This window comes from Prosthecochloris sp. (genome assembly GCA_015482705.2).
Taxonomy (GTDB): domain Bacteria; phylum Bacteroidota; class Chlorobiia; order Chlorobiales; family Chlorobiaceae; genus Prosthecochloris.
Genome location: JADMLA020000040.1, coordinates 1 through 230,686, shown reverse-complemented (window position 1 = coordinate 230,686; position 230,686 = coordinate 1). Strand labels below are relative to the sequence as shown.

The 230,686-nt window shown below is 48.1% G+C and carries 219 protein-coding genes, 2 tRNA genes, 1 CRISPR repeat array and 1 riboswitch (1 of these 223 cut by a window edge); of the genes, 66 read left to right on the top strand and 155 right to left on the bottom strand.

Annotated elements, in window-relative coordinates:
• The 9 genes from QZ209_RS11105 to QZ209_RS11065 all read right to left on the bottom strand — a co-directional run.
• Nucleotides 1-28: the 5' portion of a protein-disulfide reductase DsbD domain-containing protein gene (locus QZ209_RS11105; RefSeq protein ID WP_294347885.1), read on the bottom strand. Its footprint begins 2,099 nt before the window's first position; 28 of the gene's 2,127 nt are visible here — the first part of the coding sequence; the start codon lies at nucleotides 26-28; its stop codon lies off the left edge, out of view.
• Between the two features lie 57 nt (nucleotides 29-85).
• A complete protein-coding gene (ccsA, locus tag QZ209_RS11100) occupies nucleotides 86-874 on the bottom strand; it encodes a cytochrome c biogenesis protein CcsA (protein WP_294347883.1) in 789 nt (262 codons plus the stop codon).
• 56 nt (nucleotides 875-930) lie between these two features.
• Entirely contained in the window at nucleotides 931-2,166 is a 1,236-nt protein-coding gene (locus QZ209_RS11095; protein WP_294347881.1) for a cytochrome c biogenesis protein ResB, read from the bottom strand.
• Between the two features lie 27 nt (nucleotides 2,167-2,193).
• Nucleotides 2,194-2,511 (bottom strand): helix-turn-helix domain-containing protein, encoded by a 318-nt coding sequence (locus QZ209_RS11090; protein WP_294347879.1) that lies wholly within the window; start codon nucleotides 2,509-2,511, stop codon nucleotides 2,194-2,196.
• Nucleotides 2,512-2,932: 421 nt separating this feature from the next.
• Nucleotides 2,933-3,670: a TIGR00730 family Rossman fold protein gene (locus QZ209_RS11085; protein ID WP_294347877.1), complete on the bottom strand. Its 738-nt coding sequence runs from the start codon at nucleotides 3,668-3,670 to the stop codon at nucleotides 2,933-2,935.
• A 5-nt stretch (nucleotides 3,671-3,675) separates the two neighbouring features.
• Entirely contained in the window at nucleotides 3,676-4,239 is a 564-nt protein-coding gene (locus tag QZ209_RS11080; RefSeq protein ID WP_294347875.1) for an aminodeoxychorismate/anthranilate synthase component II, read from the bottom strand.
• 47 nt (nucleotides 4,240-4,286) lie between these two features.
• On the bottom strand, nucleotides 4,287-5,540 hold the full coding sequence (locus QZ209_RS11075) for a GlmU family protein (RefSeq protein ID WP_294347874.1): 1,254 nt from the start codon (nucleotides 5,538-5,540) through the stop codon (nucleotides 4,287-4,289).
• A 30-nt stretch (nucleotides 5,541-5,570) separates the two neighbouring features.
• Nucleotides 5,571-6,479, bottom strand: a complete 909-nt coding sequence (locus QZ209_RS11070) for a YegS/Rv2252/BmrU family lipid kinase (protein WP_294347872.1) — start codon at nucleotides 6,477-6,479, stop codon at nucleotides 5,571-5,573.
• Between the two features lie 19 nt (nucleotides 6,480-6,498).
• Nucleotides 6,499-6,981, bottom strand: coding sequence for a low molecular weight protein-tyrosine-phosphatase (locus QZ209_RS11065; protein ID WP_294347871.1), 483 nt, complete (start codon nucleotides 6,979-6,981; stop codon nucleotides 6,499-6,501).
• 265 nt (nucleotides 6,982-7,246) lie between these two features.
• Between QZ209_RS11065 and QZ209_RS11060 the strand changes: the two genes are divergently transcribed.
• The 5 genes from QZ209_RS11060 to QZ209_RS11040 all read left to right on the top strand — a co-directional run bounded on the left by QZ209_RS11060 (nucleotide 7,247) and on the right by QZ209_RS11040 (nucleotide 13,789).
• Nucleotides 7,247-8,476 (top strand): transcriptional regulator, encoded by a 1,230-nt coding sequence (locus tag QZ209_RS11060; protein ID WP_294347868.1) that lies wholly within the window; start codon nucleotides 7,247-7,249, stop codon nucleotides 8,474-8,476.
• A 146-nt stretch (nucleotides 8,477-8,622) separates the two neighbouring features.
• Nucleotides 8,623-9,912 carry a hypothetical protein gene (locus QZ209_RS11055; protein ID WP_294347866.1) on the top strand — a complete coding sequence of 430 codons (1,290 nt, stop codon included), beginning with the start codon at nucleotides 8,623-8,625 and terminating at the stop codon, nucleotides 9,910-9,912.
• A gap of 114 nt (nucleotides 9,913-10,026) precedes the next feature.
• Nucleotides 10,027-11,250, top strand: coding sequence for a transcriptional regulator (locus tag QZ209_RS11050; RefSeq protein ID WP_294347864.1), 1,224 nt, complete (start codon nucleotides 10,027-10,029; stop codon nucleotides 11,248-11,250).
• 69 nt (nucleotides 11,251-11,319) lie between these two features.
• Nucleotides 11,320-12,519, top strand: coding sequence for a transcriptional regulator (locus QZ209_RS11045; protein WP_294347862.1), 1,200 nt, complete (start codon nucleotides 11,320-11,322; stop codon nucleotides 12,517-12,519).
• Nucleotides 12,520-12,562: 43 nt separating this feature from the next.
• Nucleotides 12,563-13,789 (top strand): LuxR C-terminal-related transcriptional regulator, encoded by a 1,227-nt coding sequence (locus tag QZ209_RS11040; RefSeq protein WP_294347860.1) that lies wholly within the window; start codon nucleotides 12,563-12,565, stop codon nucleotides 13,787-13,789.
• A gap of 13 nt (nucleotides 13,790-13,802) precedes the next feature.
• Here the strand turns inward: QZ209_RS11040 and QZ209_RS11035 are convergent, their stop codons facing one another.
• The 3 genes from QZ209_RS11035 to recG form a co-directional block, all read right to left on the bottom strand.
• Nucleotides 13,803-15,176, bottom strand: coding sequence for an NAD-dependent succinate-semialdehyde dehydrogenase (locus QZ209_RS11035; RefSeq protein WP_294347858.1), 1,374 nt, complete (start codon nucleotides 15,174-15,176; stop codon nucleotides 13,803-13,805).
• A gap of 197 nt (nucleotides 15,177-15,373) precedes the next feature.
• The gene (rsgA, locus tag QZ209_RS11030; RefSeq protein ID WP_294347856.1) at nucleotides 15,374-16,327 is read right to left on the bottom strand and encodes a ribosome small subunit-dependent GTPase A; all 954 of its coding nucleotides are present in this window, start codon (nucleotides 16,325-16,327) and stop codon (nucleotides 15,374-15,376) included.
• Between the two features lie 26 nt (nucleotides 16,328-16,353).
• A complete protein-coding gene (gene recG / locus QZ209_RS11025) occupies nucleotides 16,354-18,435 on the bottom strand; it encodes an ATP-dependent DNA helicase RecG (RefSeq protein WP_294347855.1) in 2,082 nt (693 codons plus the stop codon).
• Between the two features lie 306 nt (nucleotides 18,436-18,741).
• Here recG and rpmE point away from each other — a divergent pair, with 306 nt between their 5' ends.
• Complete coding sequence (gene rpmE / locus QZ209_RS11020; RefSeq protein ID WP_294347854.1) at nucleotides 18,742-18,969, top strand: 50S ribosomal protein L31; 228 nt, start codon at nucleotides 18,742-18,744, stop codon at nucleotides 18,967-18,969.
• A gap of 44 nt (nucleotides 18,970-19,013) precedes the next feature.
• A complete protein-coding gene (gene frr, locus QZ209_RS11015) occupies nucleotides 19,014-19,574 on the top strand; it encodes a ribosome recycling factor (RefSeq protein WP_294347853.1) in 561 nt (186 codons plus the stop codon).
• Here the strand turns inward: frr and bchY are convergent.
• The gene (bchY, locus tag QZ209_RS11010; protein ID WP_294347852.1) at nucleotides 19,561-20,811 is read right to left on the bottom strand and encodes a chlorophyllide a reductase subunit Y; all 1,251 of its coding nucleotides are present in this window, start codon (nucleotides 20,809-20,811) and stop codon (nucleotides 19,561-19,563) included. The two genes, frr and bchY, sit on opposite strands and share 14 nt — an antisense overlap.
• A 2-nt stretch (nucleotides 20,812-20,813) precedes the next feature.
• A complete protein-coding gene (locus tag QZ209_RS11005; protein ID WP_294347850.1) occupies nucleotides 20,814-21,311 on the bottom strand; it encodes an HU family DNA-binding protein in 498 nt (165 codons plus the stop codon).
• A 545-nt stretch (nucleotides 21,312-21,856) separates the two neighbouring features.
• Here QZ209_RS11005 and xseA point away from each other — a divergent pair.
• Nucleotides 21,857-23,107, top strand: coding sequence for an exodeoxyribonuclease VII large subunit (gene xseA / locus QZ209_RS11000; RefSeq protein WP_294347848.1), 1,251 nt, complete (start codon nucleotides 21,857-21,859; stop codon nucleotides 23,105-23,107).
• Here the strand turns inward: xseA and kdsB are convergent.
• The 6 genes from kdsB to QZ209_RS10970 form a co-directional block, all read right to left on the bottom strand.
• Entirely contained in the window at nucleotides 23,043-23,786 is a 744-nt protein-coding gene (gene kdsB, locus QZ209_RS10995; RefSeq protein ID WP_294347846.1) for a 3-deoxy-manno-octulosonate cytidylyltransferase, read from the bottom strand. The genes xseA and kdsB overlap by 65 nt on opposite strands.
• 62 nt (nucleotides 23,787-23,848) lie before the next feature.
• Nucleotides 23,849-24,301: a D-aminoacyl-tRNA deacylase gene (gene dtd / locus QZ209_RS10990; RefSeq protein WP_294347844.1), complete on the bottom strand. Its 453-nt coding sequence runs from the start codon at nucleotides 24,299-24,301 to the stop codon at nucleotides 23,849-23,851.
• Between the two features lie 25 nt (nucleotides 24,302-24,326).
• Complete coding sequence (locus tag QZ209_RS10985) at nucleotides 24,327-24,620, bottom strand: DUF167 domain-containing protein (RefSeq protein ID WP_294347842.1); 294 nt, start codon at nucleotides 24,618-24,620, stop codon at nucleotides 24,327-24,329.
• A gap of 11 nt (nucleotides 24,621-24,631) precedes the next feature.
• Nucleotides 24,632-24,919 carry an Asp-tRNA(Asn)/Glu-tRNA(Gln) amidotransferase subunit GatC gene (gene gatC / locus QZ209_RS10980; protein WP_294347840.1) on the bottom strand — a complete coding sequence of 96 codons (288 nt, stop codon included), beginning with the start codon at nucleotides 24,917-24,919 and terminating at the stop codon, nucleotides 24,632-24,634.
• A 120-nt stretch (nucleotides 24,920-25,039) separates the two neighbouring features.
• Entirely contained in the window at nucleotides 25,040-26,374 is a 1,335-nt protein-coding gene (locus QZ209_RS10975; RefSeq protein WP_294347838.1) for a citrate synthase, read from the bottom strand.
• 135 nt (nucleotides 26,375-26,509) lie between these two features.
• Entirely contained in the window at nucleotides 26,510-28,021 is a 1,512-nt protein-coding gene (locus QZ209_RS10970; protein WP_294347837.1) for an alanine/glycine:cation symporter family protein, read from the bottom strand.
• 304 nt (nucleotides 28,022-28,325) lie between these two features.
• On the opposite strand from QZ209_RS10970, the gene QZ209_RS10965 reads away from it, so the two are divergent.
• Nucleotides 28,326-28,400 (top strand) — tRNA-Asp (locus tag QZ209_RS10965).
• 74 nt (nucleotides 28,401-28,474) lie between these two features.
• On the opposite strand, the gene QZ209_RS10960 is transcribed toward QZ209_RS10965, so the two are convergent.
• The 5 genes from QZ209_RS10960 to QZ209_RS10940 form a co-directional block, all read right to left on the bottom strand.
• A complete protein-coding gene (locus QZ209_RS10960; protein ID WP_294347835.1) occupies nucleotides 28,475-30,283 on the bottom strand; it encodes an alpha-amylase family glycosyl hydrolase in 1,809 nt (602 codons plus the stop codon).
• Nucleotides 30,284-30,329: 46 nt separating this feature from the next.
• Complete coding sequence (locus QZ209_RS10955; RefSeq protein WP_294347834.1) at nucleotides 30,330-31,073, bottom strand: NYN domain-containing protein; 744 nt, start codon at nucleotides 31,071-31,073, stop codon at nucleotides 30,330-30,332.
• A gap of 420 nt (nucleotides 31,074-31,493) precedes the next feature.
• Nucleotides 31,494-33,677 (bottom strand): heavy metal translocating P-type ATPase, encoded by a 2,184-nt coding sequence (locus QZ209_RS10950; protein ID WP_294347832.1) that lies wholly within the window; start codon nucleotides 33,675-33,677, stop codon nucleotides 31,494-31,496.
• Between the two features lie 2 nt (nucleotides 33,678-33,679).
• Complete coding sequence (locus QZ209_RS10945; RefSeq protein ID WP_294347831.1) at nucleotides 33,680-33,889, bottom strand: heavy-metal-associated domain-containing protein; 210 nt, start codon at nucleotides 33,887-33,889, stop codon at nucleotides 33,680-33,682.
• Nucleotides 33,890-33,946: 57 nt separating this feature from the next.
• A complete protein-coding gene (locus QZ209_RS10940) occupies nucleotides 33,947-34,822 on the bottom strand; it encodes a DUF1848 domain-containing protein (RefSeq protein ID WP_294347829.1) in 876 nt (291 codons plus the stop codon).
• Nucleotides 34,823-34,987: 165 nt separating this feature from the next.
• On the opposite strand from QZ209_RS10940, the gene QZ209_RS10935 reads away from it, so the two are divergent.
• The 7 genes from QZ209_RS10935 to menE all read left to right on the top strand — a co-directional run bounded on the left by QZ209_RS10935 (nucleotide 34,988) and on the right by menE (nucleotide 43,211).
• A complete protein-coding gene (locus QZ209_RS10935) occupies nucleotides 34,988-35,590 on the top strand; it encodes a tetratricopeptide repeat protein (RefSeq protein ID WP_294348043.1) in 603 nt (200 codons plus the stop codon).
• Nucleotides 35,591-35,623: 33 nt separating this feature from the next.
• Nucleotides 35,624-37,039, top strand: coding sequence for an isochorismate synthase (locus tag QZ209_RS10930; protein ID WP_294347828.1), 1,416 nt, complete (start codon nucleotides 35,624-35,626; stop codon nucleotides 37,037-37,039).
• 6 nt (nucleotides 37,040-37,045) lie between these two features.
• Entirely contained in the window at nucleotides 37,046-38,791 is a 1,746-nt protein-coding gene (gene menD / locus QZ209_RS10925) for a 2-succinyl-5-enolpyruvyl-6-hydroxy-3-cyclohexene-1-carboxylic-acid synthase (protein WP_294347827.1), read from the top strand.
• Nucleotides 38,792-38,820: 29 nt separating this feature from the next.
• Nucleotides 38,821-39,600, top strand: coding sequence for a 2-succinyl-6-hydroxy-2,4-cyclohexadiene-1-carboxylate synthase (gene menH, locus QZ209_RS10920; RefSeq protein ID WP_294347825.1), 780 nt, complete (start codon nucleotides 38,821-38,823; stop codon nucleotides 39,598-39,600).
• Between the two features lie 232 nt (nucleotides 39,601-39,832).
• Nucleotides 39,833-40,654, top strand: coding sequence for a 1,4-dihydroxy-2-naphthoyl-CoA synthase (gene menB / locus QZ209_RS10915; RefSeq protein ID WP_294347823.1), 822 nt, complete (start codon nucleotides 39,833-39,835; stop codon nucleotides 40,652-40,654).
• Nucleotides 40,651-41,748 (top strand): o-succinylbenzoate synthase, encoded by a 1,098-nt coding sequence (gene menC / locus QZ209_RS10910; RefSeq protein ID WP_294347822.1) that lies wholly within the window; start codon nucleotides 40,651-40,653, stop codon nucleotides 41,746-41,748. The genes menB and menC overlap by 4 nt, the downstream gene beginning before the upstream one ends.
• Nucleotides 41,736-43,211, top strand: a complete 1,476-nt coding sequence (gene menE / locus QZ209_RS10905) for an o-succinylbenzoate--CoA ligase (protein WP_294347820.1) — start codon at nucleotides 41,736-41,738, stop codon at nucleotides 43,209-43,211. The genes menC and menE overlap by 13 nt, the downstream gene beginning before the upstream one ends.
• A 79-nt stretch (nucleotides 43,212-43,290) precedes the next feature.
• On the opposite strand, the gene QZ209_RS10900 is transcribed toward menE, so the two are convergent.
• From QZ209_RS10900 to QZ209_RS10865, 8 genes are all read right to left on the bottom strand, one after another.
• A complete protein-coding gene (locus QZ209_RS10900) occupies nucleotides 43,291-43,731 on the bottom strand; it encodes a hypothetical protein (protein WP_294347818.1) in 441 nt (146 codons plus the stop codon).
• Nucleotides 43,732-44,015: 284 nt separating this feature from the next.
• Nucleotides 44,016-44,333: a quaternary ammonium compound efflux SMR transporter SugE gene (gene sugE, locus QZ209_RS10895; RefSeq protein ID WP_294347817.1), complete on the bottom strand. Its 318-nt coding sequence runs from the start codon at nucleotides 44,331-44,333 to the stop codon at nucleotides 44,016-44,018.
• A 201-nt stretch (nucleotides 44,334-44,534) separates the two neighbouring features.
• A complete protein-coding gene (locus QZ209_RS10890; protein WP_294347814.1) occupies nucleotides 44,535-45,614 on the bottom strand; it encodes an alkene reductase in 1,080 nt (359 codons plus the stop codon).
• Nucleotides 45,615-45,751: 137 nt separating this feature from the next.
• Nucleotides 45,752-46,255, bottom strand: coding sequence for a DUF4199 family protein (locus QZ209_RS10885; RefSeq protein ID WP_294347812.1), 504 nt, complete (start codon nucleotides 46,253-46,255; stop codon nucleotides 45,752-45,754).
• 1 nt (nucleotide 46,256) lies between these two features.
• Entirely contained in the window at nucleotides 46,257-47,003 is a 747-nt protein-coding gene (gene dapB / locus QZ209_RS10880) for a 4-hydroxy-tetrahydrodipicolinate reductase (RefSeq protein WP_294347810.1), read from the bottom strand.
• Between the two features lie 133 nt (nucleotides 47,004-47,136).
• Nucleotides 47,137-47,730 carry a DUF5683 domain-containing protein gene (locus QZ209_RS10875; protein WP_294347808.1) on the bottom strand — a complete coding sequence of 198 codons (594 nt, stop codon included), beginning with the start codon at nucleotides 47,728-47,730 and terminating at the stop codon, nucleotides 47,137-47,139.
• Nucleotides 47,723-48,604 carry a ParB/RepB/Spo0J family partition protein gene (locus tag QZ209_RS10870; RefSeq protein ID WP_294347807.1) on the bottom strand — a complete coding sequence of 294 codons (882 nt, stop codon included), beginning with the start codon at nucleotides 48,602-48,604 and terminating at the stop codon, nucleotides 47,723-47,725. The genes QZ209_RS10875 and QZ209_RS10870 overlap by 8 nt, the downstream gene beginning before the upstream one ends.
• A gap of 147 nt (nucleotides 48,605-48,751) precedes the next feature.
• Nucleotides 48,752-49,546 carry an AAA family ATPase gene (locus tag QZ209_RS10865; RefSeq protein ID WP_294347805.1) on the bottom strand — a complete coding sequence of 265 codons (795 nt, stop codon included), beginning with the start codon at nucleotides 49,544-49,546 and terminating at the stop codon, nucleotides 48,752-48,754.
• A 97-nt stretch (nucleotides 49,547-49,643) separates the two neighbouring features.
• On the opposite strand from QZ209_RS10865, the gene QZ209_RS10860 reads away from it, so the two are divergent.
• From QZ209_RS10860 to metH, 6 genes are all read left to right on the top strand, one after another.
• On the top strand, nucleotides 49,644-50,270 hold the full coding sequence (locus tag QZ209_RS10860; protein ID WP_294347804.1) for a DNA-3-methyladenine glycosylase: 627 nt from the start codon (nucleotides 49,644-49,646) through the stop codon (nucleotides 50,268-50,270).
• Nucleotides 50,271-50,314: 44 nt separating this feature from the next.
• Nucleotides 50,315-51,697, top strand: coding sequence for a magnesium transporter (gene mgtE / locus QZ209_RS10855; protein ID WP_294347802.1), 1,383 nt, complete (start codon nucleotides 50,315-50,317; stop codon nucleotides 51,695-51,697).
• Between the two features lie 290 nt (nucleotides 51,698-51,987).
• Nucleotides 51,988-53,661: an electron-transfer flavoprotein:ubiquinone oxidoreductase gene (locus QZ209_RS10850; RefSeq protein ID WP_294347800.1), complete on the top strand. Its 1,674-nt coding sequence runs from the start codon at nucleotides 51,988-51,990 to the stop codon at nucleotides 53,659-53,661.
• Between the two features lie 4 nt (nucleotides 53,662-53,665).
• Nucleotides 53,666-54,793, top strand: a complete 1,128-nt coding sequence (mnmA, locus tag QZ209_RS10845; protein ID WP_294347797.1) for a tRNA 2-thiouridine(34) synthase MnmA — start codon at nucleotides 53,666-53,668, stop codon at nucleotides 54,791-54,793.
• Between the two features lie 43 nt (nucleotides 54,794-54,836).
• Nucleotides 54,837-55,502 (top strand): alpha/beta fold hydrolase, encoded by a 666-nt coding sequence (locus QZ209_RS10840; RefSeq protein WP_294347794.1) that lies wholly within the window; start codon nucleotides 54,837-54,839, stop codon nucleotides 55,500-55,502.
• Between the two features lie 242 nt (nucleotides 55,503-55,744).
• On the top strand, nucleotides 55,745-59,437 hold the full coding sequence (metH, locus tag QZ209_RS10835; RefSeq protein WP_294347791.1) for a methionine synthase: 3,693 nt from the start codon (nucleotides 55,745-55,747) through the stop codon (nucleotides 59,435-59,437).
• Between the two features lie 135 nt (nucleotides 59,438-59,572).
• On the opposite strand, the gene metE is transcribed toward metH, so the two are convergent.
• The 4 genes from metE to QZ209_RS10815 form a co-directional block, all read right to left on the bottom strand.
• Nucleotides 59,573-61,855 (bottom strand): 5-methyltetrahydropteroyltriglutamate--homocysteine S-methyltransferase, encoded by a 2,283-nt coding sequence (gene metE / locus QZ209_RS10830; protein WP_294347790.1) that lies wholly within the window; start codon nucleotides 61,853-61,855, stop codon nucleotides 59,573-59,575.
• Between the two features lie 138 nt (nucleotides 61,856-61,993).
• Nucleotides 61,994-62,167: riboswitch (cobalamin riboswitch) on the bottom strand.
• A gap of 82 nt (nucleotides 62,168-62,249) precedes the next feature.
• Nucleotides 62,250-63,944, bottom strand: a complete 1,695-nt coding sequence (locus tag QZ209_RS10825) for a L,D-transpeptidase family protein (RefSeq protein WP_294347788.1) — start codon at nucleotides 63,942-63,944, stop codon at nucleotides 62,250-62,252.
• 176 nt (nucleotides 63,945-64,120) lie between these two features.
• Entirely contained in the window at nucleotides 64,121-64,825 is a 705-nt protein-coding gene (locus tag QZ209_RS10820; protein WP_294347786.1) for a murein L,D-transpeptidase catalytic domain family protein, read from the bottom strand.
• A 318-nt stretch (nucleotides 64,826-65,143) separates the two neighbouring features.
• Nucleotides 65,144-65,860 (bottom strand): SIMPL domain-containing protein, encoded by a 717-nt coding sequence (locus QZ209_RS10815; protein WP_294347784.1) that lies wholly within the window; start codon nucleotides 65,858-65,860, stop codon nucleotides 65,144-65,146.
• Between the two features lie 115 nt (nucleotides 65,861-65,975).
• Here QZ209_RS10815 and QZ209_RS10810 point away from each other — a divergent pair, with 115 nt between their 5' ends.
• A complete protein-coding gene (locus QZ209_RS10810) occupies nucleotides 65,976-66,872 on the top strand; it encodes a DUF4412 domain-containing protein (protein WP_294347781.1) in 897 nt (298 codons plus the stop codon).
• Nucleotides 66,873-66,976: 104 nt separating this feature from the next.
• Here the strand turns inward: QZ209_RS10810 and QZ209_RS10805 are convergent, their stop codons facing one another.
• Nucleotides 66,977-67,654, bottom strand: a complete 678-nt coding sequence (locus QZ209_RS10805; protein ID WP_294347779.1) for a hypothetical protein — start codon at nucleotides 67,652-67,654, stop codon at nucleotides 66,977-66,979.
• 179 nt (nucleotides 67,655-67,833) lie between these two features.
• Between QZ209_RS10805 and QZ209_RS10800 the strand changes: the two genes are divergently transcribed.
• Nucleotides 67,834-68,322 (top strand): rhodanese-like domain-containing protein, encoded by a 489-nt coding sequence (locus QZ209_RS10800; protein WP_294347777.1) that lies wholly within the window; start codon nucleotides 67,834-67,836, stop codon nucleotides 68,320-68,322.
• 77 nt (nucleotides 68,323-68,399) lie between these two features.
• Here the strand turns inward: QZ209_RS10800 and QZ209_RS10795 are convergent, their stop codons facing one another.
• Nucleotides 68,400-69,077 carry a YukJ family protein gene (locus QZ209_RS10795; protein ID WP_294347775.1) on the bottom strand — a complete coding sequence of 226 codons (678 nt, stop codon included), beginning with the start codon at nucleotides 69,075-69,077 and terminating at the stop codon, nucleotides 68,400-68,402.
• 301 nt (nucleotides 69,078-69,378) lie between these two features.
• On the opposite strand from QZ209_RS10795, the gene tkt reads away from it, so the two are divergent.
• Together tkt and pgl are read left to right on the top strand one after the other, a co-directional pair.
• A complete protein-coding gene (gene tkt / locus QZ209_RS10790) occupies nucleotides 69,379-71,385 on the top strand; it encodes a transketolase (RefSeq protein ID WP_294347772.1) in 2,007 nt (668 codons plus the stop codon).
• 22 nt (nucleotides 71,386-71,407) lie between these two features.
• A complete protein-coding gene (gene pgl / locus QZ209_RS10785) occupies nucleotides 71,408-72,202 on the top strand; it encodes a 6-phosphogluconolactonase (protein WP_294347771.1) in 795 nt (264 codons plus the stop codon).
• A 34-nt stretch (nucleotides 72,203-72,236) separates the two neighbouring features.
• Here the strand turns inward: pgl and QZ209_RS10780 are convergent, their stop codons facing one another.
• Both QZ209_RS10780 and QZ209_RS10775 read right to left on the bottom strand, forming a co-directional pair.
• Nucleotides 72,237-73,430 carry an FAD-dependent oxidoreductase gene (locus QZ209_RS10780; protein WP_294347769.1) on the bottom strand — a complete coding sequence of 398 codons (1,194 nt, stop codon included), beginning with the start codon at nucleotides 73,428-73,430 and terminating at the stop codon, nucleotides 72,237-72,239.
• A gap of 43 nt (nucleotides 73,431-73,473) precedes the next feature.
• Nucleotides 73,474-74,031, bottom strand: a complete 558-nt coding sequence (locus QZ209_RS10775) for a gamma carbonic anhydrase family protein (protein ID WP_294347767.1) — start codon at nucleotides 74,029-74,031, stop codon at nucleotides 73,474-73,476.
• On the opposite strand from QZ209_RS10775, the gene QZ209_RS10770 reads away from it, so the two are divergent.
• Nucleotides 74,030-74,182 carry a hypothetical protein gene (locus QZ209_RS10770; RefSeq protein ID WP_294347765.1) on the top strand — a complete coding sequence of 51 codons (153 nt, stop codon included), beginning with the start codon at nucleotides 74,030-74,032 and terminating at the stop codon, nucleotides 74,180-74,182. The genes QZ209_RS10775 and QZ209_RS10770 overlap by 2 nt on opposite strands.
• A gap of 11 nt (nucleotides 74,183-74,193) precedes the next feature.
• Here QZ209_RS10770 and QZ209_RS10765 read toward each other — a convergent pair whose 3' ends face one another.
• Nucleotides 74,194-74,973 carry a PhzF family phenazine biosynthesis protein gene (locus QZ209_RS10765; RefSeq protein ID WP_366515768.1) on the bottom strand — a complete coding sequence of 260 codons (780 nt, stop codon included), beginning with the start codon at nucleotides 74,971-74,973 and terminating at the stop codon, nucleotides 74,194-74,196.
• A 74-nt stretch (nucleotides 74,974-75,047) separates the two neighbouring features.
• Complete coding sequence (locus QZ209_RS10760; protein ID WP_294347762.1) at nucleotides 75,048-75,818, bottom strand: glucose 1-dehydrogenase; 771 nt, start codon at nucleotides 75,816-75,818, stop codon at nucleotides 75,048-75,050.
• A 323-nt stretch (nucleotides 75,819-76,141) separates the two neighbouring features.
• Here QZ209_RS10760 and lptB point away from each other — a divergent pair, with 323 nt between their 5' ends.
• The 6 genes from lptB (at nucleotide 76,142) to QZ209_RS10730 (ending at nucleotide 83,942) form a co-directional block, all read left to right on the top strand.
• Nucleotides 76,142-76,876, top strand: a complete 735-nt coding sequence (lptB, locus tag QZ209_RS10755) for an LPS export ABC transporter ATP-binding protein (RefSeq protein WP_294348042.1) — start codon at nucleotides 76,142-76,144, stop codon at nucleotides 76,874-76,876.
• A 24-nt stretch (nucleotides 76,877-76,900) separates the two neighbouring features.
• Nucleotides 76,901-79,549 carry an SMC family ATPase gene (locus tag QZ209_RS10750; protein WP_294347760.1) on the top strand — a complete coding sequence of 883 codons (2,649 nt, stop codon included), beginning with the start codon at nucleotides 76,901-76,903 and terminating at the stop codon, nucleotides 79,547-79,549.
• A gap of 129 nt (nucleotides 79,550-79,678) precedes the next feature.
• Nucleotides 79,679-81,190, top strand: coding sequence for a B12-binding domain-containing radical SAM protein (locus QZ209_RS10745; protein ID WP_294347758.1), 1,512 nt, complete (start codon nucleotides 79,679-79,681; stop codon nucleotides 81,188-81,190).
• Nucleotides 81,191-81,207: 17 nt separating this feature from the next.
• On the top strand, nucleotides 81,208-82,620 hold the full coding sequence (locus QZ209_RS10740) for an HD domain-containing protein (RefSeq protein ID WP_294347756.1): 1,413 nt from the start codon (nucleotides 81,208-81,210) through the stop codon (nucleotides 82,618-82,620).
• Nucleotides 82,621-82,761: 141 nt separating this feature from the next.
• Entirely contained in the window at nucleotides 82,762-83,127 is a 366-nt protein-coding gene (locus QZ209_RS10735) for a YtxH domain-containing protein (protein ID WP_294347754.1), read from the top strand.
• Between the two features lie 20 nt (nucleotides 83,128-83,147).
• Nucleotides 83,148-83,942, top strand: a complete 795-nt coding sequence (locus tag QZ209_RS10730) for an alpha/beta hydrolase (RefSeq protein ID WP_294347752.1) — start codon at nucleotides 83,148-83,150, stop codon at nucleotides 83,940-83,942.
• 7 nt (nucleotides 83,943-83,949) lie between these two features.
• Here QZ209_RS10730 and aroA read toward each other — a convergent pair whose 3' ends face one another.
• The 4 genes from aroA to QZ209_RS10710 form a co-directional block, all read right to left on the bottom strand.
• Complete coding sequence (gene aroA, locus QZ209_RS10725) at nucleotides 83,950-85,254, bottom strand: 3-phosphoshikimate 1-carboxyvinyltransferase (protein ID WP_294347750.1); 1,305 nt, start codon at nucleotides 85,252-85,254, stop codon at nucleotides 83,950-83,952.
• 73 nt (nucleotides 85,255-85,327) lie between these two features.
• Nucleotides 85,328-85,525 (bottom strand): 30S ribosomal protein S21, encoded by a 198-nt coding sequence (rpsU, locus tag QZ209_RS10720; protein WP_110022677.1) that lies wholly within the window; start codon nucleotides 85,523-85,525, stop codon nucleotides 85,328-85,330.
• A gap of 26 nt (nucleotides 85,526-85,551) precedes the next feature.
• Nucleotides 85,552-86,151, bottom strand: a complete 600-nt coding sequence (locus QZ209_RS10715; protein ID WP_294347749.1) for a hypothetical protein — start codon at nucleotides 86,149-86,151, stop codon at nucleotides 85,552-85,554.
• Nucleotides 86,152-86,552: 401 nt separating this feature from the next.
• Nucleotides 86,553-87,926, bottom strand: a complete 1,374-nt coding sequence (locus QZ209_RS10710) for a pyridoxal-phosphate dependent enzyme (protein WP_294347747.1) — start codon at nucleotides 87,924-87,926, stop codon at nucleotides 86,553-86,555.
• A 290-nt stretch (nucleotides 87,927-88,216) separates the two neighbouring features.
• On the opposite strand from QZ209_RS10710, the gene alr reads away from it, so the two are divergent.
• Genes alr through QZ209_RS10695 form a run of 3 tightly spaced genes read left to right on the top strand, consistent with a single transcriptional unit; the run spans nucleotide 88,217 to nucleotide 90,735 of the window.
• Entirely contained in the window at nucleotides 88,217-89,371 is a 1,155-nt protein-coding gene (gene alr / locus QZ209_RS10705; RefSeq protein WP_294347745.1) for an alanine racemase, read from the top strand.
• Entirely contained in the window at nucleotides 89,368-89,859 is a 492-nt protein-coding gene (locus QZ209_RS10700) for a helix-hairpin-helix domain-containing protein (protein WP_294347743.1), read from the top strand. The genes alr and QZ209_RS10700 overlap by 4 nt, the downstream gene beginning before the upstream one ends.
• Before the next feature lie 33 nt (nucleotides 89,860-89,892).
• On the top strand, nucleotides 89,893-90,735 hold the full coding sequence (locus tag QZ209_RS10695) for a hypothetical protein (RefSeq protein ID WP_294347741.1): 843 nt from the start codon (nucleotides 89,893-89,895) through the stop codon (nucleotides 90,733-90,735).
• Here the strand turns inward: QZ209_RS10695 and QZ209_RS10690 are convergent.
• The 4 genes from QZ209_RS10690 to QZ209_RS10675 all read right to left on the bottom strand — a co-directional run bounded on the left by QZ209_RS10690 (nucleotide 90,730) and on the right by QZ209_RS10675 (nucleotide 95,051).
• The gene (locus QZ209_RS10690) at nucleotides 90,730-91,749 is read right to left on the bottom strand and encodes an aspartate-semialdehyde dehydrogenase (RefSeq protein ID WP_294347739.1); all 1,020 of its coding nucleotides are present in this window, start codon (nucleotides 91,747-91,749) and stop codon (nucleotides 90,730-90,732) included. The genes QZ209_RS10695 and QZ209_RS10690 overlap by 6 nt on opposite strands.
• Nucleotides 91,750-91,920: 171 nt before the next feature.
• Nucleotides 91,921-92,961 carry a tRNA dihydrouridine synthase DusB gene (gene dusB / locus QZ209_RS10685; protein ID WP_294347737.1) on the bottom strand — a complete coding sequence of 347 codons (1,041 nt, stop codon included), beginning with the start codon at nucleotides 92,959-92,961 and terminating at the stop codon, nucleotides 91,921-91,923.
• An 8-nt stretch (nucleotides 92,962-92,969) separates the two neighbouring features.
• Nucleotides 92,970-94,022, bottom strand: a complete 1,053-nt coding sequence (recA, locus tag QZ209_RS10680; protein ID WP_294347736.1) for a recombinase RecA — start codon at nucleotides 94,020-94,022, stop codon at nucleotides 92,970-92,972.
• Between the two features lie 30 nt (nucleotides 94,023-94,052).
• Complete coding sequence (locus QZ209_RS10675) at nucleotides 94,053-95,051, bottom strand: NAD-dependent epimerase/dehydratase family protein (RefSeq protein WP_294347735.1); 999 nt, start codon at nucleotides 95,049-95,051, stop codon at nucleotides 94,053-94,055.
• A 190-nt stretch (nucleotides 95,052-95,241) separates the two neighbouring features.
• Between QZ209_RS10675 and QZ209_RS10670 the strand changes: the two genes are divergently transcribed.
• Nucleotides 95,242-96,510, top strand: a complete 1,269-nt coding sequence (locus QZ209_RS10670; RefSeq protein WP_294347732.1) for a pitrilysin family protein — start codon at nucleotides 95,242-95,244, stop codon at nucleotides 96,508-96,510.
• Nucleotides 96,511-96,657: 147 nt separating this feature from the next.
• Nucleotides 96,658-97,941, top strand: a complete 1,284-nt coding sequence (gene tig / locus QZ209_RS10665; RefSeq protein ID WP_294347729.1) for a trigger factor — start codon at nucleotides 96,658-96,660, stop codon at nucleotides 97,939-97,941.
• A gap of 90 nt (nucleotides 97,942-98,031) precedes the next feature.
• Here tig and nadC read toward each other — a convergent pair whose 3' ends face one another.
• On the bottom strand, nucleotides 98,032-98,910 hold the full coding sequence (gene nadC / locus QZ209_RS10660) for a carboxylating nicotinate-nucleotide diphosphorylase (protein WP_294348036.1): 879 nt from the start codon (nucleotides 98,908-98,910) through the stop codon (nucleotides 98,032-98,034).
• Nucleotides 98,911-99,062: 152 nt separating this feature from the next.
• Here nadC and folB point away from each other — a divergent pair, with 152 nt between their 5' ends.
• Together folB and folK are read left to right on the top strand one after the other, a co-directional pair.
• Entirely contained in the window at nucleotides 99,063-99,443 is a 381-nt protein-coding gene (gene folB, locus QZ209_RS10655; protein WP_294347727.1) for a dihydroneopterin aldolase, read from the top strand.
• Between the two features lie 8 nt (nucleotides 99,444-99,451).
• On the top strand, nucleotides 99,452-99,988 hold the full coding sequence (folK, locus tag QZ209_RS10650; RefSeq protein WP_294347725.1) for a 2-amino-4-hydroxy-6-hydroxymethyldihydropteridine diphosphokinase: 537 nt from the start codon (nucleotides 99,452-99,454) through the stop codon (nucleotides 99,986-99,988).
• Nucleotides 99,989-100,061: 73 nt separating this feature from the next.
• On the opposite strand, the gene QZ209_RS10645 is transcribed toward folK, so the two are convergent.
• From QZ209_RS10645 to QZ209_RS10625, 5 genes are all read right to left on the bottom strand, one after another.
• On the bottom strand, nucleotides 100,062-101,216 hold the full coding sequence (locus QZ209_RS10645) for an ArsA family ATPase (protein WP_294347723.1): 1,155 nt from the start codon (nucleotides 101,214-101,216) through the stop codon (nucleotides 100,062-100,064).
• A gap of 27 nt (nucleotides 101,217-101,243) precedes the next feature.
• Complete coding sequence (locus QZ209_RS10640; protein ID WP_294347722.1) at nucleotides 101,244-102,905, bottom strand: hypothetical protein; 1,662 nt, start codon at nucleotides 102,903-102,905, stop codon at nucleotides 101,244-101,246.
• Between the two features lie 388 nt (nucleotides 102,906-103,293).
• Nucleotides 103,294-103,536 carry a bacteriochlorophyll c-binding family protein gene (locus QZ209_RS10635; protein WP_294347720.1) on the bottom strand — a complete coding sequence of 81 codons (243 nt, stop codon included), beginning with the start codon at nucleotides 103,534-103,536 and terminating at the stop codon, nucleotides 103,294-103,296.
• 118 nt (nucleotides 103,537-103,654) lie between these two features.
• A complete protein-coding gene (locus QZ209_RS10630; protein WP_294347718.1) occupies nucleotides 103,655-104,074 on the bottom strand; it encodes a chlorosome protein C in 420 nt (139 codons plus the stop codon).
• Nucleotides 104,075-104,193: 119 nt separating this feature from the next.
• The gene (locus QZ209_RS10625; protein ID WP_294347717.1) at nucleotides 104,194-105,411 is read right to left on the bottom strand and encodes a TRC40/GET3/ArsA family transport-energizing ATPase; all 1,218 of its coding nucleotides are present in this window, start codon (nucleotides 105,409-105,411) and stop codon (nucleotides 104,194-104,196) included.
• Nucleotides 105,412-105,617: 206 nt separating this feature from the next.
• Here QZ209_RS10625 and QZ209_RS10620 point away from each other — a divergent pair, with 206 nt between their 5' ends.
• From QZ209_RS10620 to holA, 3 genes are all read left to right on the top strand, one after another.
• The gene (locus tag QZ209_RS10620; protein WP_366515766.1) at nucleotides 105,618-106,415 is read left to right on the top strand and encodes a dihydroorotate dehydrogenase electron transfer subunit; all 798 of its coding nucleotides are present in this window, start codon (nucleotides 105,618-105,620) and stop codon (nucleotides 106,413-106,415) included.
• A gap of 196 nt (nucleotides 106,416-106,611) precedes the next feature.
• Nucleotides 106,612-107,085, top strand: a complete 474-nt coding sequence (locus QZ209_RS10615) for a single-stranded DNA-binding protein (RefSeq protein ID WP_294347715.1) — start codon at nucleotides 106,612-106,614, stop codon at nucleotides 107,083-107,085.
• 167 nt (nucleotides 107,086-107,252) lie between these two features.
• Nucleotides 107,253-108,299, top strand: coding sequence for a DNA polymerase III subunit delta (gene holA / locus QZ209_RS10610; protein WP_294347713.1), 1,047 nt, complete (start codon nucleotides 107,253-107,255; stop codon nucleotides 108,297-108,299).
• Nucleotides 108,300-108,572: 273 nt separating this feature from the next.
• Here holA and QZ209_RS10605 read toward each other — a convergent pair whose 3' ends face one another.
• Nucleotides 108,573-109,568, bottom strand: coding sequence for an NAD(P)-dependent oxidoreductase (locus QZ209_RS10605; protein WP_294347712.1), 996 nt, complete (start codon nucleotides 109,566-109,568; stop codon nucleotides 108,573-108,575).
• A gap of 266 nt (nucleotides 109,569-109,834) precedes the next feature.
• Between QZ209_RS10605 and QZ209_RS10600 the strand changes: the two genes are divergently transcribed.
• From QZ209_RS10600 to bchE, 6 genes are all read left to right on the top strand, one after another.
• On the top strand, nucleotides 109,835-111,037 hold the full coding sequence (locus tag QZ209_RS10600; RefSeq protein WP_294347710.1) for a pyridoxal phosphate-dependent aminotransferase family protein: 1,203 nt from the start codon (nucleotides 109,835-109,837) through the stop codon (nucleotides 111,035-111,037).
• 451 nt (nucleotides 111,038-111,488) lie between these two features.
• Nucleotides 111,489-114,074 (top strand): TonB-dependent receptor, encoded by a 2,586-nt coding sequence (locus QZ209_RS10595; RefSeq protein WP_294347708.1) that lies wholly within the window; start codon nucleotides 111,489-111,491, stop codon nucleotides 114,072-114,074.
• 238 nt (nucleotides 114,075-114,312) lie between these two features.
• Nucleotides 114,313-118,122, top strand: coding sequence for a magnesium chelatase subunit H (bchH, locus tag QZ209_RS10590; protein ID WP_294347706.1), 3,810 nt, complete (start codon nucleotides 114,313-114,315; stop codon nucleotides 118,120-118,122).
• A gap of 765 nt (nucleotides 118,123-118,887) precedes the next feature.
• Complete coding sequence (locus tag QZ209_RS10585; RefSeq protein WP_294347704.1) at nucleotides 118,888-122,721, top strand: magnesium chelatase subunit H; 3,834 nt, start codon at nucleotides 118,888-118,890, stop codon at nucleotides 122,719-122,721.
• 54 nt (nucleotides 122,722-122,775) lie between these two features.
• Nucleotides 122,776-123,477: a magnesium protoporphyrin IX methyltransferase gene (bchM, locus tag QZ209_RS10580; RefSeq protein ID WP_294347703.1), complete on the top strand. Its 702-nt coding sequence runs from the start codon at nucleotides 122,776-122,778 to the stop codon at nucleotides 123,475-123,477.
• A gap of 190 nt (nucleotides 123,478-123,667) precedes the next feature.
• A complete protein-coding gene (gene bchE, locus QZ209_RS10575; RefSeq protein ID WP_294347701.1) occupies nucleotides 123,668-125,308 on the top strand; it encodes a magnesium-protoporphyrin IX monomethyl ester anaerobic oxidative cyclase in 1,641 nt (546 codons plus the stop codon).
• Between the two features lie 174 nt (nucleotides 125,309-125,482).
• Here the strand turns inward: bchE and QZ209_RS10570 are convergent, their stop codons facing one another.
• From QZ209_RS10570 to QZ209_RS10560, 3 genes are all read right to left on the bottom strand, one after another.
• Nucleotides 125,483-125,899 (bottom strand): Hsp20/alpha crystallin family protein, encoded by a 417-nt coding sequence (locus tag QZ209_RS10570; protein WP_294347700.1) that lies wholly within the window; start codon nucleotides 125,897-125,899, stop codon nucleotides 125,483-125,485.
• Nucleotides 125,900-126,029: 130 nt separating this feature from the next.
• Complete coding sequence (locus tag QZ209_RS10565) at nucleotides 126,030-126,953, bottom strand: DUF4438 domain-containing protein (RefSeq protein ID WP_294347697.1); 924 nt, start codon at nucleotides 126,951-126,953, stop codon at nucleotides 126,030-126,032.
• 193 nt (nucleotides 126,954-127,146) lie between these two features.
• Nucleotides 127,147-128,406, bottom strand: coding sequence for a DUF4010 domain-containing protein (locus QZ209_RS10560; protein ID WP_294347696.1), 1,260 nt, complete (start codon nucleotides 128,404-128,406; stop codon nucleotides 127,147-127,149).
• A 340-nt stretch (nucleotides 128,407-128,746) separates the two neighbouring features.
• Here QZ209_RS10560 and QZ209_RS10555 point away from each other — a divergent pair, with 340 nt between their 5' ends.
• A complete protein-coding gene (locus QZ209_RS10555; RefSeq protein WP_294347694.1) occupies nucleotides 128,747-130,081 on the top strand; it encodes a M23 family metallopeptidase in 1,335 nt (444 codons plus the stop codon).
• Between the two features lie 319 nt (nucleotides 130,082-130,400).
• Nucleotides 130,401-131,528: a PQQ-dependent sugar dehydrogenase gene (locus QZ209_RS10550; RefSeq protein WP_294347692.1), complete on the top strand. Its 1,128-nt coding sequence runs from the start codon at nucleotides 130,401-130,403 to the stop codon at nucleotides 131,526-131,528.
• Between the two features lie 64 nt (nucleotides 131,529-131,592).
• Here the strand turns inward: QZ209_RS10550 and arfB are convergent, their stop codons facing one another.
• Nucleotides 131,593-132,006 (bottom strand): alternative ribosome rescue aminoacyl-tRNA hydrolase ArfB, encoded by a 414-nt coding sequence (gene arfB / locus QZ209_RS10545; RefSeq protein ID WP_294347691.1) that lies wholly within the window; start codon nucleotides 132,004-132,006, stop codon nucleotides 131,593-131,595.
• Between the two features lie 27 nt (nucleotides 132,007-132,033).
• Nucleotides 132,034-132,639, bottom strand: a complete 606-nt coding sequence (locus QZ209_RS10540; protein ID WP_294347690.1) for an HAD family hydrolase — start codon at nucleotides 132,637-132,639, stop codon at nucleotides 132,034-132,036.
• Nucleotides 132,640-132,730: 91 nt separating this feature from the next.
• Here QZ209_RS10540 and QZ209_RS10535 point away from each other — a divergent pair, with 91 nt between their 5' ends.
• Nucleotides 132,731-133,174, top strand: a complete 444-nt coding sequence (locus QZ209_RS10535; RefSeq protein ID WP_294347689.1) for a YidB family protein — start codon at nucleotides 132,731-132,733, stop codon at nucleotides 133,172-133,174.
• 17 nt (nucleotides 133,175-133,191) lie between these two features.
• On the opposite strand, the gene QZ209_RS10530 is transcribed toward QZ209_RS10535, so the two are convergent.
• From QZ209_RS10530 to miaB, 9 genes are all read right to left on the bottom strand, one after another.
• Complete coding sequence (locus tag QZ209_RS10530; RefSeq protein ID WP_294347687.1) at nucleotides 133,192-134,142, bottom strand: WD40 repeat domain-containing protein; 951 nt, start codon at nucleotides 134,140-134,142, stop codon at nucleotides 133,192-133,194.
• Nucleotides 134,143-134,328: 186 nt separating this feature from the next.
• Nucleotides 134,329-134,583: a type II toxin-antitoxin system prevent-host-death family antitoxin gene (locus tag QZ209_RS10525; protein WP_294347684.1), complete on the bottom strand. Its 255-nt coding sequence runs from the start codon at nucleotides 134,581-134,583 to the stop codon at nucleotides 134,329-134,331.
• A gap of 61 nt (nucleotides 134,584-134,644) precedes the next feature.
• The gene (locus QZ209_RS10520) at nucleotides 134,645-135,817 is read right to left on the bottom strand and encodes a glycosyltransferase family 2 protein (protein ID WP_366515765.1); all 1,173 of its coding nucleotides are present in this window, start codon (nucleotides 135,815-135,817) and stop codon (nucleotides 134,645-134,647) included.
• 660 nt (nucleotides 135,818-136,477) lie between these two features.
• Nucleotides 136,478-137,362, bottom strand: coding sequence for an ATP phosphoribosyltransferase (gene hisG / locus QZ209_RS10515; RefSeq protein WP_294348030.1), 885 nt, complete (start codon nucleotides 137,360-137,362; stop codon nucleotides 136,478-136,480).
• Between the two features lie 35 nt (nucleotides 137,363-137,397).
• The gene (locus QZ209_RS10510; RefSeq protein WP_294347682.1) at nucleotides 137,398-138,129 is read right to left on the bottom strand and encodes a UDP-2,3-diacylglucosamine diphosphatase; all 732 of its coding nucleotides are present in this window, start codon (nucleotides 138,127-138,129) and stop codon (nucleotides 137,398-137,400) included.
• 25 nt (nucleotides 138,130-138,154) lie between these two features.
• Entirely contained in the window at nucleotides 138,155-138,868 is a 714-nt protein-coding gene (locus QZ209_RS10505) for a phosphatidate cytidylyltransferase (protein ID WP_294347680.1), read from the bottom strand.
• 43 nt (nucleotides 138,869-138,911) lie between these two features.
• Nucleotides 138,912-139,916 carry a UbiA family prenyltransferase gene (locus tag QZ209_RS10500; protein WP_294347678.1) on the bottom strand — a complete coding sequence of 335 codons (1,005 nt, stop codon included), beginning with the start codon at nucleotides 139,914-139,916 and terminating at the stop codon, nucleotides 138,912-138,914.
• Between the two features lie 196 nt (nucleotides 139,917-140,112).
• On the bottom strand, nucleotides 140,113-141,120 hold the full coding sequence (locus QZ209_RS10495; protein WP_294347677.1) for a UbiA family prenyltransferase: 1,008 nt from the start codon (nucleotides 141,118-141,120) through the stop codon (nucleotides 140,113-140,115).
• Nucleotides 141,121-141,216: 96 nt separating this feature from the next.
• Nucleotides 141,217-142,536 (bottom strand): tRNA (N6-isopentenyl adenosine(37)-C2)-methylthiotransferase MiaB, encoded by a 1,320-nt coding sequence (miaB, locus tag QZ209_RS10490; protein ID WP_294347675.1) that lies wholly within the window; start codon nucleotides 142,534-142,536, stop codon nucleotides 141,217-141,219.
• 138 nt (nucleotides 142,537-142,674) lie between these two features.
• On the opposite strand from miaB, the gene QZ209_RS10485 reads away from it, so the two are divergent.
• The 3 genes from QZ209_RS10485 (at nucleotide 142,675) to QZ209_RS10475 (ending at nucleotide 147,593) form a co-directional block, all read left to right on the top strand.
• Nucleotides 142,675-145,767 carry an efflux RND transporter permease subunit gene (locus QZ209_RS10485; protein ID WP_294347673.1) on the top strand — a complete coding sequence of 1,031 codons (3,093 nt, stop codon included), beginning with the start codon at nucleotides 142,675-142,677 and terminating at the stop codon, nucleotides 145,765-145,767.
• A gap of 8 nt (nucleotides 145,768-145,775) precedes the next feature.
• Nucleotides 145,776-147,194, top strand: a complete 1,419-nt coding sequence (locus QZ209_RS10480) for a TolC family protein (RefSeq protein ID WP_294347672.1) — start codon at nucleotides 145,776-145,778, stop codon at nucleotides 147,192-147,194.
• 213 nt (nucleotides 147,195-147,407) lie between these two features.
• Nucleotides 147,408-147,593: a hypothetical protein gene (locus QZ209_RS10475; RefSeq protein ID WP_294347671.1), complete on the top strand. Its 186-nt coding sequence runs from the start codon at nucleotides 147,408-147,410 to the stop codon at nucleotides 147,591-147,593.
• A gap of 88 nt (nucleotides 147,594-147,681) precedes the next feature.
• Here the strand turns inward: QZ209_RS10475 and QZ209_RS10470 are convergent, their stop codons facing one another.
• The 6 genes from QZ209_RS10470 to QZ209_RS10445 all read right to left on the bottom strand — a co-directional run bounded on the left by QZ209_RS10470 (nucleotide 147,682) and on the right by QZ209_RS10445 (nucleotide 154,603).
• Nucleotides 147,682-148,293, bottom strand: a complete 612-nt coding sequence (locus QZ209_RS10470) for an iron-sulfur cluster assembly scaffold protein (protein ID WP_294347669.1) — start codon at nucleotides 148,291-148,293, stop codon at nucleotides 147,682-147,684.
• The gene (locus QZ209_RS10465; protein ID WP_294347668.1) at nucleotides 148,277-149,482 is read right to left on the bottom strand and encodes a cysteine desulfurase family protein; all 1,206 of its coding nucleotides are present in this window, start codon (nucleotides 149,480-149,482) and stop codon (nucleotides 148,277-148,279) included. The genes QZ209_RS10470 and QZ209_RS10465 overlap by 17 nt, the downstream gene beginning before the upstream one ends.
• A 39-nt stretch (nucleotides 149,483-149,521) precedes the next feature.
• Nucleotides 149,522-150,448: a cysteine synthase A gene (cysK, locus tag QZ209_RS10460; RefSeq protein ID WP_294347666.1), complete on the bottom strand. Its 927-nt coding sequence runs from the start codon at nucleotides 150,446-150,448 to the stop codon at nucleotides 149,522-149,524.
• A gap of 77 nt (nucleotides 150,449-150,525) precedes the next feature.
• Complete coding sequence (locus QZ209_RS10455; protein WP_294347665.1) at nucleotides 150,526-151,230, bottom strand: SDR family NAD(P)-dependent oxidoreductase; 705 nt, start codon at nucleotides 151,228-151,230, stop codon at nucleotides 150,526-150,528.
• Nucleotides 151,231-151,404: 174 nt separating this feature from the next.
• Nucleotides 151,405-152,322 (bottom strand): helix-turn-helix domain-containing protein, encoded by a 918-nt coding sequence (locus QZ209_RS10450; protein WP_294347663.1) that lies wholly within the window; start codon nucleotides 152,320-152,322, stop codon nucleotides 151,405-151,407.
• Between the two features lie 196 nt (nucleotides 152,323-152,518).
• A complete protein-coding gene (locus QZ209_RS10445; protein WP_294347662.1) occupies nucleotides 152,519-154,603 on the bottom strand; it encodes a tetratricopeptide repeat protein in 2,085 nt (694 codons plus the stop codon).
• Nucleotides 154,604-154,919: 316 nt separating this feature from the next.
• On the opposite strand from QZ209_RS10445, the gene QZ209_RS10440 reads away from it, so the two are divergent.
• Nucleotides 154,920-156,245, top strand: coding sequence for a hemolysin family protein (locus QZ209_RS10440; RefSeq protein ID WP_294347661.1), 1,326 nt, complete (start codon nucleotides 154,920-154,922; stop codon nucleotides 156,243-156,245).
• A 137-nt stretch (nucleotides 156,246-156,382) separates the two neighbouring features.
• Nucleotides 156,383-156,808: a nucleoside-diphosphate kinase gene (locus QZ209_RS10435; RefSeq protein WP_294347660.1), complete on the top strand. Its 426-nt coding sequence runs from the start codon at nucleotides 156,383-156,385 to the stop codon at nucleotides 156,806-156,808.
• A gap of 172 nt (nucleotides 156,809-156,980) precedes the next feature.
• Here QZ209_RS10435 and QZ209_RS10430 read toward each other — a convergent pair whose 3' ends face one another.
• The 10 genes from QZ209_RS10430 to QZ209_RS10385 form a co-directional block, all read right to left on the bottom strand.
• Nucleotides 156,981-157,916, bottom strand: a complete 936-nt coding sequence (locus tag QZ209_RS10430; protein WP_294347658.1) for a serine hydrolase — start codon at nucleotides 157,914-157,916, stop codon at nucleotides 156,981-156,983.
• A gap of 109 nt (nucleotides 157,917-158,025) precedes the next feature.
• Entirely contained in the window at nucleotides 158,026-159,132 is a 1,107-nt protein-coding gene (locus QZ209_RS10425; protein WP_294347656.1) for an AI-2E family transporter, read from the bottom strand.
• 38 nt (nucleotides 159,133-159,170) lie between these two features.
• Nucleotides 159,171-159,917, bottom strand: a complete 747-nt coding sequence (locus QZ209_RS10420) for a 16S rRNA (uracil(1498)-N(3))-methyltransferase (RefSeq protein WP_294348028.1) — start codon at nucleotides 159,915-159,917, stop codon at nucleotides 159,171-159,173.
• Between the two features lie 16 nt (nucleotides 159,918-159,933).
• On the bottom strand, nucleotides 159,934-160,620 hold the full coding sequence (locus QZ209_RS10415) for a ComF family protein (RefSeq protein ID WP_294347654.1): 687 nt from the start codon (nucleotides 160,618-160,620) through the stop codon (nucleotides 159,934-159,936).
• Between the two features lie 10 nt (nucleotides 160,621-160,630).
• Complete coding sequence (locus tag QZ209_RS10410) at nucleotides 160,631-161,623, bottom strand: ROK family protein (RefSeq protein ID WP_294347652.1); 993 nt, start codon at nucleotides 161,621-161,623, stop codon at nucleotides 160,631-160,633.
• Nucleotides 161,624-161,661: 38 nt separating this feature from the next.
• Nucleotides 161,662-162,459 carry an acyl-ACP--UDP-N-acetylglucosamine O-acyltransferase gene (lpxA, locus tag QZ209_RS10405; RefSeq protein ID WP_294347650.1) on the bottom strand — a complete coding sequence of 266 codons (798 nt, stop codon included), beginning with the start codon at nucleotides 162,457-162,459 and terminating at the stop codon, nucleotides 161,662-161,664.
• Nucleotides 162,460-162,470: 11 nt separating this feature from the next.
• On the bottom strand, nucleotides 162,471-165,113 hold the full coding sequence (locus QZ209_RS10400) for a DUF2723 domain-containing protein (protein WP_294347648.1): 2,643 nt from the start codon (nucleotides 165,111-165,113) through the stop codon (nucleotides 162,471-162,473).
• Nucleotides 165,114-165,175: 62 nt separating this feature from the next.
• Nucleotides 165,176-166,318, bottom strand: coding sequence for a radical SAM family heme chaperone HemW (hemW, locus tag QZ209_RS10395; protein WP_294347647.1), 1,143 nt, complete (start codon nucleotides 166,316-166,318; stop codon nucleotides 165,176-165,178).
• 77 nt (nucleotides 166,319-166,395) lie between these two features.
• Nucleotides 166,396-166,986 (bottom strand): HAD family hydrolase, encoded by a 591-nt coding sequence (locus QZ209_RS10390; RefSeq protein WP_294347645.1) that lies wholly within the window; start codon nucleotides 166,984-166,986, stop codon nucleotides 166,396-166,398.
• A gap of 9 nt (nucleotides 166,987-166,995) precedes the next feature.
• On the bottom strand, nucleotides 166,996-168,474 hold the full coding sequence (locus QZ209_RS10385) for a starch synthase (RefSeq protein WP_294347644.1): 1,479 nt from the start codon (nucleotides 168,472-168,474) through the stop codon (nucleotides 166,996-166,998).
• 120 nt (nucleotides 168,475-168,594) lie between these two features.
• Here QZ209_RS10385 and QZ209_RS10380 point away from each other — a divergent pair, with 120 nt between their 5' ends.
• From QZ209_RS10380 to QZ209_RS10370, 3 genes are all read left to right on the top strand, one after another.
• Entirely contained in the window at nucleotides 168,595-170,295 is a 1,701-nt protein-coding gene (locus QZ209_RS10380; protein ID WP_294347643.1) for an Ig-like domain-containing protein, read from the top strand.
• A gap of 141 nt (nucleotides 170,296-170,436) precedes the next feature.
• On the top strand, nucleotides 170,437-171,009 hold the full coding sequence (bchJ, locus tag QZ209_RS10375) for a bacteriochlorophyll 4-vinyl reductase (RefSeq protein ID WP_294347642.1): 573 nt from the start codon (nucleotides 170,437-170,439) through the stop codon (nucleotides 171,007-171,009).
• A gap of 410 nt (nucleotides 171,010-171,419) precedes the next feature.
• A complete protein-coding gene (locus tag QZ209_RS10370) occupies nucleotides 171,420-172,583 on the top strand; it encodes a Fic family protein (RefSeq protein WP_294347641.1) in 1,164 nt (387 codons plus the stop codon).
• A gap of 132 nt (nucleotides 172,584-172,715) precedes the next feature.
• Here QZ209_RS10370 and QZ209_RS10365 read toward each other — a convergent pair whose 3' ends face one another.
• The 13 genes from QZ209_RS10365 to bchN form a co-directional block, all read right to left on the bottom strand.
• Nucleotides 172,716-173,981, bottom strand: a complete 1,266-nt coding sequence (locus QZ209_RS10365; RefSeq protein ID WP_294347640.1) for a hypothetical protein — start codon at nucleotides 173,979-173,981, stop codon at nucleotides 172,716-172,718.
• Nucleotides 173,982-174,169: 188 nt separating this feature from the next.
• On the bottom strand, nucleotides 174,170-174,427 hold the full coding sequence (locus QZ209_RS10360; protein ID WP_294347639.1) for a hypothetical protein: 258 nt from the start codon (nucleotides 174,425-174,427) through the stop codon (nucleotides 174,170-174,172).
• A gap of 322 nt (nucleotides 174,428-174,749) precedes the next feature.
• Nucleotides 174,750-175,412 carry a hypothetical protein gene (locus tag QZ209_RS10355; RefSeq protein WP_294347638.1) on the bottom strand — a complete coding sequence of 221 codons (663 nt, stop codon included), beginning with the start codon at nucleotides 175,410-175,412 and terminating at the stop codon, nucleotides 174,750-174,752.
• A gap of 47 nt (nucleotides 175,413-175,459) precedes the next feature.
• Entirely contained in the window at nucleotides 175,460-175,945 is a 486-nt protein-coding gene (locus QZ209_RS10350) for a GNAT family N-acetyltransferase (RefSeq protein ID WP_294347637.1), read from the bottom strand.
• 6 nt (nucleotides 175,946-175,951) lie between these two features.
• On the bottom strand, nucleotides 175,952-176,254 hold the full coding sequence (locus QZ209_RS10345; protein WP_294347636.1) for a helix-hairpin-helix domain-containing protein: 303 nt from the start codon (nucleotides 176,252-176,254) through the stop codon (nucleotides 175,952-175,954).
• A gap of 9 nt (nucleotides 176,255-176,263) precedes the next feature.
• The gene (locus QZ209_RS10340) at nucleotides 176,264-176,599 is read right to left on the bottom strand and encodes a type II toxin-antitoxin system RelE/ParE family toxin (protein WP_294347635.1); all 336 of its coding nucleotides are present in this window, start codon (nucleotides 176,597-176,599) and stop codon (nucleotides 176,264-176,266) included.
• Entirely contained in the window at nucleotides 176,599-176,880 is a 282-nt protein-coding gene (locus QZ209_RS10335) for a type II toxin-antitoxin system Phd/YefM family antitoxin (RefSeq protein ID WP_294347634.1), read from the bottom strand. Before QZ209_RS10335 ends, QZ209_RS10340 begins: the two co-directional genes overlap by 1 nt.
• A 69-nt stretch (nucleotides 176,881-176,949) precedes the next feature.
• A complete protein-coding gene (locus QZ209_RS10330; protein WP_294347633.1) occupies nucleotides 176,950-177,651 on the bottom strand; it encodes a haloacid dehalogenase type II in 702 nt (233 codons plus the stop codon).
• Nucleotides 177,652-177,668: 17 nt separating this feature from the next.
• Entirely contained in the window at nucleotides 177,669-178,091 is a 423-nt protein-coding gene (locus tag QZ209_RS10325; protein WP_294347632.1) for a GNAT family N-acetyltransferase, read from the bottom strand.
• 5 nt (nucleotides 178,092-178,096) lie between these two features.
• Complete coding sequence (locus QZ209_RS10320; protein ID WP_294347630.1) at nucleotides 178,097-178,834, bottom strand: class I SAM-dependent methyltransferase; 738 nt, start codon at nucleotides 178,832-178,834, stop codon at nucleotides 178,097-178,099.
• Between the two features lie 216 nt (nucleotides 178,835-179,050).
• Nucleotides 179,051-179,878, bottom strand: coding sequence for a ferredoxin:protochlorophyllide reductase (ATP-dependent) iron-sulfur ATP-binding protein (gene bchL, locus QZ209_RS10315; protein ID WP_294347628.1), 828 nt, complete (start codon nucleotides 179,876-179,878; stop codon nucleotides 179,051-179,053).
• Nucleotides 179,879-179,918: 40 nt separating this feature from the next.
• Complete coding sequence (locus QZ209_RS10310) at nucleotides 179,919-181,511, bottom strand: ferredoxin:protochlorophyllide reductase (ATP-dependent) subunit B (RefSeq protein ID WP_294347626.1); 1,593 nt, start codon at nucleotides 181,509-181,511, stop codon at nucleotides 179,919-179,921.
• 77 nt (nucleotides 181,512-181,588) lie between these two features.
• Nucleotides 181,589-182,854, bottom strand: a complete 1,266-nt coding sequence (gene bchN, locus QZ209_RS10305) for a ferredoxin:protochlorophyllide reductase (ATP-dependent) subunit N (RefSeq protein WP_294347625.1) — start codon at nucleotides 182,852-182,854, stop codon at nucleotides 181,589-181,591.
• Nucleotides 182,855-183,329: 475 nt separating this feature from the next.
• Between bchN and QZ209_RS10300 the strand changes: the two genes are divergently transcribed.
• Together QZ209_RS10300 and QZ209_RS10295 are read left to right on the top strand one after the other, a co-directional pair.
• Complete coding sequence (locus QZ209_RS10300) at nucleotides 183,330-183,896, top strand: hypothetical protein (RefSeq protein ID WP_294347623.1); 567 nt, start codon at nucleotides 183,330-183,332, stop codon at nucleotides 183,894-183,896.
• A gap of 21 nt (nucleotides 183,897-183,917) precedes the next feature.
• Nucleotides 183,918-184,043: a hypothetical protein gene (locus tag QZ209_RS10295; RefSeq protein WP_294347621.1), complete on the top strand. Its 126-nt coding sequence runs from the start codon at nucleotides 183,918-183,920 to the stop codon at nucleotides 184,041-184,043.
• A gap of 95 nt (nucleotides 184,044-184,138) precedes the next feature.
• Here the strand turns inward: QZ209_RS10295 and QZ209_RS10290 are convergent, their stop codons facing one another.
• From QZ209_RS10290 to yihA, 3 genes are read right to left on the bottom strand one after another with little or no spacing between them, the layout of a single operon-like run.
• Nucleotides 184,139-184,462, bottom strand: coding sequence for an MTH1187 family thiamine-binding protein (locus QZ209_RS10290; RefSeq protein WP_294347620.1), 324 nt, complete (start codon nucleotides 184,460-184,462; stop codon nucleotides 184,139-184,141).
• 32 nt (nucleotides 184,463-184,494) lie between these two features.
• Nucleotides 184,495-185,784: an adenylosuccinate synthase gene (locus QZ209_RS10285; protein ID WP_294348027.1), complete on the bottom strand. Its 1,290-nt coding sequence runs from the start codon at nucleotides 185,782-185,784 to the stop codon at nucleotides 184,495-184,497.
• 30 nt (nucleotides 185,785-185,814) lie between these two features.
• On the bottom strand, nucleotides 185,815-186,393 hold the full coding sequence (gene yihA / locus QZ209_RS10280; protein ID WP_294347618.1) for a ribosome biogenesis GTP-binding protein YihA/YsxC: 579 nt from the start codon (nucleotides 186,391-186,393) through the stop codon (nucleotides 185,815-185,817).
• A gap of 159 nt (nucleotides 186,394-186,552) precedes the next feature.
• Between yihA and cysS the strand changes: the two genes are divergently transcribed.
• Nucleotides 186,553-188,007 (top strand): cysteine--tRNA ligase, encoded by a 1,455-nt coding sequence (gene cysS / locus QZ209_RS10275; RefSeq protein WP_294347616.1) that lies wholly within the window; start codon nucleotides 186,553-186,555, stop codon nucleotides 188,005-188,007.
• Nucleotides 188,008-188,148: 141 nt separating this feature from the next.
• On the opposite strand, the gene QZ209_RS10270 is transcribed toward cysS, so the two are convergent.
• Complete coding sequence (locus QZ209_RS10270; protein ID WP_294347614.1) at nucleotides 188,149-189,264, bottom strand: mannose-1-phosphate guanylyltransferase; 1,116 nt, start codon at nucleotides 189,262-189,264, stop codon at nucleotides 188,149-188,151.
• A gap of 145 nt (nucleotides 189,265-189,409) precedes the next feature.
• On the opposite strand from QZ209_RS10270, the gene rsmG reads away from it, so the two are divergent.
• Nucleotides 189,410-190,072, top strand: coding sequence for a 16S rRNA (guanine(527)-N(7))-methyltransferase RsmG (gene rsmG, locus QZ209_RS10265; protein ID WP_294347612.1), 663 nt, complete (start codon nucleotides 189,410-189,412; stop codon nucleotides 190,070-190,072).
• 118 nt (nucleotides 190,073-190,190) lie between these two features.
• Here rsmG and rplQ read toward each other — a convergent pair whose 3' ends face one another.
• The 43 genes from rplQ to obgE all read right to left on the bottom strand — a co-directional run bounded on the left by rplQ (nucleotide 190,191) and on the right by obgE (nucleotide 219,549).
• Nucleotides 190,191-190,694: a 50S ribosomal protein L17 gene (rplQ, locus tag QZ209_RS10260; protein ID WP_294347610.1), complete on the bottom strand. Its 504-nt coding sequence runs from the start codon at nucleotides 190,692-190,694 to the stop codon at nucleotides 190,191-190,193.
• A 44-nt stretch (nucleotides 190,695-190,738) separates the two neighbouring features.
• The gene (locus tag QZ209_RS10255) at nucleotides 190,739-191,725 is read right to left on the bottom strand and encodes a DNA-directed RNA polymerase subunit alpha (RefSeq protein ID WP_294347607.1); all 987 of its coding nucleotides are present in this window, start codon (nucleotides 191,723-191,725) and stop codon (nucleotides 190,739-190,741) included.
• 29 nt (nucleotides 191,726-191,754) lie between these two features.
• Nucleotides 191,755-192,366 carry a 30S ribosomal protein S4 gene (gene rpsD / locus QZ209_RS10250; protein WP_294347605.1) on the bottom strand — a complete coding sequence of 204 codons (612 nt, stop codon included), beginning with the start codon at nucleotides 192,364-192,366 and terminating at the stop codon, nucleotides 191,755-191,757.
• Nucleotides 192,367-192,409: 43 nt separating this feature from the next.
• Nucleotides 192,410-192,793: a 30S ribosomal protein S11 gene (gene rpsK, locus QZ209_RS10245; protein ID WP_110022511.1), complete on the bottom strand. Its 384-nt coding sequence runs from the start codon at nucleotides 192,791-192,793 to the stop codon at nucleotides 192,410-192,412.
• A gap of 50 nt (nucleotides 192,794-192,843) precedes the next feature.
• Nucleotides 192,844-193,221 carry a 30S ribosomal protein S13 gene (gene rpsM / locus QZ209_RS10240; RefSeq protein WP_110022512.1) on the bottom strand — a complete coding sequence of 126 codons (378 nt, stop codon included), beginning with the start codon at nucleotides 193,219-193,221 and terminating at the stop codon, nucleotides 192,844-192,846.
• A 39-nt stretch (nucleotides 193,222-193,260) separates the two neighbouring features.
• The gene (gene rpmJ / locus QZ209_RS10235) at nucleotides 193,261-193,377 is read right to left on the bottom strand and encodes a 50S ribosomal protein L36 (protein ID WP_294347589.1); all 117 of its coding nucleotides are present in this window, start codon (nucleotides 193,375-193,377) and stop codon (nucleotides 193,261-193,263) included.
• Between the two features lie 117 nt (nucleotides 193,378-193,494).
• On the bottom strand, nucleotides 193,495-193,713 hold the full coding sequence (gene infA, locus QZ209_RS10230; protein ID WP_068867962.1) for a translation initiation factor IF-1: 219 nt from the start codon (nucleotides 193,711-193,713) through the stop codon (nucleotides 193,495-193,497).
• 42 nt (nucleotides 193,714-193,755) lie between these two features.
• Nucleotides 193,756-194,532: a type I methionyl aminopeptidase gene (gene map, locus QZ209_RS10225; protein ID WP_294347581.1), complete on the bottom strand. Its 777-nt coding sequence runs from the start codon at nucleotides 194,530-194,532 to the stop codon at nucleotides 193,756-193,758.
• A gap of 31 nt (nucleotides 194,533-194,563) precedes the next feature.
• Nucleotides 194,564-195,889: a preprotein translocase subunit SecY gene (secY, locus tag QZ209_RS10220; protein WP_294347580.1), complete on the bottom strand. Its 1,326-nt coding sequence runs from the start codon at nucleotides 195,887-195,889 to the stop codon at nucleotides 194,564-194,566.
• A gap of 18 nt (nucleotides 195,890-195,907) precedes the next feature.
• Entirely contained in the window at nucleotides 195,908-196,459 is a 552-nt protein-coding gene (gene rplO, locus QZ209_RS10215) for a 50S ribosomal protein L15 (protein ID WP_294347579.1), read from the bottom strand.
• 37 nt (nucleotides 196,460-196,496) lie between these two features.
• Nucleotides 196,497-196,682 (bottom strand): 50S ribosomal protein L30, encoded by a 186-nt coding sequence (rpmD, locus tag QZ209_RS10210; protein WP_294347577.1) that lies wholly within the window; start codon nucleotides 196,680-196,682, stop codon nucleotides 196,497-196,499.
• A gap of 16 nt (nucleotides 196,683-196,698) precedes the next feature.
• Nucleotides 196,699-197,217: a 30S ribosomal protein S5 gene (gene rpsE, locus QZ209_RS10205; protein ID WP_110022518.1), complete on the bottom strand. Its 519-nt coding sequence runs from the start codon at nucleotides 197,215-197,217 to the stop codon at nucleotides 196,699-196,701.
• Nucleotides 197,218-197,238: 21 nt separating this feature from the next.
• Nucleotides 197,239-197,598, bottom strand: coding sequence for a 50S ribosomal protein L18 (gene rplR, locus QZ209_RS10200; protein ID WP_294347573.1), 360 nt, complete (start codon nucleotides 197,596-197,598; stop codon nucleotides 197,239-197,241).
• 52 nt (nucleotides 197,599-197,650) lie between these two features.
• A complete protein-coding gene (gene rplF / locus QZ209_RS10195) occupies nucleotides 197,651-198,190 on the bottom strand; it encodes a 50S ribosomal protein L6 (RefSeq protein ID WP_294347571.1) in 540 nt (179 codons plus the stop codon).
• Between the two features lie 28 nt (nucleotides 198,191-198,218).
• Nucleotides 198,219-198,614, bottom strand: coding sequence for a 30S ribosomal protein S8 (gene rpsH / locus QZ209_RS10190; protein WP_294347570.1), 396 nt, complete (start codon nucleotides 198,612-198,614; stop codon nucleotides 198,219-198,221).
• A 62-nt stretch (nucleotides 198,615-198,676) separates the two neighbouring features.
• Entirely contained in the window at nucleotides 198,677-198,946 is a 270-nt protein-coding gene (gene rpsN, locus QZ209_RS10185) for a 30S ribosomal protein S14 (protein WP_294347568.1), read from the bottom strand.
• Between the two features lie 16 nt (nucleotides 198,947-198,962).
• Nucleotides 198,963-199,553 carry a 50S ribosomal protein L5 gene (gene rplE, locus QZ209_RS10180; RefSeq protein ID WP_294347566.1) on the bottom strand — a complete coding sequence of 197 codons (591 nt, stop codon included), beginning with the start codon at nucleotides 199,551-199,553 and terminating at the stop codon, nucleotides 198,963-198,965.
• 60 nt (nucleotides 199,554-199,613) lie between these two features.
• The gene (rplX, locus tag QZ209_RS10175; protein WP_110022524.1) at nucleotides 199,614-199,856 is read right to left on the bottom strand and encodes a 50S ribosomal protein L24; all 243 of its coding nucleotides are present in this window, start codon (nucleotides 199,854-199,856) and stop codon (nucleotides 199,614-199,616) included.
• A gap of 33 nt (nucleotides 199,857-199,889) precedes the next feature.
• A tRNA-Gly gene (locus QZ209_RS10170) sits at nucleotides 199,890-199,962 on the bottom strand.
• Nucleotides 199,963-199,979: 17 nt separating this feature from the next.
• Nucleotides 199,980-200,348 (bottom strand): 50S ribosomal protein L14, encoded by a 369-nt coding sequence (rplN, locus tag QZ209_RS10165; protein ID WP_110022525.1) that lies wholly within the window; start codon nucleotides 200,346-200,348, stop codon nucleotides 199,980-199,982.
• A gap of 40 nt (nucleotides 200,349-200,388) precedes the next feature.
• Nucleotides 200,389-200,658, bottom strand: coding sequence for a 30S ribosomal protein S17 (gene rpsQ, locus QZ209_RS10160; RefSeq protein ID WP_294347562.1), 270 nt, complete (start codon nucleotides 200,656-200,658; stop codon nucleotides 200,389-200,391).
• Between the two features lie 54 nt (nucleotides 200,659-200,712).
• Nucleotides 200,713-200,919, bottom strand: coding sequence for a 50S ribosomal protein L29 (rpmC, locus tag QZ209_RS10155; RefSeq protein ID WP_294347560.1), 207 nt, complete (start codon nucleotides 200,917-200,919; stop codon nucleotides 200,713-200,715).
• Nucleotides 200,920-200,946: 27 nt separating this feature from the next.
• Nucleotides 200,947-201,366, bottom strand: coding sequence for a 50S ribosomal protein L16 (gene rplP, locus QZ209_RS10150; protein WP_294347559.1), 420 nt, complete (start codon nucleotides 201,364-201,366; stop codon nucleotides 200,947-200,949).
• A 91-nt stretch (nucleotides 201,367-201,457) separates the two neighbouring features.
• Nucleotides 201,458-202,219 carry a 30S ribosomal protein S3 gene (gene rpsC / locus QZ209_RS10145; RefSeq protein WP_294347556.1) on the bottom strand — a complete coding sequence of 254 codons (762 nt, stop codon included), beginning with the start codon at nucleotides 202,217-202,219 and terminating at the stop codon, nucleotides 201,458-201,460.
• A gap of 24 nt (nucleotides 202,220-202,243) precedes the next feature.
• On the bottom strand, nucleotides 202,244-202,594 hold the full coding sequence (gene rplV / locus QZ209_RS10140; protein ID WP_265371884.1) for a 50S ribosomal protein L22: 351 nt from the start codon (nucleotides 202,592-202,594) through the stop codon (nucleotides 202,244-202,246).
• A 29-nt stretch (nucleotides 202,595-202,623) separates the two neighbouring features.
• Entirely contained in the window at nucleotides 202,624-202,920 is a 297-nt protein-coding gene (rpsS, locus tag QZ209_RS10135; protein WP_110022531.1) for a 30S ribosomal protein S19, read from the bottom strand.
• 32 nt (nucleotides 202,921-202,952) lie between these two features.
• Complete coding sequence (gene rplB, locus QZ209_RS10130) at nucleotides 202,953-203,792, bottom strand: 50S ribosomal protein L2 (protein WP_294347550.1); 840 nt, start codon at nucleotides 203,790-203,792, stop codon at nucleotides 202,953-202,955.
• A gap of 20 nt (nucleotides 203,793-203,812) precedes the next feature.
• Complete coding sequence (gene rplW / locus QZ209_RS10125) at nucleotides 203,813-204,136, bottom strand: 50S ribosomal protein L23 (RefSeq protein WP_294347549.1); 324 nt, start codon at nucleotides 204,134-204,136, stop codon at nucleotides 203,813-203,815.
• Nucleotides 204,137-204,166: 30 nt separating this feature from the next.
• Entirely contained in the window at nucleotides 204,167-204,793 is a 627-nt protein-coding gene (gene rplD, locus QZ209_RS10120) for a 50S ribosomal protein L4 (protein WP_294347547.1), read from the bottom strand.
• 20 nt (nucleotides 204,794-204,813) lie between these two features.
• Entirely contained in the window at nucleotides 204,814-205,443 is a 630-nt protein-coding gene (gene rplC, locus QZ209_RS10115; RefSeq protein WP_294347545.1) for a 50S ribosomal protein L3, read from the bottom strand.
• Nucleotides 205,444-205,467: 24 nt separating this feature from the next.
• Entirely contained in the window at nucleotides 205,468-205,779 is a 312-nt protein-coding gene (rpsJ, locus tag QZ209_RS10110; RefSeq protein ID WP_110022536.1) for a 30S ribosomal protein S10, read from the bottom strand.
• 82 nt (nucleotides 205,780-205,861) lie between these two features.
• Complete coding sequence (gene tuf, locus QZ209_RS10105) at nucleotides 205,862-207,043, bottom strand: elongation factor Tu (RefSeq protein ID WP_294347542.1); 1,182 nt, start codon at nucleotides 207,041-207,043, stop codon at nucleotides 205,862-205,864.
• Between the two features lie 77 nt (nucleotides 207,044-207,120).
• Complete coding sequence (gene fusA / locus QZ209_RS10100; RefSeq protein WP_294347540.1) at nucleotides 207,121-209,232, bottom strand: elongation factor G; 2,112 nt, start codon at nucleotides 209,230-209,232, stop codon at nucleotides 207,121-207,123.
• A 39-nt stretch (nucleotides 209,233-209,271) separates the two neighbouring features.
• Complete coding sequence (rpsG, locus tag QZ209_RS10095; RefSeq protein ID WP_294347538.1) at nucleotides 209,272-209,739, bottom strand: 30S ribosomal protein S7; 468 nt, start codon at nucleotides 209,737-209,739, stop codon at nucleotides 209,272-209,274.
• A 29-nt stretch (nucleotides 209,740-209,768) separates the two neighbouring features.
• Nucleotides 209,769-210,155 carry a 30S ribosomal protein S12 gene (rpsL, locus tag QZ209_RS10090; RefSeq protein WP_110022540.1) on the bottom strand — a complete coding sequence of 129 codons (387 nt, stop codon included), beginning with the start codon at nucleotides 210,153-210,155 and terminating at the stop codon, nucleotides 209,769-209,771.
• A gap of 168 nt (nucleotides 210,156-210,323) precedes the next feature.
• Nucleotides 210,324-211,523: a hypothetical protein gene (locus tag QZ209_RS10085; protein WP_294347535.1), complete on the bottom strand. Its 1,200-nt coding sequence runs from the start codon at nucleotides 211,521-211,523 to the stop codon at nucleotides 210,324-210,326.
• Between the two features lie 45 nt (nucleotides 211,524-211,568).
• Nucleotides 211,569-213,929: a hypothetical protein gene (locus QZ209_RS10080; RefSeq protein WP_294347533.1), complete on the bottom strand. Its 2,361-nt coding sequence runs from the start codon at nucleotides 213,927-213,929 to the stop codon at nucleotides 211,569-211,571.
• 40 nt (nucleotides 213,930-213,969) lie between these two features.
• Nucleotides 213,970-215,451, bottom strand: coding sequence for a polysaccharide biosynthesis C-terminal domain-containing protein (locus QZ209_RS10075; protein ID WP_294347531.1), 1,482 nt, complete (start codon nucleotides 215,449-215,451; stop codon nucleotides 213,970-213,972).
• A 151-nt stretch (nucleotides 215,452-215,602) separates the two neighbouring features.
• Nucleotides 215,603-216,448: a glycosyltransferase family 2 protein gene (locus QZ209_RS10070; protein ID WP_294347529.1), complete on the bottom strand. Its 846-nt coding sequence runs from the start codon at nucleotides 216,446-216,448 to the stop codon at nucleotides 215,603-215,605.
• A gap of 2 nt (nucleotides 216,449-216,450) precedes the next feature.
• Nucleotides 216,451-217,590 carry a glycosyltransferase gene (locus QZ209_RS10065; RefSeq protein WP_294347528.1) on the bottom strand — a complete coding sequence of 380 codons (1,140 nt, stop codon included), beginning with the start codon at nucleotides 217,588-217,590 and terminating at the stop codon, nucleotides 216,451-216,453.
• A gap of 85 nt (nucleotides 217,591-217,675) precedes the next feature.
• Nucleotides 217,676-217,942: an HPr family phosphocarrier protein gene (locus QZ209_RS10060; RefSeq protein ID WP_294348025.1), complete on the bottom strand. Its 267-nt coding sequence runs from the start codon at nucleotides 217,940-217,942 to the stop codon at nucleotides 217,676-217,678.
• Nucleotides 217,943-218,043: 101 nt separating this feature from the next.
• Entirely contained in the window at nucleotides 218,044-218,529 is a 486-nt protein-coding gene (locus QZ209_RS10055; protein ID WP_294347526.1) for an N-acetyltransferase, read from the bottom strand.
• Nucleotides 218,530-218,535: 6 nt separating this feature from the next.
• Entirely contained in the window at nucleotides 218,536-219,549 is a 1,014-nt protein-coding gene (gene obgE, locus QZ209_RS10050; protein ID WP_294347524.1) for a GTPase ObgE, read from the bottom strand.
• 188 nt (nucleotides 219,550-219,737) lie between these two features.
• Here obgE and xseB point away from each other — a divergent pair, with 188 nt between their 5' ends.
• Nucleotides 219,738-219,986, top strand: coding sequence for an exodeoxyribonuclease VII small subunit (gene xseB, locus QZ209_RS10045; RefSeq protein WP_294348023.1), 249 nt, complete (start codon nucleotides 219,738-219,740; stop codon nucleotides 219,984-219,986).
• A 12-nt stretch (nucleotides 219,987-219,998) separates the two neighbouring features.
• Here the strand turns inward: xseB and gatB are convergent, their stop codons facing one another.
• The 3 genes from gatB to QZ209_RS10030 all read right to left on the bottom strand — a co-directional run bounded on the left by gatB (nucleotide 219,999) and on the right by QZ209_RS10030 (nucleotide 223,482).
• Nucleotides 219,999-221,426: an Asp-tRNA(Asn)/Glu-tRNA(Gln) amidotransferase subunit GatB gene (gene gatB, locus QZ209_RS10040; RefSeq protein WP_294347522.1), complete on the bottom strand. Its 1,428-nt coding sequence runs from the start codon at nucleotides 221,424-221,426 to the stop codon at nucleotides 219,999-220,001.
• Nucleotides 221,427-221,541: 115 nt separating this feature from the next.
• Nucleotides 221,542-222,072 carry a lipid-binding SYLF domain-containing protein gene (locus QZ209_RS10035; RefSeq protein ID WP_294347520.1) on the bottom strand — a complete coding sequence of 177 codons (531 nt, stop codon included), beginning with the start codon at nucleotides 222,070-222,072 and terminating at the stop codon, nucleotides 221,542-221,544.
• 90 nt (nucleotides 222,073-222,162) lie between these two features.
• Entirely contained in the window at nucleotides 222,163-223,482 is a 1,320-nt protein-coding gene (locus QZ209_RS10030) for a Clp protease N-terminal domain-containing protein (RefSeq protein ID WP_294347518.1), read from the bottom strand.
• 62 nt (nucleotides 223,483-223,544) lie between these two features.
• Between QZ209_RS10030 and QZ209_RS10025 the strand changes: the two genes are divergently transcribed.
• Nucleotides 223,545-225,179 carry a glutamate synthase-related protein gene (locus QZ209_RS10025; protein WP_294347516.1) on the top strand — a complete coding sequence of 545 codons (1,635 nt, stop codon included), beginning with the start codon at nucleotides 223,545-223,547 and terminating at the stop codon, nucleotides 225,177-225,179.
• A gap of 3 nt (nucleotides 225,180-225,182) precedes the next feature.
• Here QZ209_RS10025 and QZ209_RS10020 read toward each other — a convergent pair whose 3' ends face one another.
• The 4 genes from QZ209_RS10020 to QZ209_RS10005 all read right to left on the bottom strand — a co-directional run bounded on the left by QZ209_RS10020 (nucleotide 225,183) and on the right by QZ209_RS10005 (nucleotide 229,685).
• Nucleotides 225,183-225,473 (bottom strand): hypothetical protein, encoded by a 291-nt coding sequence (locus tag QZ209_RS10020; protein ID WP_294347514.1) that lies wholly within the window; start codon nucleotides 225,471-225,473, stop codon nucleotides 225,183-225,185.
• Between the two features lie 99 nt (nucleotides 225,474-225,572).
• Complete coding sequence (locus QZ209_RS10015; protein WP_294347512.1) at nucleotides 225,573-226,592, bottom strand: VWA domain-containing protein; 1,020 nt, start codon at nucleotides 226,590-226,592, stop codon at nucleotides 225,573-225,575.
• Nucleotides 226,593-226,648: 56 nt separating this feature from the next.
• Entirely contained in the window at nucleotides 226,649-227,641 is a 993-nt protein-coding gene (locus QZ209_RS10010; protein ID WP_294347510.1) for a VWA domain-containing protein, read from the bottom strand.
• A 266-nt stretch (nucleotides 227,642-227,907) separates the two neighbouring features.
• Nucleotides 227,908-228,335: direct repeats of the CRISPR family, unit length 30 nt; unit sequence GTTTCAATTCTCCATGAGTACGATTAGAAC.
• A gap of 291 nt (nucleotides 228,336-228,626) precedes the next feature.
• Nucleotides 228,627-229,685, bottom strand: a complete 1,059-nt coding sequence (locus QZ209_RS10005; protein WP_294347509.1) for a cytochrome-c peroxidase — start codon at nucleotides 229,683-229,685, stop codon at nucleotides 228,627-228,629.
• Nucleotides 229,686-230,686: the final 1,001 nt, after the last annotated feature.

Here is a 230,686-nt window from a genome sequence, read left to right as displayed (position 1 = left end):
ATAACACTGTTATCCAACGCACTATCATAGGTGATCTCTGTTTATCAATCCTGATTCGGGGGAAAAATGAACTCTTTATTGTACTTCAATAGACATGGACACTGCTCTGAGCTGACGGGAGATAATTTACACCGAACCAACTGACGAGAAGTACCAAAAATGCCATCGCAAGATACCACTGCAGCTTGTTTTCATTGACTTTTGCAGCATTTGCGTGCATGTAACCAAGATAGCCGAGCCAAGCAATCAGAGCCCATGTTTCCTTTGGGTCCCATGTCCAGTAATGCCCCCAAGCCTCTTTTGCCCATATCGCGCCAAAAACCAGTCCGAAGGTTAAAAACACAAACCCCAGTAACGCCAGATAATGACTCACCGCGTGACCTTCTTTGTTCATCGACCGCTTGTTTCGGTACAGATTATGCCAGGCTGCGGCTGAAGAGGCCGCAAGCAAAACATAACCGACCAGGTAAACCACAACATGAGGAACAAACCAGACGCTCTGTAGAGCAGGCATGAGCGTCTTGTCGTACACATCGGGAAAAAGTATGTTGATTGCAAGAAAAAAAGAGGCAAGAGCCACACAATAATATTTCAGCCAACTGACTTTCCAGCGGTACTCCACAAGAAAACCGACGATCGGAATCAGTGTTGCATACCAGAGGCGTGTTTCCCCGAGCGTTCTTAACGGAGGACGATCGATTGTCACCCAGAAAGCAATCAGGAAAAAAACCATGACTGCAGTGCCTGCCATCAGGAATGCCGTCCCCAACGTTTTCGATGAACGCTGTTTGGCAGAAAAAACGCTCAAGATACTGCCAATGCCCCAGCATACAATCGCACCGGCTGCCGCATATTGAAACTCAACCCAGGTCATGTATGTATATCCTCCAAATTCTTCACCTTCGCAACAAAAAGAAAAAAATTTATCAGCTACTTTTTCTTGATTCCCTTCCAGAAAAAGAGGGTATTACCGGCAAGAATCATAAAAAAGCCAATATAAACCACCGGTAACCAGGGATCTCTAACCCCCTCGACAACACTGAGTTCAGACCAACGCCCCAGTTTTTCATCATAATCCAACTGATAGAGCATCCACCCCTCCACACTCACAGGCTTGTTGACCTCGAGAATCTCGCTGATAACATCACCGCTTTCATCGCTTTTGATCGTTACCTTTGAACGATACTTTTTCGGTGAACCGGGCCACAGGCTAAGCACCCGGCCACCTACCTTCAGCTCCAGCGGCCTTTCAAAGGGGCTTCCTGTGCTAACCCAACCGGAAAATGGCGTTCCTTCATGTTCTCCCTCGAGAAATGCATATGGAATCCCCCGATCGGCATCGGTTGGAACCGGCACTCCGGTACCATCCTCCACGACGGCATTGGGAAGGAACTTGTCGACAGTAACACTCAATCCGCCCCATGAGACAACCGATCCTTGAGTAATTTCCCCTGATGTACGGGCTTCATTGAGCTCATAACCGCCTCCACCGATATCATAGAGCATAAGACGTGGGTCGTATTCCTCCATCTCGAAATCATGGAGATAGAGGGAAAAAGGAAGATCTTCGGTGGTTTTCGTGACTGGGTCGAAAGCACTCTGTGTAACCTTTCCCTCGTAGAGAGGAATGATTACCCGTCGGAAATCTTCCGAGCCGATGAGCCCACAAGCCAGCGCCACCAAAAATCCCCCATGAAACAAAATAAACTGAAGGTTTGCACTCTTGAACGGTACGGTTTTCCAGACCAGAGACAACCCGAGGTTGACAAGAAAAAAAAACACCGTCAGAACAAACGGCCAGCTTGAAAAAACACTGTTCAAACCCAGATTCTGTGCCCATAAGGGACCTTTTCCTGCTCCTTGCGGCATTACCCCGCCGAAAAATGACAATATCGCCATTGCAATGATAAGACAAAGCCCCAAAGGGATCCCTCCGAGCCACTTGACAAAGGGCTTATCCTTCAGGATCAACCCTGCAATGACAATGTTTACCGTTAATAACAGAAGAATGATGATATTCCATGGCCAGGAAGGCCGGAGCACCCCCTGTCCTCCCCACACGGTCGCCTCGATAACAAAACCTGCGGCTACAAGGGCAACAGAAAAGAAAATGCCTTCTCTGAAAGACCATGAAACAGCAGGTTCTTCTACACCGTTACCGCCCATATACCTTTCTACTCCATTAAATTTTCTCTAACACAGGCTTTCCGCCCCCATTCTTTCCTCAGTAATGATCTGGCAACAGTTACAGACAATTGACTGCAGTTCTTGTGTACTGGCCCCATCACGTATTTTTTCTACCGCTATGTCTATCTCTTCAAGATATGACTCGCTTTTAACAGCCTGCTGTCCCCTTTTTTTGTTCAGGTATTGAGACACAGCTGCCGGGGTTACACCAAGTTTTTTAGCAGCCTGTGACTGGGTCATTCCTGTTTTGACCAATCCTGCCGCTATATCCGCCCTGATTTGGGGAAGATTGTACCAAACGGCCTTTTCACACGGAAAAATCACTATACATTCCCTTGAAGTTTTTCAAATAACACCATGAAAGCTTTACATCGACTCATCCTCGCTCAATCCCGGAGAATTTTGCACTGTAAAAAAATTTCATTCCCATTGCCGAGATCATATTCATAGTACAGGTTTTCGCGCGAAGATAACAATCGTTAAACAACAATACGACAAGAACAAGTTCCGCAACGGCATCCACCTTGCTGTCCTATACCCAGATCCACTGTTCATATTCACTCCCAACCAACATATCACCCATCACTTACCGCACGGAACATCACGTATGCCATTGAAGACATCGTCAAAAGGCATTGCATTTATCGATGGAGACCTGAATGCATCGGTGAAATTGCAGAGAGTTGCTGATGATACGAGCGGTATCTCAAGGAAGAAAACTGTAAAACATTCAGAGCTGATGGCTTTAAAAATTCAACTTGTAACCTTCCGGATAAAAACCCTCGATAATCCCAACGACTTTTTCTGGATCATCCTCAAGAAAAATAAAATCCAGATCGTTTTTTGCAATAAATCTTTTTTCTTTGAACATCATTTCCTGCATCCAGCGATAATAATCATGCCAGTAATCGCCGCCCATCAATATTATAGGAAAGCGATTGCTTTTCTGTGTCTGTATGAGTGTAGCCGCCTCAAAAAACTCATCCATCGTACCGAACCCCCCAGGAAGAACGATAAAAGCCTGAGAATATTTCAGGAACATCACTTTGCGAACAAAAAAGTATTGAAAGGTCAGCAAACGTTCACGATCGATAAAAGCATTGGGAGCCTGCTGAAGCGGAAGCTCGATGTTGAAGCCGACAGACACTCCACCGGCTTGTTGCGCCCCCTTGTTGGCAGCCTCCATAACACCCGGACCACCACCTGTAATGACTGAAAACCCTTTCCCGGCAAGGAGCCCCCCCATTTTCTCGGCAAGCTGGTATTCCATATGTTCAGGCCCAACCCGTGTTGATCCAAAAACGCTCACGGCCGGACCTGTATCGGACATTTTTTCAAACCCGTTCACAAATTCAGCCATGATTTTGAATACCCTCCACCCATCACCTGCAAAATCGGTTTGACTCGCGTATTTCGTATCCGGCGGAAGAACCGTCTGTGTTTTCGCTTGTTTTACATTCCGTGTTTTTCCAGAAGGAGGCATGTTTTTCAAAGATCAAGAAAATTACCGATTATATGTTTTCCCTCGCTTGTCATGATGGACTCAGGATGAAATTGAACACCATAAAGAAGTCTGTCTCGGCAATCCATTCCCATAATAACTCCGTCTTCCGTCCAAGCCCTCACTGAAAGCTCCTCCGGCAAACTTTCTCTTTCGACAATAAGAGAATGATACCGGGTTGCGATAAAAGGGTTTTCGACTCCGGCAAATATTCCCTCGTCATCGTGATGGATTCGTGATGTTTTACCATGCATGACATCAACAGCCCGCACGACCCTACCGCCCAGAGCTTCTCCTATGGACTGGTGACCGAGACAGACACCTAAAACCGGTATTTCACCCTGAACAGCACGGATGAGTGGAACCGAAATACCGGCATCATGCGGTGTACCGGGGCCTGGCGATATAACAATTTTTTCGGGACCGAGATCACGTACTTCTTCGACCCTGATCTCGTCATTACGATACACCTCGACAATCGCCCCCAACTCTCCCATATATTGCACAAGATTGTAGGTGAACGAATCGTAATTATCTATTACAAGAATCATTGACAATGCTAGCGTTAAAAATGTTCTGGTAAACCCTTCGTGAAAAGTCAGAGCCGAACTTTTCTACCTTGTTCCATAGCGGCAACGTATCGAAACATTTTTTCATAATCCGGACTCATGGTGATATTCCTTCGAGCCATCACTACCCTTGCCGTTTCAAGAGCTTTATCCATCGCGTAGTGCTGAAATCCCTCTCCAGGACCACCCCAGGAAAAAGAAGGTATATTTTTAGGCGGAAAACCGCTACCGAAAATATTTGCAGATGTGCCGGCAACCGTCCCGGTGTTGAACATCGAGTTGATAGAACACTTGGTATGCTCTCCCATTAAAAGCCCCAGAAACTGCTCTCCGGTTTCGATCTCCCGCCCATCGAGAACTATTTTTACCTTTCCGTAATTGTTCCTCAAATCCGAAGTATTGGACCCTGCCCCAAGATTACACCATGACGAAATATAGGAGTGGCCGAGAAACCCGTCATGCTGCTTGTTCGCATATCGCTCGACAATCGAATCCTCGATCTCTCCGCCTGTTTTGGCCCCTTTGCCGATACTGACGTTGCAATGCAGATTCGCACCTGTTTTCACAACAGCCGAACAACCGAGAAACACATTTCCCGCAAGCACAGCCCGGGGCTCGACAAGAGCACCTGGACTCACATAAACAAACCCGGTCTGTCCGTCCAGAACAGCCCCGGCCTTCACCCGCGCCCCTTCACCGATATAAATGTTCTCAGGATTCTCCAGCACAGCATGTGACGATACCTCACCCATGATTCTCCCCAGCTCGAGCGTTCCGGCCTCACGTTCAACCTCTTCGGGATGGCACGCGACCGGATCCCAAATGTTGCGGAGCAGTTTGAAACCGTCCATCGTGACTATCTCAGCCGCGGAAGCCAACAGTTGTGAGTCAACAACGTCATGGCTCCAACCATCCTGATTCGCAATTTTCCCGGCATCGGTCCTTGCAAAAAGCAGATCATCGCCCTGAACAAGGCACTGACCTGGAGCCGGTGGACTGTCACGAATTATCGATGCAACCCTTTCGGTACAAATGAGCCGTCCATTCACCAACAGAAGATCCCTTTCCTGATGACTCTCGGGCTGAAAAACAGGGAGGCGATCACGAAAAACAGGTTTCAGATACGAGCGAAAGTGACATGAAAAAACAACACCGGCCCCAAGATGAAAACGAAACTTTTCCAACAAGGTTCTGCAGCCGGTTGACAGGCAGTAAACGGGCTTGAAATGCACCAGCGGTCCGAATCGATAAACCACTTCATCTTCAAAAATGACGATCTGCATAGCTATGAACAGAGGGTTCTGCCTTATGGCTTAACAAAGCACTTTTATGGAAGAAGGAACACTATCTATCCTGATTTTTCCTTGAACGTCTTCGAACACTTCACCATCCATATGCATGACTTCGGGTTCAAAAATCTCGATCTCAATTGCACGAACCTTTGCGTAAATGACCCGAGAATCGAAAATCTGTGTGCCCCGTATATATTTCAAGGCATAGCTGAAAAATTTCGCTTTGGGCACTGCCTTCAAGATGCATACATCGAGAAGACCATCGTTGATTTCTGCCTCGGGTGCGATACGAAATTTCCCGCCTTCTATACGGCCATTGCCGACCGAGAAGGCAAAAATCGACTCCTCCATTTCTATGGATGTATACGGAGTGATGAGCTTAATATGCATTTTTGGCGGTTTATAACCTAAGAGCACAGAAAGCAGGGCATTGAGGTAAATAACGTCACCCTTCATCCATCGTGTATTTTTGACTCTCAGGGCGATTCTCCCGGTCAAACCCATTCCAAGAGAGTTGAGAAAGTAACGGTGGAATTGCCCCTCTCCTGTCACCCTTCCCAAATCGGCCGAAACCGAGTTGGCCGTCATGTATGCATCTATCGGATAATCGAGCCCGAAACGATGTTCGAGTGATTTAATGAAGTCATTTGCCGAACCTGAGGGAAGAATACCGAGGCATACATCCGAAAAAGCGAGAACGTTGGCGATTTCATGTGCAGTACCATCTCCACCACAGGCAATCACAGCTCTGCTTTGATCGAGTGACCTGCGGGCAAGCTCAAAGGCATGGCCAGGGTATTCGCTGTAGTAAGCAACCGCATCACGCCGTAACCTCACTGCATTACGAAGTAGATCCGCGTTTCTTGCCGCAAGACCTTTGTTGGCGACAGGATTTATGATAAACGTAGTTTTCTTCTTCAATGCCGTCATAATGAATGAAACCGCCTTTTCAAAGGTCAGACTGCCTCAGTAGTTCGTCGTAAATGTTTACCAGCGCTTCTTCAAGCTGCTGAAACACTTTCAAAAAATCCTTTTTCGTCCCATAGTATGGATCCTCTATTGCTACAGTATCTGGATCAGAAAGATAATCGGTCACCATTGACACTGGAAGAAGCGTTCTCTGTGAAGTACTGCAGCGAATAGTATCATGGTAATTTTGTCCATCCATGGCATATATCCTCGTATAGAGTCCCAACTCGAGGTCTCGTATACAGCAAGCCCTTTTATCGGCGATAGTTACACCATGCTCGAGCGCTATCTCGATGGCCCGACTATCAGGCGGCTCTCCTTTCTGAAAACATACCGTACCAGCTGACTCTACGTCAAAAAAATCCCCGTGCTCACGCTCGGCGATCATTTTTGCAAAAATCCCCTCTGCCATAGGTGACCGGCATATGTTCTCATAACAGACAAAAAGTAATGAGCGCTTCATCTCTCAACGATTGATCCATACCGAAATAATCCTCCATTACAACGAATATAAGCCCTCACCACCATATCCCATGCATCGGCATCGAATCATCAATCGACTTCTATTGCAACCTTTCAGGCATGTAAAAAATGAACCCACTTCGCAATTATGACGTGTTGACGTGTATTTCACGCTTTTTTTCTTTAAAAAAGCCAAAAAAATATCTTATAATAAAAATAATACATCACTCAGTACTTTACGCGTAAACAATTAGAGCTTTATTATCATGAGTACCTGTACCGTAACAAATCTGCCAATTACAGCAAACCGAAACTGGAGAGCTGTCAATAACAACAACGGATACGACAAAGTCATCAAACTACTCGGTGAAGATATTCTACTGTACAACATCGATACAGATCACGATATTTCACTGGAATCCATCGACATCGACATCGTACACTCTGCCCTGCACGATTCGAATATCGAAGATAAACCGGTCTGCCTCATATGGGATATGAAACACATTGCCGATATGACTCTCACCTATAAAAAACAGGTCGCCGACCTTGTCTATAATCCTTCGATCACATTCGGAATAGTGGTTCTCTACAATGTGGAACCGGCGTTTCTTACAATGGCGGAAACTCTTTCCGCAATGGCTCCCGAAGATCTGCCGGTACTTATCAGACATAGCTACACTGATGCCGTCAATACTGCGATTGAGTGGAAAAAAGGTCAACCCGTCAAGGAAAATCATAACAGCAAAGAAGAGGAAAAATACGAGCACCAGAAACGAGAGTTCCTCGCTTTTCTCGGCAGGCTTTCCTGGTTGAACATGATGGATCAGGGCATAAACCTTCCATCCCGCGATGACAAACTCTTCCCGTTTTTCAAAGCCATTGAAAATCTCCAGAATGACTTGCGGGAAAACATAAAGGAAAAAGAGCAGGAGCTCGAGCAAATAGAAAGGGAAAGTGAAAAAACGCTTTCTGAAAAAAACATTCTGCTCAACGCCCAGAAAGAGTTATACAAAAAACTCAAGAGCCAACTGGAAAAAGAGAAATCATCACTTACGGCAAGAATCGCCACTCAGGAGATGGAACTTACGAGAATATCGACCGCTATTGCCGAAAAAACATCATCACTTCGGGAACTGCTCGACATGATCAGCGTGCTGGATATCGATCATATGAAAAAAAGCGCTATGATCGAAAACTGCAGGAAGATGATCGATACGGAGATGATAGAAAAAAGGCTCAACATCGAACTCACAACGACAGATTCCGAATTTCTTTCGAAGCTTCAGAGAAAACACCCGAACCTCAACCAGAGAGAACTTCGCATCTGCCTGTTGATCAAGCTGAACTACAATACCCGGGACATTGCGCGTTCCGTCGGGATCTCGACTCGTGGGATGGAAAGTATCCGATACCGGATGCATAAAAAAATCGGATTGACGAAGCACCAGTCTCTGAAAGGGTATTTAACGGACCTAGCGACCCTGATACACTGATTGACTTCCGACCGGCTGCTTTTGCAGCTTGCCCCCCAACAAAGGAAATACTGCACAAATAAGGCAGAAGTGCAGTATATTGCAATTGTTGCATAACAAGCGATCCTTAAGAGGCATAATAAACCTGAAAGGAAAACACAGAGGCTATGGAACGTTGCATGGTTTCGGGGGAAGAGATCGTATCAAATCATCGCTGGATCTTTCACAACCCGAAAAAACTCTACGCGACCTGCATTAGAAGAATAGGCCGAAATATTCTCTATGCCTGGGTTGACTCGGCCAAACCGGTAGTGCTCGAAACGTTCGAAGGAGATCTCGTCAAAAAGGTCCTCGAAGACTCCAACCTGGAAAACAAACCAGCCTACCTCATCTGGAACCTGAAGCATGTAAAGGAAATAACGTATGCTTACAAACAGGGTATCGTAGATTTTCTCTACAATCCATCACCACCACTCACCTGCGTCGTATTCTACAACACCACACAGGAGTTCAGGAACACGGCGGAAATCATCCAGGCAATACTCCCCTCATGCTTGAAGGTTCTTTTCGCAGAAAACTACAACCAGGCGATGCGTATCATTCTCGATGTGATAGGAGGTAGAGATCCATCCTCAAACACCAATGACAGCGGAGAGTATGAAGAGCTGAAAAAAACATTTCTTGCAACAACTGCACGAATCGGCTGGCTGAATATGTTGAACTCGTCAATTCCGGCACCTCACTCCCGGCACGATCTTTATCCTTTTTTCAGTGCCCTGTCTTTTCTGCAAAAAGATCTTATCGAACGAACCGAACGCTACAAAAAGAAAAAGCTACAGCTCGAAAGCGGAAAGAGAGAGAAAGCAGATATGATCAATTCCATGATTTCAACCATCGAAAGCGATAAAAAACGGCTTTTGTCGGAGTTCAAAAAAGAAAAATCAGCACTTGAAGAAACACTTTCGCTCAGAAGAAACCAGTACCGTGCAATCGAAACAATGCTGAAAAGCCGTAAGCCCGAACTCTGGAAAATCATGCACAACGTTGCAAACCTCGCTATCGACGACCGACACAAAATACAGATACTGGACATATGTGAAAAACTTATCGAGTCCGAGAAAAACCAGAAAAAAACAAATTTTCCGCTTACCTCGACCGACTCGGAGTTTCTCTCTCTGCTTCATAAAAAACATCCGAACCTCAATAACAGGGACATAAAAGTTTGCCTGTTGATCAAACTCAATTATACGACAACAGAGATAGCCAGCTGCTATGCAATCTCGAAACGCGGCATGGAAAGCCTCCGATACCGGTTGCATAAAAAAATGGGCCTGCCAAAAAACCTTTCTTTAAAAAACTACCTTACAGCACTTGCCGAAAAACTCGGCAACCTTCCTCAATTGAAAACAGAACCCATACATTCGATTGCTGTATTTTCTGAATTGAGGAAAAAATGAAGAAGTACCTTCATACCATTCTTTGTCTATGAGCTTGCCTCTACACAAAAAAAAACGTATTTTATAAATAGGAATACGTCAATTACCCACATTCCAATAAATCAGTGAACCTCCATGGAAAATTGCCCGGTATCGAAACTGCCAATTGTCGAGAAATCTCACTGGAAAACCGAGCATCCGGACCAGAGATACACAACGCGTGTCAAAAAAATCGGTAAGGACATTTTTTTGACCTATTACGAAACCGAGACTGACATTGCCATAGAAGACAGGGATCAATCTCTGTTTCGAATGATCCTTGAAGAATGCGGCCTTGAAGACGATCTCGTCTATCTTATGAGAGACCTGAGCCATGTCAATAACATCTCTTACGCATACAAGATAATCCTCACACAACTTATCTACCGCTGGCCACCTTATTATAAATTGATCGTTTTTTACAATATAGATCCTGCTTTTCTGACTATTGTGGAAACGTTCGCATCAATTGTTCCCGAAAGTACTCCTGTCGTGCTGGTTGAGTCATACGAAGAAGCAATCACCGCTATTCTTGATGCCAAGGCCGGCAGCCTTCCACAAGAAGAATATGATGAAGAGGAAGATGCGCTCTATGCTCAAAGAAAAAAAGAGTTTCTTGCCGCAACTGCCCGAATCGGCTGGATGAACATGCTCAATCAGCCGATCAGCCTGCCAGATCAGGATGAACTTCTTTACCCGTTTTTCAAGGCACTTGAATGCCTTCAGCAAGACCTGCAGGCCAAGGAAAAGCTTTCCGCAAATGAAAAAAAAATTGCAGAAAGCAAAACCGAGAAAAAACTCTCCGAGAAGATCATACTCCTTAACGCTCAGCTCGAACTCAATAATCAGCTCAAGACCCAGTTCGACCGTGAAAAAGCAGCATTGCGGTCTCGAATTGCCGCTCAAGACATGGAAATCACAAGGGTTTCGACGGCGGTTGCCGAAAAAACAGCCGCGCTTCAATCGCTCAGGGAAAAGATATTCGGCCTGGATATCGATAAAGAACTAAAAAAAGAGATGATTGAATCATGCGCACAGATGATTGAAACAGAAACAATCGAAAAAAAAATCAATACCGATCTCACTGCAACCGATTCGGAATTCCTCTCGAAATTACAACGACAGCATCCTAACCTCAACCAGAGAGACCTACGGATATGTCTTCTGATAAAGCTTAACTACGACACCCGGGAAATAGCGCGTTCCATCGGTATTTCAACAAGAGGACTTGAAAGTATTCGTTATCGAATGCATAAAAAAATGGAACTTTCGAAACATCAATCCATAAAAAATTACCTCACAAAACTCGCAGTATCGTAAGTATCGTAATTCAATGAGTCATACCATTTTTACAAGCCTATGAGCACATGTTCTTTTTCCGGTTTAACTGTGACTGAAAAACCTCATTGGTACGCCAATCATCCCAAAAGAGGGTATATAACCAGGTTCAGTCTGATCGATTCAGGGATTATCCATGGTGAGGTAGTGACCGACCATGATGTAACGATGGATTATATCGACACCGATGTATTTCAAACCGTTATTCATGAAAGCAATCTAGCAGGTGAGGCAATCCTCATGCTTTTCGGCCTTAAGCATGTAAAGGGTGTTTCTTTTGCATACAAGAAAAACCTGATAAACCTTCTCTATAATTTGGGCCCCACATTCAAGCTGCTCGTAATTTACAACGTCGATCAGGAAATACGCTCAATAATGGAAACATTCGCAGCTATTGCGCCTGAAGAATCAACCGTTCTGATCGCCAACGACTACACTGAGGCAATGCAGTTGATACTCGACACCAAATCGGGAAAACTGGAGTCGAAAATCAACGAAAGCAGCGAGGAGCAGCAGCAGTACAATGCCCACAAAAAAGAGTTTCTTTCCACACTGGCACGATTCAACTGGGTCAACCTGCTGGATCATCCGATAACGTTGCCCGAAAACACCAATCCGCTATACCCTTACTTCAAAGCTCTCGAAGCCTTCCAGCAGGATCTTCGTGAAAAAGAAGCGCTTCATCTGCAAGAGCTGAAAAAAGTGAGTGATGGGTACAAAAAAAAGATTGCTGAAAAAATCATCCTGATCAATGCACAGGAAGACCTGAACAAGAAAACCAAGTCACAGCATGAACGCGAAAAAACATCCCTGATACGTCAGATCGTGTCAAAAGATATGGCATTGAAACGGATCTCTTCGGTCATTGCCAAAAAAAGATCAAAAGTCAAGATGATACTTGACCTCGTTGAACAGATGAACCTCGAACCCGCAGTCAAACAAAAAATCACGAATTTCTGCCGGGACCTTATTGATTATTACAATCAAAACGACAAAAAAAACGACAAAGAAATATCCATCGCAGACTCTGCGTTCATTTCTATGCTGCAGCGGAAACACCCAGAGCTCAGCAAGAAAGATCTGAGGATTTGTCTGCTGATAAAACAAAATCACAGCACGTCTGAAATCGCTCATACCATAGGAATCACAACCCGTGGTGTCGAAAGCATGCGATACAGGCTACACAAAAAACTGGGTTTGCAAAAAAATGAATCGATTAAAAATCATCTACTCAAAATAGCTGGTATCTGACAAGAAAACCCCGAACAATCCCTATAAATCCCCACCATACATCATGAAACGCTGCCCCGAAACAAGGCTTCCGATAACTCGGAAGCCACACTGGAACAGTCCTCATCCGGCTGAACGATACACCTCGAAATTCAGTCTTATCGGATCGGACATCATTTACATCGAAATAGAAACCGATCGTGAAGGAATTATCATGAACCAGGTCGATTTCAACGTACTTCATTCCATCATCGATGAAGTGACCAAAAACGGGGCACCTGTCTATACAGTTGCTGATCTCGCCAATATCAGAGGTTGCTCGTTTACCTATAAAAGAGACTTCATTAACTTTCTCTATAACAGTGGGCCTGCTTTTCGCCTCCTGGTATTCTATAATGTCCATCCGGAAATGATGTGCGACATGGAAGCATTTGCTGCGATAGCTCCGGAAATATCCTCGGTTGCAATTGTGGACAACTACCATGAAGCATTGACCCTGATCATGAATAACAAAGCCGGGCAGCCAGTTCAAGAACCATCCGAAAGCGAAGGAAAGCAACAGTACAATACTTATAAAAGAGCGTTTGTCGCCGCTTTGGCGAGGATGAACTGGCTCAGTATTTTTAGTCCTCCGGTGACCATGCCTGCAAGTGACAGTCTTTTTTATCCGTTCTTCAGATCCTTACAGGACATAAACAACGATCTTCGAGAAAAAGAACGGCTTCAACGGAATGAACTGCAAACAATAACAAAGGAATACGAAGCGAAAATCAATGAAAAGATCTCACTGCTCAATGCACACCAAGCGCTGTATAGAAGCATGAAACTGCAACTCGAGCATGAAAAATCAGAACTCACTGCGCAAAATGCCTCAAAAGAGATGGCTATTGCCAGAGTATCCTCTACAGTAAGAAAAAGCAGAGCGAAAATTGAGAAGCTCTGCAGTTTTGTAACCGCACTGGATCCCCCCATTCCGCTGAAAGACAAAGTGGTCGGACTATGCAACGAAATTGCAACCGATGAAATACCGTATAGCCACCAAGGAAATGAAATCCAGACCGATGACCCTGCATTTTTTTCTTTTTTGCAACATCGGCATCCCAACCTTACCGAGAGAGAACTGCAAGTCTCGATGCTGATCAAACAAGACTTGAACAGTACGGAAATTGCCTATTCGACAGGCCTTTCACCTCGTGGTGTCGAAAGCCTCAGGTACAGGATGCATAAAAAGCTGGGTCTTCAAAAAAACGAGTCTCTCAAAAAGTATCTGCTGGAGCTGAACAGTGCGTGACACCGTTCTCTGTTCAGCCGAAAAACATTGATTTCGCGTTTACGAACTCACGAATGCCGTAACGGGAAAGCTCACGGCCATAGCCTGACTGTTTGATCCCTCCGAAGGGAAGGCGAGGATCAGATTTCACCATTGCATTGATAAAACAGTTTCCGGCATCGAGGCGTCCCGCGACCGCTTTCGCCCGTTCAGGATCGCTGGAAAAAACAGCCGATCCGAGCCCATAGGGACTGTCATTGGCAATTCTTATGGCATCATCGTCGCCGAAAGCTTCGATAACGGTAGCCACAGGACCAAATGTTTCTTCAGCGTAAACAGCCATCCCGGGAGAGACGTCGGTCACTATTGTAGCCGGGTAAAAGAAACCTTTTCTATCAGGAATCTCTCCACCGCAAAGCACCTTGGCACCAAATTCACGACTCTGCTCAACCTGCCGGTGAAGGGCATCTCTGAGATCTTTTCTCGCAATAGGTCCAATCCGCACTGACGGATCGAAAGGGTCACCCATTTTCGTCTCTCCCATTCTTTCGAGCAGCATCTCTTCAAACCGGGATTTTACAGCGTGATGAACGATGAATCGCTTCGCCGCTATACAGCTTTGACCGGTATTGAGCAGACGTGAAGCAATACAAACATCCACTGCCTGCTGAAGGTTTGCATCGTCGAGTACGACATAAGGGTCGTTACCTCCCAGTTCCAGCACGCTTCTTTTCAGCGCTCTGCCGGCTTTCTCGGCAACGGCCATCCCTGCACCGGTACTCCCCGTTACAGAGACAGCCTTGATGACCGGATGAGCGATAATTTCCCCAACCATACGGTCGACATCTTCCAGATCTATGTGCAGTGTCCTGTAGAGATTCAATGGAAACCCCGCTTCCCTGAAAAGACTTTCGAGCGCAATCGCCGATCCTGTAACATTGGGAGCATGCTTGATGACAACTCCGTTGCCTGCCATCATGATAGCGGCGGCGAAACGAATAACCTGCCAGAACGGAAAGTTCCAGGGCATAACCCCAAGCACCACCCCTAGAGGCTCAAAGGTCACCAACCCGGTCATTCCGTCAACGTCAACGGTTTCGTTTTGTAGAAACTCTTCAGCATGCTCGGCATAGAATTCACATACCCATGCACATTTCACGACCTCGCTAACGGCTTCTTTGAAAGGTTTTCCCATTTCACGGCTTATAACCGTTGCGTGTTCATCTTTTTGTTCCCGAAGAAGATCCGCCAGGCGATTCATCGCAACTTTACGTTCAGTGACAGGTGTTTCTTTCCATACCGACGCCGCATGCTGTGCGGATTCAAGCAGTTTTTCCATGTCGGCAGAATTCATAACCGGGTATTCCGCAAGGATTTCTTCAGTTGCAGGGTTAATGGTGAGAATCATCGTTGATTGCCTTTCTTTTTTTTGAAATATGACAGTTACAGTTTGTAAAAATAAAAAGTAAGAGCATTATATCATCTTCGAAAACGCATCTCTTCCAACCTGTGAGTCACTCAAAAATACTTCTACATGCCTTGAACGATTCACAATGACTCCACGTACTCGACCATGGCATGGAGGCAATCTCATCTGCTTCAGACTCACGAACGCTCGTCTAACGATGCAAGAATCGCCAAATAACTTGTATATCGCTCACTGCTGATAATACCGTTCTCGACAGCCCGCATTATACCGCATGAGGGTTCCACGGTATGTGTACAGGATGAAAATGCACATTCTTTCATTGGGACAAGAAATTCCGGAAAATAAAACCGGAGATTCTCTTTCGTTATTTCGGAAAGATTGAACTCCCGTATCCCCGGTGTATCGATAACATATCCACCTTGCGGGAGGCCAAGCATCACCGCATTTGTCGTAGTATGTACCCCTTTGAGACTCCAGGAACTGATCTCGGCGGTTTTCAGTTTTTCTTCACCGACAAGCACATTGATAAGTGTCGACTTTCCAACGCCAGAGTGCCCGCTGAATGCCGATATCTTTCCTGCAAGCGAGCAGCCCAATGATGCAATACCCTCTCCATTTTCAGCGCTGACGTAACACATTGCATAACCGAGATCACAATAAGGGGCCATCATCTCTGTAACCAGTTTCCGGTCGGCAATATCCATCTTGTTGACAATAATGACAGCCGGTAAACATTCCGATTCCGCAAAGACCAGATAACGGTCGATCAGACGAGTGTTGAGGGGCGGTTGTACTGCTGAAACAACAACGGCAAGCTGGTCGATATTTGCGGCTATAACCTGAATCTTCTCTTTACTGCGGTTGCGGCGCACCTCTCTTTTTCTCACAAGAGCAGTACGGCGATTACGAACAAGAGTGATGACCCCTTCGACATTTTGACCACATGCGGTAACCGTCACTACGACACTATCTCCAACTGCAACAAGACCGGTTCCGGTATTTTCCGTCTTTGTTCCGCGAAATGTCGAGCACAGGCATCGTTCTCCCACAGCCTCTTCGACAAGGTACATCCCGCCCCTCGCTTCGGTAACAACCCCTTCGAATTCAACTCCCTTTTCCAACCTGTTCATATATCAATGTCGCTGGAAAGGAGTTCTCATCCGATATTTGCGAGAGCGTGCTTTCCATGATAATGTTTTATGTAATATTCTTTTATGATTTCATTTCCATGTTCCCGTAACTGCGGGTCACAATCAATAATCTCGAAGGCCGCGTCACGGGCTGAACGCATAATATCGTAATCTTTCACTATGTCAGCGATTTTCAACCCCGACACCATGCCTGACTGCTCTTTACCAAGCACGTTACCCATACCTCGTAATGCAGCGTCGATCTCCGAAAGCCTGAAACCATCGCCAATGTTTTCCATTGCCGAAAGCCGCTGAGAAGCATCGGAACCAAGTTTCGTATGCACGAGAAAACAATATGACCGATGCTTTCCTCTTCCGACCCTTCCCCTTAACTGGTGCAGCTGTGCAAGCCCGAAGCGTTCGGCATGTTCAATAACCATAACCGTTGCGTTCGGTACATCGACACCGACTTCGATTACAGTGGTACCGACGAGCAGATCCAGTTTGCCGGAACTGAACGACCTCATAACCTGCTCTTTCTCCCGGGAAGACATTTGCCCGTGAATCAACCCCATCCTTACACCCTGAAGCGTGTCACGAAGCTTGTGGAAACTTTCTTTCGCAGCTTTAAGATCCATTTTTTCGGACTCTTCAACAAGTGGATAAACAATATAGGCCTGTCTACCCCTTGTTATTTCGCGGCTAAGAAAATCGAAAACCTCTGACTTGTCACGTTCCTTGCAGCAACGTGTAACGATGTTTTTTCTGCCTCGAGGAAGCTGATCGATGATCGTTACATCGAGATCCCCGAATACTCCCATACTGAGCGTTCTCGGAATAGGCGTTGCAGTCATCAGCAGCACATGGGGATTTTCCGCCTTATCCTGCAGGGCTTTGCGCTGCATGACACCGAAGCGGTGTTGCTCGTCGATAACTGCCAGTCCGAGCTTATCGAATCTCACCGCCTCCTCGATGACGGCATGCGTCCCCACGAGAATGTCAAGATGACCGGTTTGAAGATCATCAAGCACTCCTTGGCGCTCTTTTTTCAACTGCCGACCTGCGAGAAACCCCACGTTCAAGCCAAGAGGCTCTGCAAATTTTCGTACAACCATAGAGTGCTGAAACGCAAGAATTTCCGTTGGTGCCATGAATACAGATTGCATTCCGTTATCAGCCGCAAGAGTCATGGCAAACATGGCCACCAGGGTTTTACCGGACCCGACATCCCCCTGCAAAAGCCTGTTCATCCTGACACCGCTTCTCAAATCACGGTATATCTCGCGTACAGCATTTTTCTGTGCATCGGTCATGTTGTAAGGCAGCATGTCGTATAGCGCTGCCGTGAAGTTTCCCGAATGCCGGAAAGGAACAGCACTCCTGTCGGTACGAATAGAAGCCCTGCGTAACGCAAAAAAAAGTTGAGCGAAGAAGAGTTCAGCCCATTTAAACCTGTACAGCGCACGGTCAAGCATTTCGGGTGAAGAAGGAAAATGAATCATGCGATATGCCTCATTGAGGGGTAAAAGATTGTGTTGGCGGATTATTCCTTCGGAAAGGTTTTCGCTGAACCGAGGAGGAATATCGGAAAACGCCTGTTTTAGCAACCCCCTCATTCCCCTGGAACCCAAACCGGAACGTTTCAGTGATTCCGAGGAAGGATATACCGGCACGATCCCGTTATACGGGGATTCTCCACTTTCAAGGTCAAGACGCTCGAATTCCGGATGCTGCATTTGTGGCCGCCGGCCGAAATATCCAACCTTGCCCGAAACACATAAAGAATCTCCTTGCCGAAAGGAGTTGAAAAAAAAGTGCACACCGCTGAACCACACGATTTCAAGAACACCTGTTTCATCGAAAAGTTCCACCTTCAGCCGTACTTTACGGTATCTCCCTGCCTGTTTGACAAGGCTTCGTACTTTTCCAACAACGGTTGCCTGCTCCCCCTCGACAAGTGTAACGATAGGTTTGACCGTTCTTCTATCAAGATAACGTCGCGGGAAAAAATCGTACAGATCCGCCATTGTCTCGATACCGGCCTCTTTCAACAAGCCTGCCTTGTGCGGCCCAACTCCTCTGATCACGGTTACCGGGGTACCGCTCATGCATTCATTCACCATAGAAACACATCACCATAGCATTATTCACCTCTACGATCCCACAAAACAGACATGTTTTTTTCACTTTTTCACTATCAAAAGCGTTTCCTCCAACCCGTCGAGAAATGAAGCATCGTATCGCTGTCACAGCCATAAGGGGTTTTCTCTCCGTTAGTTGTTTTTTGGCTTCTGCTGGAAAACTCGGCTCGCACTGTACTTTGTTCCTGCAAGAAAATCTTGTATATTGCCGGATAAATCATTTTATGCCTGAACATAAAACTGTTTTTTTGTCAGACAAGGTAAATCGAAGTCATGAAAAAAGATATTCATCCGAAGTATACGAAAGTTACGGTTACCTGTGCCAATTGCGGTAACACTTTTGAAACCCGGTCAACCAGACCCTCTATAAAAGTTGATATCTGCAGTAACTGTCACCCATTCTACACCGGCAAACAAGTTCTGGTCGATACGGCAGGACGCGTTGAACGTTTCCAGAAAAGATTCGCCAAGAAAGCAGCCCCGTCGTCTGCCTCGAAGTAGGTACTGCCTGCGGTCTCCGATAAACCAAAACGATTCGAAACGGTATGAGCGTAAGAGATATCACTCAAAAGGTGGAAGCAAAAATGAAAAAATCCATTGAAAGCTTCCAGCATGAGATCGCAGCAATAAGAACCGGAAAAGCGACGACAGCGTTGCTTGACCGTGTGAAAGTCGATGCATACGGGCAATCCATGCCCCTCAAGCAACTGGGCAACGTCGGCGTCCAGGATGCTCATACCCTTATGGTACAGGTATGGGATAAATCAATGGTCACTGCTGTGGAAAAAGCCATTCGGGACGCAAATCTCGGACTCAATCCAGCAGCAGAGGGCCAGAGCATCCGTGTCAGCATTCCTCCCCTTACGGAAGAACGGCGTAAAGAATATGTCAAGCTTACAAAAAAATATGGTGAAGATGCGAAGATTGCACTCCGCAATCTTCGCAGGGAAATACTGCACGGTGTGGATAAGCTCGAAAAAGACAAAGAAATCAGCGAAGATGAGAAAAGCCGAAGCAAAAAAGACGCTGACGACCTTGTCCACAAGTATGAAAAACAAATCAACGACCTGATCACCCAGAAGGAAAAGGAGATTATGGAAGTGTAGGTGTAGTGAAGTATTCTTTCATTTTCCTGAACACCTCTTTTCTCCCCAACAAACCGGCAACCATCCCAAGCACAGTTCCGGCACCTGCGGCAAAGAATACAGGCCGTGATGAAATATTATTGGTATAATAGATTGCCGGAATACCCCGTTCCTTCGCAAAGCTGTCCAGCGATGTCGTACCGATGACAAGGTCCGGATTGTATTCAAGAACAGCCTGCATGTCTTCTTCAAGGAATTTCCGGTAGCGTATCTCTGTACCGAGCATGGTAAGAAGCTGGTGATCTTCTTCTCCGAGAACTGTACGGGCAATCGATGTCGATGCATAAGGAACTTCCAGACCCGCTTCCAAGAGCAGCCTTACAACCGGCAGTTCATTCCCCTCGTATCCAGCGACAATCACCTTTCCGGAAAGGTGACCGAACTTTTCGATGACCGCATGTGTTTTTGCTTTTTCCTCGGCAGCGACCTGACGTACTGTTTCCATATCAAGCCCGAGAACCTGACCGATCTGCTCAATCCACCTCGCGGTGGCTCCTGCACCAACAGGATTTCCAGATATAATTCTTATGCCTTTCTCTTCAAGGAGTGATGCAGTCCTTTCATAAAATGGGTGGAGAACAGCACAGGCTTCAACCTTTCCCGACTCGATATAATCATCAACATCTGCAGCAGGCAAGACAATGACAGATTCGACACCTATGCGTTGCAAAACACTACCAATGGCCATGGCGTCGACAGGAAAAATCTCACCAACGACAAGAAGAGATTTCTCTTTCTTCGGCGCGATAAAATCCCCAAACCGTCGTAGCAGGGTAGAAACGGCAACATCCTTCGCTTCAGGATGTGACTTGATCTGAAATGCAGGTAACCGGACAAGCTGTACTATGGCATTCCCCGCTTTTTTCGGCAACAGCTCTTCAGCAATTCCTGCCGTCTCGGCGACACAGGTACTGACAACAGGAATAAAAGTCACAGCCGGATCTTCCGCGATCCGCTCGATGGTAGCCCGCAAATCATCGATCATGGTACCACCCGAAATCTGAACATTCATCAGCTCAGGTGATACAATCGACCTTCGAGCGGCATAAAAATGGGAGACAAACGTCAACCCGTACAAGCATCCCTGATCTGCAACAAGACATACCCTTGCACCTTCGATCCTGGTAAGAACCCGCAGCCCCCCGAAAGCTGGACACATTGATTGCGGGTGTAAATTCGAGCAGATATTTTTTTCCATGATTAGTGAATTGGCACTTCAAAAGCTGAAAGATGTTCAAAACAGTTGTTTACGATTTCATGCAACACCTGGTCGGGCACAAACCTGAATTTGCCGTCAACTTCAGTGAACGACCCGAGACCTTCGAGTAAAAGGTCCCGCTTTTTCACCATACTCTCTCTGAAATATCCTGAAAGGATCCTGCTAAAGACCTCAGCATCCTCATCAACCAGACCGGTTGTTCTTCCTATGATATGCCGGGTGGTGGAGCCGACGACCGGCCTTGTCAAAAAGGTAATTTTTTTCCTGGGGGGTATGGCTCGAACAACATTGTCCTGCTTTTGCCTGTTGAACGGAATATGCACCACCTTGAAATACCCAAGTCCCTTGACGGATACCTCTCCTTTTTCAACGAGTACTTCAACCAATCCGGCAAAAACTGCGTCAAGAAGCTTTACGGCACGTTGTTTATCCAGAGACAGCTTCTTCTCCAGAAGAGCAATGCAAGCATCATGTTCCATACCCAAGATGATCGGTTACCGTTTATTCATATGGTTAACAAGTCATTCTACACAACAATACCCCAAAGTGTACCCCCGTAGAATCCGAGCCTTCATGTCACGGAATTCATCCGGCATCCATCGATAAAACAAGCAGCAGTCGAAAACAACAGTTGAAATGGCGACCTCGTTCATCCTGCAGTTTATCTTTATGCAGTCATCCTCCGGCTTCATCCGTGAAATCATAAACAACTATTTCACAGGCCTTACCCGGGACACCGTCTTGCAATGAAAGTCTCTATGGATAAAGCATACCTATGAAAATCGTCCCTCTCTTTCACGGGGCGGCACGACGCTCTACCTGAAACGTATTCATGGTGACCGAAAGCCGTGAAGCAGTCCCTTCGAGAATGTCTCACGTATCCCTTTTCTTTCACCAGGCAAATACTGCACGACCTGAAAACCGGTACATCGTTATCCCTGACCAGAATATACTAAAACCATTCAATGGAAATACCTAACTTGTCGAATACAATCCCAAGCAATTTGTTTCGTAAAAAACGCTCATGCCTGAACAGATACTTACCGTCACCGAACTCACCAGCGGGATCAAATCCGTCCTTGAAAATAAATTTCAAACCATCAGTGTAAGGGGTGAGATCTCCAATTTCAAACTTCCGAGCTCGGGACACGTCTACATGACCCTGAAGGACGAGGGAGCACAGATTCCCGCTGTCATCTGGAAAAACATTCGTATGCGTCTTTCCGTTGACTTGAAAGACGGTCTGGAAATTATCGCTCACGGACGGCTCGAGGTCTACCCCCCATCGGGACGTTATCAACTCATATGCACATCGGTTGTTCTCGCAGGTGAGGGTACGTTGCAACTCGCTTATGCAATGCTTTTGGAAAAGTTGGCAAGTAAAGGTTATTTCAACCAGGAGCACAAGAAACAGTTACCGGCCCTCCCGGAAAAAATCGGCCTGATCACTTCAGCGACAGGAGCGGTCATAGAAGACATGAGCAACGTCTTCAGGCGTCGCTTTCCAGCTGCAAGACTTCTGCTATATCCCGTCAAGGTACAGGGAGAAGAAGCAGCAAAAAACGTCATTGGAGCACTGCAATATTTCAATGAACTCTCCGATTCCGCCCTGAAACCCGATGTCGTTATCGTGGCCAGGGGAGGGGGATCTCTCGAAGACCTTCAAGCATTTAACGATGAAGCCGTCGCTCTGGCAATATTCAACTCGAAAATTCCGGTTATCAGTGCCATCGGCCATGAAACTGATGTCACGATCGCCGACATGGTTGCCGACGTTCGCGCGGGAACACCGTCAATCGCCGCAGAAATTGCAGCCCCCGATATGCAAGAACTGCTCAAACATAGCGACACCCTGCTCAATCGGCAATGTTTGGCATTACATGCAAAAGTCGAAGGAATCGAACGGCAAATCGACTCTCTTCTTGGCAGTTATGCATTCAACCGTCCACAGATCCTCCTTGATCAAATGCAAGAAAGGATCAACCACCTTGTCAAATTTATGTCACAGTCCGTCGGAAATACTATAAGGCACGCGGAACGGAGCTTCTCTTCAGCAACGGAGAGACTTTCACTGCTTGATTACCGGAAAACCCTCGAAAGAGGCTTTACCCTGGTCAAGCAGAACAGTTCTTATGTCACATCCCGTGCGTTTTTACGAAAAACCGACAAGGCATCGGTGATCTTCCACGATGGTGAAGTAGAAGTTGACATCATATCGGACGATGCTGTTCGCGGAACATCCTCCGCGCAAACTCGAGCTCCTCGAAAGTGTTGACCCCGGGCGAATCTACCGTGGTCTCGACACAACGTATACGGTAACCGTTCTCGAGAAGCCGCAACTGCTCGAGAGACTCTTCCTCCTCGAGCATGGAGGGCTCGAGTGTTGCAAAGGAAGATAAGACATCTTTTCTGAAAGCGTAGATCCCGATATGACGGTAAAAGATAGTCGATGCGCTTCTTGCTTGCTGAAAAGGAATCTGACTCCGTGAAAAGTACAGAGCATATCCGTTCCTGTCGACGACCGCCTTTACGATATGACGATCACCGATCGTGGTATAATCTGAAGGAAGTACCGGATAAATAAGTGTTACACAGTCAGGGTTGTCACCTCGAAGATAAGGCTCCGCAACACGATCGATATTGCCAGGATCTATCAAAGGCTCGTCACCCTGCAAATTGATGAAAACATCTCCTTCCATCTTTCCTGCTGCTTCGGCAATACGCTCCGAACCACATCGGGCAGTGCCCGTGATAACCACTTCAGCTCCAAAAGCCCGAAGAACGGCTGCAATCTCCTTGCTGTCGGTTGCCACCACGACACGATCCGCACAACGAGCCTGCTGAGCTCGCTGAAAGGTCCTTACAATGAGAGGCTCTCCATCCAGATCTACGAGCATTTTCCTTCTCAACCGGCTTGAATCAAGCCTTGCAGGAATAACGATTACAATTTTCATAAACGAAAGGGCTTGTTAGCACAACAACTCGCACTCATCTTTCAAAACACCAGTCTCACTCTTCACTTCGTTGAAGGAGTATCGACAACAAGGGTTACCGGCCCGTCATTGACCAAGCCAACCTGCATTTCAGCACCGAAACGACCCGTCTCGATACGCAGGGAACATTTCGAACGTATGGTTTCAAGAAACCGGCAATAGAGACCCTCCGCTTTACCGAACGGCGCTGAAGATGAAAAACCGGGTCTGTTGCCCCGGCTCGTGTCGGCATACAGGGTAAACTGTGAAACAAATAGAAGATCTTTTCCGGTATCCAAGACAGAACGATTCATTTTTCCTTCATTGTCTTCGAAAATCCTGAGGTTGAGAACCTTATGGATCATCCAGGAAATCTCTTTATCCTCATCTCCGGGAGCGATACCGAGAAGGACCAGAAGACCCGGCCCTATCCGTGAATGGAGACTGCCGTCGATCGTAACCGAAGCCTCGCTTACTCTCTGGATCACTGCTCTCATCGGCCAGTTGCTTTCTTGAAAGAACTCACAGATAGGGTGCGACTTTTTCCCTGAACCCGGATAACGACACCCCCTCGACCATCACCCGCTTCTTTTTTCCTCTCAACCCGGAAATAATCTGCACATCGGTTCGTGGCACGCCAAGCGTTCGCGCGAACAGCTTGCAGCACTCCAGATTAGCAGCCCCGTCTACCGGAGGAGCTTTCAGGTTCACCTTAACGCTACCGTCATGTTCACCAGCAATCATACTTCGTGAAGAGCGGGGCTGAACCTTGACAGAAAAAATAACGCCCCCCTCTTTTTCCACTATCTGAAGCATACCGAAACAAGCTACCCGATGACCTTCGGCACCCTGAAAAAACGGTCAAGCTTATCCGGTGCATTCTCGAGAGCAACATTATTGGGAATCGACTCCCGGCAGTGATCTTCACGAAGCACGTTAACCTGATCGTGAATACTGCTCAATGGTTCAACGCCTCGTGTGTCAACCTCGTTGAGCTTCTCGACGTAATGAAGAATAGCATTCAGCTCACTGGTCATTTTCTTTTTTTCAGCGTCAGTAAAACGGAGCCTTGCCAACTCGGCTATATATGCTACATCTTTTTCAGTTACAGACATGGATCAAACATATTATATCATTATTCGAAATGTCCAAAGTCAGGACCTCGTCACGGCAAAGTGTTCAAGATAATAAAAAATGTCCTTGTATCTCATGGGAGAACACAGCCCACGCTAGAATCACAACCTGCACATACCGATTTTATTTTCGACAAGCTGTGATATCTTAGGCCGATTCTCGATCGGCACATAATCACGTTTATCTTCGCCCAAATACATCTGTCTGGGTCGGGCAATTTTCTGTTCATCGTCATTCATGTGCTCCGTCCATTGTGCAAGCCATCCCGGTGTTCTGCCGATAGCGAACAATACGGGAAACATATCCAGAGGAAATCCCATCGCCTGGTAAATCAAACCGGAATAGAAATCAACGTTCGGATACAGTTTCCGGTCGATAAAATACTCATCTTCAAGGGCAATTTTTTCAAGCTCCAGAGCGATATCCAGCAATGTGTTTCGTCCGGTAACCTCGAACACATCGAAAGCGATTTTTTTAATGATCTTCGCTCTCGGATCATAGTTTTTATACACCCTGTGGCCAAACCCCATGAGCCGTCCTTCTCCAGCCTTTACCGATTTAATGAACTCGGGAACCTTGTCGAGAGAACCTATTCTTTCCAGCATCCGGATAACCGCCTCGTTCGCTCCTCCATGCAAAGGCCCGTAGAGTGCCGCACATCCTGCTGCAAGTGCGGAATATGGGTCGACACGCGAACTCCCAACAGAGCGCACTGCGCTGGTCGAACAGTTCTGTTCATGATCGGCATGGAGTATAAAGAGCACGTCAAGTGCCTTTTCCAGGATGGGATCAGGGGAATATTTCAGTTCTGTCATTTTAAACATCATGGAAAGGAAGTTTCCTGCATAACCGAGGTCATTGTCCGGTAGAACATAAGGAAACCCCATGCTGTGGCGAAAACTCATTGCAGCGAGTGTAGGCATTTTTCCTATCAGACGCCGAACCTGCAGTTTTCTTGATTCCATATCGAAAATATTCTTCGCATCGGGATAAAAAGTAGACAACGCACCGACCGTCCCGACAAGAATGCCCATTGGGTGGCCATCATAGCGGAATCCGTCCATGAATTTTGTCAGGTTCGCATGAACCATCGTATGCATCTGGATATTGTACCGCCATGCCTCGAGCCGTTCCTTGTCAGGCAACTCTCCTTTGATCAACAGATAGGCTGTTTCCAGAAAAGAGCTTTTTTCGGCAAGCTGCTCGATAGGATACCCCCTGTAACGCAGAATCCCTTTCTCACCGTCGATGAAAGTTACCATGCTTTTACAGGAAGCTGTGTTCAGATAACCCGGATCATAACCGAGAAGCCCGAAATCGTCATCGGAAACCTTTATCTGGCGGAGATCCATCGTCCGTATGGTACCACATTCTATAGGAACCTCGTAGGTCTGTCCTGTGCGGTTATCCGTAATAGTCAGGGTATTTTTCGACATGATCGTTTATCTTTTTTTTGTTTTTTACAGCCTCAACAACCATTTCCTACTTTCTAACCTCTCTAAACCCTCTGATCATTCCCGCTTCAACGTTCTTGCGGCGACTCGTTTCGAGAAAGATCCACCGGACGGTAATCACCTGTAGCGACCGATCTCTCCCTGCCGTAAACGTTCAAAATAGGTTTCGAGATCCCGCTTGACACCGGGGGCGAGAAGATACAAACCAATAATATTCGGAAAAGACATCGCAAAAATCATGGCATCGGAAAAATCGATCACAACTTGGAGGTTCATCGCTGAACCGATGATGATGAATGTGCAAAACAGCAACTTGTAACTCACGTCCGAGGACAGGCCTTCTCCAAAGATATAGGTCCATGCCTTGAGACCGTAATAGGACCATGCAATCATCGTTGAAAAGGCAAAAAGCAGTACAGCAACGTTCAGTATGTAAGGGAACCAGAAAATAACCTGCTCGAAAGCTTTCGATGTCAATGCTATGCCATCCATCCCCTGTTCGGTATACAATCCCGAAATGATGATGACGAGTGCCGTCATGGTACAAATAACCACGGTATCGAGAAACGGCTCAAGCAGAGCGACAAGCCCTTCGGTTACCGGTTCATCGGTTTTGACCGCTGCATGAGCTATCGGTGAAGAACCTATTCCAGCCTCATTTGAAAATGCGGCACGACGGAACCCCTGTATCAGCACTCCGACCACTCCGCCATAAAGGGCCTCTGGAGCGAACGCTCCCTGCACAATTACCAAAAAAGCCCGGGGAAGTTCCGTGATATGCGAAAAAATAATAAACAGGGCTGCGGTAACATAGATAGCAACCATGAATGGAACGAGCTTTGTCGTGACTCGGACAATCGAACGTATTCCACCGATGATAACCATGCCGACAAGAATCGCCATGATCAACCCGAAAATCCATCCCTGCTGATAGAAAACACTCTGTTCCCCACCGGTCACTAACACCGTTTGCCGAAAGGCCTGGTTGGCCTGAAACATATTTCCCAGACCGAACGATCCACCGATACACATGACAGCGAAAAAAAATGCAAGAATTTTCCCGAAACCTGCCATTCCTTTTTCAGCAAACCCTCTGCTGAGATAATACATCGGGCCTCCTGAAACCGAACCGTCTTCGTTGACTTTCCTGTACTTGACCCCCAGAGTGCACTCGACAAACTTCGATGACATGCCGAACAAGCCACCGAGAATCATCCAAAAAGTCGCGCCGGGTCCCCCTAAGGTAATGGCCACGGCAACTCCGGCTATATTACCAAGCCCTACGGTTGCAGACAGAGCTGCAGTCAAGGCTTGAAAATGAGAAACCTCTCCTTTCTGTAAATCAGGAGCATCGTAAACACCTCGAACCAGTTCGACTGCGTGTTTGAATCCCCTCACATTGACAAAACCCATATAGACGGTAAATCCAACGGCAGCGACGATCAACCAAAGAAGAATAAAAGGGAAACTGATACCTCCGATCGAGATGGGAAAAAAAATAATTTTGAACATGAAAGCCGTAAGGGGAACCATGGCATCGTTGATACGTTCATCGATCCCACGCGCAAAAAGCCGAAAAGGGAAAAAAAACTGTACCAAGAAAGTGGTGATAACGAAGAGCTGTTTCATAGGTGCTAGAGCTGGTCTACATGCCGAAAAGACCGGTTCCAGAGCAATCATAGGCAATGGACCGTATGAAAAACACAACCGGTTCGAGTAGTTGTCGATTCGTCCCGAAATAACGTATAACCCTTGGCAGGCAAGTATCAGCTCGCCAACATACCAACACTGACCCGGGTTATCCCGTAGATATCTTACTTGTTACTGCAGGATAGGTTGCGACATTTTGTTCAGGAATAAATATAAGAAGAATTAAAATGAAAAAACTTTTTGGAAGGAGACGTAAATATTTCTACATTAACAACTCTTTCAAGGAGCTGTAGCTCAGTTTGGTTAGAGCGCCTGCCTGTCACGCAGGAGGCCGCGGGTTCGAGTCCCGTCAGCTCCGCAACTTTTCTCTGCCTGCCTCGTCAGAGCCCTCAAACATTGTGATTTTTACCGAATGATCGATCAAAACTCATATCATTCGGCATCCTGAGACAAGATCAATGCGCTATAGGCGCCGACTCCAACTGATCCGTGAAAAAGCAGCCCGTCTTTCATTCCAGGATATGCTTCGGTATCGTAGCCGGGGTGGTTAGAAAAATCACTGCTGTAACCTGACCAGTCACTATTGAAACGAACACGCCATTTTCCGCTCCGAGGGAGCCCCATTCTATAGACCGGATAACTCCGGTTGGACATGTTGACAACAACAACGACATCGTCCCCCTTTCCACCATGTTCCCAGCGATGGTATGCAAGCAGCTTATCCTCATTGTTGATGTGAAAAACATTGACGTGCTGCCCCCTCAGGCCAGCAGTTTGATCATGCCAGTTACGCCTGAGCCGCACCAGATCACGGTAAAGGGTATGAATTCCGTCAAACCGCTGCAGTTTCGTCCAGTCAATCGGATCGGTATCACGAAACCACTCATCCTCCAGAAGCTCCTGTCCCTGGAATACCATAGGGATACCCGGAGCGGTCAACGCCAGAACCGCTCCAAGCGTAGACCTTTTCCTTGAAAACCAACTCGCTGCGTTTCCGGGCCAGACTGCTTCGGGAACCCTTGCCTGGCCGTTCGCCACCTCGTCATGTGATTCGGTATAAAGAACCCGCTGAAAAGCATCGCCATTGTATGAGCCGGTAATTGCCCGCTCGAGATCGTGCATATTCCGCTCACGGTCATCATGAGCAATGACCGCATCACGCACAGGATGGGTAAAACCTGCCGCCCACTGAGCATCGAAACCGGCACCACCCTCTTGTGCCGGCTTCGTTATCCATTCGTTCTCCTGTAAATCTTCGGCAATATTGATAACCTCGACACGTTCTTTGCGCACCTCACTGTTTACCCACTGCATAAGAGTCCATCCCTCATGAATGTCGCCTCCTGAACCATTGTATTGCGTTCGGATATTGACAGTTGAATCCCAGCGCAAACCGTCTGCACGAAAATCCTTGAGCCACATCAGAGCATTGTCACGGATAAAGCTTCTGACTTCACTACGACCATAATCCGGCCTGGTATGCCCCCACGGAGTTTTAGCCCTCCAGTCATTGAAAAAATAAATACCTCCTTTTCCATTTTCAGACCATCCGTCAAAACGCCAGAGGTCGAGATCCGATGGCCCAAAGTGGTTGTAGACCACATCGATAATCACCGCAATACCATAACTATGAGCGGCTTTTATAAATTTTTTGAGGGAAAACGGTCCTCCATATGCACTTTCTACCGCAAAAAGATGACCGGGATTGTACCCCCAGGAATAATCGGCTGCAAATTCCGTGAGCGGCATAATTTCGATCGCGTTTATCCCGAGATCGTGAAGATACGCTAAACGGTCAATCGCCCGGAAAAGGTCTCCCGGTCTTCCGCCATGCTCGTCATTGAATGTCCCGATATGCATCTCGTAGAGAACAAGTTCATTCAATGACGGCATGCGAAATTCCTCATCACCACTCCAGTCGAACGCATCGGCAACAATCACGGAATCTCCTGCGGAATGAGTGACCTCAAGGGCATACGGATCGTTTCTCCAATACTCGTTACCGGTCTTGGCATTGATTACCACATACTGATACCGGTCACCCTTCCTTGCCTGCTGCAGATCACATGACCAGTACCCATTGCCTTCACAAGCAAGAAAATCAGTGTCGGAAGACCAACTGTTGAAACTTCCCGCCACGGCGACAGAAGAGGCGAACGGAGCCCATACCCTGAACATCGTTCCCTTTGGATGAACCACTGCACCCATTCCAGGATGAAGAGACCGTTTTGTGCTGTTCATGATTGTGTTATGTATTCCCTGTTTGCAAAGGCATCCCACACCCTTGTCACTCTTTTTTCCGCTTATCTTTCAGGTAAATGGATTTGGAGTGACCATCGGCACTGGGCCGTTCATCGAGGTCGAACAGTTTTGTTGCCTTTACCAGTTCACCAAGCTTGCCGTACCCGTAATTCCTTGGATCGAATTCAGGCGATTGCTTGGCAATGGTACTTCCTACGGTTGCAAGGTGCGCCCACCCCCCCTCATCCGACGCTGAATCGACTGCGTTTCTCAGCAAACGAACGAGCCGTGTATCTTTTTTAAGTTCTGCTGTCGATTTCCGGGTAATGGCATCGTTCTCATTTGTTTTGGCTCGAAGCACCTCGGTATAGATGAATTTGTCACAGGCAGAGACAAATGCCGAAGGCGTCTTTTTTTCTCCCAACCCATAAACAAAGAGACCTGACTCACGGATCCGGCAAGCAAGTTTGGTGAAATCGCTGTCACTCGATACAATGCAGAAACCATCGAAATTACCGGTATACAACAGGTCCATAGCATCGATGATCATGGCACTGTCGGTTGCATTTTTCCCCCTGGTATAGCCAAACTGCTGAATCGGCTGAATGGAATGTTCCAGGAGCACCTCTTTCCACCCCCTGAGAGCCTGTGATGTCCAATCACCGTAGATCCTTTTGACACTGGCAACACCGTATTTGGCAATCTCTGCAAGTAATCCGTCGATAATCGAGGCCTGCGTATTGTCCGCATCAATAAGAACCGCAAGTCTCTGGGTTTTCTCAGAAGCCATACTGCATCATGATCTTATATTGGGTTCCTCTCTGTTTTTCATACGCGATTCAAGTACATGATTAACGGAGCACGGAAACCTGGGTGTAGACAGAGCACATGCTTATTTCGAGCATCGTTCAACGAAGAAATTGAATCGTAGAATACATAAATTGAGGCACCCTGTCTTTTTTCCACAAGCAAATAGTACCACAATAGTAACACCTTGAAGTGTCGTTTCAAACTAATTCACGAAACATAAACAGTTCAGAGTTTTCAGCGAGCCGGGAGAAATCACCTATCAGTGAAGCCATAGCCTCGCAAGAGATGTTCATGTTTCACGGCTCAGGCCCGGGGATAATAACAAATATAGAGGAACACACTCTGTAATCGGCACAGTGCGCTCCCGTTTCGCAGACCTGGTTTGAATATCTGATTTCCGTCAGAACTTTTTCAGCTTCAATGTAAGGGAACTCAGAACGACACTTACCGAACTCATGGCCATAGCCCCCCCGGCAATCATCGGATTGAGAAGCCATCCTGTCCAGGGATAAAGAACTCCTGCTGCAACAGGTATACCCACGACATTGTAGAACAAAGCCCAGAACATATTGAGACGGATACGTTGCATCGTCAAACGGCTGAGACGGATAGCCCTTGGAAGAGACGAAAGATCGTTACGCATAAAAACAATATCACCCGCTTCCATGGCGATATCGGTACCGGATCCCATGGCAATACCGATATCGGCCTGAGCAAGAGCAGGCGCATCGTTTATTCCGTCGCCAACCATACCCACAGATCCTGTTTCCTGCGCTTGCGCGATAAAAGCAACTTTTTCACCAGGCAACACTCCGGCCTTGTAGGATGTTATTCCCGTTTTTTCAGCTATAGCACGAGCCACCCGTTCATTATCTCCGGTTATCATCGAAATCGACAGCCCCATTGCATTGAGCCTGCCGACCGTTTCCACCACTTCAGGTCGTAGGGAATCGCTCAAAGCGAAAATGCCAATCGCCTCCCCTGCTCCCGCAAGCATGATAACCGTTTGACCTTCAGCCTCAAATCGTTCAGCGGACTCCCGGAAATACTCTGAAACTATTCCTGTCTCACCTATAAAGCGAAGTGAACCCATATGATAACGCTTGCCGTCGATCAGCGCTTCCACCCCTTTACCAGTATGTGATCGGAACTCTTGCGTTTCTGCGGGTACAATACCTTTCGATTCTGCTTTCATATAAATCGCTTTCGCCAGGGGGTGTTCGGAATTCCTTTCCAGACCGGCTGCCAGCCTGATACACTCGAATTCACTGTACCCTTCTCTTACGTTCATAGCCGTTACTTCCGGTTGTGCTTTTGTAATTGTCCCGGTTTTATCGAATACAATATGTTGCAGGCTTCCCGTTGTCTCGAGAGCATCGCCGCCTTTAATGAGAATACCTTCACCGGCACCCATTCCCGTACCGACCATGATTGCGGTCGGGGTAGCCAAGCCAAGGGCACAGGGACAGGCGATAACCAGAACCGATACTGCGGCGACAAGTGCAAAACCGAGAGGTGCACCAAGAACAACAAACCAGGCAAAGAAGGTCACACAGGCAATCACAATCACTGCAGGAACAAACCATGAAGACACTCTATCGGCGAATCTCTGTACTGGAGCTTTCTGCATCTGGGCATCTTCAACAAGACGAATGATCTTGGCCAGCATTGTTTCGGAACCGGTATGGGTCACCTTCATGGTAAAACCGCCCTCCCTGTTGATGGTCGAGCCGATAACATGTTCCCCCGCCCTTCTGGCAACCGGAACACTTTCGCCGGTTACCATGCTTTCATCAAGCGTGGTCGCCCCTTTAACGATTTCACCATCAACCGGCACCTGTTCACCGGGACGAACAACAAGCATATCTCCAGGATCAACCTCTTCAACCGGCACTCGAACTTCCAGCCCGTTCCTGATGACCGATGCTTCTTTGGGAAAAAGTTTTTCAAGCCTGCTTATCGCCTCCGAAGTCCGGTGTTTCGAGACAGCCTCAAGATATTTTCCAAAAACAACAAGCGTTATCAGAACTGCGGATGCCTCGAAATACTGGTGTTCTTTCCCCTCGAAAAGAACCAGGTAAACGGAATAAAAGTAGGCGGCACTCGTTCCCAGAGCCACCAACGTATCCATATTTGAAGAACGGTTCCCCAGAGCCATCCATGCTCCGAGATAAAATTCACGGCCCACATAAAACTGGACGGGAGTTGCGAGAATCCAGAGCACAATACCCTGGTAGGGAATCGGATCCTGCATGAAGAACATACCCAGCACCAGTGCCGGAACCGCAAACACGGCACCGGTGAAGAACCTGCGTCGCAGTCCGCGAAGCTCGTCCTGATACGACGTATCTTTTCGGGGGCTATGGAGCGGTTCTATCAGACGTGCTCCATAGCCTCTTTTTTCAATTTGTTTTATGAGCCTTGCAGGATCGGTAACAGCAGGGTCATAAGTAACCGAGGCTTTGCCGGCGGCAAAATTGACAACGGCACTCTCCACGCCATCTGTCTTGCCGAGAGTTTTTTCAACCAATTTTACACAGCTTTCGCAATGCATCCCGGTTACCTTGAGGTCCGCTTTTTCCATGATTATCCCGAAACTGTATACCCTTCTTTCTCTATCGTTGCTTTCAGGGTTTCAGGTGAAACCGAACCTTCGTCATAGACAACCATCGCCGTTTGCGAGTCGAGAGAAACATCGACGCTTTCGACACCGCCAAGTTCCTCGAGCGCCTCTTTGACGATCGTTTCACAGCTTCCGCAGTGCATACCCCCGACATGTATCGTAATGGTTTTCATAACGTAATCTCCCGATATGGTTCACCTCTGGATTTGGTTTGACGACTCGGCAATCCTTTAGAGCATCTCCGCTCTGTAATCATGTTCCCGGTAACGGCGAACAGCCTGTGAAAAATTTCTCGAGGCATAGCAGTACACACAACGGTGCAGACACGAACCATATCGCCCGATATCGATGCTGCGGATACAACGGCATTCCTCTGGTTGCCCCGGATCCTTCGCCGATGAAAGCTCGAGCCCGAACAGTTCTCTCATCAACCTCTCATCGATGCATTTTCCTTCAGAAACATTGGCAAAAGAATCCCTTTTCCCACAACGCTGTATCTGCAAACCTGCACCGGCAGTCAACGACCGGAAATGCTCTTCGAGAACCTGACGCTCATGAGAAGAGGGCGGTACATACCCCATCTCTTCGAGCTTCTTCTCGATGTGCCTGTACTTCTTAACAAAGGTCACAACGACTTTTTTCGTTCCGGCCGAAAGTCGAAGAGCTAGTTTTTCGAAGTTGCGCATATGAAAACCCATATGCATCCGGGAGCTTGTAATGACAGGATCATAACGCCAAATAACTTTTTCAGCCCCAATGCATTCACCAAGAGCGAGAAAGTCTTCGATGCATTCTTCGCAGGATGGCAAACCGGACTCATAACTGTTTGGATATCCGGTAATTGTATACAGAAAATAGTAATTGAACCCCCTCTCGTCCAGTTCCTCGAGGAAAGGACGAAGAGGCCTGGCATACCGTGTCCAAAAAACGACCGCTGCAACATCATCCGGACGAAGCGACACCACCTTGACCTGTGAATGATTATAGGGATTTGCCACCTTACAAAAGCCCTTCCGGATTTTATCCATGAACCATTCTGCATACAATGCCGGAATATCGGTTCTCCTGCTTGCGGAAACAACATGCCTGTGCTTGCCAAATAGCATATAAAAACGTTGAAATTAGAGAAAAAGCTCTTTTCAGATACAGCCTGAATGCCCTTCCAGAGTGATGAGTAAATATTCTATCATCACATATATATGTATATATTGTCCATTGTAAGGCGAAATAACCTGCCGACAGTCTCAAGACAATCCTCTATAGTTGTGCTTATGATTCGCACCTATCGACATCACCTGCAGCTACTGTTAACCTCAGCCGTTCTTCTCCTTACCGGCTTTGCAACCATGTCTTTTTCAGGATGCGATTCAGCATCGAAGAAACTCAACGACCTCCAACAGGCAGTATGGCAAAACCCGGAAGATCCGCAAGCATATATCAAGCTCGGCAATGAATATGCAAGACAACAACAATACGATAAAGCCGTGGATTCATATGAAAAAGCCCTCACCCTCAACCCGCAAAGCGGTATGACCGTTTACCCTGCACTCGGGGCGGCATACTTCAACCAAAAACAGTATACCCGGGCACTCGGCTATTTCGAGAAAAGCCTCGAATTTTCTCCGGATGACTCACTCCGGTTTTATGACATCGGTAACGCATACCTGCAACTTGAAAAATGTGATCTGGCAATCGAAGCATACCTTCAGGCTATAGCAAACAGCACGGCTTTTGAAGAAGCTTATTACAACCTGGCAATCTGTTATATCAGAACCGGACAAAAAGCAAAAGCCGAAGAGATTTATGCATGGCTTCAGGATAAAAACAATTATCTTGCCGTCACTCTCGAGAGGCACCTGGAAAATGCCAGGTGAAGCCGAGTATAGATCAAGGCCTGAAATGCTACCATGAACAAACCAACAGACATTATTGAACAAGTCAGTGAGCCTCTCCCGTTGAAAAAGGCCGTGAGCACGTTACAAAAAATGGTGCTCGATCATGCCAATGCTGCCGAGAGTGCTTCGGAGCCGTACCTTCAAACCTTTTCTATAGCTGTTTCCCCGACAGATCCTTTATTATGGCTGCATAATCAGGATCTTTATCCGAAATTTTTCTGGTCGAACCGCCAAAAAGACGACCTTGTCGCGGGAATAGGTACAGCCGATATTATCGAGTATGACAAGACCGGCCCCAACAACGTCAGTTTCGATATCCTTCAGAGAGAATTATGTAAAAAAGATCCTGACACGCGTTATTTCGGAGGTTTTTGTTTCAACAATGAACAAAAGCAGGATGAGCAATGGCGAGCGTTCAAATCTTTAATGTTTGTCTTGCCCAGCATTCAACTCTCGGTGGCGGACGGAATGCATACGTTAAGCTGTCACCTTATGATCGAACCCGGCGAGAACAGTACGACACGACTCCGTCGATTGCTCGATGCAATAAAGAACATAAAAAGTTCCGTCTCTCGAGACATCCCGCCTCTTCCCGAAATATACTCTCGTTCTTTCTCCCCGGACAAGCATCAGTGGATCGCAACATGCAACCAGATCCTTCAACGGTTTCAGGAAGGATTCATGGGAAAAATAATCCTTGCACGCCAAACCCTGCTTGAATTCAAGAGCGACTTTTCTCCTCTTCTCTTTTTATTGAGATACCCTTTTTCTGAAAGTTCTACGTACAGATACTATTTCGAACCCGAAAAAAACACGGCATTTTTCAGCTTCACGCCCGAACGGCTTTATCACCGCAAAAATAATGAATTGCTTACCGAAGCTCTCGCCGGAACCTGTTCAAGGGAAACGATCGACAACGGCAACGGTGATGCTTGTGAACAGCTGCTTAACTCCGAAAAGGATATCAGGGAACATAAATTCGTCAAGGATACCATTGTAAAAGAACTCAAACCGATCTGTAATGACATCGACATGGAAGAACGGGTTCGTGCTCTACAGCTCAACCGTCTGGCTCACCTCTATACCCAGTGCCGGGCTGAATTGAAACCGGAAGCGAGCAACGACTCATCCGTCCTCAAAACCCTTCACCCCACACCCGCAGTAGGTGGTGTTCCAAAAACCAAAGCCCTCGAACAGATTATACAGCTAGAACCTTTCAGTAGAGGATGGTATGCCGGGCCGGTTGGCTGGATCAGTAGAAATTCTGCTGAATTCGCCGTAGGAATCCGTTCGGCGGTAGCCAGAGAAAACAAGTTTTATCTTTACTCGGGCGCTGGACTTGTAAGAGGTTCAAACCCCGAATCCGAATGGGAAGAGGTCGATCATAAAATTGCTGATATCCTTGCCATAACCCGTCAGAAAAGTTAGAGGTTGATGAACAATCAGCAAATAACGACCATCTGGAGCACACTGATCGTCGAAGAACTTGTGCGCCACGGCATCAAACGTTTCTGTATTTCTCCCGGCTCCCGCTCGACACCCCTGACAGCAGCAGCAGCGAGAAACTCGGACACGGAGTGCAGCGTTTTTCCCGACGAACGTGCCGCCGCGTTTTTTGCACTCGGCTACGCACGTTCTGCAAGAAAACCAGCTGTACTTATCTGCACATCAGGTACGGCGGTCGCAAATTATTTTCCGGCAATAATCGAAGCATCCATCGATTACCAACCAATGCTTGTTCTGTCGGCAGACAGACCGTTCGAGCTGCTTGAAACCGGAGCGAACCAGACCATAAGACAACACGGTATTTTCGGTAGTTATACACGATGGCACTGTGAACTCCCTGAACCTTCTGAAAAGATTCCGGCCAATGCGTTGCTCTCGACAATCGACTATGCCGTCCGGCAAAGCCTTGGAACATCCCCCGGGCCCGTACACCTCAACCAGCCGTTCAGGGAACCTTTTGATCCGGTCGATACTCCGGACGACAGCACCTGGACCGATATACTCGCTCTGTGGAAAGAAAAACACGAACCGCTGAACAGTTTTGCATTCGACAGAAAAAAAGCGGAATCCGTAACGGTCAACCGTATAAAAAAACTGTTGACCGGTTCCTCTTCACCGCTTCTCGTTGCAGGACACCTCGACACAAGGGCTGATGGAGCAGCTGTTCTCAACCTTGCCAGAACACTGGATATACCACTGTACACCGACATATCGTCACAGCTTCGTATGTGCCGGGAAAACGAACCGATTCAACCTTTACTCCTGTCCGAACGGTTTACTTCGCGCTTCAAACCCGATCTTGTGCTTCAATTCGGAGGCAAAATAGTGGGAAAACATCTTCCGGCCGCGATAAAACGATGGACTCCCCAACACTTCATCGTCATTAAAAACCATCCTTCCCGATATAACCCGGATCACAACGTCACGCTGCAGATCGAAGCCTCACCGGAAGACTTTGCGGCACAGCTTGTTTCAACAGTCGATCGGGACAAAACAAACGATGTATCACTGCACATCCTCTCTTCAGAGATAGAAAAAGAACTCGACGACTACTGCTCATCGGGAAAAGCTCTTACCGAGATCTCCACAGTCAGAATTGTTTCGGAGATAATTCCCGAATACCATGGCCTGTTTCTGGCAAACAGCATGCCGATAAGGGATATGGACGCTTATACCGTTTTGCGAAAAAACGGGGCAATACCAAAGTTCGGGATGAACCGTGGAGCAAGCGGTATCGACGGCAATATCGCAACTGCAGCCGGTTTTGCCCAAGGGCTTGACTCACCCGTCACTCTTGTCATCGGAGATATTTCCTTCCTGCACGATCTCAATTCGCTCACCCTCTTGCATACGATGAAACATCCCCTCCATATTGTTGTCATCAACAATAACGGCGGGGGGATCTTTTCCTTCCTTCCCATAGCAAAGCAAAAAGATATTTTCGAAACACATTTTGCCACGCCACAACAGTACAATATCCGTTCCGCCGCCGAAACCTTTGGAATATCCTATTGCAATCCCTCTACGAACCGACAGTTCCGCGAACACTATCTGAAGAGATGTCGATCGAATACACCCGGAATCATAGAAATAACCTGCTCGAGAGAGAACAACCTTCAGGAACACCATACCCTGAACGCCAGGCTCAGGGCACTCATAGACCAGTATGTATGATCATTGATACGTCTTTTCAAAGATACCATATGCACAGCACCGGAAACCCGGTATTGCCAGGCATATTGATGCTGCACGGGTTTCTTGGATCGGGAAAAGACTGGAAACATTACGCAGAAAGGTTACAGAACGAGTATACATGCTTCATGCCGGATCTTCCAGGCCACGGGGCCACGCCGGCACCTCATGATATAACCGGCACATTCGAAACAATCGGCGAAAGTTTAGCCGAACTTGCAGGAACAATACATGCGGACCCATTACATCTTGTGGGTTACTCGATGGGGGGACGCCTTGCACTCTATCTGACACTGCATTATCCCGAGCGGTTCCGCAGTGCCGTGATCATTTCGTCATCACCAGGTATGAAAAACCCCGGAGAAAAAGCTCGACGTTATGAATCCGACAAGAGAATCGCAGAACGCATAACAAAGGATTTTGACAGTTTTCTCGATGCATGGTACGAACTGCAGCTTTTCGCAACGCTGAAAAGACATCCCCTTTTTTCGGAAGTTTTTGAGCGACGTAAGGCAAACGACCCACAAGCTCTTGCTGCCGCCTTGAAACAACTGAGCACAGGCTGTCAACCTTCCTTATGGGAAAAACTTGGTCAAAACAGCCTCCGTACAGGCTTTTTTGTCGGCGAAAAAGACAGAAAATACGTTGAGATTGGCCGCCAAATGGTTAATTTATGCCCTAATTCGGAACTATTCATCTTTCACGGCTGTGGCCATACGCTTCACATTGAAAACAGAAACCTGTTTCTCGAACGACTGACGGGATTTTTGGCAGGAACGACACGACATTGAGGCGTCTTTTACAGGTAGTATGCCGTTGCCATATCGTATGCAGAGAAAATCCATCCTTTTCAGGGTAAAACAGTTGCTGCGAGCCGGATCGATCCAGTGAAACACAGGTCAGCATTTCACAGGGGAACGATACGTTCCGTATTCAATTCAGTCAAGAACAACTTTCGCAGGGCTGACAGATAACGACTATGATCGAAAGACTATGTAACTCGGAACAAAAAAACACTGCATCATGAGCACCGTAAACTGGATACAATCCGGTGAATTCACCGATATTCTTTACCATAAATCCGAAGGTATCGCAAAGATTACCATCAACCGTCCGGAAAGACGCAATGCGTTCCGTCCCCAGACCGTTGTTCAAATGATTCAGGCGCTTGACGATGCCCGCAACGACGAGCACATCGGAGCCATCATTCTTACCGGAGAAGGTCCTTTGGCATTCTGTTCGGGAGGAGACCAGAAAATCAGGGGGGATGCCGGCTACGCTGATGAAAAAGGTGTCAACAGGCTCAATGTCCTCGACTTTCAGCGAAATATCCGCACCTGTCCGAAGCCTGTTATCGCCATGGTGGCAGGTTACGCAATCGGTGGCGGTCATGTCCTCCATATGCTTTGCGACCTGACCATTGCGGCAGACAACGCTATTTTCGGCCAGACCGGCCCGAAAGTAGGCTCTTTCGACGGCGGCTGGGGTGCGAGTTATATGGCCCGCATCGTCGGCCAGAAAAAAGCACGGGAGATCTGGTACCTCTGCCGTCAGTACAATGCACAGGAAGCGCTTGACATGGGCCTCGTCAACACCGTCGTTCCTCTCGAGCGGCTCGAAGTGGAAACTGTTCAATGGTGCCGTGAGATACTGCAACACTCACCACTGGCACTGAGATGTTTGAAATCTGCCCTGAACGCCGACTGTGACGGCCAGGCAGGGCTTCAGGAACTTGCCGGCAATGCAACCCTGCTCTATTACATGAGCGAGGAAGCACAGGAAGGAAAAAACGCTTTTGTCGAAAAACGTAAACCGGATTTTGGAAAATTTCCGAAAAGACCTTGAAGCCGGGCATCGTATCCATATACCGCTATTCCATCCCTTTTGTCAGACCGGTTCCAGTCAGAGGATCCAGTCTCAGCACAAGGGATGGTTTGATTACCGGCCTTCAGACACCAGACGGCAAGCATACCGGTTTTGGAGAAATAGCCCCCTTGCCGGGACTGCACGAAGAAACACTTTCCGAAGCTCTGATACAATGTGCCGCAGTCCTGCCTACGATCGATCTTTCTTTCGGTGATTTATCACTTAACGATGCAGGAAAAGTACTTCCCGATCACCTTTTCCCATCGGTCCGAACGGGTATCGAAATGTCACTTTTGAACCTGCAATCGGCAACCTGTAAAAATTTTCCGTCATTTTCAGGTGCGCCGCGCGCCGCGGAAAAGCTTCCGCTCAACGCATTGCTCTTCGGCAACACCGAATCCGTTCTGGCCATTGCAACCGAACATTTTCAACAGGGGTATCGAACGTTCAAGCTGAAGGTACAAGCATGCAATCCGGGATTCGCCGTTGATCAGGTACTCGCACTGCGCTCCGCTTTCGGCAACGATATTTCCCTGCGGCTCGACAGCAACCGCTCTTTTTCTCTGGAAAACGCATGCACCTTTTTCAAACGAATTCCTGTAAACAGCATCGAATATATAGAGGAACCGCTTGCAGATCCGCACCATATTCCGGAGTTCTTCAGTCGGACAGGCATCAACTCAGCACTTGACGAATCACTTTGGATGAACCCTGGCATATGGAACGAGATACCGCATGATTGTATTGGAGGCATTGTGTTGAAACCATCGAGAATCGGCAGCTTTTCCGACACGTTACGATTCGCTCTGCAAGCGGAAGAGGAAAAAATACCGGCTGTCGTCAGTTCGGCCTATGAAACCGGAATCGGTCTTGGCTTCTATGCCCGTCTTGCCTCCATTATCTCGCCTGAACCAACCCCCTGCGGACTCGATACATTCCGGCAACTCAGCCATGACATTCTTCCCGACGGCTTTCGCGTCGAAGAAGGGTGCCTTCTTTCGGGAACGACATACCGCAGCAGCCTCAATCCCGATCTGTCAATGCTTGAACTCGTTGAAAAATGGACATTGTAGCATATGCCGCTCAAAAGTACAGTCACAATCCGGCGCTTATCAATGAACTGGAAACACTCTCGTTCAAAGACCTGGAAGCCGCAACCGGCCGAATAGCGACGGTACTGCAACGTCATGGCATTCGAAAGGGTGATATCGTAACCCTCTGCATGCCAAACAGTGCAGCAATGGTTCTTGTGCTCCTCTCACTTTTGAGAACTGGTTCCGTTGCCGCACCGCTGAACTACCGTTTTCCTGGATCCAGATTGCAGACACTCTTTCCTCTTCTCAAATCCTCAGCTCTTATCGGTCCGCAAAGCCTGACAGACAAACTAACTCACCACGCCAAACTAACCCCCGAAGAGATACTTGCGGAAAGCAACACCCATAAACAGATTGTTAGCGAAAAAGAACCCGCTCAAAAACAGCCTGCCGAACGGTTCAACGATTCAAAAAACCAGCAACTCGACAGCCCACCCGCCCAACAACTGAGAAAACCGGTAACGGTCATCCATACCTCGTCGAGTTCCGGTCTTCCGAAAGCTGCGCTGCACTCATTCGCCAACCACTATTACAACGCTCTCGGCTCGAATGAAAACCTTCCTTTCGGCCCCGGCGACATATGGCTGCTCTCCCTGCCCCTGTTTCACATTGGCGGTTATGCAATGCTTTTCCGTTCGCTGCTTGGAGGTGGTGCGCTTGTTGTCCCTGAACCCGGAACACTGATTCAGGATACTCTCTGCCGGTTCCATCTTTCACATCTGTCACTGGTTCCGACACAGCTTTACAGGCTGATCAATGATGAAAAAACCTTGAAAAAGCTTCAGGATTTCAAAGTCATTCTGCTTGGCGGGAGCACCGTTGAACCGGCCTTGCTCGAAGAGGCATCGAAAGCCGAACTTCCGGTCTATCTCACGTACGGATCAACCGAGATGAGCTCCCAGATAACCACCACATCAGGTCCGGTCAGCACCATTGGTGCAGGCAAGGTGCTTCCCTACCGCGAACTCTCGATCGACAAAGAAAGCGAGATTCTCGTAAAAGGCCCCTGCCTCTTCCAGGGCTACCTCTCGGAAAGAGGGCCGATGCTGAAAACCGACGCTTCAGGCTGGTTCCATACCGGAGATACAGGAGAAATGTCGCCTGATGGAGAACTGCTGGTCACCGGACGAACGGATAACATGTTCATTTCAGGGGGTGAGAATATCCATCCTGAGGAAATCGAACGTGCACTCTGTTCATTCGAAGGAGTACGCAGGGCAATCGTCGTCCCGGTTGACGATCCGGAATACGGCTTTCGACCTTCAGCGTTTATCGAAGTAACCGGGAAAGCGTTAACCGACGACGAAATAAAGGCTTCGCTGTCGAGCAAAACCGGCAAGTTGAAAACTCCCGAAACAATCACTCGCATCGAGCAATGGAGGTTGCTACCCGGAACGGAAAAAATAGATAGAGGATATTATAAGCGCATGGTCGACGAGTAGCGGACAACCTCGACCCAAAACATTCGAGCGTATCCACGCATACTTGTTTTGTATCGTTCGAGCTGGCTGTGATTAAGCGCTATCCGCTCGGCTTTCTAAGTTGAGGTAAACCGCTTGATTTCGTTGCCGAAATGCCCTTCGCAATCGCAAAACCCGATATACCGGACAGAATAGGCAATCCCGCCTCAGCAGTTATCGTCTGCGTTATCAATAAAACCGTCAACACAACGACGATCAACACAGCTAAAAGCACCTGTCCATATGCGGTCCAAAACTCATTTCTTCTCTGCAGATATTCAGCATACGATTCATATGCAATTCGAGGAAGATCGTCAGAACTGCCTGAACCCTGCTTTACCCACTCTGCAAAAATCTCGTCCAATGCAGGGTTGCCTGTCAGCGTCATACTTTTACGTGATATCCTCGCCAGGATATACCCGAACCAAACTATTCCGGCTATGACGATTAGACCTAACATCGATACCAGCAGGCTGATTATCACCACTTCATTTTCGTTCATACCTCCCTCCATTTGATCTTGCGCTCAGCATACTCTTTTTTCAGCACAATCGTATCTCTCACCTAAACAATATACAGCAATAACACGCTATACAAAAGTACAGTGACCACCTAAAAAACCCAAACCGTTCGATAATAACGCATGTGCCATTGAACGCTTCGGGGAAAAATCTTGATGATTACCATTCCACCATAAGGAGATAATAGCCTTCGGATCGAGTGAACATGCTGAAGTTGTTCCAGGTTGATTCACTACCCGTACAACACGCTTCATGGATAATCTCACTATGACGAGACTGCTTTCAGACCAACTATTCCTGTAACGATCAACAGCACACAGAAAACCCTTACGAGGTCGTGTGATTCACCGAAAAGAACCATCCCCATGACAACAACCCCCACCGCACCAATGCCCGTCCAAACGGCGTAAGCCGTGCCTACGGGAATAGTCTTCATCGCAAGCGACAAAAAACCAAAGCTTACAATCATGGCCAAAACGGTGAACACTGTCGGTACAAGCCTGGTGAACCCTTCGGTATATTTGAGCCCTATAGCCCAACTGCATTCAAACAACCCGGCAACGATCAAGTACATCCACGACATCTTTTTTTCCTTTTTTTAAACTTATCCTTTACACAAAACCCCGGAAACTTCACTTCATAACGATACGGACGGTTCGCTCCGGAGTGAACGAAAAAAATATTCGCAAACCTGGCGACCTGTAATAGTACAGGTACTGTTTTCGAAAACAAAGGATTATACCCTGTTTAATCACCGTAATTCCATAGCGGAAATTCAACAAGCCTATCCTTTCAGCACAGGATAATCGGTATAGCCTTTCGGACCGGGGGAATATGCTGTACTCATATCAGGCTGGTTAAGGGGAGCACCGGTTTTCCAGCGCTCGACAAGATCGGGATTGGCCAGGAAAGGCCGGCCGACAGCGACCAGGTCGCACTTTCCGGCTGCAAGATCGCTCTCAGCACCTTCGGCATCGTAGCCGCCCGAAAGAATCAAAGCTCCCTTGAACTCCCTGCGGAAGGTTCTCTTGATGGAATCGGGCACTGTCGGCGCCCCCATCGAGGAGTGATCGACAAGGTGAATATAGGCAAGCTGTGTCTTGTCGAGTACCTGGGCGAGGTATCCGTATTCCTCCTCCATCGCTTCGTAGAGCGGCATGTCGTTGAAGACGCCGAACGGCGACAGACGGATACCGACCCGTTCCCGACCGATAGCATCGGTCACCGCTTCTACCGCCTCCAGCATGAAACGCGCACGGTTTTCTATCGCACCTCCGTAACCGTCTGCGCGCAGGTTGGTGTTGGGACGAATGAACTGCTCGATCAGATAACCGTTCGCACCGTGGAGTTCGACACCGTCAAATCCTGCGATAACAGCACTGCGGGCAGCCTGCGAGTATTCCTCTATGGTTGCGTTGATATCCTCTTCGCTCATCTCCTCCGGCACGGGATAAGGCTGCATGCCGTCATTGTCCGTATACATCTCACCAGAAGCAGCAACGGCTGACGGAGCCACGATACGAGCTCCGTCGGGAATATTGAGAGGATGCGCAATACGTCCGCAGTGCATGAGCTGGAGAAATATCTTTGTGCCGTTCCTGTGCACCACTTCTGTAACGGCCCTCCAACCTTCTGTCTGAGCACAGGAAAACACTCCCGGTATTCGCGGGTAACCCAGGCCGTTCGGCGAGGGTGAGGTACCTTCGGTGATGATGAGCCCCGCAGTACTACGCTGTTCGTAGTACTCGGCCATAAGCTCGTTGGGAACGTTGCCGGTTGCACGGCTGCGGGTCATCGGCGCCATAACCACATGGTTTCGGAGCTTTAAAGGGCCGAGACCAGTTGAAGAGAACAGGATGGACATGGGAGAGTCTTGTTTTGAAAGGTTTTGAAGAGAGTATCCGACCCGCTTGCATAACCCCTAAAACATTTTGAGCATTAAAAAGTTCAAACCGTTACCGAACCGGTACTGAAGGATCCTTGTTGCCGACTGAAAACCGCCTACCCGTTTTTTGTGGCTTGGCGTTTCAGCCGCCAGACGGTGAAAACCCCGCCCAGTCCTGCAACCGGCGCATAGATAATCGCAGTGATAACAAGACTGAGCAGTAACCCTGTAAAGGTCATCTCTACCGGAGCCTGCAACATCTCCTGCAGTTGGTTTATCCGCATATCCTGTTCAGGCGACAAACCTTTCATCTGTTCGGATAGAGTCATGAACTCGGTGGCTCCCGGCCGATAATTGAACTCCGTGATAAGCACATACTCGGCAATCACCGATAAAGCGCTTCCCACCATACCGCTGAGGCTCGAAAACACAAACGCTTCGGACATGGAAAGCCTCTCCTGACAGGTAACGATGTAGTAGTAAGATGCGACCGCCCCGCCGATGAGGATACCTGCGAGAAAAAATACGTTGAGCAGCAGCAGGTAAGGTACCATGGTCGAGGCGAGTATGATTATCGCGCCTATGCCGATCGCTTTCAGCTTTTCTTCCGAGCAGTTCACCTTAACCAAAAACTTCGTCAAGAAAATCGTCCATGGTATAAAATCCCGGCTGTGAAACATGTTTTTCTGCAAGCCACTTGCCAACCTGCACAGCACCGCCGGCGAATCCCCGACGGTTTCTCGCCGTATGTGAGATAACGATATCGTCAAACTCCGAGTTGATGTATGCCGAATGTTGCCCGAAAACCGAACCGAGCCGGATTGCAGCGACCTGTAGCTCATCGGAATTGATCATTTTCTCGGTCGAGAGCTGGCTGAGAATAGTCTTTTTGCGGGAATTTGCCTCTAGAATCATCTCTGCCGCCCTCAGTGCCGTACCGCTGGGAAAATCCGCTTTTGCTGTGTGGTGTTGTTCAGCGAAGGCAATATCGAAATCATCGAACGGCTCGATCATCCGTGCTGCCTCACGAACCGTACGGAGAAAAATGTTGACACCGAGAGAAAAGTTTGCCGAATACAGCAACGAGGCACCGGTCGCAGCGACTTGTTGACGGACCAGGGGTATATCGGCATCCCACCCGGTCGTTCCAACGACAACAGGTACTTTTGATGCAAGCATTGCCGGGAGATTTGCAAGAAAAGCATCACGAACGGTAAAATCAATAATAACGTCACTTCCGGCGAAACTCTCTTCCGTAATAACGGCATCGACATCGAGCACCCTGTGGACCTCATGCGCTCCTGAAGACTCTATTATACCAGCTACCTGCTGCCCCATTTTCCCGTATCCAACAAGGGTGTACTTCATAAGGAATTCAAAATTCAAAAGTTAAAAGGCGCTCTGTTCAATGGTGCTGACTCCGACAATGTTCCTTTCATTACAGGAAGCAAACCCTTCTGAACATTTGCTCATCGCCCGATCGAGCTGTTTCATACCCTAATTAAAATTTCAGATTGACACTTACCGACGGGTAAAATGTTTCGGGTGTGTGCACCGATGAGACCCCTTCTTCGGTAATAGTATCGAAATCATAAAGATGAGCATCGACATAGGCATCGACAATACCCGCAAGATAAGCCAGTGCAAGAAACAAAATCTGCTGGTTTCGCTTTTCCTGGTAACGGTCCCGCTCATCCTGAAAATGGGGAGCATCCGGCCCCTCGGGATCCTCGGCGTATTTATCCCTGAATTCTTTATAACTGTCATTATAATCAATAGCCCGATAGCCGAAATATCCCAAAAGCCCGTAAAGGATCGGAACTTTCCATATCGCCCCGTTATATACCTGACCGTACCCTGGAAGAACCGCGGATATCATAGCCACTTTCCAGGGCTGCATACGCTGGTCGTCGTCTTCTGTCTGCCGATCGTCGTCATGCTGCACTTCGGCAAAAAGAGCGCCCTGGATTTCACCTGCAGTTGTGCGGGTATCGGGAAAAACCTGTTCCGCAGCTCTTGTATATGCTGGAACCATGGTCATCATCAGTACGACAGAAAAAAGTATTACGAACACTACCCTGTTACCGTTACTCATAATTCATTATTTCGAGGATTCTTTCCAGATCATCAGGTGAAAAATACTGAATATGAATTTCACCTTTTCCCTTGTTTTTTTCCACTATCCTGACCTTTGTCGCAAACCTTTCGCGTAAGCGAGATTCTATTTCATCGAAGGGTGACACTGTTCCCGAACGTACCGGCTTGGCCGGTGTTTCCCTGAACAGTTTATTGACAAGTTCCTCGGTTTGACGAACGGATAATTTTTTCCGGAGAATCTCTTTCCAGACCTTGATCTGCTGCTTCTGGTTAGGCAGATTGATCAACGCTCTCGCATGTCCTGACGAAATGTCTTTCTCCCGGATGCTGTTCTGTATAGGTGTCGGAAGTTTCAGCAACCTTAGAAAATTGCTGATCGTGGACCGGTTTTTGCCGACTTTCTGGGCAATCTCGTCCTGAGTCAGGTTGCAAGTGGTAACCAGGCTTTTCAGTGCGAGAGCAATTTCGATAGCATTGAGATCTTCGCGCTGAATGTTTTCAATCAGTGCCAACTCCAGTTTACCTGCATCTTCATGCGCTTCCACTATATAACCGGGAATAAACTTGAAGCCAGCTTTTCGAACAGCGCGAAGCCTCCGTTCACCACTGATCAATTGATAGCCGTCACCATCCCTGCTTACCGTTACAGGTTGAATTATCCCGTTTTCGATAATGGAGTTTTTCAGCTCTTCGAGTGCCGCTTCGTCAAAGTCTTTCCTCGGCTGGAAAGGATTCACCTTGATTTTTTCAACCGGTAAACTACCGACCGAGCCTGTCGGAACCCGAACCTCTTCATCCGCTTTGTTCGACGGAATGAAGCCTTCATCGGGAATGAGTGCCTTGAGACCTTTTCCTAACGCTTGTTTCGCCATATCCTAAATCGATCGTGTCATACTGTGCCGACTATGACAATTGTATCATTTCTATTACCCTTACCGTGACTGTGCTTCAACTGACGTTGTTTTCCTATGAATGCAGGGGGTGGCAGAAAAAAGCACAATCTGAAAATCCGGCTACCACTAACGCCGAACTTTGAACTTCTTGATATTTCCGTCCTTCTCGAAAATCTCCTGAGCAAGATCGAGATAATCCTTCGATCCCAGACTCTGGGCATCGTAGAGCAAAGCGGGTTTTCCATGACTCGGAGCCTCAGACAAGCGAACATTCCTGCGTATATAGGTCCGGTATACCTTGTCCTTGAAAAACTTTTTCACCTCCTCGGCAACCTGGCCTGCCAGACGTAGACGTGCATCGAACATGGTAACCAGTACCCCTTCGATAGTAAGCTTCGGATTCAGGTGTTTACGGACAATACTGATAGTGTTGAGCAGTTTACCCAAACCTTCAAGAGCATAATATTCAGCCTGAACAGGAATAAGTACCGAATCGGCGGCGGTGAGAGAATTGAGAGTGATCAAACCAAGAGAAGGCGGGCAGTCAATAATGATGTAATCATAGTGATCCCTGACCGTTTTCAGAGCTTTCTGCATTACATACTCTCTTTCCCGCATATTCACAAGCTCGACTTCCATACCGACGAGGTTCATGTTTGACGGCACAACATCGAGAAATTCGAGGCTCGAAGAACGTATTGCCTCCTTGATGTCTCCACCCTGTACCATAACATGGTAAAATGTGTTTTCGATCTCTTCTTCGGTATCGAGTCCGAATCCCGAGGTGGCATTGGCCTGAGGGTCGATATCTATGAGCAGTGTTTTAAACTCGGAAATGGCAATAGAAGCCGCAATATTGACAGCCGTCGTTGTCTTTCCAACCCCGCCTTTCTGGTTTGCTATTGCGATTACTCTACCCATTTTTCCTTTGAGGATCTATCCTGTTGTTCTTCCGCCACGACTTGCTAAATTATAATACTTGAATCAACTTTTACAAACATAATACCATTATTACTCAATGGGAAAGCTGGGAGAAGATTTTTTCACAAAGCCAACGATTCAACTGGCAGAACTTCTTCTCGGCAAAGTTTTTGTACACAACGCTGCTGACGGCCGGTGTTACAAAGGCCGAATCGTCGAAACCGAGGCCTATCTTGCCCAAGGTGATGAAGCCTGTCATGCATTCCGTGGTATGACAAAGAGAAACAAAGTGATGTATGGTTCCCCGGGAACGCTTTATGTATATTTCACCTACGGCTGCCACAACCTCATGAACATCGTTACCGAACCCGAAGGTGTCGCCGGAGCCGTACTCATCAGGGCAATGGAGCCTTTGAACGGCCTGGAAGAGATGAAAAAGAATCGGAACATCGATCGAACGGTCGATCTGACGAACGGTCCCGGAAAGCTCACCATTGCGATGGACATAACCTTGGAGCACAACGGCCAGAGCCTTTCGAGCGACACGGTTTATCTTGAAGAAGGTCAAAAATTCCCGCCATCGGCCATCGGTTCATCGAAAAGAATAGGTATTACGAAAAGCGCCGATCTTATCTGGAGACGTTACGTAGCCGGTAATGCTTTTGTTTCGAAGTCAAAACCGGGACCACCGCCCGGGAAGAAAAAGACGCTGTTGGAAAGTTGAAAAAAAAATTCCTTTTTAAGGCAAGCCGTTAAACTATCCTAAACATGATCGGGACTCCAATCCTACCAGAAATAAGAGAACTGATCGAGCGCAGAAACTTCAGTGCTCTACAGCGGATTTTCACCGATTGGCTTCCTGTCGATCTTGCCGAGCTGATATCCGATCTTCCGGAAAACGAACAGGCAATCCTTTACCGGCTTCTTCCACGGGGCGTTGCCACTGAAACGTTCGAGTACCTCGATATCGACGCTCAGCAGAACCTGCTTACAGCCCTTACCAAAAAAGATGTAACACACATTCTCAACAGCATGTCTCCCGACGACCGAACCGAAATGCTCGAAGAACTACCGAGCAACGTCGTGCAGGAACTGCTGAAGCTTCTTTCGTTCGAAGAGTTCAAAATCGCCAAGACTCTGCTTGCTTATTCCGAAGACAGTGTCGGGCGACTGATGTCTCCGGATTATATCAGTATAAAAAAAGACTGGACGATCACTGAAGTTCTCGACTATATCAGGAAATACGGCCACGACAGTGAAACGTTGAACGTCATCTATGTAGTTGATGATTACGGAAAGCTGATCGGAGAACTTGCCGCCCGGGAACTGCTGCTGTCACAGCCGGAAAAAAAGGTAAAAGACCTGATATCGGAAGAAAAAATCATTACCCTCACAGCCACACAGGACCAGCAGGATGCACTTGAAACGTTCAAGCGTTACGACCGGGTCGCACTTCCGGTTGTCGATTCCAACGGCTATCTGATCGGTATCGTTACGGTCGATGATATGCTCGATGTTGCCGAAGAGGAAGAAACTGAAGATATCCAGAAGTTCGGCGGTATTGAAGCCCTCGACGAACCGTATATGGACCTGCCGATCCTGGAAGTCATAAAAAAACGAGGCGTTTGGCTCGTGGTGCTTTTTCTCGGTGAAATGCTGACCGCTTCGGCCATGGCGTTTTTCGAAGACGAACTCGCGAAAGCCATCGTGCTCGCGACGTTTATTCCGCTGATCATATCGAGCGGCGGTAATTCAGGTTCTCAGGCGGCGACTCTGATCATAAGAGCATTGGCTCTCGGGGAGATCACCATCAAGGACTGGTGGAGAGTTATGAGAAGAGAAATTCTGTCCGGACTCGCCCTTGGCAGTCTGTTGGGCCTCATCGGCATATTCAGAGTGGTGTTCTGGTCGATTATTCTCGGTTCTTACAACATCGAATGGCTCACCGTCGGCTATACCGTCGGTGTGTCACTCATCGGTGTCGTCCTCCTCGGGACCCTTGCCGGTTCCATGCTTCCGCTTCTTCTGCAACGTTGGGGGCTCGACCCTGCCACATCTTCAGCGCCTTTCGTTGCGACAATTGTCGATGTTGCAGGCATCATCATTTATTTCAGTGTAGCAACCGTTTTCCTGAGGGGAATACTTCTTTGAAGCATGCTGAATTGGTTCGAGAGAGTTCAATTGTCCCTGAAGCAACACTCCTGTGCTGCACCCGAATTGGGCAATCGTTGAATCAGACGGAGATACAAGGTGCAGAGGTACCGCAAGTTTTGTGTAAGAAAAAAAGACCTGGTATGATCGGCAATCATGAAGGGGACGACTCTTCGTCGGTTTTCCACCTGCGCCTGACAGGCCAGGAATAATCCCGCTCTATGTACATTGTTAATGTGGGGCGTCAGCGGAAACGCTCAGTCCAGGTAACAAATCAATTGTGTAATAACGTGTCAGCTGAAAAAGAATCACTTGATTTCGATATCGTTTTCATAGGTGCCGGACCTGCAAATCTCACCGCAGCCGTGCATTTGCAGCGCCTCGTCACCTGCCATAATGCAGGGGAAAACACACCGATCGAGCCAGACATCATCATTCTTGAAAAAGGAAAATACACGGGTTCTCACCTTTTGTCAGGAGCAATACTCGATCCCTCTGTTTTGGAAAGCTTCATGCCCGATTTCCGGCAAAGGGGCTGCCCTGTCGAAACTGAAGTCACGAATGAATCGGTTTGGTTTCTTTCCGAAAAAAAGAAGTTTCCGATACCCTATCTCCCCGAACCTTTCCGCAACGAGAACTGCTCTGTCGTTTCATTGAGCAGGTTCGGATCCTGGCTTGGCGAAGTAGCCGAAACAGAAGGCTTGACGATTCTCGATAATACCGCAGCAGTCGAACCTGTCATCGAAAACGGACGGATGGTAGGCGTTGTCACCGATGACAAAGGCATCGACAAAGAGGGCAACACCAAACCCGGCGCCGAACCGGGAATGCGACTCAATGCAAAAGCCATCGTTGTAGGAGAAGGTGCTCACGGCTCGATTTTCCGTCAGCTCGACAGGGCGTTCAGTTTGTCGGAGGAAGCTCGGCCACAGCTCTATGAAACCGGCGTCAAGGAGACATGGAACGTTCCGGCTGGACGAATAAAAGCCGGCGATGTCCGGCATACGTTCGGCTATCCGCTGCCCTCGTCGGTATACGGAGGGGGGTGGCTTTACGCCCTGTCCGACACTGAACTATCACTCGGATTCGTCACATCGGTAGAACCTTTCCGGCCGGTTGTCGACCCTCATTACAACCTTCAGCTCTTCAAGCAGCACCCGTTCATACAGTCGATCATCCGGGAAGGCCGTTTGCTCGAATATGGAGCAAAAGCCATTACATCCGGTGGCTACCATACCATGCCGAAGCCATCCGGCCCCGGTTTTCTGCTTACCGGCGAAACCGCCGGGCTTGTAAACATGCAGCGCCTGAAAGGCCTTCACCTTGCGATGCAATCGGGCATCCATGCCGCGGAAACACTCTTTGCCTCTCTGCTTACCAATGACTTTTCAGAAGACGCTTTTCGTTCCTATCGCAACCGTCTTGAAGAATCCGTCGTTTCCGGAGAGATGTTCCAGGCAAGAAACTACCGGCAGTCATTCGAACAAGGGCTCTACAAAGGCCTTGTTCAGGCAGGGCTTTCCCTGAAAATACCCGGTATCGGACTTGTGGAAAAAGCATCGGCGCCAAAAGAAAACAGATTACTCCCCAAGAGAAAAGAGTACCGGAACTGGTTACAGAAAAAACAGGCATTTCGACCCGACGACTCACTTACCTTTTCAAAAAACGCCGACCTTTTCGCGTCGGGAACCATCCACGAAGAGAACCAGCCATGCCATTTACTCATAAACCCTGTAGATATCGCCGATATTTGCACAACAAAATGCACTGAAGAATTCGGCAATCCGTGTCAGCACTTCTGTCCGGCAGGAGTCTATGAAATCGATCACGAGACCGACCCCGTACTGAAGCTTTCTCCATCCAACTGCCTGCATTGCAAAACCTGTGAGATCGCAGACCCGTACCGCATAATTACCTGGACACCTCCGGAGGGAGGTGGCGGCCCCGGATATAAACTCAGTTAAAAGAATGAAAAATAAGGAACACGTCATAGTCGGTCTTTCCGGAGGAGTCGATTCCGCTGTTGCCGCCTGCATGCTCGTAGAGCAAGGATACCGGGTTACCGGCCTGCATATCAAGGTATTGGACCATTCGGACGACAATCTGAACCTCGAAGAATCTTCGCTGATAATCAGCGACCGATGCGAGTACCGTTTCCCGGTCTTTTCTTTCAACCTGAGCGGCAGCTTTCGGAGAGACATCATAGCGTATTTCCAACAGGCTTATCTTGCTGGGCGAACACCCAACCCCTGTATGGTATGCAATAAACTCATCAAATGGAATGGACTCCTCAAAGGAGCCGAGATCCTGCAGGCGAACCGGATCGCCACCGGACATTATGCACGCATCGCTTTCAAGAGTGGCAGATACCGTCTTTTGAAAGGAACCGACCGGCAGAAAGACCAGAGCTACTTTCTGTGGATGCTCGGCATCGAAGAACTTTCAAAAACAATTCTGCCCCTCGGGACTCTCACGAAGCCCGAAGTACGAAAACTTGCCCGAAGTTACGGTGTCAGATCGGCGGAGAAAAAAGAGAGTCAGGAAATATGTTTTGTGCCCGATAACGATTACAGGAAATTTTTACACTCATCCCTGCCAGAACTATCAGAAAAACTCAAAGGTGGAAAAATCATCGACAGCGAGGGAAAGGTTATCGGCCGACACGCCGGCTACCCGTTTTACACGATCGGACAACGAAAAGGGCTCGGCATATCATCTCCCGAACCACTGTACGTCAGGAGCCTCGATGCGGAAAAGAATCGTCTCCACGTCGGCAGCAAAGTGATGCTTGAATGCAGAAGGCTTACTGCAGAGCAGGTGAACTGGATCGGTATCGACCGTCCGGAAAGACCGATAAGAGCCTCCGCCCGAATACGTTACCGTGATACCGAGGGAGCCTGCAGTGTCGTTTCCCTTTCAGAAAACCGTGTCGAGGTGGTTTTCGACAACTCCAAACAATCGATAGCCCCCGGTCAAGCTGTCGTGTTCTACCAGGGAGAAGAGGTTATCGGCGGCGGTATTATAGAAGAGGCTCTAGCAGACCCCCCTCTTGATTCACATCAGGCATCGAGTGACAAAGGAACGGTAAAACTATAGCCGGCAACGATCATCTTTTACTTTTCATAGTTGAATTTTCATCATGCTTCAACGTACACAATCGTCTCTCACCTATCTCGACAGGCCCTCTGCATCAAAACAGAGGGAGGATATTCTTGTCATGCTACACGGTTACGGCAGTAATGAAAAAGACCTCATGCAGCTTGCCCCGTCACTCGGAGAGAACCTTCATCTCATCACACCAAGAGCACCTCTCGTTCTCGCACCGGAAACGTATGGCTGGTTCCCCATCGAGTTTACGCAGGAAGGCATCACCGTCGACCGTGAAGCTGCCGGAAGAACAAAAGAGACGCTTCTTGGATTTCTGCACGGCATCGTGGATCGATACAAAGCACGAGAAAATAAAGTCTGGCTGATGGGGTTCAGTCAGGGTGCGGTCATGAGCTATCTTGCGGCCCTTGCCGAACCGGCCCTGCTTCATGGCGTCATAGCGTTGAGCGGGCAATTCCCCGCATCCCCGTCTCTTGTCAATGCAGAACCGGACCTTTTTCGGGCCCTTCCGTTCCTTGTCGTGCACGGCATCTATGACGACGTCCTGCCCGTCACCAACGGCAGGCACTCCGAACGCTGGCTTCAGGAACACGCCGACAGGCTCACCTACAGAGAATACGCTATGGGACATGAAATCAACGCCGAAGCGCTGGAACTCATCAGGGACTGGCTTTACCGTGCGAAAGCATCGCCCTGACCGGAGGAATCCTTATGCACAGGAATTGATGGAGATTGCGTATATTCAAGCTTTTAATACGTAGGGCTCTCTCTTAATTGTCATGGGTTCCAGTTGAATCGGAACACGAAGCGTAAAGCGCGAAAAAACAGGAGCGACCGACAAACGTTCGCGGGTATGAGAATTTCGAACATGTGCCGTGAAGAAATCCCGACGCAGAACGACATTTACTTGAGAAGCCTTTGAGAAGATGCCAAACAACAATGAAGCAAACACCTGCAAGCATACTGAAAAAGAACATACTTGTGCTGGATGGAGCCATGGGTACCATGATCCAGCGATACAAACTCGAAGAAAAAGATTTTCGAGCTGAAAGGTTTGCTACTCATTCCCATCCTCTCAAAGGGAACAACGATATTCTTGTTCTCACGCAGCCCGATATCATCCATGCCATTCATTGTGAGTTCCTCGAAGCAGGATCGGACATAATCGAAACCAATACCTTCAATGCAAACCCGGTTTCTCAAGCCGATTACGGTACTGAAAACCTTATAAGAGAACTGAACCTGGCAGCCGCACATCTGGCACGAAAGGCTGCTGATGCCTATACACAAAATGACCCCTCGAAACCCCGTTTCGTGGCAGGGTCCGTTGGGCCGACAAACAAAACGCTCTCTCTTTCTCCGGATGTCAACAATCCCGGTTACCGGGCGGTATCATTCGAGAAGGTTGTCGATAACTATCGTCAGCAGATTGAAGGCCTCATGGAAGGAGGTGTAGACCTTCTGCTTGTCGAAACGGTCTTCGATACCCTCAACTGCAAGGCGGCCATTTACGCTATCGATCAGCTTTCGCGGGAAAAAGGGGTCCAGCTCCCTGTCATGATTTCAGGAACCATCGTCGATGCAAGCGGACGAACTCTTTCCGGCCAGACGACTGAAGCGTTCTGGGTTTCCGTAGCACACACCCCCGGACTATTGAGTGTTGGTTTGAACTGTGCTATGGGAGCGAAACAGATGAGACCATTTCTTGAAACCTTATCGAATATAGCTGACAGCTTTGTCAGCGTCTACCCCAATGCCGGCCTGCCGAATGAATTCGGCGAATACGATGACAGCCCTGACTACATGGCTGCTCAAATCGCAGATTTTGCTGAATCGGGATTTGTCAACATCGTCGGCGGCTGCTGTGGAACAACCCCAGACCATATCAGAGCCATTGCCAAAACGGTTTCAACGATCGAGCCAAGGAAAAAACCGGTTCCCTCCAACGAATTACGCCTGTCCGGCCTTGAACCGCTTTTTATCAACCGGACGACGGGATTCATCAACGTCGGAGAGCGCACCAATGTTACAGGGTCGAGAAAATTTGCACGCCTTATCCGCGAAGAGCAATACGAAGACGCACTTTCCATTGCCCGTCAACAGGTTGAAAACGGGGCCCAGGTCATCGATATCAATGTCGATGAAGGAATGCTCGATTCAGAAAAGGTAATGCATGACTTCGTCAACCTCATTGCCTCCGAACCCGAGATAGCCAAAGTTCCTTTGATGATCGACTCATCGAAATGGTCGGTGATCGAAAGCGGTCTTCGCTGTACCCAGGGTAAATGTATTGTCAACTCCATCAGCCTGAAAGAGGGAGAAGAACTTTTCAGGGAACGTGCACAAAAAGTCTTGCAGTACGGTGCCGCAGCTGTTGTCATGGCGTTCGATGAAAAAGGCCAGGCCGATTCCCTTGAACGCCGCATCGAGATCTGTCAGCGGGCATATACGATCCTCACCGAGGAAATAGGCTTTCCTCCCCAGGACATCATTTTCGATCCGAATGTACTCACCGTCGCTACCGGCATCGAAGAACACAACAACTATGCCGTAGACTTTATCGAATCCGTCCGTTGGATAAAGCAGAATCTTCCACATGCGAAAGTATCGGGAGGTATCAGTAACGTCTCGTTCTCTTTCCGTGGCAACAACCCCGTACGTGAAGCGATGCATGCCGCATTCCTGTTCCATGCCATTCAGGCGGGACTCGACATGGGCATTGTCAATGCCGGTCAGCTCGCTGTTTATAATGACATCGGCGAGGAATTGCTTGAACGGGTCGAAGATGTGCTCCTCAACCGGCGGGATGACGCGACCGAGCGACTTGTCGAATTCGCTGAAACCGTCAAAATAGGCGATGTAAAAAGCGAGACAAAACAAGCCGAATGGCGTAACGGAACCGTCGAAGAACGGCTGCAGCATGCCCTCATAAAAGGCATTGTCGAATATATCGACGACGATACGGAAGAAGCTCGTCAAAAATACCAGAGTCCGCTCGACATCATCGAAGGTCCGTTGATGAACGGGATGAACGTGATCGGCGACCTCTTCGCCGAGGGAAAAATGTTTCTCCCGCAGGTCGTCAAAAGCGCTCGTGTGATGAAAAAATCCGTCGCATACCTCATCCCGTTCATAGAAGAGGAAAAAGCGAAAACAAAAGACGCCAAACCTGCGGCAAAGATTCTGCTTGCAACCGTAAAAGGGGATGTTCATGATATCGGCAAGAACATCGTTGCGGTAGTTCTTGCCTGCAACAACTTCGATGTTGTCGATATCGGGGTCATGATGCCCTGTGAAAAAATCCTCGATGCCGCTGAAAAAGAGCATGCGGACGTAATCGGTCTCAGCGGACTGATAACTCCGTCACTCGACGAAATGGTCCACGTTGCCAAAGAGATGGAACGAAAGGGAATGAAAATTCCACTGTTGATAGGAGGAGCGACGACATCGAGGGTTCACACTGCGGTGAAAATCGCACCGAACTACTCGGGCCAGGTTGTTCAGGTACTCGACGCCTCCCGGAGTGTTCCGGCTGTAGCCAATCTGGTAACGCCCTCGCTCCATGACGACTTTATAGCGAAACTGCAGAAAGAACAAGAAGAGTTGCGCGAAAGCCATGCCGCGAGAAACGCTACGAAAAATTTGCTGAGTCTGGAAAAGTCAAGAGAAAACAGAGCGAAACTATCCTGGGGTAGTGATACGGTCACAACACCGCGCCACCCGGGAATAACTATATTCGACGATGTTTCACTGGATGAGCTTCGCAACTACATAGACTGGACACCTTTTTTCGCAGTTTGGGAACTGCACGGCAAATATCCGGCAATATTCGATCATGAAGGGTACGGAACGGAAGCCCGTAAGCTTTTCAACGATGCCAACAGTTTACTCGGCACGATCTGCGCGGAACATACGTTGACAGCAAAAGGTGTGGTGGGCATCTTCCCGGCAAACAGCAAAGGAGATGACATCGAGGTGTATGCCGACGAGAGCAGAACCTCACTTCTGACGACCCTTCATACCCTGAGACAGCAAGCCGAGAAAAAAAATGAAACGCCTAACCTCGCCCTTGCCGATTTCATAGCACCCGCCTCGAGCGGTATAAAAGACTATATCGGTTGTTTTGCCGTTACCGCCGGTCATGGATTGAAGCAGCTGATGAAACGTTTCGAACAAGAACATGATGACTATCACCGCATCATGGCTCAGGCACTGGCAGACAGGCTAGCGGAAGCATTCGCACAAATGCTGCACGAAAAAGTTGCGCAACGTGTGTGGGGTTATGTTTCGAACGAAAATCCCGATGCTTCACTGGGTATCCGGCCGGCACCGGGATATCCTGCCTGCCCTGATCACTCGGAAAAAGTGTTGTTATTCAACCTTCTCAACGCAGAAACCAACACAGGTGTCACCCTTACTGAAAGCTGTGCGATGAACCCGCCAGCATCGGTCTGCGGCACCTATTTCGCACACCCTGAAGCAAGATATTTCGCTCTGGGATCGATCACGAAAGAACAAGTCGAAGAGTATGCAACGCGAAAGGGAATGAGCACAAAAGAAATCGAAAAATGGCTCACGTCGCACATTCACTACGCGTCGGAGAGTAATGAGGTAGAGCCCCTTACCGCATGACAACACGCAGCAGACGCAAAAGCCAAACTCTAAAAAAAGTCATGCCGGACTTGATCCGGCATCGACGGTGAGACAACCTTGAGAGGCAGGCGATGCACGCTTCACCCCCATACCATTCTCTCCCAAGTCACTCGATCAGCAAACATAGCTGTGCACCTCCCTCAAAGCATGAGCCGCTGCAACCATGTTTCTGATCGATGCTATAGTTTCAGGCCATGCCCTTGTTTTCAGCCCGCAATCAGGATTGACCCAAAGCCTCTCTTTGGGAATGAAAACCAGAGCCTTTTCCAGAAGCGCCATCATCTCTTCTTTAGAAGGAACCCTCGGGCTATGGATATCGTAAATCCCCGGCCCGATTTCATTTGGATATCTGAAATCCCTGAAAGCGTCGAGCAGCTCCATACGGCTCCTGCTGGACTCGATGCTGATGACATCGGCATCCATTGCAGCTATGTATCCGATGATATGATTGAACTCGCTGTAGCACATATGCGTGTGGATCTGGGTCGAATCGGCAACACCCGAAGAGGTCAATCGGAAAGCATCGACAGCCCATCGAAGATACGATGCCCTGTCCTTTTTCTTGAGCGGCATACCCTCGCTCAGAGCTGCTTCATCGATCTGGATAACCCTGATTCCTGCATGTTCCAGATCCTGAACCTCGTCCCTCAAGGCAAGAGCGACCTGGCGACAAACCTCCGAACGCTCGAGATCATCACGAACGAAACTCCAGCTGAGAATGGTTACTGGCCCTGTCAGCATTCCTTTAACCGGTTTCACGGTCAGAGACTGAGCAAATGTGCTCCACTCAACCGTCATCGGACCGGAACGTGCAACATCACCATAAATAATCGGTGGTTTGACGCATCTGCTTCCGTAGCTCTGTACCCATCCGTTTTCGGTGAAACAAAACCCCTCCATCTGCTGACCGAAATACTCAACCATATCATTGCGTTCAACCTCACCGTGAACAAGAACATCCAGACCTAACCCCTCCTGTCTTTCGATGATTCCACGAATTTCATTCTCGAGAAACCGCTGATACTCTCCGGCCTCCAGCATCCCTCTGCTGAAAAGCCTGCGCTGTCTGCGAACTTCCGCTGTCTGGGGAAAAGAACCGATCGTCGTTGTAGGAAACAAAGGAAGATTCAGCCATGCCTGTTGTTTACGGCGTTCCGGATAAGCGCTGTTTCTGTGCAGCATCCGATCGCTGACAGTTGCACAGTGTTTTCGAATATCCTTATTTTCGACCCTTGCACTTTTTCGCCGTGACTGAATGGCTTCGGCATTTTCAATGAGCGCTTCACTGCAGTCCCAACAATCCAGAATATCCCCCAAAACACTGATTTCATCACACTTCTGAACGGCAAACGCCATCCAGTTTTTCAACTCGGCACTTAGAGAAGCTTCTTCTTCCAGATCAACCGGTGAGTGCAGAAGTGAACAGCTCGAGGCAATCATGAAGCGTTCTTCGCCCACTTCACGCCTAATCCTGACAAGAACCTCCAGGGCCTGTTCGAAGTCTGTCTTCCATATGTTACGGCCATCGACGATCCCCGCGGAAATAACCATCGTCGCCGGCAAACCACCCAGCACCTGTTCAAGGCATTCACGGCCACGAACAAGATCGACATGAAGCCCGTCACAACCGGAAGATAGGGCGAGATCGAGATTGTCGTCAAGAGTATCGAAATACGTTGCAAGCAGCAACGAAGCTTTTCCAGACGCTGCATTCAGCCTTTTGTATACCGGAATGAAAGCTTCTTGGGCCTGTGGAACCATATCCGCACAAAGTATCGGCTCATCGAGTTGTATCCAGTGACAGAATTCAGCAAGCTCCGATAGTATATGGCAGTAAACAGCGACGACGTCTTCGAGTTTTTCCCACCGATCACACCCTTCGGACGCTTTTGCAAGGGACAACCAGGTAACCGGCCCCACCAGAACCGGTTTGGGCCGAAACCCTGCTTTTATCGCTTCACGGGTATCCTCGACAATTCTGCGGGAAGAAAGAGACGGCGAGAAAGACGGAAAGATTTCAGGAACGATGTAATGATAGTTGGTATTGAACCATTTCGTCATCTCCATCGCCGCAATGTTCGCTGCAGCATCTCCTCGAGCCATTCTGAAATAGGTATCGCTATCGACACCGGAGGTATCCACTTCGCCAAACCGCTCGGGGACCGCACCAAGCATTGCCGTGACATCATGAACATGGTCATAGAGAGAAAAATCGCCGGTTGCGACATAGGATAAACCGGCATTTTCCTGAATTCCCCAATGGTGAAGCTTAAGCCTTCGGCACGTCGCCTCCAGCAATTCTTGGGAAACCTCTCCCTTCCAGTAAGCCTCGAGCGCTTTTTTCAGCTCCCGACCGACTCCGATTCTCGGAAAACCTGCAATGTGTTTTTTGATCATTGTTACTCCTTTTGACAGTGATTGACTGAAAGAAGCAACGAAACCTCGAAATGAAGACGATTCAAAGTACGATCAGCTACGACGTTGTACGCCGCCGAACCGCAACTTTTCAGCATACCTGTCTAATCGCGAGACATTCGTGCTCCGTGCGATCAGGGCGTCTCCTGGCTTCTGACCCTTTAGTGTAGCAACCTTCCTGCCATGTGGGGGATACAGTGGCTCCTACAGGTATTTTGTCAGTTACAGTGGCGCGTCCGCGACGGATTTTCACCGTCTTCCGTTTCCTGATACGCCTTATTGAACAGTATAAAGTAACCGGCAGGAGTGAAGAAAACAACAGATTGGATACAAATATCCGAAAAAACCTTTTTCCTGTACGCCAGTGGAAAAACCCCTAAAACGTACAGCTTTCAACCGTTTTATAGGGATACGGCTCGTTTAGAGCACTGAAAACCGCTTCATCACGATTGTATACATCGTCCCTGAACAGCACTTCGTCATTCTCTACCAAAGCGGTCAGGTACACCATGAAAATCGGAACTGTCTGAGGAAGATGAACCGTCCTGGTCTTACCGGTAGCGATAACGTTCTCGACATCGTCTTCACGCCATCCAAGCAGAATCTGTGCAAGTTCGAGTGGGTTTTGAAGACGAATACAACCGTGGCTGAACGCTCGTGTACTTCTATCGAAAAGATGCTTACTTGGCGTATCATGGAGATAGACCAGATGCTTGTTCGGAAACATGAATTTGACACGACCGAGAGCGTTTCTCGTACCAGGCGGCTGACGCAGCCGATATGGCAGCGAACCGGCACTGTATGAAGACCAGTTGATCGAAGCCGGATTCACCACACGGCCGTTACGGTCGATAACCTGCAGCCCGTTTCTTGCCAGATATCCTGTATTGTTCTTGATTGCAGGCAGTGCTTCTTTTCTCAAAATACCCGGCGGAACATTCCATGACGGATTAAAAATAATATACTGCATATCCGCCTTGAATACAGGGGTTTTCCAGTAGGGTTCACCCACAATGACTCTGGACCCCCACCGGTAATTCCAGTTTTCAACATACTGGACGGTAAACCCGGCAACATTGACCAGGAGAAACGTAGGTTCCAGTTTCTGAATGAACCATCGATAACGATCAAGATTGAGGCGGATCTGGTCAATCCTTCGAGAAACAGGAACATTGAGAGCCCGCAGCGTCTTGGGACCGACCGCCCCGTCGACATCGAGTCCAAGTCGCGCCTGAAAACGTTTTACGGCATCCATCAGCTCACTGCTGTACAAAAGCGCAGTTGATGCATATGAGGTATCGACGAGCGCCAGTTCCTCGATTTCACCGGTTATTTCAAGACGCCGCCTCAACGCCGGCATTCTGTCATCATACTGGCCGGGCTCCTTGATGGTAGGGCCGACCGGAATGCTCATCCAACCACCGTCGGCAGCAATCTGCCGGTACCTGGCAAGTCCTTCTTTCAGACTTGTATACTTCGGATGACGTGGACGAAACGTCGAGATAACTGCGCCAAGGGAGTCGCCCGCAAGAGCGTCCCCAAGACTGCCGACTAACCCGTTTCCATTTTCACCTTTGGAGAGATTCCAGTTGGAATCGATCTTCTCGGGATCAACCTTGCCGTGAAGTAGATGATAAGACATTTTGAACATGGCATCGGTAAGCAGCAACTCATACCTGGCCTTTAAAAAAGGTGAAGACGGGGCATCGTCATAAAATTCCTGTATTCCGTCAATATGGTAATCCTTGGGAGAAAGGCCGTCGGCTTCTACCGATTTGATCGCTTCAAGCAGTTCGGTAACCTGTGAGCGCTCAACCCAGACAGGGCTGAAGTCGTTCGATCTGTAGAAATCCGCCAATAGTGCGTTGAACGCGACTTTTTCTCGTCCGATTTGAAGAGCGACGTCTTCCTCGAGCTGCTCGATGTGACAGCGAATATTCTCCCTTACATCACTGCTTCCGCCTGAACTTGACCGAACGTGTTTAGTCGCAGAAACATCGTTTTTTTGCGGAGAAGCCTCCGCTGAACCGCTGGGACTGATTGCCAGAAGCAATACCAGTATAACGACCATAATAAAACAGGTTATGACTTGAAAAACCCATACTCTCTGTATCGAAATACATCGATACAGCTCTTTGTCGGCAATGTTTTGAAGAAAACGCTTAATCGTACATCCAGAGTTCCATCCCTGTACCGCCGAAGAGTTTTCCCGTCGGTACAGGGTATAGTGCATTCGCCGGAAACATATTATGCTGGATTGTTAAGGGCAATGTCAGGATTGAGCAGGTTGGAGTGGCCAGCATAGCTTTTATTTCCATTATAGATAAAAAGACAGGACCCTCCTTTTATAAGATCGATCACTTGTCTGTACTCCGAAAAAGGCAGTGCAGGACATCCGAGACTTCTTCCAAGGCGACCGTGCTGCCTGATAAAATCAGTGGAAACATAGTCAGCACCATGAATAACGATATTGCGCATCAGTGCATTGTCATTGATACCCTGCTCGAGCCCTTTGAGTCTCAATGAATAACCATGTTTACCCTGATACGTCCTGTCGGTCACAAAAAAGCCGAGACTGCTTTTAAACGATCCCGGCACATTGGAAAACTTGACAGCCAGATTCTGACCGCTGTTTTTACCGTGCGCAACCAGCGAAGATGTCAAAAGACGGTTCCTGTCCATATCGATAACAAACAAACGCTTTTTAACGGAAGGCTGATTGTAATCGATGATAGTGAGTACCTTGTCGTTTTTCAACTGCCCCTTGCTTTTCAAGGAATAATACCCGACCATTGCCTTCTTGAGGACGGTATAATCGATGTTATTTCTTAGTTCAGGAGTTCGATAGAGAGTCTGGATAGTGGAGGAAAGTTCTTTTTGTGAAGGAACACAGCGCGCATTCAAAGGTGAAAAAACAAAAAACATTACAAGACAGATGAGTCTTATCGCCATATGATCTTCTCCTTTTCTTCGTTTCAATAGAGTAAGCACACAGAAAAAAGCAAACGCAGCCGCCATAACTATCTATGCCACGGCGAAAAGTTTTTGTACCTTTCTCGGTCATGGAACAAAAATATCCCTCATACCGAATCAGTTATTCTGTACTGCGAAGCCCACTCATTAATTTGCGCACAAAAGAGGTCGCGATATATTTCAGGTATGATACTGCACGATATAATGATATGCAGGAAATGTTAACAAAGAAGATACTTTTTTTTCTTTATTTCAAGAAACATTTTGTCCAAGAGGAACTTCTTGGCACTTTCAGGTTTATTTCCCGACAAGTGACCACCGGCAATGCACCGAGACATTGATATCCTGTTCACTTGGAAAAATTTCAGTTGGAACCGTTGAAGACAAGGCTTTTTCTGCCCTGCCTTGGGCCATTCCATGCAAAGGGTAGACAGGACTAAATTCATGCTGCATATCAAGGAGCTTTCCCAGAGACAGGCCAGATGCCATAGCCATAGTCTGCGCATCTTTTTTTGCGTTTTCTACTGCTTCAACCAGTGCTTCGCGCCGTTTTTCCTCATATTTCGAACTGGTGAACCGTATAACAGGAATCTCGTTGGCCCCTGCCCGTACTGATGCGTCAATCACACGGCCAACATCATCGAGATTCTCAACAATAACATGAAGCACATGCGTAGCAACATAGCCTTTAAAAACTCTTTTTTGGGTCGAATTATTCCATTCCCATTCTTGGCGAACCGAAAAAGACTTTGTTCTTGCATCGTTTGCACTGACGTTTATAGTTCTCAATGCCTGTTGAACAGTCTTGTACTTTTTTGCTGAAATTGCTACCGACTGTTCGGCAGTCCGTGCTTTATCGATCAACTGGATCCGAAGCTCCGCCATATCGGGTTTGACCGAAACAACCCCCTGAGCTGAAACTGTCACAGCAGAATCTGCAGCATAAAGAGGTAAAGCAAAAGCCGAAAACGCAAAAAAAAGGATTATTGAAGAGAAAAAAGACATCTTATTCATGATTTTTTCCGATTACACTTATTTCATTGATATGTATGATAGACCCAACTAAAGTAAATGCATTTTTGTAAATTACCTCTCTTCAATTTCAGGAATAATCAAATCTTTCGTCATCATGCGTAAACTAATCCTGCTTTTATTGATTGCTTTTTTTCAGCTTTCTTTTCTTTCAGCCTGCCAGCAGAAAGCAGAAGAAAAAGCACAGGAAGCTGTTTCATCCGGCAAACCAGCCGCACCCCTGACGGAAGGCTTGTTCAGAAAACAGTTCGAGGGTATTCTGCATATGCAGATTTCAGCTCCTGAAGGAGCTCAGAACGGTAAACTGTATATTTCGAAACACGGCACACGGTTTGAAATGGATCTGGCCGATCCGGCAACGGGTACCGTTATGCTTCATCTTGTAACCTTGACCCCCGCCGACAAGCCAAACCTGTTGTATACGCTCAATGAAAAGGAAAAAACCTACAGCGTCCTGGACATGAACGAGTTCAAGGATGAGTTCGATACGATGGTTGAAGAAACGGAAAAAGAAGACTACAAGGTCGAACAGCTTGGCACGGAAACCCTGCATGGCTACAAATGCAAGCATGTTCGCATCACCGACGATCACGGTGAAACCGAAATGTGGCTGACGAAAGACCTTATCAGCGCTGCCGATTTCGCCCGGTTGCAGCCGGGACGGAAAAAAGGATCGGCAGCATTTGACATCCGCTTGAAAAAAGCGGGTCTCGACGGTTTTCCGCTCAAAGTTCTGGACAAAGAATCCAACACAACCATGGAATTCGTCAAGATTGAGCGGAAAAATCTAGACAAATCATATTTTGAGGTTCCCGGTAGTTTTACCAAAAAAGAATCTGCCCTGCAGATGATGGTTCCCCAGATTTCCGGCAAGGATATGAAACAACTTGAACAAATGCAGGACATGATGAACGAGGAGAATATGAAAGAGATGGAAGAGATGATGAAAAGCATGCAGAAAAAGTTCGAGGGCATGCAGATGCCCGGCCAGTGATCCAGTCAAGAAGAAAAAAAAGAGGCTGTCTCGGAATCACAATCGAGACAGCCTCTTTTTTATTGTAATCACCATCATGATGAACCTGCCGGAACGCTGTTTCCTTACGTTGTCAATTCACCCGCCTCGTGCAAACCGACAATATCCCGGTACGCCACACAGATCGAACAAATGCTCAGAGGCATGGTCACCAGTATGCCGATCCCTAACGCCAGCATCCCGAGCAGGTTGACCACCAAAAGCACCAGAAAAAAAACAAACAGAGAAAACCAGTTTTTCGTCACGATCTGGCGGCTCGTCTCCATAGCCTGCCAAAACTCCATGCGGTAATCGATGATCAGCATGGATACGAACAGGTAACTCACCGCGAGGTAAATACCCGGCAACAGTACGAGAACAAAACCGATCCCGATAAGAATACCAGAAACAATACCTGCCAGCACAAGAGGCAGAAAATAGTTGAAACCTTTGAAAAAATCCCCGAACTGGACCTCCCTGCCCTTGAAAAGCATGAAAATAACAATGATAAATCCCGCAAACAGTGGAGAAGCAATGGCTGTTGTAGCAAGGGGACCTATGAAATCGAGCCTCGAAAACAATCCGAATACAACAAAAATAATCACACTGAAGGCAATGAACTCACCGGGGCGGGACTTGAAAACATCCCAACCCTCTTTAAGGTATTTCGAAGGGTCCACCTCGTATCCATCCTGTATCAATTTCTCGAACGTCTTCGGGTCGACTTTACGTCCGAAGTCGAACGGCTGTGCTCCTTGTTCCATAAAAACCTCCCTTGAGTTTTCACTGGTCGATATACAGTATCATAAACCACACAGTCAAGATACACAGGATTTTTCTTTTGCGGTGTTTCAGACCTGTAAACACCGCGGCACTTTCTTGAAATCATTGTTGTTTTCATAAACATAAAACAATAACCCATTTCGCAATAGCGGAACATATCATGTTTGGCAATACTATCGATAAGCAGGGTGCTCTCGATGTGACAGAAAGCATGATCGAGAAGAGTTATCCCGTTCCTCTGCTCTCGGCCGATGAACTCGCGAGAAGACTGAAAAACAAGGAAAAAATCATCCTTTTCGATACTCGTACAGCTGAGGAGTACGCAAAAAGCCATATAGACGGAGCTGTGCAATTACCGCCGGAAACCCCTTCGAGTGACTTCATCAGGGAATACGGCGCACTGATCAGGGAAAAAACGGTACTCTTCTACTGTTCTGTCGGCCAGAGAAGTTCCAACTACCTCAACCGGGTCTACAGAGCGTGCAAGGCTGAAGGAGCACAGGAATGTTACAACCTTCGAGGTGGCATATTTCGATGGTATAACCAGGGACATCCTGTCGTCAATGAAAATGGCGAAACAGACGACATCCATGGCTACAACCCTCTTTGGGGCATGATGATTGAAAAAAGGAATACAAGCCGGCAATAGGTGGTTCTCTGCCAGCAGTCACCACACCAAGCATCATGGTCATTCGGGAAAGAATGCATCCACCGCTGTACTCGACATCAATCGTCAGAATTCAGGTCCCCAAACAGCAAGGGTTTTCCCCGGTCATCGGTACGGCTTGCCTGAGTTTTGAACTTGCTGAGAAAGATCCTCACCGTTCCATCGCCCCTCACGCCGGCAACGGCACCATCCTGCCAGATACCGTTTTCCCTCGACCAGCGGCTTTGCGGAGGATCACCCTGGTTCTGATGTACGTTATGCACTCCTTTTCCTCGCCGAAACGGCTCTCCGAAAACCAAAAGCGTGACAGAACCCTCCAGTACCTGCATGAGGTCGTCGAAAGCGTCAAGACTTGTACCATGCTTCCAGGTTGAACACTCGCTACCGTCTTCCGCCGTTACATCGGTTTCACCGGATTTCTGACAGAAACCTCTCCGCTGCAGCTCTGGGCTTCTCAGATAGTCGAGCGCACCCGATCCCGGTTCCGATTTGAGAAAGTGCCAACCGCTTTCGAGAGAAACAAGCCCCAGCATATCACTTTTACCCAGTTCGACCATCCTCCAGTGAAGACCGTCGTGCTGATTTTTACTGTCAAGATCAATGGCGCAACGATACCCTCCGCTGTCTGTTCTCACACTGATATTACAATGATAATATTCGTTTTTGTTACGGCCATTGTCACACTCGTAGCGGTGAAGCTTCCCGATCAAAACACCGTAGCCGTCGATCAGCGACATGGATTAGTAGACATGAATTATTCTTTGAAAGATCTTACGGTCTCAAATTACTCATCCTCTGTTTACAAGACAACTCTGAGAGCGATTGTTTTCACGGAAGACAATGGAAAGAAAAAAAACTCATAATGCCCTGGTGCTCAGGATTAAATCCCCGTATATACTACATTATGTGAGTCAGGAATGAGCATTTTGAGTCCATCCTGCCAGTTAGTGAAAATCGAATCCGTCAAGACGGGGCCTGCACGGCATGAAACACAGCTGTGCATCCCTGACGACAACAATTCCTCTAAAGGAGCAATTCATGCATACTGATCCAATCGACGAGCTGGCTATCAATACCATACGCCTGTTAGCAGTTGACATGGTGGAAAAAGCACAGTCAGGACACCCGGGTATGCCCATGGGAGCGGCGCCCATGGCATATGTGCTTTGGACGAAACTCATGAAGCACAACCCTGACAACCCGGAATGGTTGAACCGTGACCGTTTCGTGCTTTCTGCAGGTCACGGCTCGGCCCTCCTCTACAGTCTGCTCCACCTGACCGGTTACGATCTTTCGATTGAAGACCTCAAAGAGTTTCGTCAATGGGGCAGTCAAACACCGGGTCACCCGGAGTACGGTCACACCCCGGGCGTTGAAACGACAACGGGCCCTCTCGGCCAGGGATTGTCAAACGCAGTCGGCATGGCGATAGCAGAACGATACTGTGCCGAAAGACTCAACAGGCCGGGAATGGATTTGATCGACTACAATACGTACGTCATATGCGGTGATGGCGACCTGATGGAAGGGATCACATCGGAAGCCGCTTCCATTGCCGGACACTTGAGACTTGGCAAGCTTATATGCCTCTATGACCACAATAGTATTTCCATTGAAGGCTCAACCGATCTGGCATTTACGGAAAGTGTTCATCAGAGATTTGAAGCATATGGTTGGCACGTAGAAAATATCGACGGTAACGATATAGAAGCTGTAGAAAATGCTGTTACAAAAGCGAAAGAGGTTTCGGTAAAACCCTCGATGATCATCGCTAAAACGAACATCGGGTTCGGTAGCCCCCACAAACAGGACAGCGCCGCTTCACACGGAGCACCTCTCGGCGAGGATGAAGCGGCAATAGTCAGAGAAAAATTCGGCTTTCCCGAAGGAAGCTCCTTCCATGTTCCTGAATCCGTAACTGCCCACCTGAGCAATATTGTCGAAAAAGGAACCACTGCTGAAAAACGATGGAACGACCTTTATAAGGTTTACAGCGAAAAACATCCGGACCTGGCAGCCGAGATGGACACCATGCTACAGAATACATTGCCTGATGGCTGGGAAAACCTCCTTCCGGAATTCAGCCCGGAAGAAAAACTGGCAACGCGAAAAGCATCCTCCAAAGTACTGCATGCAATCGTAGGAAAACTTCCGTTTCTGGTCGGCGGGTCCGCAGACCTCGCACCATCGACCGGAACCGAGGTCAAACACGCCACCGATTTCACATCAGGAAATTACGGTGGAGCAAATTTCCGTTTCGGTGTCAGGGAACATGCCATGGGAGCCATTATCAACGGCATGGCCCTCTCTCGAATGCTTATCCCCTATGGGGCGACCTTCCTGGTTTTCGCGGATTACATGAAACCGGCGCTACGACTCGCCGCTATCATGCAGGTTCCCTCCATTTTCATTTTCACTCATGACAGTATAGCGGTCGGTGAAGACGGCCCGACGCACCAGCCGATCGAACAACTTGTCATGCTACGCTCTATTCCGGGTCTTACCGTACTCCGGCCTGCCGATGCTCAGGAAACCAAAGCCGCGTGGCAAATCGCGCTGACACATAAAAAACCGACAGCCCTTGTTTTTTCGAGACAAACACTTCCCGTGATTGATCCGCAAACCCACCCTGTTGCTGAAGGAACACCGAAAGGAGGTTACGTCCTTTCGGAGTGGAGTACTCCTTCGACCGGAGGAAACCGGCCGGTCATTCTCGTTGCAACCGGTTCCGAAGTTCACCTCGCCCTTGAAGCTCAACGAGTCCTTCAGCAAGAAAAGGTACCGACAAGAGTTGTCTCTATGCCTTCAAGGGAGTTGTTCGAACTGCAACCGGAAACATACCGTAACGACGTGTTGCCTTCATCCATCCGCAGGAGAGTCGTCATCGAAGCCGCTTCACCCTTTGGATGGGATAAATATGCCACCGACGAAGGCATCATTCTCGGCATCGACCACTTCGGTGCATCGGCACCGGGAAGCACCGTTCTCAAAGAATATGGATTTACTGTCGAAAACGTTGTAGAAGCTGCAAAAAACCTGCAGTGAGCACCGTATAGACACCCATGTCATGCTGATTACAGGAACTGAAAAGAGCATCGTTTCAGAGGCCGCGGCATCTATAGCGAACCGCATTTTCAAATCTGTCGACGGCAAGGGCTTCTGCTCGCTTGTACTTTCGGGGGGAAATTCCCCCCGAAAACTGTACCGTCGGCTCGCAGAGGGAATTCCTCCTTCAATCATGCAAGAAATGGGTTTTTCTTTCCCCGGACACGCGGTGACCAAAACGCCCGATACCACCAGAGTCCAGCTCCCCTGGCACTCGATAATGCTATTTTGGGGTGACGAACGATGTGTACCGGAAAACCATCCCGACAGTAATTACAGAATGGTCCGTGAAACGCTGATAGCAAAAGTCGCTATACCGGAAAAGAATATTTTTCCGATGCCGCATGTCAGCGACAATTACGATACGGCAGCCATGCGCTACGAACAAGAGCTTAAAAGCTTTTTCGACAAACACAGCAAAAACTCTCGGAACACTTTTCCGGTTTTCGACATAGTCATCCTTGGAATGGGCCCCGATGGTCATACCGCATCACTCTTTCCGGGAGACTCAGACGCTCTGGAAGAATCGAACCGATGGGTTATTCCGGTCTACGCACCTCAAGGTTCTCCTCCCGGATATCGACTGAGCCTGACATTGCCGTCCATCAACAATGCACGCACAGTATTTTTTTTCGTCATGGGAGAAAACAAAAAAAACATGGTCAACGATATAAACGAAGGTTTGAGGCCGAACCTTCCTGCAGGAATGATCAATCCGAAAGGCGGCAAACCCGTATGGTTCTTCAGCCCAGAGTAAACCACCGCCACCTTCAGATATCCACAAGTGTGTATTAAAGCGTTTTTTTCAAACGTTTGCTCTCGTTGAGAGAACGGGATACACAGTCCTCTATAGCCATCCCCCCGAAATAATTACCGGTGAGCAGTAGGTTTTTCCCGGCGAGCAGGCTGTCCATTTTTTCCAGCCACTCACGATGCCCCAAACGTAGAGAAGGCACCGTGTTCAGGACCGTATGCTTGTGAATGATCTTGTCTTCACCGATGCCGAGAACATCGGTGATTCTACGCATTTTCGTTTCATCGCTCTCCCCCGGCCTGAAATGAAAGGCAAATCCCCTGTAGTTATCGTCAGAAACCGTATCCCGGGACACCGCCGAGAAGAAAATATCATTCGGTGAAATGATCGCAGCGACAGGTTTGATCGAGAGATCACTTTTTCTAAGAACGACCCCAACGGAATCAACCGATGCAGCCTTGAGCGAACCGAGATGTCTTGAAATATCGGGGTCGACCGTCTGAAGCAGATGCGAAGAGACTGCCGAAGGTGTTGCAAGAGCGAGAGCAGAAGCCGAATGAGTAACACCGGCTTTTGTCGTTATCGCATAACTGCCATCGATCACCTCTATGCCGGAGACTTCCTGATCGGTAAAAACATTGATTCCCTTGCTTTTTGCAATTGCTTTCGCGACAGACTGCAGCCCGTCCTTGAACGTGTAGTTCTTCAACACCTCTTTTCGCTTGGGTCTTGACTTGAACATCATGTCCGCAGGAAAATCATCGGTCGGCTGCGAAGGAACTGCATTGAAGAAATGGCTGAGAGTGTTCTTGTAATTGTCGATCCCAACGATTTTAGAATAATAGTCACGAACACTCAATCCGTCCTTTTTGAGAGAGAAAATATTTGGAATGCTTTTGAGAGCCTGGAAGATATTGAGCGCCGAAAAAACCGATTTGAGCTGGTTATCGACCAAAAGCGTAAAGGGAACCTTTTCACGGGGAATGATCGAATCGGTGAGATTACAGGCATCGACAATGTCCAGAAGGTTCTGGTATGAGTTATAACAGGTATGAGCTCCGAGTTCGAGCCAGAAATTCGCGTTATTGCCTGTGTAACGGTGAGAGTTGAACGAGCCCCCAGGACTGTCGTTTTTTTCCAGCAAGGTCGTTTTGAATCCTGCTTTCGCAGCGTAAAAGGCAAGGCTCAGCCCGCTGATGCCACCGCCGACAATAACCACATCACTTTTCATTATATCCCTGTTTGAAAGATGTTATCGGAATTTGTGATGCAATTTACTTAAATTCAACCACTTCACCATGGCCTTTCCCTTCATATCCCCCGTCGCGGTAGCTCTGTACATACCGGACATAATTCTCGGGTGATTCGTTGATCGTTTGACGTTCAGCATCGGTAATGGGCCGCACGACCTTTGCCGGAACACCAGCCACCAGCATACCTGAAGGCACTCTAAACCCCTGCTTGACAAGCGAACCAGCAGCGACAATCGAGTACGACTCGATGACACAATCATCGAGCAGTGCAGCCCCCATACCGATAAGCACATGATCGTTCACCGTACAGGCGTGGAGGACGGCACCGTGCCCTATGGTTACGTCACTTCCTATAGTGAGCGGTCCTGTATCATGCGTCACGTGCAACGTGGCATTGTCCTGAACACTTGTTTTTTCACCGATCCGTATCGGACAGACATCCCCGCGAACAACCGTGTTGAACCAGACGCTTGAATTCGCACCGATGGTTACATCGCCGATAACACGGGTGCCATCGGCAAGAAATACAGATTCATGAATATCCGGATATTTACCTTGATAGGGCAATAGTGTTACCATGCTTGAAATCAGTCTGAAAATTGAAAAAAGCGGCATCTCTTTTTCGAGTTACCGCAACAATTTTGCCACTCCAGTCGAAACAACCAAGAAAATTCACCTTTTCGAGAACAAACATCCAAAAGAAATCCGTAATACGTTCAACGAGTTATGAGCATCCTTTTTTCATATCGTTATCATTCCCGACAGATAGGTTACCGCCCGCCCTCCGATCGAGACTCTCGTACCGTTATCCACGCAAAACAACTCGCCTCCTCGCTTACTGAGCTGGAAAGCATGAAGGTTTTTCTTGCCAAGACGCTCTGCCCAATACGGTACAAGTGTACAGTGTGCCGAACCCGTCACAGCATCTTCTGCAATCCCGGCGCCAGGCGCAAAGAAGCGCGAAACGAAATCGGAGTTCTTCCCGGGTGCGGTCACAATCATCCCGAAACCTTCAAGCTTCGCTATGGCGTTCAGATCAGGATCGAGATTCCTTACAGTATCCTCATCATCAAAGACAACCAGCAAATCACGTGAGACAAGAACATCTTCAGGAGATATATCGAACATGGCGTCAAGCCCATCCGGGACTGTACATTTTTCAGGTTTTCGGGAGGGAAAATCGAGAAACAGCAGATCACCCTGTCGTTCCACCGATAAAGACCCGCTCTTACTCATGAATTCCAGGCGCTCTGAATCACCGCCGGTCCTGTTGAAAATGACATGCCCGCTGGCAATTGTTGCGTGACCGCAGAGGTCGATCTCCAATGCAGGTGAAAACCAGCGCAACTCATAATGGCTTGCCCGACGAACGAGAAATGCCGTTTCAGGAAGATTATTCTCGGCCGCCACGGCCTGAAGAAGCTCGTCTTGCAGCCACTCGTCGAGCAAGCAGACTCCCGCCGGATTGCCTGAAAAAACCTCGGCTGTGAATGCATCGACATGATAGAAAGGAACAGTCATCATAGTTTTTTATCAATACGTATGAAACCGGCAACATAATCCCACGGAAAGCCGATGTACAGGAAAGGCGACAATCATTGGGCCGTATAACCGCCGTCTATGACAAGTTCGCTGCCGGTAATGAATTTGGACTCTTCGGATGCGAGATAAAGCACGCCGTAAGCTATATCGGCAGGTTCCCCGACATGACCGATCGGATGCTTGCTGTCAAGGTGGGCCTTGAAAGCTACCGCTCCATCCGGAGAATCCTCGGCAAGTTGCTCGACAAGCGGTGTCCAGATAAAGCCCGGATGCACAGAATTGACCCTGATATTGTTTTTTGCGTATAGCAATGCATCATTTTTACTCATCAGCCGAACAGCGCCCTTGGATGCGTGATATGGTGGAAGATCAGCCGCACCGACAAGCCCGTAGATGGATGAAAGATTGATAATGCTACCTCTACCCACCCGCCTCATATATGGTACGACATGTTTCGTGCACAAAAAAACGCCTGTTACGTTTACGCTTATGACTTTTTCCCATTCCTCCCTGGCAACTTCGTGGGTAGGCCTGTTCACCCCGGCAATCCCCGCGTTGTTGACGAGCACATCCATAGCCCCGAACGCATCGGCAACACCGGCAAAAACATTCTCGACATCACTTTCGACGGAAGTATCGAGATGCCAGTATGTTGCAGTACCGCCGGACCGTTCGATCTCCTCCGTGACCCGTTGTCCCTCATCATCAGCTATGTCCGTTACAGCTACTTTCGCACCTTCTTCAGCCAGCAGCATGGAAATTGCCTTTCCTATCCCGAATGCTCCCCCTGTTACAACAGCGACTTTGTTATCCACTCTTTTCATGATATCACCCCTTGTCTTCGATTATATGATAGGTCACCTGTCACATCACTCATCATAGATGAAATACAGATTATCTTCGGCTTTACAAAACACACTTAACACAGCACCAGCCATAAACACATCACGAATGTAGAACGAAGTGAAGAAGCTGTATCGAATCTACCAGTTACAGCCGTCGAGAGGTAATCGAAAAAGAATGGCATACCACACGAACCCAAAGAAGTAAGACCTGCGAACATCCCAGGAATCTCTTATATTGATGAGCGGTCGGCATTCGACACACTTGACTGGAAAGCATAGCGAACATAATGGTAGGCAACGGTATGGTATCGACACTGAGCTGCAGCAAGCTGAAAAAGATCTACAACAAACGTGAAGTTGTCAGAAGCTCGACCCTGGAAGTGAAACAGGGTGAGATTGTCGGGTTACTGGGACCGAATGGTGCAGGGAAAACCACCACATTCTACATGATCGTCGGCCTCGTCAGACCGAATGCCGGAGATGTTTTTCTCGATGATCGCAATATCACCGATCTACCCATGTACAAACGGGCCCGTTTTGGTATCGGTTACCTTCCGCAGGAAGCTTCCGTATTTAGAAAGATGTCTGTCGAAGACAACATTCAGAGTGTTCTTGAATTTTCTTCTCTTTCAAAACCCGAGCAGAAAGCAAGAACCGAAGAGATGCTCGAAGACCTGAACATCAAGCACATACGCAAAAGCATGGGATACGCCCTTTCAGGTGGTGAGCGGCGCCGGACCGAGATAGCGCGGGCACTTGCTCTCGACCCGAAATTCATACTGCTCGACGAACCGTTTGCCGGTGTCGATCCGATTGCTGTCGAGGATATTCAGGAAATCGTCGAGGGACTCGTCAAGCGAAACATCGGAGTACTCATTACCGACCACAACGTGCATGAAACCCTTTCCATCACCAATCATGCTTATCTGTTGTTCGATGGAACGATATTCATAAAAGGAACCCCCGAAGAGATTGCAGCCAACCCTGAAGCAAGAAAGGTGTATCTCGGAGAAAAATTTTCGCTTGACCGTTATTGAGTTCCCAATCCCTGCAACAGAGCGATGATTCCGAAAAAACTTACCATCAGCAATTTCCAGAGTTACGGTGAAGAACCACAGGAACTCGACTTTGAGCGTTTCAGGATAGCCTGCCTGACTGGAGCCAACGCTGCCGGAAAATCGAGCCTCATTGAAGCGATGGGCTGGTGCATTTGGGGAAAAGGCCGAACAGGCAAAGAGGGACTGATCAACGAAAACGCTGATGAAATGCACGTATCCTGCGTTTTCGAAACAAGCGGAAAAACCTACAGAATACTCCGCAAAGCGACAAGAAAGAAAAGCGGTGGAACCACCGAACAGGTCGATCTGCATATCTTCGATCCTGAAACCGATGTTTTCCAGAGCCTGAATGAAAACACTCTTCGTCTTACCCAGAAAAAAATCCTCGACCTTATCGGACTTGATTTTGATGGCTTTATCAGTTCTTCATTCATAAGCCAGGGACGGTCAAACGAGTTTACCCTCAAATCTCCCAAAGAACGCAAGGAAATCCTGGCACAGATCCTTCGGATCGACCGCTACGCGGTGTTCGCTGAAAAGGCAAAGGAGAAAACAAGAGCGATCGGCGAGGAAATAACCTATCTTGCGGGCAGAATCGGCACCTTGCGCGACGACCTTTCCCGTGTCCCGGCGTTGTGTGCCGAACTGAAAAAAAAATCTTCAGAATCGGAAGCAGCCGAAAAGGAGCTCAACTCCTGCATATCGTCATGCGCTCAACTCGAACAACGGTTGACCGCCATGAACGAACTGGAGCTTGAGCGGAAAACACTCGAGGCTCAGCTTGCCGGCATGAATTCCCGCAAAGAAGAACTTACCGTCCGCAGCACGAAGCTCCGGGAAGAAGAAGCTGAATTGCGATCACTGGTCGACAGCAGAAACACTATCGAACGGAATATCAGGAAATACAACGAGTTGAAAAAAGAACTCGTCACTATGGAACATACCTCAAAAGCCATAGAACAGCTCCGTCAGGAGAGCATACGAATGGAATCGGTAAAGGCACTCAAAACACAAAAAGCTTCTCACGAGGTTCAAACCATCGAAACTGCCCTGCAAACCTCCGATTCAAACCTGGGAACCCTTGCTGAAAAAATAGAACGTCTGCAAGCCGACTGCCGAACAATGCACCAACTGTATGATGAGAAGAGCTCACTGGAAACATCGACCAGGACACTCGAAGAGGAACTCGATGGAAAAGACCGTTGCATGCGTTCGCTCTCTCAGCTTGAAAACCGGATACAAACGCTTGCTGATAACCTCGAAAACATCAAAAAAAAGGGGCTGGAATTCAAAGGCATTGACGGCACGATTTGTCCACTCTGCCACTCGACAGTCAATGAAACCCATAAAGAAAAAGTGCTTGAAGAGTACCGCACCCAGTTCCGGAACACTGAAAAAGAGATTGCCGACAACACGATTGAAAAAAAACAGTTCGAATCCCTTTGGCGAGGTTTCGAAAAAAAACAGCAGAACCTCAACGCACAGCAGGAAAGACTTCAATCCATCCATTCCAGACTTTCCGCGCTTGAAGAACGATTGAAACAGCTCGATGAACTCGAAGCAGCGTACACACAAACCCTTAAATCCCGGGAAGCACTGGCAACAGAGCTTCAAAAAACTCGTAGAATGCTGGCCTCGGGAATTATCGCCGCCGAAGAACTCCAGAAACTTTCACAGATCAATTCGAAGATAGCATCACTTGACTACAACCCAGATGTGCACAACACTTTGAAAGCCGAACTGGAAATCCTTTCGGATGCTGAAAACCAGGCAGGAGTACTTGATATGGCAGCCTCTCGCCTCGAAAAACTGACTGTTGAACACGAAACCTGCAGGAAAAAACTCGACGCAGTTGAAAACGAGCGAAATGCACTGCAATGCCGTTTCTCGGAAATAGCAGCACTGGTCGAAGGCAAACCGGATCTGAACAAAAAGTTCGAGAGGGCCGAGATCGAAAAAAAAACGGCGGAAAACAAATTGCGAAATCTCCTGGTAGAGAAACAGAGCTTGAAAAAAAGCCTTGACGATCTTGCTGAAAAAGAAAAACAGAGAAAAAAAATATCCGCTGAACTCGGCAGAAAAGAAGAGACAAAAAATATTTTCACCATTCTACAGGATGCTTTCGGTATCAAAGGTATTCAAAGCCTCCTGATTGAAAATGCTGTACCGCAACTCGAGGAACAGGCAAACAACATTCTCGGTAAGCTCACCCAGAATCAGATGGCATTTGAAGTTCGTACTCAAAAACAGCGCATCAATAAAAATATCACCGAAACCCTTGAAATAGCCATCTCAGATTCCCAGGGCGAAGTCAGGGAGTATGAGAGTTTTTCAGGTGGTGAGAAGTTTCGTATCGACCTTTCTCTCAGAATAGCTCTTTCGAAACTTCTTTCGATACAAACAGGTCACGGCTTGAAGTTGCTTGTCATCGACGAAGGATTCGGGACACAGGACGATGACGGACTTGACGCAATCATAGATTCAATTCACCGCATTACCGATGAGTTTGAAAAAATTGTACTCATCACTCATCTTGAAAAATTGAAAGATGCGTTCGAGGTAAAAATCGTTGTGTCCCGTCAGCCCGAAAAAGGCTCTCTCTTTTCCATGGTAACGGGAGACCGGACACTGACCGAACCGCAATACGCATAAGTCCATACATTGCCTGCTGGTGTTGTTTGTCCCCATCCATCTTCTTATACGGAACGAAATATATGTTTTACAGGTTTTTAATTGTTTAGCCATTGCTCAGCTTCACCTTTTGAAACGATCTACGTAAGTATGAATATACTGCTCCTTTATCCGGAATTTCCTGACACTTTTTGGAGTTTCAAGCATGCTCTGAAGTTTGTAAGCAAAAAAGCCTCTCTTCCACCCCTCGGTCTCATAACGGTATCAGCAATGCTGCCACACGAATGGCGTAAAAAACTGGTTGACCTGAATGTTTCCAAGCTGAGACAAAAAGACATCGAATGGGCCGATATCGCGTTCGTCAGTGCGATGGGAGTACAGAAAAAGTCCGCAAAACAAATCATAGCACGCTGTAAGAACGCCGGCCTCGAGGTTGTAGCCGGCGGTCCTCTCTTTACTTCTGAACCGGAGCAATTTACCGAAGTCGACCACCTGGTACTCAATGAGGCAGAACTCACGCTCCCTCTTTTCCTTGAAGATTTTACTCAGGGCATCGCCAAAAAACAGTACCGGTCGGGCGGCTTTCCCGATGTCAGAACGTCACCGGTACCGCAATGGGAACTGCTCGACATGAAAAAATATGCATCGATGGCGCTGCAGTTCTCGAGAGGCTGCCCCTACCAGTGCGATTTTTGCAATGTCACAACCCTTTTCGGACACAAGATCCGTATTAAAAGCAGCGATCAAATCATTCGTGAACTGCAAGCCATGTATGACAGAGGATGGCGAGAAAGCATCTTCTTTGTCGATGATAATTTCATCGCCCATAAGTCATACCTGAAAAAGGATCTCCTACCCAAGCTTATCGAATGGCAGCAGTCGAAAAAAACAACGACCAAGTTTTACACCGAGTGCTCGATCAACATTGCCGATGACCAGCAACTGATGGATCTTATGGTCAAAGCCGGGTTCAATCAGGTTTTTATCGGTATCGAAACTCCCAACCACTCGGCTCTGGAAGCATGCGGCAAGCAACATAACACCTCGAGAGACATGCTTGCGAACATCAAGCGAATTCAGCGTACAGGACTCGAGGTACAAGGAGGTTTTATCGTCGGATTCGATACCGATACCCCTTCGATTTTCCAACAACAGATAGAGTTCATCCAAAATAGCGGTATCGTTACCGCCATGGTTGGACTGTTACAGGCCCTGCCGGGAACCAAGCTGTATGAACGCATGAAAACCGAGGGCAGGCTCTTGAGTAGCTCAAGTGGAGACAATGTGGATAACACCACGAACATTATTCCAAAAATGGATATCGAAACGCTCCGGAAAGGTTACAGAGACATGATGAATTACCTGTATTCCCCGAAAAACTATTACCGCAGAATCAAAACACTGTTGATCGAATACAAACCACCGAAGTCGAAATCCCGTTTCCGGCCCGGGCAACTGGTGGCGTTATTTCGGTCTATGGTGGTTCTCGGTGTCATCGGGAAAGAACGGTTTCACTACTGGAAAATGCTTATCTGGACTCTTTTCAAACAGCATCAATCACTCTCTCTGGCGGTAACGCTTTGCATCTACGGTCATCATTTTCGCAAAGTGTGTACATTGCACCTGAAAACAGAAGAACATCCCGCGACCTCGACAGTATAATGCAACAATGACCCTTCATGATTTCCGATAATTTGCTTTTTCGTTCAGACGGGGGGTTCATTCGACTCCCCGTATGGGGCCATATTCCACTCAACACACCTTTAAAAAAGATACTGGCACACCCGACCTTTCTTCGTTTGAAAGGTATACGACAGCTTTCGTTCGCTCAGCAGGTCTATCCCGGAGCACATCATACCCGTTTCGAGCACTCGATCGGCGTCTATCATCTCATGAAGCTTATTCTGCAAAGGATTGTAACAAACCCCCTTGCAGAAAGTCTGCAGGGGGGGACCCTGGTTTTCGATACCCATACCTGTAAGCTTCTTCTTGCAGCAGCCTTGCTTCATGATATCGGACACTATCCGCACGCACATGTTCTTGAAGAACAGGCTCCCGTCTATCGAAACAAACCTGTCTTCAACGCTCATGAATCCTTGATCGAGAAATTTCTTTTCGAACATCATGATGGTTTTTCGACCATTGCGGAGATACTTGAGGACCAATGGCAGGTAAACCCGCGCGAAGTCGCCGATATTATCGCAGTAAAGGCATCAGGCAGGTTTAAAAAACTGATAAGCGGTACACTGGACCCCGATAAAATGGATTATCTGATGCGAGACGCTCATCACTGTAACATACCTTACGGCAGCATCGATATCGAACGGCTTATCGAATCGTTTGTTCCCGACCCTGAACGGGGACGTTTCGCTATTACCGAAAAAGGTATCGCACCGCTCGAAAGCCTGCTTTTCACCAAATACATGATGATGCGTAATGTGTACTGGCACCATACCAGCCGGGCTTTTGCAGTCATGTTGCGCAGAATGCTCCAGGATGCAATCGATGAATCAGTTATTTCTCCTGAAACACTACGAACACTTTTTTACGATAATTCCGATGACCAGGTGCTCCACGAGCTGATGCATCTCCATTCCCCGTCATGGCCTCCATCGGGCGAGCTTCTGCACAGCATCATACAGAGAAAAATATATAAACGCTCCGTAACGCTTTGCCCCTATCACAACGGAGCAAATGAGCCCGTCACCTGGATGTTCGCTTATACGACAAACCACAACCTTCGCAAGGAAAAGGAAATAGCGATCTGTACAATGCTCAACAAACGCTACGCCCTTGATCTGAAAGGCCATGAAATACTCATAGACCCACCTTCACTCAAAGATGTTTTCGATTATGCCGATCTCGGTGAACTCAGGGTTTTTCCAACTCGATATGAACATCTGAACGATTCCCGCAAGACTCGAAAACAGTATATCCGATTCGACGATTTCGGCGAATCGGTATTCCTCTCGGACTTTATCCTCTCGTTTGAACGGTACACAAAAAAGTTCAGACTTGTCTGCCGGGAAAATCTCTGCGAAAAGGTATTGGAGAACAAAGATAAAATACTGGAAATACTGCATGAAGGATGATAGACGGTAGTCGCCACTTCACACTTATTTTTTTAAATTAAAAAGCAACAGGCACCCAGAGCAGCTCAAAGCCCATTGTATAAAACCGCATTTTTTACTCATGGCGCCTTACCATTACCAGTCAATTAAACGCTATACAAGATGGAAAACCAGGACAACTATTATAAGGGACTTTTCTACGGCGCCGCTCTCGGTGCAGCCATCGGAACGGTCATGGGCTTGCTTTTTGCCCCTGATAAAGGACAGGAAACACAACGGATCATTACCGGTAAACTGCGCCGAGCCCTTGACATGGCAGGTGACAAGGCTGCAGAATTCTACGACATCGATGAAAATGGCGAAATCTATGACAACGAAGCACGAGAACGTTCGAAAGAGATTATTGAAAATGCCAGAGACGAGGCTCGCAAGATCCTCAACGATGCAAACACCATTCTGAAGGAAATAAAAAACCAGTCGAAAAGCGGTGGTGGACAGGCTAAATCGAACGACCCGCACGAAAACTGAAGGTATAAAAAAACAACGTCATGCTGAGCTACGAAAGCGTCCTTCTTGATTCCACGGCCTCATCGGCCTACACAGTACTTCTGCTTCATGCATTTCCTCTTTCTTCTGAAATGTGGGCGTCTCAGCTCTCAGCACTTGAAACAGAAGGAATTTCCGCTGTTGCTCCTGACGTTTTCGGTGTTGCTGGTTCACCGCAACAGGAAAACTGGAGTTTTCGTGATTACATCGAAGAAATTTCTTCGTTACTTTCGATGCTGCACATCGAGAAAGTAACTGTTGTAGGGCTTTCGATGGGTGGATACCAGGCATTCGAACTCTGGAGAATGTTCCCGGAAAAAGTTTTGTCAATGGTGCTTTGCGATACCAGGGCAGAACAGGATAACGAAGACGCCCTTGCCAACCGCCGTGACTTTATCGCCGCAGTCAGGACACAAGGTCCTGATGAAGCTGTCTCCAGAATGCTGTCGAACGTATTCTCCCCTGAAACCTATACAAAAAAACAGGATGTCGTCGATTCATTCAAACGAATCGTCAGAAAACAGTCTGGGAACACGATTGCTGCAACAATGCAGGCAATAGCCTCGAGAACCGATTCCGTCGAATCGCTTTCGACCATTACCTGCCCTGTCACGTTCATTACCGGCAAGGATGATAAACTCACTCCCCCATCGGTCGCGGCAGCTATGCACAGACAGCTACCCGGATCAGCCATGCATACTATACCGGGAGCCGGACACCTTGCGAACATGGAACAGCCCGACCGATTCAATGCCCTTCTCTTGGAGCACCTCAAGCTCGATGAGCCTCGAGTATGATCACCCGTTAGTGCTCCAGACCCTCGATGATCTCGAAAAATTTTGGAAAAGAAACACCGATAACGTTTGAATCTGAAATCTCGAGTTCTGCAGGAAGTATTGTATTGGCTATCGCAAAGCTCATGGCTATACGGTGATCATAGCAGCTATCGATGGTAACCGTACCGTTTACTGTCGTGCTTTTACCGGAAATAGCGAAACCATCGGCATATTCATCACAGATAAATCCGAGGCGCTCCATGTTATCGACCACCGCGCTGATTCTGTCACTCTCTTTCCCACGAAGTTCCGCTGCATTGTGCAATTCAAATTCGCCAGTGGCACATGCAGAAAGTACTGCGAGCATCGGTATTTCATCGATCACGTTTGCAACGAGAGCCGGATCACTTATCCTGAGCGGATTCAGGGAAGGGCTGTATCTGACCAGAATATCCCCAATCTTCTCTCCTCCCGCCAGACGAATATTTTCCAGCTGAATTTCCGCACCGGCCTCATCGAGCATAGAGAGATAACCGGTACGTGTAGGATTCAGGCACACATCGCGAAGAAGAATTTCAGAACCTGGACTCAAGAGACCAAGCGCAATGATAAAACATGCAGCCGAGGGATCCCCAGGAATATGGAAAGGTTTTGCCGCAACACTCTTCTGCCCGGGAATAATAATCTCCTTCTTACCTTCGGAGAGTTTTTTAACGTGCAACCCGAGCATAACTTCCGTATGATTTCTCGAGCAGAGATTTTCGACGATACAGCTTTCTCCCTCTGCGTGAAGCGAAGCAAAAGCGACAAGCGATTTCACCTGTGCCGAAGGAACCTGTAATTCATATCGTATCGGTTGCAGTTTGGCAGATCCCATTATAACAACCGGAGCGGTATCTTTCGGAGAAAGGGTCACTTCCGCACCCATCAAACGCAACGGTTCGGCAACACGATGCATCGGCCGCTTCATCAAAGAACCGTCCCCAACCAGAACACTCTCAAAAGGCTGAGCGGCAAGAATTCCGGCAAACATCCTCATAGTGCTCCCCGAGTTACCGCACATCAACTCTCTCTTCGGCCTGGTCAAGCTCCATAAACCGTTCGAACGAATAACAACATTGCTGACTTCGGCTCCATCACCCTTGATTATTTTTTCCTGCCTCACATCGATACCACAAGCCTGTAACACACCGAGAGTCGACTGATTATCGAAACCAGCTGAAAAATTCGATATTTCAGTGGTACCCTCTGCTATAGCACCTATGAGCGCGGCTCGATGAGATATTGATTTATCCGGCGGGAGGGTACTGACTTCTCCTTTGTAGATTTTCATGAACTCAAACTTGATTAAACAAAAAAGCAACCCCTGACGGAGCTGCTTTACATATCATCCTGATTATTTTCGATCAGGAATTACGTTCTTCGTTCGCTCTTTGAGCTCTGCGCTTGCTCCTTGAACGTTTCAAACGGCCTTCAATTGAAGGCTTTACGAAATATGCTTTTTTACGAAACTCCTTCAAAACACCTGCGCGTTCGTATTTTTTCTTGAAGCGCTTGAGCATTTTGTCAATAGACTCGTTATCGTTCGACTGTACGCTTACCAACTTTTTCACCTCCTTGTTAGCACTTGTTATCGTTTTAATTTCATTTTTAAAATTTCGCTCAGTGACTCGTTCTGACCAGTCTTGCCCTGGCTTACCTGTACATTTTCAAGCAGTTGCTTTTTACCGCTTTTGATAAACTCCACAATAATGACATGCGCACCGCTTCCGGTAGCGTTTTTTTCGCGGACGACCCCCACTTCATCGAGCGACTTGTGGTAGACCGCATCCCCCTGGGCATAAATTCCATGAGGAGAATACAACTGGCAATCTTCAGGATTGAGTTCCTGGAGATTCAACTCCTTATCGATCTGAATCTGCCACTCCTTGAGCAGATAAACCTGATTACATGATGAACACCTTATCCAGTACTGATTCTCGGCAGCAGACTGTACTTCGTCTTCCACAGCTTTTTTCTTGTCGGATTTACCCGTGTCAGAAGCGCCGAGAACATCATAATTCTTCGGCTTGTCACTGGGTTTCCATTCACCGACAAAAACTTTTTCTGTCAGCTCATGACAGCCCTCGCAAAAGCATGGCTTTATCTTCCCTTCAAGGATATATTGCCTTTTTCTCGATTCAACTACCGGCACCTGCCGCTCATTATTTACAGTCTTTTCGGAAGCCATACCTGTATACCATGTTTCCTTATGGAAAATGAAAAATTGAACGGTTACGTTCAGAGCACCAAATAGATAGCGATTTTGGTAATATGTGTTTAGGATTGCTTAAATAAGTAAATCTCGCAAAAAAAACAACCACATAATTACAATGAAAAGCGTAACCTGTTACATTTCATGCATATATAACAACTGAAACCATACAGCATTTCCAACGCCGGGGAAACACTCTCAACAGAACGGTCTCTTCCTGTGTTTCGAACACAAAAACGTTTGTTGTTCAGCTACCGCTCATGATTATCCCCTTTCGACTCGATCAAGAAATCCATCTTTTGGCGAACCTCGCCAAGGATGCCGGATCAAGCCCGGCATGACTTTTTACAGGATCCATGGTTCGACCAACCAGCATGTCACCTCTGTGTTAACGCTTCTATCAAATCGGATTTGGTAAGCAGCTGGAAACTTCCATCCGAAAGCGTAATCAGAACCCCGGAAGTGCTTTCCTGCAATTTTTCGGACAGTTCGGAAATAGTTGCGTCCGAACTGCATACGGGAAAAGACTGTTCCATGTAACCGACAACCTTGGAGTTCATCGCTTCGTCATTCTCGATCAGAATGGACAGAATTTTATTTTCACTGATGCTCCCGATAGCTGTGCCATAAGATACTACAGGAACCTGAGATACATCATGCTGACGCATCATTTCAAAAACCTCGGAGAGCGTATGTTCAGGATGAGCACAGATTAGTTCCTTTCTGGTTTTGAGACCGACAATTCCTTCGGCCGTAATTTCATCTTTCGGAGAAGGCGCTTTTCTGTAAAACCCTTTTTGTTTCATCCATTCGTCACTGAACATCTTGCTGAGATAGTAGCCACCATAATCGCTCATGATAACGACAATCTGGGCGCTCTCATCCAGAAGAGCGCCCGCTCTCACCGCCGCAAAAAGTACCGCACTGGAAGCTCCCCCTGCAAAAAGCGCATCGGTGCGCAACAGCTCACGGCCGCAATTAAACGCGTCCCTATCGCTAACCTGAACAATATCGTCGACAACCGAAGCATCCCAGTATTTCGACTCCCACAAGCCACCTATCTCTTCAAGCTCATAGGCGGCGGTTTTACCTGCCCGGCCTGAGTGCAAGAGATCACGGTAAATCGATCCTTCGGGTTCGACACCTATAATTTTTATGTCCGGACGTTTGGCTTTGAGAAAACGGCCGAGTCCCGCAATCATAGCCCCAGAAATAACCGGCACAAAAACATGGGTAACGCCACCTTCGGTCTGTTCCCAGATTTCAGGACCGGTTTTTTCAATATGCACAGTGCGGTTACGCTCGTTTTCATACATATTGGCAAAAAAGGCACGCGGAAGGTTTCGAACAAGGTTCTCGGCAACGTTCACGCAACTTCTTGGTTCACCGGGAAGCGCATCGGAAGGCGTGATAACTATTTCAGCCCCCAGAGCCTTGAGTACCTGCTGTTTTTCCCGGGAAATTTTATCAGGCACAACGAGCAATATTTTATACCCTCGCGTCACGGCAGCCATTGCCAGAGCGATGCCGCTACACCCGTAGGTCCAATCGACAAGCGTCATTCCGGGTTTTATAACCCCTTGTTTTTCAGCGTGATCGACAATTGTGTCTGCAATACGGCAGTAATGTGTTCCGGAAGGATTCTGAAACTCCACTTTCGCCATAATGCGTGGCTTGATGTGTCGGGTCGAACGGTCGATCAGCACCATCGGGGTGCTATCTGTCCTTGAAAAAATGTTTTGCTGCCACATATACAGTAGCGGGAGTAGATTTGAGATTAAAGACGAAGCACGCCTTTACAATGTAATGGACTTGAAAAACAAGAACAAAATATGTTTTTTACCTAAAAGAATACTTCGTAGTGCTGACCATGAACGCTTTGAAAGCGATGTAAACCACGTGCAGAAACCAGAGCGTTTTGTTTTTTCGGAGAACCAGCGGACAGCTATCATGGCATAGAAGTACCGATAGAGAAGTCAATAAGAAACTGTTGTTTTCTCTTTTTACTAAAAAATCAGTTCCACTCTTACCGAATACTCGATTGACAAAGGCAACAACAGCGCCTACCGGCAAAAACACTCTTACTGAAGAGCACCTTGCGGTAGCGATAATTTCTTCGAATAACCTCATACATAACTTTCGCAAGATACAGGAGCGAATCACAGACACATGCCGTATCATGGGTATCGTCAAGGCAAATGCTTATGGACACGATGCCTTGCATATAGCGAAAACTCTTGAAAGTCTGGGTGTCAGTGATTTCGGCGTGGCAAATATTAAAGAGGCCATGCACCTGAGAAAGCGGCATGCAGTTTCCGGGGATGCTGCAATTCTTGCTTTCTGTTCACCTCTTCCTTCTCATCTACCCCTCTATCTGCAGCATGATATTACAGCAACCATCGGTGATTTCGAAACGCTACGCACCGCCGAAGCCATAGCATCATCATATAACACAACGTTGAAGGTGCAGGTAAAAATCGATACCGGAATGGGAAGGCTCGGAATACAGCCCGAAGCTGCCTGCAACCTTCTTCAGGCCGCAGAACAAAGTCCCCACCTGCAACTCACGGGGGCCTATACGCACTTTGCTCAAAGTACAAACACCGACGGCTTTACCGATCGGCAAATTGACCTATTCACGCAGGTCTGTTCGGAGTTCGAACACAAGGCCAAAAGAAGCCTCTGTAAACATGCGGCAAACAGTGGCGCGTTACTCTGCCGCAAAGATGCCTGCCTCGATATGGTCAGGCCAGGAATAATGCTCTACGGATACCCCCCCGACGAGAGCGTAAAACATATGATCGATCTCAAACCGGTGATGGAGTTACGAACCAAGGTGATTTTCATTAAAGATGTGGAACCCGGAACGAGCATCAGCTATAACCGTCGGTGGACCGCTCCGTCCCGATGCAAAATAGCCACTATTTCTGCAGGTTACGCAGACGGTTACCTGAGAACGTTGTCGAACAGAGCCAAAGTTTTCATTCGAGGGAATCCCTGTGCACAGGTTGGCACGATCACCATGGATCAAACGATGGTCGATCTCGGGAAAAACAGCACCGTTCGTGTGGGTGACGATGCGGTACTTTTTGGATGGAACGGCATGTCTGCTGCAGATCTCGCAAAAATTGCAGGAACAATCAGCTATGAAATCCTCTGTGCTGTTTCTTCGAGAGTCGAGAGGATTATTGTATGAACTTCAGGGATACAATAGCCGTCATGCTCAGCATGACCCGAACAGAGGTAACCGTTGTATCGTTTCTGTTGTTGTCTTTCGTTCTCGGTGTCATTGTCAACGGCAGCCGCTCATTTCAAGAAGCAGCCCTGTTCGAGACAAAAGAAAAGGCCGGGTATTTTACCGACGCCGATGTGGACAGCCTTCTGAGAGAAGCGATGCTCCTGGAAAAAAGTCTGTCGGAAAAAGGTAACCTGGCCGACCATATCGGTTTATCACAGAAACTGCCAGTAGCTGACGAAGCCGTCTCAAGAAAAATTGTATTTTCAGACGCAACAGCCGATGAACTCAGCTCGATACCTGGAATAAGCGGTGTTCTTGCAAACAGACTGATCACATTCAGAAAATCAAAACAGGAAAGAGTTGAAAGATTTCATGATTTTTTGGAAGTTAAAGGCATAGGCAAGAGAAGAATGGAAACCTTGAAACAGCATCTCATCCTTGATTAAATGACCATGAACTGCCATGCATGCGCAATTGATGTGAATACAACTGTAGTCGCAAACGTCACCTATGATGAAAGTGGTGGTTTTTCGGTCAGGGAATGTAAAACGATACGGACGGGAACCTCGGCATACAGCGCTACAGGCGGAGAAAAAGCATTGACCAAGCTTGTATCGTTTCTCAGAAAAAAACAGATTGAAACCGTAGTTCTTTCCATTCATACACCTTGCTTTTTCCCGCTCGATACAGTCTTTCCCAAAAACATTTCCGATACAACTTTCGATGCTCATTGCAGAGCCGAAGCCGGTTTTCTATTGAGCAAACCGGGGGAATACATGCACGACAACATCCCTTACACACTGAAACCGGAACAGCGTCCAGTCCGAAAACACCTGGTTTTTTATTACCCTGACACTCTTTTCGGCCTGCTGCATCACAGGCTCAGAGCGTTCTGTTCAATCAGCGACGCAACACTCTACCTCAAGCCGATGATCCGAAGTGTCGCAGCAACGCTACAACCGTTCGCTCTCTTGGAAATCGAGCATGAATATGCAACGTTTTCCGCCGGCAGTAACGGTGAGCTTGAACATTTCAGCTATTGGCGGCTCAATCATCAAAACGACGCCGAGTATTTCGCACTACGGGAACTGATGATCAATCCGCATTACAAACAGCACCCGATTTATATCACCGGCAATCTATCCCTTGACAAATCATTTATCGAAAGGCTATCAGATGCAGCAGGAAAAATCCTTTCTCCCCTGAACCTTGTCGACCTTTACGCCATGGAAAACAACGCTCCTTCTTCCTGCTGCACACCGATAGAGCTGAAAGCACTGAGCGCGGCGTTCGTCAACCTTTGCGACAGAAAAACGTCATAACCGCCCAACAAGTTTTTCTGCGATTTGAACAGCATTTGTCGCAGCACCCTTACGCAAATTGTCGGCTACGATCCACATGTTCAGCGTTTTGGGATGCCAGAAATCCCGTCGTATCCGGCCCACAAAAACCTCATCCTGTTCATAGGAGGACAATGGCATGGGATACACATTTGCCGACGGGTCGTCCTGAACAACGATTCCCGGAGCAGCTGAAAGCAGTCCCCTGACTTCCTCGATATCGAAATCGTCTTCAAATTCGATATTCAAGGCCTCTCCGTGCCCTCCGTATACAGGAATACGAACGGTTGTCGGCGAAACGCTCAGAGAATCGTCGCCCATGATTTTACGCGTTTCGTTGACCATCTTCATCTCTTCTTTGGTGTAACCGTTCTCCTGAAACACATCGATATGAGGTACGGCATTGAAAGCGATCTGATGTACATGTACAAATGATTCGGGTATCCTGCCCGTCAACTCCTCCTCGAGAGCGTCACGCCCTATTTTACCCTTGCCGGTTACAGACTGATAGGTTGAAACAACCACCCGCCGGATACGGTACGTATCATGAAGCGGTTTAAGAACCACCACCATCTGAATGGTTGAGCAGTTCGGGTTGGCAATAATCTTACAGGGGCTCCCATCCAACCCGAAAACAGCCTCGGGATTGACTTCAGGTACAACAAGCGGTACATTGGGATCCATGCGAAACGCAGAAGAATTATCAATAACTATCGCACCGGAATCCGCCGCAACCGACGCCCACTGTCGGCTTGCTCCGGCTCCCGCAGAAAATAACGCGATATCCGCCCGGCTGAAAGCTTCAGCAGTCGGTACCTCTGTGAGAAACGTCTTCTCCCTGAACGTTATTTCTCTGCCCAAGCTCCGCTCGGAAGCCAAAGGGATAATTTCCCGAACCGGAAAATTACGTTCATCGAGCACGTCCAGCATGGTTCTTCCCACAAGCCCGGTCACCCCCAGAATAGCCACACTGTATGCTTTTTCTGTACTACTCATTATGCTCTGTATATAATTGTGTGTTTAGTAAACATGTCTAACTCACCTGCGATTCATAAAAGCCCTTTGGGAATCTTTCCTTTGCATGGTCTTTGTATATCTCACAGGATTCATAAAATCGTTCATCCTATTGTCTGTTCCCTGCCATCGATCCACCGAGCAGGTATTTCTTCACCTCAGTACCAGCCGCTTCGAATGATCATTGAGATATTCCGCATACTCCCGTATTTTCCCTTCTTTCGCATACCGCTCACATTCGGCTTCATAATCCCTGAGTATCTCCACCACACACCGCCAGTCATTCTCTCGTACAAGTCGGTCTCTTACACGTGAAACCTTCGGCAATCCCTTCAGATACGTAGCGTAATGCCTCCTCATCTCGAGCGTTCCGTATTTTTCCCCCTTGAACTCGACAGAAAGCTTAAGATGCTCTATTGCCACTGCTATCCTGTCCCTGAAACCGGGTAATGTCACTACGGTACCGTTCTGCAGAAGTTCCTTGGCCTGTCTGAAAATAAAAGGATTACCTATAGAACCACGACCTATCATGATACCATCAGCACCAGTATGATTGAACATGGCAAGTGCATCCTGTGCCGCCCAGATATCGCCGTTGGCGATAACCGGAATCCTTGCACGTTCTTTGACTCTGGCAATCCAGTCCCAATCTGCAGTTCCCTTGTACATCTCGCTTCTTGTACGGCCATGAACCGCTATCGCATCGATACCTGCATCTTCGAGCCTTGGAACGATATCCAGAATATTGATCGAGTCCCTGTCCCATCCAATCCTGGTTTTCACCGTCACGGGAACCGATACGGCTTTCACCACCGATGCCGCGATACGAGCCATTTTTTCGGGTTCCCTGAGTAAAGCGGCCCCGGCACCTTTACCGGCGACCTTTTTCGCAGGGCACCCGAAATTGATGTCAAGGTAATCCGGGTTGTACGACGCCGCAATAGCAGCCGCTTCGGCCATAGCTTCTTCGGAGTTCCCGAAAATCTGAATGACCGCGGGACGCTCGTAATCTTCGAACAGCATCTTCTGCACGGATTTCTCGACTCCTCTGCGAAGCGCTTCCGCACTGACAAATTCAGTATAGACAATATCTGCTCCGAACTTTTTGCAGATTTTTCTGAAAGACCTGTCCGTAACGTCTTCCATTGGAGCAAGAATCACCGGACGTTCTATGTGCAGCTCGCCTATCTTCATCTCTTCAGTTAAACCTCACCATTTCCTGTTCCGGTAAAAGGCTGCATGACATCTCTCACCTGCTGCTGAATTTTTCCGGTCAGATCGGCATCTTCACGCAAAGCTCTTTTGACAGCTTCCCTGCCCTGCCCAAGCTTTTCCGACTCATAACTGAACCATGCTCCAGACTTTTTGACGATACCGAATTCAACAGCAAGATCTATCAATTCTCCTAACATGGATATCCCTTCTCCGTAGAGAATATCAAATTCAACAGTTTTAAAGGGTGGAGCAACCTTGTTTTTAACCACTTTTACCTTGGTACGGTTGCCGATGATTTCCGCTCCGTCCTTGATCTGTGCAGTTTTGCGTATTTCGAGACGAACCGATGAATAGAACTTGAGTGCTTTTCCGCCTGTCGTAGTCTCGGGATTGCCATACACCACCCCGATTTTATCGCGAAGCTGGTTGATGAAAATAACGACCGAGCTGGATTTCGAGATAGCGCCCGTAAGCTTTCTCAACGCCTGGCTCATCAAACGAGCCTGCAAGCCCATAACGCTATCGCCCATTTCTCCCTCGAGCTCCGCCTGTGGAACAAGCGCCGCAACCGAATCAACAACCACGATGTCGACAGCACCGCTCCGCACCAGGGTTTCAACAATTGAAAGAGCCTGTTCACCAGATTCCGGCTGGCTGATCAACAGAGCGCCGATATCGACCCCGAGCTTTTTCGCGTAGGTCTGGTCAAAAGCATGTTCGGCATCGACAATCGCGGCAATACCGCCGTTCTTCTGGGCTTCGGCAATCGCATGAAGTGCAAGCGTGGTTTTTCCGGAGGATTCCGGTCCATATATTTCCGTCACCCTTCCCCTGGGAAATCCACCGACTCCCAGCGCAAAATCCAGAGCAATCGAGCCTGTAGAAACCACCTGAACAGGCATTATCGCCCCCTTGTCACCCAAACGCATAATAGCACCTTTACCAAACTGCTTTTCAAGCGTCTCGACAGCAATGCTCAATTGCTTGAGTTTTGCCGGATCTGTCTCTTTTTTCGCCTGTACTGTTTTTTTTGATTCCATTAGCTCTTACCCTTCATATTCAAAAAAATTTCAACCGACCACTGATTGCACGATATCCCTTACCGGACGGTATGACATCCCGAGCTTACTGATAGACTTTCTGTTCGAATAATACAGCTTCCGCCGGGCAAGCTGCATACTCTCGAGACTGATGTAAGGTCTGCTCCCCGTCAACAGGGCATAAAGCTCGCCCCCCATGCCAACAATTCCATAGAAAGATTCAACTGCAGAAACAGCAAATCTCATTCTGCTTCCGGGCAGCTCGCGGATCATTGCGAACAGCTCTCCGAATGACCGGTTTTCCGATACAATGATGTACCGTTCTCCTCTTTTCCCTTTACTCCAAACCTCGAGATGAGCCCGTGCTACATCCCATATATTAACGAGGCTGATACCACCGGAAGGATATAACGGAATTCTGCCTTGATAAATACGCTCCATAGCTTTCGTTGCACTGTTGGTAAAAGCAGGAAAGCCTTCGCTTCTACCAACGACAACACCAGGGTTCACCATGACAACATCCAGTCCCTCTGCAATGCCCCGCTCTCCCTCCATCTCCGCAAGGCGTTTCGACTCCATGTAAGCAATCCGACGCTGCCAATCATTGAAGGTTGTCTCTTCATCAGCCGGTTCACCACCATCCTTCACTCCCAATGCGGCAACGGAACTTGTCAATACAAGGCGATTCACGCCTTTCTGTAGACAGGCATTGACCACGTTAGCGGTCCCGGCAACATTGGTTTGATGAAGCTCACGGCGGTGATTTTTTGCATACGCCACGAGCCCTGCACAGTGAAACACCGCATCTGCAGAGAGAAACGGTTCGTGCAGTGACGCTGGATTCAAAATATCTCCTTTCACAATTTCAACCGGCAGACCTGACAGAACGGAAAGATCGGAACTCGGCCTCACCAGAGCTCTGATGTGCAACGTATCGCCACATAGCTTTTGCAGAGCATATACCACCTGTGACCCGATGTAGCCCGTTGCACCGGTAACCAATACAACACGTTTCTTCGTATCCAACATCCCGATTGTTACAGCTTATTCACGCCCAAACAGTTTCTGTTCTTAAAAATAAGAAGAAAAATTACATTGCATTCAAATCAACAAACATGGAACCATCATATATTGTTTGTCGTGATAACAAATCCATCGAACCCCGACACCGCAAAGGCACTATCGGACAACCTGGTAAATGATAACAAGACTCATGCAGATGCGGGATAATAAACAATTTCTATCAAACGGTCCATTCGTTGAAAATCGCCTTCCGAACGGTTTGGCTATAGCCAGCAACCACGTCCCTCATGTAAACAGTATAGCAATAGGCATATGGACCAATGCAGGATCCCGGGAAGATCCGGCACACATGGGCGGACTGGCCCATTTCCTCGAACACGCTGTTTTCAAGGGTACACATTCCAGAGATTACATAGCCATTGCCAGATGCATCGAACAGGTTGGTGGATATATCGATGCTTTTACGACAAAGGAAAATACCTGCCTCTACATCCGTTGTCTAAAAGAGCATGGTGCGCTCGCCTTTGATCTTTTGGCCGACCTCGTTTGTAACCCTGTTTTTCCCGAAGATGAAATCGAAAAGGAAAAAGAGGTGGTTATTGAAGAGATTCACGGTATTAACGACTCACCGGAAGAACTTATATTCGATCAGTTTGACGATCTTGCATTTCCCAAACACTCTTTGGGCCCATCGATTCTCGGCACGGAACAATCCGTCACAAACATAACAACACAAGCACTACGAGCGTTCATGCAGAGGTATTATACTGCGAAGAACATGCTCGTCACCGTCGTCGGCAATATGTCTCATGACGAGGTTATGCTGTATTCCGAAAAAAGTTTTTCCGGAGTATCTACCGACAGGAAACCATCTTCTGGCATCAGAACCTTCAGTGAAAAAGATTACAGTACTTTTTTCACGCGCCAGAAAAAACCCCTCTATCAAGCCCATGTGCTCCATGGCAGAGCCGTAGCGCGTGATGATCGTTTTTTCTACAGCCTTCTTCTGCTCAACACCATACTCAGCGGAGGCATGAGCTCCATGCTCAATCTCGAACTGAGAGAAAAAAATGCGCTTGCGTACAATGCTTATTCCTCACTCACGTTTTTCGAGGATACGACGTTGCTGAACGTTTATGCCGGCACCGATCCTGAAAACACCCGTCAGACGCTGAGAATCATACAAGGGATATTGAATGCCGAGACTCTTTCAGAGGTGTCCGGAGAAGAACTTCTGGCGGCAAAAAACAAGCTCACTTCCGAGCTGGTCATGGAAATGGAAAAAATGACTCATAGAATGTCAAAGGCAGCAAGAGATATTTTTTACTTTGGCAACACCATCGACCTTGAAGAAAAACTCGCTGGAATAAAGAATGTCACCGGTGAAGATCTGGGGCAAGCTGCCGAATATTTACAAATGGACATGGATGCCTCAACCCTGATATATGAGCCGGACGAAGAATAGCCGGACAGGCGATCGGTAACGGGAAACGGGCTATAGATGAAAAGTCAGGAATTAATCGTATATTCATAACATTTATAGGGACCTCCAAGAATTACCTGTTCTTTGAGGTGCCTTTTGTTTTTGTATAAACTTTCAGAGAATACCGCATTGCAAAAAAACATCACTAACGTCAGCGACACCGAACAGAAGCTTGAAATAATTCTTTCAGCTGAGGAATTCACTCCTGAAATAGATAACGAAATAGACAAAGCAAGAAAGAGCATTGAAATCAAAGGATTCAGGAAAGGTCATGTTCCTGTAGCCATGATAAAAAAAGTTATGGGGCCTGCCATTGAAGCGTCGGTGGCCGAAAAACTTGCCTCCAAGTACTTTGTCGAAATATCCGAAACCGAAAACATAAAACCCGCAAGCCGGGCTGAGCTTCAGGATTATTCATGTGACAAAGACAAGCTTGCCATTACGCTTTCCTACCAAATTCATCCCGAGTTTGAAGTCAAGGATTACAGTAACTATTCGTTTGTCCAGGACATTTATACCGTCAGTGACGAAGATGTCGAAAGAGAGATAAATCTTATACTCAAAGGGCATGGCACTCTTGTTCCGGTTGAAGGGCCATCTGAAGCGAAAGACACAATTATTGCCGACCTGGAAAAACTGGATGCCTCAGGAAATGTGCTGGAAGACCAGAAAACCGAAAACTATCATTTCAACCTGGAATACCTTCCTGACGACAACCCGTTCTACACCGCACTGCTCGGGAAAAAAGCAAGCGACACCGTAAGCGTCGATATCAAACCCGAGAAAGAAGGCGATGAAGCATACCGTTACGAAGTAGTGATAAAAGAGGTTAAGCGACTGGAGCTCCCTGAACTGAACGATGAGCTGGTAAAAGAAATCACTCAGCAAAAATTCGAGTCGACCGGTGATTTTCGTGAAGATGTCAGAGGTCAGCTTGAAGAGCACTTCAGTAACAAATCCGAACAGGATCTTCTTGAATCCATCTCGACAAAGTTTATCGAAGAGAATCCTGTTCCAACCCCATCAGCGATGGTGGATTCATTCGAAAACATGCTGCTTGAAAATGCTAAACGTCAGATGGGAGGAAATCTTCCTCCAGGTATGGATGAAAGCGAGTTTCGGGTATCAATCCGTCCAAATGCTGAAAAACATGCCCGCTGGATGTTGATCAGTCAAAAAATCGCCGAGCAGAGCAAGCTCGAAGTTACCGATGATGATATCAAGGCTTACGCGGAAAAAGAGGCGCAGAAAAACCCTGAACTCAAAGCAGACGATTTAGTGAATACCTATATGTCAACCGAGTTCAGAGACTATATCACCGACACCATTCTCAAAGAAAAAATTTACAGCATTATCAAGTCTTCGGTGACCATAAACGGTGAAAACAAACCGCTTCCACAACACGACGACTAAGTCATTGTCATCACAGGTCCTATAGGGCAGCCCACAGTCATATAGGACCATTGTCCTTTTTTTACAACCGATCCCTCATCCTGTTCAGTTTCACGAAAACCGTATGGTCATTGACAGATCCAGAGCCATAACACTATGGGTCAGCTCACCAACCGAGATATAATCCACACCAGTTTCTGCAATGTTGGCTACATTATGCAATCCAACATTGCCCGAAGCCTCGAGATGAATCGACGGGGCCTGTTTCCTGGCAAATGTAACTGCAGAAAAAAGCTCATCAAGAGAAAAATTATCAAGCAGGATGATATCAGGTTCGGCTCCCATCGCTTCTTGCAACTCTGCAACCGACCGGACTTCAACCTCGATTTTCATGGCTGTTCCTTTCACTGAAAGGTAATTCTTTGCACGCTTTATCGCCTGGCCGACTCCACCTGCCGCATCGATGTGGTTATCCTTGATAAGAATAAGGTCGAACAATCCGAACCGATGGTTTTGACCTCCTCCCATCTTCACCGCTTCCTTGTCAAAATACCGCAATCCCGGTGCTGTTTTTCTGGTATCGAGAATTACAGCATCCGTATGTGAAATCTTTTCAACGAACAAACGGGTTCGTGTCGCAATTCCGGACATTCGCTGCAAAAAGTTGAGTACCGTTCTTTCCGCAACAAGCAATGATGCAATCTTTCCTTCAGCTTCAAGAACGAGATCGCCTTCAGCAAGTTTTGCACCATCACTGACAACCTGCCTGACGTTCACTTCCGGATCGATACCCCTGAACACCTGCTCCGCGACAGCTATCCCTGCAACGACTCCCGGAGCTTTGGCCCTGACAACACCGTGTCCGGTCTGCCCGGGCTCAATCGTTGCAAGAGTCGTTACATCACCGTCATATCGATCTTCTTCAAGCGCCTGCATGATGGCTCTTGATTTACACAGAGCGAAAAAATCGTAAAAGTCTCTTTCTTTCATCATATTGTTTTGCTGAAGAAGGCACATTGCCCAAGGTTTACAATCGTATACAAGCGCCAAAGAGGCACGTTTCCAACAGGCTCGACCAGTTCAGGAAACCGTTTGGTCTGAATTTTCTCAATACGTAACATTATTTAAAAAAAATACATGCAATGAAAAATGACTCCTCGACTACATGTGTTAAACTCGTTAATTTGATGTTTTATGCCCATCATGGCGTACACAAGGAAGAACATTTCGTTGGCTCAAAGTATGAGGTGGACGCCGAGATGTATTTTAATTTCAGTCGAGCAGCTCAACGTGATGACATTACCAGCACAATAGACTACCGGATAGTTTACGAAAAGATCAAAAGTGTACTGACACAAAAAAAATTTTTTCTTATCGAAGCGGTTTCCTACACCATAGCGACAGGATTTTTGGAAGACTTCCCGCTGTTGGATCGCGTCACCATAAAAGTCAGGAAACGCAACCCACCAATCGGCGGAGTCTGCGACTACGCCGAAGCGGTTTACACTGCCCGGCAAACCTGACAAGCATCATGAAGCAGCCACGGGAAAAGCACACCGTTTTTATCGGTGCCGGCTCGAACATCGGAGATCGAACAGGAAATCTTCAACAGGCACTCGACATGCTTGACGAATTCCCTCAAACATCGATAGGCAAAATATCGAGGGTTTACCATTCGGAACCGTTTGGCTCGGTTGAACAGGAATGGTTCTTCAATGCTGTTTTCCAACTGTACACAGCACACTCTCCCCAGACACTCTTCTCCTACTGCCAGCAAATAGAACGCCGAATGGGACGACCAGCTGAACACATGAGATGGGGCCCTCGGATAATCGACCTTGACATACTGCTATACGATGATGCCACACATGATCTTGAAACACTCACGATCCCTCATCCTGAAATCTCCAACAGAAAGTTCGTTCTTCTTCCCTTGCTCGATATCGACAACCCTCTACATCCCGTGATTGGAAAAACAATGTCAGAACTGCTCGAAGCATGCCCTGACAATTCAACCATCGAACCTTACGGCCATATGCTTCTGAAGCATCGTGGCAGCAGACGGTAGCTTCGACCCGAAAAACACAAAGGCTCCGAAAACGGAGCCTTTGCCATGCCAATCCTCCATTCAGGAAGAAACGTTAATTCGCAAAGGTGATGTTAAGGTGTCCTTCCTCGAAATCAGCCCCTTCCGTCTTCCTGCCCACAAGAATATTCGGCAACACAATGCTCTTTCTGAAATTGTTGATATCAACAAGCAGTTCATCTCCTTTGATATTGACATTGAGCTTTGTGATCTCGACATTGGGCATGTGCAATCGCAGGACATATTTACCATCGACTTTTTCCAGAGACTGCGTCTTGTCGTCTTTATAGAGCACCTCGATAGGGTTTTCCCCGTTAAATATCTCCTGCCCCAACTCACTGAGCTGATCGGTCTTTATCACCTCATGTGCGACCTGGGATGCCTTATATATAGGAATAGGGTAGAAACAATCATCTATAACCTTGAGATATTTCTGCTGTACCGCAATAAGACTGCCAAGATAATCATCGGATGAATGCTGAGGCAAAATCTTGTTAACGACTACAGCATCAAGCTTGTATCCGAAAAGGTTGAGATAGGTCTGAACACGCAGAGCCTCTTTGATTACCATGTTTTCAGGGTTCACCACAACCCTGAAGGTAGTGATGCTCGTATCCTGAAGCATGCCATGCAACTCCTTCATATGCTCATTGACTTCCGGCATGAGCTTGAAGATGTTTTTCTTCGGCATGAACCGGTTGAGCAATGGCGCCGCAAAACCGATAGCCTTCGTATGCCAGCCGCCTATTTTTTCCGAATACCACCCGTAAGACTCCGGCATACCAAGCAGCCGCATGGTTTCACCGGTAGGCGCTGCATCGACGACAACTGCATCGTACTTGCCTGATTTTGCAGCTTTCCAGATATGCCGAAGACTGATCATCTCCTCCATACCAGGCACAACAGCAAGTTCTTCGGCAACGACTTCACTGGCACCGTCGTTGACCAGAATAGACGAAAAATAGGAATACAGCTCATTCCAGTTTTCTCTGATCTCGGAAAGAACATTGACCTCCATCGCAAAGAGGTTTTTTTCCACCTCGACGGGTTTCGGGGAAAGTTCGACCCCCAGGGCATCTGCAAGACTGTGAGCAACATCGGTACTCATGATGAGCACCTTTTTACCGCTACGGGCAATAGTCGTTGCTGTAGAGGCTGAAACCGTTGTTTTACCAACCCCGCCTTTGCCCAGATAAAGAATGATTCTCATGTGTTGTACTAAAAACTATTTGAGGACTTAACCTTGATTATTTGTTTTATTGTTGAGAGATCCTCGAGATGTTGAACTTGCCGCTTTGTTTTGCCGGCCTTGTGTTTCAGATGTACCCTCTTCCGACTTGGTCTCAGACTCTATCGTCCTGTAAACATTGGTATTGTTTTTATCTCTCTGCGAGTCTTCAGCCTCTTCACTCTGAATCGATATTTTCTTCCTTATGACCTGATCGTTACCGCTTTGGCGAGTATCATCCTTTTCCAGGTGTTCGAACCCACCTGCCTCACGTAAAGCCTCATTCAACTGAGTTTCCACAGACTGAGGAATGTCACTTTCAGCTCCCACATCGATTTTCCCTGGACGAACAGAGCTTTCATCCTGGTTATCCGTAACGATCTTAATTTTTTTCTGCCGTGGAAAATCCTGCTCGGTGACTGCCGGTGACCCAGGAATATCTGAAGGCGTATTCGCAGCCATATCCTGCATGGTCTGATGTATAGCATCCCCGGCATTATCAAGGCGGGTATCGTCATCTTCTGTATGTATTTTCACCTTTTTGCGGCGAACAGTGGTTTCCCCAATGTCCTCCTTCGGGATCGGAGGCCCATCATCGAACTCGTTCCTGCGAGCTGCTTTTCCAGAACGCGGTGCAGACTGGGCGGTACCACCTCTTTTGCCCATCGGGCCGAGACTCGTTGTCATTTTAAGCATTTTTCCAACAGAGCCAAGAATGCCATCATTTTTTACCGCAGTCTGAATTGCGTTCATGACGAACTTCTCCGCCTTCGGGTTATCGGCGATATTGGATATCAATTCATTGATCGCTGAAAGCATCGTAGCAACATCGTTAGGAACATGCTGCAGATCCTTCATTACTTGATCACGCAGCTTGAACGGTGCATCACCGATTACATCTCTGAGGTTACCGGCTATCCGTTTCAACGCCTCGGGATCGGTCGGCAACATCCCCTCGAGCTCTTTCGGAATACCCGGCAACGCCGGTCCTTGCGGGCTTCCTGACGGCTTCCGAGGAGGCATGTTCCCCGCACCGGGCTCGGCAGATCGACCCTCGGGGGCATATCCGATCGACGCTTTGTACTGCTCAAGCAGATCCTGACCATATCCTATAGGGCTATTTTGTTCCAAACCCTGTGCTTGACCAGAGGGAGGCGAAAACGAAAGAGGAGCCGGTGGGCAAATAGTCATTGACGATACAAATATCTGTTCGGCTATCTCACCGGGAATCTCTTCTCTGAAATTGTTACCCAGATAATTCTCGATGGTAGATTCGATAATCGTATGCAGGGTGGTGATCTTTTCAGACTCTTGTATTTCAACCATGTCGAATATCACATAGACAGGCTCCTTCCCATCCCTTCTGATCCTGAGATTGAGAGTGGCGAAATCGTTATCTTTATTCCTGCTGTTTATCGATACCGCACCCAAGGTGAATCTGTCGAGATAATCCTTGTTTGCTCCTCTTGCCCAGAGATAAACAGCCTTGTCGGAATATATCAGGTAATCCTGAAAGGCTATATTCCCTACCCTTTCTTGATGTGATTCATAGAAAACACCATCAAAAAAAGCAATTGGACGTTCTCCTGGGTTCAACAGTTTCTTCTGAAAAAATTCAGCGACATCGACCAATTCTGTATGTCCCGATACATACGTAGAAATAGAAGTCATCTTAAGTCCTTCCCTTTACACTTGTTAGCCTTACAGTATTTCAAACATTAAAAATATGAAAACAAATGGAAATTATATAATAATATGGCACATAACAACCCCCCCCTCGAACCAATCCGAATCGGTTCGCATCAGAGTCATTCGATCGAGAGCGTAAAAGCCGCAAGCAGTACCGATACATGGTAATAAAAAAAAGAAGATGAACTCAGAGTAGCGGAAACAGACTGATAGCTGAAAAAGAGGTTAAACACAGCGGAACAGCAACTAATCAGCATGACTCGTAACACCCAACCCAGATGAGCCTGCCGCCTGTAAGCCATTCAAAACAAAAAAGGCAGTGTTTAGCACAACGCTATCACTGCCTCTTGAATTTTCTTGCGTCCTAAGCTTACTTGGCAAATTTGGAATCTACTGCTTTTGTAGGAACAGCATAGCCGGAAACTTCTGGTGATGAACCACGAAGGCTACCGCCACCGCCACCGATGCCATAAGCATTCTGATTGATTCTGGCAACACCTTTGCCCAGTGAATCAAAAAGATATCCAAGAGTAGCCCAGTGCCCCTCTACCATGACCTCGAAAATACGGCCAGAAGCGGCAAGAACATCGGTAAATACTCCTCCTCCACTCATAATTCCTCCTTTTGGAATGTGATTATTGAAAGTTTCGAGAAAACGAAAATAAAAACTTTTAAACAATTTACGTTAAATCAAGAAAAAACGCAAACAAAATCACAGTTGACATGATTGCCTACTTCTTGCTTCCTGACTGCTGGAAAGAACCTGTGACGCCTTTAACGGTCTCGGAAGCGGACATTCCGGCATCACCCACGGCAGTCGCTGCGTTTTCGGCTACGTTTTCAACATTTTTCACTGCATCCGAATACAGTTCACCTGCTGTTTTTGAAACATCTTTGACTGTGATCGCAACCCTGTCGATAGTATCCCCTACAACACCGCTGGTACTGCCAAGCATTCTGGTCAGCCCTGTTGCATCGATCAAAGAACCCACTGTACCACTCAACGTTTCAACAACATTGCCAAAAAGCTCCAGACCACCAACAACAGCGCTTTGTCCGGTAAGTAAAGCACCTTCAGCCAGAAACGTCATGCGATCGGGCAACTCTAGGTTTTTGAAGTCCTTACGAAGATTTTGATACGATTCACTCATAATATGTTCTCCTCAGGGGACCTATCTGGTCTCACCGTTTATTGTTTAGTTGATGTTAATGCCAAGAAAATGTAAAAAAAAATCCACAACCAGCCAACCACCACCATACAGAGGGAAAATCAGACCCTGTTGAACTCTCTTTCCCTGTGATGCTGACCCTGGGTGTTGAGATCGAACGGAATGTGCAGCCACTTATCCTTGAAAACAGCATCACCCGGATCGAGCCCCGTAAGGCTTATCGGAAGAGTAATGATCTTTCTCTGGTTTCCAATCTGAACAAAAAGCTCGTCACCCGTGACCCATACATCAATATCCACCGGGTTGGCGAACATAAGCTTCAATTGTACCTCGTAAATATCACCATGCCGCTCAAATTTGATAGGGGGCTCACTGAACATAAGCTGGGCAGGATCGGAATCACCATACATATCTTTTGCAAAAATCTCAAGAGCTTCAAGCCCTACAATCTCCTGATCGTACATTTTCAGCCTTTTGACCGGCAACGGATTGAATCCTTCTTCGATTTCTCCGAGGTATTTCTGCTGAATACCTTTCCACTTTTCGAGATAACCGCTATCCTCTTCCGCATCGAGCAGCTTGTTGACCAGAACCATGTCCACATTGAAGCCGTACAGGTTCAGGTATGTCAACGCACGCATGGTCTCTTTGATAGACATTCTTTCGGCGTTCATGACAAGCCTGACAGTCGAATTCTCATTGTTGGTAAGAATCTCCCGAATATCTTCAAGTTCATCGAACACCTGATCTACCGACTCTATGGCGTCTTCAGGCGGAATATAATAGGCGATTCTATCCGACATCTTTGAAAGCGGCTTGCTGAGCGGCTTCATGATATACTTGTTGACATTCTTGACGGCCTTCATTCCCCAGGAAAGAGTATCGGGCAATGAAAGAAGACGCAACGTTTCACCTGTAGGCGCAGTATCCAGAACTAGCGCATCGTATAAACCGGCAGCCTTGTAACGCTTGATTCTCAAAAGAGAAAAAAGCTCCTCCATGCCAGGAAGAATCGTCATTTCATCAGCAACAACTCCAGAAACCCCCTGTGCAGCAAATACTCGCGTATAGTATTTCTGAACAGCCTGCCAATTCTGTTTGAGATCGACGTACGGGTTTACTTCGATTGCGTGAAGGTTCTCCTTTATCTTGGTAGGTTCAGGCCCCAAAGCTATATTGAAAGAGTCCGAAAGACTGTGAGCAGGATCTGTAGACAACACCAGTGTCCGATAACCAGATTCCGACAAGCGCACAGCTGTCGCAGCAGAAACACTTGTTTTTCCGACTCCGCCTTTACCTGTGAATGTTAAGATACGCATGAACCAAGCATTGGATTTATTGGACAATCAGAGGTTACTAAGATATAACTATTCCATCATTCTACAAAAGGTGAAAAAAATAATACATTCTACCGAATGTTGTATATAATGTCTCACATATTTGACGAACCCTTGTATATCTCCGTTTACCTCTTCTTTGTCAAAACGATCACTTGGCCGCTCTTTTCCAAAACGGTTTTGAAAACATGAACATGCACGCAAATTCAGCCATTACAGACAATAGAGTCACCATTATTTCCAATGAATGTATAGGACCTGATGTTTCACTCGTCGCTTTCCGGTGTCCGGAAATTGCAATGCATGCAAAACCGGGTAATTTCGTCAACATTAAAATCAATCCACAGAACGAGCCGCTCCTGAGGAGGCCTTTTTCCATTCACCATGTCGAGGATGACAGGGTTGAAATCATGGCGAAATCTGTCGGCTGCGGAACAAACCTGCTGAGCCGCACACCGGCCGGCTCAACGCTGCAGGTGCTGGGACCACTGGGGAATTCTTTCACTATCGATACTCCCGATTATGATACAGCCCTCTTGGTGTCCGGAGGCATCGGAACCGCACCGATGAGGTTTCTTGAAAAAGCTCTTTTCACAAGAGGGAAAACAGTCCATCATATTATCGGCGGACAATCGGGTCGGGACATCCAGATAAGGGGGCTGGCCAACTATCATATAGCGACGATGGACGGGTCTCATGGATATAAAGGAACCGCTATCGACCTTCTTCGCCAGAAATATCCTTCGTTTTCCGGCTCCATAAAAGTTTTTTCCTGCGGCCCGAACCCTATGTTGAAAGCACTCGCTGCATTCTGCAAAGATCATGAACTCCCTTGCGAAGCCTCTCTTGAATCGATCATGGGCTGCGGCATAGGAATTTGCTATGGATGCACAGTGGAACTCAAAAACACGTTCAACAATGAAACATCGACGATCCTGCTATGCCAGGAAGGCCCGGTCATCGACGCCGAAAGGCTTTTGTTCTGACCGCTGAACCAGATTATTATTACAGCAACGCAAAACAATCTTCCACGGCATGTATTTGATGCAACTTTCCCGGCCAAGCCGGGTGAAAATCGATAACGGACAGAACGTTGCATTTATTACAATCCCGATTGCATGGAAGCTTGACACATGACCGATTCAAGCTTTTTTTCAAACCCTAAAGACAGCTATACCAATTATGGCACGTGGACTCAATAAAGCAATGCTCATAGGGCACCTCGGTAACGACCCTGAAATGCGGGTAACCGCCTCTGGACAGTCCGTCGTAAATTTTACCGTCGCAACAAACGAAAGTTTCAGAGACAACAACGGCAACATGCAGGAAAGAACCGAGTGGCACCGAATTGTTGCCTGGGGAAAACTGGCAGAAATATGCAACCAATACCTGAAAAAGGGCCGGCAGGTCTATGTTGAAGGCAGATTACAGACCAGAAGTTGGGATGATAATAAAACCGGTGAAAAAAAATACACAACGGAAATCATCTGTTCCGACATGCAAATGCTCGGATCGGGAAGAGATCAGGGCGGCCAGGGTTACGATAGCAACCCTTCGTTCCAGCAACCCTTTGCCCAGAAAAACAGCACCAGAGATGATAATCCTGATCAAGGCGGAGGTTTATCCGAAACGGAAAAGGACGACTTGCCGTTTTGAGCGCTTCGCCGTCAACGATACGTAACGGGAGACAAGCACACGGTGAATCAAGATACCCTGCAGTTATTCCCATAGGCCCCTATGTGTTACGGGGCCTATGAGGCTATCAATAGGCCAATCAACCTTATCTTGTTTTCCACTACACGAAAAAACGATTGGTACCGGTAATGAAAAAACTTCAGAAAGAAATTGCTTCAGGTAACACCTCCCCTGTTTACTTTTTCCACGGCCCCGAAAGCTTTCTCAAAGAGGAACTGACGGATCTTATCAGAAAAAAAGCGTTTCCATCAGAAGAAGAAGCGGACTTGAACACCACCGTTCTATACGGTCAGGATCATACCCTGGGAGAAATCGTATCGAGAGCGTCCGAGTTTCCCATGTTCACCTCTCGGAAGTTGATGATTGTCAAGCAGTTCGGAAAGTATAAAAAACAGGGACCGCAGAGTAAACAGAAACAGCATGTCGAACAGTTTGTCCGCTATACCCAAAATCCCGTCGACACGACAATACTCGTCCTCGACGCGGACCAAATCGACAAGAAAGATATCCAAAAAGCTCCATTCAAGGATTTACAGCCGTTTCGACACGATTTTCCCCTGATTAAAAATCCCGATGTTTTCGCTAGCGAACGGGCCTCCCTGCAAGGCTGGGAATTCGATCCCGAAGCGCTCAAAGCGTTCAGCACCTACATACATCCTTCAGCGCGTGAAATTGCAAGGGAAACCGAGAAACTCATCATGTACGCCTCCTCGCGGAGCGATGAAAAACGCATCACGAGCTCCGATGTCTATGAATGCGTAGGAATATCGAAGCAGTACAATGTTTTCGAGCTCGAAAAAGCCCTCGCAGGTAAAAACCTGAGACTCTGTAGTGGAATATCTCTGATGATCATGGAAAGAGAAGGGCAGAGAGAAGGACTGATGAGCATTGTTCGCTACCTCACAACATTCTACATCAGGATCTGGAAACTCCATTCACCCGGAATCAGAAATCTGCCGTTGTCCGAAATTGCGAAAACGCTTGGTATGTTCGGCAAACAGGAGTATTTCGCAAAAAATTTCCTGCAATATGCAACAAGATTCTCTCTAAGCGAAACTGAACGTGCGATACTGGTATTACAGCAAACCGATGCCGCCCTGAAAGGGCTCGAAGCCTATCCGGACGAAAAATATCTCCTTCTTCGCCTCATGCAGCAGCTTTTAAGTCAACAGTAAAAAGGGAGAAGGCAAAGCATTCTCAACAATGCAGATTCATGATTATCAATGGCTATTCCTCACTCACAGGAAATATTCATGCCGCATCGAGCGGCATCCCTGGTGACTATCAGTAAAAGATGGATCCCCGTGTCGAGCCCGGGGATGACTGAAAATAAAGAGCTCACTACCTTCTTCAAACAACCTCTTTGTCTCTCTTGCCCTTTTAATTTCCCCTTCCCCACTACCTATTTACCCACTGCCTACTCTACCCATTTCCCTGTTGCCTTTATGTCACATCCATCCCTGCTCTTTGTACCATGAGATAGTACTGTGCATCCCCTCTTCCAGAGACACCGAGGCTGTAAACCCGAGCTGGTTTTCCGCTTTCACCGGAGAACAAACCCAATAATCCTGCACCATTTCGTTTACCTTGTCGGGATTCAAAAAACCCGTTCGCCCGGTGATCGAGCTAATCGAACCCGCCACATAACCGAAGAATTTCATCAACGGCTGCGGCAACGATATCTTTCTGAACTTCTTTATTTCCAGTTCTTTGGCTGCGGCAAGAGATAATTCATCCCATGAATACCCTTTCTGCGATGTGATAAAATAGGTCTCCCCAACTCCTGCAGGAGATTCGACAGCCATGACAATACCACGAACAAGATCGTTGACGTGTACAAGGCTTAAGCGCTGCACGCCAATATCGCCGGCAGCAAATACCACCCCCTTTTTAAGCATAAGCAGAAACTGCAGCACATCCTTGTCGCCGGGACCGTAAACCGCTGGCGGTCTGACAATGGTTACCGGGAGGATGTCTTTATAGGAACGGCACACTTTTTCAGCCTCGAGCTTGCTTTTTCCGTAAAGGCTGACCGGCTTCGGTACATCTTCTTCTCGTATTCCCGGATCAGGATTATCCGCCGGACCTGCCGCCGCAAGTGAAGACACCAGTAAAAAACGGCGCAGACCGGGATTCACTTCTTTAACGGCCTCCAGAAGAGCCTTTACCGGCAGAACGTTACCTGTATAGTAGCCTTTTTCATGTATCGACTTTGTCACACCGGCAAGATGAATGATAATATCCACGCCTTGTACAGCTTCTCGAAGCGAAGCCGGATCGTCATAACGCCCCTGTCGAATATCTGCTGGCAACGAGGCAGCTTTTACGGGATCGCTTTCAGGCCTCAACAGCACACTGACCTTGTCATGCCTGTTTTTCAGGTAATCGACAAGAACCGCTCCAATAAACCCTGTAGCACCGGTAATCAGAATAGTGAGCCCCATGAAACCTGTATAATATTTTGATGGAATAAAAGTATAACAGCACCCGGAACTTTCGCCGTCCAGAGCATCTCCGGAAACATTCCTGCCTCAAAAAAGAAGTTACCGCTTCAAAAAAAAAGCAAAATTTTTAATACATTCATCTTTTACTTGTGGTGCGAAGATATTCATGTTCGTTTTTGAACCCCTGATATCCTCGTTACAGCCAAAAAAGAAAATTATCCGGCTCGTCAAGACAAGCCGTCATACTGAAGTAAATATTCAGTCCTGTGAAGACACGCAAAGACATTTTCAAGAAGTGCTACGATTTTACTCTCGCTGATGAAATAAAAGCATTAGGTATATATCCTTTTTTTCATCCTATCGAAGAAACAGAAGGCCCTGTTGTCTCGTTTGCCGGCAGAAAACTCATCATGGCCGGCTCCAACAACTATCTGGGGTTAACTGCAGATGAAAGAGTAAAAGAAGCATCGATAAACGCTATCAGAAAATACGGCACCAGTTGTTCGGGCTCCCGCTATATGACCGGTACGGTCAATCTGCATATCGAGCTTGAAGAAAAACTCGCCGAGTTTTTCGAAAAAGAACGTTGTTTGCTTTTCAGCACCGGTTACCAGACCGGGCAGGGCGTCATTCCGACGCTGGTCCAGCGCGGAGAGTATGTTGTTTGCGACAAGGACAACCACGCGAGCCTGGTTGCAGCCTCGATCATGGCTGTCGGACAGTCCGCAAAGTTTGTCAGGTATTCGCACAATTCCATGGAAGACCTCGAAAGAGTATTGCAGACAATTCCCGACGATGCCGGTAAACTGATCGTCGCAGACGGAGTATTCTCCGTATCCGGAGAAATTGTCGAACTACCAAGACTGGTCGAACTGGCCAAAGAGTACGGAGCCAGGATACTGCTCGATGATGCACATGCTGTAGGAGTTATCGGACGAGACGGACGAGGGACGCCTTCGGAGTTCAACCTCGTCGACCAGGTCGACCTCATGATGGGTACTTTTTCCAAAACATTCGGTTCACTTGGCGGCTATGTCGTTGGAGAACGAGACGTTATCGACTTCATCAAACACAACGCCTCTTCCCTGATTTTCAGTGCGTCACCGACGCCCGCAAGCGTAGCAGCGGTACTGACAACGCTTGAAATACTGAAAAGCGAACCCGAATTGATTGAACGGCTGATTGTCAATACCGACTATATCCGCCAGGGTCTTGCCGCCGAAGGTTTCAGGCTGATGCCGTCCCGTACCGCTATCGTGTCCGTCATCATTGGAGACCAGATGAAAACCATGGTATTCTGGAAAAGGCTTTTCGATGCAGGGGTGTATGTCAATGCGTTTATCCGTCCCGGCGTCATGCCAGGCCATGAAGCCTTGCGTACAAGTTTCATGGCTACCCATGAAAAAGAGCATCTTGACAAGGTAATAACCGAGTTCAGTACCATAGGAAAAGAACTCGACGTCATCTGACACTTTTTTTACAAAAGCTCGTCCTCTGTTGCCACTTCTGAAAATTCTTCTCTGACCGTCAATTTTTCGGATGTGGCAAAGCGGAAACCACTTGTCCTACACAAGCATTCGGTAAGAGCGCCTTTCACCCGGAAAAGATAGGATTGAACCGGTCGTGCGATTGACATTTCGCAAGTACCGGAATGCACCACGAGATGGATTGGAACACCGGAAAAATTAATACGGTATTTTTTGCACTTTCCTTAAAATTCTGATAGATTTTGAGTTAGCAGCACAAGGCTATCTCAATTTTTTGTCAAGAGTCCTGATTTCATCGGCTGACCATTATGACTTCGAATACAGCGCAATGAAGGTATCGGGACACAAAGCACAACCGATAGTAATGGCCTACAACACTTTCCTGCCGGACAGATGCAGGAAGTTTCAGTAACACTCCTAACAACAGAACGTCATGGAAACAAAGCACTGCCAGGCGCTCCCCCTCTTTCGTTTTTTTCTCCCCTTTCTTATGCTTCTTGCACTCCTGCTCTCACCTGTTCCTGTAAAGGCAGCAGATCCTCCCGGCTCATTGAGTGGCGTAATCACGGATAAAACCGATAGCGAAGCGATAATCGGCGCCTCGGCCATGCTCGAGAACACAACCCTCGGTTCGGCATCGGACATTGAAGGCAACTATACGATTCAAGGCATTCCTGAAGGAACATACAAACTCAAAGTCAACGCCATTGGCTATACACCGTTCTCCCAGATGGTCACGATCAGTTCCGGCCAAACAACAACCCTCAATCTGCAACTCGGCCAGACAACCGTCATGGCATCGGAGATTGTTGTCGGTGCCGCACTTTACGAACAAGACAGACTGGAAGTTCCGGTCACGGCGTCGGTCGTAACCAGCGAACAGATCAAGGAAGAACCCAATCCCACACTCGACGAGGTTGTGGCCGATGTTCCCGGTGTCGTAGTGAACCGCGCAGGGGGTTACGGTACGTCAACCATACAGATTCGCGGCTCGAACACATTTCAGGGTGGGGCCATCGGCACCCGCGTACAGGGCCTCTATGATGGCTTTCCGATCAACACTCCGACAACGGGTGAAGTTGTATGGACAAACGTGAACATGAACGCCGCTGAAAAGGTCGAGGTTCTCAAAGGCGCTGCAGCCACGCTATACGGCTCTGGAGCCATGGGAGGTGTTATTAACGTTTTCGGCGCCCTACCTGATAAATTCGAGGTAAAGGCTGGCGCTAGCGGCGGTTTTTACGATAATCCGTCAGACAGCGACAAAAGCACGTATTTTGATGACAACACGCCATGGTTCTGGAACTCGTATGTCGGCATCGGCGACAAGAGAGGGGACCTCAACTACAGCCTGCTCTACACACACGCGGACGATGACGGATACAAGGAAACCTCCCAGACCCTGCTAAACGACGTCAAACTCAAAGCACGCTACGATATCGATTCAAAACAATACATACAGCTATCATCGTATTACAACCAGACTGAAGGCGGATACCCGACGACATGGTCGTTTGAAATGGACCCGTTCGGCGGAGACTTCATGTATACACCGTTTCCCGAGACTGGCTTCGATACATCGTCAAGAAGAGTTTTTGGCACGTATACATTGCCATTTCCCCCCTACACGACTTTACCATTCGACGAAACCTTCGATAAATCCCTGTTCGTGGATGACACCATCGAAAGGAAAAATGCGCTGGTTGGCTTGAATTACGTAAACCTTCTCAGCGACGATTTCAGTCTCGACACCAGGCTCTATTATACTTACAACTCGAGTCGCATCAACTATAACAATACCGATGCGACTCAGGTCTATCCTGGGCCTGCTGAATTATCTTTTTATCCCTATCCATCCGTTACATTCCGAACTAAAGACAGATTACCCGGTGAATTCAATGATGATAGAGCACACCGTTACGGGGCAGGCATCAAGCTTGATTACAGGGCAAGTGACCGTCACCGACTTTTGTTCGGTGTCGATGGCAATATCGTTGACGTTCGATCGACACAATACACGGCTGAAATACCATCGACCCACCCTCTGAACGACGACGACCTCAACGAGATACAGGAAAAAAACTTTGCTGTATTCCTGCAGGACGAGTTCAAAATGACCGACCGTCTGACAGCCCTTTTCTCTCTCCGCTACGACTGGAGTGGCATTGACGCGGACGATGTCGACTTCATCGACTATTCAACACTGGAAAAACTTCCAACGACGGTTGAACTCGAAAATCCATCCGTTGACGCACTCAGCCCTCGTATCGCCCTGAATTACAAAGCAACCGACGATATGAGCTTCCGGGCATCCTGGGGAAGGAGCTTCCGTGCACCCACGCTTTCCGAACGCTTCGTTCGTGATGCAGGATTGTTTATGGGCAATCCCAACCCTTCGCTCGACAAGGAAACCATGACCGCCTATGAAATCGGTATGTACAAGGTTTTCTCCGAACGTGTCTCGTTCGATATAGCGGCATACATCAACAATTACGACAACCTGATCGAATCAGTTTTCCAAGAAGGAGCTGCCGGCCCTTATTATGAATTCGAAAACTTCAGAAAGGCAAGGATCTGGGGTATCGAGACCAGTCTGAATATAAAACCTGTGGAGTATCTGAGCCTCGATCTCGGTTACAGTTACATGAACGCAAAGATTGTCGATTACGAAGCCACCGGTGCTTCCATCGATCGGAACCCTGACCCTGAATGGTTGCCAATGCGCCCAGAGCATACCGCTTCGGCAAGTGTAACCTGGAGAGCAACAGAGAGACTCACCCTTAACACAACGGGAAGGTATGTGAGTGAATATAAAGCCATAAATTTCTATACACGACCAGATGGATATGGCTATCCAGGAGATTTTATCGTAGTCGATGCCGGCCTGAAGTACAAGCTTACGGACAACCTTACAGGCTCGTTACTCTGCAAAAACATCACAAACGAATTGTATTCCGAAGCCGAATGGTTCCGCTCTCCAAGCAGAAGTTTCATTCTCGGCCTCGATTTCGTCTATTGAGTATAGATTTACCATTCCGTGCCTGAAAAGAAAAAGCCGTCCCGGAAAATCGAAATCCCGGACGGCTTTTCCCATTTTTACCGTAATGCCACATCGACAAATCGTCTTTATTCTATTCCTGCCATCGACCCATACAGCCATCTTTCTGAAAGCTGAAGTAGCGCTTTACTATTCAACAAACTATTATTACATTTGGTATTCTCGGAATTACCTTAACCAATGCTGACCTTTGTTTCCTATGCAGAGTAAAATAAAAATTGCAGCCATCGTCGGGATGGAACAGTGCAATCAACGAGTATGGCGTGAAGTTACGGACAAAATCAGCCGGTATGCTGACCTGACTCAATGGACGGATCAGGACCTGGAACACCAGAATCCAAAAGCAGCCGAAGCCATTCAAAATGCCGACTGCATTTTTACGACACTCATTCAGTTCAAGGGACAAGCGGACTGGCTCCAGGAACAAATCGACAAATCGAACGTCACGACAATTTTCGCCTATGAATCGATGCCTGAAGTCATGCAAATGACAAAGGTCGGCAACTATGTTGTTTCAGGTGACGGGAGCGGTATGCCTGACATTGTGAAAAAAGTAGCGAAAATGCTGGTGAAGGGCCGTGATGAAGACGCTCTTTACGGTTACATGAAACTGCTCAAGATCATGCGCACCATGCTGCCGCTGATCCCGAAAAAGGCGAAGGACTTTAAAAACTGGATGCAGGTTTATACCTACTGGATGCACCCGACCGCAGAAAACCTCGCCAGCATGTTCAACTACATCATGGCGGAGTATTTCGATGTCCAGGTCAAAGCCGACAAAGTGGTTGAAGTGCCGACGATGGGCTTCTATCACCCCGAAGCCCCTGACTATTTCAAGGATTTGAACCATTTTGCAAAATGGAACAAAAAGCGAGACAAAAAATCCAGAGACAAGCGCAACATCGGCCTCGTTTTCTTCCGCAAACATCTGCTTCAGGAAAAAGAATACATCGACAACACCATCAAGGCAATAGAGGGTAAAGGGCTCAACGTTCTTCCAGTTTTTGTAATGGGCGTCGAAGGACATGTTGCCGCCCGTGAATGGTTTGTCAACGCCGACCTCGATATGCTGATCAACATGATGGGCTTCGGTTTCGTCGGCGGTCCTGCGGGCGCAACGACTCCCGGAGCCTCGGCCAGTGCGCGCGATGAAATTCTCACGTCCATCAACGCTCCGTACGTTGTCTCACAACCACTTTTCATACAGGACTTCAACTCCTGGAAAAAAGAGGGTGTTGTGCCGCTGCAATCGGCAATGACCTACTCTCTGCCGGAAATGGACGGAGCTGTCTGCCCGGTTGTACTCGGTGCTGTCAAGGATGGAAAGCTCCAGACTGTACCGGACAGGCTTGAACGTCTATCCGGACTCGCGAGCAAGTTTTCCGAGTTGCGGCATATGGGCAACAAGGATAAAAAAATCGCTTTTGTCGTCTATGATTATCCCCCCGGTATGGGGCGCAAAGCAAGTGCCGCGCTTCTGGATGTCCCCAAAAGTGTCTACAAAATCCTCAAAGAGCTCGAAGCTGAAGGTTACAACGTCGGCACACTACCTGACTCACCTGAGCAGTTGCTCGAAATGCTCGACAAGGCGACCGATTACGAAATTCAAGCACATCTGCCCGATGCGTTCGGTATCGATAGGGACGCATTCCAGCAAATCACGTCAGTGAGGGAACGTGAACGAATAGAGGAACGCTGGAGTGGTTTTCCGGGTGACATCGCCCCTCTCGGCAGTGACAAGCTTTTCATCGGCGGACTTACTCTCGGCAATGTTTTCATCGGGGTTCAACCACGTCTCGGAGTACAGGGTGACCCGATGAGACTTCTTTTCGACAAGGAAAACACTCCGCACCATCAATATATTTCGTTCTACCGCTGGATCAGTCGTACCTTCAATGCAAATGCACTGGTTCATGTCGGCATGCACGGCACTGTTGAATGGATGCCAGGTCTTCAGCTGGGCGTCACGGGTGACTGCTGGTCCGATGCTCTACTCGGTGAAGTACCGCATTTCTATATTTATCCGGTCAATAACCCGAGCGAGGCGAACATAGCCAAACGGCGTGGATACGCAACGATGATATCGCACAATATACCGCCACTTGCCCGCGCCGGACTCTACAAGGAGCTCCCTGCGTTCAAGGATATGCTCAACGATTACAGAGAGCGGGACCTTAAACAGCTTGCCGATCCCGAAGCAGAAGAAGCTATCATCGAGAAAGCCGAGCAACTCAATCTGACCGATGACTGCCCGAGAGTCGAAGGAGAAAGTTTCAGTGACTATCTCAGTCGTCTTTATACCTATCTCATGGAGCTTGAAGGCAAGCTGATTTCCAATGCCCTGCATATCTTCGGAGAAACTCCTCCCCTCGAAAGCCAGATCACAACCATAACGGAATACCTCAAAGTGCGAGGTAATGAACAGTCTCTGCCATCGGTCATCCTTCAGGCGATCGGCGAATCATCCAGTTATGGCGACTACGCTTCCCTCTCTACCCGTGCAAGAAAAGGAGAACCCGATGCTCTCGCTGTTCGCGAAAGAGTGGATGAACATACAAAAGACTTTATTGAACAAACAATCTTCGCTGAAAACTCCAACCCTGCCTCGGTCTTCAAGGTACTGACAGGTGAAGCGAAAATCACCTCCGAAATGGCCGAAGCGTTGAACGGCTCTCTCAGAGAAGGCCTCGCGCTGAAACAGGCTCTGCAGGACAACAGCCAGGAGATGAACTCTCTCCTCAAAGCCTTCCGCGGCGAATACATACCGTCCGGACCGGGAGGTGACATTGTGCGAGACGGAGCAAGTGTGCTTCCGACAGGCCGAAACATGCATGCCATAGATCCATGGCGCATTCCTTCGGAACTCGCCTTCAAACGAGGCAAACAAATAGCCGATACCATTATCAAACGGCATCAGGAAGAAAACGACGGCAATTACCCTGAAACCATCGCCCAGGTTCTCTGGGGACTCGATACCATTAAAAGCAAGGGTGAAGCTGTTTCGGTGATCATCAACCTGATCGGTGCTGAACCGGCTTACGATGCTCAGGGAAAAATCAGCCACTACAGCCTTGTTCCTCTGGAAAAACTAGGACGCCCGAGGGTCGATGTTCTCATCCAAATCAGCTCCATCTTCCGTGATACTTTCGGAGTCCTCGTCGACCTTTTGGACAAACTGGTCAAAGATGCGTCAAAAGTCGATGAACCGGCGGACATGAACAATATCAAAAAGCATGTCGACGAAGCTATATCCAAAGGACAGGATTTCGAAGCAGCAACCGCAAGGCTTTTCACTCAAGCACCCGGCAGCTACGGCTCGATGGTAGAAGAACTCATCGAGGACTCGGCGTGGGAATCGGAGGAGGATCTCGACAACATGTTCGTTAAAAGAACAAGCTACGCTTATGGTGGCAACCGATATGGTGACCAGCAACCCGAGATTCTGGAAAATCTTCTGGGCACAGTCGATCGGGTCGTACAGCAGGTAGATTCCGCAGAATACGGTATATCGGATATCGACCGTTATTTTTCCTCTTCCGGATCATTGCAGCTCTCTGCACGTCGAAGAAACACCAAAGGCAACAATGTCAAGCTGAACTATGTCGAAACATTTACAGCGGATGTAAAGGTCGATGATGCTGACAAAGCACTGAAAGTCGAATTCCGCACTAAGCTACTGAACCCGAAATGGTTCGAAAGCATGATCGACCAGGGACATACCGGAGCAACGGAAATCAGCAACCGTTTCACGTACATGGTAGGCTGGGATGCCGTTACCAAAGGAGTTGATGACTGGGTATACAAAAAAGCCGCCGAAACATATGCGTTCAATCCCGAAATGCGTGAACGGTTGACACAAGTAAACCCTCAGGCAACGTTGAACATCGTCGGCAGAATGCTCGAAGCAAACGGTAGAGGAATGTGGAAAGCCGATCAGGAAACCATCAACCAGCTTCAGGCAATCTATGCAGACCTCGAAGACCGTCTCGAAGGTATGCTCGACGATTGAGAAAAAGAATACAATAAACCTCAAAAAGGCGTCTCTTCCAGACGCCTTTTTTCATTAATCGCGCATAAATACGCCCATAATACGCCAAATTGACCTCCATTCATCAAAGAGAGCCATGTCACATTTTTATTTTTCTTTTACAGTTTGATATATTCTAAAAAACCTGCTGTATGCCAGTATCAGGAAAGTACAACATATCAAGAACTCTCTGGCGTTTCTTAGAGATCATCCTCTTCTTTTTCGTATCGGTTTTAGGCTACAGTTTCCTTGCTAAAACCTCGTCGTTCAACGCCAAGTCGAAAAGCAAAGAACACTCTTTGAGGGTTGTCGTTTCCCAAAGCTTTTCCGATAAAGATGTTTCATCGCTGTACTCTTATCAAACCTCCCCGCCATCCGTTTACGCATTCATTCATTCCCCCCCGCCTTTTTACACAGCTTTCCAACAAACAACAGAAAAAATCCCCCACCGAATCCGCACCGTTCCCGTGCCGACGTACAAAGTGCCCGCTTTTCCCAAAACCAACCTTTTCCTGCAGAATCGAGTACTTATTATTTGATACCCTTTTCCCTATCGCTCTCGGAGGATTTGTCATTGACAGACCGGAAGTCTGCCCGCCAGAGATATCAGCCTTAGCTGGCAAAGGCCTTCGGTATTTCTGACACGTGCATTTCTACTGGAAATAGAATTCCTTGAGCGGTTTGCCTTATGCTGACTGGAGCAGGTAAACAGCTCATATCACTTATTAAACAAAGAGAAGTACATCTATGCGCTTTCTCTTTTTGACCATGGAAGCCACAAACAACAGCGCGGTGAAAAAAGCTGCCGCTGTTCTGAACGGAAGATTCAACTGTGAGCTCGAGGTAATGCTATTCAACCTCGGCCTTTACAAGGGAGAAGAGACCTGGATAAAACTCGAACAGGCCTTTTCTGACGCTGATTTCATCTTCGGCTCGATGCTTTTCAGCGAGGAAATTGTCAGACCCCTCGAAAAGCTTCTTGCAGGCGTGAGCTGCCCAGTCTGCATCATAACAAGCAACCCGGCGCTTATTCATCGAACACGACTTGGCAAGTTCAGTCTCCATAAACCTGACAGCGGAATAAAGAAAAAAAGAATCTTCAACGATTGGGGAGCTAAACTCAAACCGAAAACAAGCCATGGTGAAAGCCAGCGCCAACTGTCACTTGTGCGCAATATAAGCAAGCTGTTGAAGCATATCCCCGGCAAGGCTAGGGATATCCATACCTTTATCGCGTCCCACCAGTTCTGGCTCAACGGTTCCGAAGAAAACATGGAGCGTTTTCTCTGTCTTCTGATCAACCGTTATGTCCCCTCGTTCAGCGAACAGCTCCCTCAAAAAGACCCGATTTTCTACCCTGAAACCGCGCTCTACCATCCGGATGCACCGGAGCCGTTTTACGCTGCACATGAATTCAGAAAATGGCTCGCAAAAAATAGGGCCGGCAGACGAAAAGGGCTGGTAGCTATTCTCGCAATGCGGGCAACTGTTCTGAGTAAAAACATGCAGCATTTGGAGCATCTCCTGCATGACTTGGAGTCCAGAGAACTCGAAGCATTCATCGTCTATAGCGGTGGACTTGATTTCAGACCCGCCATTGACACCTTTTTCGGTGATGAAAGCAACGGGAAACTTTCTCCCGACACGATCATCAATGCCACCGGCTTTTCTCTTGTCGGAGGACCTGCGGAAAACAAGGCAGACGAAGCGATTGCTGCACTCAAAAAAGTTAACGTCCCGTACATCAATCTTGTCCCACTCTCTTTTCAACCCATTCAACAATGGAAATCTGGCAACGTAGGCCTGACTCCGCTGCAAACTGCCCTGAGCGTTGCCATTCCGGAACTTGACGGATCCATCGAGCCCCATGTCTACGCCGGCGCCGAGACCGCAAACGACAAGACAGTTCCATTGCCTAAAGAAATAAGCATCATAAGCGGCCGTGTAGTGAAACAGGTAGCTTTGCGGAAAACAGCTCCTGCTGAAAAAAGAATAGCCATCATACTCTTCAATTTCCCCCCGAATCTTGGCAATGCCGGTACAGCTGCTTACCTCGATGTTTTCGAGAGCTTGTTCAGTTTACTCAGTGAAATGAAAAAAAACGGGTACAGCCTCAGGCTTCCCGATAGTGTCAATGCACTCAAAGATGAAATTCTGGAGGGAAACCGGGACATATTCGGCACAGATGGCAACGTCGCCGAACACCTGACGCTCGACGAGTATCGAAAAAATTTTCCACACTATCATGAAATCGAAACATTCTGGGGCGATGCCCCCGGAGAGATGCTCAACGACGGTAAACGGTTTCACGTTCTCGGCAGAACATTCGGTAATGTTTTCGTAGGTCAGCAACCAAGTTTTGGCTATGAACGGGATCCCATGCGCCTTCTCATGGCAAAAGATGCCGCTCCGAATCATGCATTCGCAGCATTCTATACCTGGATTGAACATGTTTGGCAAGCCGATGCGGTCGTGCACTTCGGAACACACGGAGCCCTTGAGTTCATGCCAGGAAAACAGGTTGGACTCGGAGCCTCATGCTGGCCGAAACGCCTGATCGGCAGCATGCCTGATTTTTATTATTACTGCGTGAATAATCCAAGCGAAGGCGCCATCGCAAAGAGAAGGGGGTTCGCAACACTCATCAGCTATCTTGCTCCACCACTTCAGCAAGCAGGTCTCTACAAAGGATTGCGACAGCTGAGAGATCTCATAGAAAGCTGCCGCCGAAACCAGTCCGAAGAAGTGCTTGAAGAAATCTTCGCATTATCCGAATCACTGGAGCTCGACGTCGACCGCCAACATCTCTCGATCGAGAGCTACCTTTCAGCTCTGAACAAAGAATTGTACACTGTTGAAGAACGGATGATTCCACTCGGCCTTCATATCATAGGCAAAAACCCTACCCCGGACTCACTTGTCGACCAGCTTACCTTACTTGTCAGTCATCCGCTTGCATGCCTGGACGGTTTGTCACTACCGGAATATATATGCAGGCATCAAAAGCTTGATTACAGCCAGCTGAGTGAACAAAGCAGCAACGACCCGAAAGCGGAACATCTATGGCGGAAAGTCATGTCCATTGCAACAAACGTCATCAGGCTCTTTATCGGCAGCATTCCGGACGAAAAAAGAAAACAGTACGATCTTCGCACCATACTCGAAGCCAATTTCCCGGTCAGGGTTTCGGCAGCCGAACATTTTCTGGTGCGCGAAACGCACAGCAAAGGCGAACAACTTTCCAGGCTCTGGGAGTTTCTGCAGCGCATTCTTGTCGCGATGGTCAGTAACCGTGAAATCAAGGGAATGCTCGATGCTCTTGACGGCGGATATATCGAGCCATCCCCTGGCAGCGACCTTGCCAGAAATCCCGAGATAGTCCCTACCGGGCGTAACATCCACAGCCTCGACCCCTTCAGCATTCCTTCGCTTGCCGCTCAGAAACAGGGAAAAGCTTCAGCTGAAGAGCTTCTTGCCCGTTATCATGACGAATGTGGTGCTCTTCCCGAATCAATTGCAATTGTCCTTTGGGGCACCGATAACATTAAAAGTGATGGTGAAGGTATCGCTCAGGCTCTGGCACTTATCGGAGCGATACCGAAAAACGATGAGCTGGGCAAGATAAGTGATGTCGAGCTCTTACCCCAAAAAGAGCTGGGAAGACCCCGCATAGATGTCGTAATCACCGTCAGTGGCATATTTCGGGATCTTCTTTCCCACCAGATAACACTGCTGGACAAGGCTGTTCGACTCGCAGCCGCCGCAGATGAACCCGTGTCCGTTAACTTTATTCGTAAAAACGTGTTACGACAGGAATCCCAAGAAAACATCTCTTTTGACGATGCAGCGAACCGGGTTTTTTGCAATGCACCGGGCAATTATGGCGCAAACGTAAACCACCTTGTCGAAAGCAGCAACTGGGAAGACGACAGTGAACTGTCCCAAACGTTCATAAACCGAAAAAGTTTCTCGTACAGTGCACAAGGTGCATGGCAAGAATCACCGGAAATATTAACTTCTGCCTTGCGTAACGTTACACTGACCTATCAGAACATTGACAGTTACGAAATAGGCATATCCGATATTGACCATTATTATGAGTATCTTGGAGGCATCTCGAAGTCGGTCGAACAGATCAGCCAATCAAAGCCCAAAGTAATGGTCGGCGACGTTAACGGCTTAGGTAAAAAACAGAAAATCAGTTCTCTTGAAAGCATGGTGGCACTTGAAGCACGAACCAAGCTCCTTAACCCCAAGTGGTATGAATCCATGCTTGAACACGGTTACGAAGGCGTACGGGAAATCGAGTCACACCTCAGCAATACCTATGGTTGGAGTGCAACAGCATCTGCGGTGAAAGACTGGACGTATACACAGTTCAACGAAACCTATCTGCAGGACAAAAAAATGCTGGAAAAACTCAAAAGCCTCAATCCTCACGCAACCATGTCGATGACGAGGCGCCTTCTCGAAGCCGGATCGAGGGGATTTTGGCAAGCAGACAGTCAGACCATAGAAGAATTGCGGGAACTGTACTCCGAACTGGAGAGTCACATGGAAGGAGTACAAAGCGGCTCGTAGAACCATACCAGAAAAAAAACAGCAATCATTACATCAATTATTACACTATACAGCATGAACAGCACATCATCATTCAATGCTGAAGAGCACCAGAAAATGCTCCGTTCCTATTTCAACGGCAACGGATTCAATCGCTGGTCATCGATTTACGGAAACGAAAAACTCTCAACCGTCCGCACTACGGTCCGACAAGGCCATGCCGTTATGATGGACAGAGCTTTTGAATGGCTTCAGCAGCTCAATCTGCCCGCCAACTCGACAGTCCTCGACGCAGGATGCGGTACAGGTCTTTTCAGCATTCGCCTTGCCGGCAACGGCTATGGTGTCAAGGCTGTCGATATTGCAGCCCAGATGGTCAACAAGTCTCGTGAAGAAGCTGTTTCAAGAGGAGTTGAGAAAAAAATAGATTTCGAGGTAAACACTATCGAATCGGTTAAAGGCACCTATGATGCGGTGGTTTGTTTCGATGTTCTCATTCATTATCCTGCAGAAGGATTCATAGAGGCATTTACAAACCTTGCCAGCCTCACCAAAGGCCCGATCATTTTCACCTATGCCCCGTATAACAGAATTCTGGCATTCCAGCACTGGTTAGGAGGTTTTTTTCCGAAGAAAGAGCGTCGAACGACAATTCAGATGATCACTGATGAAAATATGAAGAAAGCCATGGAACAAACCGGAATGGTTGTAAAGAACAGAAAAAAAATAAGTTTCGGGTTTTATCACACCATGCTCATGTACGCCGAAAGGAAGTAATATCGAGACCTTTCATGTTAATTTTGAGAAATTAATTGTAAATTAGCAGTTCGATATATTTTCAGAACCTATAAGGATAGTTACTATTTCAAACTTTTTTCAGACAAAAGCTCGGCAGGGAATCCTGAAAAAAACAGAAATATTGGAACCCTACAGCTTATAACAACACTTATCAGGAGGGTGGATACCGATGAAAATTTTGATGGTTCAGCCAAATTATCACTCTGGAGGAGCCGAAATCGCCGGAAACTGGACACCAAGCTGGGTAGCTTACATCGGCGGTGCACTGAAAAAAGCAGGCTATACGCAAATTCGTTTTGTCGATGCCATGGCCGAAGATCTTCCGGACGAAACTATTGAGGAAATCATCCGGAAAAACAAACCGGACGTGGTCATGACAACCAATATCACGCCCTCTATTTTCAAAGCACAGGATATCATGAAGATCGCCAAAAAGGTCAACCCGAAGATCAAAACGATCATGGGCGGCATTCACTCGACCTTCATGTACCCGCAGGTTCTGACCGAAGCTCCCGAAACCGATTATGTTATCCGTGGAGAAGGAGAAGAAGTTGCCGTCAACATCGTCAATGCCATCAATGCCGGCAACGACCTGAAAGAACGAGAAAACATTACCGGTATCGCCTATATCAATGACGAAGGCGAAGTTCATGCCACTCCTGCTCATCCAGTTATCGAGGATCTCGACGACCTGACACCGGATTGGAGTCTCTATGACTGGGACCAATATATCTATACACCGCTCAATTGCCGTCTTGCGGTTCCGAATTTTGCCCGAGGATGTCCGTTTACCTGTACTTTTTGTTCACAGTGGCAGTTCTGGAGACGGTATCGAGCGAGAAGTCCGAAACACTTTGTCGATGAAATCGAGATTCTCGTCAAAAAATATAATGTCGGATTTTTTATTCTTGCCGATGAAGAACCGACAATCAACAAACAGAAATTCGTCTCTCTCTGCCAGGAACTCATCGATAGAAAACTCGATGTAACCTGGGGAATCAACACCAGGGTGACCGATATCATGCGTGATGAAGACCTGCTGCCATTCTACCGCAAGGCCGGTCTGGTCCATGTTTCACTCGGCACGGAAGCGGCCAGCCAGATGAATCTGAACCGTTTCCGCAAAGAAACAACCATCGAGGAAAACAAATACGCCATCAAACTGTTGCAGAAAAACGGAATCGTTGCAGAAGCTCAGTTCGTTATGGGACTCGAACACGAAACACCGCAAACCATCGAGGAAACCTATCAGCTTTGCAAGGACTGGGATCCGGATATGGCCAACTGGACAATATACACGCCGTGGCCGTTCTCCGACCTCTTCAAAGAGCTTGGCGACAGGGTTGAAGTCCGGGATTATTCGCGTTACAACTTCGTTTCTCCGATCATCAAACCGGACAACATGGAACGTGAAGATGTTCTCAAGGGAGTATTGAAGTCATATGGACGGTTCTATGCCCGCAAGACGTTCTTCAGCTACCCCTGGATCAAAGATTCATATGTTCGTAAGTACATGCTCGGCTGTCTCAAAGCCTTCGCTCAGACAACCCTCACAAAAAGGTTCTACGATATCGACCGGGTCAAGACAAAGAACCGCAAGATAGAGATCGATCTCGGTTTCGATAAATCAAGAATCCTCACTCAGGAAGAGGTGAAAAACCTGAAGGAAAAAAGGCCGGAAATGGTTGCCGATATGAGCTTCGGCTTGAAAGAAGCCGGTTATCAGCGTGAACATGACGAACACGACTGGGATGAGTTCGATGAAAGCACCATCAAAGACCGCAGTTCATCAACCGTTCGTAACTGTTGATCCAAAACAACTATTCGACAGGGACAGCATAACACACCTCTTCATGTCATCCTCGGGCTTGACCCGGGGATCCATCTTTTCCTGAAGGCCTCTATGGATGCCGCATCAAGTGCGACATGACAACAACAAGAAACCCTCCAGTCCGGAGGGTTTCTTGTTTACCGTTTTCATATTTCACTTCACATCGATTTCCTTTTTCACCGTCTCTGCCGGCTCTTTCTTCGGAAGAACGATATGAAGAACGCCGTTGTCGTAGCTCGCCTCGATATTGTCGGAATCGACGTTCTCTCCCACGGTGAAGCTCCTGCTCATGCTGCCGTAGGAACGCTCTATCCTATGATAGTCTTTCTTTTTCTCTTCTTCCTCATGCGTTCTTTCTGCATTGATGGTAAGAATATCTTCATCCATGCTGATCTTGACATCTTCCTTCTTTACCCCCGGCATATCAGCATCGATGTAAATAGTTTTTTCATCTTCACTTACATCGACCCTGAAAGATGGAGCCATGGACGAAAAAAGAGGTGTCATCGTTTCGCTGAAAACATTTTCAAACATTTTCAGCGGATCTCGACCGTACAGTTTAATTGCCATGATAGCCCTCCATTAGAGTATTTTTAACAATAATCCCAATGTTCACATAAAAGGCAAAATCATTTCCTGAGCACGCAAACTACATTAACGGAAAAGGATAAAGAAAAATTCCAGCGTCATTCAAGCGATATTATATACTCTTCTTTTTTCTACTTTTCTTTTTACCATCGTCCAAAGGAGTACCGATTCCGAAAAGATCGGCAATATTGGCAGAAGGATCGATAACGGGCTGAATCTGTGCTGCTGCGCAGGTCATGACAGTCGTCACCCCGGGACCATGACCTGCAACGAGGCAGTCGCTGTGGACTACGACACCGATAGAAACCGCCCCCTGGCGGTATGCTCTGCCATAACGGTTATCGTGATCGAGAAGCGCGACAAAATCCCCAAACCGGATTTTGTCGAGCCCGTACTTACCGACAGTTTCCTCATCGCTCGTCATGATATCGTAGTCACCTTTTGCAACATGGGAAGCACCTACTCCGGACCCCATGCATGCCGCGGGAACAACCGTGGTAACCGGAACCTGAAGGACACCATCTCCTGCTGCTCTGATCTTCATTTTTTTCAGCAATCCCGGATCGAGATTGAAAGGAACAATGTCGGGATAATCGAGGAGTTTCAGTCCCTGACCTTTAGCGTGAATCACGATGGTATCACTGTAGATGAGCTCCTGTTTGACATCTTTTGGAAAATCAACCATCACATGCTCGGAGCCGCCATGATGACCGAGAACAACCCCATTCTCCCCCTTTGCATCACCTGAGACAATCGTTGCCGTATTGCCGACACATGAGTAAATCTGTAATGCATTGTTCGGGTGATCAAACGGTTTATGCGTATCTGCAGTACAACTCACACCGGGTTCGACATGATCTCCCGCCCAACCAAAAGCACTGTCCCCAACTTGCACATTCAGGGTTATCCCACCTATGGAAGGAAGAAGAAAAGGTACACCGTGATGATCGATGCTCCAGCTACCTCTTGTTTTTGGCGGTCCCGGCTGACACTGCAGTAAAAATTCCACAAGATCTTTTTCATTTGTTTTCAGCATAATGCACTTCTTTAACGTCAACATTCAAAAAGTAAACAGTCAAAAATCTGATCCTCGAGGCAATCCGGCCTTCTGGATATCCCATTGGAGAGATCGCTCGCCAGTGAGGATCATATCATATTAAAAATACCGTTGACACATGCAAAGATCATACCGCTACATCTCAATCGATTTGCTCATTTTCCATTTCCACTCACCCCACTTTCGGCCAGAACAACAAAAGCGCCATCCCACCGGCAAGAGAAATCCCGAAAAGCAATGCAATACGAAAAAAAAGTCGGCGATTTCCCAGAACCGCGACTGCAGCGGCCTTGAACAGAATATTGGACATTGCACCAAGCATCATCATCCTCCACCCTGTGTCTATACCAACTTTTTCAGCCTCGATCAATCTCGCGGTTGAAAGAGTTATGGCATCCATATCCGTAAGCCCGGAAAGAGCCGCGACAATATACAGTCCCTGATCGCCGAAAAACTCTTTTGCAGCAGCTACAGCAACAAGTACGAACGCATACAATGCACCGAAGGCAACGGCAGCCCCAAGGTCGGACGGGTCTTCAGCTTCCGGCAGCGTCTCATCGCTCTCTCCGGTAAAAAAATGAGCAGCAAAAGCTATCAGACCCATATACATACACATGACGCCAAACTGCGGCAGCACATATGGCAAAATCCCCGGTGCAACGACAGCAACCTCAAATCCAACCCGCACAAAAACGATTGTCGAAGCAATCATGATTACCATTGCAGCAAGAGACGATGTTCCGGGAATGGTTTTTGAGCGGCGAGCGTAGCTTATGGTGGTTGCAGTACTCGAAATAAGACCGCCGAGGATACCGCCAAGCAGTAAACCCGTTTTCTGGCCGAGAAATTTTGCGACGAGATAGCTGCTGACACTGATACCGACGATGAACACAACCATGAGCCAGATATGCGAAGGATTCAACACACCAAACGGCCCGAGATTTTTATCCGGTAATACAGGCAGCACAACCATGGCAATAAGCACAAGTCTGAAAATAGCCTGAATGTCCGATTTGCCTATGCGCTTGACAAAACCATGCAACGGCTGTTTCCACTGAAGCAATACCGCGATACCTCCGCCTATCGCTATTGCAGGTACGGTCATACCCATTGCAAGCATCGCACCGACGGCGAACATCAACAGTGCAGCCATACCGGTTGTAGGACCGGCATGAGGATGCTCGGATGAAGGAAGATTGATGTTCATCATGATTTTCATGACGACCATCATCGCACCGACAGCAAGAATTCCCCCAACGAGAATACCCCCACCGTACTGTTCCGCAAGAATTGCGCAGACAGTGCCAAACACGGAAATCATGGGATAGGTACGAATTCCCGCACCCTCGGCTTTTGACCACTCTCGCTGAAGGCCCACGAGCAGTCCCAATCCTAACGAAATGCCGAGTATTTGCCAGACCTCGAGTTCCATGACGATATCATCGATTGCTTACGGAGTAGCAAACATACCTCTCCCGACCATCCTGAAAAGAAACAGTCTTTTTTCAATGTACTCACATTACGTTTGACTTAAAAAGTCACTAAACGCCGCCACTCATCACATTTTTTCCTAAAATGAGTGCTTACCTCCCTGTTTTTTTTGTGAAATGCCCATTTTCCTTTTAAATTTGAAAAACCTACCACGAAGATATGCAGTACAGAATCATCCTGTCATATACAAGGCTGTATCAGTCGATTTATAGGCGAAAGAATAGATGAGCTATGAACTTGCGTGCATACTCAGTGAATGAACAAATAACAAAAGGTCGACTATGGTGAATGCAAAAAAACCGCTGAAAGAAAACCGGACATGGCTATTGAAAGTACTTGTAGCTGTGACAGTTATTGCAGTAATCGGAATCTCAGGCGTATTGGTCTCAACGTCTCCGTTCTTACACAACTACGATGATGAACTTGGCGCAACGACAGAATTGGAAAATGTCGAAATAGAAGAAGAATCGATATTATCCAATATCATCTCCGAAGAAACGATTCAAAAAGGAGAGTCGCTCTACAGCATCCTTACCGGAGAAGGACTTTCACCCAGGGAAATACATGAAATCACGACACAGCTTAAAGGGAACTTCTCGATCAGAAATTTTCGTCCCGGCAAGTCCTACCTTATCGAAAAAGACCCTTCAGGCTGTTTTCTTTGCTTTACCTATCAACAATCTCCATCGAATGTTCTGCATGTTCAAAGAGATCCTGAAGCGGAAACCTTCAATATCTGGCAGGAAACATTTGAATACCAAAACCGTGTCTCCGCACTGACAGGAACCATATCCTCAAATCTTGCCGCGGAACTCCAGCAGCACAAACGTTATGGCTTGATCACCCAGCTCCAAAAACTTTTTGCTTACAAGATAAATTTCAAGCGGGACATACAACCGGGAACAGCTTATAATATATTGTTTGAAGAGCAGTGGCTCGGAGATGAATTTGTCGGCATCGGCAAAATTCTGGCTGCAGAAATATTTATCGACAACCAGCCGTCAACAGCGTATCGGTTTACCGATTCAAAAGGGAACACCGGTTATTATGACGAGAAAGGTCAGTCCGTTATCAGTTCATTCTTTATCAACCCGTGCAGCTATTCGAGAGTTTCGAGCCGTTTCGGTTACAGAACACATCCTATCCTGAGAAAACGTCATTTCCATGGCGGCGTAGACTTCGCAGCACCAAGAGGTACACCGGTTTATGCCGTTGCCAATGGTAAAATTGTTTTTCGCGGAAGGAAAGGTGCTGCCGGCAACATGGTAACCATAGCACACGCGAACGGTTATCATACCAAGTACCTTCACCTGAGCCGTTTCAGCGCCAATGCGAGAAGCGGAAGTCGAGTAACACAAGGACAGGTTATCGGTTATGTAGGCTCCACAGGTCGATCAACCGGTCCACACCTTGATTTCAGGGTTGTTCACCATGGAAAGCTTCTCAATCCTCTTGTCGCACTCAAATCGGCTTGCAAAACAAAAGGCCTGCCAAAAGCAGAAATGGACAATTTTCTCGCCCAGGTATCCGTTTTCCACATGCAGCTTGAAAATCGCGACATGCTTGTTGCCGAGCTTTCAAAACCCTCTACAGACAATGCATCTACACTGAACTGACCGTTCAACCCCTTACAAAAAGCTATGTATCCCATTCTCCTTATGTCATGCCGCACTCGATACGGCATCTCATCCCCCCCAAAGTCATGCCGCACTTGATGCGGCATCCATGAGGGCTTTCAGAATATAAGATGGATCCCCGGGTCAAGCCCGAGGATGACATGAAAAGAGGGAAGCAAGCCCGGAGTCGACAACCATGAGGTGAAACCGAACCACTGACGATCACTTGTTTTTTCATTTTTCTTCCCCACTCGCAACCTTTCACATCTCCGGTTCGTTGTCTTTGTAATCAAGGACAACCACGAAAGAGATTTGAACCATGGTCATCTATAGAACTCTCCTGCACCTGCTTTTTTCTTTCTGTTTCCTGACAGCTTGTGCAGCAAAGCCACCAGAAACAGCTCCGGCATCGAAAGACTTCAGGATCGTGACCGTACTCGACAACCTTGATTTTCCATGGTCTCTCGCCTTTCTTCCTGATGGCGATATTCTGATCACCGAAAGAAGCGGTAACATGTTGCGGTACGAAGTAGACGGTGAACTTCATCCTATAACCGGTCTTCCCGATATCCACCCGACCGGACAGGGAGGCCTGCTCGACGTCATCCTCGATCCTGATTTCACTGCAAACCGGACCCTCTACTTCTCTTTTGTCGCAGAAGGTGATGGGGGCTACGGAACGGAAGTTGCCCGCGCCGTTCTCGACCGGTCATCATTGAAAAACGTACAGGTTATTTTCCGGGCCATACCAAAAACATCTTCCAGTATACATTTCGGTTCTCGCCTTCTTTTCGCCCCGGACGAAACGCTCATTATCTCCCTTGGAGAAAAAGGCCGAATGCACGAGGCTCAGAACACATCGAACCACCTCGGCTCGATTATCCGTATCAATCCCGATGGCACTCTTCCGCATGACAACCCATATATCGACCGTAATGACTATCAACCCGAGCTCTACACCTACGGAAACCGAAACGTGCAGGGAATCGCTCTTCATCCGGAAACAGGAAACATCTGGTTCCATGAACATGGTCCTAAAGGCGGCGATGAACTCAACATACTCAAATCAGGAGCAAATTACGGATGGCCTGCCATAACGTATGGAGTGGATTACAGTGGAGCTATCATTTCCGAGAAGACAGCACTCCCAGGGATGGAACAACCCTCGGCTTACTGGATCCCCTCTATAGCCCCTTCGGGTATGACCATATATGACGGTAATGCTTTTCCGGATTGGAAAGGCAATATCTTTATCGGAGCACTGGTACAACGGCACCTCAGAAGGGTTATACTGCAAGGAGAACAAATCATCGATCAGGAAATCCTGTTGAAGGATTTGAAAGAACGGATCCGGGATGTCCGGACAGGACCTGACGGCTACCTGTATCTGTTAACGGACAGTAGGAACGGCAAACTGCTTCGTCTTGAACCGCATTCTACCCAGTAACTGCAAAAAACAACTCTCCCGAAAACCTCCCCAACGGTCCGATACATTTGAAAGTACCGGCCATTCATTCTTCATCCACCTTTTTTCGCAACCGCTTTATCCGGCTCCTCCTTGCCTTTCCTTCGAGCCGATTTTCCTTTGAAGAGGAGGTTGGACGGGTCGCTCTTCTCACTTTTCGGGTTTTCATCACGCCCTGAACAATCGCTTTCAGGCGGTCAAGAGCATCCTGACGGTTTTTGTCCTGCGAACGATACTGTTGGGCCTTGATAACAATCACTCCATCCTTTGTGATCCGCTTGTCATGAAGGGCGAGAAGCCTTTTCTTGCAAATGTCCGGTAAAGAAGACGCACGAATATCGAAACGCAATTGAATTGCCGTGGCAACCTTGTTGACATTTTGCCCTCCCGGACCTCGAGACCGCAGAGCCCGGATATCTATATCCGAATCTTCAATCGTTATGGTATTTGTCACTCTCATCGTTGCGGCATAGCTTCCGAAATCCTTTCAACCGGAAAAAAGACGTTTTCCCGGCAGGTCGCTCCAGCTTGTAAAAAGTATACTATCGACCCCGATACTTTTGCAGGAAAAACAGTTGTCAGGCTTATCGTCGATCAAAAGAAAATCATCAGGTTCGATACCGGACGATTCCATAACATGAACAAAGGCTTCTGGAGAGCTTTTCAGAAAACCGTGCTCAAAGGAAAGGTAGAAGCGATCCATCGCCCTCAATACAGGAAACCTGTTCAAAAGAGCGGCAAAATGTAAAGGATCGGTATCACTCATAACCCATACACGATGATTCCGCTTCAACCGGGCAATCCCTTCTCGGGCACCTTCTTTAAGCGAAAAAATGTTTTGCCAAGCTTTTTTGACTTCCTGTATAGAGATAGTCCGGACAAGCGGATCATGAGCTATGTTTTGAAGAAAAGTGGTGATCGAAACATCTCCACTATCGAGCCTGCCTTTGAAATCGCCAACACAGAACTTCTCAAAAACAGCTTTTTCGTCACCGGACCTCGCTGCAACCGTTGTACAGAATGCACCGAAATCAACATCAACAATGACATTACCTATATCGAGCAGTATGACCCTGTTTGGGCTGACAAACATTTTTCAAAGTTCTTGTAATAATTTTGGGTACACTTAAAAAACTGTTTTACTACATCAACCCTTATTCTTTCATCCTGAAATACCGCCAACCATGAACATTGAAAACCTGCTTAACCTGGGCGCATCGGTTATCCAGGGTAACGATGACGAAACGACAACGTCTCTCGACACGGCTCGGCTTTCATCGGCTCTCGGCAATCTTTTCAAAGGAAACGAAGGGAAACTTGATTTTGGCACACTGCTTGGAAAAATGAAGGAATCCGAGCTAGGTGACGTTGCCGCGTCATGGCTCGGGAACGGCGCAAACGAGTCGGTCTCAGGCGAAACCATCAAAAACCTGATCGGTCCCGATAAAATAGCCGACTTCGCATCCACACTCGGCCTGAGCGAAAAGAGCGCTGAAGACGCTCTTGCCGATGCCTTGCCGGAAATGATCGACAAGGCCAGCCCCGACGGTTCTCTGATGGAAAACATCATCGACAAGGCCGGCGACCTGGGCGGACTGCTTGGTTTCGCAAGAAAACTCTTTTCGTAAAGGCAGTGAACGCCGTACTACTTTACCGCCCATAGCTTGATCTTGCGATCGTCGCTACCGCTGACAATTATTTTACCGTCAGGCGAAATATCCACGGACTGCACCTCGAGCACGTGGCCCCGATACGTATGCAGCGGTTTTCCTGTCTCCACTTCCCAGAGACGAACGGATTCGTCATTTGCAACACTGGCTGCTTTTTTACCATCAGGGCTGAAACAAACACCGCGAACGCCATCCTCATGGCCTTCCATGATATGCTTTATTTCCCCGGAACCGGCATCGAGTATCTTGACAGCCGCATCACGGCCACAGAGGATAACAAGCGAGTCGTCAGGGCTGAAGCTGACCGAATGAGAAAGCCGATCCTTTGTATTGTAACTGGCCGTATTCTTGCCGCTTTCGATATCCCATATCCGGACCACCGGTTCTTCACCGCAACTGACCAGTTTCTTTCCGTCATGGCTGAAAGCCACACACTCGATATAGGATGTATGACCGGTAAGGGTTTTCAGCTCGTTGCCAGACTCGACATCCCAGAGTTTGAGCGTCGTATCACGTGAACAGCTTGCAAGCGTCCTGCCGTCAGGGCTGAAAGCAATCATGCGCACCTCTGTGTCGTGACCTTTGCAGACATGGAGGCATTTGCCTGTTTCAACATCCCAGATTCTCACCGTACTGTCGATGCTACCGCTTGCAACCTTGTCTCCATCAGGACTGTAATCGACACACTTGACCCAGGTTGTATGACCCGACATCGTATGCAATACCTGACCTGTTTCTACATCCCAGAGCATGACTTTTTCATCGAAACTGCCGCTCACCAGTTTTTTACCATCCGGACTGAACCGGACACCGAGCACCCTGTCTTCATGGCCTTCAAGAGTCTTGATCAGGGCTTCGTCCTCCCTGACCTGGGGGCGTTTGAGTTCCTCTTCCTTTTTTCCGAACAATTTTGATAAAAAACCCATGACACTGTTGAGGTTTAACGTAATTGAGCAAAAACTATTTCAGCTGTAAAACATACGCTGTAAAAATAAAAAAAAAGACGGATTGTTTGAGGGATCTTGCCTATTCAGGAAGATTTTTGGCTCCGAACACACACTCGATGCATCAGTGAACGCTCAAATTCGATCGGGTCATTGCATCCCAGAAAATCACATACGTTTCGAGAATGATTTTTGCTTTTCAGCCTCCCACTCTTCACCGAGTGGAGAAAAAACGTCATGCAGTGATGCCGTTCGTGCTATTTCTTTCAGTTTCCTTCTCGCTTCCTGCTGCTCGCCTTCCGGAGGAACAAGACGCGCAATCACCTTTCCCATCGAGGTAATCTCAAGGGTTTCACCGCGCTCGACACGCCGCATTACGTTTTTGAGATTGGCCAGCAGTTCACTTACTGCAATGGTTTCCATAGTTGTTCCTTTTCCTTTCTGGGTTATCGCCTTACTTGTACAACTAAACCGCACGAAAAAGCTATCCCCTCTTTCCGGAAAAATTGTACCGCCTCCCTTTCCATTGTGATCCGTTACCAAATTTAACGAGATAAAATGAGTTGACGGCTATACCGAGTAATACGACCTGTGAGAATACATGCAGCAAAGCTCCCGTTATGGGCTGGCGGAACCTGCCAGCGATCAACAGCCTGCATAAAAGGGCTATACATACCTGCAAGAGAGGAAACCAGAAATACACAATTGAAAAATCAGCGGCCACCGCTGATGCGGCAACGAAGCCGTAAGGCACGATGTAGACCAAAGCCGTAACCAGCATAAGAAAGAACAGCCCGAAGGAATGATAGCCCAGCCCGGCAAAAAGGTTTTTCGAAAATCCCTGCCATACCTCGTCAAAAGTCCTGTACATCCGGCAGCTCACGGTTTCCATTCCATTGTAGCTCACTACTTTTCCGCCCTGTCTCTTTACAGCTTTGCAAAGCCAGACATCTTCGACAAGATCGGTACACACCGCAGCATGACCTCCAATGCATTTATACATGTCGCGTCTGAACATCAGAAACTGGCCGTTCGCAAAACACAGTGAAGGAGCCTGTGTCGCCGGAACAAGTTTCAGCGGAAGGTAGCAGAGCAGAATGAAATAAATCAAAGGAACGACCAGCTTTTCCCAAAAGGACCTCATTTCCTGACGCGGTGTCATGGACAGAAGATCGGCGTCGCTCTCCTCTATGGCTGCAACTGACCGGGAAATACTATCAGGGGAATGACAGGTGTCGGCATCGGTAAAGAGTAAAAGCTCTCCCTTGGCCACTTTTCCCAGTTGGTCGCATGCCCATGCCTTTCCGTGCCAGCCCGATGGCAACGGTTTACCCGCCATAATCCGAAGCCGAGTCCCACCGTCCGAACACAGCAACATGTCAAGAATCTCTCCGGTACGGTCGGCTGAACCGTCATCGAGAACAATCAGTTCGTAATTTTCATACTCCTGATGCAGGAGAGAGGTAATACAGCGCTTTATGTTGTTTTCTTCATTGCGTGCAGGCACAAGGACGGAAACAAGCGGCGAACCGGTCTCCGGTTTGTGCTTTGGAAGGAAGGGCAGTTCCCTCATGTTCCAGAGCAGAATACCGAGAAAGGCAAGAAGACAGAAGGTGATTATGAGCTGATAGACAAGCATCGGGTCGAGTAGTGACAAGTGGGCACCTCTCTTTATTTGTTCCGCGATTCAATTACTTTGTCGAGCGGTGACGGAAATCCTCATGAGACTGTCTCAAAAGCACTGCTTCCATGGCTCGGTCACCATACATAGGTTTCCGGCAGAGAGTCATGCCGCCCCGTCAAACAGGTGTTCAGACTTCACAGGGATACGACACCCATACTGACTTTCTTTGAAAGATGGATCCCCGGTTCAAACCCGAGGATGACTACATAAAAAACTCATTACAGGACTGATGAGTACAGTTTCACTCCTGGTTCTGTGCTCCGTTCGCCTTGCACGCGAATCGTTCGTGTTCGTAACAATAACAATACAATGAGCAGCCCTGGTGACGAGTAAAGCTTTTACGATCTGAAACACTCTACAATATAACGTCCTAATGAGTTATTATGTATGCATCGTATTCCTTCAATGAAACGAGATGGCGTTGTTTTAACCTCTGTCGATGTATACAGAGTGATCGCTGAAGGGTAAACCAAGACGAAAACGCAGGACTTCTGCCCGAAAAAACTCGCCTGAATTGAGCAATAACCGACCATACAGAATCTGCGTTGTTGCAGGAAGCTTGCGGTAATTCACTACAGCTGTGTTCTCTGTACCTTACAGCCCGGTATGCCGGGCTATTGCCCTGTTCAGGAATTAGTCGATCAGCTTGCTTATATTATACTCGAAAACACCTTCGGCACCCGCTCTTTTCAGTTCGGGAATAACGGAACGAACTATCTTTTCCTCTACAATAACTTCAAGTGCAACCCATTCCCCATCGGCAAGATAAGCGATTGTCGGTTGGCGAAGGGCAGGAATGATGCCGATAATGCTATCCAGAGATGCCTTGGGTGCATTCATTTTGAGCCCGACTTTTCCCTGAGCATTGATGGCACCCTGTAAAAGCATGGCCATGTTCTCTATTTTTTCCCGTTTCCATGGATCGTTCCACGAATTTTTGTTGGCAATGAGCTTTGTGTTCGACTCAAGCAGAACATCAACGATACGAAGCTTGTTGGCACGGAGAGAACTACCTGTTTCGGTAACCTCGACAATCGCGTCGGCAAGCTCGGGTGGTTTTACCTCCGTTGCACCCCAGCTGAATTCCACATGGGCGCTGACCCCATGCTTTTTGAGATATTTTTTTGCAATGTTGACAACTTCGGTAGCGATCTGTTTCCCTTCGAGGTCCTTTACCGACCGGATCGGTGAACTCTCAGGAACAGCGAGAACCCATCGAACAGGTCTCATGGAAGCTTTGGAATAAACCAGATCCGATACTTCGACAACGTCGGCGTCGGTCTCGATGATCCAATCTTTTCCTGTAAGTCCGACATCAAATGCCCCAAGCTCGACATAGTGTGCCATCTCTTGAGCACGAATAAGTATAGCCTCCAGTTCATCGTCATCTATAGATGGAAAATATGAACGGCTCTTGACAGAAAAATGAAACCCTGCTTTTGCAAACAAATCCAGCGTCGAGTCCTGCAAACTCCCTTTCGGCAAACCCAGTTTCAAAATGTTTTCAGTTACACTCATTGTCATGATTATATTGTTGTTTAATAGGAATCTCTCTACAGCTGGTGCAAGGTAAAAACCCCTTCTTCACAGACACCATAAGGATACTCTCCGTTGATCCATGTCCCGAGATTGATATACTGACTGCGGTTGTTGGATAATTGCTTCTGACCCCGCACATGGCTGTGACCGCACACAAAATAGTCAAAATCTTTTTTCCCGGCCATAGCGTCAGCATACTGGAATAAAAAATCAGCCTCCCCATGCATGCCCGGTCTGCCATGCTTGCGGCTCAAACGTGAAAACTTCCTCATTATGGCGATTGCAAGATCCGGTTGCATGTTTGAGAGCAAAAACAGATTGAACCGGTTACGAACAAGCTTGACAAAAAGCCGATACCCGATATCGTTTTGATCCAGACCGTCACCATGAGCGATAATAAACTTTTTTCCGCTGATGAGAGTCTCCCGAATACCGTACCATGTTTGCACACCCAGCGATTTGTTGAAATAATCTCCGAGATAGAAATCATGATTACCTGCGTGATAATGCACCTCGACACCCTCTCGAACGAGCCTCTTGAGCAAGCAAAGAAAACCATCGAAATATTTTGGGATAACATGTCGAAACTCCATCCAGTAATCAAGAATATCACCGACCAGGAAAAGAGCCTTCCCGTCTTTTCGAACTATTTCAGCAAGATATTCGAAACGCTCCATTTTGCGACTCTCTTGCTGATCGGGCTGAAGCCCGAAGTGAATATCACTGACAAAGAAACTTTTCGACATGCGGGTGCGAGTTTCGTCACTCCGTTCAAAGAAGGTAGGTAAGTCCTATCACTGCCAATGGAATAAGAATATTGTCAACCTCTTTCGGACTCAGTCCCTCGAGAATGGTTGCCGCAAGCGCAATGATGAGGATAGTTGAAAGATTGAATGCTTCCGGTACGATCAGCCAGACGAAAAACATCCCGGCCAGAGCACTCCCTGCAAAAAAAGCGAGACTTCCCTCTACGGTTTTTTCGCAGAATGCCTTGTACTTCATTTTTCCGAGCTTCATGCCGACAATAGGCGCAAGCCCGTCCCCCCAACCGAGAATAGCCATAGCAAGAATACCGGGCACCTGTTTGTAGTAAACGGTGCCACAGATAATACCGACTATCGCAAAATACAGTGTTCCTTTCAACAGTTCACGCCGGTCACCGGTTCGAGTCATGGTTTTGATGGCCTGATCATCTTCTGCAGCAAAAAACCCCTTCTGCAAAAAAAGCATTCCCCAGATAACAAAGAGGGAAACGTTCAGATACTGTGTCCAGTGGCCATCTTGAAACAAAGGCAAAAAAACGATTACCGATCCTGCACAGATATGAGTGATCTTACGGCTTATATCCCTCGATAGCTTATGATTCGTCACCAGGTAATCTAAAAGGGGGGGTACGCTGAAAACATACACGAGGGAAAGAGCGGCCACCAGAGTGTTATGCCAAACAACCGGAAGGGAAAAAAAAGTCATTTGTACAGTACCCATTACAGCTGATTTTTTTGTTTACGGCAAAACAACGACACAACCCTTACATATATTTCATACCGATAGCACCAGCAGCAAAAAGGTTGTTGGATAAAAACAACACATTGTTCGCCACCTGAAATCTCAGATATGCTTTATGTTCGGAAACATCACTTTGTCCTATCGTATTGCCAAACACATCATCAACGGCACTTTCCATAAATCCCACCCCGCTTTTGGGATCGATAAAAAGTTTTACCTGAAGGTAAATATTCATGGCAAGCCCTCCGAGCATTAAAACGACCAGGTAATAAAATCCCCATTGGTACTCGAGCCAGGCGAAAACAAGAAACACCACATCGATAATAATAAACGACACCAGAAACGTACCTCGGGTGCCGATCATCACCGTCAATGATTTCAAACCGCCTTCCTTGTCTCCTTTGACAGACTTGAAGTCATTGAGAATAATCAGCGCGACAGCCATGAAAAAGTTGAGTCCTGCCAGCCAGTATACTTCCGGACGAATGTCACTGAACAGTGCGTTTGCCGAAAAAAACGTAATAAAGCTGTATGAAAAACCCACCGCCGGTGCAGAGGTGAGAATGTTCTTCTTCAGCTTGAGTGGAGGAGCCGAGTAGATATAGGCAACAAACAAGCCTGCCGTGATCGAAGAAACGATAATCAACCCTCTGGTACCGCCTATATGCAGCCAAAGAGCGATACCGATTGCAAGAGCCAGAACAGCAACGACAACACTGTTCCATGCAGCCTCCTTCTTGGTCAGACGACCCGAAGGAATAGGCCTTGTAGGCTCGTTGACCTTGTCGAGTTCAAGGTCGTAATAATCGTTTATGGTCTGGCTGAACCCTGTGCCCAAAGGACCAAACATCAAAAAAATCCCGAGAAGCAATAAATAATCATGCAACGTGGGCTGCATAGCCCCTGACGCCATGACACCTCCAGCCAATGGCGGAAACACACTGATCCAGGTCACCGGATCGAGTATTTCAAGGTGAGCTCTTACCTTGTCCGTAAAACTTAAACGTTTTTTAGCGATAACTGACATGAGACCTCTTTAATACGTTCTCTATTTTATACATGAAAGCAAAAGGCATGGCCCTCTGGAGCACCTCGCGCCATCTTTCCACGGTGCCCCCCCTTGCCAAGGGAAGGAATTTATAAATCCTGTACCATTTAAAAAACCCATAATGTATTGCAACGGAAAACCAAAAGTACTTTTTCAAAAAACAACTTTCAGATAATCAGTTCATATACTGTAGTCCAATTGCACCAGCAGCGATAAGGTTATTGAACAGGAATAAAATATTGTTTGCAACCTGAAACTGTAAGAAGGCCTTGTGCTCGACAACCTCACTCTGACCGATCGCGTTGCCGAACCCGTCCTCGACAACGGTATTCGCTATGGAAAGACCGCTCGCCGGATCTCTATAGAGTCTTACCTGCAGTATGATGTTCAGTAAGAGCCCTCCCAACATCAGCAGAACCAGCGGGTAAAGACCCCATCGAAACTCGAGCCACGCAAAAACGAGAAAAACAAGATCGATAATAATGAAAGACACAAGAAATGTGCCCTTCGAACCTATCATGACGGTCAACGACTTCAATCCACCTTTCCTGTCTCCTTCTGCCGACTTGAAATCGTTGAGAATGATCAAAGCCACCGCCATAAAGAAGTTAAGTCCGGCAAGCCAGTAGACTTCAGGGCGAATGTCGCTGAACAGTGCATTAGCGGAAAACCAGGTTATAAAACCATAGTAAAATCCAACAGCTGGAGCTGATGTAAGAATGTTCTTCTTTAGCTTGAACGGTGGTGCAGAATAAATATATCCTATGATCAAACCGGCCACGATGGAACCAAGAATGATCATCCCCCGGGTACCTCCAATATAGAGTCCGAGAAAAATGCCTATCCCGAGAGCCAGGAGAAAAACCACAACACTGTTCCAGACTGCTTCATTTTCCGTCAATCTTCCCGATGGAACAGGCCGGGTAGGTTCATTCACCCTATCGAGTTCCAGGTCATAATAATCGTTGATAGACTGGCTGAAACCCGTCCCCAAAGGACCGAACATTAAAAAAAGAGCAAGGAGAAGAAGATAATCGTGAAGAGTCGGCTGCATGGCTCCGGAAACCATAACTCCACCCGCAAGATATGGAAAAACACTGATCCAGGTCACCGGATCGAGTATTTCAAGATGTGCCCGGACCTTATCGGTTATACTCAAACGGCGGTTGACGGTAACTGACATTGTACTGCTGAAGTTCGCTCACTGGAGAGCGCTGTGTTGATCGAGATACTCACATGCAAAAAGCTAATTTACAAATAGACTATAACATAAAAAAGCCTATGAAGAACTGACAGGCGTTCCGACGAGAGTCGCCGATGTCGAAGATGCAATACAAACCTGAACCAGGTCTCCCGGCAGGAAGCCATTGCGGTCAAAAACAACAACCCGGTTTGTTCCGGTTCTGCCCATGAGCATTGTTTCGGACCGTTTACTTTCCGATTCGGCAAGTACTTCCACGACGTTCCCGATTTCGGCGCTGTGGAGCTCTCCCGAAATTCTGTTTTGAAGAGCGATTATCTCTTCGAGCCTGCGCTTTTTCACCTTTTCGGGCACATCATCCGGCAAATGCTCGGCTGCATAGGTGCCCGGCCGTACCGAGTAGTAGAACATGTAAGAGAAATCAAAGCGGACCTCTTCCATCATGCGCAACGTTTCGCAATGATCTTCTTCGGTTTCCCCGCAGTATCCGGCAATAAGGTCCGTCGAAATCGTAACCCCGGGAACGGAGTTCCGGATCATCGCTATTTTTTCAAGGTACTCTTCCCTGCTGTGTCCCCTGTTCATCAGTTCGAGCATCCTCGTCGAACCTGACTGCACCGGCAGATGAACCGCATTACAGATATTTTCATGCTCCGCTATGACACGCACCAGAGATTCGGAAATATCTTTCGGATGTGATGTGGTAAACCTCACACGCACACCCTTGGCTGCAATCCCTACTTTTTCCAGCAGTCCGGCAAACCTGTCACCGGTATCGCCGTCATAATAGGAATTGACATTCTGACCGAGAAGCGTTATTTCTTTATACCCCTTCTCAACGAGCCGCTCAACTTCGTCAATCACCGATGTTGTCGATCGGCTTCGCTCTTTTCCTCTGGTAAACGGCACGACACAGAACGCACACATGTTATTGCATCCCCTCATGACGGGAACAAAAGCGCTGATCCTCCCCGTCCGGGACGGCTCGATCCCCTGGTAGGTTTCTTCCGGAATATGTGCAAGATTGGCCCCCCGTATCCCCCGTTCGGCATTTTCTATCAACAGAGGCAATTGACGATAGGTATCCGGGCCGGCAAGAAAGTCGATCCCTTCGGACATACCGAACATTTTTTCCCGGTAATATTGAGGAACACAACCGATGACCCCAACAAGCAGACCGGGCCGCAACCGCCGCTTTCCTTTCAGGTTATCCAGGGTATTCATGATTTTCTCAACCGCATTCTCTCTTACGGCGCAAGTATTGAGTATTACAAGATCCGCACTGTCTTCAACATCCGTCACTACATACCCTTCATCCTGCAATAGTGATGTTATAATTTCCGAATCAGCCTGATTCATCTGACAGCCGAAGGTTCGTATGTGCACTTTTTTTGTCATAGATTTTCACTTACCCACATTCTTTCTTACAGACCATGTTTGGTAGATAGATACAAGGAGCCGTATAATTTTCAAAGGATTAACATATTTCTCGGTAATATATGAACCTGGAAACCTGATAACGATCGTTCTGTCGATGTGCTTGATAGAGTCATAGCCTTTTTCATACACCGGCACCTTCTGACCAACATGGTCTTTGTGGTAGTTCTTGCCGCAGGACTTCTCGCATGGTCAGGTCTTAAAAAGGAGGAACTGCCGGATATCACCTTCGATACCGTAAGGATATCCGTAAACTATCCGGGAGCGTCGGCAGAGGAAGTCGAATATCATGTTACCGATCCCCTCGAGGAAGCGCTTGGTTCGGTTGAGGGAATACAACGCCTCGTCAGTTCAACAGCAACGGCAAGCTGTATCATAACAGCCGAACTCGAACCCGGAAATATCGACACAATCGTGACCGAAATCCGGCAGGAGGTCTTTGCCGTCGACCTTCCGGATGCTATAAGGAACGATCCTCGCATTCGGGTTTTCAAAACATCCCGTAAAGCAATTATCGATGTCGGGCTGATCCTTCATGGTGAACACCTGCTCGATACAGAACAGCGCCGCTGGCTTCAGGCTCGTGCGCTCGATCTCGAAAAAAGGCTCCTCGCGGCTCCCGAAGTCAGTCGAGTTACCCGCTCGGGATACCTCGCCGATGAAATCCATATCAGGGTCAATCCGGCAAAACTCGAAGAGTACAATATCCCCTTCAATACGGTGATGGACGAGATAAACCGAAACAATATCCGCCAGCCTGCAGGAAACATTGAAACCCTGCAGGAACCGAAAGTGACCCTGTACGGCGAACTCCGCACTCCAGAAGCACTTCGGGTTTTAGCCATCCAGGGAGGATTCGAAGGACAGGTTCTCCGTCTCGGTGATATCGCGAAGGTAGCCTATGGACATGAAAAAAACCGGAGTGTCCTCAAAGTCAACGGGCACGAGGGAATCATGCTCAAGGTCGCCAAGAGCTCGGGAGCAGGAATCCTCGAAGCCTTGCGTGCCGTCAACAAAGTGGTCGACGAATTCGAATCGCTTCAACGAGATACATCCACGCTTCGACTGGTTATACTCGATGACGAAGCCGTCGACCTGAGAAACCGCCTTTCAATTATCGGCATCAACGGTGGAATAGGCTTTGCACTCATCCTCATTATCCTTTTTATTTTCCTCGACTTCCGGTCTGGATTCTGGGTGGCGGCAGGCATACCGTTCAGTTTCTGCTTCACCCTTGCCGGAGCTTTCCTCATAGGCTATTCCATCAACAACATTACGCTTGCAGCCGTTATCATCGTGATGGGTATCGTTGTCGACGATGCTCTCGTCGTTGCAGAAAACATCAAGCGCACCGCCTCATCGGGCCTTCCCCTCTATCGGGCGGCAACCGATGGAACATCGATGGTTTTCTTGCCTGTCATCGCCAGTATTCTAACCACCTGTCTCGCGTTCCTTCCCCTCCTCTTTTTTGAGGGTCGTTTCGGGGCGATGGTAGCATTCATTCCTGCCGTCGTTACGTTGATGCTAACCGGCAGTATGCTCGAAGCGCTGTTCATTCTTCCGGGCCACTTGACTCTTTCCCTCGGAAAAGGAGCGAGTTCGAAACGCGAACACTGGTTTGAAACCTGGGAATCTTTTTATGCCTGGTTACTCGAGAATCTGCTCCCTTTCAGGTGGCCGATTCTTACGCTTTTTCTTCTGGGATTCGCTGCATCGATTCTGCTTGCTGACTCTTTCCTGGCGTTTTCTATGTTTCCCGACGAGGAAACCCGGGAGATCCGACTCAGAGGAGAAAGCCCTTCAGGAAGTACACAGTACGAAACCGCAAAATCCACACAGCCTCTGGAGAACCGTATCGCCAAATCCATCGGAAGAGAAGTGGTAGGCTTCAGAAATGAAATCGCAAAATCCCGCCGCGGATCAGTAGTAGAGGATAATGTTTTCCGAATGAGAATTGAAATCGCGCCTAAAGAATCCCGGGGGAAAACCGCTGACCAGCTCATCGAAGGGTGGCGAGAGGCAGCAGAATCCTCCACGACGTTATCAAATCTCAGGTTCAGTAAAACCCGCCACGGCCAGGAGAGCGGAAGCCCGGTAGAAGTGGTCATAAAAGAAAATAATGAATCCACCCGCCGCAAAGCAGCGAATGTACTTGCCGATGCGATGCGGAACATTCCGGGATTGATCAACGTCGAACAGGATCAACCGAAATCCTCTCCGGAGTACCGCATTACCCTCGAAAGAGACAAGATCAAGCGCCTGGACATAGACCCCTCCGAAGCCGCCAAAACGCTTCGGGCTGCTCTTGAAGGCACCATACTATACGAGTTCAGCTCCGGCAATGAACCGGTTGGGGTCCGTTTTTCAATTACTCAGCCATCGAAGCGGTCACTTGAATCGCTACTCGAGGTGCCGGTAGAAAACAGGGGGAAATACCTCGTTCCCCTGCGTAGCGTCATCATGGTGGAAAAAATCGAAAAACCCAACTCCATTGTGCGCCGGGATCGGGTACGGTACACCTCGATCTATGCCGACATCGATAGTAAAAGCGGTAAAAATCCGCTCGATATCGCAGAAACACTCGAAGAGGAGATCTTTCCCGGAATAACCTCACGCTATCCGTCAACCACTCTTGAATTCGACGGAGAAATCCTCGACAGTAGGGAATCGAGGAAAGATTTCATCATTTCCATCTTTTCCGTTCTGGCACTTATTTTTATCGTGCTGGTTCTACTGTTCAACTCTTTGCGAAAAGCCTTGCTTATCATGCTGACAATTCCTTTCGGCCTGACCGGAATCATCGTAGCATTCGTCCTCCATGGGATTGAGTTTTACGGATTTTTCGCTGTCATCGGTACTCTTGGTCTCGCAGGAGTCATTGTCAATGACGCAATCATCATGGTCACGAGGCTCGACAGAGAAACAGGAAACAACAACAACAGTAAAAACCTGGAGAATCTGATTTCACAAGCGGCTTCAACCCGTCTACGGGCAGTGCTGTTGACGACACTGACAACTGTTGCCGCAATGCTGCCGACAGCTTATGGATGGGCAGGCTACGATCCGATGCTCTCACAGATGATGCTTGCGCTGACCTGGGGCTTGATTGGTGGAACTTTTGTAACCCTGCTCCTCGTTCCTTGCCTCTACCGGGTTATGATAACCCGAACGCAACGTCCGGAAAAAGCATAACGATACCTATGCAACAGTTTATTCGTAGGACGACGGCCGCCGTCACATTCCTGTTTATGTTCAGTATCCCGATGGAACCGACAGCATTTGCCGGAGGAAAAATACTCCCTCTCGATGCCTTTGTTCGGCTTGCAGCAGAGCGCAATACGGTGTTTGAAGAGATACTCATCGACAAACTCCCGTTACAGTATACCAGAACACTTACCCTTCCGGCAGACGATCTCATTCTTTCCGTCAAAGGAAAGTACCTTCTCATGCTTGGAGATCCTGACGGTGGAACGCAATACAGTTTCGCACTGGATAAACTGTTCCCGGCAAGCGGGACCCGCTTGTCAACCTCTTATGCTGTCGACTACGGTCTTGGTTCGGGAGAGAACGAATCGGAATTCAGTATTGCGATCGTACAACCGATTGCAGAAAACGCATTCGGCAAGGCAAACCGTCTTTTGGAAAAACTGTCAGGCATTGAAAACGATATAGCCAACTATCAGATTGCTGAAGCATATGAAGATTATCTGGCAAGTTTGATCGGGCTCTACTATGACTGGTATGCCGCATCAGAAAATCTTACAACCGCTTCCAACGCGTATGAAGATGCAAAAAAACAGCTCGAGAATATTCGTGAAAGGAAGAAAAACAATATCGCCCTTCCAATCGACGTCAACAAGATCATGGTACAGACCGTATCGAGGAAAGAGCGTATGATTGCCTTGAAAAACGATTACCTTGTCCAGACAAATCTCATCATGGAAGCCATCAGAGCCGTTGGTACAGAAAGGCCTGTACCCGCCAAACCCGATGAGGAACACTATAACCGTATATACGACATCGAAACCGAAATCCTTACCTTTCAGGAATCGAGCCGAACAGCATCGATTCTGAATCTTCTGGAAGAAAAAGCAGGAACAGAAGTCGCCCAAGCTGCAGACAGGCTTTTACCCTCTATAAATCTGAGCGCAGGCTATGACCTTGTCGGAGACGACAGGTTTTTCACCGATCCCGACCACGCTCTGTTTACCGGGGTAACCCTGCAATGGCCTTTACCTGACAAGCAGGAACACGCCCGTCATGACATAAGCCTTATCAATCAAAGGCGCACCGCTCTTTCAACCGGCAATACAAGACTATCGCTTGAAACCTCGTTGAAGAATCTTTACCGGACAATAGAGAGCCAGCGCAGCCTGATATTGCTTGCAAAGGAAAAGATAACCATATCCCGGGCTGTCGTCAGGGATGAAAAAAAGAACTATTCATTGGGAAAAACTGATCTGAACGATCTCATTGACGAGGTAAACCGTCTCGAAGAACATCGCTTCACCCTTATCAACCGGGAAATCGAGCTGCAGAAACTTATTGTAGAATGGAAGCGACTGACCGATGTCCTCGTGAAAGAGAAGGAGTTGCCTGAGAGTACACCCCTTCAATAGCCATATCCCACCCAAGTCATGGCGCACTCGATGCGGCATCCATACTGACTTTCAAAAAAGATGGATCCCCGGGTCGAGCCCGAGGATGACTATAATAGGGGGATCATGCCGCTCCGTGAAATACATGCTTGGATTTCACAGGGTGATTCGACGCCCATTTCCGTCCAAGTCATGCCGCACTCGATGCGGCATCCATACTGACTAACAATAAAAATGGATTCCAGGGTCGAGCCCGGGGATGACTATAATAGGGGGATCATGGCGCTCCGTGAAATAGCGGTTTCGGGTTTCAAGGGTCCATGCCTGAGAATGACAGAAAAAACAGGGTCAGGACGCTTCGCGAAAAGAGAATTCACGGGGCGATACTTCGGAGGGAATGACAACCAAGGAGGGAAATAAACAAAAAACGATTACCGCCTCTTACACGACGAGAGGCAGCCCATTTCTGACATCCTCTTGACACGGGTAAAAAACGAACGGAAATCGCTTACTCTCCAAAATGGAGATGCTTGTATTTTTCGATCAGCTCCTCGGCCTCGTCTTTACACTGTCCGCATACCGTACCGAGCTTGGTGTGTTCCTGCAACTCGTAAAAGGTACGCGCCCCCTCGAGAATGGCCTCCTCGATCTCGGCATCGGTAACGTTCATGCACTGACAAACCACCTTGGTTTTTTCCTTGCGAACCCGGTCGCTCATGCCATTGCGCTCGAAGTAGTTGTTGATGGCCGCCCGGAGCGCCTTGTCACCGAGCACGGAACAATGGATTTTATTTTCCGGCAGCCCCCCAAGTTCCTTGGTTACATCTTTCGGCGAAATGTCGAACGCCTGATCAAGCGTCATGCCCTTGACCATCTCGGACAGAATCGATGTGCTGGCAATAGCGCTTGCGCAACCATATGTTTTCCATTGGCAGTCGGTTATAATCTCGGCATCCTTGTCAACCTTGATAACCACCATCATCTGGTCCCCACAGGAAAGGTTGCCTTCCATACCTACCCCGTCGAACTCATCGGTATTTTCACCCTGAAGAATGTTCTTCGGGTTCATGAAATGTTCCTTCAATCTATCGGTATACACCCATTCACTTGGCTGCAACATGTTCGCCTCCCGTTATATAAGCTGTTGACATACTTCTTATTCTATTTATGATTCCGGGTAATACTTCAAGCATGTACCCGATCTCTTCCATTGTCGTGTCCCTCCCCATGCTGATACGAATAGAACCATGAGCACGTTCAGGACTCGATCCGGTGGCAAGCAAGACATGGGAAGGATCGAGCGATCCCGATGCACATGCCGAACCGGTCGAAACGGCAATTCCCTGAAGATCGAGATAAAGCATGATAGACTCACCTTCCGCGCCAGGAAAGGATACATTCAGCGTATTCGGCATACTCAGGGTCGGATGTCCATTGAAAACAACATCATCGATCGATCCTTCGATACCGTTTTTCAACGCCTGTTTCATCTCAACCATTCGTTTTTCCTCTTCATCCATTTCCACATCGCGCATTTCTATGGCTTTGGCCAATCCGATAATTCCCAGTGTATTTTCCGTTCCGGCACGCCGTCCTTTTTCCTGGTGACCACCACGAATAAACGGGCAGTAAGGAGTTCCTTTCTTCACATAGAGAGCCCCGATTCCCTTAGGTCCGTATATTTTGTGGGCACTCATAGTGAGAAAATCCACCCCGAGATCACTGACGTTCATCCGCATTTTGCCAACTGCCTGTACCGCATCGGTGTGCACCAAAGAACCGTTTTCATGCGCCAACTTCGTGATTTCAGCAATATCCTGAATCGTACCGATCTCGTTGTTGGCCGTCATTACCGAAACCAGCCCGACGTTATCGGTAAGATACTCCTTGAACTGATCCATGTCGATCCGGCCGTACTGATCGACATCGAGAAACTTTACCATTGTTCCCTTATGCGCAAGGCATTCGGACGTCTCCAATACACACGGGTGTTCAATTTTGGTCGTGATAATGGATGTCTTGGCTCTGAAACCGGGTAAACAGAGGTTCGACGCACAGGCAAACAGAGAAAGTACGGTATTGTTCGCTTCCGATCCGCTCCCGACAAAAACAACTTCATCTTCGTGAGCTCCTATGAAATCCGCAACAACCTGCCTCGAATGCTCGACATTCGCTCTCGCTTCTCTTCCAAAGGAATGCATGCTCGATGGATTACCGAACATTTCCATCGCCTCGACCATTTCCTTTTTCACCTCAGGGTGAAGAGGTGTCGTTGCATTGTGATCAAGATATACCCGTCTTGTTTCCATAATCCTCTATAACGTTCAAAAAATTGTAAAACCAAACTGTTATCCGTCGGCAAACAGCCAGGTTGAAAGATAGCGTTCTCCTGTATCAGGCAAAAGTACAACAATTTTTTTTCCCTGCATATCCTGCCGCTTCCCAACTTCAAGGGCAGCCCACATCGCAGCTCCTGAAGAAATACCGCAAAGAATGCCTTCTTGTGCAGCTAGCTTCCTGGCAATATCTCCGGCATCGTCATGCTTTACCTGAATGACCTCATCGATGATATCCTTGTTGAGATTTCCTGGAACAAAACCGGCCCCTATTCCCTGAATTTTATGTGGACCCGGTTGCCCGCCGGAAATAACAGGAGAATCTTCAGGCTCGACAGCAATAATTTTCACATCGGGTTTGCGTTGTTTCAGCACTTCACCTACCCCGGTTAACGTCCCCCCTGTCCCGACCCCGGCCACAAAAACATCAACCGTCCCGTCGCTATCCTTCCATATCTCCTCAGCCGTCGTTCGGCGATGAACATCGGGATTCGACCTGTTGCTGAACTGCTGCAGCATGACACTGTCGGGTATCGTATCAACGAGGCGTTCTGCCTCTTCTATCGCACCCTTCATACCCAATGTACCATCCGTAAGAACAAGCTCCGCTCCGAATATTCTCAGGAGTCTCCGCCTCTCGATGCTCATGGTATCGGGCATAGTCAACATAAGCCTGTATCCTTTCGCCGCACAAGCAAATGCAAGTGCGATACCCGTATTACCGCTTGTCGGCTCGATGATCGTAGTATTTTCAGTAATCATTCCCTCGCGTTCAGCATCCTCGATCATGGCAACCCCTATCCTGTCCTTTACACTGGAAAGAGGATTGAACGACTCGAGCTTGGCAATGATATCCGCACGCCCGGTCTCACCCAGACGCCGTATCGCCACAAGCGGCGTACCACCTGTTGTCTCCGTCAGATTGTCATAAATTTTCATGTTAACGACGAACCATTCAAATGTTACCGCAACCCTACACAAAAATCGTCTGAAAGGCTGATAGGTCTTGACGCGTTTCAGCTCAATCCATATACCGGAATCGAAGCACCATGTACAGCCCTGGACTCCTGAGAAACGAGAAAAAGAATAACATCGGCTATGGCTTCCGGCGAGACCCAAAGGGAAAAATCAGCATCCGGCATATCTTTCCGATTGGCAGGCGTATCGATGATACTGGGCAAAACACAGTTAACGTTTATTCCTGCCTGCCGGTTTTCTTCAGCGAGGCACTCTGTAAGCTTTATAACAGCCGACTTCGAAACAACATACGGAGCGATACCGGTTCCTCCTTTCACCGCTGTTTTTGCCGAGACATTGACAACACTTCCTCTCTTCTGTTTGCGCATAAACGGAATGACCGCTTTCGTCATCAGAAAAACACTCTTTGCATTGAGATCGAGCATATAGTCCCATGTCTCTTCAGCAGCTTCATGCACAAGGTGCCCCATAGTAAAACCACCGGCAATATTGACCAGGGCGTCAATACGTCCGAAACGCTCCATAACCCGGCCAACCGACGTTTCAACAGAGGATACACGCGTAAGGTCGACTTCCTGATACATCACCCTTTCTTGATCTTGCCACTGGTTGGCAAGCAGATCGATATGCTTATCGAAAAGAGCCACTGCAGCACCTTTATCGAAGAACTTTTTCGACACAACAGTCCCCAACGCACCGGCAGCCCCAGTTACAAGCACAACCTTTCCTGATATATCATTCACTTCATATGCGTTTTAATGACCGAAACAAGCACATAACCAAATACTGATAAAGGAATACATAAATCGGACAATAAATTCCCTGTTTTACCAGACACAATCTAACATGGTAAAATCAATCAATTGAGTACTTAGGAAATTGTACAAAGCCAGCTCGAAGCGTCAAACCGGGAATCACTATTCACCCAGCACGACAGTTCTTTTACGAAACGGAGGGACTTTTTCACCGTTCAGATACAGCTCAACAAAAGGAGGACGGCCAATGTTGACCCAAAACTTCCTTTTCGCCTCATAACGCAGCACTTCCCCGGCCTTGAACTGGCCACCGGGATAGACCATGTCGCCGTCATCGGCTATGATCTTTACCCAGCTGAGATCATCGGTAATCCGGACAATCAGTATTTTCTGGTAGGGTGATGTCGACGATTCGGGTAAAAACGATACCCCTTGTGCCCACTTCTCCTGCATTACGGCAAGATCGGAAGAAACGTCACGTTCATCGGCAGTCACCGTTGCAAGCGTATCGGCCTGGACAACCGAATCAGCTTCTGCCAGACCGAACTCCGGTTGCGATTCGACAACAGGTGCCGAAGCATCATTCCCCTTTTGTGAACCAGTCTGTTCATCACCCGAAGGCCCGGAAAACATGAAAAATGAAATGACAAACAACACAAGGACAATGAGTACCGCACCTCCTATAAGAAATGCAGTGGCAGGAGCTTTACCACCAGCGGCTGTAACGGCGCCGAACATGCCTGAAAGGCGCTCCCCATTCCCGTCATTCTGTTCGTCCTCTACCGGTTCATCAACCTGGCTGATTTTGAGATCGGTAGGAATACTGAGTTCATCCCTGCAACGCTCTATAAGGTCACTGTCATATATATCGAGGGCCTGGGCATATTCCTTCAGAAAAGCGTATACGTATGCAGCAGGTAAAAACGTCAAGTTCCCCGCCTCGATTTTTTCCAGGTGGTCCTTCTTTATTCTCGTCTCGGCACTGAGTTCCTCAAGAGAAAGCCCCTTCTCTTTTCTGGCCAAAATGAGCTTGCTTACCAGCAAGTCGCTTGCAGAACCGAATGTCGCTCCATCCGCCATGACACGCACGTGATTTATGTCATCCGTTGAATTCTTCTGAACCACCCAAAACGCTCAATTTTTTTAGTTTACAAAAATTAAGCCATCATGACAATTGAATTAACAATAATTTACAGTTGCCTCCACGACTGCACCCCGACCAGATCGTCATGGACTTTCATACATTAGCTTCAATCACGAAGGCCTCGGTCGTCGTTCATCTCATCCCATATTCGGATACATAAAACCACTGCTCACTTTCAGCTTGCTTGTTTTGCACCAGTTGATGCAGCATACCGGAAGGATCTCCCCCCTGTTGCAAAGACAGTGTAAGCAACACCCGTATTTCGTCAAGCTCTGCATCGGAAAAATGTTTCCAAAGCAAGAAAACGGCCTGACGAGGATGCGTTAATTTCCGTTCCAGGGCATCTCGATACTTTTCGACACCATAAAATGCAAACTCACCTTCGATATCATTTTCTTCCTTCAGAGAAGCCTGATAAACAAGCTCGTTTGCCGAGTAAATCCACGACACCGGAAAATCCCGAACGAGAAACCGATTGTTCCCCAGCAAATGGGCAGGAACCGGTTCACCTGCGATTACCGTCAATCGTTCCATATCCTGCAGGCGGCCTGTATATGGCTTGATCAAAAGGTCAGTCAGCCACAGCCGCTCAGGGTCTCTTGCAAGAGGGATAATACCGGTTCCTGCACTCATTGCAAGACGTTCCGTCAAAAGCCCCAGTCTGGACCGGTAATGCGTTGCATTGATTTTCCGCCTCGAAACGTCAACATTACCGTTTTGCACCAGAAACACCGTACACCAGTGCTTCCCCTCGATAATTTTCAACACAGCGTGGTTGTCATCGAGCGTCTGCTGAACCGTTCTCAGCGTAACGGGAGTCAGCACCAACCGTTCCGCGTGCAAAGGTGAAACACTGCGTAACGCACCGAGTTTTTCGTAAAACCGCCCCCGTTTTTTGTTGATTGCATCGATTGTCACCGCATGTTTGTCATATCCACGACCCGATTCAAAACAATTCATCGATCGCTGCAGCAACGCACTTAGCTCCAGCCCCAACCTTTCGACTTGGAAAGCGAGCTTTTCATGCTTACCGGACAGTTCTAAAGAATCATAATTATGGAGTACCGTTTGTTTTAACACATACAGCTTTTTGAGTTCATCATATTCAAAAGCCTCGGCGTACCTGCCTTTACTCAGCAGCAATTCCACCAATGTTTCGGTCGAGCGGTCGAAAAGCTCATCAATGGCATAACCAGGATATGGAGCATGTTGATACTGGTAGATGCTCAATCCTTTTTTCAATGCTTTTATTTTTTCAGCGTCATCCATTTTCGACCTGGTCCCCTGTTTCAACAGAACGACCATTTTCGCAAGCGGCATATTGTTTCTTTCAAAGTAATCGAGCGTGCGTGCGTAGACCTCAGGATTATTGGCCAGAACAGCGTTGGATTCGAAATCCAGTAACTGAACAAGTCTTTCTTCACCTGCAAGACGGGCTCGTGCAAGTGCCTTGAAATAAAGATAGCTCGCATTCTCGACATGAGCAGGAAACATCTCGAGCAACATCGCCGTTCGGCGCAGGGCAAGCGCCTCCGCCATTTCCGTTCCTTTCCGCTCCCCATCGAGCAACCTCCTTGCAAGTCCGATAGATTTATGTACATAGAAGGAAGGTGCTTCAGGCTTTTCGAACGACTCATCGAGACTCAGCTCGAGCATCCCTGTATATGCCTGCAGCGAAATGAGCGGATCGGTGTTACCGCTCACTCCTTTGTACAAGGCAAAAGCTTTCTCGTACTCTCCAGCCTGAATCTGGAAAAAAGCAAGCTTCAGTGAATCCTGAACACTCATTGCAGAGATTTTCATCAAAGCCTTTTCCGCTTCGGAAAACTCACCGAGTTCAGAAAGAAGTAGCGCTTTCCTGCGGATTCGTTCTGCCTCGACACTATCGGCGAGCATCCCTTTACACCGTTGTTCAATGACCTCATGAGAGGCGAGAGCATCGAAATAGTCTCCCGTCAACGCTTCTATGACACTCTTGCGGTTCAACACTTCGGCGGTTTCAGGCGAAAAGCCGTCCAGTGTATCTCGAGCAAGCCCTTTGTTCAGTAATTCAAGCGCTTTTTCATAATCATGATTCGCAGCATGGACAGCCGCCTTCTCGTACAATACAGTCCTTCCTTCACCTGCCGGCTCCTTTTCGGATTTTGCACATGCTGCGGCAACAAAAACTACGGATACTAGGACGATATGACGTATGATACCAACGGTCGTATTCATTATATTGTTCGATTTTCGGCTCAGGTTTATATCTTACGAATTGTGTAAAGTTTAGCTATATTTTCATGCATGAACAATGAATCACGACAATCCAACTTCCCACAATAGAACTCAAGCAAAACGACTGTTGTCGTCGACTTTACAATATGTTTCCATTGGGGATTTTTTACCTATCTTTTCTAATTAATACATTTACCTGTAATTGAGCACCTGATTTTTCAGCGCACCGCGGACCGGTCGCATGCCAACAGCTGTCCAATTCAGTAAAGACATAACTTTTAGACTTTTTATCCCCAGGCACCTTCGTGCCATCAATATGGATTCTGATATATTAGAACTCTTTATATTATTCGGCCTGATTTTAGCGAACGGTTTCTTTTCGATGGCTGAATTTGCGATTATTTCTTCAAGGGAAACCAAACTACATGAGTTGCGCGAAGCCGGTATAGCCCGAGCTACGCTTGTTCTCGAACTGCTTGACAACCCCGGTAAATTCCTCTCCGCCATACAGGTAGGCATCACTCTCATCGGTACACTTGCCGGTGCATTCAGCGGTGTAAGCTTTTCCGGTCCCGTCTCAGAGCTCATTTCAGGAATCGAACCCCTCGAACCATACAGTGAGGAACTGGCTCTTGGCCTGGTCGTCGTGAGTGTCACCTATTTCACCCTGATCATCGGTGAACTCGCACCGAAAAAAATCGCGCTGCAACATCCCGAGCAGATAGCGCTCAACATTGCACGAGTTATCGATATCCTCTGCCGGATAAGTGCACCTGTGGTCAGCCTTATCAACGGATCGACGAATATCGTTCTGAAAATCATCGGCATAAAAAATACCGAGAAGCCTCTCGTGAGCGATGAAGAAGTGATGCTGATGATAAAACAAGGTGCAAAGAAAGGAGTTTTCGAGTCAGTCGAATACGAGATGGTTTCGAGAATTTTCCGGTTGAGCGATAAACGAGCCAGCTCCATGATGACCCCGAAAAGCGAGATCGAATGGCTCGACCTCAATGCCACCGACGAGGAATTGATCTCCAAAATGCAGGCAAGCGGACGTTCGCGGTTTCCCGTTGCCGAAGGAAGCCTCGATAATCTCAGAGGTGTTGTGCGCTCGCTCGATCTGGTAAACAAACAGTTGCTCAAACCAGGCAACCTCAAAGCGACCATCCGTACGGCAATGAAACCGCCGCTGTTCGTCCCTGAATCAGTCCCAGCATTTCAGGTACTCGAGCTTTTCAAGGAAAACAGGGCGCATCTTGCATTGGTAATAGATGAACAGGGATTTGTACAAGGAGCAATCACACTTACCGACGTGCTTGAAAGCATCGTCGGAGATATTCCTGCGGACGACCTCGAAGGCACGAAAAAAATTGTGCGCAGAAGCCAGCGAACCTGGATTATCGATGGGCTTCTACCGGTAGACGACTTTATCACAGAATTCGATCTCGATAATTTCCTCGATGAAGAAGACCCCCGTTATGATACCATGGGCGGGTTTCTTATGACAAAGCTTGAAAAAGTCCCTTCTGTAATGGATACCCTCGAGTGGCAGAATATGCTTTTCAAGGTCATCAAAATGGATGGACAACGAGTCGGTAAAATTCTGGTACTCTTCGATCACGGGGCGCAAAACGATACCTGAACGTAAAACAAACCACGGTATCAGGCGCCCCTGAATATCGGTACAGTTCTCCCTTTCAAATTCAACCGACATTACGTATTTTCGCACAGGTACAGACGCACAGTATCCATTAAACAGACAATTAAACAGACATTCCAATGGAAAGAACACTAACCATTCTCAAACCAGATTGTGTTCGTAAACAGCTTATCGGTGCAGTAATCGATAAAATCGAACGTGCAGGGTTTCGTATTGTCGCCATGAAAAAAACAAAGCTGACAACAGAAACAGCCGGTGCATTTTATGCTGTACACCGCGAACGACCATTTTACGGGGAACTTGTCGAATTCATGTCTTCCGGGCCATGCGTACCGATGATTCTCGAAAAGGAAAATGCCGTCGAAGATTTCCGTAAACTTATCGGAGCGACCGACCCGGCAGAAGCTACAGAAGGCACCATCCGTAAACTCTATGCGGACAGCAAAGGCGAGAACATTGTCCATGGTTCGGACTCTGACGAAAACGCCGGAATCGAATCCTCGTTCTTTTTCTCCACCGAAGACGCCGTCCGTGTCGATAACTGATAAACGCTGTTCAAAGAGAGCGTTTATATACCGGCTAGCTCTATGGTAACATGCCCTGCCGCACCGTAAAACGGAGATTTGATTTTCACGGGGCGGCATATTTTTTCTGCAATGTCGTTCTCAAGCCAACTGGCCATCGAGCTCCCTTTCACCCCATCAAACCATGTTTTTTTCACTGAAGCGCACCGCCTTTAAGTATCAGGGGCCGGACATCCTCACTCCCGTCCGGGCGGTAAGAAACCTTCTTCTTTTGACTCTCGGCAAAAGCCTGTTCAAACATCCTTTCTGCAAGCTCCCAACGTTTTTTCCCCGCTTTGAGCATAACAAGAACCATGTCCTTTTTATCCCTTTTGGCTCTGGCAATGAGGCATCTTCCTGCCCTAAGAGTATAACCGGTCTTGATACCTACGGCATAAGGATAGTTTTCGAGAAGCTTGTTACTCGATTTGAGAAAGTACTTTTTCTTTGTTTCCTGTTCAAAAAACGAAACGGAATCAAGTGCAACGACACGGTTGAAAATTTCGTTGCCGATAGCATATTCGGTAAGCAGAAGCAGATCACCCGCCGTCGAGTAATGCCCTGCGTACACATCCCGGTCATAACCTGCAGGGTTGGTGAAATGTGAGTGCTTCATGCCTATTTCCTTCGCCTTACGGTTCATTATACCAGCAAATCCTTCGACGCTGCCGCCAAGGTAGTACGCAATAGCAAACGCCGCATCATTGCTTGAACGGACCATCGAAGCCTTGACCAGATCCACAAGCCGGATTTTCTCTCCCGGATCAAAACCGGCCTTGGTTGGCTCAACATTCGTCGCTTCTTCCGGAATTATGACGACACTGCCGAGCTTTCCACTTTCAATCGCAATGATCGCGGTCAATATTTTCGTAAGACTCGCCGGCTGTATGCGTTTTTTGGAATTTTTGGACATAAGCACTTTCGATGTGTTCATGTCCTTGAGGATGTACGAGTTGATTTCCTGCTCGAAATTCAGGCTGTCCCGTTCAGCAGGGCTCGGCTTCGCATAAGAAAAAGGCGACGCTGCTGACAACAAACCCGTAACCAGGAGGAAAAGGGAAATAATGAACACTGTTAAAGACTGCCTCATGGCCCTTCACGTCATCATCAAATTTTCAGAATCTATCAATTATCACAACTGCTCAGTTCATCAATTCATTCAATGTAAAAAAGCAAATGAAGCCTGACAATATCGTTTTTCACTCCAACGGGTTTTCACCTGCCTCGCTATCACGACACGGATCGGGATTTTTCAACGATTTGAGGTATTCCTTGAACGTCTCGCCGTAAATCTCCCAGACAGTGATAAACAGGGCGGCGATGACAGGACCGACAATAAACCCTGCGATACCAAAAAGGCTGAGCCCGCCGAAAGTCCCGAAAAAGATCAGAAGTTCGTGCATTTTGGTGTCTCTTCCGACAAGTATAGGCCGTAAAACATTATCGATGCTGCTGACAAGCAGGCCGCAGAAAAGTAAAAGACCTGTTGCTGCGATATACTCTCCTGTTGCATAGAGAAAAATAGCCGCAGGTCCCCATACAAGCCCTGATCCTATCACTGGTATAATCGACAGCACCGTCATGACCGCACCCCAAAACACTGCACTATCTATACCGGCGATCCCCAAAGCAATTCCGGCAAGAGTCCCCTGAATAATACCGATGACAAAAGTCCCTCTGATAGTGGCTCCCGTTACCGAGGTGAACTTATCGAGCATACGTAACTGATCGCGTTCGCTGAGAGGAAGGTAATAGAGAATTTTTTCGAGGAACATCCTACCGTCCCGAAGGAAAAAAAACATGGTATAAAAGAACACGAACATCATGAAGAGCGTATGCACAGTCGAGAGAGTGAAAGAAGAGATATTTTCGAAAAGAAAAGAACTCATCTTGCCAACCAGCTCACCGAGACGCTGCAGAATCTCATCGCTGTATTCTATGATCGTTTCGGAATAAGGAAGTGATTCGATAATATCAGGTAACGCCACCGGTTCTTCAAGACGCTGTTCGATCCAGGGGCCGACAGAACGGCTCACTATGATAGCCTGTCCGGCAATGATGCCGAGCAGGGCAAGTAACGGAAATATCAGAATGATCGCTATGGCCAACAGTGTCATGGCCGCACTCAGACTCTTCTTTCCTTTGAAAAGGCGTTCGAACCATCGGTACAATGGCATTGCTAGTCCGGAAAAAATGGCTGCAATGAGAATGACCATGAGAAAATTGTAAACCATGGTCACGAAAATCGCTGAAATCACCAGTACAAAGAGCAGGAGTATGATATTGTTGAGTATTGTTTTTTGCATAGTTTCATCCCGTCAGAAAAATGATTCGCAACCTCTCTTCACAGCCACTCACCCTGAGCCCCGTTCGCCAGAACCTGCGAACGGACCATGGCAACGGCGAAAACACCAGCTGTCTCCGCACGAAGAATCGAGTGACCGAACGATATTTCATCAAAACCCCTCTTGCAGGAACACCGTACCTCCTCTTCAGTAAATCCGCCTTCACCACCAACAATAAACAACACATTTTTTCCCGTAAATGATGCCCTGGGCGCTGCATCGGACAACTCGTAGGAAATCAGTTTTACATCATATCCCCCGAGACCCAACACCTCATTGAACAAAAGAGGTTTGGTGATCTCAGGAAGATGATACCTTTTTGTCTGAAGCGAAGCAGAAACAAGAATCTTTTTCCATCGTTGCAGCTTCTTGTCGACTTTTTCAGCTTTCGGCTGTGAAACCGTTCGGTCGGTTACCATGGGTATGATGCCACTAACGCCAAGTTCGGTAGCCTTTTCAAGGAAAAAGTCAAACCTCTGAGACGATTTCAGAAGCGACATGGCAACCGTCACTTTTGTCGTCGGAGGGGCTACTCGTTCTTCAGAAATAATGACTGCAGACAAGCCGTCACGGCGGATTTTCGTAATCTCAGCCGTTATCGAAAGCCCGTCCCCGTCGGTAAAATGAACGGTTTCTCCCTCTTTTTTTCTAAGAACTTTTGTCATATGAAAATACTCTTCCCCTTCAACGAGAAGAGTTCCCCCTGTGAGATCAATACTGTGGGAAGGTGTATAAAAAAGATCCATATCGGCCATGAGAGTTTCAAGCAGCAAGCGCTATGGTTGCAAGAGATATGTTCGACGCTCCTGCGGATTTGAGGGACTGCATGACTGCAGCGACTGTCGATCCGGTCGTGAGCACGTCATCGACAAGCAGAATATTTTCCGGCACGGCATTGCCCGATGGAGCAAAAGCATTCCCGACATTTCGCAGCCTTTCACGCGGCGACAATCCCGCCTGAGACTCGGTATATTTTGTTCGCGTCACAAGATCAACACGAACATCTTTTCCAAGGGCAGCCCCGAGTGAACGGGCTATAATCTCAGACTGATTGTAGGTTCGTTCGATTACCTTCAATTTGTGGAGAGGCACCGGAACGATACAGTCGCAGTGGCCTGCAATCAGCGAACCCCCGATCATTTCAGCGAGAAGCGTTCCGAACAGGCTGCCGAGTCGATACACTCCCTCGTATTTCATTGCATGAATAACCTTACGGAGCCTGTCGTTTTTATGAAACCGGTAGAGAGTCACCGCCTTTTGAGGGATGTCACCGGCTGCAAAGTTATGCATGAACACGTTCTTTACTGCACGGTCCGCAGCTTCAGCATCTGAAAATCTGTCGAAAGAGACGATACAATCACGACAGATCTCCCGCTCACCCTCTGCAAGCAGCGCATCACACCCCGCACAAATCCGGGGATAGAAAATATGGAGTACCTCGTCAAGCATTTCGACAGTCTCATTCAATAGAAGAAAAACAACGAGCGGCCGCACCGTAGACCCCTGCTTTGTTGCCAAGTGAAGCCGGAACAATCTCCATCCCGTCGTGCATCGAAGGAAGTGTCGCTGCTTTCATCTGTCCGAACGCGGGAGAAAAAATCAAATCACCAGCACCGGAAATCCCTCCGCCAATGACGAACTTACGGATATCCATCAGCGCGACAACACCTGCGAGACCGATTCCAAGTATCTTACCAACCCTTTCCCAAACCTCCTTGGCGACAGTATCTCCATGATGCGCAGCTTTTTCAAGAGTTCTCGGCGAAAGATCGCGTAATTCTTTTCCGTGAAACGTTTCGGCCTTTTCGCTCCTTTCGTTGCATCGATACCTATCGATCCCCATGGAAACAATACGCTTTTTACCGATAAGACTTTCTATCGAACCCCGTATACCGACATGAACACTCTGACTGTTGTAATCGACTGTCATCGCTCCTATCTCACCAGCCGTGCCGCAAGGGCCACGATAGAGTTTTCGATCAAGAATAATTCCACTACCGACTCCCGTTCCGAGAGTGATCATCATAAAATCATCGAACATCCTCCCTGCCCCAAACACCGCCTCCCCGCAAGCCGCAATATTGGCATCATTTTCGAGGATAAGCGAACTGTCAAGCGAATACGTATCGGCAAGCATCCTCTGCAGCCGGCTTTTCAGCGGGTATCGCTCCCACCCTGGCAAATTCGGCGGGTAGCTTAACGTCCCTTTCACGGTATCCACCGCTCCAGGAGCACCAAGCCCGATTCCGGCAAACAGATTTTCGTCAAGTCTTTTTTTGAAACGATCGTACATCGAGAACCCGAGCGATGCGATATGCTCGACAATCCCTTCCGGTCCTGCGTCCACCCGTGTTGGATGCCGTTGATGATCCAACATTTCACCATTTTCTTCAATCACGGCAAGTTTGACCGCCGTTCCTCCCAAGTCTATCCCAAGCGCCCAACGTTGCATATATCGCTACCCTCCTCATTTTCACCCAGACGGTTTGTTCATGATTTGAACGGCCTGATATACTTTCTTTTCGCGGTACTTGTATCGAAAAAATGTAACACCTCCTCCACTTCAGGGGTACGTTCACACTCCGTTTCGACTTTTTCAAGAGCATTGCCGAGAAGCAGCCCCGACTGGAAAATAATCCTGTAAACACGCCTGATCATGTCGATCTGCTCTGATGAAAAACCTCTTCTTCTAAGCCCAACCATGTTCAGCCCTTCAAAACGGAAGCTCTCATGGCCGCCAGCCATGACATAGGGCGGCACATCGAGTGAAGCCCTGGATATTCCACCTACCATAGCATACTTTCCGATGCGTACAAACTGATGCACTCCTGCAAGTCCTCCGACAACAGCATAATCTTCAACCTCGCAATGACCTCCGAACTGAACGGAGTTGGCGATAATGACATGGTTCCCAATGATGCAGTCATGACCGGCATGAACATAAGCCATGATAAGATTATCTGAACCGACAACGGTTTTACCGCTTGCCCTGGTTCCCCTGTTCAAAGTCACATACTCTCTGATAACGGTACGGTCCCCAACATGGAGATATGTTTTCTCACCCTCGAACTTCAAATCCTGGGGAACGGTGGAAAGAACCGCCCCGGCAAAAACCTTGCACTCTTTTCCCAAACGCGCACCATCGGCTATATGCACGTGAGGACCGATCTCGGTGTTGTCACCGATTACTACATCATCTTCGATAACCGCATAAGGGCCGACCGTAACTCCCTGGCCGATTTCAGCCTTCGACCCGATAACGGCTGTCGAATGTATACAACGTTCCATCAATAGCTGTTTTATTGATTCGGTAATTCAATTTTGCTTTCATCGATCTCCTTGAAAAGCGTATCCAAAATCGCTGCGGATTCACCGGTTCGGCCAACCTCACGTAACGCAAGGGCAAGAGCATAGTGAAGCTGAGGATCTTCACGCAAAGCGGTATTCCCCGCAAGCCTTTCAAGATAAACAATATATCGATCCGTTTTGTCCTTTTCACCTAGCGAAACATACAGTGCAACTACTGATGCGGCAATCCCCGGATCCAATTCGAAACGCTCGAGGGGTAGCATTTCCTGCGATGTATCCAGCGCTTCGAGAGCCAGCTCCTTACCGGTGGCCCTGCGAATATTGCCGTCGTTATGGATGATGTTGATTTCTCTGCCGGGTTCTTCGGCAAGAACAGCCGCAAGACTCGAAAACAACGGCTTGTAGTTTTTGCTCAGCCTCAGGGATGTTTCCTCGATGAAGACATCCGGATTGTCGAGATTGCGATAACGAAAAACACTGCAGAGATTTGTCCAGAGCTTTGCCGTCCCGATAAAGACCCTCTCTTCACTGTTTTCAACCGGCACTACCTTATAGGCAAGCCCGTCGAGACGAAGGTAGTTATCAATACCGATTAGATTATCACGACCGACGGTTATGGCAAAATAAATAGGACGCTTTGCATAATTATTCATCAGAATTTGATAGACGGCAAAGTCCTGTGGCCTTAGAAACCCTCTCCCGCGATAGGTAATGGTAGGTCTGATCTGCCATCGAAGCGTATCGACAACTCCTTCCGGAACCTCGAGGTCTGCCGCACGGTATTCCGCGATAAGCGACTCTTTTTCTGAACCTGCAGGAAGCTCGACCTCAACCGGCTGCACGGGAACAAAGCCGATTCCTTCCAACTCCTCATCGCTCAGGGTGAACGCTATTTTTTTCGCTCCGTGTGGCGAGGTGTTCTTCAACTGGTCGAGATACCAGCCGGTATTGGCGAGGCTGAGATTGACAACCCTGACATCGGTCCTGATACCTTCAACCTCCTGCAGATACCAAAGCGGAAAGGTATCGTTATCACCGTTGGTAAAGAGTATAGCGTCCTTCTCGCAGCTCTGCAGCATGTTCCACGCCCAGTCCCATGGCACGTAGTTTCCTGAGCGGTCGTGCACCTCGTAATTGGCATAGAGCATTCTGCCATCCACCACCAACAGCAAAACACCCAACGCGATGGTCGAAAGTATATTCCTTTCTTGCGCATCGATGGTAATGCTGCGAATCAGCCTGATGAGGTTTTCCGCACCTATACCGATCCAGATGGCAAACGCAAAAAAACTTCCCGTAAAGCTGTAGTCACGCTCTCTGGGCTGGGGCTCCGTTTGATTGAGATAGATGACAAGAGCCGCACCGGTGAGAATGAACAGTGCGGTCACAACCGATCCCATCTTCCAGTCACGGTGGAAGTGTGAAAACATCCCGAAAACGCCGACAAGGAACGGCAATGCCCAGAGTTGTGTCCAGTCGATATCAGCCCTTTCGATATCAGTCCCATCACTATCACCTTCTCGACCGATAAACTGCCACCCGAAATACCGGAGATACATATGGCTCAACTGGTAACGGAAAAAATAGTCGAGATCGTTCTCGTATTGCTGGTAAAAATACCGGTGCATCGGCTCTTCCGACCATCGTCTCGGCCACAACGGCAACTCACCATATTGTTCACGGTTCAGGTACGCAAAAAAAGCCTCACCGGTTGAAGGATTGTTCTCGTTGATGGATGGCGAAGCGTTTGCACGGACATAGATGAGTGCATAGGATGTATAACCGACAATCAGCAGCAGCAACGACATACTGAGCGTATGCAGCAACCTGTACTTTCTGATATGAGCAACGTACACGACATAGACGATCCCACCGAGAAGTATCGCTATCCCCCACCAGGAAGCTTGCTGCATCAGTATCGGCACCCCCTTGATAATGCCGATATAAACCAGGAGAAAAGCCCCTGATGCCGCAACCGCCATCACCAGGAACGAAGCAACTGTAACCTCGTATTTTTTATAGTAGTACACCATGATGACGGCAAAAATGGCCAGAAGACTCAAGAGGTGTACCCCTATCGACAGGCCTATGACGTACATCGCAGCCATCAGCCAACGTTCGTTTCCCTCTTGAGACTCCTCTCCAAACCATCGCAGGATAAACCAGACAACAAGTGCGGTAAAAAAGAGCGAGGGCGCGTAGACTTCCGTTTCAACCGCATTGAACCAGAAACTGTCGGAAAAAGCAAGAGCGAGAGCTCCCACCAGAGCAGCACCATAGGCCGAGAGCCGTCCAGAGTCATCCCATGAACGGGGGTCGCTCTTGCGGTAGACGGTAATCAATTGAAAAATAATCAGGTAGGTAAGCATGACGGTTGCCGAGGCCGATAACGTGCTCAAAAGATTGACTCTGGCCCCGATATCCTCGAAAAAAGGGACCATGGAAAACAACCTGCCAACCAGAAGAAACAAAGGAGCACCCGGAGGATGGGGAACCCCGAGAGTATACGATGTTGCGATAAATTCACCACAGTCCCAGAAAGAGAGCGTGGGAGCCATGGTCATCAGATAAACAGCTTCGGCCAAGAGAAACAGCGTTACGGCTATGCCGCGATGTACCGTCTTGTGATCCATATTCAACAGCGAAAAAGAAAAATCAAAAGTTAACAACCATAACAACAGACAAGGGCGAACAATCAATCCCGCTTCCAAGCCGGCAGCAGCTCTTCGGCCACCCTGTCGGCAAACAAGAAGCCTTTGCGAGAAACCTTTATCACACCATCGCGAATCTCGATCAACCCCTGTTTTTTAAGCTGATCCACATTTTCCACGACAACACTGCTTCCATCGTGATACCGCATCAAATCCACAAGTTCGAGCCCGGATGAAAGACGCAGGGAAAGAAAAATTTTTTCATTGATCCTCTCTGCACAGGAAAGCATTTCACAGTACTCCTGCGCTTCATATGGGGACGTCATGTAGCGGATCATACTGCTCACATTCGCGCTTCGCAACTCATGGTCTCCGGAAACAAGAAAACTATGCGCGGAAGGGCCGAAACCAAGATACGATTCCCTTTGCCAGCATCCCAGATTATAACGGGAAAAGAATCCCGGTTTTGAAAAATTCGAAACCTCATAATGCTTGAAACCTTCAGCTTCGAGCAGTTCACAAGCCATCATATACATATCAGCCTGAACGCTCTCATCAGGAAGAGTAACAAGACCTCTTCTTACAAGATTTTCAAGCCTCGTCTTTTTTTCAAGGGTAAGCATGTAAACGGACACATGAGGCAGACCGCGGGATATAGCGGTATACAGGTCCCGTTCCCAAATATCCGGATCCTCCCCTTCGACACCGCAAATAAGGTCGACGCTGACATTACCGAGCAGCTTCATTGCATCATCTGTCACCCGTAAGGCCTCTTCAGCCGAGTGCAAGCGCCCCAATGCCCGAAGCTTTTCGGGAATGAAAGACTGAACACCGATACTGAGCCTATTCACGCCCAAAGCTGCCAGTTCTTGAAGTTTTTCATTGGTGAGATCCTCAGGGTTGGCTTCAAGGGTAATTTCTGCGTCATCACTCAACGAAACATGTCGCGAAAGTGTTTCGAACCAGTTTTTCAGGTAGGCAACGGGAACCGACGAAGGAGTTCCTCCTCCGAAATGAACGGAGTGAACGGTACTTCCCCGCAAAGCAGCGAGACGCTCCGAGGATTCCGAATGAAGCGCCGAAAAAAAGCGACCGAGAAGATCCTGTCTCGTTACAAGGAAAAAATCACAGTAACTGCACCGTTCACGGCAGAAAGGAACATGTACATAGCAATGTAGCTTCGTCATACTCGTCTCCTCATCAGCCACCGTCACCATCGGCACCGATCCGCTTGTCGACTAAAAGTGATACCCCCGAAAACAAATCAACAGGCATTCAAGAGTATATACCCGGTTATGGCCTGGTAGAGATTGTCGGCCACGAATTCAGGCTCAATTCCTCGTTCACGACATAACACCTCCTCACCATGACCTGTTCTGACAAGAATGGGACGAAGCCCGGCACGCAATCCGCATTCAACATCTACGGTTTTATCGCCGATAAAAAACGATTGTGACTTGTCCACTTCAACCCCAGAAGCAAGGTAATCGGCAACCGCTCGATCAACCATACCGGTATCGGGCTTCCTGCACCACGCGAAACGATCATACTCTGGATTTGGATAGTCCGGATGGGTAGGACAATAATAGCTCCGGTCGAAAGCGGCACCCCTAACGGCGAGCAGTTCATTGAGGTAACGATGAATATCTTCAACCTGCCCGGAAGTGACAATACCTTTGGCAATACCAGCCTGATTGGTTACAATGACAATCTGATAACCCGCCTGTCTTGCAAGGGCAATGGCCGCTTCCGTTCCTTCTATGAGCTGAAACTGCTCTCGTGTAGTTACGTAGGTGCCTATATCGCGGTTGATCGTGCCATCACGGTCGAGAAACAGTACCTTTACCTTTCTCACACTGCTCCTCTATGCACTTTCGAGCAGACCACGATAGATCTGACTATACTTTTCCGCCGAGTCCTTCCAGGTCATTTCCCTTTCCATGTTATCCGTCACAAGCCTGATCCAACGATCCTTGTCACCATATACCAAAAGAGCCTCTTCCACCGTTTTGGTCAACGCTTCAGGAGAGTACTCATGAAAAGCAAAACCGGAACCATCATGTTCCTGGTCTATCTCATCGATGGTCTCGGCACTGCCGGAACCGGCATAGATAATCGGCAACGTTCCATATCGCATTGCGAAGAACTGCATCATACCGCATGACTCCAGCTTTCCGGGCATAAGCAGCATATCGGCAGAAGCCATTATCTGATGAAAAAATGCATCGGTAAAATCAAAATTAAGCCCGAGCTTACCTTGATACTTCGCTGCAAGAGTCTGCAATTTGTTCTTAATCTCCTTGTCCCCCGTACCGGAAATAACGAGGCGAATATCCAGCTCCAAGAGATTCTCGAGAGCATCCATCACAAGGTCGATGCCCTGAAAACGGTCAAAATTTACCATGGCACCGATCAGGGGAGCATCCTCATCGAAAGAAAGATTCAGCTCTTCAAGCAGATATTTCTTGTTTTCAAGCTTCTCTTCGAGTCGTTCGACATCGAACTTTTTCTTGATGAGCTTGTCCGAAGACGGATTCCACTGTTTTGTATCGAGCCCGTTGATTATTCCTTCCAGATGATTACCGCGCAAAGCCAGAATCTTATCGACACCGTAAGCCGTATCCTCATCGCTGCTGATAAGTTCGGCATAACGGCTCGAGGTCGTAGCAACTCTGTCCGCGTGTTCAATTCCTGTAAACAGCATGTTTACCGTATCATCGCCTTCGGCATGCAGCCGCTCGACTATAACTTCGGGCAACAGTTTTTTGAACGGTTTCTCTGAAAAAACACCCTGAGTGTGTGCATTATGAAGGGTGAGCACCGTTTTAATCCCTTTGAAAAAGGGGTTGTCGGCATAAACGGTTTTCAGCAGCAAGGGAACAAGACCCGCATACCAGTCATGAAAATGAATGATATCGGGCTTCCAGCCGAGTCTCTGCAGCGTTTCAAGAATACCGATATTGAAGAAAATCACCCTTTCGGCACTACCCTTGAAATTATCTCCCTGGGCCATGTCGGTAAAAAGGCCGTTTCGCTTGAAATATTTTTCGTTATAGAGAAAATAAGTCTGTATTTTGCTGGACGGAAGAGCCGTAACCTTTACGTGAAGCAAATCGGTCTTGTCTTTCAGGGGTACTTTGATATCTGAAAGCCGCAAGACATCGTGAAGGCGAAATTTGCGATCGTTGATCACACCGTATTTAGGCATCATTATTCGTGCCTCACAACCTTCATCTTCCATGGCTTGAGGAAAAGATGCCATGAAATCGGCGAGAGAACTGACCCTTACAAATGGAGAAATTTCACCAGACACATAAAGAACTTTGCAGGTGCTTCTGGTCATCTATATCGTAAACAATCTGTTATTTTTTTTCCAAAAAACTTTCATAGTACTTCTTAGCTTTTTAATTTACGAATTCATACGCTGATTTACAATCCGGGTAGGGCCTCAACATTTCTTTCCATGAAACCGCTGCAACTTCTTTCAGCACTTTGCCTTTTACTCGCTGCATGTGCGCTCGATCGCGCGCCAACCGGAGGACCGAAGGATACCGCACCCCTAGAAATTCTTTCTGTAAGTCCACCATCCTCTTCCGTCAATACGTCACCGCAAAAGATCGTATTCAATTTCAATCGCTATGTTCCCGCCTGGTCCCTGAAAAAGGCGCTTGTTTTTTCCCCGGCGATCACCGACTATACCCTTGAAGCCGGCGGCACCGATGCTGAAATACTCTTCACGAAACCTCTCGGCAAAAACAAAACCTATACGATCACCCTCAACAAATCATTGAGAAGCAGCCGCGGTAACGAGCTCGAGCAAAGCTATACCTATGCGTTTTCAACCGGAGAGAAGATCAACCGGGGAATCATAGGAGGCCGGGTTTTTTCGAATGACACTCGTCCACTCCCTCGCGCACTGGTCCTTGCGTATGCCGTAACAAACAATGACACACGTTCCTTCAATCCTCTGGATCGCACACCTGATTACAGTGTACAAACAGGGCGGGATGGAAAATTTATCTTCGAATACCTCGCGGAAGGCAGCTACCGGCTGCTTGCCTTGCAGGACAGAAACGGCGACCAACGGTTGAATCCTGAAAACGAACCTTTCGGAACAGGCCACGAGAAGCTGATTACAACAGGAACTCTCGACAACCTTTTCAGGCTTGCGGAATCACATCGCACACCACAACCGGTTTATTGCTCCGCACCGGCGAACAACCTTCTCGAAATCAGCTTCAATCGCAGCATTCCTGTCGAAGAGTTCGACATTGCATCGCTCACTGTCATCGACACGGTCAGCAACAAGCAACTGCCGATTAAAGGATTCTACAGCACACAAAATACAACGTCAGCCATTACGTTCAGGGTGGTTACCGGGAAACTCGACAGGAACTCAGGCTACCGGGTCACGTACAAGGGGAACCTGAAATCGACCATATGCAGGGGAACGGCCAAAGAAAGAAAAGAAACGGTCGAACTCACCGGGTTGTTGCCGAAAAACGATGAAAAAACAGCGTTCCTCAGACCCACTGTTCCGGAGCGGGGAAGAACCGTCGATATAGCCTTCAATATTCCGGTTGAAAAAAAATCACTCGACCAAGCAACAACACTGTACATCGTAAATGGAGAAAACACCTCTCCCCTTGCCTACACGATCACCCCGATAGACAACCGCCGCTATTCGCTGCAGGCAAACCCGTCTTTCGAGAATGGCTCCACCTACCGCGTTGACATCCGAATGGCGGCCCTCGTCGGACTCGATGGAGAACACGCTGCCGATTCACTCGCAACATCCGTCTTTACCGTCGCAGACGCAGAAGACTTCGGCACGATCAAGGGCACCGTGTCGGGTGGAACAGGAGTCGTGGTCGTCGAAGCCCTCGATTCGACAAACCGCTTACCGCGCAGAACGGTGGTCCAACGTAACGACGACAACCCGACAGATTTCACCATACATCAGCTCGCCCCTGGGAAATACACGATACGGGCATTCATTCCCGGCTCACGCGTTCAAGAAGACAATAAACTATCGTGGAATCCGGGAACGATCCATCCGTTCGAACCTGCAGATGTTTTTTCCGTCAACAGAGATACGATAACCGTACGAAAGGGATGGGACACGGAAAACATCAACATCATCTTTCCACCCACATCCGGATAATGGACGCCTCTCGTTACTTATAACGCCGACAAACCCTTGTGATCGTTGAACCTGTAAGGTTAACCGGGATAGCCTGTTTCAGAATTGGCCCACTATATGTATTTTCCCACAATCATTTACTAACCAAACTGTTTTTCTCATATGACAGCTCCTGCAAAAATCGGCCCCAACTCCATCATTCAAACCGTCGCGGCCCTTGAAGCGAAATACGGCAAGGCAGAAGCTGACGCACGCCTGACGGTTGCAGGCCATGGCCACCTCATCGGCAACCTGCCGTCGGAAATGGTTGAGGAAACAAAGTTTCACACCCTTGTCACCTCCCTCGACAAGGACCTCGATAACAGTGTTCTGGCTGAACTGCTGAAAGATTCAGGCCAGCGCACGGCAGCCTATCTGCTGAAAGTGAGAATCCCGGGATTCTTCCAGAAACTGCTCAAACCCCTGCCACCAAGCCTTGCCTTCAAATTGCTGCTCTTTGCCATCAGCAAGAATGCCTGGACCTTTGTCGGAAGCGGTGACTTCAGCTACACCTCCGGTAAAAAACCGGTCATCACCGTCAAGGTAACCCATCCGACCATCCCGGTTGTCGGCAATTTCTACCTCGGCACGTTCACGAAACTGCTCGGGGAACTGGTGAACCCCAATGCGAAAATAGACGCTTCGATCATCGGAGAAAGCGGCGACATCACCTGCCGCTACACCTGCCATATCTGATACCCCACCGGGAAACAGACAAGAGGAAGTCTCATTAGAAGACCTACAAAGAGTCTTTCTGTAGTCATCTTCGGGCCTGACCCGGGGATCCATCTTCCAATCAATATCACTATGGATACCGCATCCCCGTGAAATCCGAACCCCTATTTCACGGAGCGGCATGACTCATTACCTCTTTACCGGAAACGTTTGCAATGATGACCGATAGTCGTGAAGCGGTTCTTTTGAAACAGCTTCTTATCGTTATTTTAGGATAACTCCTGAACCTAAAATAAGCATAATTCTTATTGTACGTTCACTTCGGATCATTTTGCTTGAAAGATAATTACACCTCTGTTATTTTTCTTATTTTAAGATAAACGACTAACTTAAAATAAGAGCGATCCTTATTTTAACTTTCTACAATAAGCATGAAACGCATTCTACAGGGACACTACATCACAACAACAACCTCAGGTGAAAGTGTAGAAGCATTTGTTCCGAATCCATTACCCCCCACGTCACCTCTCGAATGGACGCCTGAATTGCGCAGTAAATTCGATCAAGCCCTCCTTGCCATTGGCCGATTGGACAGCGTCTCGACACTTCTGCCCGACACGTCACTTTTTCTTTATATGTATGTCATAAAAGAAGCTGTCCTTTCTTCGATGATAGAAGGAACGCAGTCATCCCTCTCCGACCTCCTTATATTTGAGCTCGATCAGGAGCCCGGAGTCCCTCTTGATGATGTACAAGAGGTAAGCAATTACATTGCGGCTTTGAACCATGGACTGGAACGGCTGGCAAGCGGTTTTCCGTTATCTCTGCGTTTAATGAAAGAGGTGCACTCGATACTTCTTGCAAAAGGAAGAGGTAGTGAGAAGACTCCTGGCAAATTCCGTAAAAGCCAGAACTGGATTGGCGGAACCCGACCAGGCAATGCCACCTTTGTTCCTCCTCCGCCCGAAATGGTCATGGAATGCATGGGAAAACTCGAACTGTTTTTGCATGACAAACCTGAGCCGACTCCAGTACTCATCAAAGCCGCATTGGCCCATGTACAATTCGAGACCATTCACCCATTTCTTGATGGAAACGGACGACTTGGGCGACTCCTTATCACAATGCTTCTCTGTGACAGAAAAGTCTTGCATGAACCATTACTTTACCTGAGCCTTTACTTCAAAACACATCGTAAAACATATTACGAGCTACTCGATTCTGTTCGGTTCAAGGGAGATTGGGAAGCCTGGCTGGACTTCTTTGCCGATGCGGTTATTGCAACCGCAACCCAGGCAGTGGAAACCGCACAACAGCTTGTCAATCTTTCCAATCAGGATCGTGAAATAATCACAGGCCTTGGCAGGGCGGCCGCTTCGATACTGGAAGTACACCGGGCGTTGCTTGAACACCCGATTGCCACATCCACGTCACTTGCACAAAAGACAGGTTTTACCCCTGCAACAATCAACAGGGCACTGAAAAAGCTTCAACATCTTGGAATAGTACGTGAACTGACCGCCCAAAAACGCAACCGGATATACAACTATAGCAACTATCTCGATATTTTGAACAGGGGAACGGAGTTGCCTTAAAAGAAAAGTGATATTAAGCTTAAAGAAATCCCTCTCAATGGCTCACCTCTTGTCTACAACTTCTTTGTAGCCCTTAAGAAATGCTCCCCCAAAACATACTCTGTAGTATTTTCTATAGCTATATAAGAATCTTTACAGCCTGCGCTCTAATAATCGCCTTATGATAGCATTAGTAACACCCTCTGCCAATTGAAACCCCTCAAACACAAGAAATAATTGATTGACCAACTTATTGATGTAACCAGATAAAGCACCTTTTGCTGTATCTATAGGCACATCGAGTTTAGCCAAGACTTGATCTTGATATGCTTCCCTACCATATGAAAGATGACGTTCTGGATTTGCCCATGAACTCAGTACTCTTCCTCTTAAACCCGACCACCTAAAGGCAAATTTCATCAGTCCGTTCTCATCACAACCCATTGCTTTTGCAAAATCAAATGCAACAACCACAGACTCTGCAGCTCGAAGGATTACCAATCCAAAGTCTAAAGCTGTTCCTGATTGAGGTCTTCTATCCCCGCCGCCTATATCGTCCTCAAAGCCTCTGTATAGATAAAACCTTCCTTCAGGGCTTATTCGCCAGTAGTCAAGATGATCATGAAAGCTATTCTCAAATAAAACAATAAGAGCTTCCCAGCAACCTTCATGCACAAAAGGCATAGCTTTTCTATCAGCGAACGAGCGGCTATCTACCCAAACGGGCCAACCAGTATATGACTGATTACTTGAAGATATAAGATTAAGAAACTCACTGTCTGTTGAAAAATCCTTGATTTGGCCTATAATAGTTGCAGCGACCTCCATAGAGCCATGGGAAGGTAACTCAACATTCCGTTCTTCAACTACAGTCAAGAAACGCTTTTTAGACCTATCCAAGAAATCAATCAATGATTGCTCATCTATTTCATTCTTTGTAAGTTCATCTCCAAAGAATTCGGAAAACATTCCTTTCAAATCATTTAAAGATGAACTTGCTAAATGCCTTCTTAAAAACCTTCCAACATCTGCTTCCCTGTTTTCGAAGCACTTTTCCACAATCTGTGGCCAATCCTTCCATTTTGCTTCTGTTGTACTGACCATGTTATTCGAATTCAAAGATCGAACGTATACCTTATCAACTCGTATATAGTCATACCCATCTTCATTTAACCCTGACTTAGTGACGACCGGTGTTTTTACCCCAGAAGGAATTTCGATCACGACAAATTTCTCACCTTCTTTTTCAGGGTAATGTATTGATACTTCAAAAGCCTCAGAGGAATATTTTGAAACATAACCTTGAATCTTATCTATATGGAAACGTATCTCTACATCTTTTGGGGCATCTTGTATATTTGGAGACCCAGATTCATTGTTAAACCCAATTAGCAAATACCCCCCATCATTATTACGCATCGCCAAACAAGCTTAAACAATTTTGGTAATTCCTTCAGGTATATCAGGGTCTATCCAGTCTTTAAGCTCTACAGATAACCCCTCACTTGGATTATTTATTAGTTGACCAATGTTGTTTTCGTCCATTTTTTTATCTCCTCAACATTGTATTTAAAACCATCTGGCAGAAATGAAAGCATTAGCACTTTTCACCTGCAAACCGCCTCACCCATCCCATCCAGAAAATTCTCAACCTTTTTTGAATCGAGTTTTTCGTTGCGCAATTCGCGGAAATCCATCATCTGAAGCTCTGCAACTGCCAGAGCAGCTCTGTTCAACTGCCTGTTGATCTCCGCTTCCTCACCGTCCTTCTCGAAAGCGCTCTTAAACTCCGCCCATGCGCTGCAATACAGAGGGATAATCTTTTTCCCGGCATCGATTGCGATCTGCAGTTCATAGATGCACATCCTGCGGTTGAAGTAGGAAGGCGAAACGACCGCAGTTCTTCCACCCTGACAACGTCCAGAAAAAGCTCCCTGATGCCTGCCACCGCAAGGAACGTCCCGACAGCTTCCACACTGCCATTGGAAAATGCGAACAGACGGAAGCCTGGTGCTACACCTGCCATATCTGACAGCATTAGTCCCACATCCCGCAGGAATCACCCCTTCCCACTTGCGTGAACGTTATTTTAGGATAACGCCTGAACCTAAAATAATCATAATCCTTATTGTAGGTTTGCAAATCAATGTCACCCCGAGTGACAGGGCAGGAAAAATCTGGCACCAGCTACACCTTCTTACCGGCGGCAGCAGGCTTTGCTCCGTCTTTTTGCATGTACTCGAACACATGCCGCCAAACCACACGGTTTCTTTCAACCAAAGCGGCAATTACCGATGGCTTGTTCTTGAGAGATTCCAAACTGAAAAGAGCAAAAAGCAGCACAATACAGGTACTGCAAAGCACATTGACAACACTGTAACCAATCCACGTGACTGTTATTGACCAAATCGCTACGGCAAGCATGAGAGCGATATGGAGATAATATATCGGTGGATAATGCAGCATCGCGTCAGGTACCGCATCCTTATCGATCTCCGTATCGATGTCCACATTCTTTTCCGCTCCCGCTGAGTCAAGCGTTAACCATTTGCGATAATATCGAAGGCATGACTCCCAGCCCACCCACGCACCATCGGTCTCTCCTTCCAGCTCCAGCTGTATATACGCGATAATCCTGGCGGCACTCCTGAGACGATTCACGGTGAACCAGAAATTGAAAAGGAGCAAGCTTGCCAATACAAGCGCCATTGTCCCCATATATTCCACATCGAGTGTCGTGAGCACTCCAATCCCTAATGCCACGATCACCAGTGGCCTCTCGAACACATACCGCTTTGCCTGAAGCAATTCCTCACGAAGAGTTACGTACTCATGAGATTGATCTATCATAGTTTTTCTTTTTTTTCAGCGCTCCACCCGCGTTGATCGAAGATAGTTCAAGACACGATATCTCTTTTCAGCTTTCTCCCACCCGTAATCGAAAAGCCGTTCACCTCGTAAAACCTCAACGTCCGGTCGAATTCAGGCAATGGAGGTGTTGTCACCTCCAACCTGCTCCAGCCTTTTTTACGGGCAAAGGTATCGACCGCTTGCAAGAGCATGTTTCCGACAGATTGCGATCGCCATTGAGGGCGAACATACAATTCGGGAATGGTACCGTATGCTCCTTCGGCATACAGCGCGTAGCTTTCATAAAGCGACACAAAACCCACCGCACTGTCTGTAACTGACTCCCTGGCAATAAAAATCCAATATTTCCCTCTGGCTACCAGTTCTCTGGACCGAGCCTCGGTTTCTTTTTGATTAAAAGTAAAGGCCGGTTCATCAATTGCTGCCATTATCTCATCCAGCAGTGCTCCGACCATGCGGGAAAGTTCCTGATGATTTCCCTCCTGAATCGGCCCTATGAAAATATCTGCCATACTACTTTATGAGGTTTCTCGATGATACCCGTACCTTCTCTTTCGTTCTGCAGTGTAATGCCACCAAGGACGCGGGTCTTCGCCGTCCATGAATCTTGTTATGGAAATAAGTACATCGAGCAGGCAGGGGTCCTGGCGTTTACCCTTTGTCGAAGAAAGCATATGATACAATTCAAGCGGTGACTTTCCGACAAGATCGTCCGGCATGTTGATGCCCAAAAGACAAAGATCGGCAGCAATTGCGGCCCCGATATTGGGAAGATCGGTAAGCTTTTCCAGCCTGTTTCTGTCAACTTTGGCAGGATTCATGCGTCGTGTTTACTCGATTCGTGTTCGAATTAGTCTTTCAATCAACAACTCCTGAAGGTTCCGTCTGCCATCGAACACACCGTAGATAAAAACTTTCCGCTCATGCATTCGATAAATAATCCTGTAAGGCTTGAAATGAATTTCCCGATACTCCCGCACATGTATTCTCTCTAATTCAGGGGAATAGTGGCCTCGATCAGGGAAACGTTCAAGGCTCAAACACATTTCTTGTAAATTGTCAAAAAGCCTGTTAGCACTTTCAGACGAATCGTGATTTGCAACATATTTCCAGATATCGAGAAGATCACCTTCAGCATCAGCACTCAGAAAAACTTCATATTTCATCAGCCCTGCTGTGCTTCTATTTGTTTCCTGAGCAGATCAAAAGACTCACTGACCGGTCTGTATTTTCCTTGCTCTATTGACTTTGAACTTTGTGCCAGCATTTTCAGTAAAACCAGACTTTCCTGCGTTTGTTCATAAATGTGGATATCTTGCAAAATAACCTTGGCTTCTCCATGATGAGTAATAATCATGGTCTCTCTGTTGTCGGAAACTTCTCTGATAACTTCCGAAGCGTGCGCTTTGAGATAACTTATCGGCTTTATTGAATCACTGTATTTCATATAAAATAACCCCTCCTTTTTTAAACCAAAATAACAACTTTATTACGGTCAAAAAACGACATCTGCATACTAACAATCTCCGATTCCTTTCACGACAAGATAAGCCGAAATACTTTCATCAAGTTCAGCAAGGCTCGATACGACGAGCGTCGGCTCAATCCCCCAAGGGTCGAAGATCGCTTCGGGAGAACGTTTGACCCAGACGGCCCGCATACCTGCTGATACAGCCCCGATGACATCAAACGGATTACCTGAAATGAGCCATGCACTACTGCCCGATGCTCCGGACTTATTCAGAAAATGGCTGTACACCGCCGGGTTCGGCTTGAACGATTTCAGATCATCCACGCTGACAACATCGAGCAAATGTTTTCTGATACCCGCCGCCGAAAGCAGTGCTTCAACAGCTTCTGAACTGCCGTTGGAAAAGGCGTAGATACGGAACCCTGACGCCTTGAGGCCTTCCAGGCTCTTTTCAACGTCGCTGAAAGCGGGAAGCGTTCGGTAGCTTTCGAGCAACTCTTCTTTCTGCTCAACGGTGAAAGAAACCTTGCAGAAATCACAGGTGTAATCGAGCGCGTTCCGGGTGCACACGGCGAAGGTTGCATAGTTCTGCATCAGCCCCCTTCGAAAAGAGTATTCAAGCTGCTTCTGCCGCCAGATGCGGGAAAACTCTTCAGCCTTGTCACCGGCTGTTTTCCGGATTTTCGATACAAGACCGTGCGTATCGATCAGTGTTCCATAGACATCGAATGCAAGCGTTGGTTTCATCAGATAATTTTCAACGGCTATTCTTCCAGATATTCGGACTCATGCGGATACTTCGCATAGGCAGTCTTATGTTTTTTGAAACCCAGTTTGCTATAAAAATGCTCATTGCCGAACGTCGAGGTCAGATAGACCAATAGATGCTCGTTTCCTTCCAGCAAGGCAGCCATAATGCCTTTCCCAATTCCCTGCCCCCTGTAGGGCTCCAGTACGCCGACGTCATAAATTGTTCCGTAGCACAAGCCATCGGATATCATGCGCCCTGCGCCAACCTGTTTTTCGCCTTTCCAAACCGTCACAACCTTGTAGCTGTTCTGAAAGGCTCGCCTGATTGTTCCAAGGTCTCTTTTCTCCCCGAATCCCGCGACAAGCCCGACTTCTTCATAGAGATTCCCCAAAGCTTCCCAATCAATACTGTCGGTTCCTGTTTTATACTCGACCATACCACTTATTTATTGTAATCGATTTTAATCGCGCCGAAAACAGCGAAACAGGAATTTTTATGCAAGAGTTCTACATGGTCGAACCCTACTTTACGAAGAAGATCCAATTGATAGGGAACCGGTCGGGGAGAATCCTCCCTGTCGATATCCTCAAAAACCCTGGCCCTGTACTCCTCTCCCCCAACGGTAGAAAGGTAGACACCATACCGCTCCTCCATAAGGTTCTGAACCGGACCGGTTTCATGAGAAACGAGATCGGAAATCCAGACACTGCCACCGGGTGCCGTCAAGCGGAAAATCTTTCTGAATGCTGCCGCCCAATCATCGTCATCCCGCAAGTGATGCAAGACAGCCGCAGCAAGAATCACGTCGTAGCCTGCTTCTTCCAGTTCGATCAGGCGAAAGTCGCCCTGAAATAGTCGCACGCTGCCGGTGTTAACCGCTGAAATCCGTTCATGAGCCTTCTCAAGCATAGGCCGACTAAGGTCGAGAAGGTCACAATGAAAAGAGGCGACATAGTGCAGCAGCTTGAGCGTGTAGTTACCCGCTCCGCAGCCGATATCCAGAACCCGCCTGATGTTGGCCGTCGATCCGGATGCGGATCTGGCAACAAGATCCATTGCCAATGGCGAGTCAATTATTGATTTCTGTCCGGTCTCAAGGTTTGAAAAACGTTCGACATCATTCTCAAAATGACTCTTTATTGCCTCTACTGATGCTTTTCGTTCAAACTGTGTAGCCATAGCTTTACCTCTTCGGTTCAACAGATATTCTTTAACAATATCACCACCGCCACCGCAACTATAAAGTTGTAGATCAAAACCGGAAAAAACAAAAGGCAGCCCGAAAGCTGCCTTGCATTTTTCTTTCCGTTGATCTTTGAACATCCGGTGTCGAGCCATCCGACGATTCAACAACTCAACAGTTCAACGATTCAACAGGCGCTATAGCGACCCGTCCTACTGCCATCCCCCGACGATGTCGAAAATCTCCCTGTCACCGATCGGTGCCGGTACGGAAGCCGAAGGCTCCTTTGAAAGGAGGAAATCCGCAATCTCGTTGTATGGTTTTACACATTCGTCTTTATCCGGCCCGTCTTCCATCTGGAACATGGTCTTTCCGGCAAAACGGCTCTTGCGGATCAGTTCGTGATAGGGAACCCTTGCAAGAAGCTTGGTGCCAACCTTGTCTGCAAACTGCTCGAGCATGTTGGTGCCACCGCCTTTCGCATAGTCCACACGATTGGCGACGATTCCGGCAAGCTGCACCTTGTAGCGTGTACTTTTCTGCTCGATGGCCATACAAAGGCGGTTAGCCGCAAAGATACTGTCGAAATCATTGGTTGCGATAATCACCGCATAATCGGCATAGGTCAATGGAGCACTGAACCCGCCGCAGACCACGTCGCCGAGAACATCGAACAGAATGACATCGTAACGGTCATAGACGCCGAGTTCCTGAAGAAGCTTGACCGCTTCACCAACAACGTAACCGCCGCATCCGCTTCCAGCGGGAGGCCCGCCGGCTTCCAGAGCGTCAACACCGCCAAAACCGGTTTCTATGATATCCTCCTCGGTCAGCTCCTCGTGATGAAAATCAACTTCCTCGAGAGCCTCGATCACGGTTTTCTGCAGGGTACCCGTAAGAGGAAAGGTACTGTCATGCTTCGGGTCGCAGCCGATCTGTAGAACTTTAGCGCCTTTCAGTGCAAGCGCTGCTGAAATATTCGCGGTTGTTGTACTCTTCCCGATACCTCCCTTTCCATAAACAGCAAGGATTAAACTCATGGTGACAACGCAAAAATTAAATTAACGATACGATACTTGCTTACCCGCCCAAAGCTTCTTTGGCCCTTTTGAAAACCTCGGCGGTTATGTTTGTCTCACCGTTTTCACGGGCGAAATTCTCGGTATTCTTACGAACCTTCTTGCGAACGAAAAACGGTACTTTTTTGAGCATTTTTTCAGCATCTGCGCTCCATGGCATTCCGTCCGCACCGCCTTCTTCTCCGAACTGCGTACCCTCTTCACCGCTTTCTGCTGAAGATCCCGGCTGACCGTTCAATGTCGCTGCCGGTTCCTCTTCCTCGTATTCCAGACCGGCATCGCCGAAGAAATCAACAAGGTGTTTTTCAAGTCCAAGCTTACATGACGTATAGACCCGGTCGGCAAGTACGTCAGCCCCCTCGAACCCGAGAACAGGATAGTACCCGATCAGGTGATTTTCTATATGCGTCGGTGTTGAAATAACCATACACGGTACATCGAGCTTCCGACAGCTGTGCCGTTCCATCTGGGTGCCACAGACCAGATCCGGCATTTCATCCTCGATTTTTTTCGAAATTTCCTGGAACTTGTCCGTCACCATAAGCGGTTCCGGCAGATATCCTTCGAGCTGTTCACGAATCCAGTCGGCATGTTCTTCAAGATAGGTACCCGCACCGATGATCTGCATCCCAAGCTCATTTTTGAGAAACTTGACCATACCGACAGTGTGCGTAGCATCGCCGAAAACAAACGCCCGTTTAGCGCTGAAACTTTCCATATCGGCAGTACGAGCGAACCACGGCACGCCACTGGGAGCACTCAGCCCGTCAAGCGAAAAATCGGTCAAAGGCGGCATTGCAAGGGCCGGCAACCCTTTTTCCTCCGCAATAACGTTCAGTTTCTCAAGCAGTTCACGAATCCAGTCGAGTGTAGCTTCTACACCCAGAGGCGTACCCTGAACCGACGGCATTCCGAATTTCTCACGAAGGTAATGTGCTGCCCCCCGTCCCATTTCGTGGTAAGGTACGATATTGAGCCATGCAGCGGGAAGATTACGGAGTTCTTCGAGGCCTGCGCCCCATGGCGCAACAACGTTTACCTCAACACCGAGAGTTTTGAGAATCCTGCGCAGGCTGACAAGGTCCGAACGCAGGTGAAAACCAAGTGATGTAAACCCTAACAAGTTGACACTTGGTTTTTCGGTCACACTCTGTTCAAGCGAATACCGCTCGACAAGCTTGGTGAACAAACCTTCAGCCGACTCGTGTTCCTGGACCCTGAAAGGATTGACGTCATGTACGATAATCTTATCGGAATCGACTCCTGAATGCCGGGAGAGCTGAGTGAGATCCTCTTGAAGAAGAGCGGTACTGCAGCTTGGAGCGACAACAATGATTTCAGGGTGGTAATGTTCTTCAACCTGCTCCAGGGTACTGGGCAGCCGTGACACACCACGGGCGAGATCCTGGCCTCTGACAACGCTGATGGAAAGAGCGGGAAACTCCGGCGTTCTTTCCAGCATGGTATAGGTTGCGGTTATGTAATCGTCTCCCTGAGGGGCATGATAGACCGTATGAACATTTTTCATACTGTTGGTAACACGGCTTATTCCGTGAAGCGCTGTTCCCTCATAGAGCCAGAAAGCTAAACGCATGCTTTGTAATCCTCTTTATGATTGCAATTCCATTAGTTGCTCTTACCCAAACTTCGGTTCAGCCGAAACCATCGTGTTCAATGCCCGGCGCTCGGCATCACTCCCTTCAACCACACCGACTCGTCAAACTCAGGAAGTTTGCTTCGGCGCTGGAGCGGAGAAACAAACAGGTTCGCGAGCGTGAAGACACCGGACCAGCTGTGAATCGGCATCAACGTGAACTCCATGCTCCACTTGACGATGAACCCGTTCCCGACGAAAGGATTGGCAGTCATGAGAGAAGTGACGATCAGATCAGGATTATCCTGCTTGATGTCCTGCAACTGACGATGAAAGTTGGGCTGCTCGACCACTTTGACGCCATCGAGAGCCTCGAGCTCGCGTGCATGAAACTTTTTATTGATATATGCGCTGCTGCACTCAATGACCTCTGCACCGACGTTTTTCAGAAAACGGGCGAGCGGTAGTTCCATCATGGTATCCGCCGTGAAAAACACCCTTTTGCCTTTCAACAGGTCAACCTGGTCTGAAATCCGGTCCCATGCCGCCTGTTCTCTTTCATGTAAATCTACTGTTATATCGAACATGGCCGCCAGATCTTCCCAGAAAACCCTCGTTCCCGTAGGACCGAAAGGGAAAAGCGAGCGAAGCACTTTCGAACCCCGTTCACGGTTAAGCCTGGAAACAACTCTCGAAAGATAGGGCTGTATCGGAGCGAGCACGGTATCAGGCCCGATCGCAGGCAGCTGATCGAAGCGGTTTTCGGGCAGAAACCCTCCTACCTTGATGCCCAGTTCTTCAGCCTCGGAACGAAGGTCATCAGCAATGGAATCATTGACCGATCCGACAAAAACAACGCTTTTTTCTCCGGCAGGAGCCTCCGGACAAAAAGGCACCATTGCCTGAAGCACCGAATCCTCCGCCTGGGTGAAGTTGTAAACGAGTCCGCTCGCCGGCACGAAAAGCACAGGAACCTCAGAAGTGCTCAACGAATGCGCAAGCCCTTTGAAATCGACTTTCATGACTTCCGGTGTGCAGGAAGAAAGCAGAAAAATAACCGATGGATGATGGTCTCTCCTGATTTCAGCAATAACGTCTTCGAGTTTCGGGTCCTGCCGCGAGAGGTCACTCTCTTCCATCAGCGCGATACCAAAACGGGGTTTCGCGAAAATCATCATACCGAGAGCATTCTGGAGAAAGTGCGCACAGGTATGGGTGCCGAGAATAAGGAAAAAACTATCCTTGATTTTCTGATACAGCCAGCCGACACTGGCAAGACCGCAAAAACTGTGAGTAACGTTGTCTTCTTTAAGTAACTGAGTTGTGCCCGGAACTGACGCCATGAGCTCCTTCCTCCTGAAATTTGCTGCCGCCGCATCCTTCGGGTTAACACCATGAATACAGCTTCAGATTCTGCAACCGTCAAGCTTTGAATATAAAGAATTGAAGATACGAATAATAGGTAGAAATGAAAACCTATGAAAAGCCCTGTCAGCACGACCAAAAAGGGAGGACCGTGGCTCGCAGAGAGTCGCTTCTTCCGACAGGTGAAGGATTGTCGCAAAATCCGATCTTTCCTCCACACCGCTCTGCCTTGTCTGCAACAGGGGAGAGAGGCTGCATAGCTATTATTACTTGTATTGTTCGAAAACAATGGCGAAATTGTGGAGGATGTTTAGAAACAATACGTTACTGAGAAACATAACCCCGCATGAATCTTTCCGTTCCACTGCAGTGTAATAAGTACAATTCAAGTAACGCGAAAAAATATGCAGCTCATCTTTATTGAGATTTCTGCCACTACCCGGAGTACATACAATGAATACTGTCAGAGAGACAGCAATGAAAAACATGCTTCAAATTTCCTGCTTGGCGCTTCTATCACTATTCTTGACAGGTTGTGGCGAAAGAAGCGCAGAGAGTGATAATCCAAGAGCCTACAACAATGCCGGACTGGAATTTCAATACCCTGGAAATTGGAAAGTAGCAGAAGATGGTATGAAAGGAGAACTCCGGCACCTTTTGATAGAGTACCCGGGAACTGGTCTTTTGGTAACAATCTTTATACTCCCGGCAGATGACGCTCGCGATATAGATGGGTTTGCAGAAATCTATGCTCGATCATGTAATGAAGAAGTTCCTTTCGGGGACGTCACTGATTCGGTATTTGGCAGTATAAGACAATCAGGTGAATACGAAATTCTCTCGGAGAAATTCGCCATAGACATTTTGGGGGTAAAGACACCGCACACAAGAACCTACAGGCGCAAATCCGTTGCCGGCCAGGTATGCTTTGTTGTAGACCAGGTAGCAGACGAGCATCACTCGAAAGTCGCGAAGGGGGTCGAGCTTGTCGTTTCATCGCTCACGTACGAAACTCCCTGAAAAAAACAATCCTTCCATGAGATGGACCGTTCGAGAGGCTATCTCGTTAGCCCTATAATTACTCTTTCTCTGGTCATCCTCGAGCTTGACCCGAGGATCCGTCTTCCAATGAAAGTCAGTATGGATGCCGCATCGAGTGCGGCATGACTCTCTATCCGAGACGTTGACCGATAGTCATGAAGCAGTTTTTTTGAGACAGCCTGACAGCTTTTTTCCGAGGGCAGAGAAGCCATACGTTGCGTTTAGGAGAGAGGGCTGGAGCCCGAACTGCCCATCTTCCGCTTAACCGAGACAATCTTTTCGCCGATGGCAACATTTTTATCCCTGCGGTCGTCGATCTTGATAACCGTATAGACACGTTGTGTACCTGCTGTAAACAAGTGTTCATGCAGCCGCTCCGCCACAGCAAAAAGCTCGGTGGCGGAACCCGAAACGGTGGTGCCCATATCATGAAGCCTGTAATCCAGACCGCTCTTTTGAAGAATATTCTGAAGCTCGGCGACACCGGCGCTGAGCCCTTTCGAACCCTTGTCAAGCGGAACAACCGCTATATCCATCAATGCCATGATCTCTCCTTGTCACTATAGCCGTTGAACCATCACCTGAAAACGGTTTCATCCCTTCCGGGACCAACCGAAATAAACGTTACCGGCACATCGAGTTCTTCTTCGAGAAACGAGATGAACGTCTTTGTCTCGGTATGCAGATCATCGAAAGATCTCGCTGCCGCATTCGATGCATTCCAGCCTTTCAAAGGCTTGTACACCGGTGTCACACGGCTGAGCGTCTGATCATCCGTAGGAAAGTCCGTAATCTCTTTTCCATCGAGCGTGTACGAGGTGCAAACACATATCTCGCTGAATGAATCGAGTACATCGAGTTTCGTCAAAGCTATTTCAGTCACACCGTTGACAATCAGCGAATAACGCAAAGCGACCAGATCGAGCCAGCCGCAACGGCGCTTTCTGCCCGTTGTCGCTCCGAATTCGTTACCGATTGTACCGAGTTTCTCGCCGGTTTCGTCATCGAGCTCCGTCGGAAACGCCCCGTTACCGACACGGGTCATATACGCTTTGACAACCCCGATAACGTTACCGATGTAGTTCGGAGCTATACCTGAGCCTGTCGAAGCACCACCTGCTGTCGGGTTGGATGACGTTACATACGGATACGTTCCATGATCGACATCCAGAAGGCATCCTTGCGCCCCTTCGAGCAGTACCGTCTTTCCCTTACGCAGCATCTTGTGTAAAAGCAGCTGCGTATTGGTGACATAGGGGTTGATAATCTCGTCGAACTCGGAGTACTGGCGAACCATGGTATCGATATCTATCTCCTCCGATCCATAAATATTTCTGATCAGCTTGTTCTTGGCTTCCAGATTGGAACGAAGCTTTTCTTCGAGAATTTCAGGATGAAGCAGATCGACCACCCGTATGCCTTTACGGGCAAACTTGTCTTCGTAACTCGGCCCTATACCACGCCCGGTTGTGCCGATTTTCTTGTTGTTCTGGGCACTCTCATGTAATGAATCGAGCAGTTTGTGATACGGCATGATAAGATGAGCGTTGTGGCTGATGAACAAACGGCCCTTGACGTCATAACCAAGCTCTTCGACCTGTCGTATTTCATCGAGCAGGGCATTCGGATCGATAACAACACCGTTTCCGATGACACAAGTACAGCCTTCATTGAATATCCCGGACGGGATGAGATGAAGTACGACCGTTTTGTTGTCGAAACAGATGGTGTGACCGGCATTTGCACCACCCTGGTAGCGAACAACCACATCGAACTTCGATGACAGAAAATCAACCAGTTTCCCTTTTCCCTCGTCGCCGAACTGAGTCCCGACAATGACCGTTGCTGAAGCCGATGGTTGCTGCATGTTTGTTTTTTCTTTCACGACAATTCTTTTTTAACCTGTATACGTGGCAAGTTGTTCTAAAAGCTCATCTTTTCCCTGCCCGGAAAGGGCCGAGTAATTTACTATAAATTTGGATTTGAACGAGTAACTTTTCACGGCATGCCCGGCACGCGCCTTATCTTTTTGTTTCAGCTTGTCATATTTGGTCAACGCAATCCCAAAAGAGCGATCGTAATATTGAAGAAACTCCATCATATGACGGTCGGATTCCATGTCCGGATGGCGGGAATCGATAAGCATGACAACGAGTGCAATGCGGTCACGAGTACGCACATAATCACCGAGCAGCTTTCCCCACTCCTGTTTTTGGCTTTTTCCCACTTTAGCGTACCCATAGCCGGGAAGATCGACAAAATAGCAGGTATCGTTAATCAGGAAATAATTTATAAGCTGTGTTTTTCCGGGTGTTGTACTTGTTTTTGCCAGCCCTTTTTTCCCTGTAAGCGAATTAAGCAGTGTCGATTTACCGACATTCGATCTTCCAACAAAAACAATTTCAGGAAACTGCTCTTCGGGAAGCTGATCGAGGGCGGAAACACTTTTATAAAACGTTGCGTTTCGTATTTTCATGTCATAACAGTAACCCAAATCAAAGAAAGGTCCGGGAGCAGCGATTCGAAGTTGCAAAACCGGGTAAAAGCTAAACCGGAAAGCTAAACACCTTGAAACAAAAACCCAAATGTTTAACTTTTTCCATAGATTTTCAGCCACTGTATAGAACCGCGAATCATGTCCCTTTATATATATAATTCACTCAGCCGGCAGAAAGAGGAATTTTCATCTCTGAATCCGGGAATCGCAACACTTTACGTCTGCGGTCCTACCGTTTACGGGCATGCTCATCTTGGTCATGCAAAAAGTTATGTCTCGTTCGATGTCGTCGTCAAATGGCTCCGGCATCTTGGTTATACCGTCAAGTATATCCAGAATATCACCGATGTCGGACACCTTACCGATGATGCTGACGAAGGTGAAGACAAAATCGCCAAGCAGGCTCGTCTCGAAAAAATCGATCCCATGGAGATTGCGCAATATTATACACGGAGTTACTATGAGGATATGGATCGATTAGGAGTCGACAGACCGAGTATCGCCCCTACGGCAACCGGACACATTCCTGAACAGATTGCATTGATTACAAAGCTGATGGAAAACGGTCATGCCTATGAGGTAAACGGCAATGTGTATTTCTCCGTGTCCTCTTTTCCCGGATACGGAAGACTTTCGGGCCGAACAGATCAGGAAGCCCAGCAATCCGGCGGAAGGGTGGCATCGAGAAGTGAAAAGAAGCACCCTGCCGATTTCGCTCTCTGGAAAAAAGCCGAACCCGGTCATCTCATGAAATGGGATTCACCCTGGAGCACCGGTTACCCCGGTTGGCATGCCGAATGCTCCGCCATGGCAATGAAATACCTCGGTGATACGATCGACATACATGGCGGAGGCATGGAAAACAAGTTTCCCCACCATGAATGCGAAATTGCACAATCCGAAGCAGCTACGGGAAAACCCTATGTTCGCTACTGGATGCACAACAATATGGTGACGGTCAACGGCACAAAAATGGGAAAATCGCTGAAAAATTCGGTCAACCTGAAGGACCTTTTTCAAAGCGTTCCGCCGATAGTCATACGGTTCTTTATACTGCAGTCCCATTACCGATCCCCTCTCGACTTTTCAGAAGCCGCCATCATGGCTTCACAATCCGGCCTCGAAAAACTGCAGGAAACCTGGCGGGCACTCTCAACGGCTACCCCCGGCAGTGAAGAACTCGATACGACGACATATGAAGAACGGTTTACCGAAGCCATGAACGATGACTTCAATACACCGATCGCCATTTCAGTACTTTTCGATCTTGCTCGAGCCGTTAATGCTGCACTGAACAGCAAGCAGGGGCTCTCGGAAAAATCACTCGAAGAATGCAAAAAGTTTTTCGTGTCCTACGGCCATGACGTGCTTGGCATTATCGAAACAGGAGATACGGAAAACGCGCAAGGAAAAAATGCAGGAAAAGAGATAGTTAATGATATCGTTTCAATTCTGCTGGACGTGCGCCAAGAGGCAAGAAAGAACAAGAATTTTGCACTGAGCGATCTGATTCGTGACAGGCTTGCGGATTCAGGAGTTGCAATTAAAGACACCAAGGAAGGTACGGAATGGAACATCCCCGAAAGCAAGTAAGGCATCCAATCCATCCGAAGTCCCTCCCTGTGTAAGAAAAAACGATGGATCCCCGTGAAAGACAACAGCCTCTTGTGACAGAGCCTCGATCGATATCAGAATAATTGTGCCCCCGCTCCTCTCTTCGAAACATCCAACAGCTCAGAGATATTCTTCAAGACCTTCGCGGCGTAGGATGTCGACAACCTTTTTTACATCCTGCGAATGCCCTTTGCGGCATATCAACAGAGCATCTTCTGTATCGATAACGATAATATCTTCAAGACCGACAATCGCAACCGCTTTCTTGCCGCTTTTTTTGATAAAATTGTTTGCCGTATCGACTTCCACCATATTGAAATTTGTTCCCATGGAAGCACCGGCATCTTTTCCACCGGCCTTCTGCACATCATCCCAGCACCCGAGATCAGTCCATCCAAACTTCCCGGCAAGCATACAAACAGACTCGGCATTTTCCATAATACCGTAAGCGATCGATACCGGATGCAGCCAACTGTAAACATCCTCTATGACCGCTCGTTCCCTATCGGAACCAATAACGTCATATATGCTTTGCAAGTCCTTGTAGAGATCCGGCATCGAACGCTCGAACTCTCGGCGAATGGCATCGATGTGCCAGATTAGAACGCCGCTGTTCCAGTAGAAATCACCACTGTCGATAAATTCCTGTGCTGTTTTGATATCCGGCTTTTCGGCAAATGCTCTGACCGTAAAGATAGGAATCGTGCCCTCCTGCCCACTCGCTTCGTTCACCTGAAGTTTATCAACCTGAATGTAGCCGTACTCCGGTTCTGGACGATCCGGCGTCACCCCTATGGTCACTATGCTTTTTCTGTCCTGAGCAACGGCAACCCCCGTGCCGAGAATTTCCCCGAAGAGCCTCTTGTCGAGCACAAGAAGGTCGGCAGGTACGGTAATCATCACCGCATCAGGATCTTTTTTACCGATATATGCCGTAGCAAGAGCGATACAAGGCGCGGTATCCCTTGCAACAGGTTCGACGAGAATATTTTCGGGAGGAAACCAAGGTAATGTCCGGCGCATCATCATCTCACCCTGAACATTCGTCACGACATAGATATTTTCGGGTAAGACCGTTCCTTTAACACAGGCGATTGCAGACTCGATCATCGTTCCACTCCCAAAAACATCGACAAACTGTTTTGGGGTCTTTTTTCTCGAATAAGGCCAAAGCATCAAACCGCCTGCTCCACCGGCCATGATCACCGCGTACAGATGCTCTACCGGAAACTGCATTATCGAAGGATTATATTTTCTTCAGGGTGTACTAAAAAAATGAGAAATTCAGGGCATCCCATCACCGTAACAATTTATACATTACAGTTAATTTATCATTTTATGGATTCAAAACCGTTACCTCTCCTCTTCAAGAAGTTTTGCAATGGAGTCAGTACCTAACAATATAGAACGAATACAGCAAGCGTGTGCAGAGAAAGGACTCCTGTTACATGATGTGCAGCTCCGGCAACTGGAGAAGTATGCCGACCTTCTCGAATCGCTGAATACATCCCTCAACTTAGTCAGTAGAAAAGAAAAGGCCCCGCTGCTCATCCGGCACATCTTTCATTCCCTGCTTATCGGCTTGTACCATCGCTTCGAACCCGGTGACAAAGTGCTCGATATCGGTACGGGTGGAGGACTGCCCGGTATACCTCTTGCCATAGCATTCCCGGAAACCTCCTTTCTGCTCATCGATGCAACAGGGAAAAAAATCAATGCATGCAAGGAAATGATACAGACGATTGGACTGGAAAATGTTCTGGCGAAAAAAGAGAGGGCCGAAGAGTTGAAAGGAATGGCTTTTCACACGGTACTCAGCCGCCAGGTTGCACCGCTTCGTAACCTGTGTCGTTACGCAGAAAGACTCTTGCTCCCCGGAGGTTCACTCATATGCCTCAAGGGTGGCAGCCTTGAAAAAGAAATTGAAGAAGCGCTGAACTTCGCAAAAAAGAATAACGGTTTCCCTGCGGATATCTCTCTTATACCGATCGATCAATTCGACGACTGCTTCGACAATAAATACATTGTCACCGCCAAAAGCTGAACGATCACCTGGTCAAATGGAAAAAGCACCTTGAACAATTATTTCATTTGTTCAAGGTGCTTTCTATACACAGCATCGCTGACGCCGGTAAAGGCAGAAAGCGAAATACTTGTTTCACTTATTCTTTTTCAGATGCCGGTGTCTCATTTTCAACAGGCTCGACAACGTCACTTTTTTCGGGTGCTGTTGTAACGGCTTTCTTCGAGCCACGAACTCGTTTGGAACGATCTTGTTTTGCCTGTTGTGGAGCATCCTGAGGTGCCTCTGTATAATCGACCAGCTCGAGTACTGCCATTTTTGCAGCATCACCGTATCGAGGAGCGAGTTTCACAACTCTCGTATACCCTCCGTTTCTGTCAGCCACCTTGCCGACGATATCCTCGAACAGTTCGCGTATAGCGGCTTTATCACGGATTTTACGGAAAATGATCCGCTGAGCGTGGACGGTACCGTCTTTTGCTTTGGTGATGATTTTTTCTACGTATCGGCTTGCCTCTTTAGCTTTAGCCTCGGTGGTCTCTATACGTTTATGCAGCAACAACTGTGTCGATAAATTAGCCAGTGTTGCTTTTCTATGGGTTGCTGTTCTCCCGAGTTTTCTTGCTGACTTTACTTTGCGCATAACGGCATGGTTCTCTCAAGAATTCTAAAAATCTGTTTACTTCTTTACCCTTTCATCTGATACTTGGTTATATCCATACCAAATTTCAGGTCAAACTTATCCAATTGTTCCTTCAGTTCCATCAAGGATTTCTTGCCGAAGTTCTTGTACGTAAGAAGCTCGTCCTCTTTTCGGGAAACCAGATCTCCGAGAGATTCGATTTCCGCAAGTCTCAAACAGTTGTGTGAACGAACTGAAAGATCAAGATCCTCGATTCTGGTTTGCAGCAGCTTGCGCATGCTTTCGAACTCATCATCCTGCTGTTTGTACTCCTCTTCGGTAAACTCTTCCTCAGTCGGCGAGAAGTTTGCAAAAAGCGAAACATGATCGTTAATGATCTTACCTGCGAGGCTGATTGAATCGTCAGGAGAAATGGAACCATCGGTTTCGACATCGAGAATCATTTTCTCGTAATCTGTCCTCTGCCCGACACGGGTATTTTCAACCGCAAACTTCACATTTTTAATTGGAGTGAAAATCGCATCGAGAGCGATGAACCCGATAGGCATACCTTCTCCACGATTTTCGTCAGCCGGCACATAACCTCTGCCGCGACCGATATATACATCCATACTCAGCTTCGCACCTGCATTCACCGTAGCGATATGCAGATCGGTGTTCAGTACTTCGAATTCACCCTCTTGCGCAACGATGTCTCCCGCAGTCACATCGGCCGGCCCCTCTATGGTCAGCGTCGTTTTACAACTTCTCTTGTTCGATGATTTGAATCGAACTTTCTTAAGATTGAGAATAATCTCCGGAACATCTTCACGCACACCATCGACTGCTGAAAATTCATGAAAGACGCCGTCGATCTTAACGCCGGTAATTGCCGTTCCGGGCAGAGACGCAAGGAGCACCCTGCGCATTGCGTTGCCAAGCGTAACACCATACCCTCTCTCCAGAGGCTGTGCTATAAACGTACCATACCTGTCATTATGCGTTCCTTCATCTACATCAATTTTCTCTGGCATCTGCATTTGGTATATCATGGGCTTTATACCTTAGAGTTTCATTAAAATCACTTGGAGTACAACTCAACAACAAGCTGTTCATTAAACGGCTCCTGTACTTCTTCCCGCTCAGGTACAGTCAGAAATACCGCTTTCTTATGCGCCTTGTCGACCTGGATCCATGATGGTATGCGTGATTCCGGAGCTTTGTTGAGTGAATCGGTAACGGCATCAAGGTTCTGGCTTTTCTGCCTGAATTCAATTGCATCACCGGGCTTCAACAGATATGATGGAATATTGACTTTTTTTCCGTTAACCAGAAGATGGCCATGGGTTACAAGTTGCCTGGCTCCGGCTCTCGACGGAGAAAATCCAGCCCTGAACACAACATTGTCAAAGCGTCTCTCAAGCAATTTCACAAGGTTGTCACCGGTCACACCGCGCTGGGAAACGGCTTTTTTATAATAATTGCGGAACTGTTTTTCGAGCACACCGTACAGATACTTCATCTTTTGTTTTTCACGCAGCTGCAGTGCATATTCCGAAACCTTTCCCCTTCTCGACTGCCCATGCTCACCTGGCGCATATGGACGTTTTTCAAGATATTTTTCCGCCTTGGGCGATAGAGCAACCCCTAATCTTCTTGATACTTTAGTAATAGAACCTCTGAATCTTGCCATATCAAATTAACTCATTGAAATATTCTTGTTAGCTAAATGGTGATCAGACCCTTCTGCGTTTCGGAGGTCTACAGCCGTTATGCGGAAGGGGTGTGATATCCTTTATGGATCGCACTTCCAGTCCCGCACCCTGCAAAGCCCTGATTGCCGCATCCCTACCAGAACCCGGGCCTTTAATGAGCACGTGTACATACCGCATACCTAAATCATAAGCTTCTTTTGCAGCAGCTTCAGACGTCACCTGCGAAGCATATGGAGTATTTTTCTTGGATCCTTTAAAACCGTTTTTACCGGCACTTGACCAGGAAACGGTATTTCCCTGCATATCGGTTATGGTCACCAATACGTTGTTAAACGACGCCTTGATATGCACCGTGCCTTCAGAAGTAACTTTTACCTTCTTTTTCTTCCTGCTTGTTGTAGCCATGTATCTTTACAATCTTTGGTATCTGTGTTAGCTCTTTCAACTACTGACGCTTACTTCTTGACCGCTTTCTTCTTACCTGCGACAGTTTTACGTCTTCCTTTCCGAGTCCTCGCATTTGTTTGCGTGCGCTGACCCCTTACAGGCAAGGAACGCCTGTGACGCAATCCTCTGTAACAGCCGATATCCATCAAACGTTTGAGGGACAACTGCTGCTCTCCTCTTGCCTGACCTTCGACGATATAATCCTCTGAAATAATCTCCCTTATGGAGTGAGCCTCATCGTCGTTCAGCTCCGAAATTTTTCTGGCGGGATCTATTCCTGCACGCTCAAGAATATTTTTAGCAGATGTTTTCCCGATGCCGTAAATATGTGTCAAGGCAATAACAGCATGCTTGTTTAGCGGCAAATTTACCCCAGCAATCCTCATAATCTTCTTTGTATGTCGTTATTCTTAATTCCTGCTTTATCAACCCTGACGCTGCTTGTGACTCGGGTTTACTTTACAGATCACAAACCTTTTCCCTCTGCGCCTGATAATGCGGCAATGTTCACAACGTTTTTTAATAGATGAATAAACTTTCATGGTTAACTCCCACTATGATAGTATTGGCTCTCAAAACAGAAAAGGCCTATAATATAACAAATTTTTATGAAAACAATCAACAGCTCATCCGATTTAAAGCGTTACTTCACCCCGGATTTACTTGTATCTGTAGGTAATCCTTCCCTTGGTCAAATCGTACGGGGAAATCTGAACCTTGACCTTGTCACCGGGAAGAATCCTGATATAGTGCATTCGAATCTTTCCGGATACATGCGCCAGGATTTCCAAGCCGTTCTCGAGCTTTACCTTGAACTGCGCATTCGGCAATGCTTCGAGAATTTCACCTTCTACTTCAATCGAATCTTCCTTCGCCAATCTTTACAAACTCCTTTTTTTTTAAAATGAGTTCCAGCTTCCCTACGACAGCGTCATAATTTCAGCACTGCCCTTTCTAACAATGATCGTGTGCTCGAAATGTGCCGATGGCTTTCCGTCTTCCGTCACGGCAACCCATTCACCGTTTTTCGATACCGCATTTCTCGACCTGCCCATAGCTATCATAGGCTCGATAGCCAATGCCATTCCTTCACGAAGCTTGACGCCTGTATTTTTCCGTCCGTAATTCGGTACCGCCGGCTCTTCGTGCAACTCGCTACCGATTCCGTGGCCCACCATATTTTCAATGACACTGAAACCGTTCGAACGGGCATGCTCCTCGACTGCTGCAGAAATATCGTGCAGACGGTTTCCCTCAACGGCTTGTGCAATACCCCGTTCCAGACACTCCCTGGTAACGGTCACCAGCTTCCTGACTTCCTGCGGGACATCACCGATGATATAGGTTCGCGCAGAATCTCCGTGGTATCCGCCTTTGTATGCACCGCAATCGACGGAAACGATATCCCCCTCTTTGATAATCCTTTTCTTGTCCGGCACTCCATGAACGACCTCCTCATTGATGGAAACACAGAGGGTTGCCGGATAAGGCTTTACACTCAAATCCCCTTTCGGGCGGTAATGAAGAAAACTCGGTACTGCATCATGGTCGCGAATGCATCCCTCGGCCATCGTATCGAGTTCAAGGGTCGTCATTCCCTCGCAAATTTCCTCCCCTATCATGTCGAGAGCCGCGGCAACGATCGCTCCCGACTCCCTCATCAGCTCAACTTCTCTTTGACTCTTGATCGTAATCATACTAAATCATCCTATCCTATTAATATATCTGTCATCTGCGGCCACGAACTTTACCCGATTTCATAAAACCGTCATAATGGCGCATCAGCAAGTGACTTTCGATCTGCTGAAGCGTATCGAGTCCGACACCGACAATAATCAGTAGGCTTGTCCCACCGAAAAACTGTGCAAATCCCGGAGTCACATTAGCGAATTTTGTGAGAAACGTAGGCAGAACCGCGATGAACGCCAGCGATATGGCTCCAGGAAGCGTTATCCTGGTTAAAATGTTATCTATGAAATCAGCGGTGCTCTTGCCCGGGCGCACTCCGGGGATGAAACCACCCTGTCTGCGCATCGTATCGGCCACTTCTTTCGGGTTGAACGCAATAGCTGTATAAAAGTACGTGAAGAAAACAATCATCGAACCGAACATGATCGCATACCACCAAGAATCGTAGGCAAACACATTGGCCACATTCTGCATAATCTCGCTTTCCGGAAAGAAAGAGAGAAACGTACTTGGCAGAAACATGATGGACTGGGCAAAAATAATCGGCATGACACCGGCGGTATTCACCCTCATCGGAATATACTGGGTTCCACCACCGTACATCTTTCTTCCAACGACTCTTTTTGCATGCTGTACGGGTATCCGCCTCGTTCCAACAGTCAAAACGACAACCGCGGCGACGATCAATACCATCAATGCGAGAATGACCGCTTCAACGATCCAGTTTTTGCTTCCAAGAGCAACAGACTGAAACTCGGCCACAAGCGACTGCGGAAAACGGGCGAGAATACCGATCATGATGATGAGAGATATGCCGTTACCTATCCCGCTTTCGGTAATTTTTTCACCGAGCCACATGACGAACAGTGTGCTTGCGGTGAGAATCAACACGGTAGAAAACATAAAGAAAAACCCTGGATCGGGAACGACGACCCTTCCGAAAGACGCCGGACTTGCAAGGCTTACACTGACACCCCAGGCCTGTAGCGAAGCCACTACCAAAGTCCCGTACCTGGTATATTGATTTATTTTCTGCCGGCCTTCTTCGCCTTCCTTCTGCAGCTTTTGAAAATATGGCGTTACAGCACCGAGCAGCTGAACGATAATGGCCGAAGAAATGTACGGCATGATTCCCAGAGAAAAGATCGATGCCCTGGCAAACGCTCCACCCACGAAGAGATCGAACAAGCCGAAGAGATCACTGGCATGGGTTTGTGACGCACCGGACACTGCAGCGGCATCAACACCTGGAAGCGTTATGTGTGATCCGATTCTGTAAATAAACAACAGCAGCAGCGTATAAAGAATCCGCTGCCGCAATTCGGGAATTTTATTGATATTCTGGAGGCTCTCAGTCAGCTTCATAAGTGATCAATGAGCGGTTCAGGACTTTTTTTCTTTCGTCTTTTTCACACGAGCCTTCGGCTTCATCAACGCTTCATCGAGCGAAAGCTCCTTGATCCTTTCAGCTTCAAGAAGAGTACGCGATGCAAGGGCAATGGAACCGCCTGCCTTGACAATCTTTTCTTCTGCGGACTTGCTGATAAAATGCGCTGTTATGTTTACCGGCGACTTCAGTTCTCCGTTTCCGAGAATCTTGAAGTAATCAGCCCGACTCGCACTACAGAGCTTCTTGAGATCCTCTATGGTGATCTTTTCAGCCGATACCTTCTCGTTTTCAATCCAGAGCGCAATCTGAGACAGGTTGACAGAAATAACGTTCTTTTTGTTTGGCTTGGTAAAGCCGAACTTCGGCAACCTTCTGTATATCGGCATCTGACCGCCTTCCGATATAGGGCGGGAATAACCGCTCCTCGACTGCTGCCCCTTGTTACCTTTTCCTGCCGTCGTCCCGTTTCCGGACCCCGGTCCCCTGCCGATTCTTTTCCTGTTCTTTACCGCACCTTTTGCAGGACGTAGTGAACTTAAATCCATTTTTCTTCAATCCCTGACTTGCAATTATTGAATACTCTTACTGCTCTTCGACTTTCACCAGATGTTGAACTACCCTTACCTGACCTCTTGTACAGGAATTGTCTGGCTTTTCAACCGAATAGTTCGGTCTACCAAGTCCCAGAGCCTTGATGGTAGCCTTCTGTTTTTTTGTACACCCAATCATGCTGCGTACCTGGGTGATGGTTATCTTTTTATCACTCATTATTCACACGCTCTGTTTAGCTTTCAAAAACCTCTTTCAAACTTTTTGAACGTCTTTCAGCGACATCATAGGCATCGGAAATACTTTCAAGCCCCCTGATTGCAGCTTTTACCACATTATGAGGATTGGACGAACCTAGCGATTTGGCTAGAATATCATGTATACCAGCCATTTCAAGCACGGCGCGAACCGCACCACCTGCGATCAAACCAGTACCCGGTGTAGCCGGCTTCATCATCACTTTGGCCGAACCGTATTTCGCCACTATCTGATGAGGTATGGTTCCCTTCACGATCGGAACCTTGATAACGTTTTTCTTTCCGTCTTCAACCCCTTTTGCGATTGCATCCTGAACCTCGTTCGCCTTGCCAAGCCCGTAACCGACATGCCCTTCCTTGTCGCCGACAACAACGATAGCATTGAAACCAAATCTCTTACCACCTTTAACAACTTTCGCGGTTCTGTTAATATGGACCAGCTTCTCTTTCAGGTTTAACTCACCAGGTCTGATATTTTTCGCAGTTTTCTTCGACATGAACACTTTCTTTGTATTGTTTTAAAAGACCAGTCCGGCTTCACGAGCACCTTCGGCCAGAGCTTGCACTCTGCCGTGATACCGAAATCCGTTACGGTCGAATACCACTTTTGCAATACCTTTCTCCATGGCTTTTTCGCCGATCTGTTTCCCGATTGCACGGCTGATATCGGTTTTCGACCCTTTCAGCTCTTTGTTCTCTTTCGACATGCTGGAAACAGACAGAAGGGTAGAACCATTACCGTCATCGACCAACTGTGCATAAATCTGCGACAAACTCCTGTATACGCAAAGTCTCGGCTTTTCAGCAGTTCCCTGCCCCCTGGCTTTACTGCGTTTTTTGATTTTCTGCCTGCGCGCAACTTTTACAACTTGTCCCATTTCTTTATCCTGAAAATTTTATTACCTGACAATTAACGTGCCTTTAACCTCTTTACTTACCGGCTGCTTTTCCTTCCTTACGACGAACAACCTCGTCAGAGTACTTGATTCCCTTACCACGATACGGCTCTGGCTTGCGGAACGAACGGATTTTAGCGGCAACCTGCCCGACAAGAGCTTTATCGATACCACTAACGACAATAGACGTCGGATCAGGACACTCGATAGCGATTCCTTCAGGTGCCTTGAAATATATCATATGCGAAAACCCGAGCGAAAGAGCGAGAAAATCACTTTTCTTTTCTGCACGAAAACCGACACCGTTGATAAGCAGTTTTTTTGTAAAACCGCTGGTAACGCCTTCGATCATGTTGTTCACAAGCATTCTGTACAAACCGTGCATTGCCCTGGAGCGCTTGCTATCGTCGATACGGGTAACGGCAACCTCCCCCTCTTTGATATCGACAACGATCTCAGGCACCATGTTCTGCTGCAGTGTACCTTTTGGGCCGGAAACCGTAATAACGTTATCTTTTATCTCGATCTTCGCCTGTTCTGCCAGCTTGACCGGCATTTTTCCAATTCTTGACATGATATCCCTAAACGCTTTGGCTTGTTAATTAAAGAATACGGAACAGGACTTCTCCACCGACACCCTGCTCTCTGGCCTCTTTATCGGTAATGATACCCTTCGAGGTCGAAACGATAAAAAGCCCAAGACCGCCCAGATACTTCTTCAGGTCTTTGCCGTTGTATACTCTTCTTCCCGGTTTGCTGACTCGGGTAATCTCCTTGATCGCAGGCGATCCGTCGCCTGAATACTTCAGCTCCACTCTGATAAACGGAAACTGCTCGGAAGTTATCACCGTGAAGTTTTTGATGTAGCCTTTTTCAACAAGCACTTTCGAAATATTTTCTTTGAGCTTGGAGTACGGAATATCCGTAGTTGTATTATGTGCATTCCCGGCGTTTCTGATACGGGTAATGTAGTCGGCTATTGAATCGGTTACAGGCATAGTACACTGTTAATTACTTTCAAAATAAACTCTTTTGCTGCACATCAGGGCGTATGAACGTGCTACCAGCTTGCTTTTCTTACCCCGGGCAATTTGCCTTCGAGAGCAAGCTTGCGAAACATCTGGCGACAGAGGCCAAACTTTTCATAGACACCACGTCCTCTTCCGGTCAGTACACAGCGGGTTCTGACCCTTGTTGGGGAGCTGTTTCTCGGAAGCTTGCAGAGAGCCTCGTAATCCCCGGCTTTTTTCAGTTCTTCACGCTTTGCGGCATATTTCTCTACGAGCGCTTTCCTCTTCTCGTTTCTTGCGATCACGCTTTTCTTTGCCATCTTTTCTCTTGATTGTTTAGTTGTTCTTTTTTCTAAACGGCATCCCAAGCTCGGAGAGCAGTGCAAATGCTTCTTCGTCAGTTTTCGCAGTTGTTACGAAACTGATATCCATACCCTGAATTCTCGGCACCTTATCAATATCGATTTCGGGAAATATGATCTGTTCCCTGACTCCAACCGTATAGTTTCCACGACCATCGAAGCTGGTTGTACTCAACCCCCGGAAATCACGAATCCTCGGAACGGCCAATGTAACAAACCTTTCCAGAAATTCATACATATATTTCTTTCTCAGTGTAACCCTGCAGCCGATAGCCTGTCCTTCACGGAGTTTGAAATTGGAAATGGCCTTTCTCGCTTTTCGAATCTGCGGCTTCTGGCCTGTTATCTGACCGAGCTCCTGAATAGCGGTCTCGAGAAGTTTCGGTTCTGCAGCAGCTTCTCCAACACCGATATTGATCGATATTTTGGAAAGCTTCGGAACCATCATGATATTTTTATACTTGAACCGCTCGACGAGTGCAGGAACAACTGTATCCTTGTATGTTGTTTCCAGGCGTGGTTTGACTGCTTCGGTGTTTTGCTGTGCTTCTGTTTTCTTTGCCATCTTCTGCTGTAACATTAATACAGGATGGTCTTGGTCATCCTGCGTTGATTCGAATACCGGTTAACTTTTCTTGACGTTCGATGCGTGAATCGGAAATTCACGTTCGATAATAGCCCCTTGAGGATGAGTCTGTGATGGACGAACATGACGTTTTCTGATATTCACTCCCTGAACGATCACCCTGTTTTTTTGGGGATACACCCTCAGTACTTTCCCTGTTTTCCCCTTGTCATTCCCTGCGATGACAACGACCGTGTCGTTTTTTTTGACATGCAGTTTAACCTGATTAATACCTGTTTTCATGTTTTATCCTGGAGATATTTTTCATAAAACCCGAGCGGGAGACGGGACTCGAACCCGCGACCAACAGCTTGGAAGGCTGTGACTCTACCAGCTGAGTTACTCCCGCTTGAACATCGCAGACCCTTACAGTACTTCAGGGGCCAGCGAAACAATCTTCATATACTTTCTGTCTCTGAGTTCCCGTGCGACAGGTCCGAAAATACGTGTTCCACGAGGTTCACCCTGTGCATTGAGCAGCACAACGGCATTTTCGTCGAAACGAATATATGAACCGTCTTTTCTTCTCTGTTCTTTGGCACAACGTACCACAACAGCCTTGGACACCTCTTTTTTCTTGACAACACCTCCAGGAACCGCTGCTTTCACGGTAACCATGATCTGATCTCCAAGACCGGCGTAACGTCTGCCTGTACCGCCGAACACATGTATGCATCGAACTTTTTTAGCGCCGCTGTTATCGGCCACAACCAGATTTGTCTCTTTCTGGATCATCCTACTTCAACCTTTATTAAAATGAAATTGGAAACCAAGCTTATTTTGCTTTTTCAACCACTTCGACCAACCGGCAGCTCTTTTTCTTACTGAGCGGCCTGCACTCCATCACTTTGACAATATCACCCACTCCTGCCTCATTGTTCTGGTCATGAACCATAAGCCGTGTCGTCTTTTTGAAATATTTTTTATATACCGGATGCTGTACCCTTCTCTCGACGGCAATGATAATTGCCTTGTCCATCTTATCACTGACCACTTTGCCTACCCAGCTTTTCTTGCGACTTCTTTCTGCTGCACTTTTAGTCATTGCAGTTTCCTGATTTTAAGTTTCTCTCTTTTCTTTATCCTTTTTCCGAGCGCCTCAACCCTCACCGCTCTCCTGCTTGGCAAGCTGGCTCAAGCGAGTTTTCATTTTCGCGATGTCACGGCGTGAATTGCGAAATACCATTGGATTCTGTGGCGGCTCTATAGCTTTGTAAAACTTCAGATCGGCAAGCCTGTCTTCCAATTCCTTGATGCTGTCGACGAGCTCCTGACGGCCCATTGCTGCTATTTCCTGCTTTTTCATAATAAATTTCTCTGTCTGTTTAGCACATTAACCTTCGAGATCAGGTCTCACGATGAACTTTGTCTTGATCGGCAGTTTTTTAGCTGCAAGCCTGAATGCTTCTATAGCAATCTCCTGAGGCACACCATCAGCCTCGAACATGATTCTTCCGGGCTTGACAACTGCGACCCAAAACTCCGGAGTTCCCTTACCGGATCCCATACGGGTTTCCGCAGCCTTTTTGGTAACCGGCTTGTCCGGAAAAATCCTGATCCAGATCTTTCCATCCCTCTTCATATACCTGTTCATAGCAACACGGGCAGCTTCTATCTGACGGCTGGTAATCCATGCAGGCTCAAGAGCTTTCAATCCATATGAACCAAACGTGATGGTTGTTCCGCGTCCCGCATTTCCCTTCATTCTGCCACGCTGAACTTTTCTATGCTTAACTCTCTTCGGCATCAACATACCGGCAACTCCAATTCTTTTTCTGATTGTAAAGTTCTTGTCGACACCACAGCCAAACCACTCTGTCGGGCGGTGCCTTTTTTTCTATGCTTCAGGCAGTTTTCTTCGGCCTGCGGCGCCTTCTGTTCCGGGAATCACGGCCTCCACCTCTCGGTCTCTGCTCGTTTCTGCGCTCCCTGATTTTCTTCATCTCCTCTTCTTCGACGGCATCGATTCTCTGGACAAGAACTTCGCCCTTGTATACCCATACTTTGATACCGATAGCGCCAGCAATCGTATGCGCTGTGACACTTGCATAATCAACATTCGCACGGAGCGTATGCAGCGGAATCTTGCCTTCCTTGTACTGTTCTGCACGTGCGATCTCGACACCCCCAAGTCTGCCTGCACATCGGATGCGGATACCTTCTGCACCCGCTCTCATGGCCTGCTGGATCGCCTGTTTCATGGCACGGCGGAAAGAGACCCTGTTCTCGAGCTGATACGCGATATTCTCGCCGATCAACTGGGCTTCGACTTCTGGCTTGACAACCTCGACAACATCTATTTTCACCTCTTTACCGGTAATGCGGCTCAACTCCTGTGAAAGGTTATTGATCTCCTCACCCTTTCTGCCGACAACCGCACCAGGCCGTGCTGCAAAAATATTTATTTTGATATGCTTTGTCGTGCGCTCGATAACGATTCTGGCGACACCCGCACGCTCTTTCTTGAGACGTGCACTGACATAGTTCCGAATAACCTGGTCCTGCTTGAGTTTCTCGGCAATTACCGGCCCATCATCATACCATCTCGATGTCCAGTCCTTGATAATCCCTAATCTGAATCCAGTAGGATGAACTTTCTGACCCAATGTTAGCTCCTTGTTGTTTATTTATTATACTGGATTAACCTTATCCACGACGATCGTCAGATGATTCGAACGCTTGCGAATTCTGTACGCACGACCCATCGGAGCCGGAAGCATGCGTTTCATGGTCGGTCCCTCATCGACAAAAATCTCTTTGATAAACAAGTCGTTATCACCAGCCCTTTCATCAGGGTTTTTCTGGGTGTAGTTTGCAACCGCGGACTTGAGTGTCTGCATTACGTTGCGGGATGCTGCCTTTGTCGAGTTCATCAGAATTGCCTTTGCCTGGTCAACCTGCTTCCCGCGAACAAGACCCGCCACAATGCGCATTTTCCTCGGCGATGTCGGCGTATGCCGTAATACTGCTTTAGCTTGCATATCTCTTTAACCTTTCCGCGTTATTCTGTTTACTTTTTCCTGGGCGCTGATCCGCCTTTTTCAGATTTACCGCCTGCATGTCCACGGTATGTTCTCGTCGGAGCGAACTCACCCAACTTGTGTCCGACCATGTTTTCACTGACATAGACGGGAATATGTGTCTTACCGTTATGCACAGCTATGGTATGGCCGACAAAATCAGGTGAAATCATCGAGCTTCTTGACCAGGTTTTCACCACCTTCTTTTCACCCTTGCTGTTCATCTCGAGTATCCGCTTTTCAAGCTTGCTTTCGATAAACGGTCCTTTTTTAAGCGATCTTGGCATAGTTCTCTCTGCTTGTTTTTTTGCTTCGCTTCTTATTTCGACTTACGACCACGAACGATCAGCTTGCCTGAAGCTTTCTTTTTATTTCTGGTCTTCATACCCTTTGCAATCTGACCCCAGGGTGATTTCGGATGCTTACGCCCACCACCGGATTTCGACTTACCTTCACCACCACCCATCGGATGATCGACAGGGTTCATAGCCATGCCACGCGTTTGTGGCCTGACACCCAGCCAACGGCTTCTTCCTGCTTTTCCAAGCACTATATTTTCATGATCGGCATTACCGATACCGCCGATAGTGGCACGGCACTCGATGCGAACCTTGCGAATCTCGCCGGAAGGAAGCTTGAGCGTTGCATGGTCACCCTCTTTGGCCGCAAGCACGGCAAATGCCCCGGCAGAACGCACCATCTGACCACCTTTGCCTTTCTTCATCTCGATGTTATGCACATCGGTACCGAGAGGAATATTCTTCAACGGCATGGTGTTACCGACTTTCACCTCGACTTTTTCGCCACTCTGCAGTACATCCCCAACCCGCAATCCTTTGGGAGCGAGAATATAACGTTTTTCTCCATCCGTGTAATGCAAAAGCGCAATCCTCGATGAACGGTTCGGATCATACTCGATCGCAGCGACTTTTGCAGGAATGTTATCCTTGTTTCGCTTGAAATCGATGATACGGTAAAAACGCTTGTGCCCCCCACCTCTATGTCTCGAAGTAATACGGCCTGCACGGTTTCTGCCACCTGATTTTTTCAAGGGTGCAAGCAAACATTTTTCCGGCTTGCTCTTTGTAACCTCATCGAATCCCGAATACGAGAGATACCTCGATGCAGGTGTAACTGGGCTTAATTTCCTTATCGCCATTGTAAACTATTGTCTAACCTTTATTTGGATTTCTTTTCTTCTCCCTGGTCAGTCGAACCGGAATAATAATCGATTACCTGCCCCTCTTTGAGCGTAATAACAGCTTTTTTCCAGTCGTTTTTCTTGCCTGCGATCAGCCCTTTGCGGGTGTACTGCCTTTTGGACTTTCCCAAACAATTTGCGGTACGGACCGACTGGACCTCGACACCGAACTTTTCCTCTACCGCTCTCTTGATGTCTGTTTTATTGGCAGCAACCTTAACCTTGAAGGCATACTGGCCTGCCTGCTCTGTCAAACGAGTACTTTTTTCTGTGAGCCAGGGCTGCAATAACGGATTTCTCATAACCACCTCTTTTTTGCTGTCTCTGCTTTATTAACCCAGTGTTTCCTCTATCTTTTTCAGCGCAGCCTTCTGCATAAGCACCGTTTGGCTGTCAAGTATATCATACGTCGAAGCCTTGTCAGCAACAACGACATTCAGCTTAGGAATATTTCTTCCCGACTTGATGACAGTTTCGCTATGCTCCGGCATCAGCATCAGCGTTTTTTTGCTTTCGAGTCCGAGATTCTTGAGTATCTCCGCCATCTGCTTTGTCTTGATCTGATCGAAGACAAAATCCTCGACTACGACGATTCCACCGTCCTGCGCCTTGTTTGTCAATGCCGAACGGCGAGCCAGGCGTTTGACTTTTTTATTGATTTTCAAACCATAATCACGTGGTTCAGGCCCGAAAATCGATCCACCGCCAACCATCAGGGGTGAACGGGTCGAACCTTGCCTCGCGTGACCGGTACCTTTCTGCCTGTAAGGTTTTTTACCGCCGCCCCGAACTTCCGAGCGGGTTTTAACTTTATGCGTCCCCTGACGTCTGTTTGCCATGATGGACTTAACATCGAGATACATAGCATGCTCCGACACCTCTGTAGCGAACACACTGTCAGCAAGCGTAACGACCTCACCGGTTTCCGAGCCGCCTGTATTTAAAACTTTAAGTTCCATGCTTCCCTGCTAGTCACCATTTACTTTTTTGAAGAAACAATCTGTACATACGAGTTTTTAACGCCCGGAACAGCACCTTTTACAACCAGAAGATTAGACTCCGGTATCACCTTCATTATTTTCAATCCCTTTACTCTGACGGTTTTTCCGCCCATACGACCGGCCATTTTCGTACCCTTGAAGGTTCGTGATGGATCAGAAGCACCTCCGACCGAGCCTGGAGCACGAAGCCTGTCAGACTGACCGTGGGTTCTCGAACCACCGCCGAAATTATGTCGCTTGACCACACCGGCAAAACCTTTTCCCTTGGAAACGCCACGAACATCGACCGTCTCACCTTCACGGAACATCTCGACACTTACAGAACCACCCTCTTCGAGCTCGGCATCCATAAGTTCCTTTTCGAACTCGACGACCTTGTAGCCGGGCACGACGCCTGCTTTCGCATAGTGACCTCTCAATGGCTTGGAAACCTTAGCCTCTTTTCGTTCGCCAATGCTCAGCTGATATGCTTCATAACCGTCTTTGACGGCAGTTTTAACCTGTGACACAAAACAGGGCCCAGCCTGGATAACCGTACATGGAACCGCTTCGCGGTTTTCATCATATATGCTGGTCATGCCTATTTTTTTACCAAGAATCGCAGCCATTTCCGATTTGCTTTTCAATTTTCATTAAGACTTAATTTCTACATCCACACCGCTTGGAAGCTCAAGCTTCATAAGCATATCAATCGTCTTGCCGGTCGGGTTGATTATTTCAATCAGCCTCTTGTGCGATGAAAAAGCAAACTGCTCTCTGGACTTCTTGTCTACATGCGGAGACCGGTTAACCGTATACACATGAGTTTTGGTCGGCAATGGGATAGGACCGAAGATGATAGCATCCGTCTGCTTCACCACATCGATAATCTTGACGGCCCATTTGTCCACCAGACTATGATCGTAGGATTTTAGCTTTATTCTGATCTTTTGCTGAACAGCCACTTGTCGTAATCCTCTTTCAATGTTTAGAATAAAAAAGGGGCGAGCTGCTACTTCCCGCCCCACTGCATACAGTATCCGTGCCTTATTCGATAATCTGGGTTACGGTACCGGCGCCTACGGTACGTCCACCTTCACGAATAGCGAACCTGAGGTTTTCATCCATGGCGATCGGAACGATAAGCTCGACTTCGATCGACAGATTGTCACCAGGCATAACCATCTCAACACCTTCCGGAAGCGTCACCGCACCGGTCACGTCAGTGGTTCTGAAATAGAACTGAGGACGGTAGTTGTTGAAGAACGGTGTATGACGGCCACCCTCTTCTTTCTTCAGAATATATACCTCAGCCTTGAATTTGGTATGAGGGGTGATCGTACCCGGCTTTGCCACAACCATACCGCGCTCGATCTCTTCTTTACCGACACCCCTGAAAAGGAGACCTGCGTTATCACCAGCCTGCCCTTCGTCAAGCGTTTTCTGGAACATTTCAACACCGGTAACAACCGTTTTCTTGGTAGGCTTGATACCGACAAGCTCAACTTCTTCGTTGATTTTGATAATACCGCTTTCGATACGACCGGTACCGACAGTACCGCGGCCAGATATGGAGAACACGTCTTCAACCGGCATCAGGAACGGCTTGTCAACATCACGAACCGGCTCTGGAATGTAGTTATCAACCGCATCCATAAGCTCGATGATAGCTTTTTCAGCTTCCGCATCACCCTCGAGCGCTTTCAACGCCGAACCTTTGATAATCGGAATATCGTCACCAGGGAAATCATACTCGGAAAGAAGCTCACGAAGCTCGAGTTCGACAAGCTCGAGAAGCTCTGGATCGGCGATATCGACTTTATTCAGGAACACAACAAGTGCAGGAACGTTCACCTGACGAGCAAGCAGAATGTGCTCACGAGTCTGAGGCATCGGGCCGTCAGTACCCGCAACGACGAGGATCGCACCGTCCATCTGAGCCGCACCGGTAATCATATTTTTGATATAGTCAGCGTGACCAGGACAGTCGATATGCGCATAATGACGCTTTTCAGTCTGGTACTCGACATGAGCTGTTGAAATGGTAATACCACGCTCTCTTTCCTCAGGAGCCTTATCGATATCACCGAACTCACGCTGTGCCGCCATACCCTGTTTTGCCAGCACTGATGTAATCGCCGCCGTGAGCGTAGTTTTTCCATGATCGACGTGACCGATGGTACCAATATTCACATGGGGCTTATCCCTTTTGTAGGCCTCTTTTGCCATATCTTTCTCCCTCTATCGATTAACTGTTGTTATTACTCAAAAAAAATAAATGTATACGACATAACACTTCGCAATTATCAAGCTTCACCCGCAACCTTCTTCTCCTGAAGAGTTTCAGCAATATTTCTCGGCACCTCGTTATAACACTCGAACTCCATCGTATAATTCGCCCTCCCCTGAGTCATCGAACGAAGAACGGTAGAATACCCGAACATCTCGGAAAGCGGCACCTTTGCTTTCACAAATTGAGCACCTGCACGCTCACCCATACCCTCGATATGCCCTCTGCGACTCGATAGATCGCCCATCACGTCACCCAAGTACTCTTCCGGCGTAATAACCTCAACCTTCATGATCGGCTCGAGCAGAACAGGATTGGCTTTTCTTGCAGCACCCTTGAAACCGATCGACCCCGCAATCTTGAAGGCCATTTCAGATGAGTCAACCTCATGGTATTTACCATCGAACAGAGTCACCTTGACATCCTGCACCGGATACCCGGCAACGACACCATCCTTCATGGCATCCTGAATACCGGCCGATACCGCAGGAATATACTCTCTGGGGATGGCCCCACCCTTGACCTGATCGACAAATTCGAATCCTTCCCCTTCTTCGAGGGGCTCCAGTTTTATATTGACCAGACCGAACTGACCCTTACCACCCGACTGCCGAACGAACTTCCCTTCATGCTCGACCGAACCACGGATCGTTTCACGATAAGCGACCTGCGGCTGACCGATGTTGGCCTCGACCTTGAATTCACGTTTCAGCCTGTCGACCAGCACTTCGAGATGCAGCTCACCCATACCGGCTATAAGCGTTTGCCCTGTCTCTTCATCCGACGACACCCTGAATGTCGGATCTTCTTCAGCGAGCTTGGCAAGAGAAACCCCCAACTTATCCGAATCGGCTTTTGTTTTCGGCTCGATCGCAATCTGAATAACCGGCTCGGGAAACACCATTTTCTCGAGAACGATAGGCTTGCTTTCATCACAAAGCGTATCGCCTGTCTTGACATCTTTCAATCCAACCGCCGCGGCGATATCACCCGCGTACACGGCATCCCGCTCTTCCCTCTTGTTGGAATGCATCTGCATCAACCTGCCGATGCGCTCCTTCTTGCCAGTCACCGTATTCAACACATAACTGCCGGCTTTGAGTACACCTGAATACACCCTGAAGAAGGTCAATTTACCAACGAACGGATCGGTTGCGATCTTGAAGGCAAGACCGGCAAACGGATCTTCGTCTTTCGGCTCACGACTGATTTCCTGATCGGTTGAAGGATGATGCCCGCTCACCGCCCCGACATCGACCGGGGAAGGAAGATACTCTATGACAGCATCGAGCATAAACTGGACACCCTTATTCTTGAACGATGAACCGCATAGAGCAGGAATGATCGTCCCGTCGAGAGTTGCCTGACGCAGAACTCTGCGAACCTCATCTTCGGTAATTTCTTCGCCTTCGAGATATTTTTCGAGAAGCGTTTCATCGAGCTCGGACACAGCCTCGAGCATATTGATCCGCCAGTGCTTGGATTCGCTCTCGAGATCATGAGGTATCTCGACCTCTTCATAAGTACTACCGTCTTCCTTGTCGTAGATAATACCCTTCATACGGATCAGATCGACAACACCTGCAAACATCTCACCCTGCCCGATCGGAATCTGAATCGGAACCGGATTCGCCCCGAGACGTTCCCTGATCGCCTTGACAGCATCGAAAAAGTTCGCGCCGACACGATCCATTTTGTTGACGTACGCGACCCTCGGCACATTGTATTTATTCGCCTGGCGCCAGACCGTTTCCGACTGCGGCTCGACGCCACCGACAGCACAGAACAAGGCAACCGCACCGTCAAGCACTCTCAGCGAACGCTCAACCTCGACAGTAAAATCAACATGACCAGGAGTATCGATAATATTGATGCGATGCTTCACATCTTCGAAATTCCCGATCTTCGGCTCCCAGAAACAGGTAGTCGCAGCCGAAGTAATAGTAATACCGCGCTCCTTTTCCTGTTCCATCCAATCCATGGTAGCACCGCCGTCATGAACCTCACCCATCCTATGGAGCCGCCCGGTGTAATATAAAATCCGCTCTGTCGTCGTCGTTTTCCCGGCATCAATATGGGCCATGATACCGATATTCCTAACATTCGCTAAACCTACTTGCCGTGCCATGGTTTGAATTTTACGCCCGTGTTAATAGTTGTTAGTTTTTTAAAACCTGAAATGTGCAAAAGCCTTGTTTGCATCCGCCATACGATGCACCTCATCCCTCTTTTTCACCGAAGCACCCTGCTCACCCGCAGCATCCATCAACTCGGCCGCAAGCTTTTCAGCCATGGTGCGCCCACCCCTGCGAGCGGAAAACTGCTTGATCCAGCGGAACGCCAAAGCCTCCCTTCTCGAAGGCTGGACCTCCATAGGAATCTGGTAGGTTGCCCCACCCACCCTTTTGCTGCGCACTTCTACAAGCGGCGCAACATTGGACAAGGCACGACGAAACACCTCGAGCGGCTCCTCATCCTTCATTTTTTCCGCGATAATATCCATTGCGCCATACACTATTTTCGCCGCAACATTTTTTTTACCGTCAAGCATAATCGCATTTATCAACCTCGACACACTCTCATCGCCATAACGCAGATCAGGCTTAACACCGCTGTATACAACTTTCTTACCCATAGTAGACGTCAGTAATTAAAGGATTCGATTTACTTGGCAGCACCATCTTTCGGCCGCTTGGCACCATACTTTGAACGCGCATTCCTGCGATCGGCAACACCGGAAGTATCCAGCGACCCCCTCACAATATGATAACGCACACCCGGAAGATCCTTGACTCTCCCACCACGGATCAACACAATCGAGTGCTCCTGAAGATTATGACCCTCACCCGGAATGTAGGCCGTCACCTCAATCTTGTTGGACAACCTCACACGAGCAACCTTTCTGAGCGCGGAGTTAGGCTTTTTCGGCGTCGTAGTGTAGACACGGGTACAAACCCCCCGCTTTTGCGGACACTTTTCGAGAGCCGGTGACGCTGTTTTCGACGCCTTGGTTTTTCTACCGCGTCTGATAAGCTGCTGAATCGTCGGCATAGCTGTAAATTCTTTTCTATTCTATTGGTTAAACGCAGACGTTCAAAGTCTGAATCGATCATAAAATCCATAAGGACCACCAAGGTAAAATATTTTTGTATTAAATACAAAAACAGAACCCACATTTTTTATAGCTTTGTCGAGAAATATTTTCCGTTGTCATTCCTGCTACACCATGGGAAGCCTTGTCGCCATCTCTCCGAGAAAGTCCTTCATTGACGAATGAAAACGGTAATCGCCGACGGCAGTGTCGGAAACAGTCGGGAGCTGTCCGGTAAGCCAGAGGGAAAAGGTGTCCTGCAGAAAATCGACGACACTGTCTACCCGCTCGATAGAAGCCGTTCTCCCACCCGCCTCATGAATGACTTCTTTTGCGAGGCCGTCGGGAAGCAGGCCTCCGAGCGATGTCTTCATTCCCATGATATCATAGAGGCGTTCCGGCACGAAAAGTTCATGCCCATCGGTTTTGCCAAGCACAACACAGTAGAGGTCCGCACGCATACAGAGTTCCAGTTCATCACCGTGCGAACAAACCGGACCTGTCTCGACAAAATCTTCGAGCCTGTATTTTCTCACGTATCGCCTGACCTTTTCATATCCGGAGCCGGTAAAAGCAATCGAAAATAAGCCTTTTACCCCCTCTTGCGATTCGACAAAAGCCGATAGGCCGGAAAAGAATTTTTTCAGATCCTTTCCCTCTGTCCTTTCGATATGAAACACACAGAGAATCGGTGCATCTGCCCGTTCTTCATGCGCTGTCACACAAAAACGCTCGGCATCATAACCGTTCCTGACTATGGAAATATCTTCGTGAGAAAGTTTTTCCCGGTATTTCCGAAGAAAAAACTCTTTCATCACCCTCGACGGCATGGCGACACAATGACCGGAGTGCAGGATACTCATATCCTGTTTATCAACGTCAAAAGAGGTAGTACAGTCGAACAGTACCGGAACATGATAGTTTGCGGAAAGCTCGAGGGCCAAGCGATGTGGAGCGAGCGGAGGGGCTTGGGCATAGATCATCTCAATATCAGAATCTTCTTGCAGCAGCTTTTCCGCAACCACGGCAGCGTTTCTTTCCCAGTTGTTTTCTCCTATATCGTGTTTTGATCGAGGAACCCCTGTTTTCCGAAAAAAACGCTTTTTGAGCGGTAGTCCATGTACCAGCCTGAACAACTGCTCTGGCGCCATTTCTTCTGCTGAATAGGTATGCCCAACATAGTGAACCCTGAACGGCAACCGCTCAGCCTGTGCTCCTGAAACCTCATGGTAGGCAATCACCACCGGCTCCCACCCAAGTGCAGGAAAAGACCTAGCGAACTTGAAGGCGCGTGACGAGCCTTCAGTCATCATCGGGGGAAAGTTCATGCACAAAAACAGAATTTTTTTCACACCACTCAAGCTTGAAACGCCTTACTTGAACCCTCCCCATCTTCGCATACCGGGCAGTCCCGTACCGAAAAGCAGCAATGAAACCGCAAAACCCGCAAAAGAGAGCCTGACCCCGTTTTCAAATCCCCTTCGGTCGAAAGAAAAGACCACTCGATGGTTACCTGCAGGTACCGAAACGCCCCTCAACATGCCGTTTGTTTTGAAGACCGGCTGCTCATGATCGTCGATCGTCACTTTCCAGCGTAAAGGGAAAAAAACCTCACTCAGCACAAGAAAGGCACCCTGATCCGCCTGAACGGAAAGTGAAATTCTTTCCGGCAACACGTCGATCGAAGAAACGGCACCTTCGCCAAATTGCTTGCTACCGCTCCAGGGAGCATCTTCGACGAGAGCCTGTACCGCTATGTCGACTTCACCACCGAGTAATTTTCCATAGACATCCACCGTCTCTTTCTCGGAAACCCCTTCACGAACGAACCATGCACGCGGCATGGATCCGGCAAGCCTATAGACCCTCACCCCGACCGGACCTCTCGCCAAACGCAGCTCACCGTCATGGACAACATCGAGAAGCGGATGGTCCAACGGCGACATACTGACGACATAGCGGACATTGAGCATCCGCAAAACATCGGTATTCGCAAGATTCCCGGAAACCCGAAGCAACTCGTCATAGACCTGCAGTTTTGCAGGATGGTACCCTCCGGCAGACTCGATATCGAACACTGAAAACTTGTTTTCGGCGAAAAGGGGGCCTGCCGGATACACCCTGAACTCATCAGAATCGGCACGCAAAAAAGCGATCACGTCATCTTCTCGAAAAGCGCTTTCGAGATAGCGTTGAGAAACCAGTTGCGAAGACCGCAGAGAACCCGTCGAAGGGGAAACAATCTGACGGTCGACCATCAACAGATCGACAAGAGCGAGCATCGTCAGAAACGACGCCGTAAAGACCACACCCACAACCTTTCTCGACCGAAGCCAAAGAAGAGCCGCAAACATTCCGCCGAAACCGATCAGTCCGAGAAAACTGCTTTTCCAAAGGCTCCACCGTACCCGGTCGATCACCGCTGCAAGCTCGGCACTTTCAACCTGAGGAACCGGAAAAAGAGAACGGATAAACCCTTCGACAGGCGTTTCAAAAAGCAAAAAACCCAAAGCGCACAATGCAAGAATCAGTGCACCTCCTTTCAGCAAACGCAACCTTTTTCCACTGATCTCCCGTATGACGGTATGCAAACCAAATCCGGCAAGCAGTGCGAGAGTGAGAGACACGACGATAAGCGCCATGGACGGAACCCTGAAACGGCTGAAAAAAGGTATGAAATGGTAAAAAAAATCGTATACCGGACTGAAGTACCTGCCAAAAGCGAGAAAAACCATGAGCACCGTTCCAACGGCAAGAAACCGGACAAACCCGTTTCGCCTTTCGGCAATCAATCCGGTCACCGCCAGGCAAAGTACAACAACACCTGTATAATTGGGATAATCGGTAAACGGCATCTTACCCCAATAGGTAATCCCGCCGAACCCTGCAGCGCCCGGTAGAAGATAGGTGATAAACTCCCGTGGGTGCATCGACCACATCGTCGCGTAATCATAGGCAGCACCGCCGCCGCTACCCGAACCACGGACAGAAAAAGGGGTGTACTCGAATACCGGAAGATAAACGGAAGCGGAAATAATCACCGCGATGCAGAGCGCAACGAAAATCATCGCAGTTTTTCTAAACCTCTTTGCGGCTGAAGAACTGGTTGCAACCTTCCAGACGATCAGCAGAAACAGCAGCAACCAGGTATAGTAGGCAATCTGAACATGGCCTCGCTGCAGTTGAAACCCAGCCAGGAGAGCCAGAACGCCCATGTCACAGGGACGCATATCGTCCAGAAGCCGGATACCGGCCCATAGCACCCAAGGCATGTATGCGGCGGTCATGAGTTGGCTCCCGTGCCCGTAGACAAACATCGTGACCATGTAAGGCGTCAACATAAACGCCGCCCCGCCCAAAAAAGCGGCTGAATCATGCAGCTTGAAATGGCGGAGCAGAACAAAGCCACCCAAACCTGCGAACACAAAATGGAGCAGTTGCAGCCATAGACCGCTTACCTGAAAAAACCCGAAGAAGACACCCGGATAGTAAAGACCGTTCAAATAGGTGAACGCCTCGACCGTCGGCATCCCGGAAAAAGACCATGGCTGCCACAAAGGGTAACGGCCGGATTCCTGATACAGCGCATCGAGAGCGATAGACGTTGCCATGGGACTGACACTGTCAGGAGAAGCAGGAACCTGACCCTGAAAAACAATGGAATAGAAAACCCCTGCGGAAAGCAGTAAATACCCCAAGAAAGAGGCACTAACGGGCAGAATTGAATTTTTCACTGATTCACTGACAGTTTTACCCAGGTTTACAGAGAAGTAACTACTTTTTAACAAACGAAAACAGCTCCAAAATAACGTCCAGCTCTTCCTGTTCCAACCGCATCACCCTTATAAACAGCAAATATACTGTAAAAACGAGCAGTATGCCCCCGAGAAAGCTGAACGGAGCATCGAGAACCTCGAGAAAAGGCCTCACCACGATGAGAAGGCCCCCTGAGAGAATCCCTGCTGTAAGTGGCTTGAACAACGGGTAACTGAACGCATGAATACCGAGAAGCGTCCGCACCTCGGCAGCCCTGGCCACGGCAAGCAGGCAGTAGACCGCCAACAATGCCGCTGCAGCCCCCATCATGCCGAATTGCGGAATGAGAAGGACATTGAGTATGATGTGCACTGCAAGGCCTGCCGATCCATTCACGAAGCATATCTTCGAGTAACCGGTCATCTGTAGCATGGTGTCGTACAGACCGAAACCGGACTGCATCAGAACAGCGAAAGCGAGAACAACCAGGACGGGTGCCGCAACGGCAAAAGAGTCTCCAAAAAGATTCAAGACGGAAGCAGGCATCAACAGCAGGATAACGGCAAATGGCATCGACACCATCAAAACCCATCGACTAACCATCTTGAAGAGTTTTTCAAGTTCCTTCGTCCCACCACGACTGTGCATTTCGGCAAACATCGGTGCGGCGATTCCCGCGAACGCAAGTAAAACAGAGCGCATGAGGCCTGCCGTTCTGACCGCCGGCTGATACAAACCGACCGTTTCAGCACCCGCGTACCACCCGAGCATCAGAATATCCAGCCAGTGGCTCACCATACCCGCCAGGGCGACAAACATAAGAGGACGGGCGTACCGGACCATCTCCTTTTCAATGGAGGCACGGAGCACATCCCTTACAGAAACACCGGTAATGCGATCGAGCTGCAGCCATAACCACAAAAAACCGGCAAACGAAGACAAAGGCAGTGAAAAAAGAAGGGCTGGCTTGTTTCCGGCAACGGCGCTGATCACAACCGCCAGCAGCAGCATCCCGCCGGGGACAAGTATCTGACCGGCAATAATTTTCGGCCGAAGTTTTTCATATGCCTGAACAGCATGACCGCCAACAGCGATAAACACATGAAAAGGAACCGAACATGCATAGCAGATAAGCGTCAGATGCAACAAGTTTCCGCCGTCAAAAAGACCGGCGAGAAAACCCGAGAAAAAAACAAGGAAAAGAGTGAGAGGAAGCGAGTAGAAAAGGGAAATTTTCAGCGCCGAAGCAACAAAGGCCGACCGGTCACGGAAACCGCCTGCCTGCATACTGACAAACCGGAGAACGCCAACATCGAGACCGCTGACGGCAAGAACCTCGGCAATTTGCAGAATCGCAAGCGACAGGGCGTAAACACCCAGATATTCTGCGCCCATCAACTTCGCAACCACAAGGTTGAACAAAAAGCGCATCCCCTGCCCTGCAACAAACCCGACGAAAGAAAATCCCGCCTCTCTGGCTATTGTTACCTGTCGTTTCATTTCCGAACGCTGCGTTTCAGCATGTGACTGAACATTCAATTCTTTTCAAGGTACCATCTTACCTCTCGGCGATCGAGTGAAAGCCGAAAAATGAAAAAGCCGAACTCGCAACAATCCCGGCAAGTCGGAAACCGCAGCTCGACCCGGACGATCACTTCCCTCGGTTGAACTCACGAACTGCCGCAGCTCCCTGCGCAAGTCTGAATGGAGCAAGCAACAGATACAACAATATTCCAGGCCATGCCCGATACTTGACCAGCAGTCGTAACATCGACCGGTTTTTTTTCCAGAGCCTCGACAAGCCGAGTTCTCCCCCACCAGAAGCGCTCACCCGGTGCCAGACCTTTGAAACCGGCACGTAGAGTATTTTTTTTCCACCCTTTCGCATCCTGAGCGAGAGATCGACATCCTCTGCATACATGGAAAACGAAGGATCGAATCCCCCTGCATCCCTGAAATCGCCTGCGCGTACAGCAAGGCAGCATCCGGTCGCATAAGCGGTTTCGAGAGGAAAGTCAAAACGTTTCCCGTCCGGCTGGCGGATACCCCGATGAGCGATTCTCCCGGTCAACAGGTTCACTTCACCACCGGCATACCAGATCCTGTCAGGCCTGTTCATGAAATAGATGCGGGGCACCGTCACAGCCAGCGTATCTCTTTCGCGCAGCGGAACGATGAGCGGCTCGAGAAACCCCGGATCAACAACAGTATCGTTGTTGAGAAAAACCACATACCCGGCTCCCTTCTCGAGCGCCTTGTCATGGCCCGCATTACAGCCACCGCCGAACCCCCGATTGCTCTCGAGTTCGAGAATCTCGTATTGTGGAAAATGCTGCCGAATCTCTGCTACCGAACAGTCGGTTGAACCATTGTCGACAACCATGACACGCATGGGGAGATACGCTACCGAAGAAAGTGACTGAAGGCACCGGATGGTATCACCCGCATTGTTCCAGTTCACGACGATCACGAATACCGTTTCCTCTGACTCGCTCACCCTCACCCGGCCACCTCCCCGGCAAAATCAACCATCCCGTCAGCGAAAACTTCCCAGGAAAGCCTTGTTGCATATTCCCTGACCTTCTCCTCATAGCAGACCCTTTTCATGCTGTCGAGAAAGTCACAGATACCCTCTGCAAAAGCCGAAGGGTCGAGAGACCTGACTACAGCGCCGGTCTCACCGTCCAAAACAGCTTCCGGCAACCCGCCCGTGCCGGAAACAAGCACTGGACGTCCGAACCCGTATGCCTGTTGAACAACTCCCGATTGTGAGGCTTCCCTGTAAGGCAAGACAACGACGTCCGCTGCAGAGAAAAACAGAGACATACGGTCGTTTGAAACAAACTCCGCAAACACCATCACACGATCGCCTACACCAAGGGCATCGATGCGCTCCCTGAACATCTTCTCACCATAATAAAACTCTCCGGCTACCAGAAGCCGGGCTTCGGGATGACGACGAATAACCTCCGGCATCGACTCGATCAGAATATCGAGCCCCTTGTACTTCCTGACATACCCGAAAAAAAGCAGAACCGGTTCACTGATCCCGAGACCGAGTTTCCTTCTGGCCTCTTCTTTCGAACTCATGTTACACACCGGTTCATAGACAGGGTGAAACAGGGCCTTCACCGGAACATGCGGATAGGACTTCTGAACCTCTTGGGCGACATGCTGCGAAAGAGTGACGATACCGTCAGCCGATGCAACCATGAGATTTCGAAGCGATGCTTCGCCTGGAAACGCCTCATGCGACGCAAAGTTATGCATCAGCACAATCATCTTCCTGCCGGAAACATACTTGATCAACGCGTAGAGCGGTGCAAACAAACCAAACCAGTACGCACAGACGACGATATCGGGTTTTCTGCGCCTCAAACCGCGGGCGACACTATACCAGCTATAAGGATCGAGCGTGTCGAGAAGGGGAAGGGCCTCATTACCCGGCTTACAGGAAAACCCTCGCTCGTAAACTGTTTTTCCCCGAAACAACAGCCGCGGGTAAAGCCGCTTGAAAGAGATTGCCTCCACCTTGTGCCCTTTCCCAAGTAAAGCCGTATGGAGGGCCGAGCTGAAACGGGCGATACCGCCTTTAAGAGGGAAAAACGGGCTGACAATCGCTATACTCAGGGATCTCAAGGGCACCTCGGAATAGTTTCTTGTTATATGTCAGGGGAAAAACACAGACCCGGCAACCTTGAAGAAGAAAATCATCAACAAGGGGTCATTGCTCACCAAAGCCCTGCTCGAAAAAATCGATCAGTTGCTTGGCTGCCTCTTCCTCATCCTCACCATCGAGCTTCAGAATCAGTTTCGTGCCCTTTGGTGCAGCAAGGCTCATAACACCGATAATCGATTTGGCGTTCACTTCGGAGCCCCGCATTTCAATAAAAAAGTCGGCTTTGAAACGAGATGCAATCTTGACAACCGCCGCAGCCGGTCTGGTATGTAACCCGGCCTTGTTTTTAACGATAACTTCCTGAATAATCACATTGATAACAGTCAAAAGTAATAAATCAAAAGGCAAAAAGCTCGATAGCCGGAAGATACCGGGTTTCTCTGAACAGGAGAAACAGCCTACGGCCCATTCAGCTATCCGGCCATCTCGCCGTCAAGCTCCTTGATCATTGCAATTTCGTCACAGGCCATGAGTTTCGGGCAGTTTGTACAGTCTCTCCAGATTTTCTGAGGAAACATCTCCTTGTTCACCTCCCGATATCCCAGACTGAGAAAAAAAACCGGACTCAACGTCAGAACGAAAGCTGTTGTCACCCCTTCTTCCCTGAGTACTTCTTCAGCCTTGCCGACCAGCAGGCTGCCCACTCCTCGTCGTTTAAAGGAATCGAGAACGGCAAGCGTGCGGATTTCGGCGAGATGGAGCGTGAAAAAAGCGATCGCGCACGAACCGATGACCGTTCCGTCGTGTTCGGCGACCAGAAAATTACGAATATTCTCGATAACATTTTCAGGGGAGCGTTCCAGCATAACTCCTTTACCCGCATTGAAAGCGGTGATGCCCGCTATAGCTTCAGCATCGGCAAGACGCGCGGTCCTTATGGTAATATCGCTCGATACCATAGTCGGTTACTCTGACTCTGTTTTACATTCCTGTGGAACATTCCGGGACGGTTCGATTTTCTCCCACAATGCATCCTTCAACTCTTCGAGGCCCAGCCCGGTTATGCTGGAAACCTCGAGCACCGCAACACCGTCCCTGAAAGCAGGTCGACTGAAATCATCCTGAACGATATCCATCTTGGTGATCAACAGAACTCTTGGCTTCTCCAGCATCCGTGGATCGAACTTTTCCATTTCTTTGAGAAGCAGGGCATATTCACCGGCGATGTCCTCGGACTCCGCGGAAACAAGAACAGCAAGCACCTGGGTCCGTTCGATATGTTTGAGAAACTGAATCCCCAGCCCCTTGCCCTCGGCAGCCCCCTCGATGATTCCCGGAATGTCCGCCATAACGAACGAGTTGTAATTCCTGTACTGGACAATGCCAAGATTCGGTACGAGCGTCGTAAACGGATAATCGGCTATTTTCGGTTTTGCCGCACTCATGGCGGAAATCAATGTCGATTTTCCCGCATTGGGAAACCCGACAAGCCCGACATCGGCAATCAGTTTCAGTTCGAGCTCGATCTCGAGGCTTTCTCCCTTGCCACCCGGCTCGGCATACCTCGGCGCTTGATGGGTAGACGACGCGAAATGAGGATTACCCTTGCCGCCTTTTCCGCCTTTGGCGATACGCAGTTCTTCACCGTCTACGGTAAGATCGGCAATCATGTTCCCGGTTTCGGCGTTTCTGACAATAGTACCGCAGGGAACCGGAATCACAACGTCTTTACCCATCTTTCCGTTTTTTTTCGAGCCCTGACCGTGAACCCCCCGTTGCGCTTCGTAATGTTTCCTGTACCTGAAATCAAGTAATGTTGACATCTGGCGGTGCGCTTTGAGAAACACATGACCGCCCCTGCCGCCATCGCCACCATCCGGCCCGCCTTTCGGCACGTATTTTTCCCTCCGGAAACTCATACAGCCGTTACCGCCGTTACCCGCCTTCACGTATATTTTTGCACTGTCGACAAATTTCATAGCACTCTCAAAATTCCCGATTGACAATCACTTTCCAACAACCACAAACACCACACCTCAATTCCCCATTACCGATTCTCTACTCCCGATTCCCTACTGCCCCTCTGTTCTTTGAATACTTTCCTGCTTTGACTATGTTACCTGAAGTAACCAGCAACCACAAACCCCACAGCATCGCGACCGATCACATGAGCCAGAAAAAAAAAGCCACCATCGAGGAGCTTATTGCAAGACTCGAAGCGATTACCGGAGAAATGGAAAATCCCGACACAGGCATCGATCAATCAATCAAGCTGTATGAAGAGGGGCTGAAAATCGCGGATTCCTGCAGGAAAAGACTCCAGGATGCACGGCAAAAAATAGAAGTCATCAATCCGGAATCCAGAGAAAAACAGCCTGAAAACAAACAGGATTACGGCTTGTTCAGCGATTCCTGACAGCCCCACCGCTCACCCCTCGAGCTTCCGCTTCAGAATCTCATTGACAACCACAGGATTCGCCTTGCCTTTCATCGCTTTCATGCACTGGCCCACAAAAAAGCCGAAAATCCTTGTTTTTCCGCTCCTGTACTGCTCTACCTGTCCGGAATTGGCATCGATGATATCCTGAACAACTTTCTCAATCTCCGAGGTATCCGAAACCTGTGCGAGACCTTCCTTTTCGACAATGGCCTTGGCATCGTCAGCGGTTACCTGCATACGCTCGAAAACCTGTTTGGCAATGGTATTGCTGATCGTTCCTCCGGCAATCAAACCGATGAGTCCCCCCAGTCGTTCCGGTGAAACCGAAAAAGAAGCGACCGGAATATTTTTCTCCTTGAGAGTCCGCAACACCTCACCCATGACCCAGTTCGAAGCCGCTTTCGCATCACCGCTGGAACGGACGACATTTTCGAAGTAATCGGCCACCTCCCTTTCGGCAGTCAGGACACCGGCATCGTAATCGGGAATACCGAATTCCCGCACAAAACGTTCGGAACGGGCTTCCGGAAACTCGGGCAATTCGAGTTTCATGCGTTCGAGCATCTCATCGTCAATCTGAACGGGCACAAGATCCGGATCGGGAAAATACCGGTAATCATGAGCGAACTCCTTGCCTCGCATGGAACGGGTTTCCTGCTTGTCAGCATCCCAGAGACGGGTTTCCTGAACAATCTTTCCGCCGCTTTCCAATACATCGATATGCCGTTGAGCCTCGTACTCGATAGCTTTTTCAACGCTCTTGAACGAGTTCATGTTCTTGATCTCCGTTCTCGTACCATACTCTTCGGCCCCCTTCAAACGAACGGAAACGTTGGCGTCACAGCGCAGGCTTCCTTCTTCCATGTTGCCGTCCGATACACCGAGGTATTTTACGATCTGGCGTAACTTCTGCAGATAAGCCGAAGCTTCCTTTGCCGAACGAATATCGGGATAACTCACGATTTCCAGCAGGGGAACACCGCAACGGTTGACATCGATGAAAGTATCGTCTCCGATATCGTGGATGGATTTTCCGGCATCCTCTTCGACATGAATGCGAACCAGCCGGATGTCCTTGCGCCCTTCATCGGTATCGACATGAATCATGCCTTCGGAGCAAACCGGCTCCTCGTACTGTGAAATCTGGTATCCCTTGGGAAGATCCGGGTAAAAATAGTTTTTACGCGCCAGGATCGACTGCCGGGCAATGGTGCAGTCGGTAGCCAGCCCGAGCTTGACGGCATCTTCGACAACCCTCCTGTTCAATACGGGAAGAGCCCCTGGAAGCGCAAGACATACCGGGCAAACATTGGTATTGGCAGGTTTTCCAAACTCGGTCGAGCACCCGCAAAAAGCTTTACTGTTTGTATTCAGCTGACAGTGGACCTCAAGCCCAACCACTAATTCATAACTCATACCCTGCAATAAAATCGTTGTTAGAAATTGTTGGAAGACAGGAAAACCGTACCCTCCGCGCATTCAAAAGGCCATACCGGATCAGGACGTCCAGCCGTCCGGCAAACCGGTCGTATCAATACTCCTCGAAAGAGAACTTCTGGCCACCGACAGAAGCTTCGGCCATGAGCCCGCTCTTTGGCAGCGCAAATATAGCGACACCATCCGAATATTCACTGTTGGTAGCCACGCCCGCCGTCACGACAACCGCACTTGCCTGAGCGTTCAGCTCATAGTTTCCTTTCTTGAAATCAGCAAGATCGGACTGGGTACGGAAAAAAATGATTTCAGCAAACGCCTGACCGCCAAGCTGAGGTCCTACATTGATCTGGGTAATCGAGGATGTACCTATCAAACGCCCCTGCTCGTAGACAAACCCTTTGCCACGGGCACCTCCCAGCAACAAAAATCCTCCTTTATACACATCGGGAAAAACGACATAACCATATGCTTCGTCAAAAAACACCTGTAACGTCGGGTCCGTTTTCTGGAAAAGACGAACGGTCTGCCGCGCATGCTCTTCCTCACGAGGATCCCATCCTGCAAAAACCGGGGAGACAGCCACGCCCATCAAGAGCAGCAGCAGTACAAATACATTCCTTCTCATGTTCATAGTGCCATTATTTTTTGTTGTTCAATAAAAAGAAACCACCTATAACATCCAATGATATTCAGTAAATAGCGCTGCTCATGAAGCTCATCTATTCGAAAGCTCTCTTTTCAACGCCTCACGTTCAATTTCCAGACGGCGGATTTCACGGTTGACCTTATCGAGTTCTTCCGGGTCACTGTCCATCTCCAAACGAAGCCTGGAAGAAGCTTCATCGATGAGATCGATCGCCTTGTCAGGCAGGAAACGTTCAGAAATGTAACGGTCGGATAATTCTGCAGCCGCAATGATTGCCGAATCCATGATACGGACCCCGTGATGGATTTCATACTTTTCCTTCAAACCGCGTAAAATGGAAACGGTGTCCTCCACGCTCGGCTGATCGACCATGACCGTCTGGAAACGCCTTTCAAGCGCTGCATCCTTCTCGATATGCTTGCGATACTCATCGAGCGTCGTCGCCCCGATACAACGTAACTCACCGCGGGCAAGCGCCGGCTTGAGGATATTGGCGGCATCGACAGCGCCTTCGGCCGAACCGGCTCCGACAAGCAGGTGCATTTCATCGATGAAAAGAATGATTTCACCATTGGCGTCCTGGACCTCTTTGATGACTGCTTTCAGGCGGTCCTCGAATTCACCGCGGAACTTGGCGCCAGCAACCAGTTGTGCAATATCGAGCGCAGCGATCTGCTTGCTTCTGAGGTTTTCGGGAACGTCACCAGCAACAATACGCTGAGCGATACCTTCGGCAATGGCAGTTTTACCGACACCCGGATCTCCGATCAGAACCGGATTGTTCTTCGTTCTCCTACTGAGAATCTGAAGCACTCTCCTGATTTCCTCGTCACGGCCGATGACAGGATCGAGCTTTCCTTTCCGCACGAGATCATTGAGGTTACGCGAATATTTTTTCAAGGAATTGTAGGTATCCTCGGCGGTCTGGCTGGTTACCCGCTGTGACCCCCGGATACCGGCCATAACTTTGAGGATTGCGTCACGATTCAGCCCTGCGTCACGCATGAGCGACGAAACGTTACCGCCAGCTTCACTCAAGGCGACGAAAAGATGCTCGGAGCTGATATACTCATCCTTGAGGCTTTCCGCCTCTTTCAGAGCAAGGTCGAAAACCTTACCGAGATCCTGAGAGATATATTGACCGGTAGCCGAAGCACCGGTAACCTTCGGAATTCGATCGAGTTCCCTGTCCAGAACGGCAAGCAGATTATCGGTTTGCACTTCGAGCTTCTGAGCTATCTGAAAACCTATGTTTTCACTGTCACTCAGCATGACATGCAGAAGATGCACCGAATCGATCTGCTGGTGCTGCCTGCTTCCGGCAAGCGTAGCCGCGGATTGCAAAGCCTCCTGCGCCTTTACGGTAAATTTATTGGGATCAAACTGCATAGTGGTTTGAGAGCTTTAATGATTATCTTTAAAAACATAACGAAACATCTTCTTTTCTGCTTATGTATAACAATGTTAAAACAAAAAAAGTTAAAGTTGCAACGTGGAGCGAACTCGAGGAAAAAAAGCCATCGTACGCTCTTGTTGCAGATGTTGACCTTGTTATTATCCGTTACGGCAACGACGTTTCCGTCCTCTATGGAAGATGCCACCACCGCGGAGCGCTCATGGCGGACGGTCATGTCAGCGGAAAAAACCTGCTTTGCAGCGTGCACGGCTGGGATTACCGTTATGAAACCGGCATAAGCGAATACAACAATGACGAAGCCCTGCATAAGTTCTCCGCGTGGACCGATCTGAAAACGGATGCGGTCTATGTCGACGAGGTGGAAATATCCCGGTGGGCTCGAACAAATCCCCAACCCTGGAACCGCGACATCTACCAGGGGCTCTATGCAGATATACAAGGAGGGCCGGAAGAACCGTTCAACCCCTATATCCACTCCCTCGCAGCAACGGATCCCGCTTCATTCGAATCCCATGGCCCGGTTTCAGCCATGGGCGTACCGCTAGATGAACTCCCCCGATGGGAAGACATTCAAGTCCTCACGGCTCAGCTGGCAAAACCGCCTTTGCTCGACGAAACCGCAGTTGGCACAAACCTCGTTATCGGACCGAACGCGAAGAAACCCCTCGAACTCGACATCCCGCTCATTGTAAGCGACATGAGCTTCGGAGCGCTCGGCAGAGAAGCCAAAATAGCACTGTCCAGAGGAGCCGAGCTATCGGGAACGGGAATATGTTCCGGAGAAGGAGGCATGCTCGAGGCGGAACGCAGAGAAAACTCCCGTTATTTCTATGAACTGGCTCCGGCAAAGTTCGGCTGGAACATCGAACAGGTAACCCGGTGCCAGGCATTTCATTTCAAGGCGGGTCAAGCGGCCAAAACCGGTGCGGGAGGTATGTTACCCGCTGACAAGGTCAGCAGCGATATTGCGGAAGTGAGAGGTGTCGCCCCGGGAACGGATGCCGTATCCCCCTCCCGATTCCGCACACTCGTCACCCCGGAGGATTTCGGTAAAGTCGCCGAAGAAGTACGGAAGGCAACGGGCGGAATACCGATCGGATTCAAAATGTCGGCCCAGCATATCGAAAACGATATCGATTTCGCACTCGAAGTCGGCGTGGATTACATCATACTCGACGGAAGAGGAGGTGGAACCGGAGCATCACCCAATCTGCTGAAAAACAATATCGCCGTTCCGACAATACCGGCACTCGCCCGGGCGAGAAAACATCTCGACAAACGCAACGCCGCTCACGTGACACTCATCATAACGGGAGGACTCAGAACCGAATCACACTTCATCAAGGCACTTGCACTCGGGGCGGACGGGATAGCGATAGCCAACGCCGCAATACAGGCTGCCGGTTGCCTGGGCATGCGGGCATGCAACAACAACAACTGTCCTGTCGGCATTGCCACACAGGATGAAAAACTCCGGGCACGACTCGTTATCGACAGCTCTGCAAAACGGTTGCACAACTATCTATTAAATTCGGTCGGCATGATGAAGGTTATGGCAAGGGCATGCGGCTACAATCATCTCGGAAAATTCAATCCGGATGATCTTGTCACATGGAAAAAAGATATGGCTTGGCTTGCTGGAATCAGCTATGGAGGTTGCTCCGAATAGAAACTACCGGCTGTTGTTTTCTCCTCCCGTCCTCTGCCAGCTTTTTGCCAGAGCGTTGACAACAAGGGAAAGAATCTGCCCGCCGGTGTCGAGGAGCTTTCCGCCTTCCTGCTGAAGCTTTTGCTGAAGAGCGATTTGCTCTTTGAAGAAATTCACGCTATGCTCATCATAATCCTTGCCGCTGACATAGGCATCGATTTCCTGTTCGAAGTCAGGATTGTTGACAAGTCTCATGGCAAGCTGTGCTTTTTCCAGAGGCTCGAAAGCTTTCTTTGGCTGTGTCTGCTGATCCATAGCTAATGTATTATATCCTTTTGATACTTGACTGATCGTTAGAGGTCAATGTAAGAATCTTTACGAAAAAAACCACCTGTCCTCTAAAACCCCCGTCACTCAGCTTTTTGAAGCCATTACCCCGGCACCCAGCAGCAACAACACCGATGCCAGCGCAAAATAGTGGTAGATCTCTTCCCGATAACGCGGCTCACGCACCCATTGCATTCCCCCTTTCATCACACCAAGCTCTTCGAGCACACGGCCGGAAACCGGCTCGTTTTCACGACTGTGTAAAAAAATCCCTCCGGTTTCATCAGCAAGATTCCTGAGCACCTCCGGCCGGAAGGCAGTCAAAACCGGGTGCCCTTGAGCATCCCACCTGACTGAACCCGATACACTTTCGTCACCCCGAACCGGAATATGAACGGGCTTTTGCGCTCCCACACCGACAACAAAAAGCAATACATCCATCCTGCCCAGTTTCCCAACCGCACCGGTGAAAGTCTTACCATGATTTTCACCGTCGCTCGCAATCACGACGACACGCATTCCGGCATCATTCCCCGCATTACCGCGACCGGTAAACATCCTGCCTGCAATGTCGAGCGCAGCCTCCAGATTCGTTCCCTGCTCCTCGACGAGCCCGGGAGACGCGACATGCAGCATCGCTTCGAACGCCTGCCGATCAGCCGTCAAAGGGCACTGAACAACCGCCGAACCGGCGAACGCGACAAGACCTCTCCTGCCCCGGTCAATTTCCCTGCTTATCGCCAGCATTACCTGTTTCGCCCTTCCCAGTCTGTCAGGAACTTCATCACGAGCAAGCATGCTGTTGGACACATCGAGAACATAAACCACATCGACGGCATCCCTTCTCACCAACTTGTCTCCCCTACAAAGTTGGGGACCACACCAGGCAACCAAAAGAAATCCAACAGCGAAAAACTGCATCACACGAATGACGATTTCCCTGTAAGGACTCCATTTGCCTAGCAAACTGTCAGAAAGCTTCCGGTCGGCGAGAAGCTTTCTCGCCTGAGCCTTCCGCACCATCCCCCAGGCCAGAAAGCCCCAAAGCGGTACAAGCAGCGACAGCAGAATCAGCCGTTCAGGATATGCAAAACAAAAAATCTCCATCCCCCCCTATTCCCTATTTCCCATTCTCTACTTACCCATTACCGATTCCCTACCTTTTACGGAATCCTCATCAGCCTTCCCCCTCCCAGGATCAGGCCGGTAGCAAGCACTATCAAAGCAGACAACAGCAACAGAGGAAAAAGTTCCACCCGGACAACTGGTGCAGGTCCGTCCAGACGACTGCGCTCCATCGTGTCGATCTCCCTGAACGCATCCTTGAGGGCACGTTCATCGGAAGCATTGAAAAAACTGCCGCCGGTCAGAAAAGCGACCTTCCGCAGTACATCCTCACGGCCGGCAATCGACCCCTCGACAAGCGATCCGGTATTCTCCGCCCGCTCTTGTATGCTCATACCGATGACATAGATTCGTACCCCCCGACTGCCAGCAATACCCGCAGCCGTCACGGGCCCGATCTCCCCACGATTATGTTCACCGTCCGTCAGCAGCACCAGGACCCTCTCTTTCGAAATCGAGGCTTTGAGACGATTTATCCCGACAAGGATCGCCGATCCAATAGCGGTACCGTCATCACTGATCGCATCCACCGACACCTGCCTGACAAGCATGTCGAGAAGCTTGTGATCGAGCGTAAGAGGACATTGGGTAAAGCTTTTTCCACGGAACAGCACGAGTCCCAACCTGTCTTTCGGGCGGTTTCGTATAAAACGCAAGGCGATATTCTTTGCGGCATCGAGACGGCTGCCGCCGAAATCCTCCTCGAGCATCGATTCCGAAATATCCAGTGCGAGCACGATATCGATACCCCTGTCCGAAGCCACCGTCACATCCCGTGCCACCTGAGGACGTCCCATGGCAAGAATCGCCAGCACAATGGACGAACGCACGAGCCATCGTGGCAGATGCACCCACCAACCGGCACTCATACCGCTGGTCTTGAGATTGGAAACGCCCGGAAACATCATCCGCCTTCGCCCCTTTTCATGCCGCCGCTCGAGCCACCAGACCAAGGGCAACAGTAACAGGAGCAAAAGCCACCGGGGCTGAGCGAATTCAAAAGTCGCTGTATCGAAAAAAAAATCCTGCATCGTTCTTCCGGCTTTTCAGGAAAGATGCGAAAAAGAGAAGGCAAATCTGAGCTTTTGCTTCGCTCAATGACCCAGGGACTTGAATTTGGGGAATAGGCAATAGAAAATGGGTGATGGAAAGAAAAAGCAAGATACCAAATATCAAAGCGCAATAGCTCCCTTCCAGTCATTCCGCACTTGATGCGGAATCCATCTTCCACCATAACGCCTAGCACCTAACTCATAACACATTCCACAACTCAGAACGAAGGACTCAGAACTCCCCACTTCCTATACTCCATGAGTACGATTAGAACGGAGTGTATATGGTTAAGGAACTTACCGGTTTTATAAGTTTCAATTCTCCATGAGTACGATTAGAACTCGCCTTGATTTCCTCAATCAGCTCGATATATTTCCGTTTCAATTCTCCATGAGTACGATTAGAACTGAGTGGTCGAATGTGGATAGCGTTTTTCGCAGTCGTTTCAATTCTCCATGAGTACGATTAGAACTTCTGTACGTCCCAATGCCGGGCATGAAGCCGCATACGTTTCAATTCTCCATGAGTACGATTAGAACGAGGGACTGGCGGCTTGGGATTAAACAGGTGAAAAAGTTTCAATTCTCCATGAGTACGATTAGAACACTGGTGCAGTAATCCAGCAGACGCACTACAAACTCTGTTTCAATTCTCCATGAGTACGATTAGAACCCGCAGCAATGAGCCGCAGAGAGATGCGAAAACACTGGGCATGACAAGTGACAATACGCCAAAGAAAGTCGTCGACCGCCAGTAGCCTAAAAACCCCGAGGGGTCGACGACAGCTCTAAGGAAATATAAAACAAACGTTTAAAACCGGCACAGCGAAAAACAGCTCGTAACAAAGCTGCAAAAACAAAAAAAACAACTCACCGACGACTGCCGAAAGAGAGAAAAATACTCGTAACTATCAATATTACAGATCGTTACCACTCACTTCTTCCAGTGAACTCTTTGTAACAGCTATTCATCGAATGGTGCAGGACGAGGCGTATCATCCGATGAAGGCGGAAGCAAAGGCAGCTCGATGCGTGGCTGGTCGCCGGTCAGAGTTTTCATGAACGCAACGATTTTAGCGTTTTCGTCCTCGCTAAACACCCGACCGAGCTGAATCCTGCCCATGATCTCGACCGCTTCCTTGAGCGTTGCAGCCTCTCCATCATGAAAATACGGATAGGTCAGTTCAACATTGCGCAGAATCGGAACCTTGAATTTAAAACGGTCGGCCTCATTGCCGGTAACAGATACCCGGCCTTCCACCTGACTGTCAGTCGTATACGGTTCGACGACACCCATTTTCTGATAAGAGTTTCCGCCGAGAGCCGAACCGTAGTGGCACACAATACAACCGCTCGACTTGAAGAGCTCATATCCCTCGAGCTCCTCAGCGGTAATAGCAGTATCGTCTCCTTTCAGCCATTGGTCAAAACGGGAATTGGGCGTAACGAGGGTTTCCTCAAAAGCAGCAATGGCTTGCGTCAGCTGGTCGATATCGATCCGATCCGTACCGAACACCGTGCTGAACTCCTCAACGTAACCCGGAATCGACTGCAGGAGTTGTATCGCGAGTTCATGAGAAAAAGCCATTTCGTCAGGATTGGCCATAGGGCCGCCGGCCTGCTCTTTCAAATCCTTTGCACGGCCATCCCAGAACTGAGCGATGTTCATGCTGGAATTAAGCACTGTAGGCGCATTGACCGGTCCCTTTGTCCAACGGTGACCGATCGACGTTTTAAGGTTATCACTGCCGCCCATACTGAGATTGTGGCATGAATTACAGGAAATGAACCCTGACATGGAAAGACGGGGATCAAAATACAGTTTCTTTCCCAGCTCCACCAGACCCGGATCGGCAACAACCGCTGGCTCGATCGGTTTGATGGGCTCGTTTCTTAGTGAAGCAGGAGCTTCGGTTCCCGAATTCTCTGTTTTGCCTCCTTGTTGTGTATCATCGGAAGCCGGTGTACAGGAAAACATAACTGCAAGCAATGCAAAAGCAAATCCACGTGTTTTGATCCCCATTGTTAATCTCCATGTTTTTTTTGTTCACTGAAAACAATCGATACCAACATGCAGCCTCAACTGTCCATAACCCCACAAAAAGCCCACCTTCACCGGTTTATACCGTAAAAAGTGCTCGCAATGTATTTTTTATTGTAAGGGAGGAAGCCAGAAGCTGCTATCAAAAAGATCAAAAGCCCGCAAAAAGTTTCGATTCCACACGATAACGGAAATGGAATGTCACATCGCCCGGTAGCCCAAGGGAGCATTGATGAAAGGGGTAGTAGGGAGCAGAAATGGGGAATGGGTGAGAGGAACTGGGAATCGACAGAAAAAGCAAGATCTCACAACCAAAGCACTGAACCCCCCTTTCAGTCATTTCGCACTCGATGCGGAATCCATCTTACAGATCTATTCCTCTGCCATAGCACTATCACAATCTTCAACTCAGAACTCAGGACTTAGTACTCAGCACCTAGAATATTCTTCATGAGTGCAATTAGAGCCGGTATCGATGTACGACCGGCTGTTACTGGTCTCTGTTTCAATTCTCCATGAATACGATTAGAACAGATTTTTTTCGAACTCTAGCTTAGTTAATAACAATGTGCTTAAGTGCTTCTCTCACAAAAAGTATTAATTATTTACAACGTCCCTTAGTCACACAAAACCCCTTGTAGTCATTCCGCACTTGATGCGGAATCCATCTTCCACCATAACACCTGACACATGCTTCAACTCAGCACTTGAATATCCTCCATGAGTACGATAGTACACCTTGCTTCGCTTGAGAATCAAGGGGCCAGAATCTGGTGAGTAGGTAACGGGGAATGGGTAATGGATGGAAAAAGAACACGATGCTTTACAATCAAAGCACGATTCCCCCTTTCAGTCATTCCGCACTTGATGCGGAATCCATCTTACAGGGCTATTCCTCTGTCATAGCACTAACGCAATCTTCAACTCAGAACTCAGGACTTAGTACTCAGCACTTCGATATTCTCCATGAGTACGATTAGAAC

Excerpts from the sequence above, each read along its gene's own strand:
- QZ209_RS10475 (WP_294347671.1), top strand. The coding sequence starts at position 147,408 with ATGGATTCCAGGGTCGAGCCCGGGGATGACTATAATAGGGGGATCATG.
- QZ209_RS10530 (WP_294347687.1), bottom strand. The coding sequence starts at position 134,142 with ATGGGTTTTTTATCAAAATTGTTCGGAAAAAAGGAAGAGGAACTCAAA.
- QZ209_RS10585 (WP_294347704.1), top strand. The coding sequence starts at position 118,888 with ATGCGCTTTCTCTTTTTGACCATGGAAGCCACAAACAACAGCGCGGTG.
- sugE (WP_294347817.1), bottom strand. The coding sequence starts at position 44,333 with ATGTCGTGGATGTACTTGATCGTTGCCGGGTTGTTTGAATGCAGTTGG.
- QZ209_RS10540 (WP_294347690.1), bottom strand. The coding sequence starts at position 132,639 with ATGTTTGTCAGCCCAAACAGGGTCATACTGCTCGATATAGGTAATGTC.
- QZ209_RS10930 (WP_294347828.1), top strand. The coding sequence starts at position 35,624 with ATGAACAAACCAACAGACATTATTGAACAAGTCAGTGAGCCTCTCCCG.
- QZ209_RS10075 (WP_294347531.1), bottom strand. The coding sequence starts at position 215,451 with ATGAAACGACAGGTAACAATAGCCAGAGAGGCGGGATTTTCTTTCGTC.
- QZ209_RS10690 (WP_294347739.1), bottom strand. The coding sequence starts at position 91,749 with ATGAGTAGTACAGAAAAAGCATACAGTGTGGCTATTCTGGGGGTGACC.
- QZ209_RS10560 (WP_294347696.1), bottom strand. The coding sequence starts at position 128,406 with ATGGAACTCGAGGTCTGGCAAATACTCGGCATTTCGTTAGGATTGGGA.
- gatB (WP_294347522.1), bottom strand. The coding sequence starts at position 221,426 with ATGAGTTATGAATTAGTGGTTGGGCTTGAGGTCCACTGTCAGCTGAAT.
- fusA (WP_294347540.1), bottom strand. The coding sequence starts at position 209,232 with ATGGCACGGCAAGTAGGTTTAGCGAATGTTAGGAATATCGGTATCATG.
- bchY (WP_294347852.1), bottom strand. The coding sequence starts at position 20,811 with ATGGAAAAAAATATCTGCTCGAATTTACACCCGCAATCAATGTGTCCA.
- aroA (WP_294347750.1), bottom strand. The coding sequence starts at position 85,254 with ATGAAAATCTACAAAGGAGAAGTCAGTACCCTCCCGCCGGATAAATCA.
- QZ209_RS10820 (WP_294347786.1), bottom strand. The coding sequence starts at position 64,825 with ATGGCGATAAGACTCATCTGTCTTGTAATGTTTTTTGTTTTTTCACCT.
- cysK (WP_294347666.1), bottom strand. The coding sequence starts at position 150,448 with ATGAAAATTTATGACAATCTGACGGAGACAACAGGTGGTACGCCGCTT.
- QZ209_RS10960 (WP_294347835.1), bottom strand. The coding sequence starts at position 30,283 with ATGAACAGCACAAAACGGTCTCTTCATCCTGGAATGGGTGCAGTGGTT.
- QZ209_RS10945 (WP_294347831.1), bottom strand. The coding sequence starts at position 33,889 with ATGAAAACCATTACGATACATGTCGGGGGTATGCACTGCGGAAGCTGT.
- map (WP_294347581.1), bottom strand. The coding sequence starts at position 194,532 with ATGATTACGATCAAGAGTCAAAGAGAAGTTGAGCTGATGAGGGAGTCG.
- QZ209_RS10425 (WP_294347656.1), bottom strand. The coding sequence starts at position 159,132 with ATGCAAAAAACAATACTCAACAATATCATACTCCTGCTCTTTGTACTG.
- QZ209_RS10675 (WP_294347735.1), bottom strand. The coding sequence starts at position 95,051 with ATGTTGGATACGAAGAAACGTGTTGTATTGGTTACCGGTGCAACGGGC.
- rpsS (WP_110022531.1), bottom strand. The coding sequence starts at position 202,920 with ATGCCAAGATCGCTTAAAAAAGGACCGTTTATCGAAAGCAAGCTTGAA.
- QZ209_RS10810 (WP_294347781.1), top strand. The coding sequence starts at position 65,976 with ATGCGTAAACTAATCCTGCTTTTATTGATTGCTTTTTTTCAGCTTTCT.
- QZ209_RS10735 (WP_294347754.1), top strand. The coding sequence starts at position 82,762 with ATGGAAAACCAGGACAACTATTATAAGGGACTTTTCTACGGCGCCGCT.
- rsmG (WP_294347612.1), top strand. The coding sequence starts at position 189,410 with ATGGAGTCAGTACCTAACAATATAGAACGAATACAGCAAGCGTGTGCA.
- QZ209_RS10350 (WP_294347637.1), bottom strand. The coding sequence starts at position 175,945 with ATGGCAGATATTTTCATAGGGCCGATTCAGGAGGGAAATCATCAGGAA.
- QZ209_RS10330 (WP_294347633.1), bottom strand. The coding sequence starts at position 177,651 with ATGAAACCAACGCTTGCATTCGATGTCTATGGAACACTGATCGATACG.
- rplR (WP_294347573.1), bottom strand. The coding sequence starts at position 197,598 with ATGGGACAAGTTGTAAAAGTTGCGCGCAGGCAGAAAATCAAAAAACGC.
- QZ209_RS10940 (WP_294347829.1), bottom strand. The coding sequence starts at position 34,822 with ATGCTATTTGGCAAGCACAGGCATGTTGTTTCCGCAAGCAGGAGAACC.
- QZ209_RS10005 (WP_294347509.1), bottom strand. The coding sequence starts at position 229,685 with ATGGGGATCAAAACACGTGGATTTGCTTTTGCATTGCTTGCAGTTATG.
- QZ209_RS10630 (WP_294347718.1), bottom strand. The coding sequence starts at position 104,074 with ATGAGTGAATCGTATCAAAATCTTCGTAAGGACTTCAAAAACCTAGAG.
- bchH (WP_294347706.1), top strand. The coding sequence starts at position 114,313 with ATGCAGAGTAAAATAAAAATTGCAGCCATCGTCGGGATGGAACAGTGC.
- QZ209_RS10470 (WP_294347669.1), bottom strand. The coding sequence starts at position 148,293 with ATGTTGCAGCCAAGTGAATGGGTGTATACCGATAGATTGAAGGAACAT.
- QZ209_RS10715 (WP_294347749.1), bottom strand. The coding sequence starts at position 86,151 with ATGGCTTCCGAAAAGACTGTAAATAATGAGCGGCAGGTGCCGGTAGTT.
- folK (WP_294347725.1), top strand. The coding sequence starts at position 99,452 with ATGAAGCAGCCACGGGAAAAGCACACCGTTTTTATCGGTGCCGGCTCG.
- QZ209_RS10385 (WP_294347644.1), bottom strand. The coding sequence starts at position 168,474 with ATGACCAGAAGCACCTGCAAAGTTCTTTATGTGTCTGGTGAAATTTCT.
- QZ209_RS10010 (WP_294347510.1), bottom strand. The coding sequence starts at position 227,641 with ATGCAGGATTTTTTTTTCGATACAGCGACTTTTGAATTCGCTCAGCCC.
- QZ209_RS10030 (WP_294347518.1), bottom strand. The coding sequence starts at position 223,482 with ATGCAGTTTGATCCCAATAAATTTACCGTAAAGGCGCAGGAGGCTTTG.
- nadC (WP_294348036.1), bottom strand. The coding sequence starts at position 98,910 with ATGAAAGAAAGAGACTTTTACGATTTTTTCGCTCTGTGTAAATCAAGA.
- rplO (WP_294347579.1), bottom strand. The coding sequence starts at position 196,459 with ATGGATTTAAGTTCACTACGTCCTGCAAAAGGTGCGGTAAAGAACAGG.
- QZ209_RS10950 (WP_294347832.1), bottom strand. The coding sequence starts at position 33,677 with ATGGAAAAAGCGGACCTCAAGGTAACCGGGATGCATTGCGAAAGCTGT.
- QZ209_RS10900 (WP_294347818.1), bottom strand. The coding sequence starts at position 43,731 with ATGAACGAAAATGAAGTGGTGATAATCAGCCTGCTGGTATCGATGTTA.
- QZ209_RS10450 (WP_294347663.1), bottom strand. The coding sequence starts at position 152,322 with ATGGCGGATGGAGCGACATTCGGTTCTGCAAGCGACTTGCTGGTAAGC.
- QZ209_RS10335 (WP_294347634.1), bottom strand. The coding sequence starts at position 176,880 with ATGAAATACAGTGATTCAATAAAGCCGATAAGTTATCTCAAAGCGCAC.
- bchL (WP_294347628.1), bottom strand. The coding sequence starts at position 179,878 with ATGAGTTTAATCCTTGCTGTTTATGGAAAGGGAGGTATCGGGAAGAGT.
- menB (WP_294347823.1), top strand. The coding sequence starts at position 39,833 with ATGAGCACCGTAAACTGGATACAATCCGGTGAATTCACCGATATTCTT.
- miaB (WP_294347675.1), bottom strand. The coding sequence starts at position 142,536 with ATGACAAAAAAAGTGCACATACGAACCTTCGGCTGTCAGATGAATCAG.
- xseB (WP_294348023.1), top strand. The coding sequence starts at position 219,738 with ATGAGCCAGAAAAAAAAAGCCACCATCGAGGAGCTTATTGCAAGACTC.
- QZ209_RS10445 (WP_294347662.1), bottom strand. The coding sequence starts at position 154,603 with ATGAATACGACCGTTGGTATCATACGTCATATCGTCCTAGTATCCGTA.
- QZ209_RS10840 (WP_294347794.1), top strand. The coding sequence starts at position 54,837 with ATGCTTCAACGTACACAATCGTCTCTCACCTATCTCGACAGGCCCTCT.
- QZ209_RS10935 (WP_294348043.1), top strand. The coding sequence starts at position 34,988 with ATGATTCGCACCTATCGACATCACCTGCAGCTACTGTTAACCTCAGCC.
- rpsQ (WP_294347562.1), bottom strand. The coding sequence starts at position 200,658 with ATGACTAAAAGTGCAGCAGAAAGAAGTCGCAAGAAAAGCTGGGTAGGC.
- QZ209_RS10480 (WP_294347672.1), top strand. The coding sequence starts at position 145,776 with ATGCAACAGTTTATTCGTAGGACGACGGCCGCCGTCACATTCCTGTTT.
- recA (WP_294347736.1), bottom strand. The coding sequence starts at position 94,022 with ATGGAATCAAAAAAAACAGTACAGGCGAAAAAAGAGACAGATCCGGCA.
- QZ209_RS10800 (WP_294347777.1), top strand. The coding sequence starts at position 67,834 with ATGTTTGGCAATACTATCGATAAGCAGGGTGCTCTCGATGTGACAGAA.
- QZ209_RS10300 (WP_294347623.1), top strand. The coding sequence starts at position 183,330 with ATGAATACTGTCAGAGAGACAGCAATGAAAAACATGCTTCAAATTTCC.
- QZ209_RS10975 (WP_294347838.1), bottom strand. The coding sequence starts at position 26,374 with ATGTCGAAAAATACCCTGACTATTACGGATAACCGCACAGGACAGACC.
- kdsB (WP_294347846.1), bottom strand. The coding sequence starts at position 23,786 with ATGAAAATTGTAATCGTTATTCCTGCAAGGCTTGATTCAAGCCGGTTG.
- metE (WP_294347790.1), bottom strand. The coding sequence starts at position 61,855 with ATGATCAAAAAACACATTGCAGGTTTTCCGAGAATCGGAGTCGGTCGG.
- arfB (WP_294347691.1), bottom strand. The coding sequence starts at position 132,006 with ATGAGAGTGACAAATACCATAACGATTGAAGATTCGGATATAGATATC.
- QZ209_RS10745 (WP_294347758.1), top strand. The coding sequence starts at position 79,679 with ATGAATATACTGCTCCTTTATCCGGAATTTCCTGACACTTTTTGGAGT.
- QZ209_RS10570 (WP_294347700.1), bottom strand. The coding sequence starts at position 125,899 with ATGGCAATTAAACTGTACGGTCGAGATCCGCTGAAAATGTTTGAAAAT.
- QZ209_RS10355 (WP_294347638.1), bottom strand. The coding sequence starts at position 175,412 with ATGATAGATCAATCTCATGAGTACGTAACTCTTCGTGAGGAATTGCTT.
- QZ209_RS10780 (WP_294347769.1), bottom strand. The coding sequence starts at position 73,430 with ATGAAAAGTGATGTGGTTATTGTCGGCGGTGGCATCAGCGGGCTGAGC.
- QZ209_RS10270 (WP_294347614.1), bottom strand. The coding sequence starts at position 189,264 with ATGCAGTTTCCGGTAGAGCATCTGTACGCGGTGATCATGGCCGGTGGA.
- rpsN (WP_294347568.1), bottom strand. The coding sequence starts at position 198,946 with ATGGCAAAGAAAAGCGTGATCGCAAGAAACGAGAAGAGGAAAGCGCTC.
- metH (WP_294347791.1), top strand. The coding sequence starts at position 55,745 with ATGAAGCAAACACCTGCAAGCATACTGAAAAAGAACATACTTGTGCTG.
- QZ209_RS10775 (WP_294347767.1), bottom strand. The coding sequence starts at position 74,031 with ATGGTAACACTATTGCCCTATCAAGGTAAATATCCGGATATTCATGAA.
- bchE (WP_294347701.1), top strand. The coding sequence starts at position 123,668 with ATGAAAATTTTGATGGTTCAGCCAAATTATCACTCTGGAGGAGCCGAA.
- QZ209_RS11040 (WP_294347860.1), top strand. The coding sequence starts at position 12,563 with ATGAAACGCTGCCCCGAAACAAGGCTTCCGATAACTCGGAAGCCACAC.
- QZ209_RS10760 (WP_294347762.1), bottom strand. The coding sequence starts at position 75,818 with ATGAAAAGAGTGGATAACAAAGTCGCTGTTGTAACAGGGGGAGCATTC.
- dusB (WP_294347737.1), bottom strand. The coding sequence starts at position 92,961 with ATGAAGATAGGCGAGCTGCACATAGAACGTCCGGTGATTCTTGCTCCA.
- QZ209_RS10410 (WP_294347652.1), bottom strand. The coding sequence starts at position 161,623 with ATGCAACGTTGGGCGCTTGGGATAGACTTGGGAGGAACGGCGGTCAAA.
- QZ209_RS10435 (WP_294347660.1), top strand. The coding sequence starts at position 156,383 with ATGGAAAGAACACTAACCATTCTCAAACCAGATTGTGTTCGTAAACAG.
- rplD (WP_294347547.1), bottom strand. The coding sequence starts at position 204,793 with ATGGAACTTAAAGTTTTAAATACAGGCGGCTCGGAAACCGGTGAGGTC.
- rplV (WP_265371884.1), bottom strand. The coding sequence starts at position 202,594 with ATGCAAGCTAAAGCAGTATTACGGCATACGCCGACATCGCCGAGGAAA.
- menE (WP_294347820.1), top strand. The coding sequence starts at position 41,736 with ATGGACATTGTAGCATATGCCGCTCAAAAGTACAGTCACAATCCGGCG.
- hemW (WP_294347647.1), bottom strand. The coding sequence starts at position 166,318 with ATGACGAAGCTACATTGCTATGTACATGTTCCTTTCTGCCGTGAACGG.
- QZ209_RS10770 (WP_294347765.1), top strand. The coding sequence starts at position 74,030 with ATGCTTGAAATCAGTCTGAAAATTGAAAAAAGCGGCATCTCTTTTTCG.
- QZ209_RS10795 (WP_294347775.1), bottom strand. The coding sequence starts at position 69,077 with ATGTCGCTGATCGACGGCTACGGTGTTTTGATCGGGAAGCTTCACCGC.
- rplF (WP_294347571.1), bottom strand. The coding sequence starts at position 198,190 with ATGTCAAGAATTGGAAAAATGCCGGTCAAGCTGGCAGAACAGGCGAAG.
- QZ209_RS10285 (WP_294348027.1), bottom strand. The coding sequence starts at position 185,784 with ATGCAGCAACCATCGGCTTCAGCAACGGTCATTGTCGGGACTCAGTTC.
- QZ209_RS10055 (WP_294347526.1), bottom strand. The coding sequence starts at position 218,529 with ATGGTATCGAGCGATATTACCATAAGGACCGCGCGTCTTGCCGATGCT.
- QZ209_RS10320 (WP_294347630.1), bottom strand. The coding sequence starts at position 178,834 with ATGGCTACACAGTTTGAACGAAAAGCATCAGTAGAGGCAATAAAGAGT.
- QZ209_RS10805 (WP_294347779.1), bottom strand. The coding sequence starts at position 67,654 with ATGGAACAAGGAGCACAGCCGTTCGACTTCGGACGTAAAGTCGACCCG.
- QZ209_RS11060 (WP_294347868.1), top strand. The coding sequence starts at position 7,247 with ATGAGTACCTGTACCGTAACAAATCTGCCAATTACAGCAAACCGAAAC.
- QZ209_RS10700 (WP_294347743.1), top strand. The coding sequence starts at position 89,368 with ATGAACTTCAGGGATACAATAGCCGTCATGCTCAGCATGACCCGAACA.
- QZ209_RS10440 (WP_294347661.1), top strand. The coding sequence starts at position 154,920 with ATGGATTCTGATATATTAGAACTCTTTATATTATTCGGCCTGATTTTA.
- QZ209_RS10605 (WP_294347712.1), bottom strand. The coding sequence starts at position 109,568 with ATGGGGCTCACTATTCTGATTACCGGTGCTACAGGGTTTATTGGAGCG.
- QZ209_RS10510 (WP_294347682.1), bottom strand. The coding sequence starts at position 138,129 with ATGTCGAAAAGTTTCTTTGTCAGTGATATTCACTTCGGGCTTCAGCCC.
- mgtE (WP_294347802.1), top strand. The coding sequence starts at position 50,315 with ATGATCGGGACTCCAATCCTACCAGAAATAAGAGAACTGATCGAGCGC.
- rplN (WP_110022525.1), bottom strand. The coding sequence starts at position 200,348 with ATGATCCAGAAAGAGACAAATCTGGTTGTGGCCGATAACAGCGGCGCT.
- QZ209_RS11050 (WP_294347864.1), top strand. The coding sequence starts at position 10,027 with ATGGAAAATTGCCCGGTATCGAAACTGCCAATTGTCGAGAAATCTCAC.
- QZ209_RS10020 (WP_294347514.1), bottom strand. The coding sequence starts at position 225,473 with ATGGATCAGCAGACACAGCCAAAGAAAGCTTTCGAGCCTCTGGAAAAA.
- QZ209_RS10255 (WP_294347607.1), bottom strand. The coding sequence starts at position 191,725 with ATGATATACCAAATGCAGATGCCAGAGAAAATTGATGTAGATGAAGGA.
- QZ209_RS10710 (WP_294347747.1), bottom strand. The coding sequence starts at position 87,926 with ATGTGGCAGCAAAACATTTTTTCAAGGACAGATAGCACCCCGATGGTG.
- obgE (WP_294347524.1), bottom strand. The coding sequence starts at position 219,549 with ATGAAATTTGTCGACAGTGCAAAAATATACGTGAAGGCGGGTAACGGC.
- QZ209_RS10865 (WP_294347805.1), bottom strand. The coding sequence starts at position 49,546 with ATGGGTAGAGTAATCGCAATAGCAAACCAGAAAGGCGGGGTTGGAAAG.
- QZ209_RS10430 (WP_294347658.1), bottom strand. The coding sequence starts at position 157,916 with ATGAGGCAGTCTTTAACAGTGTTCATTATTTCCCTTTTCCTCCTGGTT.
- QZ209_RS10465 (WP_294347668.1), bottom strand. The coding sequence starts at position 149,482 with ATGGAAACAAGACGGGTATATCTTGATCACAATGCAACGACACCTCTT.
- QZ209_RS10325 (WP_294347632.1), bottom strand. The coding sequence starts at position 178,091 with ATGGTCGAGTATAAAACAGGAACCGACAGTATTGATTGGGAAGCTTTG.
- rpsD (WP_294347605.1), bottom strand. The coding sequence starts at position 192,366 with ATGGCAAGATTCAGAGGTTCTATTACTAAAGTATCAAGAAGATTAGGG.
- QZ209_RS10615 (WP_294347715.1), top strand. The coding sequence starts at position 106,612 with ATGGCACGTGGACTCAATAAAGCAATGCTCATAGGGCACCTCGGTAAC.
- bchM (WP_294347703.1), top strand. The coding sequence starts at position 122,776 with ATGAACAGCACATCATCATTCAATGCTGAAGAGCACCAGAAAATGCTC.
- pgl (WP_294347771.1), top strand. The coding sequence starts at position 71,408 with ATGCTGATTACAGGAACTGAAAAGAGCATCGTTTCAGAGGCCGCGGCA.
- tuf (WP_294347542.1), bottom strand. The coding sequence starts at position 207,043 with ATGGCAAAAGAGGCCTACAAAAGGGATAAGCCCCATGTGAATATTGGT.
- dtd (WP_294347844.1), bottom strand. The coding sequence starts at position 24,301 with ATGAGAGCAGTGATCCAGAGAGTAAGCGAGGCTTCGGTTACGATCGAC.
- lptB (WP_294348042.1), top strand. The coding sequence starts at position 76,142 with ATGGTATCGACACTGAGCTGCAGCAAGCTGAAAAAGATCTACAACAAA.
- QZ209_RS10340 (WP_294347635.1), bottom strand. The coding sequence starts at position 176,599 with ATGAAATATGAAGTTTTTCTGAGTGCTGATGCTGAAGGTGATCTTCTC.
- rpsM (WP_110022512.1), bottom strand. The coding sequence starts at position 193,221 with ATGAGGATTGCTGGGGTAAATTTGCCGCTAAACAAGCATGCTGTTATT.
- QZ209_RS11080 (WP_294347875.1), bottom strand. The coding sequence starts at position 4,239 with ATGATTCTTGTAATAGATAATTACGATTCGTTCACCTACAATCTTGTG.
- rpsE (WP_110022518.1), bottom strand. The coding sequence starts at position 197,217 with ATGTCGAAGAAAACTGCGAAAAATATCAGACCTGGTGAGTTAAACCTG.
- QZ209_RS10870 (WP_294347807.1), bottom strand. The coding sequence starts at position 48,604 with ATGGCGAAACAAGCGTTAGGAAAAGGTCTCAAGGCACTCATTCCCGAT.
- rplC (WP_294347545.1), bottom strand. The coding sequence starts at position 205,443 with ATGGCTGCGATTCTTGGTAAAAAAATAGGCATGACCAGCATATATGAT.
- menD (WP_294347827.1), top strand. The coding sequence starts at position 37,046 with ATGAACAATCAGCAAATAACGACCATCTGGAGCACACTGATCGTCGAA.
- QZ209_RS11085 (WP_294347877.1), bottom strand. The coding sequence starts at position 3,670 with ATGCCTCCTTCTGGAAAAACACGGAATGTAAAACAAGCGAAAACACAG.
- QZ209_RS10985 (WP_294347842.1), bottom strand. The coding sequence starts at position 24,620 with ATGCTTCAGATAGTGGAAAAAGAGGGGGGCGTTATTTTTTCTGTCAAG.
- QZ209_RS10360 (WP_294347639.1), bottom strand. The coding sequence starts at position 174,427 with ATGTGCATCTATGAACTGCAGATCGCAATCGATGCCGGGAAAAAGATT.
- QZ209_RS11070 (WP_294347872.1), bottom strand. The coding sequence starts at position 6,479 with ATGACGGCATTGAAGAAGAAAACTACGTTTATCATAAATCCTGTCGCC.
- QZ209_RS10860 (WP_294347804.1), top strand. The coding sequence starts at position 49,644 with ATGGGAAAGCTGGGAGAAGATTTTTTCACAAAGCCAACGATTCAACTG.
- QZ209_RS10420 (WP_294348028.1), bottom strand. The coding sequence starts at position 159,917 with ATGGATCTTTTTTATACACCTTCCCACAGTATTGATCTCACAGGGGGA.
- QZ209_RS11005 (WP_294347850.1), bottom strand. The coding sequence starts at position 21,311 with ATGGAACATGATGCTTGCATTGCTCTTCTGGAGAAGAAGCTGTCTCTG.
- QZ209_RS10085 (WP_294347535.1), bottom strand. The coding sequence starts at position 211,523 with ATGAACTTTCCCCCGATGATGACTGAAGGCTCGTCACGCGCCTTCAAG.
- hisG (WP_294348030.1), bottom strand. The coding sequence starts at position 137,362 with ATGAGTGTAACTGAAAACATTTTGAAACTGGGTTTGCCGAAAGGGAGT.
- folB (WP_294347727.1), top strand. The coding sequence starts at position 99,063 with ATGAAAAATGACTCCTCGACTACATGTGTTAAACTCGTTAATTTGATG.
- QZ209_RS10620 (WP_366515766.1), top strand. The coding sequence starts at position 105,618 with ATGAACATGCACGCAAATTCAGCCATTACAGACAATAGAGTCACCATT.
- QZ209_RS10415 (WP_294347654.1), bottom strand. The coding sequence starts at position 160,620 with ATGCTTGACGAGGTACTCCATATTTTCTATCCCCGGATTTGTGCGGGG.
- QZ209_RS10505 (WP_294347680.1), bottom strand. The coding sequence starts at position 138,868 with ATGGGTACTGTACAAATGACTTTTTTTTCCCTTCCGGTTGTTTGGCAT.
- QZ209_RS11095 (WP_294347881.1), bottom strand. The coding sequence starts at position 2,166 with ATGGGCGGTAACGGTGTAGAAGAACCTGCTGTTTCATGGTCTTTCAGA.
- rplP (WP_294347559.1), bottom strand. The coding sequence starts at position 201,366 with ATGTTGATGCCGAAGAGAGTTAAGCATAGAAAAGTTCAGCGTGGCAGA.
- lpxA (WP_294347650.1), bottom strand. The coding sequence starts at position 162,459 with ATGGAACGTTGTATACATTCGACAGCCGTTATCGGGTCGAAGGCTGAA.
- cysS (WP_294347616.1), top strand. The coding sequence starts at position 186,553 with ATGTCCCTTTATATATATAATTCACTCAGCCGGCAGAAAGAGGAATTT.
- QZ209_RS10955 (WP_294347834.1), bottom strand. The coding sequence starts at position 31,073 with ATGGCTTCTGAGAAAACCCAGAGACTTGCGGTTCTTATTGATGCGGAC.
- QZ209_RS10625 (WP_294347717.1), bottom strand. The coding sequence starts at position 105,411 with ATGCGTATCTTAACATTCACAGGTAAAGGCGGAGTCGGAAAAACAAGT.
- rplQ (WP_294347610.1), bottom strand. The coding sequence starts at position 190,694 with ATGCGCAAAGTAAAGTCAGCAAGAAAACTCGGGAGAACAGCAACCCAT.
- QZ209_RS10825 (WP_294347788.1), bottom strand. The coding sequence starts at position 63,944 with ATGGTCGTTATACTGGTATTGCTTCTGGCAATCAGTCCCAGCGGTTCA.
- QZ209_RS11075 (WP_294347874.1), bottom strand. The coding sequence starts at position 5,540 with ATGCAGATCGTCATTTTTGAAGATGAAGTGGTTTATCGATTCGGACCG.
- QZ209_RS10635 (WP_294347720.1), bottom strand. The coding sequence starts at position 103,536 with ATGAGTGGAGGAGGAGTATTTACCGATGTTCTTGCCGCTTCTGGCCGT.
- QZ209_RS10310 (WP_294347626.1), bottom strand. The coding sequence starts at position 181,511 with ATGCGTTTAGCTTTCTGGCTCTATGAGGGAACAGCGCTTCACGGAATA.
- yihA (WP_294347618.1), bottom strand. The coding sequence starts at position 186,393 with ATGAAAATACGAAACGCAACGTTTTATAAAAGTGTTTCCGCCCTCGAT.
- rpsH (WP_294347570.1), bottom strand. The coding sequence starts at position 198,614 with ATGCCTGTAACCGATTCAATAGCCGACTACATTACCCGTATCAGAAAC.
- QZ209_RS10025 (WP_294347516.1), top strand. The coding sequence starts at position 223,545 with ATGTATAACAATGTTAAAACAAAAAAAGTTAAAGTTGCAACGTGGAGC.
- QZ209_RS10730 (WP_294347752.1), top strand. The coding sequence starts at position 83,148 with ATGCTGAGCTACGAAAGCGTCCTTCTTGATTCCACGGCCTCATCGGCC.
- gatC (WP_294347840.1), bottom strand. The coding sequence starts at position 24,919 with ATGTCTGTAACTGAAAAAGATGTAGCATATATAGCCGAGTTGGCAAGG.
- QZ209_RS10670 (WP_294347732.1), top strand. The coding sequence starts at position 95,242 with ATGCGGGATAATAAACAATTTCTATCAAACGGTCCATTCGTTGAAAAT.
- QZ209_RS10370 (WP_294347641.1), top strand. The coding sequence starts at position 171,420 with ATGAAACGCATTCTACAGGGACACTACATCACAACAACAACCTCAGGT.
- QZ209_RS10555 (WP_294347694.1), top strand. The coding sequence starts at position 128,747 with ATGGTGAATGCAAAAAAACCGCTGAAAGAAAACCGGACATGGCTATTG.
- QZ209_RS10290 (WP_294347620.1), bottom strand. The coding sequence starts at position 184,462 with ATGGCATTGATGGATATAGCGGTTGTTCCGCTTGACAAGGGTTCGAAA.
- QZ209_RS10970 (WP_294347837.1), bottom strand. The coding sequence starts at position 28,021 with ATGAAACAGCTCTTCGTTATCACCACTTTCTTGGTACAGTTTTTTTTC.
- QZ209_RS10740 (WP_294347756.1), top strand. The coding sequence starts at position 81,208 with ATGATTTCCGATAATTTGCTTTTTCGTTCAGACGGGGGGTTCATTCGA.
- rplE (WP_294347566.1), bottom strand. The coding sequence starts at position 199,553 with ATGGCAAAGAAAACAGAAGCACAGCAAAACACCGAAGCAGTCAAACCA.
- rpmJ (WP_294347589.1), bottom strand. The coding sequence starts at position 193,377 with ATGAAAGTTTATTCATCTATTAAAAAACGTTGTGAACATTGCCGCATT.
- QZ209_RS10495 (WP_294347677.1), bottom strand. The coding sequence starts at position 141,120 with ATGTCAGTTACCGTCAACCGCCGTTTGAGTATAACCGATAAGGTCCGG.
- tkt (WP_294347772.1), top strand. The coding sequence starts at position 69,379 with ATGCATACTGATCCAATCGACGAGCTGGCTATCAATACCATACGCCTG.
- QZ209_RS10640 (WP_294347722.1), bottom strand. The coding sequence starts at position 102,905 with ATGACTTCTATTTCTACGTATGTATCGGGACATACAGAATTGGTCGAT.
- QZ209_RS10890 (WP_294347814.1), bottom strand. The coding sequence starts at position 45,614 with ATGTCCATCCTGTTCTCTTCAACTGGTCTCGGCCCTTTAAAGCTCCGA.
- QZ209_RS10595 (WP_294347708.1), top strand. The coding sequence starts at position 111,489 with ATGGAAACAAAGCACTGCCAGGCGCTCCCCCTCTTTCGTTTTTTTCTC.
- mnmA (WP_294347797.1), top strand. The coding sequence starts at position 53,666 with ATGAAAAATAAGGAACACGTCATAGTCGGTCTTTCCGGAGGAGTCGAT.
- rpmC (WP_294347560.1), bottom strand. The coding sequence starts at position 200,919 with ATGAAAAAGCAGGAAATAGCAGCAATGGGCCGTCAGGAGCTCGTCGAC.
- QZ209_RS10875 (WP_294347808.1), bottom strand. The coding sequence starts at position 47,730 with ATGAGTAACGGTAACAGGGTAGTGTTCGTAATACTTTTTTCTGTCGTA.
- rplW (WP_294347549.1), bottom strand. The coding sequence starts at position 204,136 with ATGAGAAATCCGTTATTGCAGCCCTGGCTCACAGAAAAAAGTACTCGT.
- QZ209_RS10380 (WP_294347643.1), top strand. The coding sequence starts at position 168,595 with ATGAAACCGCTGCAACTTCTTTCAGCACTTTGCCTTTTACTCGCTGCA.
- QZ209_RS10750 (WP_294347760.1), top strand. The coding sequence starts at position 76,901 with ATGATTCCGAAAAAACTTACCATCAGCAATTTCCAGAGTTACGGTGAA.
- secY (WP_294347580.1), bottom strand. The coding sequence starts at position 195,889 with ATGAAGCTGACTGAGAGCCTCCAGAATATCAATAAAATTCCCGAATTG.
- xseA (WP_294347848.1), top strand. The coding sequence starts at position 21,857 with ATGCCTGAACAGATACTTACCGTCACCGAACTCACCAGCGGGATCAAA.
- dapB (WP_294347810.1), bottom strand. The coding sequence starts at position 47,003 with ATGAAGTACACCCTTGTTGGATACGGGAAAATGGGGCAGCAGGTAGCT.
- rpsL (WP_110022540.1), bottom strand. The coding sequence starts at position 210,155 with ATGCCGACGATTCAGCAGCTTATCAGACGCGGTAGAAAAACCAAGGCG.
- holA (WP_294347713.1), top strand. The coding sequence starts at position 107,253 with ATGAAAAAACTTCAGAAAGAAATTGCTTCAGGTAACACCTCCCCTGTT.
- QZ209_RS10765 (WP_366515768.1), bottom strand. The coding sequence starts at position 74,973 with ATGACTGTTCCTTTCTATCATGTCGATGCATTCACAGCCGAGGTTTTT.
- QZ209_RS11035 (WP_294347858.1), bottom strand. The coding sequence starts at position 15,176 with ATGATTCTCACCATTAACCCTGCAACTGAAGAAATCCTTGCGGAATAC.
- QZ209_RS10645 (WP_294347723.1), bottom strand. The coding sequence starts at position 101,216 with ATGAGAATCATTCTTTATCTGGGCAAAGGCGGGGTTGGTAAAACAACG.
- rpmD (WP_294347577.1), bottom strand. The coding sequence starts at position 196,682 with ATGAGTGATAAAAAGATAACCATCACCCAGGTACGCAGCATGATTGGG.
- rsgA (WP_294347856.1), bottom strand. The coding sequence starts at position 16,327 with ATGAACAGGTTGGAAAAGGGAGTTGAATTCGAAGGGGTTGTTACCGAA.
- QZ209_RS11065 (WP_294347871.1), bottom strand. The coding sequence starts at position 6,981 with ATGAAGCGCTCATTACTTTTTGTCTGTTATGAGAACATATGCCGGTCA.
- QZ209_RS10500 (WP_294347678.1), bottom strand. The coding sequence starts at position 139,916 with ATGTCAGTTATCGCTAAAAAACGTTTAAGTTTTACGGACAAGGTAAGA.
- QZ209_RS10295 (WP_294347621.1), top strand. The coding sequence starts at position 183,918 with ATGGACCGTTCGAGAGGCTATCTCGTTAGCCCTATAATTACTCTTTCT.
- ccsA (WP_294347883.1), bottom strand. The coding sequence starts at position 874 with ATGACCTGGGTTGAGTTTCAATATGCGGCAGCCGGTGCGATTGTATGC.
- bchN (WP_294347625.1), bottom strand. The coding sequence starts at position 182,854 with ATGGCGTCAGTTCCGGGCACAACTCAGTTACTTAAAGAAGACAACGTT.
- bchJ (WP_294347642.1), top strand. The coding sequence starts at position 170,437 with ATGACAGCTCCTGCAAAAATCGGCCCCAACTCCATCATTCAAACCGTC.
- QZ209_RS10535 (WP_294347689.1), top strand. The coding sequence starts at position 132,731 with ATGAACATTGAAAACCTGCTTAACCTGGGCGCATCGGTTATCCAGGGT.
- QZ209_RS10365 (WP_294347640.1), bottom strand. The coding sequence starts at position 173,981 with ATGCGTAATAATGATGGGGGGTATTTGCTAATTGGGTTTAACAATGAA.
- QZ209_RS10815 (WP_294347784.1), bottom strand. The coding sequence starts at position 65,860 with ATGAATAAGATGTCTTTTTTCTCTTCAATAATCCTTTTTTTTGCGTTT.
- rpsG (WP_294347538.1), bottom strand. The coding sequence starts at position 209,739 with ATGGGTAAGAAAGTTGTATACAGCGGTGTTAAGCCTGATCTGCGTTAT.
- QZ209_RS10550 (WP_294347692.1), top strand. The coding sequence starts at position 130,401 with ATGGTCATCTATAGAACTCTCCTGCACCTGCTTTTTTCTTTCTGTTTC.
- frr (WP_294347853.1), top strand. The coding sequence starts at position 19,014 with ATGAGCGTAAGAGATATCACTCAAAAGGTGGAAGCAAAAATGAAAAAA.
- QZ209_RS10035 (WP_294347520.1), bottom strand. The coding sequence starts at position 222,072 with ATGAGAAGGAATGTATTTGTACTGCTGCTGCTCTTGATGGGCGTGGCT.
- menH (WP_294347825.1), top strand. The coding sequence starts at position 38,821 with ATGCACAGCACCGGAAACCCGGTATTGCCAGGCATATTGATGCTGCAC.
- QZ209_RS10015 (WP_294347512.1), bottom strand. The coding sequence starts at position 226,592 with ATGGAGATTTTTTGTTTTGCATATCCTGAACGGCTGATTCTGCTGTCG.
- QZ209_RS10345 (WP_294347636.1), bottom strand. The coding sequence starts at position 176,254 with ATGAATCCTGCCAAAGTTGACAGAAACAGGCTGGAAAAGCTTACCGAT.
- rpmE (WP_294347854.1), top strand. The coding sequence starts at position 18,742 with ATGAAAAAAGATATTCATCCGAAGTATACGAAAGTTACGGTTACCTGT.
- rplB (WP_294347550.1), bottom strand. The coding sequence starts at position 203,792 with ATGGCGATAAGGAAATTAAGCCCAGTTACACCTGCATCGAGGTATCTC.
- QZ209_RS10565 (WP_294347697.1), bottom strand. The coding sequence starts at position 126,953 with ATGCTGAAAACAAATGAAAAAGATCTTGTGGAATTTTTACTGCAGTGT.
- QZ209_RS11055 (WP_294347866.1), top strand. The coding sequence starts at position 8,623 with ATGGAACGTTGCATGGTTTCGGGGGAAGAGATCGTATCAAATCATCGC.
- rplX (WP_110022524.1), bottom strand. The coding sequence starts at position 199,856 with ATGAAAACAGGTATTAATCAGGTTAAACTGCATGTCAAAAAAAACGAC.
- rpsK (WP_110022511.1), bottom strand. The coding sequence starts at position 192,793 with ATGGCTACAACAAGCAGGAAGAAAAAGAAGGTAAAAGTTACTTCTGAA.
- QZ209_RS10400 (WP_294347648.1), bottom strand. The coding sequence starts at position 165,113 with ATGGATCACAAGACGGTACATCGCGGCATAGCCGTAACGCTGTTTCTC.
- QZ209_RS10525 (WP_294347684.1), bottom strand. The coding sequence starts at position 134,583 with ATGGAAACCATTGCAGTAAGTGAACTGCTGGCCAATCTCAAAAACGTA.
- recG (WP_294347855.1), bottom strand. The coding sequence starts at position 18,435 with ATGAGCGGTACCCCGGTAACCGTGATCAGAGGAGTTGGGCCGCACAAG.